The following is a 169,927-nucleotide window of genomic DNA, read 5'->3' as shown; positions in this document are numbered from 1 at the left end:
CCCTCATTGCCAACGAGATAGTCATTACCCGTACCACCGAGAATACGGTCGTGACCGCCTTCACCGAACAACCGGTCATCGCCATCACGGCCCTGAATGTTATCCGCATCATCGCCGCCAGCGATAAAGTCATTACCCTCGTTGCCGACAAGATAGTCAGCACCTGCCCCACCGCGGATCTGGTCGTTGCCGACCTCGCCGTAAATGCGATCATTGCCGTCGCCTCCGTCGAGGATATCCCCTGCATCGCCGCCAGCCAAGACATCGTCACCGGCCTCCCCATACATGTAGTCAAGCCCGGCACCACCACTGATAGAATCAGCCCCGGCACCGCCTCGAAGATTATTACCGAGCCCGGACCCAATGATTGTGTCATTCAGGTCGCTACCGATCACATGTTCAATGGAACTGAGCGAGTCCGTTCCTCCGAAACCATCGGTTGCGGACTGCGCTCCCAGATCTACATTCGCTCCAGACGTGGCGCCTTCGGCGGCATCCATGGCAAAGCTGATCGTATCGCTGCCGGAGTCGCCATAGATAAAGTCATTTCCGGCACCACCGGACAAGATATCGTTGCCGTTCTCACCGACCAAAATATCCGTGCCCGCATTACCGAAAATAGTGTCATCGCCTTCATCGCCACGGATATTGTCATCGCCTGCGCCACCACGGCCGGAGTCATTGCCTACGCCCAGCAGGATATAGTCGTTGCCTGCTCCGCCATCAAAAATGTCATCACCAGCATCGCCGCGCAGATTATCGACACCCGCACCGCCCATCAGCGTATCATTACCATCACCGCCATAAAGGTAATCGTCGCCATTTCCACCTGTCAGGTGGTCATTGTCAGCGAAGCCGAAGACCGTGTCGTCATCGTCACCGGCATCTATGATGTCGTCACCTTCATCACCATAAATCAGGTCGACGCCTGCACCGCCATAGGCCGTATCGTTGCCGAGGCCGCCCTTGATATAATCGTCGCCATCACCGGCATCCATAATATCGTCGCCATCCTCGCCGCGCAGGGCATCATTGCCTCCGCCGGCGAAAAGCTGGTCATGACCAACACCGCCGCGCAGGTCATCGACACCGGCAGCCGCAATCAGAACATCGTCGCCTTCCTGGCCATAGATCGTATCGTTGCCATTTCCGGCCGTTATAGAGTCGTTGCCAGCACCACCGGTCAGCAAATTGTTGCCATCGCCTGCCGATATCGTGTCGTTGCCGTCACCGCCGTTCAGCGTGTCGTCCTGGTTGAGGGCAATAATAGTGTCATCACCGGCGCCGCCGTCGACAATGTTGGCACCGCCCCCTGCATCCAGCAGGTCGTCGCCATTTCCGCCATTCATCTTGTCAGCACCAGCCTGACCGAACAGTCTGTCATTGTCATCATTGCCACTGATCGTATCGTCACCATCGCCGCCGAAAATTTCGTCAAGGCCGCTGCCGCCTTCAAGTGTATCGCCGCTGCCACCGCCGCTGATATAGTCGTCACCGACACCGCCGCGCAGCACGTCAACACCGCCCCCGCCGGTCAGTGAGTCGTTACCCACACCGCCATCGGCGACGTTGGAACCACCGCCTACATCGATGGTATCGTCCCCATCGTCACCGAGCATGTAATCGTCGCCGCCCTCACCGAACATGAGGTCATTACCTTCATTGCCGTACATGCGGTCGAAATCATCACCGCCATACATGCGGTCATTGCCTGTACCGCCATATAAACGGTCCTCCCCTACGTCACCGTAAAGGATATCGTCATCCTCTTCGCCGGACAGGGTATCGTTACCGGCGCGACCGTAAATCGTATCGTTACCCTGGCTGCCGCGAAGATTATCAATACCGAGGCCGCCATCGATCATATCGGCACCGGCATTGCCCTCGACATAGTCATCACCGTCGCCGCCATCTATCTGGTCATCACCATCGCCGCCGCGCAGCTCGTCATTACCGATATCGCCAACCAGGACGTCATTGCCGCCGTCACCGCGCAGATCGTCCACCCCGGCGTGACCATAAAGCCTGTCGATGCCACCGCCGCCATAAAGGGTGTCATTCCCGTCATTGCCGAAGAGTTCGTCATTGCCATCCGAGCCATTTAGGAAATCTGCCCCGGCTTGACCGTAAAGCGTGTCATTACCGGCAGAACCGTCCAAGCTGTCATTACCGTCCTCGCCGTGCAGCTGGTCATCGCCAGCATCGCCAATCAGCGCATCATTGCCGACACCACCATAGATGACGTCATTGTCATCGCCGCCCTTCAGTACATCGCCGCCGTTATCCCCATAAATCTCGTCGGCACCGGTGCCACCTTCGGCATAGTCATTACCGTCATCGCCGCGGATAACATCATCGCCGGCATCGCCGCGTAACGCGTCGTCATGGATGCCACCGAATATCTGGTCGTTGCCGTCACCGCCACGCAGACTGTCGGACGTACCCGTGTTGCCAGAACCGGCATAGAGAACGTCAGCCCCCTCTTCGCCGTTGAGCTGGTCATAGCCAGCGCCACCGCGCAGGATATCATTCCCGGAACCGCCATTCAGGCGGTCGTCGCCATCATCGCCGTTCAGCTCGTCAGCACCGCCCCGGCCGATCAGGACATCGTCGCCATCACCGCCTTCCAAGAAGTCGTTTCCGGCGACATCATTGGCGCCATCACCCTCTGCGAAATCATCGCCGGCACCGCCCGATAGCGTGTCGTCACCACTGCCTCCGAACAAATCGTCATCATCGCCACCACCATTGATGATATCATCGCCAGCCGCCCCGCGAAGTATGTCTTCGCCAGCCTCACCATTCACGAGGTCCGCACCGCCTTCGGCATTGACCTCGTCATTGCCAACACCGGCGTTGAATGTCTCGTCTGCATCCGTGCCTGCGAAGAAATCATCGGAATCCGTTGCGATCAGGTCGATGACCGACGAACCATAGCCGGTGTTCTTGCCGTCAAACAGAGCGAAGACGATCGCGATTTCCGTAATCACACCGACAGGCTTTGACTGGTCCTGATTCTCATAAGTGATAGACGAAACGATTTCGTTCATCATCGCCGTCGTCACGATCGTACCGTTGGAGCTGTCGAAGGTAATCTCCAGAACACCATCGATATTGGTAAAGGTGGCGATGACATTGCCGCCGGACACCAGCGTGCTGCCAGCGACGGATATGCCGGTCATCGAGGCAAAGCCCATCATGTCGACTTCACCGGCACCATCCTGGTAATTTGTCCCGATGGAGCGCTGCACCGTCAGCACGGCGCCGTCGTAATTGCCGTTGCCGCCATTCAGGGCATCATAGTCATCATCGGAAATGGTCGCGTCTGAATCGATAACGACGGCACCATCGCCTTCGGTATAGTCAAATACCGAATCAACGTTAGCAATCACGGGGAAGCCGGAGATCACGACACGCTCACCGCCATTGGCGAGCGCCTCCATGAAGTCGATAATATTTTGCGGGATTCCAGCCTGGACCAGCTCGTCAATGCTCGACGAAATCGTTATGTCGCGTTCAGTATTATGATAGTTTCCCTGCACGAACACCTGAGTGCCAACAGTTTCTCCGTCCAGCACTTCGACTTCAAAGAAAATATCATTGAACTGGAAAGGGCCGTAATTGTCGCCGACCGTGTTGAATTCATTGTTGAAGATGAAATAATCTTCGAGTGTCAGGACGATAGTCGAGCTCTCGCCACCACCAGCCTCTTCGGCAAGGTTCGTTTCCAGATAGTAAATAGGATTCTTGAAGTCGCTCTCGGACCCGTCATTGGATACCAGGAAGGTGTTGTTGAAGACGTAGGTATCGATCAGATGATACGGCGTCAGGTTCTCATAGGTGTAGGTAAGCAGGCTGATCTCGTCGAAAAGGTTGTTGAAAACCCGAGTATCCTCGCCATTGCGCAGCTTCACGCCACCAGAGCTGTCATTATACCAGCCTGCGACGTAGTTGCCTGAGAAAGTGAGCCCGTTATAATTGCCGAAATAGATTGCGTGATCGCGGTAAAAATCATTGCCATCATCACCAACGATAATATTCGCCGTCATCACGATATCGGTGATGTTCGTACCCTGAATAGTAGAGGTATAATAGCCCGCATCGTAGATATCGATCCCGGGATTGGTCGCGAGAAACGCGCCCAGGCGCGCCTCCAAGGCTGCGTCGTACAGCTGTGTATTCTCGCCATTCTCAGTCAGACCGCCAAGAATGTTGCCCTCTATAACCGTCCCTGTAGTATTGAACAGCTTGACCGACTCACTGCGCGTCGTCATCAGGCCGGAGCCGTCATTATAAACCTCCGTACGCAGAAATATGTTGTCTTCGAAGGTGAAGGTGCCGTTACGGGCATCAAGCTGGAACTGGGCATTGGTATTGTAGAAGATGTTGTCGGCAACAACCGCAGCCGAGATATTCCCGTTCAGCTCGATCATCACATTGTCGAAGTCGAACCCGCTGATCTCGATATTGGTGATCGCGTTACCGCCGAAGTCGCCATTGGTCATGACGGCGGCCGCGCCCAGCGGATCCGAATAAAGGCGCGTCGCGCCAGATGCAGCACCGTACAGGTTGACATTATCCTCAAGCAGGATCGTGCCGCTGACGTGATAGCTGCCAGCTTCGAACTGCAGATCGACACCATCGAGCGCCGCCTGCTCTATGGCGGCATTGATCGCGGCTGTCTGGTCGGCAGCCGAATTCACGACAACGCCATAGGCGGAAATGCTCACGGTCGGACCATCGGCAGCCATTTCCGGCACATGATCGGCCGGGATTGCCTTGGCGCTGCTGACCGGCACTTGCGAGGACGCCAGCGCCGTCTCGCCGGGCAGGGAAAAGCCGCCAGCTAGCCCAGCCTTATCGAACCCGCCGATATCGACGGAGAAAGCATCATTTAGGGAGCCGGAACGCGGTAACAGTGCCGGCACGGATACCACGTCATTCACCTGCTCCCCCATGCCTGCGGAAATGCCAGGAAGATCCGCATAGGCAGGCTCGCCCCAGTGCATTTCGACATCATCGAAAGTGGGCGCCGTCAGTACATCCGCACGCGCATCGAAGGGCGAAAGATTGATATTGCCGACCAGATCGACATCAGCGCCGGCAACCACCAGACCGCTATCATTCGACGCGTCCAGCAGGTTGCGAACAGTGGCGGCATTCTGCCACAAGCCATTCGAGTGATCGTAAAACGCAAAGGATCCGGCGCGTCCGGTCAGTGCATTGTCGCTCTCGCGAAAACTTACCCTGCTGCCGCCCCAGCCAAAAAGGCTGAAATTTGCGAAAAACTCTGAGTTGAAACCCCCGAATAACATGGCTCTGTCTCCCTGCTCGTGCCCTCGGGAGACCGTAAAGGCAGTTCCCGCGAAAGGCTATTCGTAATTGCGTCAAAATGACACTTTTTCAGGTTGTCATTACCCTGATTTGGCAATAGTAGAATTGATCATGATTAAATCTGGTTGATCGATTAGCGACAGTTTTAATCAAAGCCACATTTTCCGCTGGCGGATGGCGAGTGAAGAACCAGGCGCTGAACGGGCCCTACATTGGCGGCCCGTGCCTGCCTTTTTCCGCGGGCTGATCAACAGGAACGGCCTGTGTCGTATCGAACAGCACGATGGGCCTGTCACCATCGGCACAACCGGTCTGTACACACAGGGACAACGCATCGCTGGCGGCAGAGAACCGAGTATTGGCGAGGTTGGTGCGGGTCGAGAAATAGCGGTTTGCCACCTCTACTGCATCATCGAGAAGGCGCGCGCCCAGCTCGTATTCACGTTCGACATAGGTCAGCTGTTCACGCAGGCTTTGCTGTGCCTGCTCGAGAGCCCTGATGTTTGGCTGGCGATGGGTATAATTGACCCATAATTCTGATACGGACTGTCTGATCTGCTGCTCCAGGGAGCGTATCTGTGCATCGCTGCGGGCCATCTCCCACCGGGCGCGAGACTGCTGGGCTGTGTTTCGCCCACCGGTGAACAGGTCTGTCGTGATGGAAAAGCCTAGCCGGTCACGCTGCTCCCAGTCATCTGTCAGGTCATTGTACTGCTCTGCCCGATAGGCAGAGAGATTGATCTGGGGCAGCCGCTCACGGCTGATGCGCTTTAGCGAACTTTCGGCCGCCTCGCGCTGATAACCCAGCCGGTCAAGCTCCGCAGACCGGTTGACAACGATGGCCTTCACCTCATCCAGCGACATGGCAAGCGGCAGGAAGCTGACATTGGCAAGGCGCTCTGCATAGCAGGCGGTCTCGCGGCCTGTCACCTCCGCGAAAATCTCGGTGACTGCCTGTATGCGGGTTTCAAGGCGCTCTTTCTCGGCGGCAGCCAGCGCATAGTTTGCGCGGATGTTCGATGCCTCGGTAAGCGTGATCGCATTCAGCTCCAGCCGGCGATCCAGCGTATCGCGCAGCCTTGCATAATAGATTTCCTTCTCGCGCGCGATTTCCAGCAGCATCATGGAGCGCAATGCCTCAAGATATAGCCCGCCGACCTGCTCGATCACCTGGCGCCGCGTCGCCAATTGCGTCATCCGCTCTGCCTGATAGCGGGCAGTTACCTCATCTTCGAGAAACCCCTGCTGGCCGAAATTATAGACCATCTGGTCGATGCGGATGCCGACCTGGTTATCGATCTGGTTGTCGGCGAGGAAACCACCGGTTCCCTGCCCGCCGCGCGTATACAGCGTCACTGTCGGACGACGGTTGGAATAGGCTGTCTCGATCTCGGTCTTTGCGATATTTGCGGTCGCTTCGGCAACGTCGAGGCGCTGGTCATAGGAAAGCGCGGCAGCGATCGCGGAGCCGAGCGTATCACACATCTCCGGTGCCTCGCCGATGATATCGGTCTGGACCTCCTGCGCGGTGACCTCGATCAGCTCCTGCGCAGAGACGGACACTACAGAGAATACTGCGCATGCTACGCAGCCAAGTCCATGGTAAAGGGTATGGAGAAATCCGGTCAAACGCCTGCCCCCGAAAACCTTACATCTGCAGGCCGCGCTCCAGCGAGGCCCAGATAGGTTCAAGCATGTAATCCATAAAAGTCCGTTTACGGCCGGACTCGATGAACACTTCCACTGGCATGCCCGGTAACGCCGGCATTTCCTGCCAGTCGAAAGATTCTTCGTCGAGCCTGACCCGCGCCGTATAATAGCTTTGCCCGGTCTGTTCATTCTGGTTTGCATCGGCACTGATCGACTCAACCGTGCCGGCCAGTTTGGGCGCCTGCCATGAGCGATAGGCGGTCAACCGTGCCCGAACGAAAAACCCGGGCTGGATGGAATCGCGGTCTGAAGGATTGACCAGTACCTCTGCGATGTAATCGCGCGATGGCGGCACGATTTCCAGGATCGGGTCGCCCGGCGTGATAACGCCGCCAAGCGTGGTATATTTGAGGTTCAGGATCTCACCATCCTGCGGCGCAACGACCAGCAGCCGGTCGAAGACGTCTTCTGCAGCATCGAGACGCTGTTCGACGGCGAGGATTTCCCGGTTCGTCTCCGCCAGTTCCTCTGACCAGCGCTCGCGCCGCGCAGTGCGGGTTTGGGTAATCCGGAATTCTATCTCGCTGGCAGCCTCCCGGGACTCCAGCATGTCGGAGCGCAGGCGCACGATCTCGGTCTCGAGGCGCGACACCTCGCGCTCCACACGGCTGACTTCGTCAGCACGCGCCAGCTTTTCAGAGAACAGTTGACGCTTCAGCGACAGCTCTTCACTGGCAGAGGCAAGTGAAGCCTGTACGGAATCGATTTCCCGTGCACGGGACGCAGTCCGGGATTCCTGGATTGTCTTCTGCGCTTCCAGTACCTCGATCTCGCTCTTCAGGTTCTCCAGCTGCTGGGTGAACAGGCCCTTCTGGCGGCCGATGATATCGCGCACCGCGTTGTCAGACAGCGCCAGTTTCCGCACCGGCGTAAAATCAGGGGAACCCGATGCTCGGTCCGCGTTGGAATTGTCGAACAGGGCAGCCAGCCTGATGCGACGGGCAAGAAGCCCTGCATATTCCTGCGCGATCTCGTCGCGCTGGGTCCTGGCAGCCGTCTCATCCAGCTCGATCAGCACATCGCCGCGCTCGACGAGGTCTCCCTCGACGACATGGATCTTCTCGATGATCCCGCCTTCCAGATGCTGCACGACCTTGCGGTTGTCTTCCACGATGATCTGGCCGCTCGCCGCAACGCCTTCTGCCAGCTTGGCGATAAAGCCCCACATGAAGAACCCGCCAAAGCCGATCAGGCACAGCGACATCATGCCGAGCACGATCGGGTCACGCATGAATTTGTTTCCGGTCATCGGCCTGCCACCTTTGCAAGCTGGGCATTGCGCCGGGCGAAATATTCCTTCGCCGGCAACAGGTGCGGCTTGCCCTTGTGTATGTGGAGAATATCGGTAAAGCCCGACAGGCAGCGAATATCGTGGGTCACACTGATCACGATCCGCTCCTTGTTGGCAGGCGATGTCAGCCAGTTGAGGAAACCTTTAACGCTCGGCTCGTCCAGATTAGCCGTCGGCTCGTCCAGCATGATGCAGACAGGATTGCCGAAGACGGCGCGGGCAAGGCCGACAAGCTGCTGCTGACCCGCCGAAAGTTCGTACCCGCCAGCGCCGATCAGGGTCTGATAGCCGTTGGGCAGGCGCATGATGCGCTCATGGGCGCCGACTTCCTCTGCGGCGGCGACAACATCTTCCAGCTCGCAGTCGCGATAGCGGGCGATGTTCTCAGCGACGGTGCCGGCCGTCAGCTGAACGTTTTGCGGGCAGTAACCAAAATATTGTCCGCGATCGTCGCTATGCCATTGATGGACGTTCAGCCCGCCGAGCTTGACCGTGCCTTCCTGCGGCTTCCAGACACCGGACAGGGTCTGGATCAGCGCCGTCTTGCCGACACCGCTCTCGCCGATCACCGCGAGGCGCTGGCCTGCCTCGATGGAATAGCGAAACTTGGAAAAGAGCAGACTGTCCGTTCCCGGAATGCCGATACCGATATCGATCAGGTCCATTTGCGGCTGCGGGCGCGGGTTGGGCTTGACCTCCATCGCCTGCTCGCCATCCGGCAGCATGTCGCGCAGCTTCCTGGCCGCCGCGCGTGCACCGATGAGCTGCTTCCACTGGCCGATGCACTGGTCGATCGGGGCCAGCGCCCGGCCCATGATGATTGAGCCCGCAACGATCGCGCCGGGGGAAATCTCTTGTCCGATGGCCAGCCATGCACCGACGCCGAGGATTGCCGCCTGCAGGATCTGCCGCAGGCTGCGCGACAGCCCCATCAGCGCACCGGACCGCGCGAGCAGTTCGACATGCTTGTCGGTAACCTTGCTCTGGCGGCCGGACCAGATGCGGTTCAACTGCTGGGTCAGCCCCATGCTGAGAATGGCAATCGACTGCTGGCCTGTGTGGGCGAGCAGCTGGTTGGCATCGGCTTCATCCTGGCGGATTTCTTCCAGCTTCTTGCTCGTCGCCAGTTCCGAAGCGATGGCGATCATCACCAGCACCGCACCGCCCGCCGTCGCGACAATGCCGAGCAGCGGGTGGACAAGAAACAGGATCAGCAGGAACACCGGAGTGAATGGCACGTCGTAGAGCGAGGAGATCGAACCGTTCATCAGGAAGGACTGCACGGTCGCCAGTTGCGAGGTGGAGCGCTGCAGCTCGCCGCCGCCCGGGGCCTTGCCGCCCTGGGATTTCAGCATGGCGGCAGCAAAGATAGCGCTGTTGACCTGGTCGCCCAGCACCTTGCCGGAGAGCGCAAAGACGCGGCGCCGGCCTACTTCGGCAAGGCCATAGATAACCAGAAGGAAGATCACGATCGCCGAGATGAGAAGCAGCGTGTCGATGGAGCCGGAGGTCATGATCCGGTCATAGACCTGGAGCATGTAGAACGGGGAAACCAGCATGAGCGTGTTGATGATGACGGTGAAAAAAACCGCCATCGCGAACCCGGTTCCGGGCTTCATCGCTCTGCTCAGGTCCTTATTGACCAACTGATACTCTCCGACGATTGGCTGTTAACCTCATCATACTTACCGCAACCACGTTAACAAAGCGCTTTCCCCGAGATTTTCCTTAATCTTCGCTTACATCGCGAGTGATCAGGCCTGTCAAAAGGCTCTTCCATTAATAGCGAAAAATTCGCTCACACCGGCTCACGCCTGGGTCAAACGGCTAATTTCCCGCTTTTTGCAGTGCGAAATATGTGGCACTATCAGCGAACTGTCATGGGAGGGTGCGATGCTGAATGACTTTTCCTACAAAAACGGCCAGCTGATCGTCAAACATACTGGCGCTGCCATTCCACTCGATGCCGGTTTCTTTCGCGATGTTGCGCGGGTTGCCGGATTTACCATGGAAATATCCGCTATCAGCGCCGCGCGGGCCGCGCGGGCAAGGCTGGCCGCGCAAGAACAGCGCACGCCCCGCATCCGGATCGCTTTCGCCCCGACCATGCCGCAGGTCTGGTATGCCATCTGGCCGGTCTGCCACCTCGCGGGCATTGATATCGTCCGCGACCCGGCTCAGGCCGATATCCTGTTTTATTTCGATGATCGCGAAACGGCGCAGGGAATGCCTGCCGGCCTGCCAGCGACTTACATGATCAACGCCCGCTGCATCGATATCCGCAAGAGCCGGGTGGCTGAGGTCTTCGAAAGTGTGTTCGGCTATTCGCTCAGCATCGATCCGTTCACCCATAGCGGGCTTGCCCTGATGAAATCGGAGCGCAATGGCGTCCATGACGGGCAGATCACGCCCTGCCCCTATGTGGTGCCGCGCAAGGGCGCAGTCTACCAGCGCCTCGTTGACAATACGACGGATGGCCGGATCTATACCGACATCCGCACACCGGTCGTCGGCGGCAGCCTGCCCGTGATCTATCTCAAGCAGCGCACCTCCTCCATGCGGTTCTCAAACGAGAACATCAAGGTCAGCCTGACGACGGCAGACGACCAGTTCAGCGCGGAGGAACAGTCCCTGATCCTCGCTTTTGCGCGAGAGATCGGCCTGGAATTCGGTGGCCTCGATGTGCTGCGCGACCGCCGCGACGGGCGCATCTACATCGTCGATGTCAACAAGACCGACATGGGCCCGCCGACGGCCCTGCCGCGCGCGGAAAAACTTATCGCGATGCAAAAGCTCGCCGATGCGTTCCGGGCCTATCTCGGTAACCTCCTGCAAGAGAACAGCCGCGCGGCGTGAGCATACCTTTCGTCAAGGCTTTCGATTTCGAATACGGCATCGCGCAACAGCTTTCACCGCTGGTCGCGCGCGTCATCTGTAACAACCCCGGCCCGTTCACTTTTACTGGCTCCGGCACCTATCTCGTTGGCGCAGACACACTTGCCATTATCGATCCGGGTCCTGAAAACGAGGCCCATCTTCAGGCACTCCTTTCGGCGATAGATGAACGCACTGTTAGCCACATCCTGATCACCCACACCCATCGGGACCATTGCGGCGGGGCAAGAGCCCTGCGCGACGCGACCGATGCGCCGATCCTCGCCTGGGGTGACCACCCGTCAATACCGGGTGACGCACCGCCGGCACTCGACGAGGGCGGGGATTTCGACTTCGCCGCCGACGACTATCTGACAGATGGCGCGCAGATCATGGGCGATGGCTGGCAGCTGGAGGCATTGCATACGCCCGGCCATATCTCGAACCATCTGTGTTACGAGCTAGCCGCGGAGAAGGCCCTGTTCACCGGCGACCATATCATGGGCTGGGCAACCACCGTGGTGGCACCACCTGACGGCAACATGGAAGAATACATGACCTCGCTCGACCTGTTGCTGGCGCGAGATAACGAGATTTATTACCCCACCCACGGCGCGCCGGTTACGGAGCCTGAACAGTTCGTCCGTGCCGTGAAGGATCACCGCCTGGCGCGTGACCGGCAGATCCTGGCGTCAGTCCAGTCAGGCCACGAAGCCCTCATGGATATCGTCGCCGATGTCTATGCCGAGGTCGACAAAAGCCTGCACATTGCCGCGGCCCTCAACGTGAAGGCCCATCTCGACCGGCATGTGCGCGAGGGTACCGTTAAGGTCCGTGGCGGGGCGATGCTGGACCTGCGCTACCAGCCCGCCTGAGGGCCGCAGCGCACTCACTCAGTCCACGGACAGCAGTGCCCGTCGCACGGCGGCGATGAGATGGCGCTGGCGGTCATTTGGCTCGCCCTCGACCTCGGCGACCGTATCGAGCATCTGCACCAGGTCGGCCTTTTCGGAACTGTCCAGCTTCTCCTGGATCGGCTTTAGAATGTGGCGCAGGGAATTGGCGGCATCGTTGATCTGGCCCACCGCCATGCGGCCAAAGGAATAGAGCCCCTGAGCCTCGTCCGCCTCGCACTGGAAATTGGTCAGCATCAGGTTTTCGATACGCGCCTTTTGCCCGAAGGTGACCTCGCCGTCATAGCTGGCAATCTGCACCATGAGGATCGCAGCAGCCTCGCGCGGGTCGGATAGCGTCTCGATCAGGCGGGCATCAGCCTTTCGCGACCATTGCCCCTTGCGCACGGCACCCTTTACCTCGTCATAGACTTCCCGGCCCGCAACGGCGCCGAGCTTGATCCGGTACAGCCAGAAAGCCGCAGCGGCAATGACACCCAGAATGGCGATGATGAAATGCATGTCGTTTCCTCCGGGGATCGATCTTAACAGCATGCTCCCCCGTGTCACGCACTCGCAGGCATGCAACGTATACAAAAAAGCCCGCCATCATGGCGGGCTTTCCTGCAAAAGTAATGTGCCATCAGCTGGCTGAGAGATAACCGTTCTCTTCCAGATAGGCGAGGATCTGCTCCACTGCCTTTTCTGGCGTCTTGTCGACCGTATCGACCACGATATCCGGGTTCTCCGGTGCCTCGTAAGGCGAGTCGATACCGGTGAAGTTCTTGATCTTGCCTTCGCGGGCCTTCTTGTAGAGACCCTTCACATCCCGCTGCTCGGCGACATCGAGCGGGGTGTTGACGAAGACTTCGATGAACTCGCCATCTTCCATCAGATTGCGCGCCATCTGGCGCTCGGACCGGAACGGCGAGATGAAGGAAACCATGACCATCAGGCCGGCCTCGACCATCAGGCGCGACGTTTCCGCGACACGGCGGATGTTTTCTACCCGGTCTGCATCGGTAAAGCCGAGGTCCTTGTTCAGGCCATGGCGGACGTTGTCGCCGTCGAGCACATAGGTGTGACGGCCAATGTCGAACAGCTTCTTCTCCAGAAGGCCGGCAATGGTCGACTTGCCCGAGCCGGACAGGCCGGTAAACCAGAGAACCGCCGGCTTCTGGTGCTTCAGGTTCGCCCGCTCCACCTTGCCGACTTCCAGGTCCTGCCAGACGACGTTGGCAGCACGGCGCAGAGAATAATCCAGCATGCCGGCACCGATCGTCGCATTGGTCTGACGGTCGATCAGGATGAACGCGCCTGTGTGACGGTTCTTCTTGTAGCTGTCGAACGGGATCGGCTTGCCGAGTGACAGGTTACAGACACCGACTTCGTTCAGCGCCAGCGACTTGCCCGCCTCATGGGCGAAGTTGTTGACGTTGACCTTGTATTTCAGGTCCGTGACGGTCGCCGGTACTGTCTGGTTGTTGATCTTCATGATGTACTGGCGGCCCGGGAACATCGCCTCTTCATCCATCCAGATGATGTTCGCCTGGAACTGGTCGGACTGTTCCGCCGGATCGTCGGTACTGCAGATGATATCGCCGCGGGAGATATCGATCTCGTCACGCAGCGTGATGGTCACGGATTCATTGACCTCTGCCTGATACAGGTCACCGTCGCGAATGACGATCTTGTCGACCACGGACCGCTTGCCCGACGGAATGACGATGATCTCGTCGCCCGGTTTCACCTGGCCGGCTGCGATCGTGCCGGAATAGCCGCGGAAATCGAGATTGGGGCGGTTGACCCATTGCACCGGCATCCGGAAGGAGGTCTGGGTGACTTCCTGCGAGATATCGACCGTCTCCAGATGCTCCATCAGGGACTTGCCCTTGTACCATTTGCAGCGCTCGGAGCGGTTCATGACGTTGTCGCCGTCCAGCGCCGACATCGGGATACAGACGATTTCCTTGAAATCGAGCTTCTCGGCGAACCCGCGATACTCTTCCTCGATCTCGTTGAACTTGTGCTGCGAGAACTCGACGAGGTCCATCTTGTTGACGGCTACGACAATGTTGCGGATGCCGAGTAGCGACGCGATATAGCTGTGCCGGCGTGTCTGGTCGAGAACGCCCCTGCGCGCATCGATCAGGATGATGGCAAGGTCGGCTGTCGATGCGCCGGTTGCCATGTTGCGCGTGTACTGAATATGGCCCGGCGTGTCGGCGATGATGAACTTGCGCTTGTCGGTCGAAAAGAAACGGTAGGCAACGTCGATGGTGATCCCCTGCTCGCGTTCTGCGGCAAGACCATCGACCAGCAGCGCCAGGTCGATCTTCTCGCCCTGCGTACCGGATTTCTTGGAGTCGTTTTCGAGGGCCGACAGCTGATCTTCATAGATCATCTTGGAATCGAAAAGCAGGCGCCCGATCAGGGTCGACTTGCCGTCATCGACGCTGCCGCAGGTCAGGCAACGCAGATAGGACTTGTTCCGCTGCGCCTCGAGATAGGCGAGGATATCCTCGGCAATCAGATTATCTTGATGCGACATTAGAAATAGCCCTCTTGTTTTTTCTTCTCCATGGATGCGGCGGAATCCTTGTCGATCGCCCGCCCTTGCCGTTCGGATGATGTGGTCAGCAGCGTTTCCTGGATGATGTCAGGCAGGGTCGTCGCCTCGGACTCGACGGCACCGGTCAGCGGATAGCAGCCAAGCGTGCGGAAGCGCACCATCTTCTCGACCGGCTCTTCACCCGGCTCCAGCGGCACACGGTCATCGTCGACCATGATGATCATGCCATCGCGCTCCACGACCGGCCGTTTGGCGGCGTAATAAAGCGACGGGATCTGAATATTCTCCAGGTGGATGTACTGCCAGATGTCCAGCTCGGTCCAGTTCGACATCGGGAAGACGCGCATGCTCTCGCCCTTGCTGATCCGGGTATTGTAGATATTCCACAGCTCAGGACGCTGGTTTTTCGGGTCCCAGCGGTGCTGTGCAGAGCGGAACGAGAAAATCCGCTCCTTGGCGCGGGACTTCTCCTCGTCACGACGCGCGCCACCGAAGGCAGCATCGAACTTGTACTTGCTCAGGGCCTGTTTCAGCGCCTGTGTCTTCATGACGTCGGTATGATAGGCCGATCCATGCGTGAACGGACCAACGCCTTCCTTGACGCCGTCTTCATTGATGTGAACCAGCAGTTCAAGACCCAGCGTCTTGGCGAGATTGTCCCGGAACTCGATCATTTCACGGAACTTCCAGGTCGTGTCGACGTGGAGCAGCGGGAATGGCGGCTTGGAAGGATAGAATGCCTTCAGCGCCAGATGCAGCATGACGGACGAGTCCTTGCCGATCGAATAGAGCATCACGGGGTTTTCGCACTCGGCGGCCACCTCGCGCATGATGTGGATGCTTTCCGCTTCCAGCAGTTCCAGATGGGTAAGGCTCATGATATTTTTGTACTCCGGTTCACGTCGTCTCGGGCTTCGATCGGTATATTCAATAGGTCAGGCACAGCGACCCTTGAGGTACGCAGCATCCATGGGCTGCAACTCTCGCCGCAGTATAGCAAATGTCATGTGAGTTCCCCCGAAATCAGCCTGTTGTCTTCCCTGCCAGCTGGCATGTGGGCTTATGAATTGGCATGGCCCCTGACGGGTGTCAATGCATGTCGGCCCAGCCTGCTGCAGCGCAGCATAGACGCCGGTTCCGGATCGCACAAGCCCAACTGCACCAACCTGTTCCCGACTATTCCTGCCCGGTGAGCTCAGGCGCATCGCCGAGATCAAACCGGTCCAGTTGACGCGCGCTCATCAGCGCCTCGATATCCGCAATGTAGGCAGTGCTGTCACCGCCGACATAAGGCCCTATCGCTCCGGCAAGGGCCACCCCGCTTGGCTCCTCGCCCGCTGCGCGCAAGGCAGCACGGCGCTCCCGGAATATCTCAAACGCCGGGTGGCCGTTCAGATATGCCGCATAGGCACGCGTGGCTTCCAGGATCGTCTCATGCTCAACCCCGCCACGCCCGCCATAGATCGCGTTGCGCTCCATCAGTCCTTCGGCTGAGCCCCACCCCGTTGCAAGGATGGACTGGGCGGTGGCAAGGGATGGCGGGATGATGTCGATTTTCTCCGGCAGTTCCGCCCGCTCGCGATACCGGCCGCGATAGCTGCGGGCAAGGATATCGACCCGTGTCTGCTCCTCCAGGCTGAGCGCCTGCCCGCTGGCTTCCTTGTCGAGGATTGCCAGCAGTTCTGTCCGCTGCTCGAGGATCTCCTCGTTTATCTCCTGCATCGCAGCCGCGATCACGGGCGGATAGGCAGCCTGCCGCACTTCGGCAGGCTGACCGGGGAAATCGGACGGGAAGCTTGCGACGACCACATCCGCTCCCGCCGGGGCATCGTCCGGCCTCATATCGGTCATCATCTCCGTTGTGGTCGCTGGATAGACGAGGACCGTCGGCACGGTTTCAGCCTCTGAATGATGGACCATCGTGAACCACATTCCGGCAAGCAGCACGATGCTCATCGAGCCGAGGCGGGAGAAAAGCTCTCCGCGGGCCGGCGGCGCGGAGGTCTCCCCCGTCAGGCGGAGCTGGCGGGCGACCAGCGGTGCGGTCCAGCCCTGCACCACGAGCGAGACAAGCACCACGGCCAGTGCAGCTGACAGATAGAGCGACGCATTTGGCGCCCCGCCGAGCAGCGGCATGATACCGAGGAAGACAGGCGTTGCCCCGCGCAAGCCGGTCCATGCGATGAAGCCCTTCTCCTGAACCGTAAACTTGAACGGCGCCAGCAAGACGAAGCTCGCCAGCGGCCGGGCCAGCAGGAACAGCGCCATCGCGGTCAGTGCCGCCGGGATTGCCACGATGGCCAGATGCGAAGGTGTCACATACAGCCCGAGCAGGAAGAAAAGCCCGGTCTGCGCAAGCCATGCCAGGCCATCGACACCGGGCGCGGCATCGCTCGCAGCCTTTGGCGATTTCCAAGCCATCACGACGCCTGCGATATAGATGGCGATAAAGCCGGACCCGCCGAGCAAATCGGCCAGCCCGAACGAAAGAAGCCCCATCACCATGGCGAGGATCGCTTTCAGCCCTACCGGCAGGCGCACATGGCGGAACAGCCATGCCGACAGCCAGCCAATACCATAGCCGGCAACCCCGCCGGCGATCAGCATATAGGCGGGCATGACGATCCACTGCCACCAGGTCATCGGCTCGCCCGCCAGCGTCTCGACAAGTCCCATGACGAGGATGATCGCGATCGGGTCGTTGAAGCCGGATTCCACCTCCAGCGTCGCCGTCACCTTTTCCGGCAGCTTCACGCCGGAGGCCGCCAGGGCGAACACCGCCGCGGCATCGGTGGAGGAGACGATCGCCCCGAGCAGCAGCGCATTGGCAAAGCGCATGTCGAACAGCCACATGGCTATGGGCGCAACGATGAACGCCGTCATCACGGTTCCGGCAAAAGCCAGCGCCGAACCCGGCTTTATTCCCTGTCTGATGATCTTCGGCTGGGTGCGCAGCCCGCCCTCGAACAGGATCACGGCTATCGCCGCCGTGCCGAGGAAAAAGGTAATGACCGATTCCTCGAACATGATGCCGCCCGGCCCTTCCGATCCCGCCATCATGCCGGCAACGAGGAAGATCAGCAGCAGCGGCGCGCCGAGGCGCGAGCCTGCAGCGCCCATCAGGATGCCGCCAGCCGCGAACAAGGCAAGCGTGAAGAACAACGGGCCTGTATCGGGCATCAGGTCTCCTGAGATCAATCGAAAGAAGGGATTATGGAAGGCTTTAGGATATTTCCATCTGGCTGGCAAACGCCGAACGGCCAAAATTGCTGGCCCCGGGCTGTCACAGTCAAATATTCATCACCGTACTGACCATCAGCATCTGACGGCCCATGCACTGTGCTTTTTGCTACCGGCTTGGCTTGGTGAATTGCGTCTTAACGGGTCGGCAAAAGCTGTCGATCATGCCGAATGCACGCAGGGTGTGTGTTACATTCAGCGACTCGCCCCGCCTTGAAATGGTTAACCGGTGCACAATCGCTTATCACACCCAATCCACAGATTTTATTCACATAAACCGGAATCTCGGCCTTGCCAGCGCAGGACAAATAGGCCACCCTTAATCAATTGTTAATGTTTTTGATTCGGCGCGATTCGCGCCGGCAGACCGAAGGGAGAGCGGTCTGAAGGATCAGCACTCCCTGACTGTAAAGAGAGTACGGCTCGCCGGCCGTATCAGGGGTATTTCCATGCTGACCAAAAGCCTTCGCGCCGCAATACTTGCCACCGGTGTATCTTCCCTCGCGTTGATCACGGCCTCGCCACTTGTGGTGACGCAAGCCATGGCGGCTCCAACGACCTGCGAGGACGATACCAACGGCACGGATAACAGTGCGAGTGCAACCGGTTCGCAAGCGACCGCCTGTGGGCAGGGCGCGACGGCATCGGGCACGTTTAGTTCTGCCTACGGCTATAACGCCAGAGCTTGGGGGGCACGCAGCATCGCTCTAGGCGTTAGCGCATTTGCCGAATTCGACTTTGCAACAGCAGTCGGTGACAGCGCCTATGCCAGTACGCGTGGGACAGCTGTCGGGGGATATTCCCATGCCGGGCAATGGGGTACGGCTGTGGGCCTTAGCGCAAATGCGTTTGGCGGATACTCCACGGCAATCGGGTCCTATCACGATGCCAATTCCGATGGCTTTACCCAGACCGGTGAACGGACGACCGCAAACGGCTTCGGTTCGGTGGCTGTGGGCAGCAATTCCTGGGCCGATGAGGATTACGCCGTCGCCCTGGGCTTCAAGGCAAGTGCCCAGAAACAGGATTCCATTGCCATTGGACAACTGGCCCAGTCAGCGTCGATAGATGCGATCACGATCGGCCGGGAAACATACAGCATCGGCTTCGGGGCAATTTCTCTCGGCGCTGATTCCTCCGCGATCCAAAGCTATACCACGGCTCTGGGGTATGGTTCCCAGGCTGGAGGACTTGGCAGTGTCGCTGTTGGCGCCGAAGCTAACGCCTCTGACGGCTTGTACAGCGTTGCCATTGGCGGCTGGCAGGACATCGATTCCGACCTGACGGTGGATTCCAACGAGATTACGACCGCAACCGGCCTGAACTCTGTCGCGCTTGGCTCCCGCGCTACAGCTATCGGCGAATCGGCCACCGCCATCGGCGAATTCGCCCAATCCCTGCAGGACGATGCTATCGCTTTCGGACGGGGCTCTTACGGGAACGGTGAAAAATCCGTGGCGCTCGGGACATTCAGCTACGCTGCTGCCGACGAGGCAATCGCTATCGGCCACTACAGTTCCGGCAACGGCCTGAACTCAATCGCCATCGGCGGCGCTGAAGATATCGATGAAAATGGCGGCTTCTCGTCCTTCGAGGTTGCCAATGCTCAAGGCGAGTACAGCATTGCCCTTGGCACAGCGGCTACCGTCGCCTCCGCAAATGGTATCGCCATCGGTCGTCAGGCAACATCCGACGGCGTCCATGCCGTCGCCATCGGGCCGGGCGCAGCAGCCGAGTGGTCATCCACCGTAGCCATCGGTCGCAATGCGACCGCCTCCAACTTTTCCAGTGTTGCCATCGGGTATGACAGCGATGCCCAGAACGCCAACAACGTCGCCATCGGCTCTTTTTCAAGTACCGGGGAACTCTACGGCACGGCTATCGGCTACAGCGCGCGCGCAGATCATCTGGACGGTACTGCCCTCGGCGCCCTCGCCATCTCTGATCAGGAAGGCGCAACCGCCATCGGTCATGGCACCACGGCGACCGGCTATCACAGCTATGCCGCCGGCAGCTGGTATGACGAAGACACTGATGGTGTGAAAGACGCCGGTGAGTACACCCGTGCTGCCGGCAATTTTACCACCGCTGTCGGCACGGGCGCGGTCGCCTTCAATCACCATGCGACGGCACTCGGCTACATGGCAGACGCAACTGCACAGAGCAGTATTGCCATTGGCCAGGAAGCAGAGGCCAACGGTGTTGAAGGTATAGCCCTCGGGCGCGAGGCATCGGTGCTGCTAACGGGCGGCACCAGCCTTGGCAGCTTCGCCGGCACCAGCGGTTCGTACGATATCGCCCTTGGGTACGGCGCAGATACCAATGTCGGCACGTCCAACAAGATCGCCATTGGGTCGTGGGCGGACAAGGATTCCGATGGCATAATTGATACTGGTGAAGTCACCTATGCATCGGGCGCCAATTCCATTGCCATGGGCCGCTGGGCCAGCACCAGTGGCAACAGTGCCGTTGCCATTGGTGATGCAGCCTCTTCAAGCGCCTCCGGCGTTGCGCTTGGCGGCTGGGTCGATACCAACAACAACGGCGCCGTCGACTCCTTCGAAGAGACGCGCGCACTGGGCACCGCCGGTCTCGCCCTTGGCGCGTCCTCCCTGTCGAGCGAGGACTACGCCATCGCGGTTGGCGCGACATCCCTCGCTGGCGGCGAGAATTCCATCGCCATGGGCGGCTGGTATGACATCAATAATAACGGCATCAAGGAAGGCGATGAAGCGACCGTTGCCCTCGCAGACTACAGCATGGCGCTCGGCACGCGAGCGAAATCCTATGGCGAGGACTCCGTTTCGCTGGGCAGCTTCTCAATAGCCTATGACGATGAATCAATCGCCATCGGCAAGATGGCCGTCGCCGGCACGTCGCCGGGCGAAGACTTCCGCCAGATCGCTATCGGCTCTGAGGCACAGGCGACAGGCGGCAACGCCGTCGCCCTTGGCGGCTGGGCCGACTATAACGAAGATGGCATTGTCGATGCGATCGAGCGCACCTCGGCAACCGGTCCGGGCTCGACCGCGCTCGGTACCGCGGCGCAGGCATCGGGCATCATCGGCGTCGCCGTGGGGGGTGGCGCGGTTTCCCAAGGCGATGGCGCGATTGCCATCGGCGGCTGGAATGACGAGAATTCGGACGGCATCCGAGATGCCGGCGAGTTCACGTTTGCAAACGGCACTGGCGCCATCGCCCAGGGGATTTCCGCCCAGGCAACGGGCCCTCTGTCGAGTGCTATCGGCGGCAATGCTGTTGCGACAGGCGTTGGTGCGACAGCGCTTGGCGCGACGGCCACAGCCGCGGGTGACACTGCGATTGCCATTGGCAACGGCGCAAACGCCCAGAACGCCTCTGCCACGGCTATCGGTTACAATGCCTCTGCCAGCGGTCCCCAGTCCTACGCCAATGGTGTGTTCTCGCAAGCAAATGGCACTGGCAGCATCGCCATCGGCGGCTGGATCGACTCCAATTCCGATTCCCTCGCCGATGCGGGCGAGTTCACCCGCTCTCTCGGCACCGGTTCCGTCGCGCTCGGCCTTACTGCCCAGGCACTCCATCACAATACCGTTGCCATCGGCACTGGTGCATCAGCCTCTGTCGACTCCGCCATAGCCATAGGACGCAACGCCGACAGTGCTGGTGGACTGAACATTGCAATTGGCGACTCTGCCTCGGCATCAGCCGTCGCCTTTGGCATAGCCATCGGTAATAACGCTGACTCCACAGGGCTTGCATCGCTTGCAGTTGGTGCTGGTGCAGAGGCCATCGGCGACAGATCCAGTGCCTTCGGCCCCTCTTCCACGGCGACAGGCGAAAATTCCTTTTCTGCAGGCAACAGTTCGCAAGCGCGCGGTGGCGAGACAGTTGCCCTCGGTTACGTGGCTATTGCCGGCACGCCTGCCGGTACGGAGAGAAGCGTCGCCATCGGGTCCCGCGCCAATGCTTCAAGCGCAAATTCCATCGCCATAGGCGGCTGGAGTGATCTGAATACGGATGGTTCTGTCGGCGCGAACGAACAGACGACCGCCAATGGCACCATGGCCGTGGCCATCGGCTCTGCGGCACGCAGCACAGGCAATTTCGCCAGCACGCTCGGCCCGCAAACCCTTGCCTCAGCCAATAATGCCACGGCAGCCGGCTATCTCGCCAGGGCAACGGGCGTTGCCAGCGCCGCTGTCGGGTATGAGGCCAATGCCGCCGGCCTTCAGTCTACTGCCTTTGGCCGCCAGGCGGCTGCGACAGCAAACTATACCTCCGCCTTCGGCCGTAATGCCGTCGCCAACAAGGAAGGCGCGACCGCCTTCGGGTCCAATGCGACAGCGTCCGGCGATGCCGGTGTCGCCGCCGGCCAGTTCGCGACTGCCTCTGGCGTTCGTTCGACAGCGCTCGGTTATCAGGCTGTTGCTGGCGGGCGAAATGCGTTTGCCCTCGGCTCGAACTCTTCGGCGAATTTCATCAACTCTTCTGCCGTGGGTAACGGCACGTCGACGATCCGCGACAACCAGTTCGCGCTGGGTAACCTGTTCAATACCTACACCCTCGCAGGCATCACCTCTGCTGCCTCCCTCGCCGCGCAAGGCACCGTCACCGGCATCATCACGACCGATGCCAATGGCAATCTCGCATCCGATGGCGGTGCGATGCAGACGCTTCTGAACAATCACGAAGCGCGCATCTCTTCGCTTGAAGGCGGCAGCGCAGCCCTGCTCACCTCGGCCTCACCTGCTTCGTCCTTCAGCACCGGTCCGCAGGACCCCGGCGCGCCGAGCGATCCGAATGCCGGCGGCAATGGTACGCCTACGGATGGCAGCAGCACAGAAGGCCCGCAAATGGCCGCCGTCGCCGGCCCCGGTGCGACCGCCAGTGGTGGCAACTCCACGGCCTTCGGCAGTCCGGCCACAGCCAGCGGTGCGCAAAGCGCCGCCTATGGCTATAGAAGCGTAGCATCTGGAGGCTTTTCCTCTGCCTTTGGCCGCAATTCGACAGCCTCAGGCTACGACAGCACCGCCACCGGCTCCTTTGCCGAAGCGACAGCCGACCGCGCCTCTGCTTTTGGATACGCTTCCTCTGCAGACGGCATTTACAGCACGGCCCTCGGTGCCAACAGCGAGGCCTCATCGGCATGGAGCCTTGCCGCCGGGTACCAGACACAGGCGACCGGCGAGAGTGCCGTTGCCCTGGGCAGCTGGATAGATCTCGACGAGAGTGGTATCGTCGATGCCAATGAGGTCGCCACCGCCGGGCTGGAAGCAACGGCTGTCGGTCCGGCCGCGCAGGCAACCGGCGAACGCACTGTGGCCCTCGGTCGAAACGCGGTGGCCACTGCCAGTGCGGCCACTGCCATCGGCACGAATAGCGAAGCGACAGGCTCCAACAGCTTTGCTGGCGGTTATCTCGCCGACGCCACGGGCGTTGCCAGTGCCGCAATCGGGTTCGAGGCCAATGCTTCGGGCCTGCAGTCCACGGCCTTCGGTCGCCAGTCTGCCGCAACGGCAGACTATGCCTCTGCCTTCGGTCGCAACTCCACGGCCTCGGCCGAGGGCGCGACCGCCTTCGGCTCCAACGCGACAGCCTCCGGCACTGCCGGTGTCGCCGCCGGCCAGTTCGCGACTGCTTCAGGCGTTCGTTCGACAGCACTCGGCTATCAGGCTGTTGCTGGCGGGCGCAACGCTTTCGCTCTCGGCTCGAACAGCTCGGCGAACTTCATCAATTCGTCCGCGGTCGGCAACGGCACGTCGACGATCCGCGACAACCAGTTCGCGCTGGGTAACCTGTTCAATACCTACACCCTCGCGGGTATCACTTCGGCTGCCTCCCTCGCGGCACAGGGCACCGTCACCGGCATCATCACCACCGATGCCAATGGCAACCTCGCCAGCGATGGCGGCGCGATCCAGTCGATGCTGAACAATCACGAAAGCCGCATCGCCTCTCTCGAGGGCGGTGGCATGGCCATCATGTCGTCAGCCTCACCCGCAACGTCGTCCTTCAGTACCGGTCCTCAGGACCCCGGCGCGCCAAGCGATCCGAATGCCGGCGGCAATGATACGCCCACGGATGGCAGCAGCACAGAAGGCCCGCAACTGGCCGCCGTCGCCGGAACTGGTGCGACCGCCAGTGGCAGTAACGCCACTGCCTTCGGCAGCCCGGCCACGGCCAGCGGTAGCCAGAGTGCAGCATTTGGATATGAGAGCGAGGCAACAGGCTCCTTTGCGACCGCCATCGGCTCAGGCACAGAGGCGACAGGCTATGGCGCAAGCGCTATCGGCAGCTATTCAACGGCTGCTGACCGGGGCACCGCTGTAGGCGCGGCAGCAAATGCTATTGGCTATTCTGCCACCGCGCTTGGGTATGACCCTGCTGCAGATGGAGATTACGCCACCGCACTTGGCTCTTACTCCTCTGCGAGCGGCGAATACTCACTCGCAGCAGGCGCCAGCTCCACCTCAAATTATGACAATGCTACCGCCGTTGGCAGTTTTGCCAACGCACAATCCTTGCGCGCCACCGCTATCGGCAACCGCGCGTTGGCGTCAGGCACGAAAAGCTTTGCCGGCGGCGACTATACACAGGCAACCGGGGAATCTTCCGTTGCTCTCGGCAGCTGGTACGATATTGACGGTGACGGGATCGTTGAACAAGGTGAGATCACACGGGCCACCGGTCTGCGATCGACAGCGATCGGCACTGGCGCCCAGGCAACCGGCAGTTATGCAGTCGCGATGGGTCGCAACGCCGACGCCATTTCGGCTTACACCACGACTGTTGGCACGAGCGCACAGGCAACGACAAGTTATGCTTCGGCATTCGGCTACAATGCCAATGCCGCTTCGAACCACGCTACGGCGGTCGGCACCCGGTCCGATGCGAGAGGTATATCGTCTTCCGCCTTCGGCGATACTGCTGAAGCGGATGCCGACTATTCAACCGCGCTCGGCGCGGACACATCGGCACTCGGCGCTGTCAGCCTTGCTGCCGGTTTCAGCTCACAGGCAACCGACATCAGCGCAGTTGCCCTGGGCAGCTGGGTCGATCTGGACGAGGACGGCATCCTCGATCCCGATGAGGTCACCACCGCCGGGCTGGAAGCAACTGCGGTGGGTGCTGCAGCACGGGCAACGGGCGATCGCACCGTCGCCCTCGGCCGCAACGCGGTGGCCAATGCCACGGCAGCTACCGCCATCGGCACGGATTCAGAAGCAACAGGCCTGAACAGCTTTGCCGGCGGCTATCGTGCGGAGGCTGCTGGCACCGCCAGTGCCGCGGTCGGTTTCGAAGCCAGCGCGACAGGCCTGCAGTCCACGGCCTTCGGTCGCCAGTCCGCCGCATCGGCAGATTACACCTCCGCCTTCGGTCGCAATTCCACCGCCTCGGCTGAAGGCGCGACCGCGTTCGGCTCCAACGCGACAGCTTCTGGCACTGCCGGTGTCGCCGCCGGCCAGTTCGCGACTGCCTCAGGCGTTCGTTCGACAGCGCTCGGCTATCAGGCCGTCGCGGGCGGACGAAATGCGTTTGCTCTCGGCTCGAACTCCTCGGCGAATTTCATCAACTCGTCTGCAGTGGGTAACGGCACGTCGACGATCCGCGACAACCAGTTCGCGCTGGGGAACCTGTTCAATACCTACACACTCGCGGGTATCACATCGGCTGCCTCCCTCGCCGCACAGGGCACCGTCACCGGCATCATCACCACCGATGCCAATGGCAACCTCGCCAGCGATGGCGGCGCCATGCAGGCGATGCTGAACAATCACGAAAGCCGCATCGCCTCTCTCGAGGGCGGTGGCATGGCCATGATGTCCTCAGCCTCACCCGCTTCGTCCTTCAGCACCGGCCCGCAGGACCCCGGTGCGCCGAGCGATCCGAATGCCGGCGGCAATGATACGCCTACGGATGGCAGCAGCACAGAAGGCCCGCAACTGGCCGCCGTTGCCGGCACCGGTGCGACTGCCAGTGGTACAAACGCCACCGCATACGGCGACGACGCCACCGCGAGCGGGAACTTTTCATCCGCCTATGGCAATTACGCCAACTCAGGCGGTGATTATTCGACCGCGATTGGCCGAAGCGCCAATTCCAGCGGTTATATCGGCACAGCAATCGGCTATAATTCTGTGGCGTCCGGTGATTCCTCGACGGCGGTCGGGCGCACATCCGTTGCCAGCGGCGACAGTTCAAGTGCCTTTGGCCGCTATGCTACGGCGTCCGGCGACAGCAGCGTGGCTCTGGGGCACTCAGCCGAAGCAACCATGGCTGACTCCATCGCGATTGGCAGAGATGCTGCAGCCACACATGGCTCGGCTATTGTCATCGGTACAGGAGCAGAATCTGGCGGCTTATATTCAGTCGCTCTTGGCTTCGGCAGTTCCACGGGCAATCTCAACACCGTAGCCGCTGGTTCTTACGCCAGTGCGGGCGGGATCAGTAGCACGGCAATTGGCGCCAACGTTTCTGCAGACGGTGACTATGCGGCCGCCTACGGAACATCCAATAACGCCAGCGGCTATGTTTCGACAGCGCTGGGGTACAACAACATCGCATCGGGTGATTCTTCCCTTGCCATCGGCCGCACATCGGAGGCAACTGCCAACAGTTCGGCCGCGATCGGCCGATATGCCCAGGCCACGGCAGATAGTGCACTGGCGGTCGGTTACGATGCAATTGCCACCATGGCTTCTGCCTCGTCATACGGCCATGAGGCAGAAGCCACAGGTGTGTCGTCTCTGTCGCTGGGGCATGGATCCCGCGCCGGGGGGCTGAACAGTCTTGCCGCAGGGCGCCTTGCCTACGCGTCGCAGGAAGGCACGGTCGCCCTGGGTGGCTCGGCGGAGGCAACGGAGCAATACGCCACGGCCATCGGCACGGATTCAGAAGCAACAGGCCTGAACAGCTTTGCCGGCGGCTATCGTGCTGAGGCTGCTGGCACTGCCAGTGCCGCGGTTGGTTTCGAGGCCAGTGCCACAGGCCTGCAGGCGACGGCCTTCGGTCGCCAGTCTGCCGCAACGGCAGACTATGCCTCTGCCTTCGGGCGCAACTCCACGGCCTCGGCTGAGGGCGCGACTGCCTTCGGCTCCAATGCGACAGCCTCCGGCACTGCCGGTGTCGCCGCCGGCCAGTTCGCGAGCGCTTCAGGCGTGCGCTCCACGGCGCTCGGCTATCAGGCGACGGCAGGCGGGCGCAACGCCTTCGCCCTCGGCTCGAATTCCTCGGCGAATTTCATCAACTCGTCTGCCGTGGGTAATGGCACATCCACCATTCGCGACAACCAGTTCGCTTTGGGGAACCTGTTCAATACCTATACCCTCGCAGGCATCACCTCTGCCGCCTCCCTCGCCGCACAAGGCCCTGTCACCGGCCTCATCACCACCGATGCCAATGGCAACCTTGCCAGCGATGGCGGTGCAATCCAGGCGATGCTGGCCAACCACGAGGCGCGCATCAACTCGCTCGAGGGCGGCGTCGCCACGTCCAAGGCCCCGGTCTCCTCCGCTGCAGCCTCCTCTGGTTCGAGCGCCACATCCGGCGCGTCGTCTCAGGAAAGCCCGCAACCACAGACCAAAACGTCTGCCACGCGGATCGCAGACAGGACCGACGGCTCGACCGGGTCCGGCTCTGAAGGTACGGATGGGACAGCACCCGAAAGCGTTGAAACAGCATCCACCGAGGCGGGTACGGACGAAACCGCTGACATCGAAGAAGATGGCCTGACTGCCGTGCGCCCTGAAAAGGTCGATGGCCCGCTGCAGGAAGAAGAAGCAGACGATGTCCTTGCCAGCCGCGAGGATGGCGATGAGCGTGACACGACCCGTACAGCCTCCACCGGCACCGGGACAGCCACGGGCATCGATCCGGTTGCCCAGACGACGGTCGTTACCGTCACGACGCCGCCATCGGCTGCTGCCATTGCCTCAGGCGCCAATGCCTATGCCGCCGGCAATGATGCGGTCGCTTCCGGTCAGGATGCGGTAGCCATTGGCAACACGGCCAGCGCCTCTGCCACGGGCGCCATGGCCCTCGGCGCGAATTCCGTTGCCAGCGCGAACAACTCTGTCGCCATCGGTGCCGGGTCTATCGCGAATGAGGCCAACACGGTCTCCTTCGGCACGGCCCTGTCGCCGCGCCGCCTGACCAATGTCGCGCCAGGCATCAACGCCACCGATGCGGTCAATTACGGCCAGTTCCTTGAGCTGGAGCAGTCGGTCAACAAGAGCATTGGTGTACTGAGCGATGATATCTCCCGCACCCAGGAAGGCGTCTCCATGGCGCTTGCCATGGCCGGCGCGGCTGTCCTCTATCCGGATGAAGACTTCTCTGTCTCTGCCGGCTGGGGTACGTTCGAGAGCGAACAGGGCGCGTCCTTTGCCTTCGCCCGCCGCATCAACGAGACCTGGTCCATCGATGCCGGTGTCGCTGTCGGCCTCAACTATGGCTCGACCGCCGGGCGTCTCGGCATCAGGGGTGGCTGGTAATCAGGGCAAATACCGATAATCTTTGTATCCAGTAAATTCATGAGGATGAGAATGATCAAGAAAACAGCGATCGCCGGTGTCTCGGCGCTCCTCGCCACGGCCATCATCGCCGTTGCCTGCAATCAGGAGACCAGCTCCGCCAATGCGCAGCAGCCTGAAGAAGCAGCCGAAGAGGCGCCACAGCGGGAATATCCGCCCAAGCCGCAATTCCAGCCGATGGAACTGCAGGCGCAATATCAGGGCCCGTTCGAGGATACGGTGATCCAGCGCTGGCGTGACCCGGTCGATGGCTCGGTCTGCTATCTCTACATCCCGGCGCAGGTCAGCCGCGAGCAGCGTGACGACTCGCCATTCCTCGATTACGGCAGCAACAATATCGGCTCTATCAGCTGCATCACCCAGCAGCTCGCGCTGCGCTCGGTCCCGGCTCAGCAGGGCGCACCGCAACAACAGCCGCCTGCTCAACAGGAATAATCTAAGGGGCCGCGAGGCCCCTTTTTTTACCCGGTTCCGACGCTTTTTCCACGTTGGCTGCAACGGTCATTCAAACGAAGCGATGCTTCTCTCAGGACAGAAGAGACCTGCCTGGAAGGAAGGCGCTGATGACATTTGCCGAATATATCTGGCTCGATGGTTCCGATCCGGTGCAGGAGCTGCGCTCCAAGACACGGACAGTCAGGCTGAAGACAGATACGCCAAAGCCCAGGGATTTCCCCGACTGGAGCTTTGACGGCACGGCAACAGGGCAGGCAGATTGCAGATATTCCGACTGCGCCCTGACGCCGGTCTGCGTCGTCAGCGACCCGACATGGGACGACCCGACATGGGACGGGGAGCACTATCTGGTCCTGTGCGAAGTCTTCAACGCCGATGGCACCAAGCATGTTACCAACACGCGGGGCGATCTGCGCTCCATCCTGCGCGCCGGGGCAGAAGGCGCAGATGCGTGGATCGGCTTTGAACAGGAATACACATTGTTCCGCGACGGCCGCCCGCTCGGTTTCCCGAAAGACGGGCTGCCAGAACCGCAAGGCCGGTATTACTGCAGCGTCGGTGCTGACCGGGCCTATGGCCGCAAGATCGCCAGGAAACATGCCGAGCTATGCCAGAAGGCAGGTCTCATGTTTCATGGCCTGAATGCCGAATCCCTTCCCGGCCAGTGGGAATTCCAGATCGGATACCGCGGAAATGACGGCGAGGATCCGTCCCTGCTCAACGCTGCCGACCATCTCTGGCTGGCCCGCTATCTGCTCCATCGCGTTGCTGAAGAGTACGGCGTCCTCGTCTCCCTCGACAACAAGCCGGTACAGGGCAACTGGCACGGTGCAGGCATGCATGCGAACTTCTCCACCCGCCAGATGCGTGAAGACAACGGCCTGACGGCAATCCACGACGCAGTGGAGCTTCTCAGCCGATATCATGGCCAGCACATTGCGGTGTATGGCGATCGGCTGGCCGAGCGGCTGACCGGCCAGCACGAGACATGCGCCATCACCGAGTTCAGGGTCGGCAACGCCGACCGTGGCGCGTCGATCCGCATACCGCTGGATGTCGAGCAGAGGGGGGCCGGGTATTTCGAAGACCGCCGACCCGGTGCCAATGCCGACCCCTACAGGGTCGCCGCACGCATCGCAGAGACGGTATGCATGATCGACACAGGCAGGCCCGCACAGGCCGCAGAGTGATACGCCGCCCAGCCAGACAGCCTTCGCAATAGCGAAACAGGCTGGTATCATATGGCTTGCCCCCCTGGCAGAAAGACTGCAACGATGGCATTTGTGCGTTGCGGGAAAGCAAAATGCTAAAAATCAATCTTCTTGGCCCGGTGGAGGTTTTTGTCGATGGCAAGGCCATGCCCCTTCCCTCTTCCCGCAAGACCCGCGCCCTCCTTGGCTATCTGGCCCTGTGCGCAACGCCGCAGCGCCGTGACCGGCTATGCGAACTGTTCTGGGACGTGCCGGACGATCCGCGCGGTTCCCTGCGCTGGTCCCTGAGCAAACTTCGCCCGGCCCTCAATGCAGGCGGCAGGATACGCCTCGTCACGGATCGCGAGCGTGTGCGGATCGAGACGGATTATATCGATCTGGACCTGCACAGGCTGCGCGACCTCATCAACGATGAGGCAGCGACACCGGACGCCCTGGCAGCGGGCTGGGCTCTCGCCGACCAGGTGCTGATGGAAGATTGCGAGCTGTCGAACCAGGACTATTTCACCGCCTGGCTGACCCGCGAACGCGAGGATCTGCAACGCCTGAAGGCCAGCCTGGCCCGCCGTCTGGCCCAGTCAGAGGACATACCCCGGGAGGATGCTTCCCGATGGGCGGACAGCTGGTTAGACAATGCACCGTTTGACAAGGAAGCCGCGCAATGCGTCGTCTCCAGCCGCCGGATGGTCGGTCAGGTAGAGGAAGCCGCCGCCCTTGCTGCCCGGATCGAGACCGAGTTCGAAGAAGCTGGCCTGAAAAAACCGGTCTGGGCCACTGCCCCCGATCGCGTTCAGCCTGAAGGCGGGACGATAGCAGACGATATGGATGGGCACAGGCTCGCCTCCCGACAGAAGGTGCGCTTCGTCAAGGCACAGGATGATGTCTCACTCGCCTGGGCCAGTATCGGCGATGAAGACAGTCCGCCGCTGGTCAAGGCCGCCAACTGGCTGACGCATCTGGAGCTCGACTGGGAAGCGCCGATCTGGAGCCCGCTTTTCCGCAACTTGGCGCAGGATCATCACCTTATCCGCTATGACGAGCGCGGCTGCGGCCTGTCCGACTGGGAAGTCGACGAGATCAGCCAGGACACATTTGTCAGCGATCTTGAGGAGGTGGTCGACTCGGCCGGGCTCGACCGGTTCCCCCTGCTCGGCATCAGCCAGGGCGCAGCCGTTTCGATCGAATACGCCGCCCGTCACCCTGAAAGGGTTACACACCTGATCCTGTTTGGCGGCTACCCGGCGGGCTGGCGTCATACAGCAACGCCGGCAGAGGTTCGCGAGCGAGAGGCGGTGATGGTGCTAACCGAAACCGGCTGGGGCCGCTCCGACCCGACCTATCGCAACCTGTTCTCCCAGACCTTCATGCCCGATGCCACGCCGGAAGAGCTGAAATGGTTCGATGAATTCCAGCGCCGCACGACATCACCGGAAAACGCAGTGCGTTTTCTCCATGCTTTCGCTGACCTCGATGTGCGCGACAAGCTCTCCTCTTTGAGTGTGCCCACCCTCGTCATTCACAGCCGCGGCGACCGGCGCATCCCCGTCTCCACCGGGCGTGAACTGGCCGCAGCCATCCCGAATGCCGAGTTCGTCAGCCTTGAAAGCAATAATCACCTGCTGATCGGGCGGGAGCCTGCCGCCCGCACATTCCTGAGCGTGGTACGGGAATTCCTGCGCGCTTAAACGCTCTCAAACGCAATTACCACGCGAATTTCGCAACTTTTCCAGCGTTATACCACGCTCAGTTCCACGTGGGTCCTGTCTGATCCTTCCATCACGAACCGGTTGAATGCGCCGCCCCGGCAGGGGCCGCACCGGCCGGTTCGCCGGAAGGAGGGACCAGATGCCGAGCTTTTTTCATCGCCCCGTTTCATCGACCCGTTTCGATGGCGACCGCAGCGCTTTGGCGTTGCAGCGCCCCTCATACCCTTTCAGCACTTGTATTCCCTGTACGGATTACCCCGGCAATGCGCGGCTGTTCGCGCTGCCCGGCACCCAACCACAACTCTACTCAATCCATAACTTGAAACCTTGAACCACCAGCTCTCAGGAGGAATTCCATGTCTATGCTTACGAAAAAATCCCATCTCTATCTCGGCGCATCCGTGCTTGCCGTCTCGATGCTGTTTGCCGTCTCAATCCCGTCACCGGCCATGGCGCAGGACGTGTGCGTCGACGAGGCCGATGAAACCGAAGGTAATCCGAGTGCTGAGGGTGAAAATGCCATAGCCTGCGGCGCCGACGCGACGGCGAGTGCTGACGACTCCGTAGCAATAGGCACCAACAGTCTGGCGTCCAGTGGTGGTGCAGTTGCAATCGGCATTAATTCTCAGTCTACCCGCATTAATGCGGTAGCGATAGGCAACAATGCAAAGGCGACTGACAATGGCTCGGTCGCAATCGGGATCAGTACCAACTCTAATGGAGATAATTCCGTCGCAATCGGGCGCTTCTCGACGGCATCAGGAAACAATTCCTTTGCGATGGGGTCCAACTCCCAGGCACGAAACCAGGGCTCCATTGCTGTGGGGCAGAACGCGCGTTCTGAAGATGGCGATAATGGCATTGCCTTTGGCGGTAATGCAAGATCAAGAGGGACGAACAGCACGGCCCTTGGGTTCTTCGCGCGCGTAGAAAATGCCAGCAACGCCACGGCGATCGGGTCGCAGACCTCGACAACCGGCCAGTCGGCCATTGCAGCCGGTGGCTGGTTCGATTTCAATGGCGACGGCATCGTTGATGCTGATGAAATCACCAAGGCCTCCGGCCTGCGTTCTTCTGCATACGGTGCTGCCGCCCAGGCGACTGGTGAATCCTCAATCGCGATCGGTGATGGCGCGAGTGCCACGGACTTCATAGGCATCGCGATCGGCAAGGAGGCAGAAGCGACCAGTCAATCCATGGCGTTGGGCAATGGCGCGATCTCATCAAACCTGTCGTCTATCGCCATTGGTAACCTCAGCACAGCTTCAGGCAATGTCACGGTAGCGATTGGATTTGTCTCAACCGCAAACGGGTTGTTTTCCACCGCAGTCGGGGGCACCTCTCAGGCAGCCGGAAACTTCTCGACGGCCTTGGGCTATGGTGCGGCAGCAAAGGCTAACCAAAGTGTCGCGTTAGGCCATGTCAGCGAGGCCGAAGGAGTGTCTTCCGTGGCCTTGGGCGACAGGGCTGATGCATTGTCCGATTTCTCTGTCGCCCTTGGTTCGCAGAGCGTGGCAGGCGGTTTTGCCTCCATTGCCGCCGGTCTTGAGACCCGCGCCACCGGTGACAACGCGCTGGCCATGGGCAGCTGGGTTGACCTGAATGAAGATGGCGAGGTCGATGAAGGCGAGCTCACCACGGCAGGCCTAAGGGCAACGGCGCTCGGCGCTGCGGCACAGGCGACCGGGGAAAATTCTGTCGCTCTCGGCGTCAACGCATCAGCCGATACGCTGAACAGCGCCGCTGTTGGCAACGCCGCAAATGCCAGCGGTGCCGCCAGTGCTGCTGTCGGGTTCCAGGCCACCGCCTCCGGCGTACAGGCGACGGCCTTTGGCCGCCAGTCTGCTGCAACGGCCGATTTTGCCTCCGCCTTTGGCCGCAATTCCGCGGCCTCGGCAGAGGGCGCGACCGCCTTCGGCTCCAACTCTACGGCGTCCGGCACTGCCAGTGTCGCTGCGGGCCAGTTCGCGTCGGCCTCCGGCGTTCGCTCCACGGCGCTGGGCTTCCAGTCTGTCGCCAGTGGCCGTAACGCCTTCGCCCTTGGCTCCAACTCCTCGGCGAACTTCATCAACTCGTCTGCCGTCGGCAATGGTACATCCACCATTCGTGACAACCAGTTCGCCCTGGGGAACCTCTTTAATACGTACACCCTCGCAGGCATCACCTCGGCTGCCTCCCTTGCGGCTCAGGGCACTGTCACCGGCATCATCACAACCGATGCCAATGGCAACCTCGCCAGCGATGGCGGTGCAATCCAGGCCATGCTGAACAATCACGAAGCCCGCATCGCCGAGCTCGAAGGCGGCAGCACGCCTCCTGCGGAACCCGTCGACGTCGTAGCGGAATCGCAAACACCGGCTGAAACCTCCGACACACCGCAGGCCAGCCCGCAACCGGCAGCGCAGGCGAAGACCTCTGCCGCACGGTTCGCTGACCGGACCGAGAGCACGACCGAGGCAGCCTCGGACGATGCGCAGGAAACGCCACGTTCGGCGCACACCGCCACTGGCTCTCTGACAGGCTCACTAACGGGCACCGCACCGGTCGCCCAGGCAAGTGTCGTCACGCCGGTTTCGGCCGCGGCCGTCGCCTCCGGCACCAACGCCTATGCCGCGGGCAATGATGCGGTCGCGTCCGGCGAGGATGCCGTTGCCATCGGCAACACGGCCAATGCCTCGGCCACGGGTGCCATCGCCCTTGGCGCAAACTCCGTCGCCAGCGCCCCCAACTCGGTTGCCATCGGCACCGGATCTGTCGCAAGCGAGGCCAACACGGTCTCCTTCGGTACGGCCCTGTCGCCGCGCAGCCTGACCAATGTCGCCGCTGGCGTCAACACGACGGATGCGGTCAATTACGGTCAGCTGCTCGATCTGGAGAGCGATGTGAACCAGCGCTTTGCCGGTATCAATGAGGATATCTCGAAGACCCAAGAAGGCGTCGCCATGGCACTCGCCATGGCCGGCACTGCCATTCTGTACCCGGACGAGACATTCTCTGTGTCTGCAAACTGGGGCACGTTCGAAAGCCAGCAGGGCGCAGCCTTCGGCGTCGGTGCCCGCCTCAGCAAGACATGGACCGTCGATGCCGGGCTGGCTGTCGGCTTCGACTACGGCTCCACCGCAGGCCGGGTCGGCATTCGCGGCGGCTGGTAATCGGCAAGACCCGATAGTCAGCATCAATACAATAATGCAAAAAGGGGCCTCTCAGGGGCCCCTTTTTCGTATCCGGCTCGACCGTTTCGCCGATCAGCCCGCCATCTTGAACGCTTCAAGGCCGGACAGGCGCATGGTGGTTTCCAGCTCCGGCACCTCTCGCGGCGCCTTGCCCTTCACTGCCTCGACAAACGCCTTGATGTGACCCGGCGTCGTGCCACAGCACCCGCCCAGCACATTGATCAGCCCGCTATCGGCCCATTCCTCCAGATGCTTGCGCATGCTCTCCGGCGTCTCGTCATACTCGCCGAAGGCATTCGGCAGGCCGGCATTGGGATAGGCGCAGACGAAAGTGTCGGCGACGCGGGCGAATTCGGCCACATAAGGCCGCATCAGGTCCGGCCCGAGGGAGCAGTTGACGCCGATGGTCAGCGGCTTTGCATGGCGTACAGAGTTCCAGAACCCTTCCGGTGTCTGGCCCGACAATGTGCGGCCCGACTGGTCGGGGATCATGACCGAGATCATCAAGGGCACACGATAGCCAACCTCCTCGAACACATCCTCCATGGCGAAGACGGCGGCCTTCGCATTCAGCGTGTCGGTGATCGTCTCCAGCAGCAACAGGTCGACGCCGCCCTCGATCAGGGCACGGACTTCCTCTGCATAGGCCTTGTGCAGCCCGTCGAAATCGACATTGCGCGCACCGGGATTGTTCACGTCCGGCGACAGGGATGCCGCCCGGTTGGTCGGGCCCATCGCCCCGGCGACGAAGCGCGGCTTGTCGTCGGTCGCGAACTCATCCGCCGCCTCGCGCGCCAGCCTTGCGCCCTCGCGGTTCATCTCAACCGCGATGTCTTCCATCCTGTAGTCCGCCTGCGCGATGGTGGTGGAGGAGAACGTGTTGGTCTCGATGATGTCCGACCCGGCCTCAAGATAGGCCTTGTGCATGCGGGTGATGACGTCCGGCTGCGTAACATTCAGCAGGTCATTGTTACCCTGCACATCGCATTCCCAGTCGGCGAAGCGCTCGCCACGATAGGCAGCCTCGTCCAGCTTCTCCTTCTGGATCATCGTCCCCGCCGCCCCGTCGAGCACGAGGATGCGGGATTTCAGCGCCTCAAGCAGCTGTTTCTGGCGGGTTTCGCGATCGGACATGGCAGGCTCCTGTAGCAATTTCTCGCAACATATAAAGATATCTTTATATGTTGGCAAGTCAGATGAGGCGGTGCATCGGCAATCGTTGCCAACTGGAACAGTCGCCTTGCCGCAGTGCAGCATCGGGTATAGGTAAGTCGCGAGAGCCAATTTCGTCAGCCACTCCCGTCAGGATCATCCCATGGGCATGTTCGAGCTCCTCCGCCGGGAGCCGCGTTTCATCGCTTTCGGCTTCATGTACACCTTCGGCTCCTCGGCCGGGCAGACTTTCTTCATCTCGGTCTTCGTGCCGTCCATCGCCACGGCGATGGCGCTGAACGATGCGGAGTTCTCCTTCATCTATGCCGGGGCGACCATTGCCTCGGCCCTCGTCCTGCCGCTGCTTGGCAAGTTCATCGACCGGACGGACCTGTTTCACTATGGCGCCATTGTCGGCGTCGGGCTGACGCTCGCCTGTTTCTTCACGGCCCTTGCCACCGGCCCCTTGATGCTGATCGCCGGCATCTTCCTGTTGCGCCTGTTCGGCCAGGGACTGATGAGCCATACGGCGATCACCGCCGCTGCACGCTGGTTCGGGCGTGACCGGGGCAAGGCACTGGCGCTCACTTCCCTCGGCCATGCCATGGGCGAGGGCCTATTGCCGGTAACCGCCGTCGCGCTGATCGCGCTCGTCGGCTGGCGGTTTTCCTTCATGGCGTCGGGCATATTGCTGGGTCTGCTCGCGGCCGGCACGGCGCTTTACTGGATCAGGGCGCAGGCCGATTTCCGCCGCCCTTTCCAGAAGGACGGCGCGAAGGCGGCGAGCGGCGATGCGCCCGGCATCCTGTCGATCCCGTGGTTCTGGGCGAACCTGCCGCTCTATATCGCCTCACCCATGATCCTGACCGCGCTGATCTTCCATCAGGGTGCCATCGCCGAAGACCTCGGCAAGACGCTGGAGCTGTTCGCTGCCTCTTTCGTCATTTTCGCTGCTGTCCGCGTGCCCGGCTCCCTCGTCGGCGGGCCGCTGATCGACCGCTTCTCCGCCCGCTTCCTGATGCCGATCCATCTGGTCCCGGCCATTGCCGGTATTCTGGTGCTGATCTTCTGGCACTCGACGCTGGCCGTCCTGATCTACATGGCACTTGCCGGGTTCACCAACGGGCTCGGCGGCACGATTCGCCAGGCGGTGATCGCCGAACTTGTCCCGGCTGAAACGCTTGGCGCGGCACGCTCCCTCACCTCCTCCATGATGGTGCTGTCGACGGCGGCAGGCCCGGCCATCTATGGCGTCCTGCTCACCGGGCTCGGCTTCCTGCCGCAGACCGGCGCGGTCGGCCTGTTATGGATCTCGGCGCTCTATTTCGCGGGTTCCAGCCTGGTCGGTGCAGCGGCGAACCGCTTCCTGCCCGCCGGCATCGCAGATGAAGAAGAGGCCCCGCTCACGCCTTCCTGAATGGCGCTGTCCGTCAGCCTGCCTATCTACAGACGAACAAAGGAGCATACCCCATGATCGATCTCTACACCTGGTCCACCCCGAACGGCCGCAAGGTCTCCATCATGCTGGAGGAGCTGGGCCTCGACTATGACGTCCACCCCGTCAACATTCTAGAGGATGAACAATTCGCGCCCGACTTCCTGAAGATTTCGCCGAACAACAAGATCCCGGCCATCGTCGACCGCAACGCACCGGAGGGGCCGCGCTCCGTCTTCGAGTCCGGTGCCATCCTCATCTATCTCGCAGAAAAGACCGGCTCGCCGCTCCTCGCCGCCGAAGGACCGGCCCGCACGGCGGCGATGGAATGGCTGATGTTCCAGATGGGCGGCCTCGGGCCCATGCTCGGCCAGCTCGGCCATTTCACTGCCTTCGCGCCGGAGACCGTGCCTTATGCCATCGAGCGATATACCAGGGAGGCGTCGCGCCTGATCGGCGTGCTCGACAAGCGCCTTGGCGACAATGACTATCTCGCGGGCGATGCCTATTCCATTGCCGATATCGCGGTCTATCCGTGGATCAAGTCACTAGATTTCTATCAGGAAAAAGCCAAGGAGCCGATCACGCTGCCGCCTGCCCCCAATCTCGACCGCTGGGTAGACCGCATCGGCACACGGGAAGCCGTCCAGCGTGGCATGGCCATCCCGAAGGTCTGATACTCCTACTTGAGAGCAATTATCAATCGGAACCGGGCGCCGCTACTGTCCGTTGCCCATTCATCAGCACGATTGACCTTTCAGCCGAGGGGATTAGGTATATCCCATCGGTTTCACACCAAACGAGAGAGGATTATCCCATGTCGATTTCCCTGCCACCGCTTCCGTATGCGGAAGATGCCCTGGCCCCGCACATCTCTGCCGAAACGCTGTCATTCCACTATGGCAAGCACCATCAGGCTTATGTGAACAAGACCAATGACGCCATCAAGGGCACGCCGCTCGACGATGCCTCGCTTGAGGAGATCGTCGTCCAGGCCAAGAAAGACGGCAATCAGGGCCTGTATAACAACTCCGCCCAGGTCTGGAACCACACCTTCTATTGGGAAGGCATGAAGCCCGGTGCCGGCGGCAAGCCGACCGGCGCGATCGCCGAAGCGATCGAGAAAGACTTCGGCTCCTATGAGGAGTTCAAGGACAAGTTCGCCGCAGCGGGCGCCAACCAGTTCGGCTCAGGCTGGGCATGGCTGATCGCCAAGGGCGGCAAGCTGGAGATCACCAACTCTCCCAACGCCGTCAACTATCTGGACGATTCCTCGGTCACGCACCTCTTGACCATGGATGTCTGGGAGCACGCCTATTATCTCGACTACCAGAACGCCCGGCCGAAATATATCGACACCTTCCTCGATGAGCTGGTCAACTGGGACTTCGTCAACGAGAACCTCGCCAAGGCATAACGGCCTTCGAGGCGCAAACAGAAAGCCCCGCCAGACCGGCGGGGCTTTTTTTTTCGTATGGGATGTTTTCTAGAACGGCAGGACGCAGGAATTGTCTGGCGCTCCGCCACCCTTGATATATTTCCAGTATGGCCTGCCATTATAGCACTGGCGCACGAAATTGCCGTTGCGCGCCTCCGGCATGAAAGCCCCGCCGCGCAGCAAGGCCTCGAGATCGGCAATCGTCACCTCGCTCTCCACATAGTCGGCATGGTTCACACCGAAGAAGTTCGACAGGATGCCGGTATTCACATCGGTGATGTCGATGGTCATCGCCTCGTCGAAGATCGACGGCCCGAGATTTTGGTCGATCAGCCCGATACGGGATTTCACATCCTCTCCGCCTGACGAGCCGAAGCCCGGTGTGCGCAGGAACCGGGAGAAAGACACGGCCTTGTCATCGCTGGATGTATAGATCGTCAGTTCACCGACGAGCCCGCGCGCCGGTTCGATCCAGCGGCGGAACAGCTCCCGGTCGAGATCCCCGGCAGCAAACAGCGATCGCTCGAAGAACGGCTCGTCATCGCCCTCGATCAGCGACAGCCGGTTTATCGCCTGCGCGGCGAGCCGTGTACCCATGGAGTGGGCGACGAGATAGATCTTGGTATCCTCGCCCACGCTCTCGCGCACCAGCTGCAGGAAGTCGGTCAGCGGCGCGACCGAGATATCCGCATCGTCCTGGTCCGACAGATATTCCAGCGTCGAGCCATTGGCAGGCCATGAGAAAAAGAACGTCGGCCCGTCATAATCCATGTCGAACTTCATCTGCGCGGCGCGGAATGCCGCCGATCGGAAGGTGACGTTGAAGCCGTGGACGAAAACGAGCGCGGAGTTCTCGTACTCCGTCGCTGCCGCCAGCTCCGCCCCGACCAGCCGCCTGAACGAGGTCGGGTCCTGTTCGTCCCAGCCCCAGATCGCGAAATACTCGTCCCGGTCGGCCATGGTCACCGACTGGTTGGCGTTGGAAAGTTTCTTTACCGGCGAGCCGGGCATGTTCAGACGTTCGATCGGCACGGTCACAGTGACGACGCCGAGGGTCGATTTTCCAGCAGCCCGCCCCCCGAACAATACCTGGCCTGCCTCACTCGGTTCTTCATTACGGTTTGTGCCGAAGAACAGGTCCACGCAATCGAAACTCGATCCGTATCCGGCACTGTCGATACAGGCACCACTGGCGGTTGGCCCCGCCATGATAGCTGGCTCTGCCATTGCCATCTCACGCTGGGCCATTTCACGTTGGGCCATCTCGGCTTCCGCCCTCGCACGGGCTTCTGCCTCTGCCCGCTGGCGCGCTTCCATTTCGGCCTCGGCCCGTGCTTCGGCTTGCGCCCGCTCTCTCATCGCCGCTTCCATTTCTTCCTGGCTTTGCTTGGACAGCGCAGGTGAACGGTCTGGCTGCGGCGACGGTGCTGGCGTCGGGGCCGGGGCCGGTTCGGCCACAGGGGCAGGCATTGGGGCCGACATTGGCGGCGGCGGTGCCATTACAGGCTCGGGAACATCCGACATGGACGTACAGGCAGAAACCGCAACAGCGGCTGACAACAATATCCAGGACGCGTTGAAATAGCGGAGCATATCCTTCCCCTCGGCTTACTCGCATTGTCTTTATGCGGGGGAAATATGCCCTTTGTTGGGCACGTCTGCAACGCCCGTACCGCAAGCGGTCGCTCACTCATCAGGGGCATGCTGCCCTCTTATCTTAACAGCTTTTAAACTGCGGATTGATGGTCGTCGTGAACTGGTTGCAAAAACACCGTGTTCGTCAGCAGTTCTTAGAATGGAGAATTGACCATGAAAAAGATGCTTACAATGACGACCGCCCTGTTTGCCGTTGGCGCGCTTGCTGCCTGTGGCAATTCGACGGACACCGCCAGCAACTATGATGAAGACACCGAGATGGCGGCCGAAAACACCTATGGCGAAAACGCCGAGACCGAAATGGCATCGGTGGATGAAGACACCCAGGGCGGCTATGGCGCAGATGCCACTGTCGCTAACCCCACGGGCTACAGCGCATCGGGCGACCTGAGCGAAACCGAGCGTCGTGACCTTGACCAGCGGCTTGCTTCGGCAACGACGCCCACCATCGATTACAACGGGAATACCTACATAACCCACGCCGCTCTGAATGCACGTGATGTGACGGGTGCTGACGTTATCGGCGAAGATGGTGAAGTCGTTGCTTCGGTGAATGACGTCATCGTTGACGAAAATGGCACGGCGCAGATGCTGGTCCTGTCTTCCGGCGGCTTCCTCGGCCTCGGCGACAAGCAGATCACCGTGGACTTTGCCCAGGCCACCATCGAAATGGACGAGGATGAAGCCCGCTTTGTCACATCCCTGACCGATGAAGGCATCGACAGTGCCGCCGAGTTCGACGACCAGTCTCTTGAAGGCGAAATGCTGATGCGTGTTTCGGAACTGCTTGGCGATGAGGTCATGCTTGGTTCTGCGGATGCAACGGAAACGGCATCCGTCTATGACCTGATCATGAATGCCGATGGGGAGACCGAATATGCCGTGCTCAGTACCGGCCTTGCCAGTGATCGATATCTTGTCGAGTTCAATCAGCTTGAGCCCGGCGCTGATGAGAACGAATGGATGATCTCCATGACGTCCGACCGTCTGATGACGGAAGATCGTATCACCTATCTGTAAGATAGATCCCGACACAAGAAAAAGGCCGCTCCATCGGGCGGCCTTTTTTATTGCGTGGCCTCACTCAGCCAGGGCTTTCAGCGCAAAAACTACTCAGCGAAAAAGTGCAGGTTCTGGCGCTTTTTCGTCAGGGCGTCGATCTCTTTCAGCTCCGTCAGGAACTGCTTCAGCAAATGCAGTGGGATCATGTTCGGCCCGTCTGACGGCGCATTGTCCGGGTCCGGGTGTGTCTCGGCAAAAATGCCTGCAACGCCAACGGCAACCGCCGCCCGTGCAAGCGTCGGGACCATCTCCCGCTGGCCGCCGGATGTGCCGCCCTGCCCGCCCGGTTGCTGGACGGAGTGGGTGGCATCGAAGATAATCGGCGCGCCGGTATCCCGCGCCATGGTCGGCACGCCGCGAAAGTCCGTAACCAGAGTATTGTATCCGAAGCTCGCGCCGCGCTCGGTAATCAGCACGTTCGGATTGCCGGCATCGGTGACCTTCTTCACGACATTCTTCATGTCCCACGGCGCAAGGAACTGCCCCTTTTTGATCTTCACGACGCGGCCGGTCTCGGCGGCGGCGAGCAGCAGGTCTGTCTGCCGGCACAGGAAGGCCGGTATCTGCAAGACATCGACAACTTCAGCCACCGGCTTGCACTGGGCGCGCTCATGGATATCCGTCAGCACGGGAACGCCGAGTGTCTCGCGGATTTCGGCAAACACAGGCAGCGCATCATCGAGTCCGACACCACGGGCAGACGACAGGCTGGTCCGGTTGGCCTTGTCGAAGGATGTCTTGTAAACGAAACCGATGCCCAGTTCTGTCGTGATCTCCTTGATGGCGCTCGCCACTTCCAGCGCATGCTCACGGCTTTCCATGGCACAAGGCCCGGCAAACAGCATGAATGGAAGATGGTTACCGATCTGCACATCGCCGGCGTTGGCCTTGATGGTGACGGTAGAATTACCCAATACGGTACTCATGATATTCTCCTGAATTCAGGCGCGCCTGACATTCTCGCTCGACAAAAACAGTATTCACAATTAACAACCATGTCATTCTATTTCCAGAACATGGCCAAATTCGGGGGCCACCCACAATGTCGCAGTATATAGAAATTGCCAGGTCCGTTGTCGATATCGAAGCCGACGGATTGCGCAGCCTCAGTGACTTGTTGAAGCCCGGTTCGGACAGTTTCCTTGCCACAGAATTCATTCGCGCGGTCGACGGGATCAGGGCCTCCAGAGGCCGCGTCATCGTTACCGGCATGGGAAAATCCGGCCATATCGCCCGCAAGCTCGCGGCGACCCTCGCCTCCACCGGCCAGCCGGCAAGCTATGTCCATCCGGGCGAGGCAAGCCATGGCGACCTCGGAATGATCGGTCGCGAGGACGTGGTAATCGCCCTGTCCAACTCAGGCGAGACACCGGAGCTGCGCGACATCATCGGTTACTGCTCGCGCTTCGACATTCCGCTCATTGCCATCACTTCCGGCCGGGAATCCTCGCTCGCCAAGGCGTCGGATATCGTTCTATTGCTGCCACCCGCGAAAGAGGCCTGTAGCGAAACGCGGGCGCCGACGACCTCGACTACCATGTCGCTCGTCCTCGGCGATGCGCTTGCCGTCACCCTGCTGCGTGAACGCAGTTTCTCTGCGGAGGATTTCCAGACCTATCACCCGGGCGGCAAGCTCGGCGCATCGCTGCGCAAGGTCGCCGACCTGATGTCGGCTCGCTCGGCCCTGCCCCTTTGTGCCCCCGACACGAAGATGGATGAGGTAATCCGGGAAATTTCCAGCCACGGGCTAGGCTGCGTCGGCATTGTGGATGAGGGCGGCCTGCTTGCCGGCGTCATCACCGATGGCGACATTCGTCGCCATGTCAGCAGCAACATGCTGTCAGAAACGGCCCGCAGTGTGATGACGAAAAGTCCGATCACCATAGCACCGGACACGCTTGCCGCCGAGGCGCTTCATATCCTCAGCAGCAAGCATATTACCGCGCTGTTCGTCTGTGTAGAGAAGAAACCGGTCGGCATATTGCATGTGCATGACTGCCTGGCGGCCGGTGTTATCTGACCCCTGGCAAACCGTCCATTGCGCGATAAACCGGCGTGCGTCTTTCCGGTGCCTCGAAATTCAGGCAATGCCGCGCCTCCTCGACATGGATGAGGGTGCAATGCGGCAACCCGTCACGACACAGCGCCGCCGCCGGTTCTGTCTCGACCACTCGGTCATCACCCACCGTGACAAGGATGACCGGCAGGTCGATCCGCCTTGTATAGGACGTATCCGTCAGCAGGTCGCCTGACCGCATCGTCTCCAGCACCCATTGATTGGTCGGGCCGCTCGATACCCGCATCTCCGGATGATGGGCGAACCAGGCATCCTTGGTATGTATGGTCGAAATGTTCGTCCCGCATGGATTATCCTGGGTGATGTCCGGCTGCCATGGCGCCCAGTCATGCTGGCCGGGGGCATAGGCCTCGCCTCGCCCCGCCGCGACATTCATCGCCACCATCGACCGGGCAAGCGCAGCCGGCCAAGGCGCGGTATTCACCCGCACTGCCGGGGCAATCAGCACAAGCCCGTCAGCGGCGAGGTCCGGATGGTCCCCCGCTGCCCGCAGGGTCACATGCCCGCCGAAGCTTTCGCCATGGACGATCAGCGGCCCGTTCACCTGCCCCGAGAGAAAGTCCACAAATCCGGCGAGATCATCTGCGTAAACACCGTAATCTTGGACCCAGGGCTTCTCCGGATTGCTCAGCATACGGTCAGACCTGCCCTGGCCGCGCAGGTCTAGCCCGGCAACGTCATAACCCTCGGCCATCAGCTCGGCGAAGATCTGCCCGTAGATATCGAGAGTCCCGGCATAGCCCGGCACCAGCAGCACAGTGGCCTTGGCTCGCCCCGCACCCTGCTGCGCCAGCCCCCAACGCAATTTCGTGCCGTCCGCCGCTTCCCAGCGGTCAAACTTCCAGCCCGCAGGCAGCGGCACCAGATTGTCTTCCAGATAGTCGGCGCTTGCTTCCATATAGGCCGCGTCCAGCTCCCGCGGTTGATAGGGCGCCGGTGTGCCGGCACAGCCGACCGCGAAAAGGGCAATGGAGAACAGTCCGGGAAGAAAATGCTTCATCTCCGAATGGATAAAGAAAAGGCGGCTTCCGGAAAAGCCGCCTCTGCATATCATGTTGTATAGCTGACTATTCGCCTGCCGGCTCGTCCGGCGTGGCCGGTGGCTCCTTCACGTCGATCAGCTCGACATCGAAGACCAGCAATTCGTTCGGGCCGATCCGGCCATTGCCGTCCTTGCCATAGGCGAGCGCGGGCGGAATATAGAAGCGATAGGTATCGCCCTCGCTCATCAGCTGCAGGCCTTCGGTCCAGCCAGCGATGACGCGGTTGAGCGGAAACTCGATCGTCTCGCCGCGATCATAGGAGGAATCGAACACCGTGCCGTCCAGCAGCGTGCCGCGATAATGCACCTCGACGATATCGGTCGCATCCGGCGACTCCGTACCATCGCCTTTCTCGACCACTTCATATTGCAGGCCCGACTCGGTGGCCATCACGCCTTCTTCGGCGGCGTTCTCGGCGAGGAAAGTCTCGGCCTCGGCGGCCTTTTCCTCGACCAGTGCATCGTATTTCTGTTGCAGTTCATCGACAGTCGTCACGTCCAGCAGCTCGACCTCGAAGATCACCGCCTCGTTGGGGCCGATCTCGCCATCGGGCGTGCCTGCGGGGCCAAAGGCCAGCGCCGGCGGGATGACGATCTCCGCCTTGCCGCCTTCCTGCATCGTTTTCACGCCCTCGCGCAGGCCGGTCATGAACACGCCGAGGGATTCCATCACCGGCTCGTCACGCTCGACGGACGAATCGAACACTTCGCCATCTGCATGTCTGGCGGTGTAGTGCATCGTCACGTAATCTTCCTCGGTCGGCGAGGCACCCTCGCCTTCGACAAGTGTGCGCACCTGGACGCCCGACTGGGTGACGGTCACGCCATCCCGCTCGGCATTCTCTGCGAGGAAAGCGTTCGCTTCTTCCAGCCCTGCCGCCGCGGCAGCCTCTCGCTCGGCGTCGGTCTGCCCGCTCCCGTCCTGCCCGGTCATGGCCTCCGGGTTCGGCACTTCGGCCAGCTGTTCTTCAGCGTCAGTCTCGGCCACATCCTCTTCGGCATTGTCGCCACAGGCGGCCAGCGCCACGACGCACACCCCGGCCAGTAACAGCTCTCTGAATGACATTAGTCTCGCTCCTCTCGGGAAATGAATATCGCTTGCGGCCCCTCGATAGGGGGGCGCGCCCCCGCGGCACAATATGGGGTATCTGCCGGCCCCGTCATCCGGCAATTTCTGAAACCTCTGTCATAAAGACAGGCGGGCACGGGGATTCGTTCCGGCCTTCACGTGCCGGCGCTAACCTCGTGCTAACCATTGGGGAAAAATAGCGCCCGCCCGACATGCACGACGTGCGTGAAAATCCGCATCCGAAACGATAGTCAAAAGCCTCGAAACAAGGTTAACGAGGCGCATGCAGTGCGCCGCCGTTAACCCCCTGTTAGTAAAAAAGCGATTCGTTCCGGCCAACTGCATATTGACGAAGCAGGCCCTTACCAGCACTATATGTTGTGTCAGCGAGGGCGCTGGCATCAATCTGGTGATAGAGGCAAAAGCGGGCCGGTGGCGAGAAAAAGCCATTCCCGGCGCAGGGGGAGATTTGCCGATTGAAACCGGGTTCGCGGGCGGGGCCAAGCCCTTCCGCAACACCTTGAAGAGACAACCGCGTTTAAGGGGAAAGAGCACCAATGTCGCCACTCGATACGATCAACGCCGCCGCAAAAATCGCCGAAACCGTCGCGAAAGCGGGCGAGCATGCAGAACAGCAGGCGAAGAAGTCCGGCGGCCGCCCTTCCCAGCGCCCGGCCCTGAAACTCGTGCGCGATGTCGTCGTCGACCATTCCCGCGACGCGCTGCTGACCGATTTCGGCAAGAAGACCATGGACGACCGCTACCTGCTCGAGGGCGAGTCGTACCAGGACATGTTCGCCCGCGTCGCCACGGCCTATGCCGATGATGCCGACCACGCCCAGCGCATCTACGACTACATCTCCCAGCTCTGGTTCATGCCGGCGACCCCTGTCCTGTCCAATGGCGGCGCCGATCGCGGCCTGCCGATCTCCTGCTTCCTCAACTCGGTCAATGATTCGCTCGACGGCATTGTCGGCACCTGGAACGAGAATGTCTGGCTCGCCTCCAATGGCGGCGGCATCGGCACATACTGGGGCGGCGTGCGCTCCATCGGCGAGAAGGTGAAGGGCTCCGGCGCCACCTCCGGCATCATCCCGTTCATCCGCGTGATGGATTCGCTCACCCTCGCTATCTCCCAGGGCTCCCTGCGCCGCGGTTCCGCCGCCTGCTATCTCGATGTCCACCACCCGGAAATCGAGGAATTCCTGGAAATCCGCAAACCGTCCGGCGACTTCAACCGCAAGTCCCTGAACCTGCACCATGGCCTGAACATCACCGACGAGTTCATGCAGGCTGTCGCCGCCGACGAGGAATTCGGCCTGCGCTCGCCGAAGACCAACGAGGTCATCCGCACCATCAACGCCCGCAAGCTGTGGCAGAAGATCCTCGAGATCCGCCTGCAGACCGGCGAGCCCTACCTCGTCTTCTCCGACACCGTGAACCGCCAGATGCCCAAGCACCAGCGCGACCTGGGGCTGAAGGTCTCGACCTCGAACCTGTGCTCGGAAATCATGCTGCACACCGGCAACGACCATCTCGGCAATGAGCGCACCGCCGTGTGCTGCCTGTCCTCCATCAACGCCGTCAAATATGACGAGTGGAAGGACGAGCCGATGTTCGTCGAAGACGTCATGCGCTTCCTCGACAATGTGCTGGAAGACTTCATCCAGCGCGCCCCGCCGGAAATGGCAAAGGCCGTGTACTCGGCAAAACGCGAGCGCTCCGTCGGCCTCGGCATGATGGGCTTCCACACCTTCCTGCAGGATCGCGGCATCCCGTTCGAAAGCGCCATGGCCAAGTCGTGGAACAACCGCCTGTTCAAGCATATCCGCATGGGCGCGGACGCCGCCTCGGTCAAGCTCGCCGAGGAAAAAGGCCCCTGCCTCGATGCAGAGGAACGCGGCATCAAGCAGCGCTTCAGCCACAAGATGGCGATCGCGCCGACGGCCTCGATCTCCATCATCTGCGGCGGCGCCAGCCCCTGCATCGAGCCGATCCCAGCCAATGTCTACACCCACAAGACCCTGTCCGGCTCCTTCACGGTCAAGAACGAGGCGTTGAAAGCCCTCCTCGCCGAAAAAGGTCAGGACACGGACGAGACCTGGTCCTCCATCCTCGAAAACGAAGGCTCGGTCCAGCATCTCGATTGCCTGACCCAGGAGGAGAAGGACATCTTCAAGACCGCCTTCGAGATCGACCAGCGCTGGGTCGTCGAGCTCGCCGCCGACCGCGCCCCCTATATCTGCCAGGGCCAGTCGGTCAACGTCTTCCTGCCGGGCGACATCGACAAATGGGACCTGCACATGCTGCACTGGACCGCGTGGGAAAAAGGCGTGAAGAGCCTCTATTACTGCCGCTCCAAATCAGTCCAGCGCGCGGGTTACGCAGGCTCGGCCAACAAGAAGGACGTCGACGCCAGCATCGAGGCAAACCTGAAAGCCGCCGCCGCGAACAAGACCGACTACGAGGAGTGCCTCGCCTGTCAGTAGGTTGAGAAGCTGTAATCGATTAACAAAAAAGAGGGCTATTTCAGCCCTCTTTTTTTGGTTGATAATAGAAGTTTCAAAGATCATATTTAATTATGACATTAAAAAAGCTCACCATTTCTGGTTTTCGCGGATACTCGTCTAGACAAACTATTCCGTTTGCAATTCCGAATGGAAAGGAAGGAAGTGGTATTTCGATCATAGTCGGAGCTAATAACTCTGGCAAATCTACGATCATCGAAGCTTTGCGCGCATATAATGGGTCAACCTCACCCAGTTTTGGCACAAGCGCTCGGTATAAAGGGACATCGCTAGTCAAAATTGAATATCATAAATCAAATGGGGTAGACGTTTTAGAGTCTATCCGAAAAGGTTCGAGTGAGACTCGTCGTTCTAAAAGTGGCGATCCATTAAGGATATTCACCACGCCCTCTCGTCGTCAATTTGCGAGCTATTTTTATAAATCATTTCAAGACAGAGATGAGTACATAAAAAGCGATAGTCTACCAACAACCAGAACATCATCACTATCGAACAACTTCACGGCTAGGCTGTTCAACATCGAAAAAGACCCCAATGATTTCAATGAAGTGTTGGGAGAGATACTTGGCCATATTCCAGATTGGTCAATTGATCTGGGTGAGCAAGGTCAACATTTCTTAAAGTTCAATACTTCTAATCACTTCCACAGCAGTGAAGGGCTAGGGGAAGGGATCGTAAGTCTTTTCGTAATAGCGGACGCTCTCTACGATTCCCAGAAAGGCGATGTGATAGTTATAGACGAGCCCGAGCTATCTTTACATCCTGCATTTCAACGCAGGCTCATGAATGTTTTTAAAAAGTTTGGCCAAGACCGCCAAATAATTATAGCCACACACTCTGTATATTTTGCAGACCCTCAGGCAATTTCAAACGGGGCAAGTTTAATTCGTGTACGAAAGATTAATGGCAAACCAACCGTTTGGTCTTTAAAGGAGAAAACCCGGAAAGCATTCACTTCAATAGCAATAGGAGACAAAAACAATCCTCACGTATTCGGTTTGGATGCTAGAGAAATTTTCTTTTTAGAAGACAATATTATTTTGTTCGAAGGTCAGGAAGACGTAATACGGTTTCCATATGTTGAAGAAAAAGTCGGAATTAACCTCCAGGGTAATGTCTTTGGCTGGGGGACTGGTGGGGCTGAAAAAATAGAAAAGATATGTGCAGTACTAACAGATTTGGGGTATGAAAAAGTTTGTGGAATACTCGATGGTGATAAATCTCAATTAAAACCCCCTTTAGATTCTGCCTATCCGAAATATTCGTTTTTAATTCTACCTGCAGATGACATCCGCGATAAAGGAGCAATAAAGAAACCGGCAAAAAAGGGGTTGGTAAACAAAAATGGTGTTTTAGATCCGAAACTGATCCAAAAAACGCAAGACCTGATAAATAAGGTGAATGCCTACCTAACTAGTTGATACGCTTGAATTATCGAGTTTCTTACCGTAGCATCCGCGACGTGGGGTGTATCAACCGCAGGGCGATGCACCGCTCTAAAAGCTCGGCCCTCCCGACATCTGGAAAGATCGCCATGGTGCTTACACATAATCCGATAGGGCCTTTTCAAGCTCCTCCACGAACACCGCCAGCTCTTCATCGTCAGTATTCGAATAGATAAAGATATCGACCACATTCGCATCAGGTGAACTGGCGACCATCACCTCCATTGCGTCGCCCACAAGCCTGATCGTGTAAGCCCCCATGGCCGGGGCACGGCTCTTGTGGAACTCAAGATCGTGTACGCGGCTGAAGTTTTCGAGATCCGCCGTAAGCGCATCCACCTCGCCCGGCATCACCTCCACCTTGTAGCTGACAAGAGGCTGTCGCGTTTCGGTGGACACGATTTCGGAACATGCGCCGGTGAGGGTTACCGCCACCAGGCCAGATACCAAAAGAAGCCGCTTCATATTTCACTGTCCTGTTTAAAGCCTGCCCCTTTGCCAAAGGAAACAGGCCTGCCGAGAAAGATGTCGTTTTATATACGAGAAAACTTTTCGGCGTACCCTTATTGTGGAGAAATCCATAGGTTACCGTCACCTCGGTCCCGGCGGTCTATGGTTCTGCCAGACCGCTAAACCACCTCAAGGACATAGTGATAGTCGTTTTCAGTTTTTCGCCAAAGAAAACCTACGCGAGCCGACTTACGCACTATCAGATTTTTCTTGGTACCCGCTTCCAGTTTCAGCTTTAGGGTATTGGACCGAGCCTCATACTCGATGTCATCCATACCATACCCATAATACTTTACGACCCAGTGCCCGAAATAGATCTTATACTCATTAGCTGAAACCTGGCAGCTCTCCTCTCTTTCCAAAACTATGACGCGTTGATGTTCTCCTTGCGGATCTTCCAGATCGAGATATCCGCCGTCCAGCTGTCGCAGAATAATACCTTGCTCATCTAATGTATTCTTCAGAGTAATGATCGCTTGTGACCATTCACTACCAATATGGTCCTCAAGTGCGTTGTCTATCCGCTCTGCAGCAATTTTTGCTCGCATCGGCATTTCGATTGTATGCATGTCGCCTAGTGTAACGTGTTTTCCAACTTTGATTTCGCCGAAATCACTGCCGCTTACGCGCACCGGCACGAGCCATTTTAGCAGACCGCTATATTGGTCAAGAAACTCTCCAGCCATTTCCAACTCTTTCCACACATAAGAGTCCGAGCGCTTCAACCAAGATGAAGAAACGAAGAGTACGAATGCCTTGGCGCTGAAGATCGCCTCTTTCACCCGCCTTTCCCACATGTCCCCACCTCGAATTGATGCGTGATCCATCCAGACCTCGTGGCCTTGCGCACGCAACGCCTTGACCACCGGCAGAACGCGACCACGATCCTTGTGAGAATAGGAAACGAATATATGTCGAGACATGGTTCTCCCCCTCAAAACCATTCCATAACCCTCTCAACAGTCTATCGCGCAAAGACGGAACCGGCAAACTTATCCCCGCCCCGCGCACCGCCGCCATACTCTTTTCCACGCGCCGGTGAGGACTGGCGCGGAGGGGATGGCTCCCGCCGGTGACCTGCCGGCGGCCCGTCCCATCAGGTTTTCGTCGGCAGTCGAGGGTGTGTACAGCTTTACACCGTCCGGCGGAGCGGTGTTCCGGTCTTTAGCAGGCCGGACGGGAGAGCTGGGTATCGGCCCCGCACCAGATCACCGCCGTGGGAGTGGGCCTTGCCCATACCACTAGATTCTTGAAGGGCACCGCCCCGCTTCCACGGGCCCCCTCGATCCTTTTAACGCCTCGGGCATTTCGCCCGCGGCGATATTGGTGCAGTTTAGTCTCGCCAAGTGCCTGTAAGGCACATTGTGCCTTACAGGCATGGCTGCCCATTGTCGTGCCGTGTTCTGGCTGTCAAGGACGCGGTCGAAGACCGCGCCGCCTCCGGCGGGCATGCTCCTTGACAGCCAGAACACGGTGCGGCACCCGCCGCTAACGAAAGGAACCTACAGCGTCAGCGCCTCGACCAGCGTCGACGTGCTATTGCCGCCCGCCTGCACCGCACCGCCGATGGCATAGAGGGTCTGGCCGATCGACACACCACCAAGCCCATGGCGCGGGGTCAACATGGACGGTCCGGCCTGCCATTCATCCGTTGACGGATCGTAGATCCACACATTCGGATACACCCCGCCGCCATCGGTGAAATATTCCCCGCCCATGGCGACAAGTTTCCCGCCGATAACGGCGGCGGCGAGGCCGCCCTGCCCCCCATGCGGCACTTCCGGCATTGGCGCTGCCGTCCGCCAGCGATCCTCGGCCGTGTCCCACACCTCATGGACACGCACATTGCCGCCCTCGACCGTCCGTCCGCCGACGACATGGACGGCGCCATCCAGCAGCGCCCCGGCGGCGGAGTTGCGCTTCGTCGGTGCCGGTGCCGCTCGCTCCCACCTGCCGGACTTTGCATCCAGCACCAGGTGCCGGTCGCTGTCGGTGTGGTCATTCCAGGTCAGGTTGCTATCGCCCCTCGGCGCGCGCCCGCCGATGACGTGCACATGGCTGCCGACCGTCACGCACACCGTCTCGCCATGGGCCTCCGGCGCGGGCGGGCCCTCTGTCCACGACTCGTTTTCGGCATCGAAGGCAAGTGTCTCGGCCGTGATGGTCCAGTCGAGCCCGCCCGTTCGCGTCAGGAACCCGCCGAGGGACATCAGCCTGCCACCGGCGCTTACAAGATTCGGATGGTGGCGCGCCGACGGCAGCGGTGCTTCCGCGCGCCAGCTTTCCTCGCCCGGTTGCCAACTCACATGCCGGGCCGTCGCCCCGATAATCTCCCCGCCCTCGGCCATGATGCCCCCGGCAAGGTGGATGCGGCCCTGATGGACCGCGGGATAGATTTCCTGCACCGCCAGCGGCAGCGGCGTCACCGCCCGCCATGGCGGGGGCAATGGTTGACCCTCCTGCGCTCTCGCGATCGATCCCATTGCGATCACCGCGCCAGTGCCCGCCAACATCGCGCGGCGGGTCGGCATCGATCTGTCATCAGCCATGATATCCTCCTCGGTTCACACAAGCTTAGACTGGCACGCGATTGCAGGACAACCGGCCAATAAAAAACGCCGCCGGGACAACCCCGTGCGACGCTCCATGTCTTCCGCGATGGCGGAAAATATCTATTCGCAGACTTTCTCGGTCCGGTTCGACCAGGTCGACTTGACCAGCTGGCAGTTTTCTTCCGCCTTGTCGTTCTCAGCCGTCTTCTCCTCAGCGGAGGTCTGGCTGGCCATAGTGTCTTCTGCTGGCGGCGTTGCGCAGGCGGAAAGGGCGAAAAGGCCGGCGGCCAGGGCAATCACGTAATTCATCAATAGCTACTCCACGGTATGAATCGTTCCCGGTCCCATCCTAAAAGAAGGTTTTGCTGCATTGCAACCAAAGCGGCTGGAAATGCGACAAGCGGTCAGGCTGTTGGCGGATGCGGGCTACCGCCCTATCCTGTGTGAATGGCAACACTCCTCATCGTCTGGCATTCGCGCACCGGCGGCACCGAACAGTTGGCCCGCGCTGCCCGCGAGGCGGCAAGCGGCGAATGCGATGTTGCCTTCCTGCGAGCAGAAGAGGCGCAGCCGGAGGACCTCACCGCGGCCGACGGCTATCTCTTCGCCGCGCCGGAAAACCTCGCCGCCCTGTCCGGCGCGATGAAGGAGTTCTTCGACCGCTGCTATTACCCGGTTCTGGGCAAGCTCGAGGGGCGACCCTATGGGCTGATGATCTGCGCCGGGTCGGATGGCGAAAACGCCGTGCGCCAGACGGCCCGCATCGCCACCGGCTGGCGGCTGAAACAGGTGCAGGCACCACTGATCGTCTGTACGCATGCGCAATCACAGGAAGATATCCTCAGCCGGAAGACTATCCCTGATGATGACCTGCAGCGCTGCCGCGAGCTTGGCACTGCGCTGGGTGCCGGGCTGTCGATGGGCGTGTTCTGAGGCATTAGCCTTCGGCTTGAACGATACCAGCAAAAATTTATCCCTTCGCTCTTCACAAACCGCACTGTCGATCATATACTTTGTTTTATAAAGTTCTTTGATCAAACAGGGGGTATGTGATGCAGTGGCCGCCAAACTGGGAAGTGTTTACCGAACTGTCGAACCTGCAGATCCAGTTGCACTGGGCGACGGCGACCATCGCCTTCTTTCTCGGGCTGGTCATCTTTTCCCTGCCCAAGGGCACGGTGCCGCACAAGACGATGGGCGCTATTTATGCCGTGCTGATGATCACCACGGCCATCGCCGCCTTTTTCGTGCGGCGCGGCGATGTCTCGGGTATGGAATACTTCTCGCTAAAAGGCATGACGTGGATCCACCTGTTTGTGCCGCTGACGCTGTTCGGGATCTTCGGCGGGCTGTGGGGCATTCTCGTTCAGAAAGACCGCCGTGCCCACCGCGGCCCGCTCATCGGCAGTTATATCGGGGCGCTGATCATAGCCGGTGCTCTGACCTTCCTGCCGGACCGGCGCATGCGGCTGTTCTTCTTCGGCGAGCCGGAGCGGATTGACGGGCTTGTGGAGAATATGCGTCAGGGCGCATCCTTTCTGGCCGATATCCCCGCATTTTTATTCTAGTAAAGCAGTATACGGATCAGGATTGCGAGCAGCGCCAATTCAAGCATAACGGTCAGCGGGATGCGCACGGCGAGGTACCAGCCCGGCGCGCCCGAACCCTTCTTCGTCGCCATCAGGTCATCGACCAGCAGTACCGGCAATGCAACGGCGATCAGCGCGATGCGCAGTGGATCGATGCTCATCAGGAACACCGGGATCGCCAGCAATAGCGGCGCAACCGCCCCGGCGAGGCTGCGGAAATCCGGCCCCTGATGGCGCATCGCTGCGATGCCCCAGCGCACGCCACCGAAAAAAGCCAGCAGCAACCCGCCATACAGGGAAGCAAGCTGGCGCAACAGAATATCCTCGCCCGGCGGCCGCGCCCAGATGATCACCGCGATAAAGATCAGCGGCAGCGCCCCGGCATAGGCGAGCGCCGCAGCGGCGCCGGTAAGACCTCTCCCTCCCGGGTGAGGAAGGCCGCTATGTTGATTAGTGCTTGTATTCGTTGTCGTCTCGGTCATGATCCCGTTTCCCTTCATGACGTGGCGGGAAATCATCCCTCCTTGGCAGAACGTGAAGACGCAACTGTTCTGCCCATCATGTAAGCGTCACCAGTCAGGGCACCAGTTGCCCTGCCAAGGTGTCGCAGTCTGACTTCAGGAAACGAACGGACGATCAGGGGTAAAGGTTCACGTTCTTCCAGCCGCCACCCTTGACGAGCGTAAACTGCTTGCGGTCATGCAGGCGATAGGGGCGGTTGACCCAGAACTCGATCTCGGTGGGCTGGATCAGGAAGCCATGCCAATTGTCAGGGCGCGGAATGTCGCGGTCCTTGTAGATCGCATCGTAATCCTCGATGCGCCGCTCCAGCGTCTCGCGCTCGTCGAGCACCCGCGACTGGAACGAGGCAATGGCACCGAGTTGCGAACCACGCGAGCGAGAGGCGAAATACTCATCGCTCTCTTCGGCCGACAGCGCCTCCACCGTGCCGCGCACGCGCACCTGTCGGCGGATCGATTTCCAGTGAAAGCACAGCGCAGCCTTGGGCGTGCCTTCCAGCTCCAGCCCCTTCACGCTTTCGGCGTTGGAATAGAAGGTGAAGCCGCGCGCGCCGACATCCTTCAACAACACCATGCGCACATTGGGCATGCCGGAACGGTCGACGGTCGCCAGCGCCATGGCGTTGGGGTCGTTCACTTCATGCTTGCCGGCGAGCGCCAGCCAGCTGCGGAACAGGTCGATGGGGTCCTTCTCGGTGAAGACCTCGCCCTGGTCATCATCGACGGCGAACGCCTCCCCGCCATCCGATGCTTCTATATCGGACTGTGCGTCCGCCTCGCGGGCGTAATCGTCATCGCTCGGCGTTGCCGGAATGATCGCCTCATCCTTGCTGCCGGATTGGCCGCCTGTTTGTTCGTTCTCGTTATCCATACGCGATTACCTCTCCAGCAGGTCTTATACCCGCTTGTCTCCCCACGCAAAGCCCCGCTATACCTCAATCCTATGTCTGACAATACTTTTGGCAAGTTGTTCCGCGTCACGACCTGGGGGGAATCCCACGGGCCGGCCATTGGCTGCGTGATCGACGGCTGCCCACCGAACATCCGGCTCACGCCGGAAATGATCCAGTCTGCGCTGGATACACGCAAGCCCGGCACGTCGAAATACGTCACCCAGCGCAAGGAACCGGACGCTGTCCGCATTCTCTCCGGCGTGTTCGAGGATGACCGCACGAATGGGCCCGTGACCACCGGCACACCGATCTGCCTGATGATCGAGAATGTCGACCAGCGCTCGAAAGACTATTCCGACATCCGCGACAAATACCGTCCTGGCCACGCTGATTACACCTATGAGGCGAAATACGGCGTACGCGACTATCGTGGCGGGGGCAGGTCCTCTGCCCGCGAAACCGCCTCGCGCGTTGCCGCCGGCGCCGTTGCGGCACAGGTTCTCGACCGTCTGTTCGACGGTTCGGTGAAAATCCGTGCAGGGATGGTCCAGATGGGCCCCCACAGGATCGATCGCGACCGCATCGACTGGGACAGCGTCGGCAACAACCCTTTCTGGTGCCCTGACCCTGTCGCGGCAAAGGAATGGGAAGGCATCCTCGACCAGGCACGCAAGGACGGCTCGTCCATGGGCGCAATGATCGAGGTAGTGGCACAGGGTGTCCCTCCCGGCCTCGGTGCGCCGGTCTATGGCAAGCTCGATACAGAGCTTGCCGCCGCGATGATGTCAATAAATGCCGTAAAAGGTGTCGAGATCGGCGAAGGCATGAACGCCGCTGCCCTGTCCGGCATCGAGAATGCCGACGAGATGCGCGCTGGCGACCCGGCGGACAATGCCAACCGCCCGCGCTTCCTGTCGAACCATGCAGGTGGCATCCTTGGCGGCATTTCATCCGGTCAGGACATCGTCGTAAGGTTCGCTGTCAAGCCGACCTCCTCCATCCTGACGCCGCGCAAGACGGTAACTCGCACCGGCGAGGAGACGGAGATCGTCACCAAGGGCCGTCACGACCCCTGCGTCGGCATCCGCGCCGTACCCGTCGGCATCGCCATGATGGCCTGCACCTTGGCCGACCACGCCTTGCGGCACCGGGGCCAATGCGGCTAGGGGTGGCTGAACGGAAGACAGCCCTATATGCCTTCCAACGATAGCTAACAGAGACCATGGAGGGTATTACCCATGCAGGACGCACAGGACACTGCTGGCGCGACGGAAGTCGTTAGCGCCGCACCGACCGATGAAAGCCAGGTTGCCGTCAACCAGATGATCGCCGAACTGACCGAGAAGGCGATCTCGCTCGGCCTCAATATCCTTGCCGCGCTGGTCATCATCGTCGTCGGCATGTTCATCGCCGGCTGGGTCAAGCGCACGATCCGCAAGGGACTGACCAAGACTGATCGTATTGACCAGACCCTGGCCGGTTTCCTCTCGAGCCTCGTCTATTACATCGCCCTGGCCCTGGTGTTCATCATGGTCATCGGCCGCTTTGGCATTCCCACGGCTTCATTCGCCGCCGTCCTCGGTGCCGCCGGTCTCGCCATCGGTCTTGCGCTGCAGGGCACGCTCGGCAATGTCGCTTCCGGCGTCATGATCCTGATGTTCCGCCCGTTCCGGATTGGCGATTTCGTCACCACGGGTGATGAGATGGGCACGGTGAAGGACATCAACCTGTTTACGACCGAGATCACCACTCTCGACAACAAGAACGTCATGATCCCGAACGGCATGGTGTGGCAGTCGCCGATAACCAATTTCTCTGCCAATGACACCCGCCGGATCGAGGCGATCTTCGGCATCGCCTATGACGCCGATATCAATAAGGCGATGGACGTCATCCGCTCCGTTATCGAGGCCGATGAACGCTTTCATACCGAGCCCGAGCCGGCCATGGGCGTTGCCAGCCTCGGCGACTGGTCGGTCAACATCACCGTACGCGTCTGGGTCGCCCGGACGGATTTCCTGGTGATGGGTTGGGAGCTGAACCAGAAAGTCAAGGAAGCGTTCGACCGCGAAGGCGTCGGTATTCCGTTCCCGACGGCGATCGAATACCAGGCCCGGTTCAAGCCGCGCGCTGCGGCCCTGCCGCCGGAGACAGCCCCGGAATCGCCTATCGACCCGGCCGACTGAGGTCCCAGCCGAGTGAGGTCCAGTCAAGGGGGTTAACGCCCCCTTCCCTGCCCCCATGCTGCCATATTAAGATGACACTGTGCCCCTCCCCGACGGGCCATGAAAGGGCAGAAAGTCATGAGCGATACCGACAAGAAAACAGGCACCGCCAGCCAAAAGACCGGTGAGAAGCGCGGCTATGGCAACATCCTGCGCACTGTCCTTTTCCTCGTTCTGGCGAGTTTCCTTGCCGGTGTACTGCTGGACCTGATCGGCATGGCGCCGCTGGATTTCTGGCGGGGCATCGTCGATGGCGTGAAGGATTTCTTCTCGGCCCTGTTCTCTATCGGCTGGGGCACGATCAGCACGATCCTGAACTATGTGATCTTCGGCGCGGTGATCGTCGTGCCGGTCTGGCTCGTCGTCTTCCTGCTCAATCGCCGCAAGAAATAGCCTACTCAGCCGCTGGCGGGTTCAGCAGCGCTTCCATGCGGGCGATATAGGCGATCCACGCCTTGCGGCCGGCATCGGTCAGGTGACAGATCGTCTGCGGGCGCTTGTTGTTGAAGCGCTTGGTCACGCGCACATAGCCCGCCTCCTCCAGCTTCTTGATATGGATCGACAGGTTGCCGTCGGTCACGCCGATGCGCTTTTTCAGGTCGGTGAAATCGGCCGAGCCTGCGCCGGACAGGAACGCCATCAGGGCGAGGCGGACACGCCCGTGGATGACATCGTCGATCTCGCGGTAGTCGTAGCTTTCATGATCTGTATCGTTCGCCACTGACGTTTCCTGACTTCTCTGACCGCCCCGCTTACACGATGTCGCTCGGCTCGTTCCGAACCATGACGTAGCCCGGCAGCAGTACAACGGCATAGGTGCCTATCGCCGCCACGAGCATGTAAGCATCCGGCCAGATCGACAGGCTGAGCAGCAAGAAGCAGGCAATGGCCCAGGAAGCGACGGATATCCAGCGATACCATGGCTGATGCGCGACGACGGCGGTTGCAAAGAATGCAAGGCCATAAAGGCCAAACGCGACCGGGAACATGGTCGCAAACAGGAAACGGACAGGGTATCCGCCCTCTTGCACCAACAGCATCGCCGCGACAATGGACAGCCAGTAGACGGTCACGAAGATCCCGCAGGCAAGCCACGCAGCGTTGACCGTCCGGTTGCTCAGGGACGACGCCCCGGGGCGCTCGTGTGATTTGCCGTTGATGATGAAGCTTATGATCCAACCGAGCACCAGCGTTCCCGTCCACAGGATCATCTGGCTGAAATAGGGAATGACCTGAACTTCCATCAGGAAAACGAGCAGGGCTGTGGTGCCGACAAGGCCGCCCCAGATGAGGAAGTTACGTCCACCGATCAGCGGCGTGTTGCGCCCTTCCTCGGCGATGGCCTTGATATAGGCAAGGTCGTCCTGCGCGCTGCCCATACTGGCGCTATCGCCGGGTCTGGCTGCTTTTCGTGTTTCGCTCTCGGCTGTCATGAAGCGGCTCCTGCTGCATGCGCCGGTTCGGCGCCACTCACTTTGTTTTTTAAAGCGAGTTTGCTCGATAATCAACCCGCAAGAGCACGCACAGTGCCTTGGTTGACAGAAATGACAGGATTACATTTTCGGAGATAAAGGGTGCGGGGTGCCGTCGAGGGGGAACGAGGGGATATTTCCGGCACCCCGCCAGCAGGCGGAATTGCTCCGTCTGCCTTGATCAATAGATGGCGCGTGAAAGCAGATAAAAAAGGGCAGCCCAGCGCTTTTCTCGTTACAATAGTGTTATCTGCCGGTAATGATTCAGTCCCGCTCGATTTCGATCACGGACCTGTGATCGGACGTATAGGGATCAATGATCAAAATCCGTTCCCCTTGGGAACTTTGCAGGTGCAGCGCGAGGCTGTTCTCATCGAGAACCATGTCGACGATTTCCTCGCCGGGCTGCAGGATCAACTGCACGGAAGGCACATCGTCACCAGCCACGGTCGTGCTCGCGACCTGCGCTGGCGCAGTCTCTTCTGTCGCTTCCGGTTCGTTCGATTTCAGGACAAGCAGGATGACGAAGGTGATGGCCGCAACGACCAGCAGCACACCCATCGAGACGACGAGCAGCTTCAGGCCGAGCAGATTATCCACGGGCACGTCTTCGCCCGGTTGCTGTCCTGATTGACCGCTTGCCGCGCCTGACTGCGGCGGCAATGCTGTGGTATGGGACTGCTTGTTTTCCTCGGTCATGCGAAATCCTTGAAATTGTTGACAGGCTCGGGACAACCGGTCAGGCAGTGCTTATGACGAAAACCAGCGCAGACAACAAGTCCATAGAGGCCGATGGCAATGACGGCGGTGACCCGGTGACCCTGAGGGTCAGCGATGTGGAGGCAAAGATGCGCCTCGACAAATGGCTCGTCCTGCACCTGCCGGAGCTGTCGCGCGCCCGCATCAAGTCCCTGATCGAAAAGGATGAAGCGCTGCAAAAGGACGGCGAGACCTTCACCAACGCGTCTTGGAAAATCCGCGAGGGCGAGACCTACACGCTCACCCCTCCGCCCATCGAGGACGCAATACCAAAGCCTGAGGATATCCATCTCACCGTGCTGTATGAAGACGAACATCTCATCGTCATCGACAAGGCCGCCGGCATGGTGGTTCATCCTGCAGCGGGCAACTGGTCAGGCACGCTGGTCAACGCGCTGCTGCATCATTGTGGCGATACATTATCCGGTATCGGCGGCGTCGCGCGCCCCGGCATCGTCCACCGGCTCGACAAGGACACGTCGGGCGTCATGGTCGTTGCCAAGCATGACAAGGCCCATCACGGCCTGCGCGAGCAATTCTCCGTCCACGACATAGAGCGCGTCTATCACGCCATCGTCCATGGCGCGCCACGGCCCGGTGTCGGCACGATAGATGCCGCGCTTGCCCGCGCCGGGGCAGACCGCAAGAAGATGAGCATCGTCGACGAGGAGGAACATTCCAGCGCGCGTCATGCCATCACCCACTACAAGATGCTGGAAAAATTCGGCACCGGGCTTGCGAAGATCGAGGGCGATTCCATCGCTTCGCTGGTCGAATGCCGGCTGGAGACGGGCCGCACCCACCAGATCCGCGCCCATATGGCCCATATCGGCCATCCCCTGCTCGGTGACCCGGTTTATGGCCGCACTGGCGTTGCGGGGCTCAAACCCGGCACACCGGCAAGCGATGCGGCAATAGCAGTGCTCGGCTCGTTCCGCCGCCAGGCGCTGCATGCGCGCCAGCTTGGCTTCATCCACCCGATCACGGACGAGGAAATGTTCTTCGAAACCGACCCGCCGGAGGATTTCGCCAGGCTGCTTGAGAGCTTCAGGAAGTTGTAGCCGGGCGCCGGAAAAGCACTCAGCCTTCGAACGGCTCGCAGGTCACGCCGGAGAGCGTCTCCCTCTTGTCCTTGTCTTCATAGACGAGAATGCATTGCTCACCCTTCATCACCAGCGTCAGGCGCGGCGGCTTTTCCATGATGCGCCCACCAGCAGGGTTACCCTCGATCGAGCGCGGGAACTGCCGGTCGAGCACCAGTTCCGGACTGGCGGTCAGCACATCGCCTGACAGGGTCACCCCAGTGGCACCGGTCAGCGCCTCTGCCGCGCGCTTGACCTCCGCAATATCATCCGCGTCCGGAGAAACGAGCACAGCCGGCACCGGCTTGCCCGTTCCTGCACAGGCGGCAAGGCCTGACAGGACAAGCAGCCCTGCCCCGGCTATCTTGCTACGCCCGATCAGCCGACCCGTCACTCCAGTTCCTCCTTGCGAAGGCTCTCTATATCCGCATCACTCAGCGGCCGGTTCAGCGTCATGTCCCGCACGAGATTGCGGCGCAGGCGCTCGCGCACGGCCTCGGAGGCATAGAGCGAGTTCGGATCGAGCGTGTTGTAGCGATCGCTGCCAGCCATGAACAGCTGCGGGTCTTCAACGGTCTGCGGCGCGAGACGGGCGGAGGCACTCATCGTCGTTGCCACGCCGCTGCACGAGCCGGTCGCGCGATAGTTCAGCGCCGCGCGCAGCATCGCTTCGTCCGGATCGCCGAGCAGGTGACCGAAATCATCCCCCACTACACAGCCCTGGATTTCTGATTGCCGCGTCGGCGTGCCGGTGACGGGGATGAACCCGTCGGCATAATCGCCAAAGCCCTTGGCGTTCTCGCCGCGGAACTGGATCGAGAAATAGGTCGTACCGCAATTATCCGTACCATAGAAGCCATAGGGCTTGCCGCAGGTCGTGCCGCCGACCAGCACCACTTCCACATCGATACCGCGCAGGGCGTTGATGACGGATTCACTGGCCGAACAGGTACCGCTCTGGGACAGGAAATAGACCCGCTCAAGATCTAAGTCCGGCAACGGCTGGCCCTGGTTGACAGAGAAACCCTGGGACGTCGAATGGAACGGTGTCGGCGTCAGTGCCTCGCCCGTCACCGGGTTCGTATTCGGATATTTGTCGTTGAAGACCAGTTCTTCATAGAACGCGTTGCCGATCTGGTCCGGCCCGGCAATCATGTAGCCGAGCTCTGCCGAGATATCGAGGAAACCGCCGCCATTATAGCGCAGGTCCACGACAAGATCGGTGACACCTTCATTCGAGAACTGGGTCATCGCATCGATCAGCTGCTCTTCCGCTGTCACGACACCAAATGTCGTCAGGTGCAGATAGCCGACCTTGTCGCCATTGACGTCGAGCACGCTCGATTGCTGCACCGGGTTCACTGCGACGGTTTGCGCCGTCAGCGTGACATTGCGCTCGGTGCTGCTGCCGAGGTCACGCACACGGAAGGTGTGGGATTCGCCTGCGTTAGACGGGAACAGGCCATCGTTCAGCGTATCGACGTCACTGCCATTGGCGACATCGACGCCATCAATCGCCAGGATGCGGGTGCCGCGGGCAAGCCCGGCATTCGCTGCCGGTGAGCCGGCCTGCACGAAGGCGATGCGGATATCCCGCGGCGGCGCACCGCGCAGGATGACGAATTCAGCGCCGTACTGCACTTCGGCACCGGAATTGACCAGCTGCTGGTATTCTGCGGTATCGTAGGTGAAGTGGAACTGGTCCTTGGGCGCGCCGGAGGGTGTCAGCTCGTTGGTCTTCAGAAGCTCGAAATAGTCCAGATTGTCGTTGTAATTGTAAGGGTTGCGATCCTGGATCTCGTCATACCAGAGATACAGCTCGTTGCTCCACGAGCGCAGCCAGAAATTCTCCAGCACGATCGAACCCGACCTGTCGGACGTGCCCGGGCGCGGCATGGCGCAGCGATCGACGAAGTTGGATGATGGCTCGAACACGCCCGGCGTATAGGTCGGGCTGGCAGAACCGCTGCCACCGCCGCCACCGCCAGAACCGCCGCCACCGGTGCCGGTGCCGCCGCCGGAGGAAGAGCCACCGCCCCCACCGCCGCCGCAGCCAGCCACAAGGCTCGCCATCAAAATGCACCCGGATGTCAGCAATACCTGCCGGAAACGTCTTGCCATCTTGTACTCCCAAACTTGTCTGGCCCGCATTGAACCATTTGCGGGCACGTCCCGTCTATCGGGATACCATACAAACACACTCTATGGGCGTTTGTGTCCCAATTGTGCCATATACGATGCTCAAAGGCCGGAATTGTCGAACTCACGGCACTTTTCCGCCGTTCGTGAACAGGAAAATCATCAATGCCTCTTCAAATGAGGCAATCATGTCCCATTTGTAAAAAGAGGTATTTGGGGCGCGGGTGTATCTTTGTGCCTCGTGTCTAGACGAGGATAAAATTTCATGGCCAATGCACTGACCACGACCAGTGGTGCCGCCCTGTCGCCTGAAGGCGGCCTGTCGCGCTATCTTTCCGAAATTCGCAAGTTTCCGATGCTGGAAAAGGATGAGGAATACATGCTCGCCAAGCGGTTCAAGGAGCATACTGACCCGGACGCGGCGCAGAAACTGATCACCTCTCACCTGCGGCTCGTTGCCAAGATCGCCATGGGCTATCGCGGCTATGGCCTGCCTGTGGGCGAGGTTATCTCCGAGGGCAATGTCGGCCTGATGCAGGCGGTCAAGAAATTCGACCCTGAAAAAGGCTTCCGCCTGTCGACCTATGCGATGTGGTGGATCCGCGCCTCGATCCAGGAATATATCCTGCGCTCGTGGTCACTCGTCAAAATCGGCACCACCGCCGCCCAGAAGAAGCTGTTCTTCAACCTGCGCAAGATCAAGGGCCAGATCGACGCTGTCGATGATGGCGACATGAAGCCGGAGGAAGTCGAGCACATCGCCACCAAGCTCGGCGTCACCGAGGACGAGGTCGTCTCCATGAACAGGCGCATGTCCGGCGGCGACAACTCCCTGAACGCGCCGATGCGCAACGATGCCGAAGGCTCGTCCGAATGGCAGGACTGGCTGATCGACGAGGACGCCGTCTCCGCCGAGACGAAACTCGTCCAGTCCGACGAGTTCGAGATGCGCATGGGCCTGCTGGAACAGGCCATGGCCGATCTCAACGAGCGCGAGCAGAAAATCCTGACCGAGCGCCGCCTGACCGAAAACCCGAAGACGCTGGAAGAGCTGTCAGCCGAGTTCAACGTCAGTCGCGAACGCGTTCGCCAGATCGAGGTCCGCGCCTTCGAAAAACTTCAAAAGGCGATGAAGAAACTGGACCTAGAAGCACGGTCGGTCGACGCCTAGGCCCTCACCCGAAAGCCCACCGGGCTTTCGACCTTTCCCAAGGGGAGAGGTAAGGCAAGTAACTCGAACTTTGTTTGATGCCCACCTCTCCCTGTGGGAGAGGTCAAAATCAGCCTGCTGATTTTGGATGAGGGAAACTTATCCCCGCCCTCTCTGACCCGCTTATGCTCCTCCCCAAGCCGGGTGAGGATCCGGCAGAGGCGCTGACCGCAAAGTGTGACCTGCACGGAGCATCGGTGTATCAGGTTTCTGCCGGCAATTGAGGGTGTGTACAGCTTTGCATCGTCCGGCGGAACGGCGTCCTGCAGTAGCCTGCAGGCGGGAGAGCTATGCAATTTGGCCCCGCATCGATCGCCGCCGTGTGTAGCGAGAGCTATGCCAGTCATTTTATTATTATAGAGGCAATGGCCGCTACACACGGGCTCCCTCGATTTGTTGAACGCTCGCAGTCATCTGGCTCGCGGCGATATAGGTGCAGTTAGTTGTCAAACCAAGCCTGTAAGGCAGGGTCTGCCTTACAGGCTTGGTGAGCAATCGTTTCACCGGTCAGGATTTGTCAAGGACGCGGGCAAAGCCCGCGCCGCGAAGCGGTTCCATCCTTGACTAATCCTGACCGGTGAAACACCCACCGAAAGGAACCCCCATGCCCCGCAGATCACCGCGCAAAACCATCCCCGCCACTCTTCCCGAATCCCTCCGCCTGCAGATCAAGCGCCAGCAACTCGCCCTCAGGCGCGACCTCTTCCGCTTCCACCACGAGAAAATAGACACGACCCTCGCCGCTGCCGACCGCGCCACGGCCCGACGCCGCCAGGAACAGCGCGATGACCGGATCAACGAGATCCTGCGCAAGCATGGCCGCCCCGAAAGACCAGACTGAGCGACCTGATTACCGCGCTCTTTCCCCCGAACGGGGGAGAGCGCAAACACCTGAAAAGACTTACACCTTTCTCGCTGCCGCCCGTCCGCGCGGTATTCAAGAGGTGCCCTCGGGCACGGGAGAAAGAGTAGTCACATGTTCAAGTCCATCCTCACCGCCGCGCTTGCCGGCATCACCCTGTTCGCCGGATCCGTCTTCACGCCTGCTGTCGCCCAGAGCCAGTCCGAGGCCGCCTGCAATGGCGGCGATGCCGAAGCCTGCTTCTATACCGGCGCTGAATATGCCCAGGGGTCCGGCGTGGCCGAAGACAAGCAGAAGGCCGTCACCTTCTTCCTGAAAGCCTGCGATATGGGCATCCCGGACGGGTGCTCGACCAGCGGCTACCTCACCTCGCGCGGCGAAGGCAACATCGTCGAGGATGATGTGAAAGCCACGACCTATTACGAACGCGCCTGCAAGATGGGCCATGAGGATGGCTGCAACTGGGGCCTCGGCGCCTTGCTTGCGCAAAGCCCGCGCGATGCCGCCCGCATCAAGACGCTGATCGTCGAGGGCTGCAATGCCGGCTCGACCTATGCCTGCAAATGGGGCGCGGGCGCCCTGTTCGACGGATCGGAAAACAAATATCCTGAGCTGATCGACCATGAACTCGGCGGGCCGGTCGCCGAGAAATCCTGCGAGATCGACTGGCAGGCCTATGGCTGCTACTTCGCCGAGGTGATCTACGGCAACCCCGACGCGCCGACCTTCAACGCCGAGAAATCCCTGACCTATACCAATATCGGCTGTTCTTTCGATCAGGCCCAGAGCTGCAGCAATCTCGGCGGCATCTATGTCTCGATCGAGGATTACGACTTCGCCCTGCGCTCCTATGAAAAGGCCTGCACCCTCGGCCTCGAGGCAAGCTGCGATTACGCCAAGAGCCTGTCAGGCTGGATGGAAGAAGTCGCCGCCTATGAACAGCGCATGGCCGAGATGAACGCGACCATGAACAGCCTCATCGGCTCCGGCGCATATGGACAGGCTGTCAACACGGCGATCTACACCTATGGCAGCACCGACATGGTCGCAAAGGCCGTCACCGCCGCTTCCAATGCCGGTCGCATGTCCGATATCTCGACCCAGGACCTTTATGTCGTCGCCTACTGGTTCCCGTCCGGGCCGGTGCGCGGTGCGGCAGACCGTGAAATGGCCGCCCGCGGCACGGGGCTGGAGGGCACGTTCGGCGAAGGCACGAACACCGCCGGCGCAGCCGATGCCCGCTATCGCGCGCAATACGGCTCCAGCATGCCGTCATCGTCGTCGAGCAGCTATTCTTCCTCCTCGCCGTCGAAACCGGTACTCAGCGCGGCGGAAGCCTCGGCCCAGACCAAGGCCCGCTACCGCACGGCCCACTGCACGATGAACGGCAATCCCGACTGGCCGGTCTGCCGCTAGAGGTCTGCCGCTAGCAAGCCAATAGCTCCACTGCCGGTCGCCCCTCCTGTGAACCACCGCAGAACGCCGGCAGCAAAAAGAAAAGGTGCATCGCCGAAGCGGTGCACCTTTTCGGTTTCGGGGTTGACTTGATGTGACATCTGTCACATCATGTGACTTATGTCACATGACCTCAAACCCAGCAATACCGAGCTTGTCGTTCTCAAGGTCCTCTGGAAACAGGGTGCGTTGCCGATGCGGGCCCTTCACGAAGCGTGCTTCGCCCAGCTCAACTGGTCGCTCTCCTCCTCGCGCACCACGGTCCAGCGCATGGTCGACAAGGGGCTGCTGGCGATGGAGCGCAAGGATGGCGTCGCGCATTATATCCCCGCCGTCGAAAAGACCCGTACACTCGCCAACCTGACCCGGGATTTCCTCTCCCGCGTCATGGAGCTGGACCGGCCTGTATCCATGTCGACCTTCACCGGCAGCCAGCTCCTTGACGACGACGAGCTGGAGCGGGTTCGCAAGCTGCTTGAGGAGGATTCTGAACCATGAGCCAGGCCATCGTCACCGCCCTCGCCCTGATGACGCTCTGGTCCGGGCTAATCTGGCTGGTTGCCCGGACTCTGCCCGACAGGTTGGCCGCATGGCCGCGCATCTGGCTGTGCCTGATTGCGGTCTGCCTGCTACCCGTGCCGCTGGGCGCCACCCTGCCACAGGAAACGGTGACCACTATCACGGTCATGGCGAAACTGCCTGATATCGCCACGCTCCCTATACAGAGCAATATTGGCGAGTCTGATTCCGGATGGCTCTTCCCTGCCTTATTCTCGATATACGCAGCGATTGCAGCGCTCATGATTTTCCGGCTGCTGTTTGCCCATTCGCATTACTGGCGCATTGCGGCTCGTCACAGACAGCCGGTGATCGAGACGTCCATCCCCGTCGCACCGGTCGCAACGCCCTGGCCGTTCCGGGCGATCATCCTGCCAGCGGGTTTCGGGTCGCCCCAGCGTGATTTCCTGCTGGCCCATGAGCGCCGCCATCTCGCCCGCTTCGATCCTGAGGTAACGCTGGCGCTGGAAGCGATCTGTGCGCTTCTCTGGATCAACCTGCCGCTGAAGGCGCTGGTGGGCGGCTGGCGCCTGTCAGCGGAACTAGCCGTTGATGCGGATATCCTCGAACACAGCACACCGCAGCAGCGCAAGGATTATGCAGGCCTGCTGATCAACCAGTTGTCGCGTATCCGCGAACGGGCAGTGCCATGCCCGTCCGCGGCTCTCACCTTGAGCGAAGAAAGGAGTGCCAAAATGAGAGTAATGAATATCCTAAACCGGGCCCCGAGGGCAGGCAAACCCGCCCTTGGCCTGATCGTAGCGGCGGGGCTTGCCCTGTCCGCCACGGGGACTGCCGTCGCGGCGGCGCTGACCGGTGCAGCACCTGCCGCGGAGCTCGACCAGAAATACCTGACGCCGGTCGTTAGCCCCAAAATCGGCTATCCAGCGGACTGCATCACCGCAGACCTCGACTATCCATTGGCAGAACAGGTTGTCGTCTCGATCGACATCCGGGCCGATGGCAGCGTCAGCGATGCGCGGATCGTGCGATCCTCCATCCCCTGTATGAACACGACAGTGCTCGGCTTCGCGGAGCAATTCGAATTCCTGCCGCTCGAAAACGGCAGCGACGCAATGCGCAGCGATTATGTATTCGCGGTCGAGCTCGACCTCGACGAATATCCCGCCGGATAAAATCCGTCGACGAAAAGAAACAGCCTCCGCATGCCCCTGCGGAGGCTGTGATCGATTTAACTCTCCGGGATTAGCCCGGGGAACAGGCGTGCCACCTACTCCCCCTTGCGGATCTGTTCCTTGGCGATGTGCATCAGGCTCGCCATCTGCTCGCGGATTTCCGCGTCGGATACTTTCGTGGAGGCATTGTCGAGATCGGCGCGGACCTTGCGGAACACGTCTTCCTCGCCCGGCTCGTCGAGATCGGCCATCACAACCTCCTTGGCGTATTCAGCCGCATCCGCCGGGGCCATGCCCAGCTTTTCCGCCGCCCACAGGCCGAGCAGCTTGTTGCGCCGCGCCTCGACCTTGAACTGCACTTCTGCGTTGTGCTTGTACTCCTGCTCGAAACGGTCTTCGCGATCATCGAACGTGCTCATGGGCCTCACCTCTTCTGGACATAGTTGTTGCCCTTGATCTATGCTGTCTTGGCCCCGGTTTCAAACCCCTTTGTGCCGGGTTTTGGCAGAAGCTTGCGGGGGAAACGAACCCTTTGCGCTGCCCGCGCCCCCGTGCTAACGCAGGTCTCTGCCCCCACGGGACTGATTCCACCGGTGCAGACGTTGGTTTTTTGACGATCCGCCAGCCATCAAGAGCGCGATAGACCGCCGCCGGCTGGCCCTGAAGGAGCACCGAGATGGCGCGTCGCAAGCAGATTTACGAAGGCAAGGCCAAGATCCTGTATGAAGGCCCCGAGCCGGGCACGATGATCCAGTATTTCAAGGATGACGCCACCGCCGGCAACGGTGCCAAACATGCCATCATCGACGGCAAGGGCGTGCTCAACAACCGCATCTCCGAATTCGTCATGCTCGGGCTGGAGCAGATCGGCATCCCGACCCATTTCATCCGCCGCCTCAACATGCGCGAGCAGTTGATCCGCCAAGTCGAGATCGTGCCGCTGGAAGTGATCGTGCGCAATGTCGCCGCCGGGTCGCTGGCCAAGCGCTATGGCCTGAAGGATGGCGAGCAGCTGCCCCGCTCGATCGTCGAGTTCTGCCTGAAGAGCGACGAGCTGGGCGACCCGCCAGTCTCCGAGGACATGATCACCGCCTTCAACTGGGCCAGCCCGCAGGAGATGGACGACATCATGGCCTATTCCCTGCGCATCAACGACTTCCTGTGCGGCATGTTCGCTGGCGTCGGCATCCGCCTTGTCGACTTCAAGGTCGAGTTCGGCCGCCAGTATGAAGGCGATATGGTGCGTATCGTGCTCGCCGACGAAATCTCGCCGGACAGCTGCCGCCTGTGGGACGCCTCGACCGGCGAGAGCATGGACAAGGACCGCTTCCGCAAGGATCTCGGCGGCCTGACCGACGCCTATCGCGAGGTTGCCCGCCGCCTCGGCATCATCCGCGACAATGAGGAAACGTCGGACACGACAGGCCCCGTGCTGGTGTCGAACAACGACGAGGATTGATCCTTAAGCGGATAATCCATCCCCACCCTCTCAGCAGGAACTATTGTGCCCAAGGCCCATTAGACCTGCATGACACTGATTGTACTGATTTCATGCGCCGCGCTTCTCGGCATCGCCGCTGGCGCGCGCACCTTCACCCCGCCTGTTCTTGTCAGCTGGGCCGCCGTGATTGGCTGGCTGCCGCTTGAAGGAACCGCGCTCGGCTTTCTAGGCACCTGGTGGGCGGTGGTGCCGTTGACCGGCCTTGCCCTGTTCGAGCTGGTCGGGGACAAGCTGCCCTCCGCGCCCAGCCGTCTGCAAAAGGGCGCGCTGATCGCGCGGATCGTGTCGGGCGCACTCACCGGAGCCGCTCTAGGCATCGCGCTGTCGCTGATCTTCGTTGGCCTGATCGCCGGGGCATTCGGCGCGTTTGCCGGAACCTATCTGTGTCACGGGGGCCGCGCCACCTGCGCCAGCCTTTTTGGCAAGGATTTGCCCGCAGCCCTGCTGGAAGACGCGCTCGCTATCACGGTCGCCTGCGCCACGATATGGATTGCGTCAGGGTTTGCCTGAGGCAGCTCCCTCCTCCAGCGCCAGCCCGCCCTTGCCGGTGACGGCGCGCAGGATCAGGTAGAGCGCGAGACCCACAGGGCCGAACATCAGGGTAAGGAACAGGCTGGGGACGACCAGCCAGTGGCTGACATCGCGGCGGATGGCATCGCGCCCGATCCACGCACCGACGAACAGATCGAAGGCAAGATAATGGGTCCAGCCAACGAGGATGCCCATCGGGTGCGCGAACAACGCCATGACACCGGAGAGCGACCCCATCGAGCCTTCCGGGTTGTTCTCGCCACCGACCAGCGCCCAGCCGAGCCAGGTGACATAGAGCGCACAGAAGATGAGGATCAGGATCGATCCGTGCACGACGATCCGCGTGCCGGACCATCTGGGCGCAAGCGCCAGTAACAGCCAACCGGGCATCACGCCCAGATTGATCAGCCGGAAGGCCAGCTCGTATTGCTCCATCGTCATGACTTGTCCCCGCCCCTTACTCTGCTGCTATGAACCGCTGTGCGAATGCCTCGACATCGGCCATGTCCTCGAAGCCGAAAATATAGGCCGTTTCCGACACGTCGGAAAAGTCGAACCCGCCTGCCCCGATCGCGGGATTATCATAGCCTGCCTTTTCGTTGTTGGCATCGGCAAGGCGTTTTGCCTCGGCCCAGATCGCGCCAACGTCTTCGTCGGCCAGCATCATCGGCCACAGCGCACCGCCCTCCGTACGAAAACCGGGGCTGCCATTGCCGCCTGCATTGCCATCGGGGATGCGGATATAGTCCGTATGCTCCCTGACATAACCGAGCGCATCAACGTCGGTCTGGCTCTCGTTCCAGCTGGAATGCTGAACGAGATGGACGCGGGCCGCAAAGTCCAGCTCCGGGGCGATCTCCCGCGCCGCACGGATCGTTGCCGCCGTCAGGTCGGACTGGCCGGCCTCGGCGATCCAGATATCCCCGCCCGCCTGCAGGCGGTCCACAATCAGGGCCGCCAGCTCTGCCGCGGCGTCCTGATGGCGGTCATGGGCTTCGATCCAGTGATCGCCAAAGGCGAGATCGAAGAGCTCGGGCGCGGGAATATACAGCCCGCCCTGCCGGCCATAGGCCCCGGCGACGGCCAGATGGTCGACACAGGCAAACGCGTCGTCCGCCAGCACGGTGGCAACGGCGGCGATGGCGTGCAGGTCGTCGACATCGGGCCTTGCATCGAACTGGGCGATGAACAGGTCCGCGCCACTGTCGAAACGCCCGATCATGCCCGCGTCACACGTGGCTTCATCGACCGGCGCCATCGTTGGCGCGTCTTCCGGCGGTTCGCTGCCGCAGGCCACGAGGACGATGGCGGCAAACAGGCTGGCGCTAAAGGCCGGGATCAGACGACGGTAAAGGCTTGGGGTCATCGACACAGGAAATCCTCCGCTTTGTGGCCGTCTGTCATGCCTAACATTGCCCGCCGGTCGTCACAATCGCAGGCAGCAGGCGGGAATGGCAACATGCGGCGCTTGCCCCTAGGCATGCCGGGAAACATCCGCTAAGACGCCCGAAAGCCACTGTTCACTCAAGACACTCACTCAAACAATCAAGGCCCGGCCATGAAAGCGAAAGTCCACATCACCCTCAAGAACGGCGTTCTCGACCCACAGGGCAAGGCCATTGAAGGCGCGCTGCACGGTCTCGGCTTCGACGAAGTCGGCGAGGTTCGCCAGGGCAAGGTGATCGAGCTGCAGGTCAACGAGACCGACGAGGCGAAAGCCCGCGAACAGGTCGAGGCTATGTGCAAGAAGCTGCTCGCCAACCCGGTCATGGAAAACTACACAATCGAACTGAGCGCTTGAATTCTAGTGACAGGCCCAGCCGAAGCCGAGGCTGTCCTTGTGGTCAGGGCATTGCATGATGTGCCCGACGCCGACATCGCCGAACATGTAGTCGATCAGCTTTTCTGAATCGATCTGGAAGACCATCTGCATCGTCTGCCCGCATGCCGGGCAATGGGGGTATTCCGCCCCCTGCACCCAATAGGGCCAGCCGCCCATTTTCTCGCCATCGACCGGCAGGAAGGTCGTATCGACATTGTATTTGATGGCGGAGGACAGCAGCGGCGCCTCATAGCCGATGGACGGGATGCTGAGCGTGCCCGGCTGATCCCACCGGCCACTGATCCGGATATCCGGCGCATCGTTTTCTTCACCCGCTGGATAGTCGTCGCGCTCCTCCCACCCGATGAGATATTTCGTCTCCGCCGTATGCGGATTATCGTTCATCACCACTGAAGCCTCCGGCGGCAGGATACGCAGCGTTTTCTTCCTGAAGTCGAACGGTTCCCAGTCATCGGTATTCGGGCAGTCGTAATTGCCGCAATAGAAGAGCTGGAGAACACCCGGCCCGAACGTGCCCTGCAAAGGCTCCGGCACCCGGTCCAGCTCCAGCTGAACGAACAGGCTGAACGGTGTCGAGCAGTCAGGACAACAGGGCCAGTCCTCACCCGCGAGCAACAGCGCACTGCCGCCATTGAACTTGCTGATGCGGGCCGGGTCCCCGCCAGTCTCGACAACAGGCACAAAGGCGGTGCGCTTCAGCGGCGTGTAGACCTTTTCAAGGGCGGGCCTGACCGCATCTATCGCTGCCTGCCCGTCGAGGCCATCGCCCGATGAATTCTTGCCACCCTTACGTCCGAAAAGCCTGCCGAACATGATATTTATCCTGATGAAAGCCCTTGCACCATTATGCAGGATTTCCGGAAATCTTGCGATGGATTAAAAACAGGGATGCGAAAATCTGACACTCTCCACGCAAGTGATTCCGCACGATATCCGGCAACTCTGGAAATCGCCGGTTGCAATAACCATGTGGGTAACACGAGCGGGATCGACGAGGGAGACATGGCACCACCACGCAGGCAATTTACCGGCAAGGGACCCAATGGCGACAATTGGGCCAAGCATGGCTGGACTCCCGGCTCCCTGCCAGACCAGAACGGCAAGGTCTTCGTCATTACCGGCGGCAATAGTGGTATCGGCCTGGAGGCGGCCCGCATGCTGGGCCGGCGCTGTGCCACGGTGGTCCTGCTTTGCCGCTCCCTGCCCCGCGCCAATGAGGCCATCGAGGACCTGAGACGCACCTCTCCTGCCAATTGCGACTACTCCGCCATCGAATGCGACCTCGCCGACCTGGCGAGCGTTGCCGCGGCTGCACAGAAAGTGCGCAGCGAGCATGACCGCATCGACGCGTTGATCAACAATGCCGGTATCATGATGGTGCCCGAACGGACCCTGACGAAGGACGGGTTCGAAATGCATTTCGGCACCAATCATTTGGGTCACTTCGCCCTCTCGGCGCATCTCAGCGACCTGGTCGAGGCGAGCGGCGGGCGGTTCGTCACCATATCTTCCATCGCCGCCGAACGGGCGCGGCAGATAGATTTCGAAGATCCGAACGCCGAAAACCAGTACTCCCCCATGCGTGCCTATGCCCAGTCAAAGCTCGCCAATCTGATGTTCGCGATCGAGCTGCAGCGCCGGCTGACGATCAATGGCAGCAAGGCAACCTCCCATGCCTGTCACCCGGGTGTTTCCGACACCAATATCGCCGTCACAGGGCCATCACAGATGATGCGCCTTGCGATGATGCCGTTCCTGACCCTGTTCGCGCAGACTGCCTCGCGCGGGGCGATCCCGACTGTGCTCGCCGCTGCAGCGAAGGAGGCAGAGCCACTCGGGCCGGAACAGGGCTATTACGGGCCGACCGGGTTCCAGAAGCTGGGCGGGCGGGTCGATCGCGCGGAAATAAAGCCACAGGCACTGGACGAGGAGGCCGGGCGTCGGCTATGGGCCATGTCGGAAGCCATGACCGGCGTGTCGTGGCGATAATCTCATTCGCCGCCTGAAAGACCTGCCCCATGAAGACCGCCGTCATCGTATTTCCCGCCTCAAATTGCGACCGCGACGCCGCCACCGCGCTGGAACAGGCAACGGGCACCGCGCCGCATATGGTCTGGCATGGCGAAGCGGAAGTGCCCGATGTCGATTTCATCGTGCTGCCCGGCGGCTTTTCCTATGGCGACTATCTGCGCTCCGGCGCCATGGCGGCCCGCTCGCCGATCATGGCCGATGTAATCAGGAAGGCAGAGGCCGGTGTGCCGCTGCTGGGCGTATGCAACGGCTTCCAGGTGCTGACCGAGGCGCAGCTTCTGCCGGGCGCGCTGATGCGCAATGCGGGGCTGGACTTTGTCTGTGGTATGCAGACGCTTCAGGTCGTCAATGACGACACGAAATTCACCGGCGGGCTGAAGGGCAAGTCTTATGTCGACTTCCCCGTCGCCCACCATGACGGCAATTACGAGGCCGACGAGGAAACCCTCGACCGGCTGGAGGGCGAAGGCCGCGTCGTCTTCCGTTATGTGGCGAACCCCAATGGCTCGGCCCGCAACATCGCCGGCATCGTCAATGACAAGGGCAATGTGCTCGGCATGATGCCCCACCCGGAACGGGTGATCAGCCCGGTCCTAGGCGGCACCGATGGCGCTGCCTTCTTCAAGGGCATCATAGAGGCGCTGAACTAGGCGTTTATTCCCGCACCGCTGCCGGCAACTATGCTGGCGCTTGCCTCGTACCATCTGCGGGCCACATCATGGTCAGCATAAATCCGAGGGAGGACCCGCCATGTTTCGTCTAGCCGCCATTTTCGGCCTCATCGCCATGCTCGCCGCCTGTAACGATCAGGGCAGCAGCGCCTCAGGTCTGAGCGAGGAAGACCACCGCGCCCTGCTCGGCCAGCGCGAGACAGTCTGGCTTGCTTCCTACGGGGATGCTGACGGCACCCGCATGGACGATATCCTTGCCGAAGGCTTCACCATCACTTTCCCCAATGGCCGCCGCGACACGCGCGAAGACCTGATCAACGGGATGAACATGGAAGGGCGCGAGGCTGACGAGGTTTCTCACTATACGGAAAATCGCACCATCACCATCGATGGCGACACGGCGATCCTGTCCGGCGTTTTCGTCAGCCCGGGGCGTGGCCAGCGCGCCGATGTGCGCATGCTGTATACCGACACATGGATCTGGCGCGACGGCGAATGGAAGGTTCTCGCGTCCCAGCTTGCTACCGCGCCGCAGGGGTAAGCGCGATCAGCTGCAGCTGCCTGTCGCCACTTTCTTTTCAGAGCGGGCTTTCATGATATCGCCCGCTTCTGTCAGCGCATTTGACGGCGTGGTCAACCGCACGGACGTGCTCAGACACTCGCTACTGTCCTTCTTGCACATGAAAAAATCGATCTGGACACCCTCCTCGATGAACCCTTCTGCAAGGCCGGCGGGATATTTGTCGCCCTGGAAGAAGCCCTGCATGCCAGCGCCCATATTATAGACCGACCCTTCGCCGTGATATTCCCGTCCGACATAGAGTTTGGCGATCAGATCACTGGAAGAAACCGGCGTACCATCAGCCCCTTCGACATCGCCATAGGCAAAGACGAAGCCTGACCAGCTTGTTCCCTGCCCGGGTTCATAGCGGCCATTGAAACTGAGCCCCGTGTAATCGCTGTCGGCCTTTTCTGCATCGGTCAGCTTCAATCCGTTCTCCTTGACCATGCTGTCAGGCAAACCGGTTGACAGGTTGAAGCTGGCCTTGCCGTCATCGTTCACCGAAAGCACCCGCAGGCTCCAGCCATTACCGACCACGTCACCCGCCATGCAGCTATCCTGCGCCATGGCAGGCAAGCCCGCACTGATTGTGGCAGCGATACCCGCTACCGTTAGCAAAATTATCTTGATCATCTTGTCCCCCATTTTTTTCTCAGTGTTACAGATGCCCCGCACACGTCACTGGCAGGAACCGCTCTCGCGATATTGTGTGCTGCGTGTACGGAGGGTCTGCGTAGCCGCCTCGACGGCCGCCTTTGCCGCATCATCGCCAACCGGCATGGACAGGCAGGTCGAGTAATCGCTTCTCTCGCCATGGCAGAACCGGATTTCGCCCCGGCCCTCGGCGACGGCATCCATGAACGGGCCAATACCGCTCTGCACGACGGTGACAACCAGGTTGGCATCGGTCATGGCCAGCTGTTTGTTGCCGTCCATCAAATAGGCGTAATCATCCTTGTCCGACATCCAGGCGATCTGCGGTTTGGTGCCATCGGCAGCAGAGACGATATTGCTGATCTGGATTGAGGCTGACTCCCAGCTTATGTCGACCTTGTTCGCCGGATTGAGCCGCCCCTGCATCAACAACGTGAGATAGGTTTCACCAGCATCCGGCGACCCCAGGACTTTCTTCTCGGACGGAGCGATCTTCAGCCCGTTTTGAGTATAATTCTCGGCGAAGGATTTGGCGAATATGAAGGTCGACACACCGGCCTCATCAAAGCCGAAAGGCTGCATGACCCAGTCACCGCCGACACCGACCATGGCGGTACACGGATCTTGCTGCGCCTGCGCCGTAGCGGCGCTCAGCAGGCTGGCGCTCGCCGCACAGGCAAGCGTTATCATTGAAAGACGTTTCATGGCTCTCCCCATATTATTCTCTCAGGATACGCGCGTAGCGTCCAGAGCACCACTCTTCTCTCTGGCGCCATAAATCACAATCCTCTGTTCGGGGGGCAATTGGCTCTAGTGCGGCACAGTAAGCACGGCATCCAGCAGGCCGGGAAAGCGCTGGTTCAGGTCGTCCCGCCGCAGGCAATTCATGTACTGACGGCCCTCCTTGCGAGAGCGGATGATACCCGCCTCGCGCAGGATGCGCATATGATGGGACTGGGTGCTCTTGGGCACGTCTTCTCCCTCCAGAAGCGCACCACAGCAGCTTTCAGCGCCGCATTGAAGGGACCGGACAATCTGCAGGCGTACGGGATCGCCCAGCGCGTACAGCACGGTAGCCAAAGTCAGGTCCTCGGTTCTGGGATGCATCATTCTGCTCATGTCAGGAAATATGGTGTGATCGTTAGAAAATTTCAACTGTTCGACTATCTTGAAATATTGAAATGTCTCCCCACCTGTCCGTCAGCTTCGATGAAGAAGCCGCCCCATCCCGGGCGCCCTCTCGGGCAATCACAACAGGAGAGACCCGAATGTCCACTTCCCTCAAAGGCAAGAATGCCCTCGTCACCGGCGGCACGCGCGGTATTGGCGCGGCCATCGTCCGCCGCTACGCCGCCGAAGGCGCCAATGTTGCCTTCACCTATCAATCCTCGAAAGAGCAGGCCGATGCCCTCGCCAGCGAAATCGAGGCGCTCGGCGTTACCGCCTTGCCGATCAAGGCAGACGCCGGCAACCCCCAGGAAGCGGCCGATGCCGTCTCCATCGCCGTGGAAGCCCTGGGCAAGGTGGATATCGTCGTCAACAATGCCGGTGTCTTCGGCATCGCTCCGGTCAATGAAGCAACATATGACGAGCTGCGCCGACAGTTTGCCGTCAACGTCGATGGCGTGCACGTCGTCACCACCGCCGCGGTCGACCATCTGAAGGATGGCGGGCGGATCATCATTATCGGCTCGGTGAACGGGGAGACGTCTATTTTCGCTGGCAGCAGCATCTACACGGCGACCAAACACGCCGTTGCCGGTCTCGCCAAGGGCTGGGCCCGCGATCTCGCCACCCGCAACATCCTCGTCAACGTCATCCAGCCGGGGCCGGTCGACACAGACATGAACCCCGCAGACGGTGAATTCGCCGCCGGCATGACGTCAATGGTGCCCCTCGGCCGTTACGCAAAACCTGAGGAAATCTCAGGTCTTGCGGCCTTCCTTGCCGGACCGGACGCTACCTACATCACCGGCGCAACGATCAATGTCGATGGCGGGCTGACAGCCTAGTCTCCGCCTGCCCCCTGCCCATCGGGGCGGGTCTACCCGTATGGGCTGCCCCTCCATCGACAGCCGGGCCCTGTCCTACCTGCCCACCATCTCCCTCCTGCCCAAGAGGGAGCGGACAGGGCCCGGCACCCTCAGGTCAAAGAGGCATTATCAGAATGCTTAGTCCTCACGTACCGTCGAGACTATTTCATATGTGTCAGGATTAATCTTGATATCGAATTCTGCCCGGGTAGCGTCCCTGGCATCGTCGACCTCCCAGAGGCCATCGTCGAACTCGACCTCTTCCCAGCTAACATATCCATTTTCCGTCAGCACCTGCTCGATCGCGGCAAGCTCTGTAGACGTAGGATATCTGTCATCATCTGCAATCGCGGCACCAGAGATGGCAATGGTGGCGGCAACAGAAACGGTGAGGATTTTCATAGACATGCGTGCTCCTATCATTTTCATGAAATGAAAGAACACGCCAAAGGCACATTGTATCCTGACCTTGGCCATGACAAGCGCGTGATACAGGCGTGAGCACCAATCGGCGTCAGCTTTCGGGTGCTATCTAACCGCAGGATGACCTTACCGCTTCGACCGCGCGCACCAGCGGTTTGATGTCCATGTTCTGCTCGTCCATATAGCGGAAGACGACGATGCCGCTCGGCAGGAACAGCGTGTGGTTTGCGCCATAACCGAGCATGAACGGCACATCGATGCGGCAGAAAAGCCCCGCCTGCACCGGCGTCTCCCAGAGGGAATGGCGATAGCGCTTCGACCAGAATTCAGGGGTCGGGTAGCCTTGCCAGTTCGTGCGGCCCAGCGCCTCGCGGATCTTGTTTCGGTTGAGCAGCTGACGACCTTCAAACTCGCCTTCATCGGCGATCAGCGCAGCAATCTTCGCCGCATTGTCCCGCGTCGGGAAGGCGCCATAGGCAAGCGACGGGATACGCGATGTGCCTTCATCGCCTCGGGTACGGAGCAGGTCGAAGTCATCGGCACCGATCGGGACCAGTACATTCTTGTGCACGAGATCCCAGTAGGGCACGCCCGGTCCTTCCCGCTCTTCGACATAGTTCTGCAAAGCGTAGGAAAGAACGAAAGTATTGGTCGATCCGTATGTGAATTTTTCGCCCGGCCCCTCCGGCCACGCGCCCAGTCCCGCAATATTGGCGATGGCCTCTTCCGCCGTGTCGGCCAGGATCAGCGGCTCTAACAGCATCGTGGCCTCTTCTCCGACGGGGGTGCCGGTTGCCATGTTCAGCGCGTGGGAAAAGGTTACTCCCTGCCAGTCATTTGCGTCAGCCAGCCCCGGCACGTAGTCGGTAATCAGCGCGTCGAATATCTCCTCGCCATAGCGCTCGGCGAAATAGAACATGGCCAGCGCCCCCGCCATGCTCTTGGTCGTCGAATAGACGCCGTAGCGCATTTCATCCGGGTAAGGATAAACCCCGTGCCGCGTCACCGGCGGGTGGGCATAGAGCGTGCCATCCATATAGACCGCCCCGAGCGACGTCGGCGCCTCAGTCCAGATCCGCTTGTCGAAATAGGCGGAGATCTTGCCGTCCGCATCGATTTCGCTCAGCGGCGCAACGGGAAACCGGTTCGCCACGCGTTGCTCATGCAGGCTGATGATCGAGGCGGCAGTGTGCCAAGCACCGCGCTCGTAATCCGCTGGTACCATGGCGCGGATATTCGACAATTGCTCGGCGTTGACGTCAGCGCTTTCCTGGCTGCACTGGACGGCGACATTACTCACTTCCTGCTCGTCATAGACGAATGTGCCTACGCAATTGCGCACCTGCCCGATATAGCGGTCGACAAGATGGACCGGGAAAGAGGCCCGGCTCCAGCCATCATCGCCCTCCTCCCGCCAATAGGCACCCGTGCCGACAATGACGTCCCAGAAGCTGTCGCTCCATTCCCTTGTATCGATGATGCCTGTCTCGCGCGGGATCAGCTGGCCGTCATGGGGCACGAAGCCAATCCGGACCGCGGGGAAGATATGCTCGCCCTGATAGACGTCCCGCTCGACCGGCTCCCTCATCTCCAGCGGCGCGCCGGACAGAATGAGCGTTCCTGTGAAGGCTGCAGGCTCGCCCGTGGCCCAGTCAGGCTCGGCGAAGAAACTCATATCTATCATCGGCAAGAGCTCGGTGCCTTGTAGCTGTTCTACGGTCAGCTGCGTGCGCGGTGCCTTGAAAACCTCCCCTTCTCGCCCGGCAGCGTCCTGCGGTACGTAGACCGCAACGCAGAGCGCCAGCATGGCAAATGTGATCAGTTGCTGTCTCATGGCTCTCCCCTGTCTCACCTCCTGCCCGGAAGCGATTCTTTTTCTTGTGCCCGTCGCTGGCTGGCGGCCCTGCACTCCCTCGCAAGACCATGTTCCGGCTTAATGTTTAGCATTTTGGTTTATAACGCAAACCTTGGCTTTCGCGAGGCTTGCAAATCCTGCCAAAACTGGCAAGACAGCGCCCATGACAGAACACACCGCCATTACCCCCGAGATCGTCAAGGAACACGGCCTGTCCCCGGACGAGTATGAGCTGATCAAGACCCGCATGGGGCGCGAGCCTAACCTGCTCGAGCTCGGCATCTTCTCGGTCATGTGGTCGGAGCACTGTTCCTACAAATCCTCCCGCCGACACCTGTCGAAACTGCCGACAAAAGCCGACTGGGTCATCTGCGGGCCGGGCGAGAATGCTGGTGTGATCGATGCGGGCGACGAGCACGCGATCATCTTCAAGATGGAGAGCCACAACCACCCATCCTTCATCGAGCCCTATCAGGGCGCAGCGACGGGCGTTGGCGGGATCATGCGCGATGTCTTCACCATGGGCGCACGGCCCATCGCCAATATGAACGCGCTTCGTTTCGGCGCGGCGGACCACGCGAAAACCCGCCACCTTGTCTCCGGCGTCGTTGCCGGGATCGGCGGCTATGGTAATTGCATGGGCGTGCCGACCATTGGCGGCGAGACCAATTTCGACCCGGGCTATAACGGAAATATCCTCGTCAACGCCATGTGCGTAGGCCTCGCCGAAAAAGACAAGATATTCTATTCCGCCGCCCGCGGCGCCGGGAACCCGGTGGTCTATGTCGGCTCCAAGACCGGCCGCGACGGCATCCACGGCGCAACCATGGCTTCGGCAGAATTCGACGACGCCTCCGAGGAAAAGCGCCCGACCGTCCAGGTCGGCGATCCGTTCACGGAGAAACTGCTGCTGGAAGCCTGCCTTGAACTGATGGCGGAAGACGCGATCATCGCGATCCAGGACATGGGCGCGGCTGGCCTCACCTCCTCCTCCGTCGAGATGGCGGCGAAAGGCGGCGGCGGGTTCGACATGGACCTCGACAAGGTTCCCCAGCGCGAAGAAGGCATGAGCGCCTACGAAATGATGCTGTCGGAAAGCCAGGAACGCATGCTGATGGTCCTGAAGCCGGAAGCAGAGGACAAGGCCCGCAAGATCTTCGAGAAATGGGGCCTCGATTTTGCCGTCATTGGCGTGACGACCGATTCCGGCCATCTGCGCATCTCCCACAAGGGCGAGGTACAAGCGGATATCCCTGTGCCGCCGCTGGCCGATGATGCCCCGAATTATGACCGCCCGCACCAAGCTGGCCCGAAGGCAGAGCCCCTCGCCGATCCGCAGGTCACCATCCGTGAGGCGCTCGTCACCCTGACCGCGAAAAAGCCGGTCGATGAAATGGCCGCCATTGCCGATGCGCTGGTCGATGACAAGATCTCCGCCATGTCCGGCGTCGAGGCTGCCGGCTGGACGGTGATCGACAACACCGCGATGCTCTATGTGCGCCTGAAGCCGGACGCGAGCGCGGAAGAAGTCAGTGAACTGAAGACCGCCGCCGCGAACCTCGCCGAAACGGGCATGGTCGACAGCGCCGAGACGGATGTCAGCGAGAACAAGGTGTCGTTGGCGAACCAGCCGGGCGGCGATTCCATGCTGACGGCGCTGGCGAGCATGATGGCCGGGCCTGACCTGTGCTCGCGCCGCTGGATCTGGACGCAATACGACCACACCGTCATGGGCGATACGGTCATCGCGCCGGGCGGCGATGCCGGTGTCGTGCGCGTTCACGGCACCAACAAGGCGATCGCCATCACCACCGACGTGACCCCGCGCTACTGCAAGGCCGACCCTTTCGAGGGCGGGAAGCAGGCCGTCGCCGAGACCTATCGCAACCTGTCCGCCGTCGGCGCAGAGCCAAAGGCAATCACGAACTGTCTCAATTTCGGCAACCCGGAAAAGCCGGAGATCATGGCGCAGTTCGTGGGCTGTATCGAAGGCATGGCGGAGGCCTGCGAGGCCCTGTCCTATCCGGTCATTTCCGGCAACGTCTCGCTCTATAACGAGACCAATGGCATCGCGATCCCGCCGACCCCGGCGATTGGCGGCGTCGGCATCATCGATCATGTTCAGCACACGGCGCGGATGGACACAGCCCTTGCCGGCAATGCGCTGATCGCGCTGGGCGTGACGCGCGGCTGGCTCGGCCAGTCGCTCTATATGCGCGACCTGTTCGGCTCGTCCGAAGGCGCGCCGCCACCGGTCGACCTGAAGGCCGAGCGCATGGCAGGCGAGTTCGTGCGCAAGATCATCCGCGAGACGCCAGTCACCGCCGTTCACGACGTTGCCGATGGCGGCATTCTTGTTGCTGCTGCCGAGATGGCCCTCGGCGCCGGTGAAGGCCTCGCCCTGACGACGCCGGTGAAAGACCGCAAGGCTGCCTACTGGTTCGGCGAGGACCAGGGCCGCTATCTCGTTTCCATCGCGCCGGAGGAAGCAGACAATCTCGTGCTCAAGGCCTCCATGGCCGGCATCCAGGCGACCCGCCTCGGCATTTTCGGCGGCGAGGACATCATCCTCGACGGCGAGGACACGCTGAGCCTGATCGATCTCGCCGACCTGCACGAGAACACGCTGCCGGAACTCATGGCCGCACCGCATACGGAGGAAAACACCATGCCCATGGCCGCCGACGATATCACGAAGCTGATCAAGGAAGCCCTGCCCGACGCCGATGTCGAGATCGAGGATCTCGCCGGCGATGGCGACCACTACAAGGCCCGCATCGCCTCTTCGGCGTTCGAAGGCAAGTCGCGCGTCGCCCAGCATCAGCTTGTCTACAAGGCCCTGAAAGGCAAGATGGGCGGCGAACTGCACGCCCTCGCGCTGGAGACGGTTGCGAAGTAACGGGGCCGAGTAACTTGTCTCGCGATTGAACAATCACACCCTCTGGCCCGTTGGTAGTCCTTTGTGGACCATCGACAGACCAGAGGACGCCGAATGTCTTTGCGCAGTTTAATCTGCTTTGCCTTTCTGCCTGCGAGCTTGATCGCCTGCTTTCCTGCCAGCGCACAGGAATACCCCGAGCCTGCCCTTCAGGACGGCGATGGGACGTACACGGTCACCTTCGAGAATGACTGGTTCGCGCGTACCGATCGCAACTATACCAATGGCTTGCGCTTTTCGTGGCTGTCCGGCACCCATGAGCCAGCGGGGATTGCCGCCATGCTGGCCGATTTCGTGACCGGGGAGGACGAGAACGCACTGATGCGGCGCGGTTTCGCCATCGGCCACCAGATCTACACGCCAGAAAATGTCGACACCGCCATGCCATTGCCGGAGCAGCAACCCTACGCCGGTTATCTTTATGGCGAGTATGCGCTGGTTCTTGAACAGACCGATACTGTCGACCAGTTCGCCGTCCAGCTTGGTGTCGTGGGCCCCAGCGCCGGGGGCGAGCAGCTCCAGAACGGCTGGCACTCGGTACTTGGCGGCGATGAGGCACAGGGTTGGGACAACCAGATCGACGACACGCCGGGTCTGACACTATCCTGGGACAGGCAGTGGCGCCGGGGATTGAATATCGGCCTCGATGGCTATGAGTTCGACATCACGCCGACCTTCGGCGTCTCCCTCGGCACAGTGCAGACACAGGCGCGGGCAGGAGTGATAGCCCGTTTCGGTCATGACCTTAAGAATGATTACGGACCGCCCCGGGTTCGACCGACACGGGCCGGGTCCGGCTATTTCATTCCGGACAATGAATTTTCCTGGTACGCCTTCGCCGGCGTGGAGGCGCAGGCCAATGTCCATAACATCTTCCTCGATGGAGCGCCCTTCCGCGACGGCGATCCGCAAGTCTCCTCCCGGCCTTTCACGCAGGATATCCAGGCGGGGATCGTCACCCAGTTCGGGCGGATGCGCGTGACCTATACCTATGTCTACCGCACCGAGCGCTTCAAGGAGCAGGACGACCCGCAGGTTTTCGGTGTCGTCAGCCTGTCCGTGAAGAATTAGGCCGCCTGCCCTGTCGCATGGTGAGGGCTTCACCCGTTTGGCCCGGCCAAAAGGGCGTGGGCGGCAGGCGCGCGATCTCTCATGCTGGCCTCCGAAAAAAGGAGGACCGGCGATGAAATCGAGAGCTCTATGGTATGCAGGCGGGATCGCAACCGGCGCGGTGATGACCGGTCTTCTCTTATTGCCGGCCTTCGCTCAGAATGCCCGTCCTTCCTCGGCAGCCGCCCAGGAAATCGACCGGCTGGTCCAGCGCATCGAGGCGCTGGAGGCACGGGAAGCCGCTTCCTTGCCGGGCATCACTGCCAGTTCCAATGGCAATCTCGTCACGGTGAACGCGCCGGACATGCTGACGCTCAAATCCGGCAAGGCGAGTATCATCCTGCGCAAGTCGGGCGACATCACCATCGATGGCGGCGCGCTGACGATCAAGACGTCTGGCAGGATCAACGTCAATGGCGGCAGCGATACCGTGCTGAAGGGCAATCAGATCAGGGATAATTGACGTGCTGGCCGAAAGCGTGGCGCCAACCATCAGCCCGTGCCATAGTGCCGGAAATTCTTTTCCGGAGGGGACACCATGCGTTTCATCAAGACCAGCTTTGCCACCGCCCTTGTAACTTTCACCTCGCTGACCGGCATTGCCGCAGCCGAAAGCGCGACATGGACCATTATTTATGGCGGCAATGTCGTCGGCGACATGGTGGTCGAGACCAATGATGGCCTGTCCTTCACCGTAGACTACGAATACCGGAACAATGGCCGCGGGCCGACCATGCTGGAAAAATTCCGCCTCGACGAAGAGACCGGCCTGCCGGTGATGTGGACCATCGATGGCAATACTACCTTCGGCAACAAGATCGAGGAGCGTTTCTCTGTCTCCGATGGCACCGTATCGTGGACTGACTCCACCGGCTCCAGCGAAGTCGCCGTCGAGGAGCTCGATGGCCCGACGATCTATGTCGCGCAGGAAGGCACGCCCTATGCGCTATGGGTCTATGCCAGTGCGTTGATGAAGGACGAGGACAGGGCGATGCCCGCCCTGCCCGGCGGCACGCTGCGCCTCGATGAAATCCAGACCGTCACGGTCAATCAGGACGAGGTCAACGACAGGGACGTCACCGCCTATGCCCTGATGGGGACGGATCTCGACCCGACCTATTTCCTGATGGATGACGATGAATTCTTCGGCGTCTTCACGCCGGACTTCCTGATTATCCGGGAGGGCTACGAACAGAACCGCGAAATGCTGAACGAACTGGCGACAGAGCTGTCCGCCCAACGCTATGCGGACATCCAGGCAAAAGTCGCTCATGATTATGACAAACCCGTCCGTATCGAGAACGTCCATCTGTTTGAGCCAGAAGCGATGGAACTCACCGACCTGATGGATGTGGTCGTCGAGGGCAACACGATCACAGGCGTCTACACCGCTGCGACGGAGTTCGACGATGATGCCGTCGTCATCGACGGGGCCGGTGGCACGCTGATGCCCGGCATCTGGGACATGCATGGCCATGTCGGCCAGGATGATGCGCTGTTGAACATTGCAGCGGGCGTCACCTCCATCCGGGACATGGGCAACAACAACGAGGTCCTCGCCGACCTGATCGCCAAGATCGAGGCAGGCACTGTTGCGGGCCCGCGCATCGTCCGCTCCGGCTTTATCGAGGGCAAGAGTGAGTTCAACTCCAATAACGGCATCCTCGTCACCAATCAGGAAGAGGCCGTTGCCGCCGTCGATACCTATGCCGACATGGGCTTCTGGCAGATCAAGATCTACAACTCCATGAAAGGCGAATGGGTGCCGGCAATGATCGAGCGCGCCCATGAGCGGGGGCTGCGCGTCACCGGCCACGTTCCGGCCTTTTCCAATGCCGACCAGATGATCGAGGCGGGTTATGACGAGATGACCCATATCAACCAGATCATGCTGGGCTTCGTCCTGGATGAGGGCGAGGACACCCGCACGCTGCTCCGCCTCACTGCCTTGAAACGGCTGGAAGATCTCAACCTCAACTCGCCTGAAGTTCAGCACACGATCGAGATGATGGCCGCGCGCGATGTCGCCATCGACCCGACACTGGCTATCCACGAGGCGCTGCTGCTAGGCCGCAATGGCGAGACGCGCATCGGCACGCTCGATTACATCGATCACATGCCGGTCGGCATCCAGCGCAGCGCCAGGGTGGCATGGTCCGACATTTCCAGCGAGGCCGACGACATCGCCTATCGCGCAGCCTATGACAAGATCGTCAGCACGGTAAGCATGATGCGCGAGGCCGGCATCTTCATCGTCTTCGGTACCGATATGGGCGGCGCCTTCAACCAGCACCGCGAGATGGAAATCTATGAGCAGGCCGGTTTCACCAAGGGCGAGATCCTGCGCCGGGCGACATATGACATGGCTGTCTACATGGACCAGCTTGACGAGCTCGGCTCGATCGAGGAAGGCAAGCTCGCCGACTTCTTCCTGATGCCGGGTAACCCGCTGGAGGACCTGAGGGCGATAAAGACGATCTCCATGGTCATCTCGAATGGCACTGTCTATTACCCGACAGAAATCTACGAGGAAGTGGGTATCGAACCGTTCACGGACATTCCGGCGATCAGCCAGAACTGACGCGGTAGTCTATCGGCTTGTACCTGAAATTGTTCGACTCGCCTGCCGAACACGCCGTCATGCCGATGACGAGGTCCATCTCGGCCCGAAACACCACCTGCTGCCCTGCCTTGCTCAAGGGGGGCAGCACTTTTATCTCGCTGGTGCCGGGATCGACCGCAACATGCATGAAGACGTTGAAGGCGATGGGAATGCGGTCGCCGGTGATGCCGTATGGCGCCAGCGCCTCCTCCAGATTGCCCTGGCAGCCGCGATGGGGCTGGTCATCGCCATAGATGATGCGGAATGTATCCCTGGAGCATGGCGTCAGGGTGAAATCATGGCGCCCAACCTCGTCGGTCATAATCGTCAGCATCGGGTTCGACCGGTTGGAATAGAGAATGTCACCGGTCGTCAACAACATGCGCGCGGCATAGTCGAGGGAGCGACCTGAAGAAATATACTCTTCCGTATCATGCGCATTATAGGCGACGAGATCCGAGACCTGCTGGCCTTCCGGGTCGATCACCGTCAGAAGTTGGCCACGCTCCAGGGTGAAGGCAGTACCCGACCTTGGAGGGATACGGTTCGTGTTGGTCTCAGTCATGGCTCTCCAGCGTCTTTTCCGGCTCCTGAACGGCAAGCGGACATTGCCAGTCCTCCGGCACCATACGGCCGCTGTACTGGCGCGCCTCGGAACCATAGCCGAAATCGTTCAGCATGGGATTGATATCGCCCTCCAGCTTGATGTCGCGCTGGCGGATGATGTCCTTCATCTTTTCGAAACGGCCATCGGCGCGCAGGGCCTCGAACTGTTCATGAGAGTTGAACACGAGGATCGGCCGGGAAAAACGCCGCGCCTCGCGCGAGGAATGCGGATGCAGGCCGACGACGAAATAGGCCTGCCCGTCGATGCTGAGCGAAAAGTGCGGGGAAGACGCATCGGAATCAACGGCACTGGTCCAGTCATGGCCGGTCGCCGCATCGATATTGTGCAGCGCCTGCAGACGGTTCCAGAGGGCTTTTTCGAATTGCTCCTCATCCAGATCGGTCGGCCCTGCAAAGGCGGCAACGAAGCTCTGCACGAAAGGCGCCTCATTATCGAGCGTCTTCCCGAAGGCGGTCAGCGCCTTGTAGAGCGGCAGGTCGTCCCGCGCCTCGTCGATATGCTCGGCGGCGAAAAAGTCTATCGTGCCACGGGCCAGCGCCGCCTTGGCACCGACACAGGGAAATTCATCGGATCGAATGAAGTCGTCGAACTCTTCGCGCAGCGTGCCTGCCTGCATTGCCATACTCTCACGGGGGGTGTTGAACCAGACCCGATCAACAAGGCCCAGGTGAAAGAGGTTCCAGAAAAAACAAGGACTTAAAAGGGTTTAAATCGAGCCCTGCCGCTTACCATTCATTGCCTTTCCAATTCTCCGGTCGCGCGGCGTAGTCGCATTGGGCTGCCTCGATAATTCCATCCGCTTTAAAGATTATTGGCTGCGGATATGTCCATGCGGCGAAAGTCTCCGGCCCGAGGCGTTTTGAGTCTCGTCCCACACTGGTAAAGCGCGCGATCTCCTCAGCTTGCCAGGGGCCACTTTCGTCACGCCAGACTTTTGCAGCGAAACCGTAGTTGATAGATATGTGGGATATGCCGTGAATGGTGATGAAACCGCCTTCAATGGGAAAGATGTTATAGGTATTGTCGGGAATGAGGACGACAGGCTCACCGCCATCCGGATGCCAGGACAGTTCGCCACCGAACTCACCCTCATCGCTGGCAAGCAGGCGTCCGCCAGAAAGTTCGACCTCGGTGACCGGCTCGGCATCCTCAAATGTGAGCGTTTCGGCATCACCATATTCCCAGACATTCCAGCCGCAATCCTCGTCATATCCGAAAAGATTATCGTAATTCCCGAACCCGGAATAAAATGTCACGGTCTGCAAACTATCCAAGTCCTCCGTATAAGGCTGGTTTCTGATAATAAGGTCTACAGTATTTTTACCATGATATCGCACTCGATATTGCCAGTGTTCTTTTGTTGCCTCTTCAATGAGAGGCACCGAAGCCCTTGATTTCAGATGGCCCAGCGCCCTGACCGCCGCATAGACCTGTCGCCAGTCTGGTGATGAAAGAAATTTCTCGATCTCCGGGATGGCGGGCTGATATCCGATGAGTCCCAACGCTTCGATCCCGTAAAGCTGCTCTTCGGCGTTCACAGATGACAGAAACGGCAGGATCAGATCGCCTGCGATGGCAGCGTTGGAGCCGAATTCCGATAACTCCCTGATGCACAGAAAGCTGCTCCTGTAACGCTCCCACCTGATGTTCGAAGGCTGGCAATCCTCCGCATATTGTCTGGCGACGAATGGATCATGCGTTGCAACCAGGGTCTTGTACACCTGGTCGGCGATTGCTGCCTCTTCAGAGTCGAGCAGCAGATGAAGAGGATCGGTTCTGCCATCCAGATAACCATTCATGGCGCTGAGACCTCGTAAGGCAGCAATTCGACGCGAGGTAGTCTCTCTTTCATCCAGCGCAACAGCGATCCAGTTATCGGCAACGAGTGTAGCACTATGGCCAAACTCTGCCAGCAAATCCCTGACAACATGCCACCCCTCAGTATAAGGTGCATCCGGCGGCAGTTCTTCGTTGCTGGGCAATTCCAGCAATGGCAGCATACGGTCCAGAACCTTCGGTCCGATCTGATACAGCGCCCATCCGGTCTGGCTCTGAAATCCAGCTTTTCGCAGGTCTGCGACCAAGAGCTCGATCGCCTCCTCCGTTCCGATATCCCCGAGCACCCGGGCTATCCAGCCACCTGAATCCTTGCTCAAGACTGGGGCGAGCAATTCAACGTCGCTCTCTTTCCAATCGCCCCAGCCGCTCAAAACGGCGGAAGCAAAATTCTGCCACGCCGGATCGTCTCCCTGCGCCTTTTCGATCAGCGCGTATTTAGCCTCGTCACCAAAACGGGCTTTCAAAACTTTCCGGATATCGTCGATGTCGCTGTCATAGATGCCGTACCCATCCGCGGGCATAGCGGTGTCCAGCAAAGCCATGCAGGATGAGACTGTCCGGCAGTTTGCTATTAACTCGTCCCGATTTTCCGGACGCTCATTAGTTGCCGCTTGCGCCCCTGCTAAAACCAGCAATAACGCCGCCAATGAGTAAATACCGATTACTTTTGCCATGATGACCCTAACCTCTTTCAACACAAATAGAGCCTCTTGATGGCATTACGGCAAGCACAGTCGCTTTTCCGGCCCCTTCCGGTATTTCTTGCCAATCGATCCCGGTATCCGTAATGTTAGCGGAAACATTACGGCGCAAGCCGACCCAGGGAAATGAAACAACAGGAGCGATATCCCATGCTTAAGACGACATTGCTTATGACCAGCGCCATCTTGCTGATGGCTGCCTGCGGCGAGACGCCAGCGCCGGAAGAGGATACGACACCGGCTGAAGACAGCATGGAAATGTCCGAAACGGATATGGCGAGCGCCGATGCTGGCGAGGAAGAACTGTCCGACGCCGAGCGTTATGAGCTGGAGACGAGCGGCGAGTTTACCGAGGCCGACTACATCGCCCAGCCGCTGGTCACGGAAATCTACACCGCCGACCCGTCAGTCCATGTCTGGGATGATGGCCGCGTCTATGTCTATCCGAGCCACGATGTCGACACCGGCATCCCGCAGGACGATCTCGGCAGCCAGTATGACATGAAGGACTACATCGTCCTGTCGATGGACGAGCCGGGCGGCGAGGTGACGATCCACGATGTCGGCCTGCATGTCGATGATGTGCCATGGGCGCGCGACAAGATGTGGGCGCCGGACGCCGCCGAGAAAGACGGCAAATATTACCTGTATTTCCCGGCCAAGGATTATGACGGCATCTTCCGTATCGGTGTCGCTTCGTCCGACTCCCCGACCGGTCCGTTCACGGCAGAAGAGAGCTGGATCGAAGGCTCCTACTCCATGGACCCGTCCGTTTTCGAGGATACCGATGGCACCTACTACATGTATGTCGGCGGCATCTGGGGCGGCCAGCTGCAGCGCTGGACCACCGGCGAGTATGACGACAGCCCGGACCTGAACCAGGAAGACCTGGAGGCTGATGAACCGGCGCTGGTGCCTTATGTCGCAAAGATGAGCGACGACATGCTCAGCTATGCCGAGGAGCCGCGCGATGTCCTGCTGCTTGACGAGAACGGCGAGCCGCTGAAAGCCGGCGACAATGACCGCCGCTTCTTCGAGGCCGCATGGGTGAACAAGATCAACGGCACCTATTACATGTCCTGGTCGACTGGCGACACCCACAAGATCGTCTATGGCACGTCGGATAGTCCGTATGGGCCGTTTACCTATCAGGGCGTCGTCAACCTGCCGGTACAGGGCTGGACCAACCACCACTCGATCTTCGAATATGAAGGCCAGTATTACCTCGCCTATCACGACACCCAGCTGTCTGGCGTAAACCACCTGCGCAACGTGAAGATCACGCCGCTGACGATCAATGATGACGGTACGATCGAGCCGGTCGACCCGTTCTTCGGCGATGACGTTACGGTCGAGAACTACAACGACTGATCGATCGCTGAAGATCAATGAAACAAAGTCCGGGCCAGGTGCCCGGGCTTTGTGTTTGTCGAGACAGATTTCGAAGAACGCCGCAGCGCAGGCGCCGGCCTAGATCACGCTCTGGATCGTGTTGTCGTCATTCATCAGGACGACGGTCGGCTTGTAATTGGCGGCTTCTTCTGCCGGCAGCTGGCCGAAGGCGGCGATGATGATCTTGTCACCCGGCTCTGCGAGGCGCGCGGCGGCACCGTTCAGCATGAAGCAGCCGGAACCGCGCTCGCCCTCGATGGCATAGGTCGCGAGGCGATTACCGTTCGTGACGTTCCAGATGTCGACATGCTCATAGGGGTGGATGCCCGCCGCATCGAGGATGTCGCGGTCGATCGCGATCGACCCCTCGTAGTGAAGGTCGGTCATGGTGATGGTGGCGCGATGGATCTTCGCCTTGAGCATGTTGAGCAGCATGAGATGCCCCTTTCGGTCGTCTGGTGTTCGCAGGTGCGAAAACAGGGGATCGTGTACACGAGCCCTGCGTTAAAATCCAGTTTTTCCACACATTATATAGGGTTGCTCTCGTGGATTTGCAGGAAAGAGCGCTCCGGAGTGGCGAAAACGCACAAAGCTCGCGCCATTGTCATGTGACGCGCTAAAATGATGCTGCTTTGTGGTGATGTGAACAGCAAGGCAAGGGAGCCCGGCCATGAACGAACAGATCGTCAGCGACTATTACGGCAAGGTGCTGCAATCCTCAGCCGACCTGAAGACCGATGCCTGCTGCACGACGGAGGATATCCCCTCCTTTCACAAGGCCCTGCTCGCAAATATCCATGACGAGGTGATGGCGAAATATTACGGCTGCGGCCTGATCGCGCCGCTGGCCCTGAAGGGTACACGCGTGCTCGATCTCGGCTCCGGCTCTGGCCGGGATGCCTATGCTCTCGCCCAGATGGTGGGGCCGGAGGGCGAGGTTGTCGGCGTAGACATGACCGACGAACAGCTGGCTGTCGCCAATGCCCATCGCGACTGGCATGCGGAAAGGTTCGGGTTTTCCAATGTGCGCTTCGAGAAGGGCTATATCGAAAAGCTCGACCGGCTTGAGCTTGAGCCCGGCAGTTTCGATGTCGTCGTCTCCAACTGCGTCATCAATTTGTTGATGGACAAGCCGGCAGTGCTGGCCGGGGTCAAGCGCCTGCTGAAGCCCGGCGGGGAGTTCTACTTCTCCGATGTCTATGCCGACCGGCGGCTGCCCCGGGCCGTGCGGGAAGACCCGGTGCTGTTCGGCGAATGCCTTGGCGGCGCACTTTACTGGAATGATTTCCTCACCCTGTCGAAACAGGCAGGTTTTGCCGACCCGCGCCTTGTCACCGACAGGCCGCTGGAAGTCGAGAATGAAATGCTGCAGGAAAAACTGGGCCGGGCGCGGTTCTTCTCGGCCACTTATCGGCTGTTCAATATCGATGCACTGGAGCCGGCCTGCGAGGATTACGGCCAGGCCGTCATCTATGACGGCTCGATCGAGCATGCCCGGGATGCCTTCATCCTCGATGCCCATCACGTGATCGAGACGGGCAAAGTCTTCCCCGTCTGCGGCAATACTTACCGTATGCTGAAGGAAAGCCGGTTTGCCGGAGCATTTCAGTTCATCGGCAACTGGGATAATCATTACGGCATATTTGAAGGCTGCGGCACGCAGATGCCGTTTGGTGAGGCAAGGGCCGGGATTGCGCCAGCCGCCTGCTGTTAGCATTTTTCTGCTGCCCCAATCGACGAACGGTCGGTGACATACGATGTAACTAATTATATCGTATTTTATTACGGCATATTTAGTTGAAGCTCTGCCCAATCCCGCCTCTAGTGGTCCTGCGCAGTAATAGCGCTCGATCTCGCCACATCGGCTGATCGCATAACGAACAGGTCAAACGCTGGGAGACGGCCTGCCTGAGGCAGCAAATCCTGACGCATGATTTTGAAACCGGACTGGCCGGGGCGGGCGCACATATCGTTGCTCCACACCCTCGAGACCCGTCTCGGACATCCGGTTTCATACCCGGCAGAAGCATCCTGCCGGGCTGCCATCCACGGCTCACCCTTTCTGACAGAGCGGGTTCGTGGATGGCTCCTCTTTTGTATGCCTACTGACAAACTTCTTATTCGCAGTACTCGCCTTCCAGCAACGCTTCATAGACACGATAGAAGTCAACGCCACCCAGCGGACGATCAGAGGAGAACAGGAGGGCGCCCGTCAGCGGGTCGATGCCGGGTGCGTTATCATCGTGAGCCGAGTTGATTTCAGGCCCGAGATTGCAGGGTTCAGACCAGCCCCCATCGGAAAGGCGTTGCGAGTAATAAAGGTCGTCCCGGCCATACCCGCCCGGCCGGTTGGATGCGAACAGCATGTAACTGTCATCGACCGGCAACCAGGGATGGCTGTCGCGCTTTACTGTATTGTGCGGATACTCCTCCGGCGGCAGCCAGCCACCCTCAGCGTTTGGCGCGGCGAAGAAAATGTCGCGCCCACCCGTAGCGCCGTCCCGCTCAGTCCAGAACACCAGCGTCCCGTCAGCCAGCAGGCGCGGACCTGTCTCATTGGCGGCGTAGCCCCGCGTCGCATTTTGCGGCGTCTTTGGCGTATTGACGCCAGAGCTGGTGATCAGCCGGGGAGTCATTACGGGATCATCAAGGTCAATCGTGTACAGATCGAAATCATCAATCCTTTGACCATTCATCACCTGCCATTCGGCGATGGACAGAAAAAGCGTAGTCCCGTCGGGGGACACGCTGGGCCAGTCTAAAAGCTTGTTTGGAGCAACATCGCTTTTGAGGGGACTGGCCCAGCGGCCACCCTCACGCTCCAACCTGTAGAGCGCTTGGGGTTCGGCAAGATTCAAGGGGTCGGCCCAGTGCACGACCCAGGCCGTCTGGCCGTCTGGTGAGAATGATGGGGTGAAGACCCAGCCGCCATCGAAATACTCCTCGGCGGGTTGCCAGAGTTGCAGTGCGGTCTGCTGCTGGGCGTGCGCGGCGGTGCCGCTTGCCAGGACGGCAATTGCTGACAGGATGAGATGTTTTATGGGAGCCTCCAGGATTGATGAACCCTGACCATAGATCGCCATTGACGGTCATTGGCGGCGATTTTAGTAGCCTGCGCGGCTTTTTTTTGATCATTCTTGACTTTCTTTAGGCGATTTCCGCCGCGCATCAGTGAGGACCGCTTGCCATGGACAGTTTCGACCGCCACATCCTGACCCTTCTTCAGGATAACTGCCGGCTGACGAATGAGCAGATCGCCGAACAGGTAAATCTCTCCGCCACGTCCGTGCGACGGCGCATCGCCAGGCTGCGAGAGGATGGCATCATCATCGCGGATGTCTCCCTCGTCGACCCCGGAAAGCTCGGCATCACCGTTATCGTCTCGGTGACCATGAATGAGGAGACACGACAGACATATAGCCGCTTCAAGAAACGCATGCTCGACGCCGACGAGGTCACCCAGTGTTATACCGTGTCCGGAGAAACAGACTTCATCGTCATCGCCCATTTCAGAGACCTGCCGACCTATGAAGTCTGGATCGATGAGTACATCCTGAGCGATGACACCATCAGACGGTCTGACACAAACATCGTCTATTCGCGCTTCAAATATGCGACTGCCCTCCCCGTAACTGATTGATTTGGTTCACCATCATGCCCTCACCATACAAGGCCGCACCCCAATATACTATAACAATAGTAGTTTATTACGACCTTTTTAGTAGAAAAATTTCGAAACTGGCCTCTAATGGTCTTGCGTCAAATACGCACACTACCCAAATGCTCCATCAGAGGGCGCAAAACAAAGAGAGAAGTCATGAAGTCAATCGCTATGGCGGCTTTTGCCGCAACCCTTGCGCTCGCCTCAATTTCCGGTGCCAGCGCCGCAAACAACACCCCTGCCAAGCCCCCTGCCGATGCCAGGGAATACACCGTCGACTACAATGAACTCGCCCTGCGCGATATCGTTGGTACACGGTCTGTCTACCGAGAAATCGTCACCGATGCCAAGCGTATCTGTGGCGCTGAAGGCTACGCCATGCGCAACAACATGGCCAAGGCGGAGTGCGTCGATCATGTCGTCGAGCAATCGGTCCGCGAGATCGGCGACAAGGCCCTGAGCAATATTCACAACCAGCGCAGCTAGAAACAGCGCACAGGCAACGGGCCACCTGCCATCCATTTCAAACCGTATACTGACTGTTCCCGAGGGAGTGGAGCAAACAGGAAAGAGAGAGAAGTCATGAAAAAGTCAAACCTTGTCGCCGCCATTGCCGCTGCCAGCGTCCTGCCACTGGCAGCCCTGTCTACCGCCAATGCCGGGGACGATTATCACATGAAGGTCGACCGGAAACTGCTGCAAAGCTCGACAGGCATTGCCGAACTGCATCGCGACCTGGACAAGCAGGCACGGGAGATCTGCGAATCTGTCGGCTACAATATGCGGGAGGTCAGCCGTTTTCACAGCTGCAAGGAAGACGTGCTGGACATCGCGGTCGAGGAAATCGACCACAGCCGCCTGACTGCGTATCACAACAGCGAGGACGGCGATATCCGCCTGTCCCGCCAGTAGCCTTACCAACCGGGCGCGCCGTCACAGCCGCCCGGTTACTTCCGTTTTTGCGTAGAGGGCGCAACCTGAAGGGAGAGACCCCATGAGCATTACACTATCCACCCTGCTGGCCATTGCCAGCGTCACCCTGGCGCCAGCCGCGCCAAGCGAAGCACCGCAGACCATCAGTTACGACCAGAGCGCTCTTGCGACATCAGCAGGCACGGCAGAGGTCTACAAGAAGCTCCGCATGGATGTCTGGCGGCTTTGCGCCGGCGGCGATGCCGAGGCACGAGGTATCAGTATCGAGACGTGTGCTGACCAGCGTACCGGCGAAGCTGTTGACGAGATCGGCAATGACGGCCTGTCAGAGATGAGTGGCTGGTAGGCACAGCAGCTCCACCGCCAGTATACAAATCTACAACAGCAAAAAACCCGGCCTTGAGAGGCCGGGTTTTTCACTATGCGGATTATTCTCGAAGCCGGATCAGTTGTCGAGGAACGAGCGCAGCTTGCGCGAGCGGCTCGGATGCTTGAGTTTCCTCAGCGCCTTGGCCTCGATCTGGCGGATGCGTTCGCGGGTAACCGAGAACTGCTGGCCGACTTCTTCCAGCGTATGGTCGGTGTTCATGCCGATGCCGAAACGCATGCGCAGCACGCGTTCCTCACGCGGTGTCAGCGAGGCCAGAACCCGCGTTGTCGTCTCGCGCAGGTTCGACTGGATCGCCGCGTCGATCGGCAGGATCGCGTTCTTGTCCTCGATGAAATCACCGAGATGAGAATCTTCCTCGTCGCCGATCGGCGTTTCCAGCGAGATCGGCTCCTTGGCAATCTTCATCACCTTGCGGACCTTTTCCAGCGGCATGGAAAGCTTCTCGGCCAGTTCTTCCGGCGTCGGCTCACGGCCGATTTCATGCAGGATCTGACGTGAGGTGCGCACGATCTTGTTGATCGTCTCGATCATGTGGACCGGGATACGGATGGTCCGCGCCTGGTCGGCGATCGAGCGGGTGATCGCCTGGCGGATCCACCACGTCGCATAGGTCGAGAACTTGTAACCGCGGCGATATTCGAATTTATCGACGGCCTTCATCAGGCCGATATTGCCTTCCTGGATAAGGTCGAGGAATTGCAGGCCGCGATTGGTATACTTCTTGGCGATGGAGATAACGAGACGCAGGTTGGCCTCGACCATTTCCTTCTTGGCGATGCGCGCCTCGCGCTCACCTTTCTGCACAGTCTGCACGATGCGGCGGAAATCCTGCACGGTCAGGCCGGTTTCCTGGGACAGGTAACCGATCTGTTCGCGCAGATAATTGATCTGGTCCTCGGCACGCTCGGTAAAGCTGGACCAGCCACGGGTCGACAGGGAGGACACGCGCTCCAGCCAGTCCGGATCGAGTTCGTTGCCGAGATATTCGTTCAGGAATTCCTGACGATTGACGCCGTGGCTGTCGGCCAGTCGCACAAGCTTGCCTTCCAGCGCCATCAGGTTGCGGTTGATGTCGTAGAGCTGCTCGACCAGCGCCTCGATGCGGTGATTGTGCAGGCGGACATTCCGTACACGTTCGACGATGTCCTTCTGCAGCTTCTTGTATCGGCGGTGCTGCGACGGAGACAGGTCCTCGCCTTTCAGCTGCTCCTCGATCATGATGTCCTGCAGGCGACGCAGTTTCTTGAAGTCCGACGCGATTTCGTCAAAGGCTTCCATGACGCCGTCACGCAGTTCGGCTTCCATCGCCGACAGCGAAAGCGCGCCTTCGTCGAAATCCTCGTCATCGTCCTCGTCAAAATCGTCGGACTCGCGGCGCTCCTGCTCTTCGGCGGCCTTTTCTTCCTGCTCGCGATTGACCCGTTCGGCCACTTCCGGCTTGGTCATGTCGGGCTTGGACTCAGGGCCACCGCCATAGGTCGCGTCGAGGTCGATGATGTCGCGCAACAGGACGCGGCCTTCCATCAGTTCCTCGCGCCACACCGTGATAGCCTCGAAGGTCAGGGAGGATTCACACAGGGCACGGATCATCGTCTCGCGGCCAGCCTCGATACGCTTGGCAATCGCGATCTCGCCTTCGCGGGAGAGAAGCTCGACAGAGCCCATCTCGCGCAGATACATGCGCACGGGGTCGTCGGTGCGGTCCGAACCTTCCTTGGTGTTGGTGGTGACCGTCGCGCCCTCGGTCTTCTTGGTGACCGCCTTGCTCTTGGACGCATCCTCGTCATCGCTGTCGTCGTCAGAGGAATCGTCCTGGTCCTCGGCTTCCTCGCCATCGGTGACGTTGATGCCCATGTCGGACAGCTTGGCCATGATGTCCTCGATCTGCTCGGAGGAATATTCCTCCGACGGCAGCACCGAATTCAGCTGGTCATACGTGATGTAGCCGCGCTTCTTAGCGGTGGAAATCATCTTCTTTACAGAAGAGTCGGTAAGGTCGATAACCGGACGATCCTGGGGATCGTCACCGCCTTTTTTCGTTTTGCTCATTGCAATCCTTGTTCGTCTAAACTTGCCGCCCGATAGACGTTTCCGCTGCCCTTCCCCCGAGCCAGGGTCAACGTCATCAATTCAAATATAGTGCCGCGTCAGCGCTCGTCCTGCACCTTGTTGTCCGCCACCACGGCCTGACGGTGCGTATGGGTGACCCGCCAGCGTGCCTCGGAAGTCTCGTCCAGAAACGCCTCGCCAGCCGCTTCCATCTCTTCCAGCCGCAAGGGGCCATGATGAAGGTGGATGGAAAGCGTGTTCAGCCAGCCATCTTCCGCATCTTCGAGCGTTGCATCTGCGCAGGCGAATTTTGTCAATCTGAGCCGCTCGTTCTTGAGCATCTGCTCCAAGGTGCCTGCAATATGCGCAACTGTTGACATGTGGCGTGCAAGACCCTCCCTGTCAAGCGCCGGATCGGCGCTGAGGGCAGAGATTATCTCACGCAATAACGCCGACAGGTCGGCATCTGCGAGTTCGAGGTCCAGGATCGCCTCTTCCTGACGGGCAAACAGTCCCGGATGATTGAAAAGCGTAAACACCAGAAGGGCTTCGCGCTGGGAAGCGACCCGCCCCCCTTGCGCCGCGCCAGCACTGGTGCCGAGGCGGGCTTTCAGCGCCATCGACGCCTGCACTGTCGGCGCCATGCCGCCCCGACCGAAGAACCCCGGCCTGTTACCCCCGCGCGGCACGTAACCGCCTGAAAAGCCACGATTTCCACTGCCCTGCTGGCGCTGGGGGGCGTTCATCTGGTTCAGTTTTTCAGAAAAATAGCCGCCATAGGCGAGGCGCACATCCTTGTCGCCAATGCCCTTGACCAGCGTGCGCAGATGGGCGCGGAACGCGGCCTTGCGTTCCGGCGTCGTCAGGGGCTGGGCCTCGATCTCGCGGGTCCAGAGTACGTCGGCAAGCGGTAGGGCGGCATCGAGCACGCCCTGGAAGGCCTGCGCGCCTTGTGCCTTGACCATGTCATCGGGGTCCTGCCCCTCCGGCAAAAACGCGAATTTCAGGGATTTTCCGGGCCGCAGGATCGGCAGCGCCCGATCGATCGCCCGGTGGGCGGCGCCGACACCGGCGCGGTCGCCGTCGAAACACAGAATCGGCTCGTCGCAGGCACGCCACAGCAGCTCGATCTGGTTTTCGGTCAGCGCGGTGCCGAGCGGCGCGACCGCATTGCCGAACCCGGCCCCGGCAAGCGCGATCACGTCCATATAGCCTTCGCAGACGATCAGCGGATGGCCTGTCTCCTTCGGCAGGTCGGCGGCGGCCTTCCTCGCGCGCATATAGTTGTAGAGGACATGACCCTTGTGGAAGAGCGGCGTTTCCGGCGAGTTCAGATATTTCGCCTTGGCCGATTTATCGAGCGCCCTGCCGCCAAAGGCGATGACCTTGTTTTTCTGCCACAGGATCGGGAACATGACCCGGTCGCGGAAACGGTCATATGCCGCGCCATTGTCAGGCTGGATCAGCAACCCTGCCTCGACCAGCAGTTTAGGGTCGAAGCCCTTGTTGATCAGGTGATCCTTCAGCGCGGTGCGATCCGCCGGGGCATAACCCATGCCGAAAGAGCGCTGCAGTTTTTCCGGCACCTGGCGGCCTTCCAGATATTCCCGGGCATTGCGCCCCTCGATCCGCTGCAGGCTGTCGATATAGAATTTCGCCGCCGCGGCGCAGGCCTCAGCGAGGCCCTTGCGCTCTTCTTCCTTTTGGCGATCCTCATAGGTGTCCTGGGGGATATCCATGCCGGCCTGTTCGGCGAGGCGGGTGACCGCCTCGACAAAGGTCAGCTTTTGGGTGTCCATCAGGAAGCCGACAATGTCGCCCGACTTGCCCGAGGAAAAGTCGAAATAGCGCTGCTTGTCGTCATTGACGAAGAAGGACGGCGTCTTCTCGTTGGTGAAGGGCGACAGCCCGCGGAACTCGCGCCCTTCCTTTTTCAGCTTCACATGCTGGCCGATCACGTCGGATGCACGCAACCGGTCGCGCAGCTGGTCAAGGAAGTCGGGGGTAAAACGCGCCATCACGAATAAATATAGAGCGAGTCTGAGCTCTGCAATGCATGCTTTCCCCCATTGGCCCCTACTTGAAAGAGGCAATTTCGAGGCAACGGGAACGCTGGTCGTTTTAAGGCGTTTTAAGTTCACATATCGAAATTTTAAGCTCGATCGAGAGGAACAAAATCATGAAGAATGCGAAAAAACTGATGATGTCCGCCGCCGCAGGCGTTGCGCTCGTCCTGTCAGGGTGCGCCACCACGACCCCACCATCCGCCGAAGGGCAGACCCAGGAAGGGTATGCCACCTATGACCGCTCTACTGTGGTCGGTGAGGCCGAACAGTTTTTCGGCGAAGCATCCGCCGGCCTTGCTGACGTGCTGAACAAGGTCTTCACCGACCAGGGCCGTCCGCAGGCCTATATCGCCGGTGAGGAAGCCTCCGGCGCTGTCGGTGTCGGCCTGCGCTATGGCCGCGGCTATCTGTATCGCCCGGGCGCTGCCCCGGTCGAAGTGTTCTGGACCGGTCCTTCCATCGGCTTTGATGCCGGTGGCAATGCCTCGAAAGTCTTCACGCTGGTCTATGACCTCGGCCCGACGGACAATATCTATCATCGCTATCCGGGCGTTGATGGCTCTGCCTATATCGTTGGCGGTGCCGGTGTGAACTACCAGCGCAACGGCGCGGTCGTTCTTGCCCCGGTCCGCACAGGCGTCGGCCTGCGTACGGGCATCAATATCGGCTATCTGAACTATACCCGCGAATACACTGCGGTGCCGTTCTAAGCTTTATATCACTTGCACAAATATCTCAGCCCCCTGCTCTGGCAGGGGGCTTTTTGTTGCGCCGCACACTGAAAGCCGGGACTGAAAGCGCTTGGCACAGACAATGTTAGCGTGCAACAAAAGGCATCAAGAATAGCCGGAATAGGCACATCACAGGGACATTCTGGAGGAACCCATGACCACGAAACGCACCATCACACTGCTCAATTCACTGTTGTTCGGCGCAGCTTCGCTCGCTCTGCTGAGCGGTTGTAGCGACAGCACAAGCTCGGCCGAGGAGCCTGCACAGACTGATGAAGTAGAGACTGTCGAAACCGAACAGACCGAGAGCACCAACTATCCGTTCATGGACCCGTCCCTGTCGCCGGAGGAACGCGCCCGCGATCTGGTCTCGCGCATGACGCTGGAGGAAAAGGCCGCCCAGATGTATGACAAGGCCGCCGCGATCCCGCGCCTCGGCATCCATGAATATAACTGGTGGAACGAAGCGCTGCACGGCGTTGCCCGCGCGGGTCATGCCACCGTCTTCCCGCAGGCGATCGGCCTCGCCGCGACATGGGACGAGGACCAGATGCTGGAGGTCGCAACCACCATCTCTGATGAAGGCCGCGCCAAGCATCATTATTACGCTGCCGAAGATGTGTACGCCATGTATGGCGGGCTGACCTTCTGGTCACCGAACATCAACATCTTCCGCGACCCGCGCTGGGGCCGCGGCATGGAGACCTATGGCGAGGACCCGTTCCTGACCGGCCGCATGGCGGTGAACTTCGTCAACGGCATCCAGGGCGATGATGACGAGTACCTGAAAGCCGTCGCCACGGTGAAGCACTATGCCGTTCATTCCGGCCCGGAACCGTCGCGCCACCGCGACAACTATGTCGCCAACGATGCCGACCTTTGGGAGACCTACCTGCCCGCCTTCAAGATGGCTATGGATGAGGCTGACGTCGCCTCGGTCATGTGCGCCTATAACGCCGTCTGGGGCGCACCGGCCTGCGGGTCGGAACGCCTGATGGTCGACATCCTGCGCGGCGATCTCGGTTTCGACGGGTACGTCGTTTCCGATTGCGGCGCCATCGGCGACTTCTATTACGACGAAGCCAAGATCGAGACCGGCGACGCCCATTACGTCGCCCATGACTATGTCGACACCCGCGCCGAGGCGGCAGCCCTGTCAGTCAAGATGGGTACCGACGTCAATTGCGGCGATGGCTATGGCAACAAGATGGATGCCCTGCCCGAGGCCGTCGAACTGGGCCTGATCGACGAGGAAACCATCGACCAGGCGGTCATCCGTCTGTACACTGCGCTGTTCAAGCTGGGCATGTATGACGACCCGTCACTGGTGCCGTTTGCCAGCATCCCCCATTCGGAAGTCGCGAGCGAGGAAAACATCGCCCTGTCGGAAGATACGGCACGCAAGTCTCTCGTCCTGCTGAAGAACAACGGCATCCTGCCCCTGGAAGAAGGCACGAAAGTCGCGGTCATCGGCCCGAATGCCGACAATTACATGACGCTGATAGCCAATTATAACGGCATCCCGACCCAGCCGGTCACGGCGCTGGAAGGGATCGAGGCCAAGGTCGGCACGGAGAACGTCTCCTACGCGCTGGGCTCGACCATTGCCGGTGATTTCCTGACGGACTTCTCTGCCGTGCCGGAAAGCGTCCTGTTTCACCGGGCCCGCAGCGGCGAGCTGAAGCCAGGTGTAGAGGCTGCCTATTACGAGAACTCCGACCTGTCCGGCGAGCCGGGCGTGACACGGATCGACCCAAATATCGATTTCTACTGGGAAAGAGGCCCGGTCAATAACGGCCTGAATGACGAGTTCGGCGCGACTTGGGAGGGCGTTCTGGTGCCGGAAGAAACCGGCTCCTACCAGATCAAGGCATCGCGCTGGTCGACCGCCACGCTGAATGGTGAGGAGATCGGCACCGATCCGATCGAGCTGACCGCTGGCGAGGAATATGACCTGACCATGACGCTGAACTTCAACAGCGGCTGGACCCGGGACGGGCTTGAGAAGTTCGCCGAGCTGACCTGGACCCGCACCGACCGTGACCTGGAAGCAGAGGCCATGGCAGCAGCCGAGGAGGCTGATGTCGTATTGTACTTTGGGGGCATCGATTCCACGCTGGAAGGCGAGGAAATGGGCGTCGAGCTTGATGGTTTCCTCGGCGGCGACCGCACCCATATGGAGTTGCCTGCCGTGCAGGAAGCCTTGCTGGAGAAGCTGGAAGCGACCGGCAAGCCGCTCGTGATGGTCAACTTCTCCGGCTCAGCCATGTCGCTGAACTGGGCCGAGGAGAATGTCGATGCCATCGTCCAGGCATTCTATCCGGGCGAGAAAGCCGGTACAGCCATTGCCGACCTGCTATGGGGTGAGTTCTCCCCGTCTGGCCGCCTGCCAGTGACCTTCTACAAATCCGTCGACGACCTGCCGGGGTTCAAGGATTACTCCATGGCGAACCGGACCTATAAATATTTCACCGGCGAGCCGCTCTATCCGTTCGGCTACGGACTGTCCTACACCAGCTTCGATTATTCCGATGTCAGCGTGCCGGAAAGCCATGATGCCTCGGGCCCGATGACCGTGTCGGCGACCGTCACCAACAGTGGCGATATGGCGGGCCGCGAAGTGGTACAGGTCTATATCAGCCACGCAGAGCGGGCGAACCCGTCCGTGCCGCGCGTCGAGCTTGTCGCGTTTGACGTGGTCGAACTGGCACCGGGCGAGAGCCAGACGGTCAGCTTCGAGCTGGCACCGGACCGGATCGGCTATGTCGCCGAGGATGGCTCGATGGTGACACCGTCAGGCTCAAGCGCGACGATCTCCATCGGCGGCGGTCAGCCGGCCTTTACCGAGACGGAAACTGCCGAGGTCATGTTCGCTTCCAACTAGGCCAGACGCATACGTACAAAATAAAAGCCGCCCCTCACCGGGCGGCTTTTTTATGTGCTATTCGGGCAGGGCGAAAACATTGCAGGTGTCGACCGGCTCGAAGCCGAGCGCCCTGGCGACTTTTATCGAGGCGATGTTTTCCTCCACCGCGCCCCAGACGGGTGCCAGTCCGCGCCCCGCCATATCGCTAATCATCAGGGCTGCCGCCCGGCGGGCATGGCCCTTGCGGCGGAAGCCGGAGAGGGTGTCGATAGCGATATCGAACAAGGTTTCGGTGACCGCGCCTGCATAGCAGAAGGAGACCGGCCTGTCCTTCTCGAGGCTGCAGGCAACACGGCCTGTGACGGAACCGACGAGGATTTCCTCGCGCACCACTTCCGGCATTTTCACGGACCGGATGTCATTCAGGGAGAGCCATGTGGTCTCTCCCTCGTCCGGGGCAGCGACAGGCCCGGCAAGCCGGAACAGGATCGCCGGGTAATAGCCCCAGCCCGGCAGCAGCCCCTTCAGCAAATCAGCATGGGCCTCGTCCCCGACGAGTTCCATTTCCGGCTTCGCGTCCACAGCCCACTCACCAATCACCCCAGCATCCGGCGCTCCGTGCACGAACAGCGTTCGGGTGTTCCGGTTGACGAGCGCATAGTCGAAAGGCTTCTCATGCCAATAGAGCAGGTCTGCAGTTCCGGCTATCAGGCAGGACCGCGCCTCAACATGTCGTGGCGTGTCGGGAATGGTAGGCAGGACGGCGGCGGCATCTTCTGAATTCATGCCGCCCCCTCCCTTGAGCCTGATTAGGTAAACCTAATTGGCGAGGTGCTTCTTCAGCTTCCCGCCGGCGGTGCCGAAATCCATCGAGCCGGCATATTTGCTTTTCAGCGCGCCCATGCACTTGCCCATGTCCTTCAGGCCCTCGGCATCGAGTTCCTGGATGACTTCTTCGACGGCGGTATCGATCTCGGATTCTGTCAGCTGGCGCGGCAGGAATTCGCGGATCACCTCGATCTCGGCGCGTTCCTGTTCGGCAAGCTCTATACGGCCGGCATCCTCATATGTCTGGGCCGCGTCTTCGCGCTGCTTGACCATCTTGGTCAGAATGCCCAGCACTTCCTCGTCGGTCAGGCCGCCGCAGCGGTCTTCCGACCGGGCCGCGATATCGCGGTCCTTCAGCGCGGCGTTGATCAGGCGCAGCGTGCCGATGCGGACCTTCGGGGCCCGTTCCTTCATCGACGTTTTCAGCGCCAGGTTAATCTGTTCGCACAGCATATGATTCTCCATCGACCGCCTTCAGGGATGTCATTCGACATCAACCAGAGACGGGACCGCGCCTGCGGTCATTGTCAAAGCCTTGTTTTACCTAAAGAAATTAGAGCCGTTCGTTTTCTTGACCCGTTTTGCACTTTCGCATAGCTTCGCGGCAATTTGCGTGCCATCTGGCAGCTAACCCACGGAGCCAAAGAGCCGCTCAGCGCCAGCTCTTTCAGCCCCTATAGATAGGAAACGGGACACTATATTGCCATGCGGATTAGTCAAGACAGCGTGAGATCAACTTTCCCCACCGGCATCCTGGTGCTGGCGGACGGTACCGTGTTCGAGGGCGAGGGGTTCGGGGCCACCGGCAGCACCGTCGGTGAGGTCTGCTTCAACACCGCGATCACCGGTTATCAGGAGATCCTGACCGACCCGTCCTATGCCGCCCAGATCATCACCTTCACCTTTCCGCATATCGGCAATGTCGGGGCCAATGACGAAGACATAGAGAACGCCTCCCCCGCCGCCGCGACCGCCGCGCGCGGGGCGATCTTCCGCGACCGCATCACCGCGCCATCGAACTATCGCGCCCGACTCGACTTGTCTGCCTGGATGAAGCGCCGCGGCATCATCGGCCTTGCCGGGATCGATACCCGCGCGCTGACCGCCATGATTCGCGAAAACGGCATGCCCCACGGCGTCATCGCCCATTCCGCCTCCGGTAACTTCGATGTAGACGCGCTGCAGAAGAAAGCCGCGGCCTGGCCGGGGCTGGAAGGGCTGGACCTCGCCAAGGAAGTCACCACGCTGCAAAGCTATCCCCATGACGAGACCGGCTGGGTCTGGGGTTCAGGCTACGGCAAACAGGATGACCCGAACGCGCCACATGTCGTCGTCATCGACTATGGCGTGAAGCGCAATATCCTGCGCCGCCTTGCGACCGCCGGGTTCCGCATTTCCGTCGTCAACGGCCAATCGAGCTTTGACGATATCATGGCGCTGAAGCCCGATGGCGTCGTCCTGTCCAACGGCCCGGGCGACCCGGCAGCGACCGGCACCTATGCCGTGCCGGTGATCAAGCAGCTGATCGAAGCGAAGGTGCCGACCCTCGGCATCTGCCTCGGCCACCAGCTGCTGGCCCTTGCCGTCGGTGCCAAGACAAAGAAGATGGTCCAGGGCCATCACGGCGCCAATCACCCGGTCAAGGACAACACCACCGGCAAGGTCGAGATCGTGTCGATGAACCACGGCTTCACCGTCGACGAGACAACCTTGCCCGACAATTGCATCGCGACGCATACGTCGCTTTTCGACGGCTCGAACTCCGGTATCGCGCTGAAGAATGCACCCGCCTTCTCCGTCCAGCACCACCCGGAGGCAAGCCCCGGCCCGCAGGATTCCTTCTACTTGTTCAAGCGCTTCCGTGAGCTGATCGGCGGCGAGGACAAGGCGGCTTAAAGCGCGCCGATGAACGGCAGGCCGCGTTTCTGGCCGGCGTCGTCCATGCCATAGCCGACGAGGAAATCGTCAGGACCCGCTGTAAAGGCAGCATAGTCGGCATGGACCGGCTCGGCCCGGCCCGTTTGCTTGTCGACGGCAACGGCGATCTTCACGCTCGCAGCGCCACGCTCTTCCAGAAGCTTTGCCGCGAAATAGAGGCTGCGCCCTGAATCGAGCACATCGTCGGCGAGCAGCACGGTCTTGCCTTCGATCGGCTTTGTCAGGTCCTTCAGCAGTTTCACGACGCCCGACGAGGTGTGCTTGTCGCCATAGCTTGCCAGATGCAGCGTATCGATGAAGCAGTCTCCACCGGCGCGGTTGATGGCGCGGGCAAGGTCGGCACCGAACACGAAGCCGCCGGTCAGGATCGGGATCAGGACGAATTCAGTGCCGAGATCCTCGACAATCTTCTCGCCCAGCGTGGCAAGGCGGCCGGCGATCTGGTCTTCCGTATAAAGAGTGCGCATGCGTGCCCTTCGGTCTCTTATCAGTCTCTCATGCGGGTCAGGGGCGCAGGTTCCTGCGCCTCGCCCCAGCCGCTGGTCGTCTTTCGCATGAAATAGGCATTGCCGCCAAGCCCGCCTTCCAGCGCGGCGATGACTTCCGGCTGGCTGCGTTCAAGTGCTGAACGTTCCTCGGCGCTCATCACATCGACCCGAACCTGCGCGGTACCTTCAGGGGCAAGCGCCCTCGTTCGGAACGGCGTCTCGCTTTGCGGCGACAGCTGCCCTGCCCCTTCCAGCCTGAATGCCCAGCTGGAAAGCACGCGCCCGTCGGGCCCCAGCGCATCAGCGCGAATCAGGGGTGCTTTAACAACATCGCCGCCGCGGTGACTGACCGACCCGGCAAGCTCGATGACCGGCCCCTGCGGCGAGCGGGCATAGCGATGGGTGACGGTTGAAATTTCCACAGGCTCCGGCCCGCCGATCATCCCGACCGCGGTATAGGCGGCGGCGGCCTGCGGCCAGGCACGGGCAATGTCCATGCGCATGAAGATGCCGGCATAGGCGACAGCGGCGATAGCGGCATAGAAGCCGACCCAGCCGGCAAACTTCTTTGGTGTCATCCGGCGGCGGGCGCGGCGCAGCTGCTCCATCCGCCATTCGGAGACCTTGCGATCTCCGGGTGTGACCGGCCGCTCTACGCTCGCCTCGCGGCCCCGCATCACCGCACCGAGAAGTCTATCTGCCTGTTCGGCGACACCCTCCATCAGCGCAATAATGCCACGCACCATTCGACGGAATGCGCCTGGCGAAGTCTGTGTCGATACAGCAGCTTCTGCCTCGACGCTTTCTCGCGAAGCTTCTTTCATGGGAGGCCGGCCATCGGTCTTGTTGAACGCAGCACTCGGCCGCGACGGCGTCACCGGTTTCTGCTCAGGACCCTTTTCATGCTGACTGACCAGCCGGGCAATTGCCGGCACATTGAGGGCCGCATCGATGCGCTCGTCAAGACTTTCGGTCTCGTTGCTGGCCGGGCCGACCTCATGCCAGTCGGCTTCGATGATCCGCTCTTCCTGATCCTCGATATCGGTTTCGGGGGCTGCGCCGAAATAGGTTGCCGTTCCGGCCTCGTCAGCGGCCTGCTCATCTTCATATTTGTCGAACAGGGCTGCAAGCGCCGCCGATCCCTGGCTTGAACGGGCTGGACGTGAAAAGCCCGAGGAAGAACGGCCAGGTGATGAGCGGGAAGCCGTCGCCGACATGGGGCGCGAGCGGTCCCAGCGCGGCATGGTGCTGCCGATATCCGCACCGCTTCTGGCATCAGCGGCGGTCGCCATCCATGAATGATGACAAGACGCACATTTGACAGAGCGGCCCTGCGGCGGAATGCTGCCGGACGGCACGTCGTAACGGGTGGAACAGGCCGGGCAAATCAGTTTCATGCTCTCTGCCCCGTGCCAGAATCAGTCTTGTATGGCCAGCCAGTACCAAACCCGGAGCAAGCGTGGACCCGATCGCGGAATTCAACATGGTGGGCCTGTCCTATGACGGACAGATTGACGTGCTCAAGGACGTCAATCTGGTCATCCGCAATGGCGACTTCCGGTTCCTTACCGGCCCGTCCGGCGCGGGCAAGACATCCCTGCTTAAAATGATCTATCTGGCCCACAAGCCGACCAGCGGCTCTCTGTCCCTGTTCGGCCAGAACGTCGCCGACATGCCGCGCACCGACCAGCCAGCCATCAGGCGGCGTATCGGCGTGGTCTTCCAGGAATTTCGGCTGCTGGATCATCTTACGGCCTTTGAGAACGTGGCCCTGCCCATGCGCGTGGCGGGCGTTAACCAACTGGATTACCGCCAAGACGTAACCGAACTCTTAACGTGGGTCGGACTGGGCCGGAAGATGGACGCCTTGCCCGCCACATTGTCGGGCGGCGAGAAGCAGCGCGTGGCCCTGGCCCGCGCCCTCGTCTCCAAGCCCGACCTGATCCTTGCCGACGAGCCGACAGGCAATGTCGACCCGATCATGGGCGAGCGTATCATGCGGCTTCTGGTGGAGCTGAACCGGCTCGGCACGGCGGTAATCGTGGCGACCCACGATCTCGCCCTTGTGCGCCGGATGAAAAAGAACATCCTGCGGCTGAAGGACGGCAATCTGACCCTGCACGGACCCCTGAAAGATGCGGCCCCTGCCGCATCGGCGGCTGACACGACCGCCGCCACCCCTGCCCCAGAGGCCAGCATTTCGGACGAGAAGTCTGACGAGGCTACAGCCGAACCGGCGCGGAGATCCTCATGAGTATGGAACCTGCCGCCGACGAAATGGTCGTCGAAGACGACGATCACGGGCCAAAGGCAAAGCGCATGCCGCTATTGCCCGAGGCCGGTGCCGCAGGCGCGCCGCTGACAGCCGTCATCGCCGTTATCTGTTTCCTTGCCGCGCTCGCCCTCACCGGGTTCTTTTCCGTCTCAAAGGCCGCGCGGGACTGGACAGCCGACTTGCGCGGCTCGATCACCATCCAGGTAAAGGGCAGCGATGTCGGCGAGATTGCCGCCAATACCGCGACCGTCATGGAATTCCTTCAGGGCACAGAAGGCATCCTGAGCGCCGAAGCCCTGAGCCGCGAGGAAGCCGGAAAGCTGCTGGAGCCATGGCTTGGCAAGGGGAACCTGCCGGCGAGCCTGCCCGTGCCGGGGATCATCGCCGTCGAGGTCGCGCCGTCCATGCGCGGCGAGCTGGACGGGCTGGCGAGAAGCCTTGCTGCGGTCGCACCGAACGCGACCATCGACGATCATGGCGCGTGGAATGCCAGCCTTGCCGCCTCTGCCCGGGTCCTCCAGATTTTTGCCTTCGGTGTCTTCATGCTGATCATGGGGGCGGTGTGCACCGTCATCATCTTCGCTGCGCGGGCAGGGCTCGCTGCCAACCGCGAAGTGGTCGACGTGCTGCACCTGGTCGGGGCGACAGATACGTTCATCGCCAAGGAAGTGCAGCGGCGGTTTTTCATCCTTGGCCTGCGCGGGTCGATCATCGGTGTGCTGGCGGCGGGCCTTGCGGTTGTCGGTGCCGTCCTGTTGCTTGGCGGATCGATCGCCAACAGCTATTTCCTGCCGTCTTTCTCGACGGATTCAGGGCTTTTCCTGTGGCTCCTGATCGTACCGCTTCTCACCTGCCTTGTCGCGGCATGGAGCGCCCGCACGACGGTTCTTAAAACTCTTGAAAAGCGTTTCTGATAAAACCTGCCCTCACTGGCATCTACGCCCACATTACAAGCGGTTAGCTTGCCAGCATGGTTAAATACGCTAATCTCCGGTCCTCAGTGGATGAGGCCCGTGAGCAGGCTTCACCGGGTTGGGTAAGGCAGGACAGGCTTTGATACGCTTCGTTGCACAATTGCTGATCGTTTTCGCCCTCGTATGGGCTGGCGGCTTTGCCCTTTTCGTTGCGAAAGTACCCCGCGAGGGCAACGAGATCGCGTCCCTGCAGCTGCAGAACTCCGACCCTGGTGAAACGGGTATCGTCGCCCTGACCGGCGGTGGCCTGTCGCGCATTCGCGCCGCCGTCGCGTTGATGGAAGCCGGCAATGGCGCCAAGGTGCTGATCACCGGCACCCACCCGGACACGAAGGAAGAGGAACTCGCCTCCTATATCGACAATTCGGCCGCCATCTTCGAGTGCTGTGTCGAGCTTGGCCAGCGGGCGCTGACAACCCGCGGCAATGCCATTGAGACCCGTGACTGGGTCGACGAGAACGGCTTTGAGCGCATTATCGTTGTGACGACCGACTATCATATGCCGCGCGCCATCGCGGAGATTCGTCATACCATGCCAGATATCCAGGTCATTCCCTGGCCGGTGGCCTCGCCCATTGCACCAGCGCAAGACTGGATCGAATCGGGAGAAGCGTGGCAGGTTCTGGTCACTGAGTATAACAAGTTTCTGCTTGTACGCATGAGCCAGGTACTGCGGCTGGAATAGGAATAGCGTCATGCTGACCACTGTACGGTCTGCCGCATACGGCATATTATTGCCTTTAAGCGCCATCATCACCGGCCTGATCTGCCTGCCGAGCCTGCTAAAACGCGACTGGGCGCTGGCCGTCTGCAAGTGGTGGGCGAAGCTGACTCTCGGAATGCTGAAGGTCGTTTGCGGTACGGATTATCGTATCGAAGGGCGGGACAACATGCCGGCTTCACCAGCCCTGCTCGCCGTCAAGCACCAGTCCATGTGGGAGACGGTTGCGCTTACCGTGCTGCTGCCAAGGCCATGTTTTGTCCTCAAGAAAGAATTGATCGCCATACCCGTTTTCGGCTGGTGGTGCCGCGCCGCCGGATTCATCGCTGTCGATCGGGAAGCTGGCGCAAACGCCATGCGCCAGATGCTGGAAACTGCGCGTGAGCGTCTCGAGGAAGGCTGCCAGGTCCTGATCTTCCCTGAAGGCACGAGGGTTCCGCCGGGCGAGACCGGCACCTATCATCCTGGCGTCGCCGGGCTGTACAAGGCGCTGGGCACCGAGTGCATTCCTGTTGCCCATGATTCCGGCCTTTTCTTCCGCTATCCGGGCATACGCCGCGAGCCGGGGACGATCAGCCTGACCTTTCTGCCGCCGATCGAACCGGGCCTGAAGCGTCCGGAATTTCTTGCCCGGCTGAAGACTGCCATCGAGACCGAAGCCTTGCGCCTTGCTGCAGGGGAGCAAAAGGCACGACACGGCGAACGGGGTGTGGAAAAGCCCGAAATTTACTGAATTATCAGTAGCCTCAGCCAACCAAGGAAACGGAACACCTCACAAACCATTATGCCGGATGTCGGCATTAAACTTGAGACACAGCGGCAATCTGGTGCTTCTATCCAGCGGCCATGAACTGTAGGATTGCGAGCACCGCTGTCATGGGGACGAGCAAGGCGGCGGTTGATAAACGGGGTTAGGAATGAACGAATTCACACAGGACGATCAGCCGCATGATTCACCACGGGCAGCGCGATGGATGCTGTTCCTGCCACTCGCCATCGGCGCCGTGCTCGTCGTCATCTACTGGTTCGTCTGGTCATGGGGCGCAGGCGTCATGCGCGACGAGATCGCCAGTTGGAAGAGCACACAGGAAAGCGCCGGGCTGACGATCGAGCACGGGCCGATGAAAGTGACCGGCTTTCCCTTCGTCCTGCGCGCCGAACTGCCAGACCCCTATGTCGCCGATCCGACTGCGGGCTGGGCGTGGCAGGCAGAGATGCTCTATGCAGACACACCGCCCCTCTCCCCCAACCGGATCATACTCTCTCCCGAGGGCGCACAGCAGCTCAATCTGACCGAAGACAACGGCCCGAATATCTGGGACCTGACGGCCGAAACCTTCCGGGTCAGCCTGGCAGAGACAAAGACCGGCCTTGATATTCGCGGCCTCGTAGCGCGGCCCGAGGAGACTGATGGCCGGGAAGTTGCTGCCGTGGAGATCGGCTCGGTCATGGCCAATACGATGATTACGGATAACCCGGAGAACGGCAGGAGCGGTGATCTCGGCCGTTTTGCCCTGTCTGCGCGTGACATCGTTTTCGAAAAGGCCGATGGCACCCCGCCACTGGCCTTTGCCGAGATAGACCTGTCAGTCGTCGCGACAGCGATCAGTACCGTGATGAGCAGGCAGGCAGGCGAAAGCAATGTCGCGGCATGGCAGCGCGGCAATGGCGAACTGGTGATCGAAGGGCTCAGACTGGTTGTCTCCGACGGGCGCCAGGCGATACCGACACAGCTTCGCGCAAATGGCACTCTGGTCCTCGACAAGGAACATTACCCCGCCGGAACGGTGGAACTGACGCTCAAGGATCACCTTGCCCTCGTCTCCGTCCTGCGCGAACAAGGCCTGATCACACAGGAAGAAGCCGAACAGGCAGACAATGCGCTGCGATTCCTGTCTCAGGCCATGGGCGAGGAAATCAAGGCGTCATTGCAGCTGCGGGGCGGCAAGCTGCGCCTCGGTCCCGTCGCCATCATGGACCTCGACAAGGTCGGTTAAAGGAGGCGCTGAAACTCAGCCTTTCTTGTCGCGGCCAAAATTCGGTTCGGCGCTTTCCTGACCGGCCTCGATGATTGCCTTGCGCAGGCCACGCGAGCGGGTGAACGCCTTTTCCAGGGCCTCGCCATCGCCCCAGCGGATCGCCCGCTGCATCATGGCCAGTTCCTCGGAAAACCGCCCCAGCACTTCCAGCACCGCTTCCTTGTTGTTGATGAAGACATCGCGCCACATGATCGGGTCTGAGGCGGCGATACGGGTGAAGTCCCTGAATCCGCCTGCGGAATATTTCACGACTTCCGCCTCGTTGACGCTCTCCACATCGTCGGCGGCACCGACCAGCGTGTAAGCAATCAGGTGCGGCAGGTGAGATGTGACGGCAAGCGCGAGGTCGTGATGTTTCGCATCCATCTGCACCACGTCCGAGCCAAACGCGTGCCACAAGGCATCGACCCGGGCGAGCGACTGGGCATAAGCCTCATCGCCCCGCTCCATCGGCGTAATGATGCACCAGCGGTCACGGAAAAGCGTGGCGAACCCGGCGGCGGGGCCTGAATGTTCCGTACCCGCAACCGGATGAGCGGGCACGAAATGAACGCTGTCGGGCAGGCCTTGCGCCGCCGCGATCACCGAGCCCTTGCACGAGCCGACATCCATCACCACGGTGCCAGCCTTCGCCGAGGAGAGCTGTGGCAGGATTTCACCGATGGCGCCGACTGGAGTCGACAGGACGACAAGATCGCTTTGGGCAACGGCTGCTTCCAGACTGTCCGCCGCTTCGTCGATTACACCCAGCTTCAAAGCCTCGGCGCGAACCTCGGGGGACCGGTCATAGCCGATGACCTTTTTCGTCCCGGCGCTCGCCCTTGCCGCATGGGCAACCGAAGACCCGATCAGCCCGATGCCGACGATAGCGATGGTTTCAAATGGCTGGTCCATCACTTGCTCGCAAACTCGGAGATGGCATTGAGGCAGACATCGTTTGCCTCGGTCGAGCCAATGGAGATGCGCACATAATCCGGCAGGAAATAGCCGCCCATCTGGCGCACGGTCACGCCGCGGGATTTCAGGAATTCGATCAGCGCGGTGATATCTTCGACTGCTGCCTCGCCGCGCCCCCTGGCCAGCACGAAATTGCCATGGCTGTCACCGACCTCGAAGCCAAGGCCGCGCAGGCGCTGGGTGACCCGGGCGCGTTCGCGGCGGTTATGGTCGCGATTGTCATCGACGAAGTCCTCATCGCTGACGGCCGCAACGCCGGCTTCAATCGCGGCGAGCGACACGTTGAACGGTCCGCGCACCTTGTTCAGCACGTCGGCGATGGAAGGCGGGCAATAAGCCCAGCCGAGACGCAGGCCGCCAAGGCCATAAATCTTGGAGAATGTCCGGGTCATGACAGTGTTCTCAGCCCCGGTGCCAATCGCCTCGCGCACCAGCGATGTGCCTTCATCGTAATCGACCCAGTCCATATACTCAGCATAGGCCGCATCTATGACGAGCAGCACATCCTCGCGCAGGCCTTCACGCAGGCACGCGAGTTCCTCGCCGGAGACCGCCGTACCGGTCGGATTGTTCGGATTGGCGATGAACAGGATCCGGGTATTGTCGTCGACCTCGGCCAGCAATGCATCGACATCGGCGGTAAGGTTCTTCTCCTCGGCAAACTTGGTGCTTGCCCCGCAACCCTGGGCGAGGATGTGGTACACCGAGAAGCCGTGCCGCGACATGACGATGTTATCGCCGGGGCCCAGATAAGCCTTGCACAACAGCTGCAGGATCTCGTCGGACCCCGCGCCGCAGACGATCAGCTCAGGCGCCAGGCCATAGCGGGCCGCCAGCGCCTCGCGCAGCACCCGCGCCGAGCCATCAGGATAGATATGCAGCTTGCCTGCCGCCGCCTCATAGGCTTCCATCGCCTTCGGGCTCGGGCCCAGAGCGCTCTCATTGGAGGCCAGCTTGTAGACGGGACCATCATAGCCGGTCACCGCGGAGCCGGGCACATAGGGCTTGATCTCGTCGATACCGGGACGGGGCTGCGGTCGTGTCATGCTCAAATCCGTTTCCTGTTTCTTCCTGTTTCGCTGGCTATTCTTGTTTCCCGCGCGGGGCCTGCTATAGAGCACGCTTTGTGGCGCAACTGGCGTCGGCTTTCAATAGCCGCCGCCTTAGCTGAAGGTCAGGGCGAGATTTCAATGCCCAGTACGCGTGAACCATATAGCCTGCTGCCGGACGGTGCCAGCGACGTGCTGACGCTGGCAGAGCCGCTGCCGCTCGATTCAGGCGAGAGCCTGAGCGGCGTACAGGTCGCCTACAGGACATGGGGCGAGCTGAACGCAGCCAAGTCCAACGCCATCATGATATGCCACGCCCTGACCGCCGACCAGTTCGCGGTCGAGGACCACCCGGTTACCGGCAAGAGCGGCTGGTGGCAGCATCTGGTCGGACCAGGCAAGCTGATCGACACCAACCGCTATTTCGTCATTTGTTCCAACGTGCTGGGCGGGTGTATGGGCACGACCGGCCCCTCCTCCCTGAACCCTGCGACGGGCAAGCCTTATGGCCTGTCCCTGCCGGTGATCACGCTGGGCGACATGGTGCGTACGCAGGCGCGGCTGGTCGATCATCTCGGCATAGACCGGCTGCTCGCCGTCATCGGCGGGTCGATGGGTGGCATGCAGGTGCTGCAATGGGCGGCTGATTATCCCGAGCGCGTCAATGCTGCCGCGCCCATCGCCACCGCCTCCCGCCACACACCGCAGAACATCGCCTTTCATGAGGTCGGAAGGCAGGCCGTGATGGCCGACCCGGCCTGGGCTGACGGCGACTATTACGAAACCGGCGCACGGCCCGAAAAGGGCCTCGCCGTTGCGCGCATGGCCGCGCACATCACCTACCTGTCGGAAAACTCCCTGAACAGGAAATTCGGCCGCAACCTTCAGGAGCGCGAGAAGGTCGGCTTTTCCTTCGATGCCGATTTCCAGATCGAAAGCTATCTGCGTTATCAGGGCCGCAGCTTCGTCGACCGGTTCGACGCCAATTCCTATCTCTATATCACCCGCGCGATGGACTATTTCGACCTTTCGCGCGGCACGACTCTGGCCGATACCTATCGCGACTGCAAGGCGCGCTTCCTGCTGGCAAGCTTCACGACGGACTGGCTTTACCCGACGGTTGAGAGCCGTCATGTCGTCCGTGCACTGCATGCAAGCGGCGCTGACGTTTCTTTTGTCGAGATCGAAAGCGACAAGGGCCATGATGCTTTCCTGCTGGATGAGCCGGAATTTTTCGACGTGCTCGGCGGCTGGCTGAACTCCGTCGCGACGGAACAGGGGGTCTGACCATGGCAACCTCTCTCTCCCGCCTCGACCTGCAGCACATTGCCTCTCTCGTCGAAGAGGGCTCGCGCGTTCTTGACGTGGGCTGCGGCGACGGCGAGTTGCTGACCTTGCTGCGCGACACCCGCGCCGCGCAGGGCCGTGGCCTGGAAATCAGCCGCGAGGGCGTCTCCAACTCCGTCGCCAAGGGGTTGTCAGTCGTACAGGGCGATGCCGACACGGACCTTGCAGAATATCCGGATGATGCGTTCGACTACGTCTTCCTGACACGGACGATACAGGCCGTGCGTCGACCTGACCTGACCCTTGCGGAGGCTTTGCGTATCGGCCGGCGGACAGTCGTCTCCTTCCCCAATTTCGGATACTGGAAGGTGCGGATGAACCTTTTGTTCGCCGGGCGGATGCCAAAGTCCCGTGCGCTACCCGCCAGCTGGTACGAAACGGACAATATCCATCTGTGCACGATCGCCGACTTTGTCGCCCTGTGCGCAGAAAAGGATATCAGGATCGAGGCGGCCTATTCTGCCGCGAGCAATACGAAGCCTGAACCGTTCGAACCAACCGGCGCGACGCTTGCCTTGCGCAATTTGCTGGCCGAGGAATCAATCTTTATCTTGACCAAGTGAGGACGAAGAAGACGCCCGCGTATTGCCTTGCAGGCCGGCTGGCCGCAGCATACGGGCGGGGTTGAGGACGTCAGCCTTGGTGCCGGACACCGGCATGGCGATTTCCTTCACCGCTTCGACCAGCGTGACACCGGCCAGCGCCGACCACAGGTGATGCCCTGCCCGCTCCCACGCCCCGGAAGCCCGGATCATGAAGGAATAATCGAGCGGCGGGAAATACAGCGCCGATGTCCATGCAGCCGGGGTGAACATCGCCCCCTTGAGCAACCTTGAGAGCTGCGTTCGTGACCAGGGCCGCCCGGCGGAAAAGGGTGTCGATTCGATCATCGCCCACGGGCCCCGCCGGTGCGGAGCGACGATGATCAGCCTGCCGTCATCTGCCAGCACCCGCCAGACCTCGCGCATCAGGCGGCGGGGGGCGGCCGCCTCCTCCAGCCCATGCACGATCAGGATGCGGTCCATCGACGCATCGGGCAGCGGCCAGAAAAGGTCCGCCGTCAGGCAGCTGGCGCAGCCACGCAAATCGCTGACATAGCCCATGCCTTCGGGGATCAGGCACAGGCTGCGCTCCGTTTTCTTGAATATCGGCATATAGGGGGCGGTATAGCCGAACCCGGCGACCCGGCAGCGCGAGACATCACCCCACGCCTCTTCCAGCCGCCCGGCGATGAAGCCACGCGCCGCCGCGCCCAGCGGGCTGTCATAAAAGGCCTGTATGTCCAGAATGTCCGTGCGCATGACTTACTTTTTACTGTCCGGAGTGTCGCCATCATCGGCCACAACGCTAAACTAATGTGGGTGAGACCACGCCGAAAGGATTAAAATGTCGTTCTTCCACCAGATAGCCGGTCTTCAGATCAGCCAGTTTCCCTGCCTGTCTGACAATTACGGCTTCCTGGTCCATGATCCTGAATCCCATAGCTGCGCGGCAATAGACACGCCAGACGCAGATGCTGTGAACGTCGCCCTGGAAGAGCGCGGCTGGCAGTTGACGGATATCTTCAACACGCACTGGCACCCGGACCATACTGGCGGCAATCAAGCGCTGAAGGAGCGATGGGCCTGCACCGTAACCGGGCCGAAAGCAGAGGATGGCCGCATCCCCGTCGCCGACAGGCTGGTTCATGAAGGTGACACGGTAAGCCTTGGCGGTTTTGAAGGCCGTGTCATCGATACCCCAGGCCACACGCGTGGACACATCATCTATCATTTCGAGGCTGCCGGCATGGCCTTTGTCGGTGACACGCTATTTGCGCTTGGCTGTGGACGGCTGTTCGAAGGCACTGCGGCGGTGATGTGGCCATCGCTGAAGAAAGTCCGTGCCCTGCCCGAAGAGACCGTCGTCTTCTGCGCTCACGAATATACCCAGTCCAATGCCCGCTTTGCCGAGACGGTCGAGACCGGCAACAAGGCGCTGATGGAGCGGATCGCCCAGATCGACGAGAAGCGCGCGCGCGGCGAGCCTACGGTGCCAACCACCATTGCCCTTGAACGGGATACAAATCCGTTCCTGCGCGCCGACATTGCGTCGCTACAGTCTGATATCGAAATGAGCGGCGCTGACCCCGTCGATGTCTTTGCCGAGATACGACAGCGCAAAGACAATTTCTGATGCAGCAATTGACTGCAGAGGACGTTATCGCCGAGTTTCGGCTTTTGCCCCATCCCTTCGATGGCTGGTATGCCCGCGTGGACACCAGCGTCGCCCACCCGGTGCGCTATCACTACCTGATCAGGTCCGGCGAGTATGCCGCCTGGCACCGCACTGGCGGGCGCCTTGTCATGACCCATATCGACGGTGCACCGCTGACCCTGACCCTGTCGGACGGCGGACGGGCGACACGATCTCACGTGTTGCACGAAAGCCGGGAGCATTCCTGCATGGTCGAGGACACCGAATGGCGCACATGGGAAAGCCTTGGGCACTGGTCACTGATGATCGTCAGTGCCGAGAAGAAATCGCATTTCCTGAACTGGTCGCTGGCGCCGGACAACTGGCATCCGCAACCGGGCTGAGATTTGGCTGCCTAGAGCCTGCCTTGCAGGTAGGACCGGGTCTGGCTGAACCCGTTGCCACCCGGGCGTGCGCCGAAGGTGAGTGTTGATCCACTGAGAGACGGTCCGGCACCATCGCCGGTGCAGGTGAAGGAAGAGATGTTTTTCGCGACCTTCTCGGAATCGCCGCTCCGGCAGATCGCTTCGATCGCCCCAAGGGCGTCGTCACAGGCATCGGCAAGACTTTCATCCGCCGGCCAGTTACTGGCGCGGTTCCAGTCGATGCGTGAGGAAATGCGCGCGCTGCAGATATTGCTGGTATAGGCAACCTCGCTGGCGAGCTGGCGCTCTTCGGCCTGACGGGCGCGCAACTCCTTCAGCGGGCTTTGCGCGGACGCAGCCGAAACGGCGGCAGCGGCAATGCCGGCAGCGAGGGCAACGGATCTGAACAACACGCTTTTCATCAACTTTTCTTCCTATCGGGAGAAAGACAATAAACCATGAATGGGACAGGGCAACGGCCTGATCGCGGCCAAAATGCGCCAAATCGCCTAGAGGGCGCCTTCCAGGTAGCGGGTTACCGCAAGAGAGGACGGGCGCCCCTGCAGGCCAGCTGCCGGGTTATAATAGACCGTCAGCGCGCCGTCCTGCAGCTTCATCGACGGTTCGGCATCTGGCACGAACTCGACGACCGCAAGGCGCTCGGCCACGATGCGCGCGCCAAGCGGATCGGCAGCGACATGATCGATCCCTTTGGCGGTCGTCAGAACGGCGTCGGCGAGCACAGCCTGATTGCCGGCATAGGTGCCGGGCGCCATGAAGGTGATGTAGAAACCATGGCGCTGCTCGATCACCTCGGAGGCACGGCGCATGCGCTGGGCAGCAATCTCATAGGCCATGGGCGGCGATTTCAGCGTTCCGCCGACCTTGCCGACAGGCAGTACAGCGCGACCGCCGAGCGGCACGATGGAATCGTCCTCATACCCGGCGAACCCGTCTTCCGGCGCGAACAGCGTTGCACCGCCGTTGGAGGTTACACGCAGCACAGCCGCGCCGCTCTGGTCGGTATAGGTGACATCCCCGCGCGGCGAGCGAGTCGCATCGAGGATCAGGATTTCCTCTGCCCTGCGGCCAGACAGCAGCGAGCACTCCAGCGTTTCTTCACCCCCGTCACACGGAAAGCGGATGAAGCCGTAGCTGCCATCGGTCTGGAAGACGAACGTCTCGTCGCCCTCTGTCGTCTTGTAGAGCTGCGGCGTCCGGCTCGACAGACGGATTGCGCTGGGGCCGCGCTGGGTCAGCATGGCGGCAAACGGGTCAAGCGGACGGGCCTCTTCCTGAATGGCAGGCACACCGAACAGGCTGGAGGTCGCTGGTGCGTCCTGCCCTGAAGTGTCCTCAACATTTCCCTCTTCCTCACCCGTGCCATCCTGGCCGACGACAGGTGCCTGTGGCAGCGGGGCCGGCTGATCGACCTCGATGGCCGGCTCCCCGGTAACCTGGGCGATGGCCGGGAGGACAAATCCTGCCGACAGGGCTAGCGCGCTGGCGGCCAAAGCCCGCAAGCAGGCGATCGCGGCACGGGGAATACCCCCTGCCGGCGCATGCTGTGCAAGATTTTTCAGTCCGGTTTTCATCAACCCTGTTGCTTTCACCCTGAAGCGAGAGGCCTTGTCCCATATCAATAGGGCAAAATGCGGGCAGAAAAAAAGGGCGGTCCGAAGACCGCCCTTTCGATACGCAACTGATGCGATGCTTACGCAGTACTAGAAGTCGTACTTCACACCGAAGCGGATAGACCACAGCGAAGCTTCGTCGACGATCGTGCCTTCATTGGCGTCTTCGATGAAGTTCGAGTAGACGTAACGTCCGTTTGCGTCGATCTGAGCGTCGAACAGATCGGTCGCCGGGAAGTCAGTATCACGAAGGACACCCCACTCGTCGTTCAACAGGTTGCCGACGTTCTCGATGATCATGAACATCTCTGTGCTGTGATCCTCGAATACGCCCGGCAGGGCCTGGCTGATGCGCAGGTCGAAATTCGTCCACCAGTCGGCAGCGAACTCGTTACGCGGAACGATCTGGCCACGATAGTCGCCGAGGCCGTCGGTCGCGTAAATCCGGTCGAGGATACCAGGATCGGAAGCAGCGGCATTGAACAGCGGATCGTTCGCACCGGTCGGTACGTAGATCAGCTGACGGCTCGAACCGTCTTCGTAGATGTCGTTGGAAGAGAAGGTGTAGCTGTAAGGCAGGCCTTCCTGAAGGATACCGACGAGGGAGAAAGTGGTCGGGTATTCCGGCCAGAATTCTTTCTCGTAATTGGCAGCCAGCGTGAAGCGGTGCGCGATCTCGTAGTCGGACGTTGCTGTCACGAGGTTGTTCGGATCGAACGTTGCCACGTTGAAGAAGTTGGAACCAGCCGTAGACGAGGTCTGCGGGGAGGCATCTTCTGCATCCGTGTAGGCATAGGCCAGTGTCCAGTCCAGACCGAAGTCGTGGGACTTGGCGAGCGACGCGGAGATGACGAATGCATCGCCTTTGTCAGACGCGTTGGTCAGCATCAGGTTGTTCGCACGCGGGCAGTCGTCGTCAGATGCAGACGAACCGTTGTCGAACAGCGTGGCGCAATAGGACGGACGACCATCCGGGCCAGTGATGCCATTGGCATCATAAACCAGTTGGTAGTCGAGAGCCTTGGTCACGGCAGCTTCCTTGACCTTCGAATACAGGACATCGAGGTTCAGGGTGTAGTTCGGACCCATCCAGTCATAGTAACCGTCGAAGTCGTAGGTCATGCCGAGGTTGAACTTCCACTCAGACGGGATTTCGAAATCCGGGTCGAGAGCGTTGGCCGGACCGGAGACGGCGGCAGCTGCAACAGCTGCGATAGGCTCATCCGGGATGTCGTAGAACGGACGCTTGTCGCCCGAATACGTCAGGTCAGTGAACAGGTTGCCGCCGTTGAAATCGCCGAATTCGAACTGGGTTACGCCGTTGTTCGAGTAGTTGTTGGAGATCCAGACGTTCGGGTTACCACCGGAGAACAGGCCGAAACCACCACGGAACAACACATTGTCGCTGTAGTCGTAGGTGAAGCCAACGCGCGGCTGGATCACGGACTTGCCATCGAGGTTGTCGTCGTTGCGGAAACCGAATGTCTGGTGGAACTGCTGGTTGTACTTCGGCTTGTCGTCAGACGTGTAGAAATCAGCACGGATGCCGGCGACGATGTTGAGCAGGTCGGTCGCCTGCCACTCGTCTTGGATATAGGCCGTTGTGATTTCGTAGGTGAAGGCAGCAGCAGCGTCGTTGGCGTCGTTGGTGCCGGCTGCATTCTCGTAGATGAAGTCGGCATAGTTGCCGAGACGGAAGTTCTCGATGGAGGACAGGCCGCCATCGTCTTCGAAGGTCACTTCACCTTTCACTTCCTGAACGAAGAGGTTGAAGATGTCGTATTCTTCGCGCTCGATACCGAAAGTCAGGAGGTGGTTGCCAGCCTGGTAGTCTGCCTTGGCCTTGTAGGTCAGCAGCTCGTAAGCGAGGCTGTTTGCGTGGCGGCTGTCGTCAGCACCCAGATAGAAGGTGTTGTTGTTGTCGCCGGCCGGGCCGAGGTTGCGGATCTGGACTTCACCCCACTGATCGAGACCGCCCAGCGGCTGAACAGCGTTGACGAAGTCGATATAGCTCAGGCGGAACTCGGTCGACAGGTTTTCAGTCCAGTCGGAATAGACCGAACCGGAGTAGGAGTTCAGTTCGCCACCGCGGGAATAGAAGTGGTTCAGCTCGGAAAGCTGACCGCCGGAGCTGTCGGACGGATCGTTGGTGAAGCCGTCATTGTAGTTGTAGGTGAACGATGCACGGTGGAAATCGTTGATGTTCCAGTCCAGTTTTACGAGGATTTTCTCGTCTTCTGCATCCAGGGCATTCGGCAGGCCGGATACTTCGTAACCATAGACGTCACGAGCGATTTCGACGATCTCGTCATACTCGGCTTGCGTGATACCAACGGCTTCGAGGCTGTTGCCACCGAACAGTTCGGCTTCTTTCAGCTTCTCGTAGGCAGCGAAGAAGAACAGCTTGTCCTTGATGATCGGGCCACCGACGTTGAAGCCCCAGCGATAGTCATCGAATTCACCATTGTCGAAGTCCACACCATCGGCGGAATCGCCGATCAGGCTGTCATTGGTGAAATCGTAGAAGATACCGCCATGGAAGCTGTTCGTACCGGACTTGGTAACGGCGTTGATGTTACAAGCCGTGAAGGAGCCGTATTCGACACCGAACGGAGCCAGCTCGACGGAAACCTGCTCGATCGCATCGTAGGAGAACGGAATACGGACAGTCGGATAGCCATTGGAGTTCAGGCCGAAAGCGTCGTTGAGGCGCAGGCCATCGACGGTCAGCGAGTTGTAGCGCGGGTTGGCACCGGCACACAGAATGCCGTCAGTACCACCGGAACCGCCGGCATTGGCGTCGAGGGAAACGCGCGGATCGAGACGGACCACGTCCTTGATGTCGCGGTTGATGGACGGTGTGGTTTCAAGCGTCTCGAGACCGAAGCTGGTCGACGGACCGGTTGCCACTTCGCTGCCGACAGTGCGCTGGCCGACTATGATGATCGTATCGCCACCAGTTTCTTCGCCGAGGTCAAAGGTGAGGCTCGTCGTGTCACCAATGCTGAGCGAAATGTCTTCCACGCGCTCGCCCTGGAAGCCGGCGCTCTCGACGATAACGACGTAGTTGCCGCCAACCGGAAGGTTGCGCACGGAGAACTGGCCATTGCCGGACGTCGACAGGGTGCGGCTGAAGCCGGTGTCTTCGTTGATGATGGAAACGCTGGCACCGGAGATCGGCGCGCCGGATTCGTCAGTGACGGTACCACGGATAGAGGACGTGGTTTCCTGAGCGACAGCAGACCCGCCCCAGGCCGCCGTGATAGCCATGGCGGCGGTACCCGCCACAAGAAGCTTGTTGAGTTTCATCGAGAGGATTCCCCAAATTGAAATGGATTTCTGGCACGAGCCATTGGTGCTGCTCTTAGGCGCGGAGTGCGACAGAAATATTACAGTCCTGGAACATTGCTGTCATAAATGCTGCAATGCATCACACCATCGAAGAGGTGTTGATTTAATACCACACCGTTAAAAGAGCGGTTGCTTGCGCATGGCGCAATGAATGCGCAACTGAGGGGCTAATTGATCGAAGAATGTGCACAATATGCGCTTACATCCGATCCGGCACCTCAATGCCGAGCGTGCCGAGGATCAGCTCGAGCTGCTCGCCTGTCGTGCGCGCCAGCACCTGCCGGGATGCCTTGATGCCTGCGTCAGGTTCATCGGCGATGCGGCAATTGGTATAGAATTTCGAGAAGCTCTGCGCGAGGCGCCATGCGTGGTCGCACAGGATATGGGGCATGCGTTTTTCATAGGCCTGGCGCATGGCATCCGGAAAGGCCGCGAGCGAGAGGACGAGGTCGCGCTCGGCATCCTGCGTGATCATGATTGCACTGCCCTGCTCTGCCATGCCCGCCCGTTCCAGCACCGACTTGATGCGGACAGCTGCATACAGAAGATAAGGGCCCGTCTTGCCTTCAAAAGACAGGAACTTGTCGATGTCGAAAATGTAGTTCGTGGTCCGCGGGTTCGACAGGTCAGCGAATTTCAGCGCCGCCATGCCGACCTTGGCCGCGATATCGGCGAGTTCCTCTTTCGAATATCCGCGCTCTGACAATGATGCATTGACGCGATCCACCGCCCCTGTCTTCATCTGGTCCAGCAGCACGCGCAGCGGCAGGGCATCGCCTTCCCGCGTCTTGTAGGGCTTGTCGTCAGGCCCGTTGATCGTGCCGAAGCCCTGATGTTCCAGACGATCCTCCGGGAACAGGCCCATCAGGTCGGAGGCGCGGAAAACCTGCTCGAAATGCTGCGACTGGCGCGCATCGACGACATAGATGATCCGGTCCGGATTGATGGACTGCTTGCGATCCCAGATCGTGCCGAGATCGGTCGACCCGTAGAGCACAGAGCCATCCTGGGAAATCATGATCAGCGGCGGGATCTTTTTCGAATCATCCTCACGCGCGACCCGGATGATCCGTGCCCCCTCGCTTTCCTCCAGCAGGTCCTTGCTTTCCAGCAACCCTACCAGCGGCTCGATGAAGGGCTGAGCGTCGGACTCCCCCTTCCACAGGTCGAAGGTGACGCCGAGATCGTCATACTCACGGCGAAGCCCGACATGGGAGACGGTCACGAAATGCCGCCAAAGGGCGATATAGCCGGGGCGTCCGGCCTGCAGCTCTGCCGTGATGCGCCGGGCTTCCTCATTCTTCGCCGGGTCGGCCTTGCAGGCGGCAGAGGCCTGCGGATAAAGCCGGGCAAGATCATCCAGCGATACAGGGCTCTCCTCCGGATAAGGCCCGGTGAAATCCTTGTCGAAATACGGCAGGTCCGGCATCTCATCGCGCACGGCCATGAGCAGCTGACCCATCTGCTTGCCCCAGTCACCCAGATGGATATCTCCGGTGACATCATCGCCTGCAAGGCGCATGAGGCGCTTCAGCGCCTCACCGATGATCGCGGCGCGCAGATGCCCGACATGCAGCGGCTTGGCGACATTCGGCCCGCCATAGTCGATGACGACTGTCTCAGGAGTATCCTTGGCCCAGGCGCCGGAGCGCGCGTCGCCGGCGACCAGCGCGGCAAAATCGGCCAGATACTCGTCGGTCAGGGTCAGGTTGATGAAGCCCGGCCCGGCGAGGGAAACGTCAGCGAAGATATTCTCCTCACGCAAACGAGCGGCCACAGCCTCGCCAATGGCGCGCGGATTCATTTTTGCCTGCCTGGCGGCGGCAAGGGCGCCATTGCACTGGAATTGCGCCAGGTCAGGCCGGTCTGAGGCCTGTACCCGCCCGAAAGCGACATCCAGCCCCTCTGCCTGAAACGCCTGCCCGGCAATGGCCGACAGACGTTCTGCGAGTGATAAAACTGCCATGGGTCGTAAAGCCGGCGAAAGACCGGCCCTCTTCAGGTGATTGTTAGTCGAGATCCGGGAATTTCAGGCTCTTGCCGGAGCGGTTGTAGAGCACCTGCTCCCGTGTCAGGGCGAGGCCGACGACGATCTCGAAGTTGGTGCCGGATGTCGAGGAATCCTTCCGCGGAATGGTGATCGAGCCAACCGTGTCTGACAGGGTCGCCGTTGCGCTGTCGCCTCGGAATCGAACCGGCAGGGTGAACTCTTCCTTCACGATGACATCGCGATCCATCCGGGTAACGGCAACGAAGTAGGAAACATCCATATTGCTGGCTGTGGCCTGCGGACCCCGGCCAAACGCGAAATCCACCTCGACGGCTGCCTCGATCGGCTCCTCGTCATAATAGCGGCAGGTCGTCTCGACATTGGTGATCTCGGCAGTGTAGGCGACATTTTCCAGCGCCGGTTCACCGCTGAATTGCACCATGCGGCCGGCATCCTGCAGCACGATCACGTTGGGGCACGGGGCCGGGTTCTCCTTGTTCGCGGAATCGCGCCAGTCGGACAGCGTCGAGCAGCCGGTGAGCAAGGCGGCGAGAGCGAGGGTTCCTGTGCAAATCTTGATCAGTCTTGTCATCTACTTCCCGTCCCGTGCGGCAGGTCGGGAGCGACCCGCCGGTTGTGGAGCGCGGCCGCAAAATCGGCCATTGCCTCATTCTTTACAAACATGGTTGGTAACCCCTTATAAGGTATGGTGCAACGGAATTTCCTGTTAGGGTCTGGCTATGGAAAAACAGCCACTTAAAGTCCTACTCGCCGCGCCGCGCGGTTTCTGCGCCGGTGTCGACCGGGCAATAGAGATCGTTGAAAAGGCGCTGGAGAAATACGGCGCGCCTGTCTATGTGCGCCATGAGATCGTCCATAACGAGACCGTCGTCAGCCGCCTGCGCGAGATGGGCGCGGTCTTTGTCGAGGAGCTGGACGAGGCACCGGACGACCGGCCGATCATCTTTTCCGCCCATGGCGTGCCGAAATCCGTGCCGAGCGAGGCCCAGCGCCGCAACATGATCTGGCTCGACGCCACCTGCCCGCTCGTCTCCAAGGTGCATATCGAAACCGAACGTCACCACAATCAGGGGCTGGAAGTGCTGCTGATCGGTCATGCCGGCCATCCGGAAGTCGTCGGTACGTTGGGCCAGCTTCCGGAGGGGGCGATCACCCTGATCGAAACCGAAGAAGATGCCGAGACCTTTGTGCCGCGCGATTCGTCCCGCCTCGCTTATGCCACACAGACGACGCTGTCGGTCGATGATACGGCGTCAATCGTAGAAATCCTGAAGCGCCGCTTCCCCGAGATCCGCCTGCCGCACAAGGACGATATCTGCTACGCGACCACCAACCGGCAGGACGCGGTGAAGGCGATCGCCGAGAAATCCGATGCGCTGATCGTCGTCGGCTCTCAGACCTCTTCAAACTCGAAACGTCTCGTCGAGGTGGGCGAGCGCCATGGTTGCCGCTTCTCGGTCCTGACCGACAACGCCGAGCAACTCGACTGGGATGCCCTTGCCGCCGCGCGGCCGGAAACGGTCGGCCTGACCGCTGGTGCCTCTGCACCCGAAAGCCTCGTCCAGGGCATCATCACCGCCCTGAAGGAGCGCTATGACGTGACCGTCGAGGAAGTGACCACCGCCCGCGAAAACGTCACCTTCAAGCTGCCGCGCGCCCTCGCGTCATAAGCTCTGCCATGGCCGTTTACACCAAAGTTTCCGACACGCAGCTGGCGCATTTTCTCAGTGCCTATGACGTCGGTATGCCGCGCACCTTCAAGGGCATCGCCGAGGGGGTGGAGAACTCCAATTTCTATCTCGAAACCGACCGCGACCGGTTCATCCTGACCCTTTACGAGAAACGGGTGAATGCCGAGGAACTGCCCTTCTTCCTGTCGCTGATGCAGTATCTGGTGGAAGCCGGCTTGCCCACCGCCGCGCCAGTTGCCGATCGCGAGGGCGAAGCTCTGAAGGCGCTCAACGGCCGCCCGGCCGCGTTGATCCAGTTCGTCACCGGTGTCTCCAAGGACCAGCCCGACGAGGAAGACTGCGCCGCGCTCGGCATCATGCTCGCCCGCCTGCACAAGGCGACCGCCGGGTTTGACGGCAAGCGAGAGAACAATCTTTCAGTCGACGGGTGGAAGACACTGATCGAGCGTTGCGCCGGGCGGGCGGATGAATGTTCCGATGGGCTAAATGCCTTCATCAATGAAGAGATGGCGGCGCTGGACAAAGAATGGCCCGGCGGCGATGACCTGCCCCGCGGCGTCATTCATGCAGACCTGTTTCCCGACAATGTACTGTTCACAGGCCATGACATCACCGGCATCATCGACTTCTATTTTGCGTGTACTGATTTCTATGCCTATGACCTCGCCGTGTGCCTGAACAGCTGGTGCTTCGACGCGAAGAGAAACTTTATCCCCGGCCACGCGAAAGCGATGATAAAGGGGTATGAGGCGACGCGCGGCCTGAGCGATGTTGAAAAGAAGAGCTTACCCCTGCTCGCGCGCGGTGCTTCATTGCGCTTCCTGCTGACACGCCTCTATGACTGGCTGAATCAGGAACCGAACGCCCTCGTAACCGTGAAGGACCCGCTTGAATATGCCGAGAAGTCGCGCTTCTTCCGCTCCGATGAGTTCCGGAACCTCCTTGATGACTAAAACGGTCGAGGTGTATACGGACGGTGCCTGTTCCGGCAATCCCGGCCCCGGCGGCTGGGGCGTGTTGCTGATCCAGGGTGAGCGCGAAAAGGAGCTGTGCGGCGGTGATAAAGACACCACTAACAACCGTATGGAGATGCAGGCCGCGATCGAGGCGATGAAGGCAGTCAAGCCCGGCTGGAAGATCATCCTGCACACCGACAGCCAGTATCTGAAAAACGGGCTGACCCAGTGGATTCATGGCTGGAAACGCAATGGCTGGAAGACGGCAGCGAAAAAACCGGTCAAGAACCAGGATTTGTGGATCGAACTCGACGAGCTTTGTTCCAAGCGCGACATCACCTGGAAATGGGTCAAGGGCCATGCCGGCGACCCGGGCAATGAACGCGCTGACGCCCTTGCCAATCAGGGCATGGCATCCGTACGCTGACGGATCCATGAAAATGCATTTACCTGAAGTCCTTCGCTGCCTTGCCTGACAGCCAGATCAGGAACAGCGAGACGAGGATCACGATCACAGGCATGATGAATGCCGTCGGTCCCGTGATCTCATGCATCTTTGCCACGGCAAAGCTGTAATAGTCCTGCACCAGTACCGCGATCAGCGATATGATGAAGAGGATGCGGGCAAGCCCGTTTTTCATCAGCAGAAGGATGGCGCCGAACAGACCGGCAAAGGTGGCAATGGCAAAGGCCGCCGTCGACCACGCTGGGATATTCTCGTACAGCTCACGCATCTCCGGCTCCATCGTGGACAGCACCTGTTCATTGCCCATCATGAATGCGGTACCGATATAGGCGAGCACACCAAGCAGGTTCCACAATAGCGCCACCACGGCGACGATCCAGAACCAGACCGGTGTTTTCTTTTTCGTTTCAGACATTTGTTCCCTCCTTGATTGTTCCGCCCCTCGCGGACCGTACCAGCCAGCATTGACGGCTGGCCACTGGCATAATCTATCACTGCCCTGATCTTCCGTCCATCACGTCAGATACTGCAGTTCCACTGCCAGGCCGGGAACTGGATGCATGATAAAATCGTTTCCGCAATACTATCCGAGGAACGACGGAGAGATACATGCCGAAACGACTGATCCTTTCACTGGGCCTTGTGGCGCTGGTTGCCGCGTGCGGTAACAATGAAACCGACACGACGCTGGAAAACGCACGGCAAGCCGAGCAGGCGCAGGACGCAGAGAGTGCGATAGAGGATACGCCTGACAATATCTCCGTCGATGACACTTTATTGACCGGTGCCTATTCTGAAGGCGAATGGGTCTACAAGGCAGGTGACCCGGCAGCGCTGTATGGCCCACCCAGCACGGATGCCATCTTCTCCCTGTGGTGCGACACCGAAGTGAACGAATTGATAGTTCAGAGAGCGGCTGAAGTCGTTGATCCGGATACCGCCGAGATAACCATCGTGACGCCGGAGGGAAGCCGGAAATACTACGTTCAGTCTACGGATGGACCGATGCCCCTCGTGACCACCGGCATCTCGCTGGAGGACATGTTTGTCGATGATATAGCGCAGGCAGCAAGGTTTGCCGTTTCAGGCCCTGATGGATCGGAAACGCTGCGTTTGCCAGGCGGGCCGGAAGTCGTTCGGCTGGTACAGGCCTGTCGGCGCTCGGCCTATTGAGCGTTAAAGAGCGCCTAAGCGCTCAAGCGCGCTATCCAGCAATTCCCGGCTGGCTGCAGCGACAAGGCGGCCACGTTGTCCGCCTTCTTCGAGCGGCTTTTCCCAGTCCCCCGTCACCGGCTGACCGCGCCAGTCGGTCACGACCCCCCCCGCCTCTTCGATCACCGGCACCAGCGCTGCGGCGTCATAACGCTGCAGGCCCGCTTCGATGACCAGATCGAGATGTCCCGCCGCGAGCAGCGCATAGGCGCAGGCATCAAGGCCGAAACGGGTCACACGGACCTTTCCGGCGATATCCATGAAAGCATCTGCTTCATCGGCTGTGAAACATTCCCCTGCCCTTGGGTCAGTCGTTGAAAGCCGGGCGCGGGACAGGTCTTTCTCACCGGAAACAGCGATCCGCCATTTGTCCTGCCCGGTCATCAGGCAGGCACCACCGGCCCCGCCGATATACATCTCCCCCGGCCACGGCATGTCGATCACGCCTACCTTCTGGTGACCATCGACCTCCAGCGCGATCAGCGTCGTCCAGCTTGGCACGCCGCAAATGAAGGCGCGCGTGCCGTCTACCGGGTCGAGCACCCAGCGAATATTGCCATCGCCTTCCTTTTCGCCGAATTCCTCACCGAGTATGCCATGATCGGGATAGCGTTTTTCAATCAGGGAACGGATTACCCGTTCTGCTTCCCTGTCGGCTTCCGTCACCGGATCGAAGGCTTCACCCGTCTCCTGCGCCAGCTTGTTGTCGATAGCGAGGCCCTGACGGAAGCGCGGCATGGTCTCGACGCGGGCGCGCAGGGCCAGCTCGCGGGCGAAGGCGGTGTATTCTTCAAATTCGGCATCAGTCATGATGTCAGGGGTAGCCGCATTTTTATGGCGAGACCAGCCAGAAACGAAATAACGCGGCACCCTTGAAAGAGCACCGCGTTATCCCGAATACCGCCAGACAGATGAGGAGACAGACAAGCGAGTTGCCGTGGCGGTATCATCGCGGCGGGTAATACGCACCCGGCCGCAATTCCTTAATCAAGCTGCGCCAGCCAGAGTCTTGGCCAGGTCCAGGAGGCGCCGACGTGGCTCCTCCGACAGGCCGTAATAGGCACGGACGAGATCGATGGTTTCCTTTTCGGAAAGCACTTCCGGCTCGATCAGGGCAGCCTGATCTTCTGCCAGGCCACCGGCAGCTGAGTGGGCAAAGGAACCATTCGGTTTGGTCTGCGACAGATCATCGAAGAAATAGGAGACCGATACTTCCAGCGCATTGGCGAGCGCCCACAGGCGCGATGCCGATACGCGGTTTGCGCCGCTTTCATATTTCTGGATCTGCTGAAACTTGATCCCCACCGCTTCCGCGAGCCTTTGCTGCGTCATGCCCAGAAGACAACGCCGCTGACGCAGACGCTGGCCGACATGCAAGTCAATCGGATGTGCCATCTCTCAATTACCTTTCTCAACACCCGGCGCGAGCCGGACCTGCCACCATTTCCCCGCGAGAGGCCGCCAGCCCGTCTGGCCGCTCACTCGCCTTCGAAGGGAATAATTCAAACGCCGTGCCGTTTGAGGTGTGCACGCAATGCGGAGGCTGGCGCCCGCCCTGCTTGTATCGAGGTCAACACCGCATGATTGCTGGGAAAAGTAAGGTTTCGTTAACCCTGAAGCGGCAGTACGCCGATAGGTGACCAGGGGCCACCGCGGTAATGCCAGAGCTGAATCGCTTCGATCTTCGCAGGGAAAGACGCGAAGTCCTGTTCCAGAATGGCACGGGTCCCCTTGGCCTCTCCTGGCGATACCTTGTTCTGGATGGTCACATGGGGCCGGAAGCCCTGACGGTCCTGTTTTACCAGCATGCCGTCGAACCGCTGTATCATGCGGCCTCTCAACGCCTTCAAGTCGTCGGAGACGATGCGATAGGCGACACCGCGGCCAAGCGACATCAGCTCCGGCACCTGCGCCGTGATTGGCGATTGTCCCTCTATCGCGGCAGCGATGCCCTTCACCACCTCGCTCTCCCGATCGCCCGGCAGGTTGTGAAACAGGGTCAGATGAGCCGGGATGAAATTCAGCTGCGGCGGGAAAAATTCCTGCCGCCGACGCTGGAACAGGTCATCGGCCTGCGCATCGAACTGCGCCGTGACGATAATAGGTGGGTACTCTTCTGCCATGACACCCATATATCAGTCAGGGAGACCCAGGCCATACCGCAGTGCGGTATGATTTTCCAGATACTCCAGAACGGCATAATCGATTGGTAGAGTACAGCCTGAAGGCGTATTTTTATAAGAGCAGGGAAGAACACGCGAAAGGAGAAAGACTATGGACGGCAGTGACAGCCCAGGCAAATGCCCGTTTGGTGCAGGCGGCGGCATGCATACAAAACATGGCGGAAGGTCGAACCGGGATTGGTGGCCAAACCAGCTAAACATGAAAATCTTGCGCCAGAATTCGGCACTCAGCGACCCGATGGGATCAGACTTCAACTATGCCGAAGCATTCAAGACGCTCGACCTCGATGCCCTGAAAAATGATCTGATGGCGCTGATGACTGACAGCCAGGATTGGTGGCCAGCGGATTACGGGCATTATGGCGGTCTGTTCATCCGCATGGCCTGGCACTCTGCAGGGACATACCGCACAGGCGACGGGCGCGGCGGTGCCGGCACCGGCCAGCAGCGTTTTGCGCCACTTAATTCGTGGCCGGACAATGGTAACCTCGACAAGGCCCGTCGTCTCCTGTGGCCGATCAAACAGAAATACGGCAACAAGATTTCCTGGGCGGACCTTTATGTCCTCGCTGGCAACTGTGCCATCGAATCCATGGGCGGACCGGTTTTCGGCTTTGGCGGCGGCCGGGCCGATGTCTGGGAGCCAGAAGAAGACGTCTACTGGGGTGCGGAAAACGAGTGGCTGGCAACCAGCGACCATGAACTCGCCCGTTATTCAGGTGACAGGGAACTGGAGGACCCGCTGGCTGCGGTGCAGATGGGCCTGATCTACGTCAACCCGGAAGGCCCGGATGGCAAGCCGGACCCACTGGCATCGGGCCATGATATTCGCGAGACTTTCGCGCGCATGGCCATGAACGACTATGAGACCGTCGCCTTGACGGCTGGCGGTCATACTTTCGGCAAGACACATGGTGCCGGCCCGGTAGACAATGTCGGTGCCGAACCGGAGGGCGCACCGATCCAGAACCAGGGCTTTGGCTGGCTCTCTACATGGAAGAGCGGCAAGGGCCGCGACACCATCACGTCCGGCCTTGAGGGCGCGTGGACCGCGCACCCGACCAGATGGGACATGGGGTATTTCGATGTCCTGTTCAAATATGAATGGGAAGTATCCCAAAGCCCTGCGGGTGCATGGCAGTGGCATCCGAAGGACCTGAAGGAAGAGGACATGGCGCCCGATCCGGAAGATCCCTCCAAGCGCGTACCGATCATGATGTCCACCGCCGACATGGCCATGCGCATGGACCCTGAATACGAGAAGATCTCCCGTCACTTCCAGCAGAACCCGGAGGAATTCGCCGACGCCTTTGCCCGGGCATGGTTCAAGCTGACCCACCGCGACATGGGCCCGAAAGCCCGTTATCTGGGTAAGGACGTTCCCGCAGAGGACCTGCTGTGGCAGGACCCGTTGCCGGATCTCGATCATGCGCTGATCGAGGACAGCGACATTGCCTCGCTCAAGGGGAAGATCCTCGACACGGGCCTCAGCGTATCCGAGCTGGTGTCGACAGCGTGGGCATCGGCCTCGACATTCCGCGGGTCTGACAAGCGTGGCGGTGCCAATGGTTCCCGTATCCGTCTGGCCCCGCAAAAGGACTGGGAGGTCAACGAGCCGCAAAAGCTCGCCAAGGTGCTGTCTGCCCTTGAAGGCATCAAGGCTGATTTCGACAAATCCGCCGAGGCCGGCAAGAAAGTCTCCCTTGCCGACCTGATCGTTCTCGGTGGCTGCGCTGCCGTCGAAAAGGCTGCGAAGGATGCAGGCCACGATATCAAGGTACCGTTCACTCCCGGCCGCGTCGATGCGACCGACGAGCAGACCGATGTTGAGTCCTTTGAGCCACTGGAGCCTGTCGCCGATGGCTTCCGCAACTATCAGAAGAAGCGCTATTCGATGACGCAGGAAGAATTCCTGCTTGACCGTGCCCAGCTTCTGACCCTGACGGCACCGGAAATGACGGTGCTGGTCGGTGGCTTGCGTGCGCTCGGCGCAAATTATGGCGGCACAGCTCATGGTGTATTCACCGATAAGGTAGGTTCACTGAGCAATGACTTCTTCGTCAACCTGCTCGACATGAGTACCGAATGGGTAGCAACCGACGACGACGAGCAAACCTTTCAAGGCCGTGACCGCAAGAGCGGCAACGCCAGGTGGACAGCGACACGTGCGGATCTCGTTTTCGGGTCCAATTCAGAGCTGCGCGCTATCGCGGAGGTTTATGCGCAATCGGACAGCGGCGGCAAATTCGTAAAGGACTTTGTCGCTGCCTTTACCAAGGTGATGGAGCTCGACCGGTTCGACCTGCACCGGTAGTTGATTTGATACCAATACAGACAGAAGCGGCACCCGGGAAACCGGATGCCGCTTTTCTACAATTCGCCGGACTATCCGGTCCATGAAAATGGCCCCTCCGTGGGGCCATTTTCCCTGAATGATTCAATAGATCTCTCTATCGCGTCTCGCGATCAACAACATTCTCTGAAACATTTTCAGCTTCATCGTACGGGGTAACAAACTCCGTACGCGTCAGCGTGTTGTCATTGCGCGCAACCACATCGAACAGACGGCGCGCTTCGCTACGGGTAATATTGGCAGGATCACTCATTTCCTCGACAAACTCACGCTGCGAAACGGTACCATTGCCATTTGCATCGAGCATTGCGAACTCGGTCTGGTTGAAACGTTCCTCGACCGGAGTCCAGCTCTGTTCGGTCTGCGCGGTCTGTTGACGGTTATTGTCGGCAGTCATTGCGCTGTTGTTGTTCGCAGTCTGCTGGCCATACTGGTTGTCACTACCAGCATTGAGCTGGCGATCGCTCACGTCTGCACTGCGCTGTTGCTGAGTGGAGATGCCTTGCTGATTGTTGTTCATGGCTGTGTCCTGAGCATTATTCTGGTTCCAGCTGGTCTGCTGTTCGTTCATGCCCAGATTCTGGGAATACAGGACATCTGCAACGAGAACCGAATCTTCGAACAACTGGTCTTCCAGGGTGCCGACGACGGTGACGCGGTCACCAGTCTCGATCTGTTGAGAACCCATGTCATCAAGAGGATTGTAACCCAGTTGGTCAGTCTCCACATCGATCATTGTGCCCCCGGTGTTCAGCACGAAGGACTGCCCCCGTGTATTGGTCACCTCTCCGTCAAGCGTGATATACGTACCTGTTGTAGCGTCGGCAGGATACGGATCGACATAGTATAGCGGGCTCGCTGAAACATCATTGGCGCCATATACCGTATAGCTGCTGGATGAATAGACGGTATCGACATCAATCACCCGTCCTTCGAACCAGTCATCGTCGACTGTGCCATAAACCGTCACGCGGTCGCCCGGCGACAGGCGTTCATCAACCTCTACACTCGAGAACAGGTCATCGAATTCGGCTTCGATGATGTTGGTGCCATAATCTACGGTAAAGCTGTCTTCCTCGACGGAATTGACGGTACCGGTAAGGCTGACATAGTCGCCTTCAGTGGCGGTTGAAACATCTGATGTCTGCGCACTTGCTGCGCCAAACATGAGGGCGGCAGCGGAAACGGTAGTAGCAAGAAGTTTGCTGGAAAGGGTCATGTGCAGAGTCTCCTCCTTATACGGTGTAACATAACAAGGAATGCTGCGACCTCTGGCTCACTATAGGCGGCCATCGGCAGCTGCGCAGTATAATCCGCGCTTCCTTGACTCAGCCAACACGAGCCTCGCGCCTTTGTTTCACCACAATTGCCGACTGTACCGCTTCACCGCGAACTCTGGGCGAAAGGTGCAATGTTTATATACTCATTATATGGACGATTTTACCTGAGAGGGCTCAACCATGCGGGCTGGAACGCTGTTCCGCTGAACGAAACAGCGTCAGCTGAAGAAAAACCAGCCAGATGAAAACCTGTTAATCCTGCCTCAGGGTGAGGCAGAAGAGTTGGAAATTTAAAAGACAATAAACCCATTCTGCGAAATGGGGTGGCAAATCGCCGGCCTGGTCTAGCGAACCGGTGGCACGCTGACCCCCTCTGCCGTCTGGATGATCGGTTTTATCGTGCCATCCTCGTTGTAGTAAAGGTAATCGACACGGACGTTTCGCCGCCCCTCGCCGCCCTCCTCGCCGTCCACGGAGAGTGAGCCGTCATGGTAGAAGAAGTACCACTGGTCCTCGAACTCGATGATCGACGGGTGGATCGTGAAGGAACTGCCGGTCGGCGCTGCCAGCTGGCCCATGTGTTCCCACGGGCCCCTGACTGATTTAGACATGGCGTAGTGGATTTGCTCATCATCGCTCTCGGCATTGTCGATTGCCGCATAGGACAGGTAGTACCAGTCGCCGCGCTTGTGCACCCATGGCCCCTCGGTGAAATAGGGCAGATCGACTTCCTGAATTTCGCCGGCCAGCTCCGTCATGTTCGGCGCTAATTCGACCATGTAACAGTTCACGTTACCCCAGAGCAGGTAAGGCGTGCCATCATCATCGATGAACACGGTCGGATCGATATCCTCCCAGTTATGCTCACCCTTGGGCGTCATCTCCGCCGTAATGAGAGCGGAGCCACGGGCATCGACAAACGGTCCTTCCGGTATATCGGATACGGCAACACCAATGGCCTTGCCCGGATGGGTATCGTCATGGGTTACCGTGGTGTAGAACCAGAACCTGCCATCATGCGGTTCGACCTCGGAAGCCCAGGCATCAGCGATAGCCCAGGAAAAGTCCGTAGGCTTCATGATGGGCCCATGAGCCTCCCAGTTCTTCATGTCGGCCGATGAAAAGGCGAGCCATTCCGGCATGCCATAGCGCTGGTCGGGTGCAGGATCGTCATGGCCGACATAGAGCCAGACCGTGCCGTCATGCACCATGGCGGCAGGATCGGCTGTGAATTGCGCTGTCGTGATCGGGTTGGTGCCCGGTACGCGAGCATTACTGATCCCAGCACTTTCGGCAGGAGCTTCCGTTTCCAGAGAGGCCGTCGCCTCTGCACTTTCTGCGATAGGGGAAGTCTCCGCCTCAGTCTCAACGGTCTCTTGCAAGCACGCTGACAGGAAGCCATAGCCCGCGCAAAGCGCAATGATGGAAACTGATTTGCTGGCCTTGGTGATCATCGAAATACCTCCCGGATTATTCCGGGCGATCTTGCGGCTGCCCCCTGGCAAAGGCAAAGCCTGACAGCGCTGAAATCGTTTTCGGTGAGCCAGTACTCTTCCAATCAGGGCGCTTTATTCCGTGCCGCAAGGTGCCGCTTCGGCAATAACCGCATCGAAAGCAGGTTTCGGCTGCAGATAGCGATCGAACAGCATCGGATGGTCGGTACGGCCGCGTACGGGGAAATTGTTCTTCCAGTTGTCTGCGTCAGACACGCCCCAGAAGGTCACCCGGCTGACGAAATCCCGCCGTGCGACGAGCTCACGGAAAAAGGCCGCATATTGTTCCGCCTGCGCCTCAGCGATGTCAGCCGGCAGGCCCTCCGTGTAGGGATCGAGCTCGTCACGGTTCTCTGCCGCTGCGGATATATCGGCACCGACCGCCAGGGTATCCGGCCATGGCAGCACGGTCACATCCATTTCCGTGATCATCACCTTCAGGCCCAGCGCGCCATAGGCATCCAGCGCCGCGGTAAAGTCCTCCATGGACGGCCTGCCAATGCCGAAATGGCCCTGCATGCCGATACCATGGATGGGTACGCCCCGCGCCTGCAGGTCCTTCACCATGGTAACCACCGCATCGCGCTTGCCCGGCAGGTACATGTTGTAGTCGTTGTAATAGAGCTCCGCCTGCGGATCGATCCGGTGGGCCATCTCGAATACAGTTGCGACATAATCCTCACCGAGGATGCGCCGCCACGGGCTGTCGCGCCACGAGCCATCGTCAAGGATCGCCTCGTTCAGCACATCCCAGCCATGAATGCGGCCCGAATAGCGCCCGGCAACCTTTTCCATGTGATTTTCCAGTCGCGCCAGCAATGTATCGCGATCGACGGGTCGACCGCGCCAGTTCTCGAAGACCCAGTCCGGTGTCTGCGAATGCCAGACCAGCGTGTGACCGATGACCTTCATTTCGTTGGCCTGCGCATAGTCGACCAGCGCATCGGAGATATCAAAATGATAGTCGCCCTTTGACGGGTTGATGCGGCCCCACTTCATGGCATTTTCCGCCGTGACGGCATTGAACTGGCTCGACGCGAAATCGAGCACGCCCGGCACCTCGTCCATGATGAACCAGCGGTTCATCGCCGTGCCCACAAGGAAGCAGCCCTCGAAAGCCTCGTTTAGAGTCGCAGATCGCGGCTCCGCCAGGGCGTCTTCCTGAGCAAAAGCTGGCCCGACAGTGGACAGAAGCGAGATGGATATCAGTAGAACGGCAAGGGCGTTTTTCATGATTCAACTCCAGTCAAAATGCAGATCACTGATGTATGAGTTGCCATCGATGCGGCACCCGGACAAGGCAGAACACCGTAATGCAATCCTTTGCAAGGTAACGCTAACAAAATCTGTCTTGACCAAGCCTTTGCGGCAGTATCTCCTCAAGTCATTCAACAAAGAAACGGCAAAACCGTTCATCAGTAAGGGAGATACCAGAATGACTGTCTTCAGGGAAAGGCCGGCATCGCGTGCGGTTGCTACACTACTCGCCATTGTCATGGCGGGCACTACCCTGCCTGTAATGGCACAGGAAATGACACCCATGGACGCGCCGGATGAGCCGAACGCCATCCCGCTCAATACCGGCGGTGTCGACAACCAGCCCGCCAGCGAGAGCTGGTTCGAGCAATGGGGCGACCCCATGGCCCGAAACATCACCGAGGCAACGCTGACACCGTTCCTGCCCGATCCGGACAAGGCCAATGGCGCGGCGGTTCTGGTCGCGCCGGGTGGCGGCTTCATGTGGCTGTCCATGGGCAATGAAGGCTGGGAGGTCGCCGAGGCGCTGAACGAGCAGGGCGTTGCCGCTTTCGTGCTGAAATACCGCCTGCAGCCAACGGCTGACAGGCTGGAGGATTTCGAAGGCCAGATGAACCGGCGCTTCGAGGAAGCAGACACCGGCAGCGATGGCGAGGAAGCTCCGGACCCTCGGCCGCGCTGGGACCTGTCTAACCAACTGGAGGACGCCGAAGCTGCCTGGCAGATGATCGCCGACAATGCCGATGAATGGGGCGTCGATATGGACCGCCTCGGCATGATGGGCTTTTCCGCCGGTGCCGGGCTTACCATGCACGTCACGATGAATTCCGAAACCGCCAGACCCGCCTTCATCGCGCCGATCTATGGCGGCATGGGCGAAGTAGAGGTGCCGAAGGACGCACCGCCGCTGTTCGTGGCCATCGCCGTCGATGATTTCCTCTATAATGGCGACACCGGCCTTATCAAATCCTGGTACGAGGCCGAAAAGCCGGTCGAGTTGCACCTGTTCCAGAATGGCGGCCACGGCTTCGGCCTTGGCAACCCGGACCGTACATCCAATATCTGGTTCAAGAACTATATTCACTGGCTGGACGTGAACGGCTTTCTTGAGGAAGCCGAGTAGGCTGGGTTGAATATCGCACGAAAAACGCCGCATCCTTCCGGGTGCGGCGTTTTTCATTTTGGTGAAATATGCCTGCTATTGTATTTGCGCCAGCGCCTCGGAAACGGGCACGCCGCCACCTGCGATCTCGAAGATTACCTTGCCGGGAGCCTCGTCCGTAGCGCATTCGGCAAGTACAGCAGCGACATCATCGCGAGAGATTTCCTTGCCGTCGACATGATCCGTCGATAACTCGATCTCGCCCTTGCCCTGGTCATCGGTCAGGCTGACCGGACGCACGATGGCATAATTCAGGCCGCTGGCAACCAAGTGATCATCAGCCGCCCGTTTGGCTTTCAGGTAGTGCTGCATGCTGTCCGGACCGTTCTCGGGATCGTCCGTACCAACAGAGCTGAGCATGACAAAGCGCTTCACCCCTGCTTTCTGGCTGAGATCGACGAGTGTCTTGGCACCATCTCGATCCACCTTGCGCGTCATCTCTTCGCTGGTGTCGCCACCGGAGCCAGCTGCAAAAACGACGGCATCGACACCGACAGCAATATCGGATGGCAGGTCGGTCAGGTCCGCCTTGCGGATCTCGCAGCCTGTAGGCAGGCCCGAAAGGTCGGAACTGTCGCGGACAATGGCGACAGCCTCGTGGCCGGCCTCTGCGAGCTGATTGGAAAGGCGGGTACCGGTATTGCCGGTCGCACCGGCGATCAGGATACGCATCATAAATCTCCTATGGAATTCTATCAGTAGGAGAACGCTATGAGGCCCCATCCGTTCCTTTAAAACCATTGTAACAAAAGGGGGGAGCGCTGCCCTCCCCTGCGGGAAGTGGGGAGGACAGCGCAGCCGCACCCGGACAAAGACGGCCTAGGGAGGGCAAGCCTTGACAAGGGTACGGCCAGGGGGGACTACCGTCTACGGCATTGCCGGGAGAAATACCGTACCATCAGCTGTGTCTATCAGGCGTTCTGCATGTCAATCACGAAGCGGAACTTCACGTCCTTGTCGACAACGCGGGAAATCGCCTCGTTGATCTGGTCAGGCCGGATCAGTTCGACATCCGGCTGTACATTGTGCTCGGCGCAATAGTTGACGACTTCCTGCGTTTCGGCCATGCCACCGATCATCGATCCGGCAAGGCTCTTGCGCCCAAAGCCCATCATCATCCCGTTCAACCCGTCGATCTGGCCAAGCTGGCCGACATTGACGAGGGTTGCATCGAGTTTCAGCAGGTTCATGAATTGCTGGATATCGAACGGATAAGGGACGGTCGAAATCATCAGGTCGAAAGAATTTCCAAGATTTTGCATCGCCTGCTGATCATCCCAAAGCACGGGCGTAGCCCCCATCGCTTCGATCTGCGGCACTTTACCGGGCGTTGTGGTAAACGCGGTCACGTCGGCCCCGCGGGCGACCGCAAGCTTCACCGCCATGTGGCCGAGACCGCCGACACCAACGACACCGACACGCTGGCCTTGTTCCAGCTTCCAGTGCTGCATTGGCGAGAATGTCGTGATACCGGCACACATGATCGGCGCAGCACGGGCAAGATCGAGCTGCTGCGGCACATTGACGGCAAAATGTTCGCGTACGACTATTTTTCGCGAGTAGCCACCATCGGTCAGGCCACCGGAAATCCTGTCTTCGGACGCATAAGTGAACGTCGTGCCGTTCAGGCAGTTCTGTTCACGATCGGCGAGGCAATTCTCGCAGGTCCCGCAAGAATTGACCATGCAGCCGACGCCGGCGACATCACCGACCTTGAAGCGCGTGACATTCGCCCCCACCGCCGTGACCCGGCCGATGATCTCATGGCCCGGGACGAGCGGATAGACACCGGAGACATTCCAGTCACCATTGATGTAGTGAATATCCGAATGGCAGATGCCGGCATAGAGGATATCGAGCTTGATATCATCCGCCTGCACCGCACGGCGCTGGATCTGCATCGAGCGGGCAGGCGCACCAGCTTCGCGAAAGCCGAATGCTTCCACCGTTTCCTCGGCCATTGAAGAGCGAGGTGTCGAGGATTGCGCAGCACCTGCCGCGCCGCCGAGCCCGGCTAGCAGGGAGCCACCGGCAGCACCGATAGCCAGCCCCGCGCCTTGGCGCATCACATTACGGCGTGCCGGGTCGGCCGGAGCAGTGCCGGCAATATGGTGTTTGTCATCGCATTTGTTGCACATGTCGTTGTCCTATTCTGTACCAAGATAGTCTTCATCGGAAACTGGCTCGAGCCATTCGACATTCGCGCCCTCAAGGGCTTCCTGCACGACAAGGTGGGCCATGCCGGTGTCTTTCGTGCCGCCATGCCAGTGCACGCAACCCGGCTTGCACCAGATGGTGTCACCGGCATTGATCTCTACGCGTTCACCACCCCTTGTCTGTGTCCAGCCCTGACCGGACGTCACCACGATCAGCTGACCGAGTGGATGGCTGTGCCAGTTGGTGCGGGCACCCGGATCGAAGGTAACGCGGGCCGACGTGATGCGGCTCGGCTCTTTTGCTTCCATGTGGATCGGATCGATCCGGGCGTTGCCGGTGAAATATTGCGATGGTCCCGCAACAGAAGCCCTGGAGCCATTCTCGTTCAGCACCATCATCTCTTCCGGCTGGTCCTGCGAAGCCTGCTGCATGGCTCCCGCGCCGGCCGTTGCGCCAATCGCGAGGAGCGCTGCAAGGGCTGATACTGAGGTGATCTTGAATACACGCATAATCCTGGCCTTTCTTGTTCGGCGCCGCCGTTCCGCAGACAGCGCCAGCATTCGGGAAGCCCAATTCTCTCGATACCCTGACTGTAGTTGGGAACACGCCCAGCCGGTATAAGGATCAACCTGAATAATTGCCTGATCCTACACATTGGTTATCGAGGGCATTGCTGCACCAGCGCGAGGAAGGTAGTGTAGAGACCGCAGAAAAAGCGAGTTAAATCAGGAGTATCGCAAGTGAATTCGACCAGCCCAACAGAGCAAACGGAACATGCCGACGACATGCCTGTCCATTCCGGGCTTGCCACACGAATTGCCCGATTGACCGAAGGGACAAACAGGCATGACTCGGCGATACCGGGATTGTCTTTTCACCGCTGGCCACACCCCACCGAGCCGACCAGCTATACCATGCCGGCCAGCATCTGCCTGATCGGACAGGGCGCCAAGACGGTGGCGCTGGGTGAGCAGCAGCTGGATTTCGATGCCAGCCATTTCCTCATCACCTCCGTCGGCCTGCCGGTCATGTCGCGGATCAATACGGCAAGTGAAGAGATGCCATATCTGGGGCTGACACTCGAACTGGACCTGCAGGCGATATCTCAGGCGGTGCTGAGCGAAACCCTGCCCGCCCCCACATCCGGATCGCGAGACACTCTCGGCATTGCCGTCAGCTCCATCAGCCCCGCCATGCAAAGCGCGTTTGAGCGATTGATAGACCTGCTCGACACGCCGGCGGATATCCCCGCCCTCGCCCCGCTGGTGAAGCAGGAAATCTGGGTCCGGCTGCTGTCCAGCGAGCAGGGACCGCGCCTGCGCCGGATCATTACCGCCGACACCCACAGCCACCGGATTGCCAGTGCCATTGATTGGCTTACGGAGAATTATCGCGAACCCTTTCGGGCTGAGCCGCTGGCCAAACGGGCGGGCCTCAGTATTTCGGCGTTTCACAGCCATTTCCGGGCGATGACCAGTGTCAGCCCACTGCAATTCCAGAAACGGCTCCGCCTGACAGAAGCGCGCCGCCTGATGTTCAGCGAGCATCTCGACGCGGCCAGTGCAGCGATCTCGGTCGGCTATGAAAGCCCGTCGCAGTTCAGCCGGGAATATAGTCGCCTGTTCGGCGCGCCGCCCCTGCGCGACATCCGCCGGCTGACCGGTGTCGATCCGGCGTGACCCCGTTTGCGCTTTAAAGAAATTTAAGTCGCCGCCGGGCCTGACGGAACCCATTTACTGGACATGAAGAACTTCATCGCCGCCACGGCCTGCACCGCCCTCGCCCTCCTGATACTGCCCCTGCAGGCGGCATCGCAGACTGACAGCCCGACGACACAGTCCACGGCCGCCGAGACGCAGCTTGACGCCGCCCTTGACCAGGCGATGGAAAAGGCGGCCGAGCTGCCGCAGCTGAATGCCATGATCGTCGGGCGCGATGGCGAGGTCCTTGCCGAGCGGGTCTATGACGGGCCCGGCCTCGACACGCCGGTGAACATCAAGAGCGCGTCTAAGTCGCTGCTCTCCGCGCTCGCCGGCATCGCGATCGAGCGCGGCGATATCGAGAGCGTCGACACGGCCCTTGCCGATATCCTGACCGTGCCGGCAACGGCGGACGACCAGGTCGACACCATCACCATCGAGGACCTGCTGACCATGCGCGCCGGTCTCTCGTCTACCTCGGGGCGCAATTACGGTGCCTGGGTCGTCAGCGACAACTGGGTCACCTATGCACTGACCCGCGACATGGCGGCGGCGCCCGGCGGGCCGATGATCTATTCGACCGGCACCTCGCACCTCCTCTCCGCCGCGCTGACCAAAGCGACGGGCCGCTCGACCCTCGCCCTGTTCCGCGACTGGCTGGGCGAGCCCCTCGACATCTCCTTCCCGCCCTGGACCCGCGATCCGCAGGGCATCTATATGGGTGGCAACAACATGGCGCTCAGCCCCCGCGCCCTGTTCCGCCTTGGCGAGCTGTACCGGCTCGATGGCGTGTGGGAGGGCGAGCGCGTGCTGCCGGAAGGCTGGGTCGAGGCGAGCTGGACGCCGCGCGTCACCTCGCCATGGTCGGGCGGGTCCTACGGCTATGGCTGGTGGATCGCCCGCGCGGGCGGCCATGACGTCTATTACGCCTGGGGCTATGGCGGGCAAATGGTTTACGTCGTACCCGGACTGTCGATGACGGTGGTGATGACCTCCGACCCCAACGCGCGCAGCGTCGACGGGCATATCCAGTCGCTGCACAGCCTCGTCGCACGGGAGCTGATCCCGGCGGTCGAGGCGGCAGGGACGTGAGGGAAGCGCGATCCGGGATGTCAAGAGGGGATGGTCTGGGAGAATCTCGACGGCGTATCGTGTTGAGCGTGAGGAGTAGTGGTCAGCCGAAGCCTGTAAGGCAGAGTCTGCCTTACAGGCTTGGCGAGCAATTGTTTTACCGGTTCGGGTTAGTCAAGGACGGCCCTGAAGGGCCGCCGGCGCAGCCGGGCTACGCTCCTTGACAAACCCGATCCGGTGAAACAGCGATTGGTCTTTATTAAGACAATACACCTCACAAAACTCCCTCTCTTTCCAATACCCTCCGGACCTCTTCGAAGCAGGCGGAGATATTACCTGAAGGGAATCTTACCTGGCCCAAGCCTTGCACATTACTAAACTCTTCGCAGCCCTCTTCTAGAAGTAAGATAGCTTTGTTAAACCCTAGCCTGCCTTGAAATAATCCTGCCTCATGAATGGCATTCATTCGCGCATGCATTTTGCCATCCACAGTTTCATCTTCAGCTGTTAAAACAATGAAAGCTATTGATGCTGAATCAAGCATTTCCAAGAGGCGTGAGATATTAGTCACACCTGCGATAGGCACGCGATTAAACTCATCCCATGGCAAGCTGAGTCGGTCTTCAATAAAATCCTTTAGCTCTCTCCAAGCTGGTGCTCGCCCGTGCCCTATAAATACATTGGTCCCTATAACTGGTAAGGGTCTTTGGTGCTCCAAGAGCCTAAATATGTGTGAACCCGCTTTACGCGCCAGATCGCTTAATTTTCTAATTGACCCTACGTTATGCCCTATGGCCGTAACATCAGCCCAAATCTCCATATGAGGAGGCGTAACACGACCTTTTCGCAAAGCTTTTTCATCATTACAATTATTATTGAACGGCGGCCGAAACTGATCCAAAACGTCGTTACTAACTACAATGTTGGCTTCTTCGACCTGCTCCAACAAAGAACGTAGATAATCATCTCCACTATGACCTATAAATGAATATAGTATTGATGTAATATCACCTTTATATTGTTGAAAGTAATCTTTAAACTGCGCCTCTTCTTCCCTTAAGCGCTCCAATATGGGAAAGCCCGCTAGGCGATAGACTTCATTTTTCACTTCCTTACTAGAGTACTCTCTCCAATCACCTTCCGTATCATTAGAGGAAAACGTGAAGCACAACCCCCATACTGGTGAAAAGTACGCACCAGCTGGAGGGCTAGTAAACTCGGCGTAGTATACATAGGAATGATATCCTAACCATGAGCCAGAGAAAGCCTCGCTAACCTGTTCCGCAGCTTTTTGCAGCTTTTCAGCTGGCTCAAAGAGGCCAGATTCAAAAAGAAGATTGTATTCATGACTGAGGTGATCCGCAATGCTCAGTAATTCACGATCAGCTCTCATCCCCTACTCCGCTGAGCCAACTCCCGCGCCGTAGACCAGGTCCCGCTTCGCCTTGTACTGATCGAATTGCGCCCAGACGCCGTCGTCGCCGTGCCAGTCGCCTTTCGTGGCGGCCTTGGAATATTCCGTGGCGCGGGCCTCGAAGAAGTTGGCGTGCTCGACGCCGTTGAGGATTTCCGTCAGCCAGGGCAGCGGGTGCTTTTCGATGCCGTAGATTTTCGGCAGCTCCAGCTGGCCCATGCGCCAGTCGGCGATGTAGCGGATATACTGCTTGATATCGTCCGGGGTCATCCCTTCGACCTCGCCGGCCTCGAAGGCGAGGTCGATGAACTTGTCTTCCAGCGCAACCACCGTCTTGCAGCAATCGGCAATGTCGTCCTTGACCGCCGGGGTCAGCGCATCGGTTTCCTTCGCAAAGGCGTGGAACAGCTTCATCATGCCTTCGCAGTGCAGGCTTTCATCGCGCACCGACCAAGACACGATCTGGCCCATGCCCTTCATCTTGTTGAAGCGCGGGAAGTTCATCAGCATGGCAAACGACGCGAACAGCTGCAGCCCCTCGGTAAAGCCGCCGAAGACGGCCATGGAGGTGAGGATGTCGCGCTCGGTCTCGACGCCGAACTTGCCGAGATAGTCGTGCTTGGCGGCCATCTCCTCATATTCCATGAAGGCGCCGAACTCGCTGTCGGGCATGCCGATGGTTTCCAGCAGCAGGGCGTAGGCGGCGATGTGCACCGTCTCCATGTTGGAGAAGGCGGCGAGCATCATGCGTACCTCGACCGGCTTGAACAGCGGCATGTAGTTTTCCATGTAATTGCCGCCGACCTCGATATCCGACTGGGTGAAGAAGCGGAAAATCTGCGTCAGCAGGTTGCGCTCGCCGTCGGACAGCTTGTTCGACCAGTCCTTGCAATCCTCGCCGAGGGGCACTTCCTCCGGCAGCCAGTGGACCTGCTGCTGGATCTTCCAGAAATCATACGCCCAGGGATAGCGGAACGGCTTGTAGCTTTTGGATGGCGTGAGCAGGCCGGGCTTGTTCGGGGTGATGATGGACATGGTGCGGACCCTCAGATTATCTTGGCTTGGTGTGGCGCGGCTGTGAATCGCCTGCCTGTGAAATTACAATATCTGGTATCGCCTCTTCCGCAATAGGCTATTTTCCCCAACATATAGACATTTTGCCCCATAGTTTGTGCCGCCTGCGAAACGGCCAGCCTGTCGCGCCCCTGCCCCGCCTGTGGCGATAAGACCACGCCCCGTGCCGCGAATGTGAGAAGGCGTGAATTGGCTGGGCTCACGCGTGTTCGTAAGGTCCGCAGCAGTAATGGAGACGCGGATATGATTCGGAAAATTGCCCCCCATCTTGCCCCGAAGATTGCCTTTTCGGGCCTGCTGGCCGGCCTGTTGACGCTGGCCGTTGCCTGCGATGCCGGCGGCCAGGTCGAGCGCGATCCGACGCCGGTGCAGCCCGAAGGCTATGAGGAAGCGCCGCCGGAGGCCGACGAGATCCTGTCCGACACGCGCGTGCCGGAACGTATCGGCGACAGCATGGACGAGGCGGCTTCCGATAATCCGCTGGATGATTACGCGATCTTCGCCGGCGGCTGCTTCTGGTGCGTCGAGGCGGACTTCGAGAAGATGGAGGGCGTCGACGCCGTCGTGTCGGGCTATTCCGGCGGCACGAGCGAGGACCCGACCTACAAGACCTATGAGCAGGGCGGCCACCGCGAGGTTGCCAAGATCTATTACGACCCGTCAGCGATCACCTATCGCACCCTCGCCGACCGCTTCTTCCGCACGGTCGACCCGACCGATGATGGCGGCCAGTTCTGCGACCGCGGCTTTGGCTATACCACCGCAATCTATGTGACGGATGACGAGCAGCGCGCCGCCGCCGAGGCCGCCAAGATGGAGGCCGAGGACGCGCTCGACCGCGAGATCGTCACGCCCATTCTCGACGCCCGCGACTTCTACGAGGCTGAGGAGTATCACCAGGATTACTACAAGAAGAGCAGCGTACGGTATAATCTCTACCGCCGTGGCTGCGGCCGCGATGCGCGCCTCAGAAGCCTTTGGGGCGATGAAGCGTGGATCAAATAACGAAAAACGGGACGGTGTGACCCGTCCCGCTTAAGCACTCTCTCCACATATCCCCTGCGGGATAAGCCCCGTAGCAGCCCTAGAACCGGTAGCCGCCCTAAAACCTGTAGCCCACAGTCAGGAAGGCGATGACCGGGTTCAGCTCGATTTCCATCTCGCGCTCGACGATGCCGACATTGACCGGGCCGGCGCCCATGTCGACGACGGTGTCGGTGCGCAGGGTCGCGTCGGTCTCGGCCTTGTTGTAGCCGATGATGCCAGACAGCACCCAGTTCTCGCCAGCGGCATAGTTGACGCCGGCATAAATGCCCGGGCCCGTGGAGTCGGTCAGCGACACATCGGTCTGGCCTGACAGCGCGCCTTCCAGCACCGGGCTTGCCTCGCCATCATAAAAGGTCGTGTAATTGTAGCCAACGCTGACATAGGGGCGCCATTGTGCCGTACGCGGCGTAAAATAGTAGACGCCTGACAGGGTCGCGGTCGCGACGGTCGCCTCGGCAACCTGGCCAACGCCCTCGATCGTACCGGAACCTTTCAGGTCGACACCGAAGGGGATACCGGCCAGCAGCTCGACACCGAAATGCTCGCCGATATGGCGGGTGTAGGTAAAGGTCGGCGCCGTCGGGCTTTCCACCTCTGCGGTGATGCCCGGCGGTGTGTTTGGCCCGGCGAGATCGCTCGTCTCGTCATTCATGGCGAAGTGAACGACACCGAGTTTCAGGATATTATTATCCGCCCACGGCACGTCCGAGACTTGAGCGCTGGCATTACCTGTAAAGACGAGGCCAGCGGCAACAGCAGCACCGGCAGAGATGATAAAACGCGAAAGCGACATGACAAAACCCTCTAGTTTGTTGCCGCTATTCCTAACTGAAAATGCTTAACAGGAGTTTTACCATAAATGCCGGAATTGACCTGAAATCGGCCACAGCACTGGGTTTCATGCAACCCTCAGGGTGTGTTAGCGCTCCCTTCCCCGTATTCCGGGTGGTCTATATCCGTCCGTGCCCCGAACTTGTCATGGGGCTCGCTTTCGCCATGCGGGTCCATGTGCAGGATGATGTCCGCCCCGGGAAAGGCTTCGTGCAGGGCCAGTTCAACGCGGTCGGTGATGGCATGGGCATCGCGCAAGGTCAGGTCGGGATCGAGGTCCAGATGCATCTGGATATATTTGCGCTGCCCGGCCCGGCGCGTGCGCAGGGCGTGAAAATCGATCACCCCTTCATCGGCATGGACGATCTCGGCGATGCGCGCGCGTTGCGATTTCGGTAATTCCTCATCCATCAATTGCGGCAGGGCGCGGCGCCCGATCGACCAGGCGGCATGGGCAAGGAACAGCGCGGCGGCGAGACCGGCGATCGCATCGGCCCGCAACCAGCCGAACTGTACGGCGAGGAAGACAGCCACCAGCGTGCCGCCATTGGCGATGATATCGCCGGTATAATGGGCCTGGTCACCCTCCACGGCGAGAGAGCCGGACTTGCGGATCGCCAGCGACTGGAACGCGACAAGGCCGATGGACAGCGTCAGCGACAGTGCCATCACGCCCATGGCGACACCGCCGTTCTGGAGGGGCTCGGGGTCGATCAGCCGCTTTACGCTTTCATAGGCAACGAAGAGTGCCGAGCCGGAGATCAGCACGATCTGCGTCAGCGAGGATACCGCCTCCGCCTTGCCATGGCCGAAGCGATGCTCTGCATCGGGGGGTTCAGAGGCCCAGCGAACACCAACGAACGCGACAAGCGAGCCGATGAGGTCGAGCGAGGAGTCGGCCAAAGACCCGAGCACCGCGGTCGATCCAGACATGATCCAGGCGACGAGCTTTGCCACGATCAGCGTCAGCGCGACAGCGACCGACAGGCCGGCCGCCGCCATGGCCCAGCGGCTCCTGTCTTTCTCGACCTGTTGGAAACTTCCGTGCATGACCACCGAAATAGGCGCGCCATTGCAGACTGTCAAAGATCAAATGTCAGACTGCAAATCATTTTCACTAAAGTTTTCAGCCACTTAAGCAGATATCGCCCTTCGCGACTGCAATGTAACCGTACATTCACTTGCATCAGAATTTCTATTGGATATTATCACAATAACTGGGTAGGTGGTGAAATGCGGTTAGCTTTCCTTTTTGGACTGTTTCTATTCGCTGTCGGGGCGCTTGTCGCCGAACGGTACGGGCTTCCGGGCACCGTGACGGGCTTGACCGACAAGGGTTTCGACAAGATCGAAGGGTTTATTGCGGGCACCGAAAGGCCACCCGCCGCCTTCGCTGCTGCGGCGGAAGAGCCTGCGGCGGACATGGCCCACGCACCGGCGGCAACGGCTGCCCTCTCCTCCAGCACGACAGCAGATGCCGCCCGCAACATGCCGACAGCGGACAACAGCGCCATGAGCCTGAACGGCGACGGGCTGGAGATCATCAAGACATCCCGCGGCCTGACCCTGTCGGCCACCATGGAAGATGGTGACTGGCATGTCGGCTATGCCCACACGGCGACCGCGACGGAGGGCATGTCCCTGACCGTACCGCAGGCTGAAGAACTGCTGCTGGCAGACCTCCAGCCGGTACAGGACGGCGTTCGCCGCATGGTAACCGTGCCCCTGAACGAGAACGAATATGCCGCCCTCGTCTCCTTCGCGGAGTCGGTCGGCATCGAGAATTTCGGCCAGACCGATGTCTATCGCAGCCTGCAGAACGGCAAACGCGACGAAGCTGCAGAAGCGCTGAGCGAGCACACGATTGCCAATGTCGGCGGCGAGCTGACCCAGATGCCGAGCCTGATGGAACGGCGCGAGCGCGAACGCGCCCTCTTCATGTCCCAGCCCTGATCAGCATTCCGTGCGCTCCTGACAATCAGAAATCCAGCGCCTGATCGAGATCCTCGATCAGGTCGTCAGCGTTCTCCAGCCCGACAGAGAGGCGCAGCAGCCCCTGCGGCGAGCGCGGCGTCGGCCCCTCGACCGAGGCACGATGCTCGATCAGGCTCTCCACACCGCCAAGGCTTGTCGCATTGAGGATCAGCTTTACCCGCGAGGCAACAGCAAGCGCCCCATCACGCCCACCGACAATCTCCACCGACAGCATGCCGCCGCCGGCTTTCATCTGCGCCCGCGCGATATCCTCTCCCGCCCGGCCCGACAGGAACGGGTAATGCACCGTCTCCACCCGGTCATGTGCGCTGAGAAATTCAGCGAGCACCCCCGCGTTGCGGCAATGGGCCTCCATCCGGCAGTGCAGCGTCTGCAGGCCGCGCGAAACGAGCCAGGCGTTGAAGGGCGACAGCACGCCGCCGGTGACCTTGCGCGTGGCGAACAGGGCGCGAGCGGCATCGTTATCTTCTCTGGCAATCACTGCCCCGCCCTGAATGTCACTGTGCCCGCCCATATACTTTGTCAGGGAATGGATGACATAATCCGCGCCCAGATCGAGTGGCCGCTGCAGCACAGGCGTCGCAAACGTGCCATCGACCGCGACCTGCGTACCCGCCTCATGAGCCAAACGGCTGACCGCCGCGATATCGATGATGTCGAGCTTCGGGTTGGACGGCGTCTCGAACCAGACGAGGGCGGTGTTGTCCGTCAGCGCGTCACCGAGCGCCTCAAGGTCCGTCATGTCGATAAATACTGCCTCTATCTTCCGTACCGGGAAGGTCGCTGCGGCGAGATTGCGGAAATCGTGATAGAGGTCATGATGGAAGATGACCCGGCACCCTTCCGGCAGGCCCGCCAGCAGGGCCGCGCCCGCCGCCATGCCGGAAGCAAAGGCTGCTGCGACCGCCCCGCCCTCCATCGCCGCGAGCCGAGCCTCAAGGTCAGCGACATTCGGGTTGGTATCGCGCACATAGGTGAACCCGTGCAGGTTCTCATAGGCAGGCCCGTGCTGCCATGTCGTCGACAGCTGGATCGATGCCGCGACGGCCCCGTCCCTGCCGATGCCCGGCGTGTGAATGGCGATGGTTTCCGGTTTCATGGTTTTCCCGTTCATGGGGAGGCCCTTTCCTGTTCAGCGCCAACCTAACGCCGCCCGCCGCGTCGCGCCAGAAGCCTGTAGAATGGTACGCCGCTTTGTGCCAGTCTGAGCCTTCAGCAAGGGGATATCTCGATGAGTCTTTACAAAGCCGCCGCACAGGCAAGCAGCCGCCTGTCTCTGTCAGCTATTGCAACAGTGCTGATGCTGGCCGCCTGTACTGAAGCCGAGGCGCCACGGGAAAGGCCGACGGACTTCATCCCGCCGGAGGGTACGCTGGTCGAGGAACACATCCCGGTGCGTATGCGCGACGGTATCCGTCTCGATACGGATATTTACCTGCCCCCTGGCGGTGAGACGCCGGTACCGACGGTGCTGATCCGCACACCCTATTCCAGCGAGATGGGTCGCGGCAGCGAGGGCTTCAAGGCACAGCTGATCGAGGCAGGCTATGCTGTCGTCGAGCAGCATGAGCGGGGGCGCTATTTCTCCGAAGGCGAATTCACCATGATCCCCAACCCGGTCGAGGATGGTCTCGACACGTTCGACTGGATTACCGCGCAGCCTTGGTCCAACGGCGCGATCGGTACCTATGGCTGTTCGTCATCGGCTGAAAACCAGCTCAAACTGGCGAGCCGCAATCATCCGGCGCACAAGGCGATGATCGCCCGCTCCGCCGGGGTAGGCGTTGCCGAGGCCGGCCCGTTCAGCGAACAGGGCAATTTCTGGCGCGGCGGCGTCTGGCAGCAGGGCTGGTTCAACTATTTCTACGAGGAAATGCAGCAGCCCTGGCCGAAACTGCCAGCAGACCTCGACGATGTTGCATGGCAACGGGCCGCCGCCTCCTTCAGCGTCGACAATGACGGCGACGCCCGCGAGCAGGACTTCTATGACGGCATCCGCATGTACCTGCCGATGGCGGACATGGCCGTTGCGGGCGATGGCGCGGTCACCGACTTCGAAGAATACATCGCCCGTGGGCCGGTTCATCCGGACTGGGACGATAACCGCCTGACCGATGAAGACGCCGCGGCGATCCGCGTGCCAGGCTTCTGGGCCGAAGCGCTGTACGATATTTCCGCCCGCGCCACCGCCGCTGCGTTCCAGACCGCAAGCGAGGCCAACAGGGCCGCTGGTGTCGACAACCAGTATATCATCCTGACCAATGGACCCCATTGCGGGTTCGGGCGCGAGGAAGCCGAGACCACGATAGGCGACCGGCCCCTCGGCGATGCCCGGCTCGACTATGACGCCCAGTCCATCGCGTTTTTCGACCATTACCTGAAAGGCTCAGGGCCAGCACCGGAGTTTGCCCCTGTCCAGGCCTATATGGCTGGTGAGAATGAATGGCAGGCGTTCGATACCCTGCCCGATCCATCCGTCGTGCCGGCCGGTGATGACGCCCTCGTCTTTACCCTGACGAGTGGCGGTAGCGCCAATACGCTGGACGGCGATGGCGTACTGGCCGTCGAGGCAGCGCAAGGCGACAGTGACAGCTTCGTCTACGACCCGACTAACCCGGTGATCAGCCATGGCGGCGAGATTTCCGGCATGGGCACCGACCAGGAGGACGGCAGCTTCGACCAGCGCGAGATCGAGGCGCGGGAGGACGTGCTGGTCTATACCTCCGAAGTACTGACCGAGGACCTGCCTGTCTTCGGCTTTGCCCATGCGCAGCTTTTTGTCTCCTCCGATGCACCGGACACGGACTTCACGGTCAAGATCGTCGATGTCGCACCGGATGGCACGGCATGGAACATCGCCGACACGATCCTGCGCATGCGCTATCGCGACGGGCTGGAGACACCGGTGTTCATGGAAGATGGCGAGGTTTACGAGATTTCCCCGCCGCCCATGCTGGTCGCCAATACGTTCCAGAAGGGTCACCGGGTGCGGGTCGAGATATCCTCCAGCAATTTCCCGTCCTATGCCCGCAGCCTGAACACCGCTGCCGATCCGTACACGTCGACGGAATTCGCTGTCGCGACTAACACGGTCCATCATGGCGGCGCGACGCCGTCGCGCATCATCCTGCCGCTGGCCGGGGAATAATCAGAGCGACTTCAGGAAGTCATCGGCGGGCATCATGACCTTGTCATCGATCTTGCCGATGGCTTTCGCGTCCTTGCCGTCATAGTCGAGCGCCAGAAGCACGCGGCGGATGGCGTTGAGCCTTGCGCGGCGCTTGTCATTAGCCTTGATCACCGTCCATGGCGCATGGTCCGTATGCGTCGCCTCCAGCATGCGATTGCGCGCCTTCGTATAGTCATCCCACTTGGTCAGTGCCTCGACATCCATCGGTGACAGCTTCCAGATCTTCAACGGGTCGTGGCGGCGATCGTGAAACCGCTTCAGCTGCATCTCCTGGCCGATATTCAGCCAGAACTTGAAGAAATGCATGCCGTCATTGGTGATCATCTTCTCAAAGGCCGGTGTCTCCTCGAGGAAATGCTTGCATTGCTGCTCCGTACAGAACCCCATCACCGGTTCGACCCCGGCGCGATTATACCAGGACCGGTCGAACAGGCGCATCTCGCCGGTCGAGGGGAAATGCCGCACATAGCGCTGGTAATACCACTCGCCCCGCTCGCGATCCGTCGGCTTGGGCAGGGCGACGACATGGGCGATGCGCGGGTTCATATATTCCGTGAACCGCTTGATCGTCCCGCCCTTGCCAGCGGAATCGCGCCCCTCGAAAAGCAGGACCACCCGCTCGCCCGTGTCCTGCATCCAGTACTGCATTTTCACCAGTTCCAGCTGCAGCGCTTCCAGCTGGTCCTCATAGTCTTTCCGGTCGAGTTTCTTCTCATAGGGATAGCCACCACAGGCCATGGCGCCGTCCTCGACCCAGTCCGGGAGGTCGGGACTATCGATGTCGAACGCGCGCTCCTTGCCCCTGATCGTCAGGGTCACGGGCGGGGCGATATCCATTCTCATGATGTTCATAGCGCGTCTTTCTCGAGGAACTTGTCGGTCTATTCTGGCGTCCATCCTGCACGAACACGGCCCCTCGCGCCAGCGGGCTGGCCGGACGGGGTTAATCGTCCTATACTAGGGAACAGAACGAGGAGAGCGATATGACCATACTGCATCGCGTTCTGGACGGCATGATCAGGAAAGGATGTCTTGTCGTCACCACCCATGATGGTCACGAACAGACCTATGGTGATGGCACCGGCCCCTGCATCAGCGTTGAACTGACCGGCGCAGACACGCCGCGCAAGATTGCCATGGACCCGACCCTGAAGCTCGGCGAAGCCTATATGGAGGGCGAGCTGGTGATGGCCAAGGGCAGTGTCTATGACCTGCTGGACCTGATCTATCAGAACTCAGGCCCGGTTGCGGCTACATCCCCATGGATGAAAGTCATGCAATGGCTGCGCTTTGCCCGCCGCCGCCTTGACCAGCTCAACACCCTGTCGCGCTCGTCGAAGAATGTGCAGCACCACTACGATCTTGGCGACGACCTCTATCACCTGTTCCTCGATCAGGACATGCAATATTCCTGCGCCTATTTTCCGACACCGGAGACGTCGCTGGACGAGGCGCAGCTCTTGAAGAAACGCCACATAGCCGCCAAGGTGCTGGCGCAGCCGGGCGAGGACGTGCTCGACATCGGCTGCGGCTGGGGCGGCATGGGGCTGTACCTCACCCAGAATTGCGGCGTGAACGTCACCGGGGTCACCCTGTCCCACGACCAGCTCAGCGTCGCCATCCGCCGCTCGGTCGAGTCCGGGCTGTCCGACCGGGCGACATTCAGGCTGCAGGACTATCGCACGCTGGACAAAAAATTCGACCGCATTGTCTCGGTCGGCATGTTCGAGCATGTCGGCGTCAATCATTACAGGAACTATTTCGAGAAATGTGCAGAAATGCTGAAGCCCGGCGGCGTTGGCCTGATCCACACGATCGGCCGCTTCGGCCCGCCCGGCATCACCAATCCGTTCATCGCCAAATATATCTTCCCCGGTGGTTACATCCCCGCCCTGTCGGAAGTCGTCTCGGTGATCGAGGAAACGGGTCTCGTCGTCACCGATATCGAATATCTCCGCCTGCATTACGCCGAGACGATCCGCCATTGGCGCGAACGGTTCACGGCCCGCTGGGACGAGGCGAAGGCGCTCTATGACGAGCGTTTCTGCCGAATGTGGGATTTCTATCTCGCCTCATCGGAAATGGCGTTCCGGGCACAGATCATGTGCAATTTCCAGATCCAGATCGCCCATGACCAGACGGCGGTGCCGATGACGCGTGACTATATCGCGCAGAAGAAAGCAGAGCTGGCGGAAAAGGATGGCGGGCCAGATTTTCTCAGGCAAGATGGCACCGGCGTGGTTCATCCGCTGGCGGCGCAATAGCTATTCCGAAGAAACTTCTTCGGGCTCTATCTCGTCCACACGCTCGATGATGACCGGCTCTACGGGCACGTCCTTGTCAAACTGGCCCTGTGCGCCTGTCTCGACCATGCCGATGGCGTCGACCACCTCCATGCCGGCGACGACCTTGCCGAATACGGCATAACCCCAGTCGAGCATCAGCTCTTCGCCTTCATGGTCGAGTTCCTCGTTATGCCTGAGGTTGATGTACCACTGGTTCGTTGCCGAATTCGGCTCCGTATAGCGCGCCATGGCGATGGTGCCGCGCTCGTTATTCAGGCCGTTGGTCGCCTCGTTCTGGATCGGGTCCATCGCCGGGCGCTCTATCAGCGTACGGGAATAACCACCACCCTGGATCAGGCGCCCGGCAACGACACGGTGAAAGATCGTGCGGTCGTATGAGCCTTTTGTGGCGTAGGCGAAGAAATTCTCGACCGTGATCGGCGCCTTCGTCCGGTTCAGCACCAGATCGATATCGCCCATGGAGGTCTGGATGCGAGCATAAACGATATCGTCGCCTTCCCAGCCCTCCGGCACGCTCTGCGCGTTCGCTGGCAGGGCGAGAGCAAGCAAAGACAGGGCGGCGATCAGCGCGGTGCGCAACATGGATACTCCAACAGGTCAGCTTGATTTGCGGATCTTGTTTATCCGGTCAATGAGGCCATTTGTTGACGCGTCATGGGCCGTTGCGGCTGGCTTGTCCTGACCGCGTTCGGCGAGTTCCGGCAGGATCGCCTTGGCCAGTACCTTGCCCAGCTCCACGCCCCACTGGTCGAAGGAGTTGATGCCCCAGATCACGCCCTGGCAGAAAATCTTGTGCTCATAGAGTGCGATCAGCGCGCCGAGGGTTTCCGGCGTCAGCTTCTCCATCAGGATCGAATTGGTCGGGCGATTGCCGGTGAAGGTCTTGTGTTTGGCCAGCGTCTCCAGCTTGTCGGCGGGCACGCTGTCGCCAAGCTCCGCCTTCACTTCTTCCGTCGTCTTGCCGCGCATCAGTGCTTCCGGCTGGGCGAGGAAATTCGCCAGCAGCTTGACGTGATGGTCGCCCAGCGGATTATGGCTCAAGGCCGGGGCGATGAAATCGGCAGATATCTTGTCCGTCCCCTGATGGATCAGTTGGTAGAAGGCATGCTGGCCGTTGGTGCCGGGCTCGCCGAAGATGACCGGGCCGGTCGAGGCACTGGCGGGCGAGCCATCCATGACCACACCCTTGCCATTCGATTCCATGTCCGCCTGCTGAAGATAGGCAGCAAGGCGATGCAGGTACTGGTCATAGGGCAGCACGGCATGGGTGCCGATATCGAGGAAATTGCGGTTCCACACGCCGATCAGGGCCAGCAGTGCCGGGAGGTTTTCGGTCAGCGGTGCCTCTTCGAAATGGCGGTCCATCACCGCGGCACCGTCGAGCAGCTTGCGGAAATTGTCGAAACCGACCTGCAGCGCGATGGAAAGACCGATAGCCGACCACAGGGAATAGCGCCCGCCGACCCAGTCCCAGAAGGCGAACATATTGTCCGTGTCGATACCGAATTTTGAAACCTCATCGGCATTGGTCGACAGGGCGATGAAGTGTTTCGCGACATCGGCTTCGCTCGCGCCCTGTTTCAGGAACCAGTCACGGGCCGACATGGCATTGGTCATCGTCTCCTGCGTCGTGAAGGTCTTCGATGCGATGATGAACAGCGTCGTCTCCGGATCGACGGCGGCAAGCGTCTCGGCAAGGTGCGTGCCGTCCACGTTGGAGACGAAATGGCAGTCGCGCCCGTCGATCCAGTAAGGCTTCAGCGCCTCGGTCACCATAACGGGGCCAAGGTCAGATCCGCCAATGCCGATATTGACGATGGTGGTCAGTTTCTTGCCGGTATAGCCCGTGTGGCCGCCGGAATGGATCGCGGCGCAGAACTGGTCCATGCGCGACAGCTCTGCCTCGATCAGCGGCATGACGTCCTCGCCACCGACCCTGTATTTGCCATGGGCGGTATCGCGCAGGGCGACGTGGAGCACGGCGCGGTCCTCGGTTTCGTTGATCTTTTCGCCGGCGAACATCGCCGCGCGCTTCCCTTCGAGGCCGCGTGCTGTGGCGAGGGCGAGCAGCTTGTCCACCGTCTCGTCGGTCACGAGGTTCTTGGAGTAATCGACGAACAGGCCCGCGGCCTCGCCGGAGAGTTTCCCGAACCGGGCCGCGTCGCGCTCGAACAGATCGCGCATATGTACGCCGGACAGGCTTTTTGCCTCGTCTGCCAGCGCTTTCCATTCGGCCAAATCGGTCAGTTTCTCACTCGTCTTCTCGCTCATCGGGCACTCCTCATGTCTGTCGCACCCTAATTAGCGGACCGGCGCCGCTTTGCCAGCCCCCGGGGCGAAAAGAGGGGCAAAGAAAAAGCCTGCGCCGCAAGGGCACAGGCTCTACATGTATTCTGCTCTGAGCAGCGGTCGATCAGTATTTCACGCTGCAGCCATAGGGCTGGCTTTGCGGGGTCGCGACCGGCTCGCCCGCCTCGATGTTTTCCATCGCGGCAAGGACATAGTTCTCTGCCTTTTCGAGGTCGGCCTTGTCGGCAGACGGGATCGAGTCGATGCCGCCTGCGTAAACGAGCGTGCCTTCCTCATCGATGATGTACATGTGCGGGGTCGTCTTGGCGGCATAGGCAGTGCCGATTTCGCCGGATTCATCGAGAATGACGTGGGTCGGGCTTGCATCGCGCGTTTCGGTCAGCTCGTCAGCCATCTCTGCGGAGACATGGCCCTGCTTGCCGGGGGCGGACGAAATGATCGTCAGCCAGGTGTAGCCAGCCTCGGCGGCGGCTTCCTGCGTCATCTGCATGTTGCCGGCCTCGTAATGCTTTTTCACGAACGGGCAGTCATGGTTGGTCCATTCAAGGATCACCTTCTCACCGGCAAGGTCAGACAGCGAAACGGTGTCGCCGGATGTGGTCGTGCCGGTAAAGGCCGGGGCCGGCGCGCCAATCTCCGGGGCGGCAAAGGCAGCGCCGATGCTAAGGGCAAACGTCGCCACGGATGCAAAAAGAACTTTCATCGATCAATCTCCTCCAGATCAAAGGCTGATTTAGGCCAAAATCACGGCTCGACTATAGCACGGAGAATGTCTCGCGCATGATGTCGAACGATAACACTTGCGGGAGGACTTGTGGTTCAGGCGCACCCGGTGCGTAGAAAAGATAAAGCGGCACGCCGGACCGGCCCTGTGCCTCCAGCGCCCGGGTAATTTCCGGGTCTTGCACGGTCCAGTCGGCGACCATGTAGACGACGCCTTTTTCGTGGAACTGGCTGACGACCTGCTGGCGCGTCAGCACCGTCTGCTTGTTGACCTGGCAGGTCACGCACCAGGCGGCGGTGAAGTCGATGAAAACAGGCGTGCCCGCTTCGCGCAGCTCTTCCAGCGTGGCCTCGGAATAGGCGACGGTCGGCAATTTCGACAGGTCGCCCTCGCCCGGCGCGGAGGCTTGCGCATAGTCCGCGGTGCGCAATTGCGGCGTGATGCCGGAGAGCGCGTAGACGCACCCGCCAATGGCCGCGAGAGCGAGTACTCGCGCAAACACGCCGCCCGCGCCCCGGCTGCGCTGGGACAGGCCGAAGGCCCACGCCGCAAAGCCGGTCAGCAACAGCGCGATCAGCAACAGGACGAGACCTTCGGAGCCTGCCTGCAATGTCAGTGTCCAGATCAACCAGATCAGCGTGGCGAACATGGCAAAGGAGAGCACCTGCTTGAACACTTCCATCCACGCGCCGGGCTTGGGCAGCGCCTTGGCGATACCGGGGATCAGCGAGATCAGCAGGTAAGGCAGGGCAAGGCCCAGGCCCATGACTGCGAACACAAGCAGCCCGACAAAGGCAGGCTGCTGCGCCGACAGCGCAAAGCCGACCGGCACGCCGAGGAACGGCCCGATGCATGGTGCCGCGACGGCGACGGCCAGAAGACCGGTAAAGAACGCACCGGAATTGCCCCCCTTGGAGGCAAGCCCGGTGCCCACCCCTTGCACGCTGGTGCCGATTTCGAACAGCCCGGCCAGGTTCAGGCCGACGAGGAAAATCACGATTGCAAAGACCGCGACCGTAACAGGCGATTGCAGGTGGAAGCCCCAGCCGATCTGCTCGCCCCCTGCCCGCAGTGCCAGCAACAGGCCTGCGATGGCGAGGAACGCGACAAGGATGCCGGCGGTATAGATGAAGCCATGGCGCACAATAGTCGCGCGGCTCTCCTGCGCCGAATGGGCAAGGCTCGCCGCCTTGATGAAGATCACCGGGAAGACGCAGGGCATGACGTTGAGGATGATGCCGCCGAGGAAGGCGAGGCCGAGAATCGCCCACAGATTGCGGCTTTCCGCTGGCGGGGTCGCGCTGGAACTCTCGCTTGTACCTGATCCGGCGTCAGTTGACGCACCGGTGTCTGCCCCCGGCACGGTCACCCCTGCCGGTGCCTCGGTCTGGGTCGCGGCGATCTCTATCCCGCGCTCGTCGATAGTCACGACACCGTCCAGCACATCCAGCGAAGCCGGGTCGTAGTCGAATGCTGGCTGCAGGAACAGTCGCACGCCTTCGTCAGTCGCAGCAACTTTCTGCTCCGCTGCCGGTTCGACCACGCTGATTGCCGCCGGGAAGAAGAAGATCTCCGCCTGCGGATCGATATCGCCGGACAGCTCCAGCACCGGCTTGCCATCGAGGTCATACCAGGCAGCATCGAAGCCGCCCTGTTCGGGCATATGCGTATCGCCTTGCTCAAACAGCGGCGCGCCTAAGGCATCTGGCCCTGCGGGTTCAGCGACCACAGGCAGGCTCAACGACAGTGTCGCGCTTTCCGGTATGCAGATATCGGCGCAGATCAGCCATGTCGCGTCGGCGGTCAGGGTAACCGTCTGGCCCGTTGCGGCACCGGAAGGCGCCGTCAGGTCGATCATGAACAGCGGCGTGCCCTCATGACCGAAATTGACGAGCGGGCCGAGCGGAATGCGATGGGGCAGCGGATAGTCGATCTCGCCCGTCTCGAACCCCTCTGGCAGGGTCCAGTCGATTTCAAGCGGCAGGCCGGAATCGCCAGGGTTCATCCAGTAGACGTGCCAGCCTTCGCGCAGTTCCTGATACAAGCCGATGCGGATGGTCTCTCCGGGCGCGATACCGCCCCGCTCGGCGATCAGCTGGCTGACGGCATTGCCGGTTTCCACTGGCTGGGAGACTGCCTGAGCCCTGGCCTGTGGCGCCATGACGGCAGCAAGGATGGCGAGGAAAGCAGCAATGAAAAGGTTTGATGATCGCATGAGGCTATTGGTCCGGTGTTTCAGTCGATCCAAGCTCTAGCATAATCGGCGCGGACTGCATCGCAAACACTCACCCTCTCGCCGGAATGTTATGGGCAGTGAGCATCACCCATCAGGCCAACAAAAAAGCCGCCGGGAGCACCGGCGGCTTTTTGAATTTGTATGCAGCCAGGGCCTATTGCCTGGTAACCGGCTTCAGCATTTCTTCGCCCGTCAGGTTGAAGCGACGCACGCGGCGCTCCATCAGCAGGCGCCAGTTGCCCATGGACATCAGCTGCGCATAAAGGATCGGCAGCATGTTGGACTGGCGCAGGGCAAGGAATTTCTCCTCCGACAGGTCAGCCAGTTTCTTCTCTTCAACGCCGTTATATTGCGCGAATGGCTGCGGCTGGTCGGCACCTTGCGGTGTGAACTGGGCAACCTGGTTCGACACGATATTGTATTCGACCAGCTGCTTGGCGAAATTCACCGTGACCTGACGGTCACGCTCGTAATTGGTGCAGTAGTCCATGGCCTGCTGCGTAGCGGCAGAAAGCTGGTCGCCATCGAAGAACGGCATGTCGGAATCGCTCTTGATGCCTTCATAGGCGCTGTCGACGATCATCGCCATGCGGTTGGAAGACTGGTCGCCAGCGAGAGCAAATGGATAGCGGCGGATATAGCCGGGGATGTAGACGTTCTGGTCCCATTCGCCCTTGTCGTTGACGAACAGGTTCACGTCGTCGATCAGGCCGGTCACCGCGAGCGGCATCGGATTCTGTTCATCGGTGAAGATGATCGGGTAATGCTTCTGGGCAGCAGCGATTTCCGTGACGACCAGCGGCACGGCGCGGACATTGGCGGCAAAGCCGAACGGGCTATCCGGACGGGAAATGCCCAGTTTGGAGTGCTTTTCCTTGCTGAGCAGTTCCGGCTCGCGGAACATGTACAGGCTGCCTTCCAGTTTCGGTTCTTGCGGTGCGGCGCTCGGCGTGTCGCTCATTGTCAGTCGTCTCCTGGACTTTCTTGGTAAATGGTTTCCACCCCGGGCGGGGCGCGGTTTGGCAGGTCGTAGCAAAAAGGATGCCGCTCTCCAAGCGCTTATTGGGCAAAGCGCGGCTCAATCGGCGCATTGATGCCGGATCACTCTGTCAGCCGCGATGCGATGAGGGATGCGCACTCCCCGGGAAATTCCTGGGGCGCGAGATGCGATGACCCTGGCAATACCGTTCCGTCCACACCCTGCCCCGCAAGTCGGATGCGCGATGTACCGGACGCAGTCGAACCGGTTTCGGCGTATATCGCACTGACATCGCCGCCTGCTGCTGTCATCGCCCCGTCGAGAGCATCCCAGAAGGAGTGCCCCTGCGCCGCAAAGGTTGCCGCCTCCCACGCCGGATCGCAGGAAAGGCGTACACTATCCTCATCAGGCAAAAGGCCATCGGCCAGATAGTCGTCCAGCACCCCCTTCGCCCAGCCCGCAAAGAAGGGCTTGCGACCGTATGATTCCCTGACCGATTGCGCATCGGGAAAGATGGCTCGCCTGGCTGCGGCTTTTTTTGCGACGGGCAGGATTTCACGGATAAAGCCGCGCATTGGCGAGCGGGCAAGCCAATGGGCGGCAACCGGCACGACGACCGGCTCGATCATGACTATCCGGCGCACCGGTACCTTGCCTGCGGCGGCGACCATCAGGGAGATGACCGCCCCCATGGAATGCCCGACCAGGGTCCATCCCGCCTCCGGCGCAGGCTGTCCGGCGAGCAGCGCCCCGGCATCGCCGGCATAGATATGCCAGTCCCGCAGGTTTTCCGGATCGGCCGGCAGGCTGGTCCGGCCGTGGCCGCGGTGATCAAGGGTCAGGATGGTATGGGAGGGTGCCAGCGGCTCAATCACCCGGCGATAGGAAAGGCCATTCAGACCATTGGCATGCAGCAGCACGATAGCGGGCTGTCCCTCGCCCCAGCGCCGCACATGCATGTCGCCGCCTCGCTCCGGCAGGGATACCATCTGGCTGTTCATGAGATTACTTGCCGGCTTCGTCGAGCGCGAGGCGATAGATCGTCTGCAGGTGGCGCACGTCCTGGGCGGCACGGTGCGTGTGCGGCTCCAGCTTCTGGGCGCGACCAACAAGCTCTGCAGGTGCCGATTTCGCCAGCGGCTTGATCAGTTCGGCAAAGTCATGAAGCTTGAAATTGGCCCGCACGCCGGCGGCCTCGTAGAGCCTGTAAAGCCAGTAACCATCATAATCCGGGGCGTCTGAATAGACCTGCGCATTGGCAAAGGCGGCATTCAGGACAAGGGCGGCTTCCAGCACCGGGGTCCCCTCGCGGATCAGCTTGTCCGGCGTGATGCGGTGCAGCTCCTCGGCGGATTTCTCCCACGCATTCAGGGACCAGCTGTCGGCAGGCTTGATCAGCATGGAGCGGACAGGCCAGTCGGCAAAGGCCCAGCCGATCTCGATAGGCCATGACTTGGACCCAAGGCCCGATGCTTCCAGATCGATAAAGGCGATCTGTCTGCCCTGTTCGGTTCGCGGCTCGCTCATTGTTGTTCTTGGTTTCCGCAAGGAGTTCGTCGAAAAAACTCACCCTAAGGTGAGCCTATCGGCCATGCAAAAGAAATATCGATGACAATACCAGCCCCGGGACACTCAAAAGGCCGGGGCATATTGTTGCAGCGTACTCAGATTTCGCGGGCCTGATAGGTGCCTGTTTCTGGATCTTTCTCGAAGTCGATGACGTCAGGCCCGGCATAGGGGGACTGGTCTTCGCGCACCCGGCGCAAGATATCCTTGGCTTCTCTCCATTTGCTGGCGAAACGCCTGGAAACGGCGACCGCACCGGCGGTAACCGCAGCAGTGGCCAGAATGGTAGCGATTGTGGACATGGGCTAACTCCTCCTGCCCTCCAAACATAACAAGACGGCAATCATTCCGCCAATGAACGAATGGAAAGGCTGGATCGCCGTATCTTACCGCCCGTAGCGGCTCCACAGGGATTTCTCTTCCAGCGTATCGACAAGCTGGTCGGGGTCGAGGAGCGACAGGGACGGCGCAGGCATGCCGCCGCGCGACATGATTGCCTGAATGAGGCTCTTCTTGTCGGTCTCGATCCGCTTGATTTTCACATCCTTGCCGAATTTTTCCTTCAGCACGGTGCGCACCTCACCGATCGCATCGATCAGGCCCAGCTCCTTTGCCTTGCCGGCAGCCCAGAACTGACCGGAGAAGATCTCGTCACTATCGGCGAGCTTGCCTGCGCGGCGCTCTTTCACGAGATCGATGAAGATCGCATGAAGCTCGTCGAGCAGGATCTTCAGCCGCTCCACATCCTGCGGGTCTTCCGGCTTGAATGGGTCAAGCTGGCTCTTGTTCGACCCGGCCGTATAGATACGGCGCTCCACACCAAGCTTCGAAATCGCTTCAGGGAAGCCGAAGCCGCCGGAGATAACGCCGATGGAGCCAACAACCGAACTCGGATCGGCATAGATCTCGTCACCTGCGATGGACAGGATATAGCCGCCGGAGGCGCCGACATCCTCGACAAAGGTCAGCACCGGCACGTCCTTTTCGGCTGCCAGCGTCCGGATACGGTCATGGATCAGGCGCGACTGAACCGGCGAGCCGCCGGGCGAATTGATGCTGATTGCCACGGCCTTGAGCCCGGACGGTTTGAACGCCTCATCCAGCGCCTTTTCAAGGCGGCGCAGGTTGAGATTTTTGCTTGTCCTGCCTGACGTGGCGATGACGCCGGTCAGGTCGAGATGGGTGACGGTGGGTTTCGGCGGTCCGCCCCACGGCGTCGCCTTCCACAGCTTTTTCGGCATTTCGGTGAACTTGCTCATCACGAGGATGTATGCGGCGTTGCGGCACTGTTCAAGTAAGCTCTTAAAAACAGGCGATTATCGCTGGCATGGCGATGATGAAGCCATTATGACACGCTTGACCGATACTGACGCCGCGACCATTGTTGGCCGGATATCGGGGACTATTTGTTACAGATGAGCAGACAGGAGCGCCGCGTGGGCAATCCGGCGAAGACATTGGAACGGCAACGCACCTTCAAGAACGCGGTTCTTGATTTGCGCGCGCTCACGGCTGACGATCTGGAAGCCGTCAACGGCACGATCCTCGACCACATGCAGTCTTCGGTGAAAATGATCCCGGAAGTCGCCGGACACCTGATCAATGCCGGTGGCAAGCGCCTGCGCCCGGTGCTGACCATCGCCGCCGCCCGTGCCTTCGGCTATGACGGGCACCAGCACATCAACCTCGCTGCTGCCGTCGAACTGATCCATGGCGCAACGCTGCTGCATGACGATGTCGTCGATGAAAGCGCCCTGCGCCGCGGGCTGGAGACGGCCAACATCATCTGGGGCAACAAGGAGAGCGTGCTTGTTGGCGACTTCCTGTTCTCGCGCTCCTTCGAGCTGATGGTGAAGACCGGCTCGCTGAAGGTTCTCGACATCCTCTCCGCCGCCTCCTGCACCATCGCCGAGGGTGAAGTGCTGCAACTGGCAACACAAAAGAACACCGCCGCGACCTTCGAGATGTATCTCGACGTGGTCAAGGCCAAGACCGCCGCCCTGTTCGCCGCCGCAACCCAGGCCGGCGCTGTTATCGCTGGTGCCAGCGAGGCCGAAGAAAAGGCCTTCTTCGATTACGGCATGAATTTCGGCATCGCCTACCAGCTTGTCGATGACGCGCTCGATTATGCGGGCACACAGAGCGATCTGGGCAAGTCCGTCGGTGACGATTTCCGCGAGGGCAAGATGACCCTGCCGGTCGTCCATGCGATCTCCGCCGCGCGCAATGATGAAGAACGCGCCTTCTGGCAGCGCACGATCGGCGATGTCGACCAGAAGGACAGCGACCTGCCCCGCGCCCTTGAGCTGATGCAGCGTGACAATATCATTCCGCGTACGCTCGATTGTGCCCGTGAGTTTGCTGACGAGGCCCTCGCCAGCCTGCGCAAGCTGCCGCAGTCCGACTACACCACGGCCCTCGCCGACCTCGTCGACCTGTCCGTCGCCCGCAATTCCTGATCCAGCCTGTCCTATTCTACGCCTATGGTTTCAGACGAGCTGAAGCCATCTTCCAGATTGTATCCACGCACGGCATAACGACCGGGAGGCAGCAGGAGCCGCGTGTCTTCGCCTTCCCTTACCAGAACCCTGTCAGTCGGCACCGTGTCATTAGGCGCGTTTTCCATTCGGGCTTCAACGATGACCGGGCCTGTATCTGGAAATATCGATTGGGGGATGGCAACCAACCTGTCACCGGCTGCTAATCGCCATGTCGGGCGATGGTATATAAAGTCCAGCCGGGCTCGAGCAATTGTCATGTCATAACCGACAGGCTGGAGCCCCTTGAGCAGCACGTCCTCGCCCGCCCCCTCACACATTGTCTGATCAATAGTAACCGGATCGATTCCGGTCTTTGCCTTCAGGCGTGCACCCATCATGAGGATTGGGTCCGCGCCGGTCTCTATCGGCTCCTCTGCCCCGTGGCCATATCCGACATGGATCAGAAGCTTTTCATCCTGGGGCATGCTTTCGATCAGCGTAACGAGACTGTTTGCCTGATCTTCTTCCCGGCGCGTTATTTCCGCCAATGGATCAGTATCTTTTCTGGCCCCGCTGGCTGCGACGCTATCATAACCAGCCAACGTGTAGCCGATAGCCTGTAAGCCGCCGACGAGACGACCGAAAACAGGTTCGCGGACATACCACCCCGACGCCATGTCGGGCGTTTCTATTATGGTAAATGCATTTTCATCTGTACCGGGATTTTCAAATGCCTCAGCCGCGTAATAAGAAAAGCCTTCATCGCCAAGCACGTGCGCCAATTCAGCGACAAATGCACGATGATCGGGTCGGTCATGGGCCTCGTTGATGATTACGACCCTCGATCCGGCAGCGACATCACGAATGGTATCCCAGACAATGCCATCCGGCAGCCCGCTTGCACAAAAAGCTGTATTGCCGGGGCGGATATCATCGCCAGCCAGATCCTCTCGCCCCACAAAGGCAAGGGCCTGATTGTAATTGTCTGAGCCAACGGGGTGGCTATCCCCGAAAATAGTTTGCCAGATCGAGCGATAGAACCAGTCGGCTTCAGAACGAGATAGTTCATCACTCTCGGCAAAAGAGGTTGTGAGAAGAAGCGTACCGAACAGAACAAACCCGATAAGAAACCCCAGCGCCGTACCGCCCGAAATGCCAGGTTCTCGCCGCATGTTTTCTCCCTATTCCGCGTTGGCCGGTGCCTCTTGCGGCTCGCTCTTGTCCGGCCTGCTTTTCTGCCTGACCTGATCGTCGTGGCCTGCGCGGGCCCGGATGATCCGGGCAGCGACAACCAGGACCAGGGCGAGGGCCGCGACGCCCATCCATTCAACGGGCGACGGCAATTGCGTAACCCCCCATCCCGCCGCGGCGCTGAAGATGGCGGCGACCATGAACAGCCGTGTGACATTGGCATGGGACCAGCCGGCCTGATTGAGTCGCTGATAATAATGTTCGCGATGGGCCTGATAGAAGCGCTGGCCGGTCGCGATACGGCGGATCAGCGTGATCGACACATCGAGAATGAACGGCAGGAATATCATCGGCACCAGCGCAACAGGCACGCCTGTACCGCTCTGTGAAGGCTGTGCGGCGAGCAGGGCCAGTCCGGCGATGAGAAAGCCGATCCCCAGCGAGCCCGCATCGCCCATGAAGATATTGCCTGCGGGAAAGTTGATGATGAAGAACGCAAAGAGGCTCATCGTCATCATCAGGCTCGTCAGAAACAGGGG

The 169,927-nt window shown here is 60.2% G+C and carries 144 protein-coding genes and 4 pseudogenes (1 of these 148 only partly in view); 68 read left to right on the top strand and 80 right to left on the bottom strand.

The annotated features are described in order from the left end of the window. The 4 genes from FF098_RS13375 to FF098_RS13360 form a co-directional block, all read right to left on the bottom strand. Positions 1 to 5,315: hypothetical protein (locus tag FF098_RS13375; protein ID WP_155141275.1), on the bottom strand; the 5,315-nt coding region annotated here is incomplete at its 3' end. A gap of 226 nt (positions 5,316 to 5,541) precedes the next feature. After that, the gene (locus tag FF098_RS13370; RefSeq protein WP_155141273.1) at positions 5,542 to 6,897 is read right to left on the bottom strand and encodes a TolC family protein; all 1,356 of its coding nucleotides are present in this window, start codon (positions 6,895 to 6,897) and stop codon (positions 5,542 to 5,544) included. An 85-nt stretch (positions 6,898 to 6,982) separates the two neighbouring features. Further along, positions 6,983 to 8,293 (bottom strand): HlyD family type I secretion periplasmic adaptor subunit, encoded by a 1,311-nt coding sequence (locus tag FF098_RS13365; protein ID WP_155141271.1) that lies wholly within the window; start codon positions 8,291 to 8,293, stop codon positions 6,983 to 6,985. Next, positions 8,290 to 9,954, bottom strand: coding sequence for a type I secretion system permease/ATPase (locus FF098_RS13360; protein ID WP_155141269.1), 1,665 nt, complete (start codon positions 9,952 to 9,954; stop codon positions 8,290 to 8,292). Before FF098_RS13360 ends, FF098_RS13365 begins: the two co-directional genes overlap by 4 nt. 274 nt (positions 9,955 to 10,228) lie before the next feature. Between FF098_RS13360 and FF098_RS13355 the strand changes: the two genes are divergently transcribed. Together FF098_RS13355 and FF098_RS13350 are read left to right on the top strand one after the other, a co-directional pair. Next, the gene (locus tag FF098_RS13355; RefSeq protein WP_155141267.1) at positions 10,229 to 11,191 is read left to right on the top strand and encodes an ATP-grasp domain-containing protein; all 963 of its coding nucleotides are present in this window, start codon (positions 10,229 to 10,231) and stop codon (positions 11,189 to 11,191) included. Beyond that, complete coding sequence (locus FF098_RS13350) at positions 11,188 to 12,084, top strand: MBL fold metallo-hydrolase (protein WP_166426525.1); 897 nt, start codon at positions 11,188 to 11,190, stop codon at positions 12,082 to 12,084. Before FF098_RS13355 ends, FF098_RS13350 begins: the two co-directional genes overlap by 4 nt. 18 nt (positions 12,085 to 12,102) lie before the next feature. Here the strand turns inward: FF098_RS13350 and FF098_RS13345 are convergent, their stop codons facing one another. The 4 genes from FF098_RS13345 to FF098_RS13330 all read right to left on the bottom strand — a co-directional run bounded on the left by FF098_RS13345 (position 12,103) and on the right by FF098_RS13330 (position 17,854). Beyond that, positions 12,103 to 12,624 (bottom strand): TerB family tellurite resistance protein, encoded by a 522-nt coding sequence (locus tag FF098_RS13345; RefSeq protein WP_166426524.1) that lies wholly within the window; start codon positions 12,622 to 12,624, stop codon positions 12,103 to 12,105. A 121-nt stretch (positions 12,625 to 12,745) separates the two neighbouring features. After that, the gene (cysN, locus tag FF098_RS13340) at positions 12,746 to 14,653 is read right to left on the bottom strand and encodes a sulfate adenylyltransferase subunit CysN (RefSeq protein ID WP_155141264.1); all 1,908 of its coding nucleotides are present in this window, start codon (positions 14,651 to 14,653) and stop codon (positions 12,746 to 12,748) included. Then, positions 14,653 to 15,552, bottom strand: coding sequence for a sulfate adenylyltransferase subunit CysD (cysD, locus tag FF098_RS13335; RefSeq protein WP_155141262.1), 900 nt, complete (start codon positions 15,550 to 15,552; stop codon positions 14,653 to 14,655). Before cysD ends, cysN begins: the two co-directional genes overlap by 1 nt. A 298-nt stretch (positions 15,553 to 15,850) precedes the next feature. Then, a complete protein-coding gene (locus FF098_RS13330) occupies positions 15,851 to 17,854 on the bottom strand; it encodes a potassium/proton antiporter (RefSeq protein ID WP_155141260.1) in 2,004 nt (667 codons plus the stop codon). Positions 17,855 to 18,363: 509 nt separating this feature from the next. On the opposite strand from FF098_RS13330, the gene FF098_RS13325 reads away from it, so the two are divergent. From FF098_RS13325 to FF098_RS13305, 5 genes are all read left to right on the top strand, one after another. Further along, positions 18,364 to 28,389: a hypothetical protein gene (locus FF098_RS13325; RefSeq protein WP_155141258.1), complete on the top strand. Its 10,026-nt coding sequence runs from the start codon at positions 18,364 to 18,366 to the stop codon at positions 28,387 to 28,389. 51 nt (positions 28,390 to 28,440) lie between these two features. Beyond that, positions 28,441 to 28,863, top strand: coding sequence for a hypothetical protein (locus FF098_RS13320; RefSeq protein WP_155141256.1), 423 nt, complete (start codon positions 28,441 to 28,443; stop codon positions 28,861 to 28,863). 128 nt (positions 28,864 to 28,991) lie between these two features. Beyond that, positions 28,992 to 30,074, top strand: a complete 1,083-nt coding sequence (locus tag FF098_RS13315) for a glutamine synthetase (RefSeq protein WP_155141254.1) — start codon at positions 28,992 to 28,994, stop codon at positions 30,072 to 30,074. A gap of 113 nt (positions 30,075 to 30,187) precedes the next feature. Next, complete coding sequence (locus FF098_RS13310; protein WP_155141252.1) at positions 30,188 to 31,780, top strand: bifunctional AfsR/SARP family transcriptional regulator/alpha/beta hydrolase; 1,593 nt, start codon at positions 30,188 to 30,190, stop codon at positions 31,778 to 31,780. A gap of 377 nt (positions 31,781 to 32,157) precedes the next feature. Then, positions 32,158 to 34,953: a YadA-like family protein gene (locus FF098_RS13305; RefSeq protein ID WP_155141250.1), complete on the top strand. Its 2,796-nt coding sequence runs from the start codon at positions 32,158 to 32,160 to the stop codon at positions 34,951 to 34,953. A gap of 108 nt (positions 34,954 to 35,061) precedes the next feature. Here FF098_RS13305 and FF098_RS13300 read toward each other — a convergent pair. Continuing rightward, positions 35,062 to 36,108, bottom strand: a pseudogene (locus tag FF098_RS13300) (homocysteine S-methyltransferase family protein); the annotation flags it as partial. Between the two features lie 187 nt (positions 36,109 to 36,295). Here FF098_RS13300 and FF098_RS13295 point away from each other — a divergent pair. The 3 genes from FF098_RS13295 (at position 36,296) to FF098_RS13285 (ending at position 38,978) form a co-directional block, all read left to right on the top strand. After that, positions 36,296 to 37,543, top strand: a complete 1,248-nt coding sequence (locus FF098_RS13295) for an MFS transporter (RefSeq protein WP_166426523.1) — start codon at positions 36,296 to 36,298, stop codon at positions 37,541 to 37,543. Between the two features lie 53 nt (positions 37,544 to 37,596). Next, entirely contained in the window at positions 37,597 to 38,238 is a 642-nt protein-coding gene (locus tag FF098_RS13290; protein WP_155141244.1) for a glutathione S-transferase C-terminal domain-containing protein, read from the top strand. A 140-nt stretch (positions 38,239 to 38,378) separates the two neighbouring features. Continuing rightward, positions 38,379 to 38,978, top strand: a complete 600-nt coding sequence (locus FF098_RS13285; protein WP_155141242.1) for a superoxide dismutase — start codon at positions 38,379 to 38,381, stop codon at positions 38,976 to 38,978. A gap of 69 nt (positions 38,979 to 39,047) precedes the next feature. Here the strand turns inward: FF098_RS13285 and FF098_RS13280 are convergent, their stop codons facing one another. Next, a complete protein-coding gene (locus FF098_RS13280) occupies positions 39,048 to 40,592 on the bottom strand; it encodes an alpha/beta hydrolase (protein ID WP_155141241.1) in 1,545 nt (514 codons plus the stop codon). Positions 40,593 to 40,808: 216 nt separating this feature from the next. On the opposite strand from FF098_RS13280, the gene FF098_RS13275 reads away from it, so the two are divergent. Continuing rightward, complete coding sequence (locus FF098_RS13275) at positions 40,809 to 41,675, top strand: PRC-barrel domain-containing protein (protein WP_155141239.1); 867 nt, start codon at positions 40,809 to 40,811, stop codon at positions 41,673 to 41,675. Positions 41,676 to 41,764: 89 nt separating this feature from the next. Here FF098_RS13275 and kdsA read toward each other — a convergent pair whose 3' ends face one another. Next, positions 41,765 to 42,643: a 3-deoxy-8-phosphooctulonate synthase gene (gene kdsA, locus FF098_RS13270; protein ID WP_155141237.1), complete on the bottom strand. Its 879-nt coding sequence runs from the start codon at positions 42,641 to 42,643 to the stop codon at positions 41,765 to 41,767. A gap of 116 nt (positions 42,644 to 42,759) precedes the next feature. On the opposite strand from kdsA, the gene FF098_RS13265 reads away from it, so the two are divergent. Then, positions 42,760 to 43,737: a KpsF/GutQ family sugar-phosphate isomerase gene (locus tag FF098_RS13265; RefSeq protein ID WP_155141236.1), complete on the top strand. Its 978-nt coding sequence runs from the start codon at positions 42,760 to 42,762 to the stop codon at positions 43,735 to 43,737. Here FF098_RS13265 and FF098_RS13260 read toward each other — a convergent pair. The 3 genes and pseudogenes from FF098_RS13260 to FF098_RS18090 all read right to left on the bottom strand — a co-directional run. After that, the gene (locus FF098_RS13260; RefSeq protein WP_166426522.1) at positions 43,730 to 44,794 is read right to left on the bottom strand and encodes an alpha/beta fold hydrolase; all 1,065 of its coding nucleotides are present in this window, start codon (positions 44,792 to 44,794) and stop codon (positions 43,730 to 43,732) included. The genes FF098_RS13265 and FF098_RS13260 overlap by 8 nt on opposite strands. A gap of 67 nt (positions 44,795 to 44,861) precedes the next feature. Next, positions 44,862 to 45,314 (bottom strand): annotated as a pseudogene (locus FF098_RS18095) (FKBP-type peptidyl-prolyl cis-trans isomerase); the annotation flags it as partial. A 33-nt stretch (positions 45,315 to 45,347) separates the two neighbouring features. Further along, a pseudogene (locus tag FF098_RS18090) lies at positions 45,348 to 45,902 on the bottom strand (FKBP-type peptidyl-prolyl cis-trans isomerase); the annotation flags it as partial. Between the two features lie 560 nt (positions 45,903 to 46,462). Between FF098_RS18090 and FF098_RS13250 the strand changes: the two are divergent. Together FF098_RS13250 and FF098_RS13245 are read left to right on the top strand one after the other, a co-directional pair. Then, a complete protein-coding gene (locus FF098_RS13250) occupies positions 46,463 to 48,394 on the top strand; it encodes a ribonucleoside-diphosphate reductase subunit alpha (protein ID WP_155141232.1) in 1,932 nt (643 codons plus the stop codon). Between the two features lie 92 nt (positions 48,395 to 48,486). Next, positions 48,487 to 49,854 carry an ATP-dependent nuclease gene (locus FF098_RS13245; protein WP_155141231.1) on the top strand — a complete coding sequence of 456 codons (1,368 nt, stop codon included), beginning with the start codon at positions 48,487 to 48,489 and terminating at the stop codon, positions 49,852 to 49,854. Between the two features lie 120 nt (positions 49,855 to 49,974). On the opposite strand, the gene FF098_RS13240 is transcribed toward FF098_RS13245, so the two are convergent. The 4 genes from FF098_RS13240 to FF098_RS13225 form a co-directional block, all read right to left on the bottom strand. Then, entirely contained in the window at positions 49,975 to 50,343 is a 369-nt protein-coding gene (locus FF098_RS13240) for a hypothetical protein (protein ID WP_155141230.1), read from the bottom strand. Positions 50,344 to 50,507: 164 nt separating this feature from the next. Continuing rightward, on the bottom strand, positions 50,508 to 51,311 hold the full coding sequence (locus FF098_RS13235) for a toll/interleukin-1 receptor domain-containing protein (protein ID WP_166426521.1): 804 nt from the start codon (positions 51,309 to 51,311) through the stop codon (positions 50,508 to 50,510). Between the two features lie 579 nt (positions 51,312 to 51,890). Beyond that, positions 51,891 to 52,937: a Kelch repeat-containing protein gene (locus FF098_RS13230; RefSeq protein WP_155141228.1), complete on the bottom strand. Its 1,047-nt coding sequence runs from the start codon at positions 52,935 to 52,937 to the stop codon at positions 51,891 to 51,893. A gap of 123 nt (positions 52,938 to 53,060) precedes the next feature. Beyond that, complete coding sequence (locus tag FF098_RS13225; RefSeq protein ID WP_155141227.1) at positions 53,061 to 53,249, bottom strand: hypothetical protein; 189 nt, start codon at positions 53,247 to 53,249, stop codon at positions 53,061 to 53,063. A gap of 138 nt (positions 53,250 to 53,387) precedes the next feature. On the opposite strand from FF098_RS13225, the gene FF098_RS13220 reads away from it, so the two are divergent. Together FF098_RS13220 and FF098_RS13215 are read left to right on the top strand one after the other, a co-directional pair. Then, complete coding sequence (locus FF098_RS13220; protein WP_155141226.1) at positions 53,388 to 53,873, top strand: flavodoxin family protein; 486 nt, start codon at positions 53,388 to 53,390, stop codon at positions 53,871 to 53,873. A gap of 119 nt (positions 53,874 to 53,992) precedes the next feature. Next, on the top strand, positions 53,993 to 54,508 hold the full coding sequence (locus tag FF098_RS13215) for a DUF2306 domain-containing protein (RefSeq protein ID WP_155141225.1): 516 nt from the start codon (positions 53,993 to 53,995) through the stop codon (positions 54,506 to 54,508). Here FF098_RS13215 and FF098_RS13210 read toward each other — a convergent pair. Continuing rightward, a complete protein-coding gene (locus tag FF098_RS13210; RefSeq protein ID WP_166426520.1) occupies positions 54,505 to 55,011 on the bottom strand; it encodes a DUF3429 domain-containing protein in 507 nt (168 codons plus the stop codon). The genes FF098_RS13215 and FF098_RS13210 overlap by 4 nt on opposite strands. A 154-nt stretch (positions 55,012 to 55,165) precedes the next feature. Continuing rightward, a complete protein-coding gene (gene pdxH, locus FF098_RS13205; RefSeq protein ID WP_155141223.1) occupies positions 55,166 to 55,921 on the bottom strand; it encodes a pyridoxamine 5'-phosphate oxidase in 756 nt (251 codons plus the stop codon). Positions 55,922 to 55,993: 72 nt separating this feature from the next. On the opposite strand from pdxH, the gene aroC reads away from it, so the two are divergent. The 3 genes from aroC to FF098_RS13190 all read left to right on the top strand — a co-directional run bounded on the left by aroC (position 55,994) and on the right by FF098_RS13190 (position 58,561). Next, positions 55,994 to 57,109, top strand: coding sequence for a chorismate synthase (aroC, locus tag FF098_RS13200; protein ID WP_155141222.1), 1,116 nt, complete (start codon positions 55,994 to 55,996; stop codon positions 57,107 to 57,109). Positions 57,110 to 57,181: 72 nt separating this feature from the next. Further along, positions 57,182 to 58,129, top strand: coding sequence for a mechanosensitive ion channel family protein (locus FF098_RS13195; RefSeq protein WP_205967502.1), 948 nt, complete (start codon positions 57,182 to 57,184; stop codon positions 58,127 to 58,129). 117 nt (positions 58,130 to 58,246) lie between these two features. Continuing rightward, a complete protein-coding gene (locus tag FF098_RS13190) occupies positions 58,247 to 58,561 on the top strand; it encodes a DUF6460 domain-containing protein (protein ID WP_155141221.1) in 315 nt (104 codons plus the stop codon). A 1-nt stretch (position 58,562) separates the two neighbouring features. Here FF098_RS13190 and FF098_RS17865 read toward each other — a convergent pair whose 3' ends face one another. From FF098_RS17865 to FF098_RS13175, 3 genes are all read right to left on the bottom strand, one after another. Next, positions 58,563 to 58,889, bottom strand: a complete 327-nt coding sequence (locus FF098_RS17865) for a winged helix-turn-helix domain-containing protein (RefSeq protein WP_205967501.1) — start codon at positions 58,887 to 58,889, stop codon at positions 58,563 to 58,565. Between the two features lie 31 nt (positions 58,890 to 58,920). Continuing rightward, complete coding sequence (locus FF098_RS13180) at positions 58,921 to 59,601, bottom strand: hypothetical protein (protein ID WP_155141217.1); 681 nt, start codon at positions 59,599 to 59,601, stop codon at positions 58,921 to 58,923. 303 nt (positions 59,602 to 59,904) lie between these two features. Continuing rightward, entirely contained in the window at positions 59,905 to 60,339 is a 435-nt protein-coding gene (locus tag FF098_RS13175; protein ID WP_155141215.1) for a hypothetical protein, read from the bottom strand. 53 nt (positions 60,340 to 60,392) lie between these two features. Here FF098_RS13175 and FF098_RS13170 point away from each other — a divergent pair, with 53 nt between their 5' ends. Next, on the top strand, positions 60,393 to 61,460 hold the full coding sequence (locus tag FF098_RS13170) for an RluA family pseudouridine synthase (protein ID WP_155141213.1): 1,068 nt from the start codon (positions 60,393 to 60,395) through the stop codon (positions 61,458 to 61,460). Between the two features lie 19 nt (positions 61,461 to 61,479). Here FF098_RS13170 and FF098_RS13165 read toward each other — a convergent pair whose 3' ends face one another. Both FF098_RS13165 and FF098_RS13160 read right to left on the bottom strand, forming a co-directional pair. Next, positions 61,480 to 61,875, bottom strand: a complete 396-nt coding sequence (locus tag FF098_RS13165; RefSeq protein ID WP_155141211.1) for a hypothetical protein — start codon at positions 61,873 to 61,875, stop codon at positions 61,480 to 61,482. Beyond that, positions 61,872 to 63,602, bottom strand: a complete 1,731-nt coding sequence (locus FF098_RS13160) for a S41 family peptidase (RefSeq protein WP_155141209.1) — start codon at positions 63,600 to 63,602, stop codon at positions 61,872 to 61,874. Before FF098_RS13160 ends, FF098_RS13165 begins: the two co-directional genes overlap by 4 nt. 283 nt (positions 63,603 to 63,885) lie before the next feature. Here FF098_RS13160 and rpoH point away from each other — a divergent pair, with 283 nt between their 5' ends. The 5 genes from rpoH (at position 63,886) to FF098_RS13135 (ending at position 68,841) form a co-directional block, all read left to right on the top strand. Continuing rightward, positions 63,886 to 64,791, top strand: coding sequence for an RNA polymerase sigma factor RpoH (gene rpoH / locus FF098_RS13155; RefSeq protein WP_155141207.1), 906 nt, complete (start codon positions 63,886 to 63,888; stop codon positions 64,789 to 64,791). Positions 64,792 to 65,434: 643 nt separating this feature from the next. Further along, on the top strand, positions 65,435 to 65,671 hold the full coding sequence (locus FF098_RS13150; protein WP_155141205.1) for a hypothetical protein: 237 nt from the start codon (positions 65,435 to 65,437) through the stop codon (positions 65,669 to 65,671). Positions 65,672 to 65,806: 135 nt separating this feature from the next. Continuing rightward, complete coding sequence (locus FF098_RS13145) at positions 65,807 to 67,108, top strand: SEL1-like repeat protein (protein ID WP_155141203.1); 1,302 nt, start codon at positions 65,807 to 65,809, stop codon at positions 67,106 to 67,108. Positions 67,109 to 67,267: 159 nt separating this feature from the next. Then, entirely contained in the window at positions 67,268 to 67,645 is a 378-nt protein-coding gene (locus tag FF098_RS13140; protein WP_155141201.1) for a BlaI/MecI/CopY family transcriptional regulator, read from the top strand. Further along, positions 67,642 to 68,841: a M56 family metallopeptidase gene (locus FF098_RS13135; protein ID WP_155141199.1), complete on the top strand. Its 1,200-nt coding sequence runs from the start codon at positions 67,642 to 67,644 to the stop codon at positions 68,839 to 68,841. The genes FF098_RS13140 and FF098_RS13135 overlap by 4 nt, the downstream gene beginning before the upstream one ends. Positions 68,842 to 68,936: 95 nt before the next feature. On the opposite strand, the gene FF098_RS13130 is transcribed toward FF098_RS13135, so the two are convergent. Continuing rightward, positions 68,937 to 69,260, bottom strand: coding sequence for a DUF1476 domain-containing protein (locus tag FF098_RS13130; RefSeq protein ID WP_155141197.1), 324 nt, complete (start codon positions 69,258 to 69,260; stop codon positions 68,937 to 68,939). 257 nt (positions 69,261 to 69,517) lie between these two features. Here FF098_RS13130 and purC point away from each other — a divergent pair, with 257 nt between their 5' ends. Further along, the gene (gene purC, locus FF098_RS13125; protein WP_155141195.1) at positions 69,518 to 70,300 is read left to right on the top strand and encodes a phosphoribosylaminoimidazolesuccinocarboxamide synthase; all 783 of its coding nucleotides are present in this window, start codon (positions 69,518 to 69,520) and stop codon (positions 70,298 to 70,300) included. A 69-nt stretch (positions 70,301 to 70,369) separates the two neighbouring features. Next, positions 70,370 to 70,852, top strand: coding sequence for a DUF4126 family protein (locus FF098_RS13120; protein ID WP_155141193.1), 483 nt, complete (start codon positions 70,370 to 70,372; stop codon positions 70,850 to 70,852). Here the strand turns inward: FF098_RS13120 and FF098_RS13115 are convergent. Together FF098_RS13115 and FF098_RS13110 are read right to left on the bottom strand one after the other, a co-directional pair. Continuing rightward, positions 70,838 to 71,314: an ABA4-like family protein gene (locus FF098_RS13115; RefSeq protein ID WP_205967500.1), complete on the bottom strand. Its 477-nt coding sequence runs from the start codon at positions 71,312 to 71,314 to the stop codon at positions 70,838 to 70,840. The genes FF098_RS13120 and FF098_RS13115 overlap by 15 nt on opposite strands. Before the next feature lie 16 nt (positions 71,315 to 71,330). Continuing rightward, positions 71,331 to 72,239: a hypothetical protein gene (locus FF098_RS13110; protein WP_155141191.1), complete on the bottom strand. Its 909-nt coding sequence runs from the start codon at positions 72,237 to 72,239 to the stop codon at positions 71,331 to 71,333. Between the two features lie 192 nt (positions 72,240 to 72,431). Here FF098_RS13110 and purS point away from each other — a divergent pair, with 192 nt between their 5' ends. Beyond that, the gene (gene purS / locus FF098_RS13105; RefSeq protein ID WP_155141188.1) at positions 72,432 to 72,674 is read left to right on the top strand and encodes a phosphoribosylformylglycinamidine synthase subunit PurS; all 243 of its coding nucleotides are present in this window, start codon (positions 72,432 to 72,434) and stop codon (positions 72,672 to 72,674) included. 3 nt (positions 72,675 to 72,677) lie between these two features. On the opposite strand, the gene FF098_RS13100 is transcribed toward purS, so the two are convergent. Further along, the gene (locus FF098_RS13100; RefSeq protein WP_155141186.1) at positions 72,678 to 73,529 is read right to left on the bottom strand and encodes a DUF1963 domain-containing protein; all 852 of its coding nucleotides are present in this window, start codon (positions 73,527 to 73,529) and stop codon (positions 72,678 to 72,680) included. Positions 73,530 to 73,718: 189 nt separating this feature from the next. On the opposite strand from FF098_RS13100, the gene FF098_RS13095 reads away from it, so the two are divergent. The 3 genes from FF098_RS13095 to FF098_RS13085 all read left to right on the top strand — a co-directional run bounded on the left by FF098_RS13095 (position 73,719) and on the right by FF098_RS13085 (position 75,959). Then, positions 73,719 to 74,705 carry an oxidoreductase gene (locus FF098_RS13095; RefSeq protein WP_155141184.1) on the top strand — a complete coding sequence of 329 codons (987 nt, stop codon included), beginning with the start codon at positions 73,719 to 73,721 and terminating at the stop codon, positions 74,703 to 74,705. Between the two features lie 29 nt (positions 74,706 to 74,734). After that, positions 74,735 to 75,397, top strand: a complete 663-nt coding sequence (gene purQ, locus FF098_RS13090; protein WP_155141182.1) for a phosphoribosylformylglycinamidine synthase subunit PurQ — start codon at positions 74,735 to 74,737, stop codon at positions 75,395 to 75,397. Positions 75,398 to 75,497: 100 nt separating this feature from the next. Next, a complete protein-coding gene (locus tag FF098_RS13085; protein WP_155141180.1) occupies positions 75,498 to 75,959 on the top strand; it encodes a nuclear transport factor 2 family protein in 462 nt (153 codons plus the stop codon). A 6-nt stretch (positions 75,960 to 75,965) separates the two neighbouring features. Here FF098_RS13085 and FF098_RS13080 read toward each other — a convergent pair whose 3' ends face one another. From FF098_RS13080 to FF098_RS13070, 3 genes are all read right to left on the bottom strand, one after another. Beyond that, positions 75,966 to 76,613 carry a hypothetical protein gene (locus tag FF098_RS13080; protein ID WP_155141177.1) on the bottom strand — a complete coding sequence of 216 codons (648 nt, stop codon included), beginning with the start codon at positions 76,611 to 76,613 and terminating at the stop codon, positions 75,966 to 75,968. 45 nt (positions 76,614 to 76,658) lie between these two features. Continuing rightward, a complete protein-coding gene (locus FF098_RS13075) occupies positions 76,659 to 77,339 on the bottom strand; it encodes a hypothetical protein (protein ID WP_155141175.1) in 681 nt (226 codons plus the stop codon). 105 nt (positions 77,340 to 77,444) lie between these two features. Then, positions 77,445 to 77,753 carry an ArsR/SmtB family transcription factor gene (locus FF098_RS13070; protein ID WP_155141173.1) on the bottom strand — a complete coding sequence of 103 codons (309 nt, stop codon included), beginning with the start codon at positions 77,751 to 77,753 and terminating at the stop codon, positions 77,445 to 77,447. A 149-nt stretch (positions 77,754 to 77,902) separates the two neighbouring features. Between FF098_RS13070 and FF098_RS13065 the strand changes: the two genes are divergently transcribed. Next, a complete protein-coding gene (locus FF098_RS13065) occupies positions 77,903 to 78,646 on the top strand; it encodes an SDR family NAD(P)-dependent oxidoreductase (RefSeq protein ID WP_155141171.1) in 744 nt (247 codons plus the stop codon). A gap of 159 nt (positions 78,647 to 78,805) precedes the next feature. Here the strand turns inward: FF098_RS13065 and FF098_RS13060 are convergent, their stop codons facing one another. Both FF098_RS13060 and FF098_RS13055 read right to left on the bottom strand, forming a co-directional pair. Then, complete coding sequence (locus FF098_RS13060) at positions 78,806 to 79,075, bottom strand: PepSY domain-containing protein (RefSeq protein ID WP_155141169.1); 270 nt, start codon at positions 79,073 to 79,075, stop codon at positions 78,806 to 78,808. Positions 79,076 to 79,199: 124 nt separating this feature from the next. After that, positions 79,200 to 80,924, bottom strand: coding sequence for a serine hydrolase (locus FF098_RS13055; protein ID WP_155141167.1), 1,725 nt, complete (start codon positions 80,922 to 80,924; stop codon positions 79,200 to 79,202). A gap of 184 nt (positions 80,925 to 81,108) precedes the next feature. On the opposite strand from FF098_RS13055, the pseudogene purL reads away from it, so the two are divergent. From purL to FF098_RS13030, 5 genes and pseudogenes are all read left to right on the top strand, one after another. Then, positions 81,109 to 83,505: pseudogene (gene purL / locus FF098_RS17960) on the top strand (phosphoribosylformylglycinamidine synthase subunit PurL); the annotation flags it as partial. A 78-nt stretch (positions 83,506 to 83,583) separates the two neighbouring features. Then, positions 83,584 to 83,844: a BolA family protein gene (locus FF098_RS18085; protein WP_188544120.1), complete on the top strand. Its 261-nt coding sequence runs from the start codon at positions 83,584 to 83,586 to the stop codon at positions 83,842 to 83,844. A 93-nt stretch (positions 83,845 to 83,937) separates the two neighbouring features. After that, complete coding sequence (locus tag FF098_RS13040; RefSeq protein ID WP_155141164.1) at positions 83,938 to 84,954, top strand: lipid A deacylase LpxR family protein; 1,017 nt, start codon at positions 83,938 to 83,940, stop codon at positions 84,952 to 84,954. A 112-nt stretch (positions 84,955 to 85,066) separates the two neighbouring features. Further along, positions 85,067 to 85,456 (top strand): hypothetical protein, encoded by a 390-nt coding sequence (locus FF098_RS13035; protein ID WP_155141162.1) that lies wholly within the window; start codon positions 85,067 to 85,069, stop codon positions 85,454 to 85,456. 75 nt (positions 85,457 to 85,531) lie between these two features. Further along, positions 85,532 to 87,574, top strand: coding sequence for an amidohydrolase family protein (locus tag FF098_RS13030; RefSeq protein WP_155141160.1), 2,043 nt, complete (start codon positions 85,532 to 85,534; stop codon positions 87,572 to 87,574). On the opposite strand, the gene FF098_RS13025 is transcribed toward FF098_RS13030, so the two are convergent. The 3 genes from FF098_RS13025 to FF098_RS13015 form a co-directional block, all read right to left on the bottom strand. Beyond that, positions 87,561 to 88,160, bottom strand: a complete 600-nt coding sequence (locus FF098_RS13025; protein ID WP_155141158.1) for a DUF1989 domain-containing protein — start codon at positions 88,158 to 88,160, stop codon at positions 87,561 to 87,563. The genes FF098_RS13030 and FF098_RS13025 overlap by 14 nt on opposite strands. Next, positions 88,153 to 88,845, bottom strand: a complete 693-nt coding sequence (gntA, locus tag FF098_RS13020; protein WP_155141156.1) for a guanitoxin biosynthesis heme-dependent pre-guanitoxin N-hydroxylase GntA — start codon at positions 88,843 to 88,845, stop codon at positions 88,153 to 88,155. Before gntA ends, FF098_RS13025 begins: the two co-directional genes overlap by 8 nt. Positions 88,846 to 88,948: 103 nt before the next feature. After that, on the bottom strand, positions 88,949 to 90,736 hold the full coding sequence (locus FF098_RS13015; protein ID WP_155141153.1) for a HEAT repeat domain-containing protein: 1,788 nt from the start codon (positions 90,734 to 90,736) through the stop codon (positions 88,949 to 88,951). A gap of 177 nt (positions 90,737 to 90,913) precedes the next feature. Here FF098_RS13015 and FF098_RS13010 point away from each other — a divergent pair, with 177 nt between their 5' ends. Next, complete coding sequence (locus FF098_RS13010) at positions 90,914 to 92,134, top strand: glycoside hydrolase family 43 protein (protein ID WP_205967498.1); 1,221 nt, start codon at positions 90,914 to 90,916, stop codon at positions 92,132 to 92,134. Between the two features lie 99 nt (positions 92,135 to 92,233). Here the strand turns inward: FF098_RS13010 and panD are convergent, their stop codons facing one another. Further along, positions 92,234 to 92,590 carry an aspartate 1-decarboxylase gene (panD, locus tag FF098_RS13005; RefSeq protein ID WP_188158658.1) on the bottom strand — a complete coding sequence of 119 codons (357 nt, stop codon included), beginning with the start codon at positions 92,588 to 92,590 and terminating at the stop codon, positions 92,234 to 92,236. A 235-nt stretch (positions 92,591 to 92,825) separates the two neighbouring features. Between panD and FF098_RS13000 the strand changes: the two genes are divergently transcribed. Beyond that, positions 92,826 to 93,869, top strand: a complete 1,044-nt coding sequence (locus FF098_RS13000) for a methyltransferase domain-containing protein (protein ID WP_155141151.1) — start codon at positions 92,826 to 92,828, stop codon at positions 93,867 to 93,869. Between the two features lie 403 nt (positions 93,870 to 94,272). Here the strand turns inward: FF098_RS13000 and FF098_RS12995 are convergent, their stop codons facing one another. Then, positions 94,273 to 95,238, bottom strand: a complete 966-nt coding sequence (locus FF098_RS12995) for a TolB family protein (protein ID WP_155141149.1) — start codon at positions 95,236 to 95,238, stop codon at positions 94,273 to 94,275. Positions 95,239 to 95,342: 104 nt separating this feature from the next. Between FF098_RS12995 and FF098_RS12990 the strand changes: the two genes are divergently transcribed. The 4 genes from FF098_RS12990 (at position 95,343) to FF098_RS12975 (ending at position 97,095) form a co-directional block, all read left to right on the top strand. Continuing rightward, positions 95,343 to 95,795: an Lrp/AsnC family transcriptional regulator gene (locus FF098_RS12990; RefSeq protein WP_155141147.1), complete on the top strand. Its 453-nt coding sequence runs from the start codon at positions 95,343 to 95,345 to the stop codon at positions 95,793 to 95,795. Between the two features lie 177 nt (positions 95,796 to 95,972). Beyond that, on the top strand, positions 95,973 to 96,302 hold the full coding sequence (locus FF098_RS12985) for a UrcA family protein (protein WP_166426519.1): 330 nt from the start codon (positions 95,973 to 95,975) through the stop codon (positions 96,300 to 96,302). 96 nt (positions 96,303 to 96,398) lie between these two features. Next, positions 96,399 to 96,728 (top strand): UrcA family protein, encoded by a 330-nt coding sequence (locus FF098_RS12980; RefSeq protein ID WP_155141143.1) that lies wholly within the window; start codon positions 96,399 to 96,401, stop codon positions 96,726 to 96,728. An 82-nt stretch (positions 96,729 to 96,810) separates the two neighbouring features. Continuing rightward, on the top strand, positions 96,811 to 97,095 hold the full coding sequence (locus FF098_RS12975; RefSeq protein ID WP_155141141.1) for a UrcA family protein: 285 nt from the start codon (positions 96,811 to 96,813) through the stop codon (positions 97,093 to 97,095). A gap of 99 nt (positions 97,096 to 97,194) precedes the next feature. Here FF098_RS12975 and rpoD read toward each other — a convergent pair whose 3' ends face one another. Both rpoD and dnaG read right to left on the bottom strand, forming a co-directional pair. Next, positions 97,195 to 99,189 (bottom strand): RNA polymerase sigma factor RpoD, encoded by a 1,995-nt coding sequence (gene rpoD, locus FF098_RS12970; RefSeq protein WP_155141139.1) that lies wholly within the window; start codon positions 99,187 to 99,189, stop codon positions 97,195 to 97,197. A 98-nt stretch (positions 99,190 to 99,287) separates the two neighbouring features. Continuing rightward, complete coding sequence (gene dnaG, locus FF098_RS12965) at positions 99,288 to 101,207, bottom strand: DNA primase (RefSeq protein WP_155141138.1); 1,920 nt, start codon at positions 101,205 to 101,207, stop codon at positions 99,288 to 99,290. Between the two features lie 161 nt (positions 101,208 to 101,368). On the opposite strand from dnaG, the gene FF098_RS12960 reads away from it, so the two are divergent. Next, positions 101,369 to 101,965: a DUF1134 domain-containing protein gene (locus tag FF098_RS12960; RefSeq protein ID WP_155141136.1), complete on the top strand. Its 597-nt coding sequence runs from the start codon at positions 101,369 to 101,371 to the stop codon at positions 101,963 to 101,965. A 175-nt stretch (positions 101,966 to 102,140) separates the two neighbouring features. After that, entirely contained in the window at positions 102,141 to 104,870 is a 2,730-nt protein-coding gene (locus FF098_RS12955) for a glycoside hydrolase family 3 C-terminal domain-containing protein (RefSeq protein WP_155141134.1), read from the top strand. 57 nt (positions 104,871 to 104,927) lie between these two features. On the opposite strand, the gene FF098_RS12950 is transcribed toward FF098_RS12955, so the two are convergent. Then, positions 104,928 to 105,638, bottom strand: a complete 711-nt coding sequence (locus tag FF098_RS12950; RefSeq protein ID WP_155141132.1) for a GNAT family N-acetyltransferase — start codon at positions 105,636 to 105,638, stop codon at positions 104,928 to 104,930. 33 nt (positions 105,639 to 105,671) lie between these two features. Next, positions 105,672 to 106,133 (bottom strand): GatB/YqeY domain-containing protein, encoded by a 462-nt coding sequence (locus FF098_RS12945; protein WP_155141130.1) that lies wholly within the window; start codon positions 106,131 to 106,133, stop codon positions 105,672 to 105,674. Positions 106,134 to 106,385: 252 nt separating this feature from the next. Between FF098_RS12945 and carA the strand changes: the two genes are divergently transcribed. Continuing rightward, positions 106,386 to 107,576 carry a glutamine-hydrolyzing carbamoyl-phosphate synthase small subunit gene (carA, locus tag FF098_RS12940; RefSeq protein WP_155141127.1) on the top strand — a complete coding sequence of 397 codons (1,191 nt, stop codon included), beginning with the start codon at positions 106,386 to 106,388 and terminating at the stop codon, positions 107,574 to 107,576. Here carA and FF098_RS12935 read toward each other — a convergent pair. Then, entirely contained in the window at positions 107,573 to 108,085 is a 513-nt protein-coding gene (locus FF098_RS12935) for a phosphoribosyltransferase (RefSeq protein ID WP_155141125.1), read from the bottom strand. The two genes, carA and FF098_RS12935, sit on opposite strands and share 4 nt — an antisense overlap. A gap of 20 nt (positions 108,086 to 108,105) precedes the next feature. Further along, positions 108,106 to 109,503 carry a zinc-ribbon domain-containing protein gene (locus FF098_RS12930; protein ID WP_155141123.1) on the bottom strand — a complete coding sequence of 466 codons (1,398 nt, stop codon included), beginning with the start codon at positions 109,501 to 109,503 and terminating at the stop codon, positions 108,106 to 108,108. A gap of 62 nt (positions 109,504 to 109,565) precedes the next feature. On the opposite strand from FF098_RS12930, the gene ftsE reads away from it, so the two are divergent. The 5 genes from ftsE to FF098_RS12905 all read left to right on the top strand — a co-directional run bounded on the left by ftsE (position 109,566) and on the right by FF098_RS12905 (position 114,073). Further along, a complete protein-coding gene (ftsE, locus tag FF098_RS12925; RefSeq protein WP_229714585.1) occupies positions 109,566 to 110,360 on the top strand; it encodes a cell division ATP-binding protein FtsE in 795 nt (264 codons plus the stop codon). Continuing rightward, positions 110,357 to 111,295 (top strand): cell division protein FtsX, encoded by a 939-nt coding sequence (locus FF098_RS12920; RefSeq protein ID WP_155141120.1) that lies wholly within the window; start codon positions 110,357 to 110,359, stop codon positions 111,293 to 111,295. The genes ftsE and FF098_RS12920 overlap by 4 nt, the downstream gene beginning before the upstream one ends. A 139-nt stretch (positions 111,296 to 111,434) precedes the next feature. Then, complete coding sequence (locus FF098_RS12915) at positions 111,435 to 112,040, top strand: YdcF family protein (protein ID WP_166426517.1); 606 nt, start codon at positions 111,435 to 111,437, stop codon at positions 112,038 to 112,040. Positions 112,041 to 112,050: 10 nt separating this feature from the next. Next, complete coding sequence (locus tag FF098_RS12910) at positions 112,051 to 112,809, top strand: lysophospholipid acyltransferase family protein (protein ID WP_155141116.1); 759 nt, start codon at positions 112,051 to 112,053, stop codon at positions 112,807 to 112,809. A gap of 184 nt (positions 112,810 to 112,993) precedes the next feature. After that, a complete protein-coding gene (locus tag FF098_RS12905) occupies positions 112,994 to 114,073 on the top strand; it encodes a DUF2125 domain-containing protein (protein ID WP_155141114.1) in 1,080 nt (359 codons plus the stop codon). A 15-nt stretch (positions 114,074 to 114,088) separates the two neighbouring features. Here FF098_RS12905 and FF098_RS12900 read toward each other — a convergent pair whose 3' ends face one another. After that, positions 114,089 to 115,009: a prephenate/arogenate dehydrogenase family protein gene (locus FF098_RS12900; RefSeq protein ID WP_155141112.1), complete on the bottom strand. Its 921-nt coding sequence runs from the start codon at positions 115,007 to 115,009 to the stop codon at positions 114,089 to 114,091. Next, the gene (gene hisC, locus FF098_RS12895) at positions 115,009 to 116,118 is read right to left on the bottom strand and encodes a histidinol-phosphate transaminase (protein WP_155141110.1); all 1,110 of its coding nucleotides are present in this window, start codon (positions 116,116 to 116,118) and stop codon (positions 115,009 to 115,011) included. Before hisC ends, FF098_RS12900 begins: the two co-directional genes overlap by 1 nt. 144 nt (positions 116,119 to 116,262) lie before the next feature. Between hisC and metX the strand changes: the two genes are divergently transcribed. Both metX and metW read left to right on the top strand, forming a co-directional pair. Continuing rightward, the gene (gene metX, locus FF098_RS12890; RefSeq protein ID WP_155141109.1) at positions 116,263 to 117,408 is read left to right on the top strand and encodes a homoserine O-acetyltransferase MetX; all 1,146 of its coding nucleotides are present in this window, start codon (positions 116,263 to 116,265) and stop codon (positions 117,406 to 117,408) included. A gap of 2 nt (positions 117,409 to 117,410) precedes the next feature. Continuing rightward, entirely contained in the window at positions 117,411 to 118,031 is a 621-nt protein-coding gene (gene metW, locus FF098_RS12885) for a methionine biosynthesis protein MetW (protein ID WP_155141107.1), read from the top strand. Here metW and FF098_RS12880 read toward each other — a convergent pair. After that, positions 118,008 to 118,769 carry a class I SAM-dependent methyltransferase gene (locus tag FF098_RS12880; RefSeq protein ID WP_155141105.1) on the bottom strand — a complete coding sequence of 254 codons (762 nt, stop codon included), beginning with the start codon at positions 118,767 to 118,769 and terminating at the stop codon, positions 118,008 to 118,010. The genes metW and FF098_RS12880 overlap by 24 nt on opposite strands. An 85-nt stretch (positions 118,770 to 118,854) precedes the next feature. On the opposite strand from FF098_RS12880, the gene gloB reads away from it, so the two are divergent. After that, on the top strand, positions 118,855 to 119,643 hold the full coding sequence (gene gloB, locus FF098_RS12875) for a hydroxyacylglutathione hydrolase (RefSeq protein WP_155141103.1): 789 nt from the start codon (positions 118,855 to 118,857) through the stop codon (positions 119,641 to 119,643). Next, the gene (locus FF098_RS12870; protein ID WP_155141101.1) at positions 119,643 to 120,047 is read left to right on the top strand and encodes a cupin domain-containing protein; all 405 of its coding nucleotides are present in this window, start codon (positions 119,643 to 119,645) and stop codon (positions 120,045 to 120,047) included. The genes gloB and FF098_RS12870 overlap by 1 nt, the downstream gene beginning before the upstream one ends. 11 nt (positions 120,048 to 120,058) lie before the next feature. On the opposite strand, the gene FF098_RS12865 is transcribed toward FF098_RS12870, so the two are convergent. From FF098_RS12865 to FF098_RS12845, 5 genes are all read right to left on the bottom strand, one after another. Continuing rightward, positions 120,059 to 120,490: a hypothetical protein gene (locus FF098_RS12865; RefSeq protein ID WP_155141098.1), complete on the bottom strand. Its 432-nt coding sequence runs from the start codon at positions 120,488 to 120,490 to the stop codon at positions 120,059 to 120,061. Between the two features lie 87 nt (positions 120,491 to 120,577). Continuing rightward, positions 120,578 to 121,663: a DUF4908 domain-containing protein gene (locus FF098_RS12860; protein WP_155141096.1), complete on the bottom strand. Its 1,086-nt coding sequence runs from the start codon at positions 121,661 to 121,663 to the stop codon at positions 120,578 to 120,580. A gap of 129 nt (positions 121,664 to 121,792) precedes the next feature. Beyond that, positions 121,793 to 125,011, bottom strand: coding sequence for a TonB-dependent receptor (locus FF098_RS12855; protein WP_188544109.1), 3,219 nt, complete (start codon positions 125,009 to 125,011; stop codon positions 121,793 to 121,795). Between the two features lie 241 nt (positions 125,012 to 125,252). Next, positions 125,253 to 127,019, bottom strand: coding sequence for an arginine--tRNA ligase (argS, locus tag FF098_RS12850; protein ID WP_155141094.1), 1,767 nt, complete (start codon positions 127,017 to 127,019; stop codon positions 125,253 to 125,255). Positions 127,020 to 127,062: 43 nt separating this feature from the next. Beyond that, positions 127,063 to 127,635, bottom strand: coding sequence for a hypothetical protein (locus FF098_RS12845; RefSeq protein ID WP_155141092.1), 573 nt, complete (start codon positions 127,633 to 127,635; stop codon positions 127,063 to 127,065). Between the two features lie 148 nt (positions 127,636 to 127,783). Here FF098_RS12845 and ispH point away from each other — a divergent pair, with 148 nt between their 5' ends. From ispH to rnhA, 3 genes are read left to right on the top strand one after another with little or no spacing between them, the layout of a single operon-like run. Beyond that, positions 127,784 to 128,734, top strand: a complete 951-nt coding sequence (gene ispH / locus FF098_RS12840) for a 4-hydroxy-3-methylbut-2-enyl diphosphate reductase (RefSeq protein WP_155141090.1) — start codon at positions 127,784 to 127,786, stop codon at positions 128,732 to 128,734. Positions 128,735 to 128,742: 8 nt separating this feature from the next. Further along, a complete protein-coding gene (gene thrB, locus FF098_RS12835) occupies positions 128,743 to 129,708 on the top strand; it encodes a homoserine kinase (protein WP_155141087.1) in 966 nt (321 codons plus the stop codon). After that, complete coding sequence (gene rnhA, locus FF098_RS12830; protein ID WP_155141085.1) at positions 129,701 to 130,138, top strand: ribonuclease HI; 438 nt, start codon at positions 129,701 to 129,703, stop codon at positions 130,136 to 130,138. Before thrB ends, rnhA begins: the two co-directional genes overlap by 8 nt. 19 nt (positions 130,139 to 130,157) lie before the next feature. Here the strand turns inward: rnhA and FF098_RS12825 are convergent, their stop codons facing one another. Continuing rightward, positions 130,158 to 130,592, bottom strand: coding sequence for a hypothetical protein (locus FF098_RS12825; protein WP_155141083.1), 435 nt, complete (start codon positions 130,590 to 130,592; stop codon positions 130,158 to 130,160). A 194-nt stretch (positions 130,593 to 130,786) separates the two neighbouring features. Between FF098_RS12825 and FF098_RS12820 the strand changes: the two genes are divergently transcribed. Next, on the top strand, positions 130,787 to 131,350 hold the full coding sequence (locus tag FF098_RS12820) for a hypothetical protein (RefSeq protein ID WP_155141081.1): 564 nt from the start codon (positions 130,787 to 130,789) through the stop codon (positions 131,348 to 131,350). Positions 131,351 to 131,353: 3 nt separating this feature from the next. Here the strand turns inward: FF098_RS12820 and FF098_RS12815 are convergent, their stop codons facing one another. From FF098_RS12815 to FF098_RS12805, 3 genes are all read right to left on the bottom strand, one after another. Continuing rightward, positions 131,354 to 132,199: an inositol monophosphatase family protein gene (locus tag FF098_RS12815; protein ID WP_155141079.1), complete on the bottom strand. Its 846-nt coding sequence runs from the start codon at positions 132,197 to 132,199 to the stop codon at positions 131,354 to 131,356. A gap of 177 nt (positions 132,200 to 132,376) precedes the next feature. Beyond that, complete coding sequence (locus tag FF098_RS12810) at positions 132,377 to 132,784, bottom strand: helix-turn-helix domain-containing protein (protein ID WP_155141077.1); 408 nt, start codon at positions 132,782 to 132,784, stop codon at positions 132,377 to 132,379. 212 nt (positions 132,785 to 132,996) lie between these two features. Continuing rightward, the gene (locus FF098_RS12805) at positions 132,997 to 133,512 is read right to left on the bottom strand and encodes a 2'-5' RNA ligase family protein (protein ID WP_166426516.1); all 516 of its coding nucleotides are present in this window, start codon (positions 133,510 to 133,512) and stop codon (positions 132,997 to 132,999) included. A 151-nt stretch (positions 133,513 to 133,663) separates the two neighbouring features. Between FF098_RS12805 and katG the strand changes: the two genes are divergently transcribed. Next, positions 133,664 to 135,886, top strand: coding sequence for a catalase/peroxidase HPI (katG, locus tag FF098_RS12800; RefSeq protein WP_155141073.1), 2,223 nt, complete (start codon positions 133,664 to 133,666; stop codon positions 135,884 to 135,886). 136 nt (positions 135,887 to 136,022) lie between these two features. Here the strand turns inward: katG and FF098_RS12795 are convergent, their stop codons facing one another. The 3 genes from FF098_RS12795 to FF098_RS12785 all read right to left on the bottom strand — a co-directional run bounded on the left by FF098_RS12795 (position 136,023) and on the right by FF098_RS12785 (position 139,931). Further along, positions 136,023 to 137,144: a hypothetical protein gene (locus tag FF098_RS12795; protein WP_155141072.1), complete on the bottom strand. Its 1,122-nt coding sequence runs from the start codon at positions 137,142 to 137,144 to the stop codon at positions 136,023 to 136,025. Positions 137,145 to 137,549: 405 nt separating this feature from the next. Next, the gene (locus tag FF098_RS12790) at positions 137,550 to 138,659 is read right to left on the bottom strand and encodes a glycoside hydrolase family 43 protein (protein WP_155141070.1); all 1,110 of its coding nucleotides are present in this window, start codon (positions 138,657 to 138,659) and stop codon (positions 137,550 to 137,552) included. A 114-nt stretch (positions 138,660 to 138,773) separates the two neighbouring features. Then, positions 138,774 to 139,931 carry an endo-1,4-beta-xylanase gene (locus tag FF098_RS12785; RefSeq protein WP_155141068.1) on the bottom strand — a complete coding sequence of 386 codons (1,158 nt, stop codon included), beginning with the start codon at positions 139,929 to 139,931 and terminating at the stop codon, positions 138,774 to 138,776. 262 nt (positions 139,932 to 140,193) lie between these two features. Between FF098_RS12785 and FF098_RS12780 the strand changes: the two genes are divergently transcribed. After that, positions 140,194 to 141,078 (top strand): alpha/beta hydrolase, encoded by an 885-nt coding sequence (locus tag FF098_RS12780; RefSeq protein WP_155141408.1) that lies wholly within the window; start codon positions 140,194 to 140,196, stop codon positions 141,076 to 141,078. Between the two features lie 75 nt (positions 141,079 to 141,153). On the opposite strand, the gene FF098_RS12775 is transcribed toward FF098_RS12780, so the two are convergent. From FF098_RS12775 to FF098_RS12765, 3 genes are all read right to left on the bottom strand, one after another. Beyond that, entirely contained in the window at positions 141,154 to 141,789 is a 636-nt protein-coding gene (locus tag FF098_RS12775; protein WP_155141406.1) for an SDR family oxidoreductase, read from the bottom strand. A 239-nt stretch (positions 141,790 to 142,028) separates the two neighbouring features. Continuing rightward, complete coding sequence (locus FF098_RS12770) at positions 142,029 to 143,255, bottom strand: NAD(P)-dependent alcohol dehydrogenase (RefSeq protein ID WP_155141067.1); 1,227 nt, start codon at positions 143,253 to 143,255, stop codon at positions 142,029 to 142,031. 9 nt (positions 143,256 to 143,264) lie between these two features. Then, positions 143,265 to 143,669, bottom strand: a complete 405-nt coding sequence (locus FF098_RS12765) for a (R)-mandelonitrile lyase (RefSeq protein ID WP_155141405.1) — start codon at positions 143,667 to 143,669, stop codon at positions 143,265 to 143,267. Positions 143,670 to 144,014: 345 nt separating this feature from the next. Here FF098_RS12765 and FF098_RS12760 point away from each other — a divergent pair, with 345 nt between their 5' ends. Both FF098_RS12760 and FF098_RS12755 read left to right on the top strand, forming a co-directional pair. After that, entirely contained in the window at positions 144,015 to 144,953 is a 939-nt protein-coding gene (locus tag FF098_RS12760; protein WP_205967495.1) for an AraC family transcriptional regulator, read from the top strand. Between the two features lie 63 nt (positions 144,954 to 145,016). Continuing rightward, positions 145,017 to 146,066 (top strand): serine hydrolase domain-containing protein, encoded by a 1,050-nt coding sequence (locus tag FF098_RS12755; RefSeq protein WP_155141064.1) that lies wholly within the window; start codon positions 145,017 to 145,019, stop codon positions 146,064 to 146,066. A gap of 253 nt (positions 146,067 to 146,319) precedes the next feature. Here the strand turns inward: FF098_RS12755 and FF098_RS17560 are convergent, their stop codons facing one another. Continuing rightward, the gene (locus tag FF098_RS17560) at positions 146,320 to 147,438 is read right to left on the bottom strand and encodes a TIR domain-containing protein (protein ID WP_205967494.1); all 1,119 of its coding nucleotides are present in this window, start codon (positions 147,436 to 147,438) and stop codon (positions 146,320 to 146,322) included. A 3-nt stretch (positions 147,439 to 147,441) separates the two neighbouring features. Further along, on the bottom strand, positions 147,442 to 148,494 hold the full coding sequence (locus FF098_RS12745) for a ribonucleotide-diphosphate reductase subunit beta (protein WP_155141062.1): 1,053 nt from the start codon (positions 148,492 to 148,494) through the stop codon (positions 147,442 to 147,444). 282 nt (positions 148,495 to 148,776) lie between these two features. Between FF098_RS12745 and msrA the strand changes: the two genes are divergently transcribed. Then, positions 148,777 to 149,538, top strand: a complete 762-nt coding sequence (gene msrA, locus FF098_RS12740) for a peptide-methionine (S)-S-oxide reductase MsrA (RefSeq protein WP_205967493.1) — start codon at positions 148,777 to 148,779, stop codon at positions 149,536 to 149,538. Positions 149,539 to 149,635: 97 nt separating this feature from the next. On the opposite strand, the gene FF098_RS12735 is transcribed toward msrA, so the two are convergent. Both FF098_RS12735 and FF098_RS12730 read right to left on the bottom strand, forming a co-directional pair. Then, on the bottom strand, positions 149,636 to 150,373 hold the full coding sequence (locus FF098_RS12735) for an OmpW/AlkL family protein (protein ID WP_155141060.1): 738 nt from the start codon (positions 150,371 to 150,373) through the stop codon (positions 149,636 to 149,638). Between the two features lie 116 nt (positions 150,374 to 150,489). Then, complete coding sequence (locus FF098_RS12730) at positions 150,490 to 151,461, bottom strand: cation diffusion facilitator family transporter (RefSeq protein WP_155141058.1); 972 nt, start codon at positions 151,459 to 151,461, stop codon at positions 150,490 to 150,492. Between the two features lie 183 nt (positions 151,462 to 151,644). On the opposite strand from FF098_RS12730, the gene FF098_RS12725 reads away from it, so the two are divergent. Beyond that, a complete protein-coding gene (locus FF098_RS12725; RefSeq protein WP_155141056.1) occupies positions 151,645 to 152,364 on the top strand; it encodes a lysozyme in 720 nt (239 codons plus the stop codon). A gap of 25 nt (positions 152,365 to 152,389) precedes the next feature. Here FF098_RS12725 and FF098_RS12720 read toward each other — a convergent pair whose 3' ends face one another. Continuing rightward, on the bottom strand, positions 152,390 to 153,520 hold the full coding sequence (locus tag FF098_RS12720; protein WP_205967492.1) for a trans-sulfuration enzyme family protein: 1,131 nt from the start codon (positions 153,518 to 153,520) through the stop codon (positions 152,390 to 152,392). Positions 153,521 to 153,637: 117 nt separating this feature from the next. On the opposite strand from FF098_RS12720, the gene FF098_RS12715 reads away from it, so the two are divergent. Continuing rightward, positions 153,638 to 155,554, top strand: coding sequence for a CocE/NonD family hydrolase (locus FF098_RS12715; RefSeq protein WP_155141054.1), 1,917 nt, complete (start codon positions 153,638 to 153,640; stop codon positions 155,552 to 155,554). On the opposite strand, the gene ppk2 is transcribed toward FF098_RS12715, so the two are convergent. Beyond that, positions 155,555 to 156,439: a polyphosphate kinase 2 gene (gene ppk2 / locus FF098_RS12710; RefSeq protein ID WP_155141396.1), complete on the bottom strand. Its 885-nt coding sequence runs from the start codon at positions 156,437 to 156,439 to the stop codon at positions 155,555 to 155,557. Positions 156,440 to 156,579: 140 nt separating this feature from the next. Between ppk2 and FF098_RS12705 the strand changes: the two genes are divergently transcribed. Next, on the top strand, positions 156,580 to 157,860 hold the full coding sequence (locus FF098_RS12705) for an SAM-dependent methyltransferase (protein ID WP_155141052.1): 1,281 nt from the start codon (positions 156,580 to 156,582) through the stop codon (positions 157,858 to 157,860). Here FF098_RS12705 and FF098_RS12700 read toward each other — a convergent pair whose 3' ends face one another. The 9 genes from FF098_RS12700 to FF098_RS12660 form a co-directional block, all read right to left on the bottom strand. Continuing rightward, entirely contained in the window at positions 157,861 to 158,484 is a 624-nt protein-coding gene (locus FF098_RS12700) for a peptidylprolyl isomerase (RefSeq protein ID WP_155141050.1), read from the bottom strand. 15 nt (positions 158,485 to 158,499) lie between these two features. Beyond that, positions 158,500 to 160,173, bottom strand: coding sequence for a glucose-6-phosphate isomerase (pgi, locus tag FF098_RS12695; RefSeq protein ID WP_155141048.1), 1,674 nt, complete (start codon positions 160,171 to 160,173; stop codon positions 158,500 to 158,502). A 142-nt stretch (positions 160,174 to 160,315) separates the two neighbouring features. Beyond that, a complete protein-coding gene (locus FF098_RS12690; RefSeq protein WP_155141047.1) occupies positions 160,316 to 160,915 on the bottom strand; it encodes a redoxin domain-containing protein in 600 nt (199 codons plus the stop codon). A gap of 52 nt (positions 160,916 to 160,967) precedes the next feature. After that, positions 160,968 to 163,151 carry a protein-disulfide reductase DsbD family protein gene (locus FF098_RS12685; protein WP_155141045.1) on the bottom strand — a complete coding sequence of 728 codons (2,184 nt, stop codon included), beginning with the start codon at positions 163,149 to 163,151 and terminating at the stop codon, positions 160,968 to 160,970. Positions 163,152 to 163,326: 175 nt separating this feature from the next. After that, positions 163,327 to 164,133 carry a SapC family protein gene (locus tag FF098_RS12680; RefSeq protein ID WP_155141043.1) on the bottom strand — a complete coding sequence of 269 codons (807 nt, stop codon included), beginning with the start codon at positions 164,131 to 164,133 and terminating at the stop codon, positions 163,327 to 163,329. A gap of 140 nt (positions 164,134 to 164,273) precedes the next feature. Then, on the bottom strand, positions 164,274 to 165,152 hold the full coding sequence (locus FF098_RS12675; RefSeq protein WP_155141041.1) for an alpha/beta fold hydrolase: 879 nt from the start codon (positions 165,150 to 165,152) through the stop codon (positions 164,274 to 164,276). Positions 165,153 to 165,156: 4 nt separating this feature from the next. After that, complete coding sequence (locus FF098_RS12670) at positions 165,157 to 165,678, bottom strand: hypothetical protein (RefSeq protein WP_155141039.1); 522 nt, start codon at positions 165,676 to 165,678, stop codon at positions 165,157 to 165,159. A gap of 137 nt (positions 165,679 to 165,815) precedes the next feature. Continuing rightward, positions 165,816 to 166,019, bottom strand: coding sequence for a hypothetical protein (locus tag FF098_RS12665; protein WP_155141037.1), 204 nt, complete (start codon positions 166,017 to 166,019; stop codon positions 165,816 to 165,818). 84 nt (positions 166,020 to 166,103) lie between these two features. After that, positions 166,104 to 166,976, bottom strand: coding sequence for a S49 family peptidase (locus FF098_RS12660; RefSeq protein WP_155141035.1), 873 nt, complete (start codon positions 166,974 to 166,976; stop codon positions 166,104 to 166,106). A 156-nt stretch (positions 166,977 to 167,132) separates the two neighbouring features. Between FF098_RS12660 and FF098_RS12655 the strand changes: the two genes are divergently transcribed. Next, positions 167,133 to 168,176, top strand: a complete 1,044-nt coding sequence (locus FF098_RS12655) for a polyprenyl synthetase family protein (RefSeq protein ID WP_155141034.1) — start codon at positions 167,133 to 167,135, stop codon at positions 168,174 to 168,176. 11 nt (positions 168,177 to 168,187) lie between these two features. Here FF098_RS12655 and FF098_RS12650 read toward each other — a convergent pair whose 3' ends face one another. Both FF098_RS12650 and FF098_RS12645 read right to left on the bottom strand, forming a co-directional pair. Then, on the bottom strand, positions 168,188 to 169,369 hold the full coding sequence (locus FF098_RS12650) for a hypothetical protein (RefSeq protein ID WP_155141032.1): 1,182 nt from the start codon (positions 169,367 to 169,369) through the stop codon (positions 168,188 to 168,190). A gap of 9 nt (positions 169,370 to 169,378) precedes the next feature. After that, positions 169,379 to 169,927: the 3' portion of a glycosyltransferase family 4 protein gene (locus FF098_RS12645; RefSeq protein WP_155141030.1), read on the bottom strand. It continues 567 nt past the right edge of the window; only the last 549 of its 1,116 coding nucleotides appear in the window; its start codon lies off the right edge, out of view — the gene reads right to left on this strand; its stop codon occupies positions 169,379 to 169,381.

The organism is Aquisalinus luteolus, from assembly GCF_009712425.2.
GTDB classification, from domain to species: Bacteria; Pseudomonadota; Alphaproteobacteria; order Caulobacterales; family Parvularculaceae; genus Aquisalinus; species Aquisalinus luteolus.
This window is presented reverse-complemented; position numbering and strand designations above follow the sequence as displayed.

Excerpts from the sequence above, each read along its gene's own strand:
- FF098_RS13345 (WP_166426524.1), bottom strand. The coding sequence starts at position 12,624 with ATGCATTTCATCATCGCCATTCTGGGTGTCATTGCCGCTGCGGCTTTC.
- FF098_RS13030 (WP_155141160.1), top strand. The coding sequence starts at position 85,532 with ATGCGTTTCATCAAGACCAGCTTTGCCACCGCCCTTGTAACTTTCACC.
- FF098_RS13225 (WP_155141227.1), bottom strand. The coding sequence starts at position 53,249 with ATGAATTACGTGATTGCCCTGGCCGCCGGCCTTTTCGCCCTTTCCGCC.
- pgi (WP_155141048.1), bottom strand. The coding sequence starts at position 160,173 with ATGAGCGAGAAGACGAGTGAGAAACTGACCGATTTGGCCGAATGGAAA.
- FF098_RS13015 (WP_155141153.1), bottom strand. The coding sequence starts at position 90,736 with ATGGCAAAAGTAATCGGTATTTACTCATTGGCGGCGTTATTGCTGGTT.
- FF098_RS13070 (WP_155141173.1), bottom strand. The coding sequence starts at position 77,753 with ATGAGCAGAATGATGCATCCCAGAACCGAGGACCTGACTTTGGCTACC.
- FF098_RS13060 (WP_155141169.1), bottom strand. The coding sequence starts at position 79,075 with ATGTCTATGAAAATCCTCACCGTTTCTGTTGCCGCCACCATTGCCATC.
- aroC (WP_155141222.1), top strand. The coding sequence starts at position 55,994 with ATGTCTGACAATACTTTTGGCAAGTTGTTCCGCGTCACGACCTGGGGG.
- gntA (WP_155141156.1), bottom strand. The coding sequence starts at position 88,845 with ATGGCAATGCAGGCAGGCACGCTGCGCGAAGAGTTCGACGACTTCATT.
- FF098_RS12815 (WP_155141079.1), bottom strand. The coding sequence starts at position 132,199 with ATGACTGATGCCGAATTTGAAGAATACACCGCCTTCGCCCGCGAGCTG.
- FF098_RS13320 (WP_155141256.1), top strand. The coding sequence starts at position 28,441 with ATGATCAAGAAAACAGCGATCGCCGGTGTCTCGGCGCTCCTCGCCACG.
- FF098_RS12720 (WP_205967492.1), bottom strand. The coding sequence starts at position 153,520 with ATGAACGGGAAAACCATGAAACCGGAAACCATCGCCATTCACACGCCG.
- FF098_RS13145 (WP_155141203.1), top strand. The coding sequence starts at position 65,807 with ATGTTCAAGTCCATCCTCACCGCCGCGCTTGCCGGCATCACCCTGTTC.
- FF098_RS12705 (WP_155141052.1), top strand. The coding sequence starts at position 156,580 with ATGACCATACTGCATCGCGTTCTGGACGGCATGATCAGGAAAGGATGT.
- FF098_RS13035 (WP_155141162.1), top strand. The coding sequence starts at position 85,067 with ATGAAATCGAGAGCTCTATGGTATGCAGGCGGGATCGCAACCGGCGCG.
- FF098_RS12855 (WP_188544109.1), bottom strand. The coding sequence starts at position 125,011 with ATGAAACTCAACAAGCTTCTTGTGGCGGGTACCGCCGCCATGGCTATC.
- FF098_RS12880 (WP_155141105.1), bottom strand. The coding sequence starts at position 118,769 with ATGCGCACGGACATTCTGGACATACAGGCCTTTTATGACAGCCCGCTG.
- ppk2 (WP_155141396.1), bottom strand. The coding sequence starts at position 156,439 with ATGAGAATGGATATCGCCCCGCCCGTGACCCTGACGATCAGGGGCAAG.
- carA (WP_155141127.1), top strand. The coding sequence starts at position 106,386 with ATGCGGATTAGTCAAGACAGCGTGAGATCAACTTTCCCCACCGGCATC.
- FF098_RS13220 (WP_155141226.1), top strand. The coding sequence starts at position 53,388 with ATGGCAACACTCCTCATCGTCTGGCATTCGCGCACCGGCGGCACCGAA.
- FF098_RS13115 (WP_205967500.1), bottom strand. The coding sequence starts at position 71,314 with ATGACGATGGAGCAATACGAGCTGGCCTTCCGGCTGATCAATCTGGGC.
- FF098_RS12655 (WP_155141034.1), top strand. The coding sequence starts at position 167,133 with ATGAGCAGACAGGAGCGCCGCGTGGGCAATCCGGCGAAGACATTGGAA.
- msrA (WP_205967493.1), top strand. The coding sequence starts at position 148,777 with ATGATTCGGAAAATTGCCCCCCATCTTGCCCCGAAGATTGCCTTTTCG.
- FF098_RS12735 (WP_155141060.1), bottom strand. The coding sequence starts at position 150,373 with ATGTCGCTTTCGCGTTTTATCATCTCTGCCGGTGCTGCTGTTGCCGCT.
- FF098_RS13085 (WP_155141180.1), top strand. The coding sequence starts at position 75,498 with ATGTTTCGTCTAGCCGCCATTTTCGGCCTCATCGCCATGCTCGCCGCC.
- FF098_RS13150 (WP_155141205.1), top strand. The coding sequence starts at position 65,435 with ATGCCCCGCAGATCACCGCGCAAAACCATCCCCGCCACTCTTCCCGAA.
- FF098_RS13360 (WP_155141269.1), bottom strand. The coding sequence starts at position 9,954 with ATGAAGCCCGGAACCGGGTTCGCGATGGCGGTTTTTTTCACCGTCATC.
- FF098_RS13235 (WP_166426521.1), bottom strand. The coding sequence starts at position 51,311 with ATGTCTCGACATATATTCGTTTCCTATTCTCACAAGGATCGTGGTCGC.
- FF098_RS13080 (WP_155141177.1), bottom strand. The coding sequence starts at position 76,613 with ATGATCAAGATAATTTTGCTAACGGTAGCGGGTATCGCTGCCACAATC.
- FF098_RS12685 (WP_155141045.1), bottom strand. The coding sequence starts at position 163,151 with ATGCGATCATCAAACCTTTTCATTGCTGCTTTCCTCGCCATCCTTGCT.
- FF098_RS13240 (WP_155141230.1), bottom strand. The coding sequence starts at position 50,343 with ATGAAGCGGCTTCTTTTGGTATCTGGCCTGGTGGCGGTAACCCTCACC.
- FF098_RS12820 (WP_155141081.1), top strand. The coding sequence starts at position 130,787 with ATGCCGAAACGACTGATCCTTTCACTGGGCCTTGTGGCGCTGGTTGCC.
- FF098_RS13140 (WP_155141201.1), top strand. The coding sequence starts at position 67,268 with ATGTCACATGACCTCAAACCCAGCAATACCGAGCTTGTCGTTCTCAAG.
- metX (WP_155141109.1), top strand. The coding sequence starts at position 116,263 with ATGCCCAGTACGCGTGAACCATATAGCCTGCTGCCGGACGGTGCCAGC.
- FF098_RS12715 (WP_155141054.1), top strand. The coding sequence starts at position 153,638 with ATGAGTCTTTACAAAGCCGCCGCACAGGCAAGCAGCCGCCTGTCTCTG.
- FF098_RS13170 (WP_155141213.1), top strand. The coding sequence starts at position 60,393 with ATGACGAAAACCAGCGCAGACAACAAGTCCATAGAGGCCGATGGCAAT.
- rpoD (WP_155141139.1), bottom strand. The coding sequence starts at position 99,189 with ATGAGCAAAACGAAAAAAGGCGGTGACGATCCCCAGGATCGTCCGGTT.
- panD (WP_188158658.1), bottom strand. The coding sequence starts at position 92,590 with ATGCTGCTCAACATGCTCAAGGCGAAGATCCATCGCGCCACCATCACC.
- FF098_RS13190 (WP_155141221.1), top strand. The coding sequence starts at position 58,247 with ATGAGCGATACCGACAAGAAAACAGGCACCGCCAGCCAAAAGACCGGT.
- FF098_RS12900 (WP_155141112.1), bottom strand. The coding sequence starts at position 115,009 with ATGGACCAGCCATTTGAAACCATCGCTATCGTCGGCATCGGGCTGATC.
- metW (WP_155141107.1), top strand. The coding sequence starts at position 117,411 with ATGGCAACCTCTCTCTCCCGCCTCGACCTGCAGCACATTGCCTCTCTC.
- FF098_RS13365 (WP_155141271.1), bottom strand. The coding sequence starts at position 8,293 with ATGACCGGAAACAAATTCATGCGTGACCCGATCGTGCTCGGCATGATG.
- FF098_RS12920 (WP_155141120.1), top strand. The coding sequence starts at position 110,357 with ATGAGTATGGAACCTGCCGCCGACGAAATGGTCGTCGAAGACGACGAT.
- FF098_RS12995 (WP_155141149.1), bottom strand. The coding sequence starts at position 95,238 with ATGGCGATCTATGGTCAGGGTTCATCAATCCTGGAGGCTCCCATAAAA.
- FF098_RS13245 (WP_155141231.1), top strand. The coding sequence starts at position 48,487 with ATGACATTAAAAAAGCTCACCATTTCTGGTTTTCGCGGATACTCGTCT.
- FF098_RS13065 (WP_155141171.1), top strand. The coding sequence starts at position 77,903 with ATGTCCACTTCCCTCAAAGGCAAGAATGCCCTCGTCACCGGCGGCACG.
- FF098_RS12810 (WP_155141077.1), bottom strand. The coding sequence starts at position 132,784 with ATGGCACATCCGATTGACTTGCATGTCGGCCAGCGTCTGCGTCAGCGG.
- FF098_RS12770 (WP_155141067.1), bottom strand. The coding sequence starts at position 143,255 with ATGTGCAACAAATGCGATGACAAACACCATATTGCCGGCACTGCTCCG.
- FF098_RS13160 (WP_155141209.1), bottom strand. The coding sequence starts at position 63,602 with ATGGCAAGACGTTTCCGGCAGGTATTGCTGACATCCGGGTGCATTTTG.
- FF098_RS12960 (WP_155141136.1), top strand. The coding sequence starts at position 101,369 with ATGAAGAATGCGAAAAAACTGATGATGTCCGCCGCCGCAGGCGTTGCG.
- FF098_RS12795 (WP_155141072.1), bottom strand. The coding sequence starts at position 137,144 with ATGACCCTTTCCAGCAAACTTCTTGCTACTACCGTTTCCGCTGCCGCC.
- rpoH (WP_155141207.1), top strand. The coding sequence starts at position 63,886 with ATGGCCAATGCACTGACCACGACCAGTGGTGCCGCCCTGTCGCCTGAA.
- FF098_RS12935 (WP_155141125.1), bottom strand. The coding sequence starts at position 108,085 with ATGCGCACTCTTTATACGGAAGACCAGATCGCCGGCCGCCTTGCCACG.
- FF098_RS12990 (WP_155141147.1), top strand. The coding sequence starts at position 95,343 with ATGGACAGTTTCGACCGCCACATCCTGACCCTTCTTCAGGATAACTGC.
- FF098_RS12680 (WP_155141043.1), bottom strand. The coding sequence starts at position 164,133 with ATGAGCGACACGCCGAGCGCCGCACCGCAAGAACCGAAACTGGAAGGC.
- FF098_RS13285 (WP_155141242.1), top strand. The coding sequence starts at position 38,379 with ATGTCGATTTCCCTGCCACCGCTTCCGTATGCGGAAGATGCCCTGGCC.
- FF098_RS13195 (WP_205967502.1), top strand. The coding sequence starts at position 57,182 with ATGCAGGACGCACAGGACACTGCTGGCGCGACGGAAGTCGTTAGCGCC.
- FF098_RS12730 (WP_155141058.1), bottom strand. The coding sequence starts at position 151,461 with ATGCACGGAAGTTTCCAACAGGTCGAGAAAGACAGGAGCCGCTGGGCC.
- katG (WP_155141073.1), top strand. The coding sequence starts at position 133,664 with ATGGACGGCAGTGACAGCCCAGGCAAATGCCCGTTTGGTGCAGGCGGC.
- FF098_RS13330 (WP_155141260.1), bottom strand. The coding sequence starts at position 17,854 with ATGCCCGATACAGGCCCGTTGTTCTTCACGCTTGCCTTGTTCGCGGCT.
- FF098_RS13355 (WP_155141267.1), top strand. The coding sequence starts at position 10,229 with ATGCTGAATGACTTTTCCTACAAAAACGGCCAGCTGATCGTCAAACAT.
- FF098_RS12660 (WP_155141035.1), bottom strand. The coding sequence starts at position 166,976 with ATGAGCAAGTTCACCGAAATGCCGAAAAAGCTGTGGAAGGCGACGCCG.
- FF098_RS13275 (WP_155141239.1), top strand. The coding sequence starts at position 40,809 with ATGAAAAAGATGCTTACAATGACGACCGCCCTGTTTGCCGTTGGCGCG.
- FF098_RS13075 (WP_155141175.1), bottom strand. The coding sequence starts at position 77,339 with ATGAAACGTCTTTCAATGATAACGCTTGCCTGTGCGGCGAGCGCCAGC.
- FF098_RS13000 (WP_155141151.1), top strand. The coding sequence starts at position 92,826 with ATGAACGAACAGATCGTCAGCGACTATTACGGCAAGGTGCTGCAATCC.
- FF098_RS17560 (WP_205967494.1), bottom strand. The coding sequence starts at position 147,438 with ATGAGAGCTGATCGTGAATTACTGAGCATTGCGGATCACCTCAGTCAT.
- purQ (WP_155141182.1), top strand. The coding sequence starts at position 74,735 with ATGAAGACCGCCGTCATCGTATTTCCCGCCTCAAATTGCGACCGCGAC.
- FF098_RS12845 (WP_155141092.1), bottom strand. The coding sequence starts at position 127,635 with ATGACAAGACTGATCAAGATTTGCACAGGAACCCTCGCTCTCGCCGCC.
- FF098_RS12870 (WP_155141101.1), top strand. The coding sequence starts at position 119,643 with ATGCAGCAATTGACTGCAGAGGACGTTATCGCCGAGTTTCGGCTTTTG.
- thrB (WP_155141087.1), top strand. The coding sequence starts at position 128,743 with ATGGCCGTTTACACCAAAGTTTCCGACACGCAGCTGGCGCATTTTCTC.
- FF098_RS12785 (WP_155141068.1), bottom strand. The coding sequence starts at position 139,931 with ATGAAAAACGCCCTTGCCGTTCTACTGATATCCATCTCGCTTCTGTCC.
- FF098_RS12865 (WP_155141098.1), bottom strand. The coding sequence starts at position 120,490 with ATGAAAAGCGTGTTGTTCAGATCCGTTGCCCTCGCTGCCGGCATTGCC.
- FF098_RS13305 (WP_155141250.1), top strand. The coding sequence starts at position 32,158 with ATGTCTATGCTTACGAAAAAATCCCATCTCTATCTCGGCGCATCCGTG.
- purC (WP_155141195.1), top strand. The coding sequence starts at position 69,518 with ATGGCGCGTCGCAAGCAGATTTACGAAGGCAAGGCCAAGATCCTGTAT.
- FF098_RS12980 (WP_155141143.1), top strand. The coding sequence starts at position 96,399 with ATGAAAAAGTCAAACCTTGTCGCCGCCATTGCCGCTGCCAGCGTCCTG.
- FF098_RS12665 (WP_155141037.1), bottom strand. The coding sequence starts at position 166,019 with ATGTCCACAATCGCTACCATTCTGGCCACTGCTGCGGTTACCGCCGGT.
- FF098_RS12985 (WP_166426519.1), top strand. The coding sequence starts at position 95,973 with ATGAAGTCAATCGCTATGGCGGCTTTTGCCGCAACCCTTGCGCTCGCC.
- FF098_RS13310 (WP_155141252.1), top strand. The coding sequence starts at position 30,188 with ATGCTAAAAATCAATCTTCTTGGCCCGGTGGAGGTTTTTGTCGATGGC.
- FF098_RS12945 (WP_155141130.1), bottom strand. The coding sequence starts at position 106,133 with ATGCTGTGCGAACAGATTAACCTGGCGCTGAAAACGTCGATGAAGGAA.
- FF098_RS13230 (WP_155141228.1), bottom strand. The coding sequence starts at position 52,937 with ATGGCTGATGACAGATCGATGCCGACCCGCCGCGCGATGTTGGCGGGC.
- FF098_RS12825 (WP_155141083.1), bottom strand. The coding sequence starts at position 130,592 with ATGTCTGAAACGAAAAAGAAAACACCGGTCTGGTTCTGGATCGTCGCC.
- FF098_RS13055 (WP_155141167.1), bottom strand. The coding sequence starts at position 80,924 with ATGAGACAGCAACTGATCACATTTGCCATGCTGGCGCTCTGCGTTGCG.
- hisC (WP_155141110.1), bottom strand. The coding sequence starts at position 116,118 with ATGACACGACCGCAGCCCCGTCCCGGTATCGACGAGATCAAGCCCTAT.
- FF098_RS12775 (WP_155141406.1), bottom strand. The coding sequence starts at position 141,789 with ATGCGTATCCTGATCGCCGGTGCGACCGGCAATACCGGTACCCGCCTT.
- FF098_RS12805 (WP_166426516.1), bottom strand. The coding sequence starts at position 133,512 with ATGGCAGAAGAGTACCCACCTATTATCGTCACGGCGCAGTTCGATGCG.
- FF098_RS12975 (WP_155141141.1), top strand. The coding sequence starts at position 96,811 with ATGAGCATTACACTATCCACCCTGCTGGCCATTGCCAGCGTCACCCTG.
- FF098_RS12675 (WP_155141041.1), bottom strand. The coding sequence starts at position 165,152 with ATGAACAGCCAGATGGTATCCCTGCCGGAGCGAGGCGGCGACATGCAT.
- FF098_RS13210 (WP_166426520.1), bottom strand. The coding sequence starts at position 55,011 with ATGACCGAGACGACAACGAATACAAGCACTAATCAACATAGCGGCCTT.
- FF098_RS13110 (WP_155141191.1), bottom strand. The coding sequence starts at position 72,239 with ATGACCCCAAGCCTTTACCGTCGTCTGATCCCGGCCTTTAGCGCCAGC.
- FF098_RS13120 (WP_155141193.1), top strand. The coding sequence starts at position 70,370 with ATGACACTGATTGTACTGATTTCATGCGCCGCGCTTCTCGGCATCGCC.
- FF098_RS12910 (WP_155141116.1), top strand. The coding sequence starts at position 112,051 with ATGCTGACCACTGTACGGTCTGCCGCATACGGCATATTATTGCCTTTA.
- FF098_RS13260 (WP_166426522.1), bottom strand. The coding sequence starts at position 44,794 with ATGAAGCATTTTCTTCCCGGACTGTTCTCCATTGCCCTTTTCGCGGTC.
- FF098_RS12745 (WP_155141062.1), bottom strand. The coding sequence starts at position 148,494 with ATGTCCATCATCACCCCGAACAAGCCCGGCCTGCTCACGCCATCCAAA.
- FF098_RS12650 (WP_155141032.1), bottom strand. The coding sequence starts at position 169,369 with ATGCGGCGAGAACCTGGCATTTCGGGCGGTACGGCGCTGGGGTTTCTT.
- FF098_RS12955 (WP_155141134.1), top strand. The coding sequence starts at position 102,141 with ATGACCACGAAACGCACCATCACACTGCTCAATTCACTGTTGTTCGGC.
- dnaG (WP_155141138.1), bottom strand. The coding sequence starts at position 101,207 with ATGGCGCGTTTTACCCCCGACTTCCTTGACCAGCTGCGCGACCGGTTG.
- FF098_RS13010 (WP_205967498.1), top strand. The coding sequence starts at position 90,914 with ATGCTTAAGACGACATTGCTTATGACCAGCGCCATCTTGCTGATGGCT.
- FF098_RS12930 (WP_155141123.1), bottom strand. The coding sequence starts at position 109,503 with ATGAAACTGATTTGCCCGGCCTGTTCCACCCGTTACGACGTGCCGTCC.
- FF098_RS12780 (WP_155141408.1), top strand. The coding sequence starts at position 140,194 with ATGGCGGGCACTACCCTGCCTGTAATGGCACAGGAAATGACACCCATG.
- argS (WP_155141094.1), bottom strand. The coding sequence starts at position 127,019 with ATGGCAGTTTTATCACTCGCAGAACGTCTGTCGGCCATTGCCGGGCAG.
- FF098_RS13135 (WP_155141199.1), top strand. The coding sequence starts at position 67,642 with ATGAGCCAGGCCATCGTCACCGCCCTCGCCCTGATGACGCTCTGGTCC.
- FF098_RS13100 (WP_155141186.1), bottom strand. The coding sequence starts at position 73,529 with ATGTTCGGCAGGCTTTTCGGACGTAAGGGTGGCAAGAATTCATCGGGC.
- FF098_RS13280 (WP_155141241.1), bottom strand. The coding sequence starts at position 40,592 with ATGCTCCGCTATTTCAACGCGTCCTGGATATTGTTGTCAGCCGCTGTT.
- pdxH (WP_155141223.1), bottom strand. The coding sequence starts at position 55,921 with ATGGATAACGAGAACGAACAAACAGGCGGCCAATCCGGCAGCAAGGAT.
- FF098_RS13025 (WP_155141158.1), bottom strand. The coding sequence starts at position 88,160 with ATGACTGAGACCAACACGAACCGTATCCCTCCAAGGTCGGGTACTGCC.
- FF098_RS12700 (WP_155141050.1), bottom strand. The coding sequence starts at position 158,484 with ATGTTGCGCACCGCGCTGATCGCCGCCCTGTCTTTGCTTGCTCTCGCC.
- FF098_RS13315 (WP_155141254.1), top strand. The coding sequence starts at position 28,992 with ATGACATTTGCCGAATATATCTGGCTCGATGGTTCCGATCCGGTGCAG.
- FF098_RS12755 (WP_155141064.1), top strand. The coding sequence starts at position 145,017 with ATGAAGAACTTCATCGCCGCCACGGCCTGCACCGCCCTCGCCCTCCTG.
- FF098_RS13325 (WP_155141258.1), top strand. The coding sequence starts at position 18,364 with ATGCTGACCAAAAGCCTTCGCGCCGCAATACTTGCCACCGGTGTATCT.
- cysD (WP_155141262.1), bottom strand. The coding sequence starts at position 15,552 with ATGAGCCTTACCCATCTGGAACTGCTGGAAGCGGAAAGCATCCACATC.
- FF098_RS13175 (WP_155141215.1), bottom strand. The coding sequence starts at position 60,339 with ATGACCGAGGAAAACAAGCAGTCCCATACCACAGCATTGCCGCCGCAG.
- cysN (WP_155141264.1), bottom strand. The coding sequence starts at position 14,653 with ATGTCGCATCAAGATAATCTGATTGCCGAGGATATCCTCGCCTATCTC.
- FF098_RS13130 (WP_155141197.1), bottom strand. The coding sequence starts at position 69,260 with ATGAGCACGTTCGATGATCGCGAAGACCGTTTCGAGCAGGAGTACAAG.
- FF098_RS12765 (WP_155141405.1), bottom strand. The coding sequence starts at position 143,669 with ATGGTGCTGAACGAGAATGGCTCCAGGGCTTCTGTTGCGGGACCATCG.
- FF098_RS13180 (WP_155141217.1), bottom strand. The coding sequence starts at position 59,601 with ATGACAGCCGAGAGCGAAACACGAAAAGCAGCCAGACCCGGCGATAGC.
- rnhA (WP_155141085.1), top strand. The coding sequence starts at position 129,701 with ATGACTAAAACGGTCGAGGTGTATACGGACGGTGCCTGTTCCGGCAAT.
- FF098_RS12950 (WP_155141132.1), bottom strand. The coding sequence starts at position 105,638 with ATGAATTCAGAAGATGCCGCCGCCGTCCTGCCTACCATTCCCGACACG.
- FF098_RS12670 (WP_155141039.1), bottom strand. The coding sequence starts at position 165,678 with ATGAGCGAGCCGCGAACCGAACAGGGCAGACAGATCGCCTTTATCGAT.
- FF098_RS12790 (WP_155141070.1), bottom strand. The coding sequence starts at position 138,659 with ATGATCACCAAGGCCAGCAAATCAGTTTCCATCATTGCGCTTTGCGCG.
- FF098_RS12690 (WP_155141047.1), bottom strand. The coding sequence starts at position 160,915 with ATGAAAGTTCTTTTTGCATCCGTGGCGACGTTTGCCCTTAGCATCGGC.
- FF098_RS13095 (WP_155141184.1), top strand. The coding sequence starts at position 73,719 with ATGGCACCACCACGCAGGCAATTTACCGGCAAGGGACCCAATGGCGAC.
- kdsA (WP_155141237.1), bottom strand. The coding sequence starts at position 42,643 with ATGAGTACCGTATTGGGTAATTCTACCGTCACCATCAAGGCCAACGCC.
- FF098_RS13295 (WP_166426523.1), top strand. The coding sequence starts at position 36,296 with ATGTTCGAGCTCCTCCGCCGGGAGCCGCGTTTCATCGCTTTCGGCTTC.
- FF098_RS13250 (WP_155141232.1), top strand. The coding sequence starts at position 46,463 with ATGTCGCCACTCGATACGATCAACGCCGCCGCAAAAATCGCCGAAACC.
- FF098_RS12905 (WP_155141114.1), top strand. The coding sequence starts at position 112,994 with ATGAACGAATTCACACAGGACGATCAGCCGCATGATTCACCACGGGCA.
- ispH (WP_155141090.1), top strand. The coding sequence starts at position 127,784 with ATGGAAAAACAGCCACTTAAAGTCCTACTCGCCGCGCCGCGCGGTTTC.
- gloB (WP_155141103.1), top strand. The coding sequence starts at position 118,855 with ATGTCGTTCTTCCACCAGATAGCCGGTCTTCAGATCAGCCAGTTTCCC.
- FF098_RS13265 (WP_155141236.1), top strand. The coding sequence starts at position 42,760 with ATGTCGCAGTATATAGAAATTGCCAGGTCCGTTGTCGATATCGAAGCC.
- FF098_RS18085 (WP_188544120.1), top strand. The coding sequence starts at position 83,584 with ATGGCCGCACCGCATACGGAGGAAAACACCATGCCCATGGCCGCCGAC.
- purS (WP_155141188.1), top strand. The coding sequence starts at position 72,432 with ATGAAAGCGAAAGTCCACATCACCCTCAAGAACGGCGTTCTCGACCCA.
- FF098_RS13215 (WP_155141225.1), top strand. The coding sequence starts at position 53,993 with ATGCAGTGGCCGCCAAACTGGGAAGTGTTTACCGAACTGTCGAACCTG.
- FF098_RS12725 (WP_155141056.1), top strand. The coding sequence starts at position 151,645 with ATGCGGTTAGCTTTCCTTTTTGGACTGTTTCTATTCGCTGTCGGGGCG.
- FF098_RS13040 (WP_155141164.1), top strand. The coding sequence starts at position 83,938 with ATGTCTTTGCGCAGTTTAATCTGCTTTGCCTTTCTGCCTGCGAGCTTG.
- FF098_RS12860 (WP_155141096.1), bottom strand. The coding sequence starts at position 121,663 with ATGAAAACCGGACTGAAAAATCTTGCACAGCATGCGCCGGCAGGGGGT.
- FF098_RS13290 (WP_155141244.1), top strand. The coding sequence starts at position 37,597 with ATGATCGATCTCTACACCTGGTCCACCCCGAACGGCCGCAAGGTCTCC.